The organism is Marinobacter flavimaris (genome assembly GCF_002933295.1).
Lineage (GTDB): Bacteria > Pseudomonadota > Gammaproteobacteria > Pseudomonadales > Oleiphilaceae > Marinobacter > Marinobacter flavimaris.
The window spans coordinates 340,202-570,887 of record NZ_PSSW01000001.1 but is presented as its reverse complement, the minus strand read 5'-3'; the positions used below and the strand labels follow the sequence as shown (position 1 = coordinate 570,887).

Here is a 230,686-nt window from a genome sequence, read left to right as displayed (position 1 = left end):
GCCTTTTTTCAGGGCACCGGTGATTGAGTTGGTCATTGCGTCCAGAGCACGGCCAGCGGCGGCTTTGGAGATATCTGCGGACTCTGCAATTGCATCGATAAGTTCGGACTTGTTCACACTAAACCCCTTCGATTTCAGGTTGAAGATGTTATAGGTTGGTTTGTTTTTTCTCGGACGTTCTCGACTATCGCATAAGCGGTCGGAGAATTCCATTCTTCACTTTTCTTATTCCTTTCGGCTTTATACCGGCATTCGGAATAGGGACTGACTGCGCGGGAGCCCTTGGTATTGGCTGCTTCACGGCCAAACAGTTATACCAATGGGCTCTCAGGCATGTCAACAACTCATCAAGGCTTTAATGTGTATTTATGCGCTCTGACGCGTCGCCTTCTTCGTCACGCGGCTTGCCAGAACCCGTTTCCGGAGATGAATCTTCAGCCCTGGGCTCGGGTGGATAGGCCAGTGCAATATCCAGCACTTCGTCGATCCACTTCACAGGACGAATCTCCAGCGACTCCTTGATGTTTTCAGGTATCTCCTTGAGATCCCTGACATTCTCATCCGGAATGATCACCGTCTTGATGCCACCCCGATGCGCTGCCAGAAGCTTTTCTTTCAACCCACCGATGGCAAGAACACGTCCACGCAGAGTGATTTCACCGGTCATTGCAACGTCGGCGCGAACCGGAATCTTGGTCAGAGAAGAAACCAGCGCTGTGCACATACCGATACCGGCACTGGGACCATCTTTCGGTGTCGCACCCTCCGGTACATGCACGTGCAGATCGTGCTTCTCGTGGAAATCATCGGCAATTCCAAGACCGGGTGCCCGGCTACGTACCACCGTCAATGCCGTCTGGATGGACTCCTGCATGACATCACCCAGGGAACCCGTCTTCACGACCCGGCCCTTGCCAGGCGTGAGGGCGCACTCAATATGCAGCAGTTCGCCACCCACCTGGGTCCAAGCCAGACCGGTCACCTGACCAATCTCGTTCTTTTCCTCGGCGAGGCCGTACTTGAATTTTTTGACCCCCGAGTAATCTTCGAGCATGTCCTGCGTGAGAGTGACAGAGACCTTCTCTCCGCTCTCCACATGGTCACGCACCACCTTGCGGCAGATCTTGGCAATCTCGCGCTCCAGGCCACGTACACCGGCTTCACGGGTGTAGTAGCGGATCAGGTCGCGAAGGGTGTCCTCTGGCAACTTGAGCTCATCCTTGCGCAGGCCGTTGGCCTTGATCTGCTTCGGCAACAGATAACGCAGCGCAATATTGACCTTCTCGTCCTCCGTGTAACCCGGGATACGGATGATTTCCATCCGGTCCAGCAGGGCAGGAGGAATGTCCATGGAGTTGGAGGTACACACGAACATCACATCGGAGAGATCGTAATCCACTTCCAGATAGTGATCGTTGAACGTGTGATTCTGTTCCGGGTCGAGAACCTCCAGCAACGCCGAGGCCGGATCACCACGATGATCCATGCCCATCTTGTCGATTTCATCGAACAGGAACAGCGGATTCTTCACGCCCACCTTGGACAGCTTCTGAAGAAGCTTACCGGGCAACGCACCAATGTAGGTTTTCCGGTGGCCGCGGATTTCAGCTTCATCACGCACGCCGCCGAGGGCCATCCGGGTGTACTTCCGGTTGGTCGCACGGGCAATGGACTGACCGAGCGAAGTCTTGCCCACCCCGGGAGGACCAACGAGGCACAGCACAGGACCCTTGACCTTCTTCACACGGCTCTGAACCGCAAGGTATTCGAGAATGCGCTTTTTGACTTCATCGAGGCCATAGTGGTCCCGATCGAGAATTTCACGGGCTTTTTCGATGTCGTGACGGACACGGCTGCGCTTCTTCCAGGGAATCGCCAGCATCCAGTCAATATAGCCACGGACGACGGTCGCTTCCGCAGACATCGGAGACATCATCTTGAGCTTGTTCAGCTCCGTTTCAGTCTTTTTGCGGGCCTCTTCCGGCAATCCGGCTTCTTCCAGCTTCTGCTCAAGCTCTTCGAAGTCGTTGTTGCCTTCGCCCAGGTTACCCATCTCTTTCTGGATAGCCTTCATCTGTTCGTTCAGGTAGTACTCGCGCTGGCTGCGCTCCATCTGCTTTTTCACGCGGCCACGGATGCGCTTCTCAACCTCGATCAGGTCGATTTCGCCATCCAGCTTACCAAGCAGCAAGTCCACCCGCTTGCGGATATCCAGCGCTTCCAGCAGTTCCTGCTTTTCCGGAATACGCATTTCCAGGTGAGCAGCCATGGTGTCGGCCAGGCGTTCAAGCTCCTCAATACCGGTGAGAGCATTGGAGACCTCGGAAGGGACCTTTTTGGAGAGTTTCACGTACTTCTCGAACTCGTCCATCAGGGTCTTTATCAGGACCTCCTGCTCGCGCTCGGGCAGCCCTTCTTCATCCATCAGGACAGCGCCACCGGACAGGTACTCACCCTCGGAGATATCGCTGATGGTGGCTCGGGCGTTGCCCTCTACCAACACCTTGACGGTGCCATCGGGCAGGCGAAGCATCTGCAGAACCGTTGCCAGCGTGCCCATCTCGAACACATCCTTCGGACCCGGCTCATCAGTAGAGGCGTCTTTCTGGGCTACCAGGAGGATTTCCTTGCTTCCTTCCATCGCGGCTTCGAGAGCCTGAATGGATTTTTCTCGGCCCACAAACAGTGGGACCACCATGTGCGGAAACACCACTACGTCACGCAGCGGAAGCAGCGGGTACTCTTGCACGGCATCTTCGGGTATACGGGTCATTGGGAATCCTCTGACGGTATTTCTTTCAGCATATCACCCTTCATTGGGGCGCCCGCAAAAATTGCAATCTTTTTACTAAACGAAACAGGGCAGGAATATCGCGATACAAAAACGCGAAAAGGGGCGTTGCCGCCCCTCTTCATTTCAACCGCTAACCTAGACTCAATCCTCGGGCACAGCCTTGGCGTGATCACTGCTGGCGTAAATCTTGAAGGGCTCGGAGTCCCCGCTGATCACGCTTTCATCGATCACCACTTTGGTCACGTCATGCTCAGAGGGAATCTGGTACATGGTGTCCAGAAGCGTCGCCTCCATAATGGAACGCAGACCACGGGCGCCTGTCTTCCTCTCCATGGCCTTACGGGCAACTGCCCGAAGCGCATCTTCACGAAAATCGAGCTCGACCCCTTCCATATCAAACAGTTTCTGGTACTGCTTGGTCAGGGAGTTCTTGGGCTCGGTCAGAATCTGCACCAGCGCTTCTTCATCAAGTTCGTTGAGGGTTGCCACTACCGGCAAACGACCCACAAACTCCGGAATCAGGCCGTACTTCACGAGGTCCTCGGTCTCCACATCCTTGATAACGTCGCCGGTATTCTTGGCATCGTCCTGACTGGCAACCGAAGCAGAGAAACCGATGCTGTTCTTCTCAGTACGCTCGCGAATTACCTTGTCCAATCCGGCAAAGGCGCCACCGCAGATAAACAGCATATTGCCGGTATCAACCTGCAGGAATTCCTGCTGCGGATGCTTGCGACCTCCCTGCGGCGGGACCGATGCAACGGTACCCTCGATCAGCTTCAACAGTGCCTGCTGAACACCCTCACCGGAAACATCCCGGGTAATGGAAGGGTTGTCAGACTTGCGGGAAATCTTGTCGATCTCGTCAATGTAGACTATGCCCCTCTGAGCCTTGTCGACATCGTAATCGCATTTCTGCAGCAGTTTCTGGATGATGTTCTCGACATCCTCACCAACGTAGCCGGCTTCAGTCAGCGTGGTGGCGTCGGCGATCGTGAAGGGCACGTTCAGCATCCGCGCCAGAGTCTCGGCCAGCAGAGTTTTACCACTACCGGTTGGGCCAATCAGCAGAATGTTACTCTTGCCTAGCTCGACATCACCCTTGCCTTCGCCATAACGCAAACGCTTGTAGTGGTTGTAGACCGCCACCGACAAGACGACCTTGGCCCGATCCTGACCAATCACGTATTCATCAAGGGTATTGCGGATCTCGGCCGGTGTAGGAAGGCGATCGCTCGGCTCTTCCTGTGCATTCTCCTGGATTTCCTCCCGGATAATGTCATTGCACAGGTCGACACACTCGTCGCAGATGAACACCGAGGGCCCTGCAATGAGCTTTCGGACTTCATGCTGGCTCTTTCCACAAAACGAGCAGTAGAGCAACTTGCCGTTATCGTCGCCCCTGCCGTTTCTTTCATCTGCCATTGAAATACCTCTGATCTCGTTTTGCCGGCGTCACTGCCTGATACGCCGGCCAAGTATGATGCGATTACTTCCAGTATTATTTATTCGGTACGCGCTTATCAAGTATTGAATCGATCAGCCCATACTCTTTCGCCTGAGCCGGATCCATGAAGTTGTCACGGTCCGTATCCTTGGCGATAGTCTCCAGATCCTGACCGGTGTGATGGGCCAGGATCGAATTCAGGGTATGACGAATCTTCAGGATTTCACGGGTGTGAATCTCGATATCCGTTGCCTGACCCTGATAGCCACCCAGCGGCTGGTGGATCATCACTCGGGAGTTCGGCAGACACGCCCGCTTCCCGGCAGCACCGCCCGCCAAAAGGAAGGCACCCATGCTGGCCGCCTGGCCAACACAAAGTGTAGCTACATCCGGCTTGATAAACTGCATGGTGTCGTAGATAGACATACCTGCAGTTACCGAGCCGCCGGGGCTGTTGATATAGAGGTGAATATCCTTGTCCGGGTTTTCAGACTCAAGGAACAGGAGCTGGGCCACAATCAGATTCGCCATGTGGTCCTCAACCGGACCCACCATGAAGATCACCCGCTCCTTGAGCAGACGGGAATAAATGTCGAACGACCGCTCGCCGCGAGCTGTCTGCTCGATAACAATCGGTACCAGTCCGGAATTGGTAACCATTGCGGGACCATCAATTGGTTTCTGCGTCATGATGCGCCTGAACTCCTTATGGACAATGGGTCGTGGACTCGCGCCACGGCAGTTTCAATAAAGTTGCACCCCATACTTTGCCAGCAGCGGCCCCAGATGAAAACAGCCGGGCATGCCGGCTGTTCTCGGGGGTCGGCCTTCGGGACCGGCTTTCTACTCCGATCCCGGGCAAAATCAGCGCTGGGGCTGACCGGCCTGAACGGCCTCTTCATATTTGACTTTCTTTTCCTTGACCTGGGCCTGCTCCAGCACGTGGTCAACAACTGCATCCTCCAGGACTGAAGACTCGATCTGAGACTTCTGCTCCGGGTTGCTGTTGAAGTGTGCAACCACTTCTTCTGGCTGTTCATACGTAGACGCGATCTCCTGGATCTTTTCGTCTACCTTGGCCGGGTCGGCTTTCAGGTCGTTTTTCTTGACCACTTCCTGGAACAGCAGGCCAGTTTTCACGCGGCGCTCAGCCTGCTCCTGGAAAATTTCCTTGGGCAGCTGCTGCGGATCAATCTGGCCGCCGAAACGCTGGACGGCGTCCTGACGGAGACGATCGATTTCCTGATCAACCAGGGCAGCCGGAATATCCAGCTCAGTGGTTTCCAGCAGACCGTCAACAACGTCGTTCTTGACCTTGTTGGAAACCGCCTGCTTGAGCTCGCGCTCCATGTTCTTTTTGACTTCTTCGCGGAAAGTCGCTTCGTCTTCGGCATCAATACCGAACTTCTTGAAGAATTCGGTGTCGAGTTCCGGCAACTGCGGCTCTTCAACCTTGTGAATCTTGATCTCGAACTTGGCCGGCTTACCCGCCAGATCTTCGTTGTGGTAATCCTCCGGGAAGGTAACCTCAATTTCCATGTCTTCGCCGGCCTTACCACCAACGATGGCCTTCTCAAAGCCCGGAATCATCTGGCCGGAGCCCAGAGTCAGACGATGGCCTTCAGCGGCTCCGCCTTCGAATTCTTCACCGTCGATAAAACCTTTGAAGTCAATGGTCAGCACGTCCTTATTCTTGGACTTGCGCTTGACTTCTTTCATGGTGGCCTGCTGACGACGCAGGTTGTCGATCATGTTGTCGACATCTTTGTCGGTGATCTCGGAAGTCAGCTTCTCGACTGAAATCTTGCTGAGATCGCCCAGCTCGATTTCCGGCAGCACTTCGAAGATGGCGACAAATTCAAGGTCTTTGCCCTCTTCCATGGTCTTTGGCTCGAACTTCGGCCAACCTGCCGGGTTGATATCCTGTTCCTGCAGTGCCTTGATGTAGTTGTCGCGCATAACCTCGCCAACGATTTCCTGGCGGACGCTGTCACCGAAACGACGCTTGACGACGCTCATGGGCACCTTACCCGGACGGAAACCGTTCAGGCGCACGGTACGCGCTGTTTCCTGCAGGCGTTTCTGGACCGCCTGGTCGATTTCCTGGGCGGGCACACCAATCGTCATTCGACGCTCGATGTTGGAGGTCGTTTCAACAGACACTTGCATGGAAGATCCTCAAATTACAGGTTCGGTATGTGAATGAAATTAAACCTAAAAGTCCGGTCCAAGGGAGATTCCCGGAAAAGGACCGAAAATTAAAAGCCGGTAGTTTATCATGCTTTGCACCGCCGAGAGAATCACCCTGCAATGCAGTTTGATGCCGCACAGTCACGGGACCGGCCGAATCTTGAAGGCAGAGATGGGGACGAAAGAGAAAAAAGAAAGGGGTGGTGCGCGAGGAGAGACTCGAACTCTCACGGGTTGCCCCACTGGAACCTAAATCCAGCGCGTCTACCAGTTCCGCCACTCGCGCACAACAGAATGAAGAATGCCCGATGGCAAGCCTGCCATTAATCTATTCAACAAACGCGGAATCTACTCTGAAAGAAAAGTGGGGTGGACGAAGGGGATCGAACCCTCGACCGCAGGAGTCACAATCCTGAGCTCTACCAACTGAGCTACGTCCACCACATCGGGACATGCCTTTACTTTTCAACTTTGCTGGTTACGGTCGCTCCGGCGCGGACCAAGCCAACGACTTGATGGCGCGCCCGGCAGGACTCGAACCTGCGACCACCCGCTTAGAAGGCGGGTGCTCTATCCAGCTGAGCTACGGGCGCTTAACCGTTCGCCCACCTGAACATCCAGAAAATGGTCGGGGTAGAGAGATTCGAACTCCCGACATCCTGCTCCCAAAGCAGGCGCGCTACCAGACTGCGCTATACCCCGTCTGAACTGAACAACAAGTGCCTCAGCAAAGTTGGCGCGCATATTACCGGCGCCGGACGGTGCCGTCAACACGTATTTCCAAATTCCCTGAAACAACAGTCTCTTCAGTGACAAAGCGCCCTGACCAAAGTTCCGGCGCGCGCCGCCCAGACAACCGTCCAATTGGAGTTCCGGCGGAAGCATGAGACAATGCCGACCCTTCAATTTACCGATGCCCAACCGACAAGACGAGACATGACCGCCAAACTGATCAACGGAAAAGAGATTGCCGCCGAAGTAAGACAGCAAGTCGCCGCAGGGGTGGAAGCAAGAACCCAACAGGGGCTTAGAGCGCCCGGACTGGCCGTAGTCCTGGTCGGCAACGATCCCGCATCCCACGTTTACGTGGGCAATAAACGGAAGGCGTGCGACCAGGCGGGAATCCTCTCACTCTCATACGATCTGCCGGAAGACACTTCCCAGGAAGCGCTGGAAGCACTGATTGATGAGCTGAACGAGAACCCCACCGTGGACGGGATCCTGGTGCAACTCCCCCTGCCCTCGCATCTCGATGCAGATCCGATTCTGGTAAAAATCCGGCCAGATAAAGACGTTGATGGCTTCCATCCATACAACATCGGTCGCCTGATGCAGCGTAAGCCCACCCTGCGTCCCTGCACACCGGCCGGCATCATTACCCTGCTCGACAGCATCGACACGCCCTACAAGGGCCAGCACGCCGTCATCGTTGGCGCCTCCAACATCGTCGGCCGCCCCATGAGCATGGAGCTGCTATTGAAGGGTGCCACGACAACCGTGTGTCACCGATTCACTCCGGATCTGGAGAAGTTTGTTCGTGAGGCTGACATCCTGGTTGCAGCCGTCGGCAAGCCAGGCCTGATCAAGGGCGATTGGGTAAAACCGGGTGCAACCGTGATTGATGTGGGCATCAACCGGATGGACGACGGGAAACTGCATGGCGACGTTGATTTCGCAGCCGCTTCGGAGCGCGCGGCCTATATAACGCCGGTTCCCGGCGGCGTAGGGCCGATGACCATCGCCACCCTGCTGCAAAACACCCTCTATGCGACTGATGTCTTGCACAGGGACTGAGCCCGGAGTCAGGGTTCAGGCCCTGCCTGATCCGACGTGCTACAAAAAACCCCGCCGAAGCGGGGTTTTTTATTTCGCAGCTCTTACTGCCCGTATTTGGCTTTCGCCTTCAGGCGGTAAGCGTGCAGTAGCGGCTCAGTGTAGCCATTAGGCTGCTCGCGGCCCTTGAGAACCAGATCCAGCGCTGCCTGGAAGGCCACACTGTCATCGAAGTTCCCGGCCATCGGGCGGTACGCCGAATCACCGGCGTTCTGCTTGTCGACCACCGCTGCCATACGCTTCATGGTCTCCATGATCTGATCTTCAGAGCAGATACCATGGTGCAGCCAGTTGGCCAGCAACTGAGAGGCGATACGCAGAGTCGCACGGTCTTCCATCAGGCCGACATCGTTGATGTCCGGCACCTTGGAGCAGCCAACGCCCTGGTCAATCCAGCGCACAACGTAACCGAGGATACCCTGGACGTTGTTGTCCAGCTCCTGCTGGATGTCCTCGGCGCTCAAAGAAGCAGGATCATCCATCACCGGTACTGTCAGGATATCGTCCAGCGCAGCGCGTGTGCGGCTTTCCAGCTGCTTCTGGACATCAGCCACACTTACCTGATGGTAGTGAGTGGCGTGCAGTGTAGCCGCCGTGGGAGATGGAACCCAGGCAGTGTTCGCACCAGCCTTCGGATGCCCGATTTTCGCTTCCAGCATGCCGGCCATCAGGTCAGGCATGGCCCACATGCCCTTACCAATCTGGGCAACGCCACGGAAACCGGTTTCCAGGCCGATGTCCACGTTCCACTGCTCGTAGGCATTGATCCAGGTCGCCTGCTTCATCGCACCCTTGCGGATAAACGGACCCAGTTCCATGGAGGTATGGATCTCGTCCCCGGTGCGATCCAGGAAACCGGTGTTAATAAACACAGCCCGCTCTTTCGCGGCATGGATACAGGCTTTCAGGTTAACTGTGGTGCGACGCTCCTCGTCCATGATGCCGACCTTCAGGCTGAAGCGCGGCAGGCTCAATGCATCCTCTACACGACCGAAAAATTCGTTGGTGAATGCCACCTCTTCCGGCCCGTGCATCTTAGGCTTCACGATATACATGGAGCCTTTGGTGCTGTTCTGGAACTTGCCATTGCCCTTCATGTCGTGAATGGCGATCAGTGAGGTGATCAGACCGTCCATCAGGCCTTCCGGCACTTCGTTACCGTCTTTCAGCAGGATGGCCGGGTTGGTCATCAGGTGGCCGACGTTACGGATAAACATCAGGCTGCGGCCTTTCAGGCTCAGCTCGCTGCCGTCTGCCGCGGTGTAGGTGCGATCCGCGTTCATCTTGCGGGTCAACTGCTCGCCACCTTTCTCGAAGGTTTCCTGCAGGTCGCCCTTCATCAGGCCCAGCCAGTTGCGATAGGCCAGCGCCTTGTCGTCGGCGTCTACAGCGGCCACGGAGTCTTCGCAGTCCATGATGGTTGTCAGTGCAGACTCCATCAGTACGTCTTTGACGTGGGCACCGTCGTCTTTGCCAATCGGGTGAGTGGCATCGATCTGGATCTCGAAGTGCATGCCGTTCTTGACCAGCAGCACGCCGGTGGGCGCATCAGCGGCACCGGTGTAGCCAACAAAGCCGGCTTCGTCTTTCAGGCCGGTGGACTCACCGTTCTGCAGCTTGACGACCAGTTTGCCACCTTCAACCACATACTTGGCAGCATCTTTGTGACTGCCAGAGGCCAGCGGTGCCGAGCTGTCGAGCAGGTTGCGGGCCCACTCGATAACTTTTGCACCGCGAACCGGATTGTAACCACGGCCTTTTTCAGCGCCGTCTTCCTCGGAAATCGCGTCGGTACCGTACAGCGCATCGTACAGGCTACCCCAACGCGCGTTCGCAGCGTTCAGAGCAAAACGGGCGTTCATGATCGGCACCACCAGCTGAGGGCCGGCCATGGTTGCCACTTCCGGGTCGACATTGGAGGTGGAGATCTTGAACTCGGAAGGCTCGTCAACCAGGTAACCGATGTCTTTCAGGAAAGACTTGTATTCGCCCATGTCGAGCTTCTGGCCCTTGTGATCCCGGTTCCAGCTGTCCATTTTTTCCTGGGTAGCATCACGCTTGGCCAGCAATTCACGGTTGCGTGGCGCCAGCTCGTTCACGATCTTGTCAAATTCTGCCCAGAATTTATCGGCATCGATTCCGGTGCCCGGGATCGCTTCGTTGTTCACGAAATCATACAGATTCTTTGCGACCTGAATGCCGCCGACTTGTACGCGTTCTGTCATCGTTGTCTGCCTCAGTGGGTTACGTTTCCCGACTCCCCCTTCATCTTGAGGGGGCATTCTAATTTGAGCGCCGCATTGTAAGGGAAAATCCTTACAAGATCATTCCTGCAGGCGCAAAACTGGTCTGACCAACCGGCAGCTCCCGGAAATTCAGGCTTTACGCCAGGTCGTCCCCTCTCGGGAATCGTCCAGAATAATACCTTTCTCGAGGAGCTCGTCGCGGATCCGGTCGGCCTCGGCAAAATTCTTTGCCTCGCGGGCATCAGCCCTGGCCTGGATCATTGCTTCAATGTCTTCGGCGCTAAGCTCACCACCCGTGTCTGCCTGGAAGAACGCCTCGGGATCCTGCTGCAGCAGCCCCAGAACACCACCAAGCCTTACCAGAATCGCCGCACTTTGCTTGGCATCGTCTTCACGACCATCGCGACGATGCTGATTGATCTCGTTGGCAACAGCGTGCAGGACCGCAATTGCACCCGCGGTGTTGAAGTCATCGTCCATCGCCTCGGCAAACCGATCGTCGTGCTCGGATTCCGGCACATCGGCGGCCTTGGCGGGCACGATGCCTCTGAGCGCATGGTACAAACGGGTCAGAGTTCGGCCGGCCTCAGCCAGATTTTCCTCAGAGTAATCCACCTGGCTACGATAGTGGCTGGAAACCAGGAAGTAACGGACCACTTCTGCCGGGTACTTCTCCATGATCTCGCGGATGGTGAAGAAGTTACCCAGGGACTTGGACATCTTTTCTTTGTTCACCCGGATGGCACCCGCGTGCATCCAGGTGTTCACAAAAGTGTGGCCAGTGGCACATTCTGACTGGGCAATCTCGTTCTCATGGTGCGGGAACAACAGATCCGGGCCACCGCCGTGAATATCGAATGTGTCGCCGAGACAGCAGGTGGACATCGCAGAGCACTCAATGTGCCAGCCGGGACGACCGTCGCCCCAGGGCGACGGCCAGCTGACCTCCCCTGCCTTTGCCGCTTTCCACAACGCGAAATCTGCAGGGCTTCGCTTGGCTTCCTGAACATCCACCCGCGCGCCCGCCAGAAGATCCTCCAGCTTTTTCTTGCTGAGCTTGCCGTAGTCATCAAAGGAATCGACCGCAAAGTAGACGTCACCATTGTCCGCTGCGTAGGCGTGGCCGCCGGCAATCAGTTTGTGGATCATCGCGATAATTTCGTCGATATACGCGGTGGCCCGGGGCTCTTCATCCGGTGACAGCACGCCGAGACGGGCTTCGTCTTCGTGCATGGCTTTGATCATCCGGTCCGTGAGTTCGTCATAGGGCTCACCGTTTTCATCCGCACGGCGCAGGATCTTGTCGTCAATATCGGTGATATTGCGAACATAGTTCACGTCGTAACCGCGATGACGCAGGTAACGGGTAATCACATCAAAGGCTACCAGCACCCGGGCATGCCCCAGGTGGCAGTAGTCATAGACTGTCATACCGCAGACGTACATCCGGACCTTGCCAGGCTCAATTGGCCGAAACTCTTCCTTCTGTTGGGTCAGAGTATTGTAGATGCGGATCACTTGCCCCCCTTGCCCCAGGAATCCCTGAGCGTAACAGTGCGGTTGAATACCGGCCGACCGGCAGCCTCGGTATGGGCCTGATCACAGAAGAAGTAGCCTTCCCGCTCGAACTGGTATGGAAGATCCATACGGGGCGCGACAAGACTCTTTTCGACGCGCGCGCCTTTGAGAACCACCAGCGATTCCGGATTCAGGTGATCCATCAGATCGCCTTCCTTGTCACTGTCCGGCGACTCGTGGTTAAACAGGCGGTCATACAGATTGATGTCTGCCTCTACACTGTCACTCGCCGAAACCCAGTGAATCACGCCGTTCGGTTTGTAGCCCTCGGGATTGACGCCCAGGGTGTTGGGATCGTACTCACACTTGAGCTCGACAATCTGGCCACTGTCGTCACGAATCACTTCCCGGCAGGTCATCACATAGCCGCCACGGAGGCGTACTGCCTGGTCCGGGGCCAGCCGCTTCCATTTACGCGGCGGCTCCATTTCGAAATCTTCCCGGTCGATATACAGAGTCTGGGTCCAGGGCACTTCCCGCTCGCCCATATCCGGATTTTGCGGGTGCACTGGCAAGGTGAGCGTTTCGCTTTGATCCGCCGGGTAATTGGTCAGCGTGACTTTCAACGGGCGCATCACACACATGGCTCTCGGGGCCCGGGTGTTGAGGTCTTCGCGAATGGCGTGCTCAAGCATGCCCACATCCACAGTGCCGCCGGCCTTGTTCACCCCGATCATGTCGCAGAAGGTGCGGATGGACTCCGGCGTGTAGCCACGCCGGCGCATACCGGAAATGGTTGGCATACGCGGATCGTTCCAGCCATCAACTACATTCTCATCCACCAGACGCTTGAGCTTCCGCTTGGAGGTGATGGTGTAGTTCAGATTCAGCCGCGCAAACTCGATCTGGCGCGGGTGGCAGGGGCCGGAGATGTTATCCAGAACCCAGTCATACAGCGGCCGGTGGTCCTCGAATTCCAGCGTGCACAGGGAGTGGGTAATCCCCTCCAAGGCATCCGAAATGGGATGGGTGAAGTCATACATCGGGTAGATGCACCACTTGTTCCCGGTCTGGTGATGTTCGGCGTAGCGGATGCGATAAAGAATCGGATCCCGCATGTTGATGTTCGGAGAAGACATATCGATCTTGGCCCGCAGCACCAGTTCGCCGTTCTGATACTTGCCGTCCCGCATGTCGCGGAACATCTGCAAGCTCTCCTCCACGGGGCGATCCCGGTAGGGGCTGTTTCTGCCCGGCTCTTTCAGGCTGCCCCGGTACTCGGCCATTTCATCGGCCGTCAGGGCGCACACGTAGGCCTTGTCCCGGGTAATCAGTTCCTCGGCAAATTCATAAAGCGCATCAAAGTAATCCGAGGCATAAAGCACGTCCCCGGCCCACTCGTAACCAAGCCATTCCACATCCTGCTTGATGGCGTCGATGTATTCCTGGTTTTCCTTTTCCGGGTTGGTGTCGTCAAACCGAAGGTTACAGTCGCCGGAAAAGGTCTCGGCGATGCCAAAGTTCAGGCAGATCGATTTGGCGTGACCAATATGCAGGTAGCCATTGGGCTCCGGCGGGAATCGGGTGACCACCTTGCCGGTGTGCTCTCCGCTGGCGATGGCGTCTTCGATCAGGCTCTGGATAAAGTTGTGGGCTTTCTTCGACTCGGCGCTCATACAATCTCTGTTAAAAGGGGAGTGAATCTTAAACCGCGTATTATACTCACAAATCCTTTCCGGACTCATGCATAGCGGGAAAGTCTTGAGTACAATGGGGCCGTTAACGTACCTAACCTTTCTGAACAGGAAAACCTGATGATTCTGCTGAAAACCAACTACGGTGACATCAAGCTGGAACTGGACTACGACAAGGCACCGGAAACCGCCAAAAACTTTGAACAGTACGTTCGCGACGGTTTTTACGATGGCCTGATTTTTCACCGTGTGATCAGCAATTTCATGATTCAGGGCGGCGGCTTCGAGCCGGGCATGACCCCACGTAAAACCCGCGATTCGATTCAGAACGAAGCCGATAACGGACTGAGCAACATGCAGGGAACCATTGCCATGGCACGCACCATGGACCCGCACTCTGCCACAGCCCAGTTCTTTATTAACGTTGAGAATAACGGCTTCCTGGACCACACCGCCAAAAACGCGGAAGGCTGGGGCTACTGCGTGTTCGGCAAAGTGGCCGACGGCATGGACACGGTAAACGCGATTCGAGCAGTGCGCACCACCATGCGTGCAGGCCACCAGGATGTGCCTGCCGATGACGTGGTAATCGAAAAAGCCGAGGTTCTGGAGGACGCGTGACCACGCTGTTTATTTCAGATCTTCACCTCGAGGAATCCCGCCCGGATATTACTGAGGCATTTCTGGGCTTTCTCGACGGGAAAGCCAGTGGTGTTGATCAGCTGTATATTCTCGGTGATTTCTTTGAGGCGTGGATAGGAGATGACGAACGCACGCCGCTCCAGGAGCAGATTGCGACTGCCCTTCGAAAACTGCGGGACAGCGGCACCAGGATTTTCCTGATGCACGGCAACCGGGACTTTCTGATCGGCCAGGACTTCTGCGACCGGGCCGGCGCAACGCTGCTGGACGATCCGACGGTGATTGATCTGTACGGTACCCCTACCCTGCTGATGCATGGCGACAGCCTGTGCACCGCCGATGTGGAATACCAGAAGTTCCGGGCCAACATGCGTAACCCGCAGTGGCAGCAGATGATACTCCAGCGCCCCCTGAAAGACCGCCAGCAAATGGCCCGCCAGCTACGGGAAATCAGCATGGCGAAAAATCAGGGCAAGGAGGAGTTCATCATGGACGTAACGCCCGAGGAAGTGGTCAAGGACTTGGAAACGCACGGTGTCCAGCGAATGATCCATGGCCACACCCATCGCCCCGCGGTTCATGAACTGACGGCCAACGGGTCGCCGGCAAAGCGTATTGTACTGGGAGACTGGGACAAGAACGTTTGGTGGCTTGAGGCAGAGCCAGGCAAGGAGCCCGAGCTATTCAAGGAGCCGTTGTAAAAAAGCCGGGCAAATGCCCGGCTTTTTTAGTCTTGGTTTCAGTGCGCGAGTATCTGCTGGAGGAACTTCTGAGTTCTGGCTTCCTGTGGGTTGGTAAAGAACTCGTGGGGAGGTGCCTGCTCCACAATCTCGCCACCGTCCATGAAAATCACACGGTCCGCCACCGTCTTGGCAAAACCCATCTCATGGGTTACGCAGAGCATGGTCATACCGCTTCCCGCCAATTCAATCATTACGTCCAGCACTTCCTTGATCATCTCCGGATCCAAGGCCGAGGTTGGCTCGTCGAACAGCATGATCTTGGGCTTCATGCACAGGGCCCTGGCAATCGCCACACGCTGTTGCTGGCCGCCCGAAAGCTGCCCCGGGAATTTGTTAGCCTGATCCGGGATCTTGACCCGCTCAAGGTACTCCATCGCAGATGCCTCCGCTTCCTTTCGGGGCGTTTTTCGCACCCAGATCGGCGACAGGCAGCAGTTTTCCAGGACGGTCAGGTGCGGGAAGAGGTTGAAGTGCTGAAACACCATGCCGACTTCCCGCCGAACCGTATCAATGTGGCGGACATCATCGGTCAGCTCGATACCATCAACAATGATTTTGCCCTGCTGATGCTCCTCCAGCCGGTTGATGCAACGGATGAAGGTGGATTTTCCCGAGCCGGATGGCCCACAGATGACAATTCTCTCGCCCTGATCAACGGTCAGGTTGAGATCTTTGAGAACATGGAAGTCCCCGTACCACTTGTGCATGCCCTCAACCCGGATAATCCCCGGTTTTTTTCCCGGCTGGTCCTTCGGCGGGGTCTGCATTTCTGAGGTTTGTGTTTGTTCTGTCATAGGATTACCCGTCAGGTCTTATGACCAGTGTCTAGTTTTCGTTCAAGGTTCTGGCTGTATCTGGAGATGCCGAAGCAGAAGACCCAGAAACAGAACGCCACAAATACATAGCCCTCAATGGCAACATTCTGCCAGGCCGGATCGGTAACCGTGGACTGGACTGTGCCGAGGATATCGAAGAGGCCGATAATCAACACCAGCGTGGTGTCCTTGAACAGGGAAATGAAGGTGTTCACGATACCCGGAATAACCATCTTCAGAGCCTGCGGCAGGATGACCAGCCCCATTTTGCGCCAGTATCCCAGCCCCAGAGCATCGGCAGCCTCATACTGGCCCCGGGGAATGGCCTGCAGGCCACCGCGAATCACTTCCGCCATGTAAGCGGACTGCCACAGGGTTATACCAATCAGCGCCCGCGCCAGTTTCTCGAAGTTCACACCTTCCGGGAGAAACAGCGGCAGCATCACCGAAGCCATGAACAGAACCGTGATCAACGGAACCGCCCGCCATACCTCGATAAAGACCACACAGATCCCGCGGATGATCGGCATCTCGGAGCGACGACCCAGCGCCAGCAATATGCCAATGGGCAAGGACGCAATAATCCCGATGTAAGCCAGGATCAGGGTCAGCATCAGGCCGCCCCATTTCGAGCTCTGCACTTCTTCCAGGCCGAAACTGCCTCCGGGAATCAGGAAGTAGCCAACAATGGGCAAACCAAAGATACCGAACAGCCCGAGCCACTTGCGGCCGGGGAACCGCTCGATGAACTGGGGTACAAAGGAAACCGCCAGCAGCAGGAACATCACGTCGACCCGCCACTGCAGTTCATCCGGGTAGAATCCGTAGATAAAGAAATTCAGACGCTGGCTGATAAACAGCCAGCAGGCACCCGCTCCCGTACAGGCGCTCGGATCACTGCCAACAAAGTTGGCGTCGAGGAAAAACCAGTTGAGCAAAGGCCCTACACTGGTCACCAGCAGATAGGCCACACCCAGCGTCAATACCGTGTTGAACCAGCCGGAGAACAGGTTCTCCCGCATCCACTTGACCGGACGGAGCGCCTTCTTGGGTGCTTTCATGGTTGACTCGGTCATCATCGCTCCTTAATGGCCACAGCCCGGTTGTAAATATTCATGAACAACGAGATCAGCAGACTGATGGTCAGATATACCGCCATGGTAATGGCGACAACCTCGACGGCCTGCCCCGTCTGATTCAGCGTGGTGCCCATGAAGACCGCCACGAGATCCGGGTAACCGATGGCCGTTGCCAGGGAGGAGTTTTTCACCAGATTCAGATACTGACTGGTGAGCGGCGGAATGATGACCCGCATGGCCTGCGGTATCACCACCAACCTGAGGGTAAGACCATTGGGCAGCCCCAAAGCCTTGGAGGCCTCGGTTTGTCCCTTGCTGACCGACAGAATACCGGAGCGCACGATTTCAGCGATGAAGCTGGCGGTGTACAGCGACAGTGCAATCCACAGAGCCGCCAACTCCGGAATGATGGTAATTCCCCCGCCAAAGTTGAAGCCCCTGAGCGCTGGCAAATCCCACTCAAGAGGCCGACCGGCCACGAGATAAGAGATTATCGGTACCAGCACCAGAATTGCCACGCCGACCTTGAAGGTCGGGAAGATCTGTCCGGTCGCCAACTGGCGTTTTTTCGCCCATATCCGAATCCCGACGACAGCAGCGATGGCAAGCAGAATACCGCCCCAGACAATTCCGAAACCCTCCTGGGTCACTGGATCTGGCAGGTAAAGGCCCCGGTTGTTCAGGAACAGCGCTCCACCGACATCAACACTCTGGCGTGGTGACGGAAGATTGCTGAGTACGGCAAAGTACCAGAAGAAAATCTGCAGAAGCAGCGGTATGTTGCGGATCACTTCGATGTAAACCAGCGCCATTTTGGCCACAAGCCAGTTACTCGAGAGTCGCGCAACACCAATGATGAAACCGAGAATGGTGGCGGCAACGACACCCATCGCGGAAACAAGCAATGTATTGGTTAGACCAACCCAGAAGGTTCGGCCATAAGACATGGTTGCATCATAAGGCACCAGATTCATGATGATGCCGAACCCGGCGGTTTCACCGAGAAAACCGAAACCGGTGCTGATGCCACGGCTTTCCATGTTGGAAAGCGTGTTATCGACGAGAATCCATCCGCCCCAGAACACGAGGGCAATGGCTATCGCCTGAAAAAAGAGTGAGCGGACCCGGGGGTCGTACCAGGGCTTGGGCCCTGCAGGTCGGGTATCGATTGTTTGTTTTTTCATGGATTGTCCTGAAGAGCTTCCCTGTGGTTTACAGCATCAGAGATAACGGCGAAGCCTCCCACAGGAGACTTCGCCGTATGCCTTCAGGTCTTAACGGACCGGCGGCGCATACATGATACCGCCTTCAGTCCAGAGCGCGTTGATTCCGCGATCCAGTCCCAGCGGGGTATCCGGTCCTACGTTGCGGTCATACATTTCACCGTAGTTGCCAACCAGTTTCACGGCCTGATAACCGAAGTCATCCGGCAGTCCAAGCTTGGCACCCATGTCGCCATCGGTACCCAGCAGGCGCTGAATATTCGGGTTGTCGGACTTCAGCATGTCGTCGGCATTGGCGCTGGTCACGCCCAGCTCTTCCGCGTTGATCTGCACGGAGAGCACCCACTTGACGATGTTGAACCACTGATCGTCACCCTGGCGAACAACCGGGCCGAGGGGCTCCTTGGAAATGGTGTTCGGCAGGATCTTGGCTGAACTCGGATCGGACAGCTTCGAGCGGAGTGCCGCCAGCTGCGAACGGTCGGAGGTCAGAACGTCGCAACGACCCGCCGCAAAGCCCTGAACGGTTTGCTCGGAGGTGTCGAACACGATCGGCTTGAATTCCATGCCCTTGGCGCGGAAGTAATCCGACAGGTTCAGCTCGGTGGTAGTACCGGCCTGGATACAGATGGTGGCACCGTCCAGCTGGGTGGCATCGTCCACACCGATACCCTTGTTGATCAAAAAGCCCTGACCATCGTAGTAATTCACGCCGGCAAAGTTCAGGCCCAGGGACGCATCGCGGGTCAGTGTCCAGGTGGTGTTACGGGAGAGCATGTCGATTTCACCCGACTGCAGGGCGGTGAAACGCTCCTTTGCAGTCAGTGGAGTAAACTCAACCGCGTTTGCGTCACCGAAGATGGCTGCAGCAACCGCGCGGCAGGTATCCACGTCGATACCGGTCCAGTTACCTTTTTCATCAGGCTGCGAGAAGCCAGGCAAACCGCTGGTCACGCCGCACTGGAGGTGACCTTTCTCCTTGACGTTCTCCAGAGTTGTAGCTGCCATGGCACCAGTGGCCGAGACCGTACCTACGGCCAGAGCAATCCCCAGGGCAATCGATTTCGTCTTTCTCATTGTCTTTTCTCCGAACATCAGTTGGTTTTATCGCGACGAGTGTAATCAGCAATTTGCAAGCCACTCGGCGTAAGCCGATGATTTATATTATTTTTATCAATCACCGGTGCGTTTCAGGCGAATCTGGAACGAAGTAATACCATTTCATGCACCAGTTCGGCGCTTTCGCTCCAACCCCATGCGCCAAAAAAAGGCAGACCAAGGGCCGCGCCTATTAAAAGTAGAACAAGGTTCGGGAAATGAACTAGTTTTTATGCAAAATTATTTCGAAATTTTGAAGACTGGGGGCTCTGCGTAGGTCTCGAGGCGCTTCCGCCACCCCGGCAGCCAGCGCTCCCGCTCGATGGGATTCTCCGCGTTTGCTGCCCGTCGCGTCAGAACGGTGTCAGCTGCTTCCCTGAATTTAACAAGGGCGCTCTGATCTGGTGATTCAGACATTTCCAAAAGCACCTGAAGCAGCCCCCAGCCCTGGCCCTCGTAGCGCTCCGTAGGCGAAAGCCCCTCGCCCTTGAAATTCACATAGTCGATGATGGCGTAAACGCCACCGGGCGTCTGGCTCAGAGACTCCAGCCGGGCAGCGATCTCTGGCTTTTGGTCATCCGCGGCTGCCTCAATAATATTTCCAAGCGATTTCCTGGCGCGACGGAATATGAATTCAGCCTGGATCCCCTGGGTACCCGCCAGAAACTCTCGCAGCTCTGCTACTCGTGGTGAATCGTCTACAGCCAGAAAGTCTGCTTTTTCGCGCCAGGGAGCGTCAAAAGGCTCGAGCGCTCGCAACCATTCGGGGATATTGACCTGACGCTGTTCCATGTATTCCATAAGGGCCGGAAAACTTTCCACGAATCGCCCTTCAACGCCCTCCGGATACCAGATGAAGTGACCAATACCCAATGACGGAAACGCCTCGCCGTCGTTCCAGTGGACCAGACACTGAAAACGCCCTGCGCACTCGTTCCGGAAAATCTGTTGGCCTACCCAGTCCAGCTGAGCAGAGGTCAGTGCCAGGGAGACATCGACATCCGGGCCAGTCAGTGAAGTAAGCTGTGGGCCATCTGATTCGGGCGCGTTATCCTCATTAGTGGAATCACAACCAGTGACCACCAAAACACTCATCAGAGAGAGCAATACAAGGTATTTACCAAACACCAGCGCCTCCGGGAAAGTCAGAATTGTGCGCGATCACGCTACCGCATGTTCTGCCAGCCTGGCTTTTATGTCATCCGGAATCGGCAGTGCCTTCTCGGTTTCGTAATCAAAGTGAATTAACACGGCGACACCCCGGGCAATCTGCTTGTCGCCCTGCCAGGCTTCCTGAATCACATGAAATGAGGAATTGCCGATCTTACCGATACCTGTTTTGATCTTGACCGGAATATGCCAGTAGCTCTGTGCCATCAGATCAATCTCAAGTCGTGCAATGATCAGTGGCCAGGTCTCGGCTTCAAGGGTCGGGTGAAAAATACGGAAAACCGGCGTCCTGGCCTGCTCGAACCAGACCGGCAGAGTGGTATTGCTGATATGCCCGAGGGCATCGGTATCGCTGAAACGTGGTTCCAGTTCCAGATGAAACATAGCGGCTTCCCTCTTTCTGAAAACCGCCTACTATACACCGGCCGGGCCTAAAGACCCCAGAGCCGAGACTAAGGCAGGATACGCAGAATCCGTCCATCCGCACTGTCAGTGAGCAGATACACCGCTCCATCAGGCCCGGTAGCCACGTCCCGGATCCGTTCGCCAATTGCTTCGAACAAACCCTCAACGTCGCTTGCTTCGCCGGCTTCCAGTGTGACGCGGTGAACGCTTTTATCAGCAAGAGCGCCGACCAAGAGGTTTCCCTGCCAGTCCGGAAACAGCTCACCCCGATAGCGGGTCATGCCTGAGGGGGCAATTGAAGGGGTCCAGTGCAACAACGGTTGCTCCATACCTTCCCGCTCAACAAAGGGCGTGATCATGGCGCCGGTGTAATCGATGCCGTGCGTGATCACGGGCCAGCCATAGTTGTGTCCCGGCTCGATAATATTTATCTCATCACCGCCGCGGGGGCCATGTTCATGAGCAATCAAGACGTTTTCGACGGAATCAAACACCAGCCCCTGAACGTTCCGGTGCCCGTAACTGTATATTTCCGGCAGAGCGCCTTCCCTGCCAACGAAGGGGTTGTCGGCGGGAACACTGCCATCCGGGTTCAGCCTCACGATCTTGCCCAGATGACTGGACAGGTTCTGCGCCTGCTCCCGATAGTCAAATCCGTCTCCCAGCGTCACGATCAGCGTACCGTCCGGAAGCCAGGCCATTCGGCCACCGTAGTGGGCGCTGCCTTCCTTGGCCGGCTTGGCACGGAATATCTCGACAACCTCCGTCAAGGCCTCCGCCTGCAACTGACCACGGGCCACGCACAGGTGATTCGCAGAGGCCGTCCCGCAAGAGTAGGCGAGAAAGACCAGTTGGTTATTCTCAAAGTCCGGCGACAACAGCACATCGAACAGACCTGCCTGAGCATCATTGAAAACCGGCGGAACTCCGGTAATCGGCGCCTGGCCGAGCTCCCACTCCTCTGAAATCATCCGCAACCGCCCTGCCCGCTCCGTCACAAGGGCGCCACCACCTGGAAGAAACGCCAGGGACCAGGGATGCTCCAGCCCGGAAGTCAACGTCTCGACGGTGTAGTCGCTCAAGGACTGGGCCTGTGTCGGACCTGGCAGCGCCCCGAGGCCAACCGCCAGGCAAAAGGCCAGCAGGGTGCCCGAGGCGTGGCTACTGACCCCGGTGGCAGGCCTGGCAGTAAGTCTGGCGAACAGGGCTCCGGCAAATGCCGCGGTTAACAGCATGGCAAGCAGACCTCCCCCGGTTCGGGTCGCCGCAATCAGGGTTGGCATGGGAGCCAGGGCATTAACCAACACTAGTGCAACCCACAGCCCGGATGCCCCGGCCAGGCCGAACAGTGGCACCCGAAGTCCGCGCCCCACGAAACGGGAAACCACGGCCGCAGCGCCCTGGGAAATAAGGAAACTGAGTCCAAAGAGGAGCAGGTAGAGCGGCGCAAAAGAGACCAGATCATGCCCGGTGGCAGAAATGCGGGCGTCAAGCCCAACCGCTACACCCATAGCCTGAAGGGCCCACAGATTTAGCTGGGTCTGAACCACGGTGCCAAGAATTACCCCGACCGCCAGTGCCACCAAAAAGCTGATGACGTTTCTCTTCGTTAACTGCCGTCCTGCCATTGCTCCGCCTCCAAAGCCCTTTGCCGTTTATACGACCCATTCTGTCAGATACAAACACAAAAAAGCCGGAGCATCACGCTCCGGCTTTTTTCGAGGCGGATTCAGCCCGCGAGCTCACTGCTCCACGAACGCCCGCTCAATCACGTAATGACCCATATCGCCGCCCCGGGCTTCCTTGAAGCCCATGTTGTTCAGGATGGCGCAGGTGTCCTTGAGCATGCTTGGGCTGCCGCAGATCATGAACCGGTCATTCTCCGGGTCAAAATCCGGCAGGTCGAGATCACGGGTGATTTTGCCGGTTTCCATGGCATCGGTCAGCCTCCCCTGGTTGCGGAAGTCTTCCCGCGTTACGGTCGGATAGTAAACCAACTTGCCCTGGACCATTTCGCCGAAGTATTCGTTCTCCGGCAGCTCCTCGATCTCCTTCTGATAAGCCAGCTCGGAGACGTAACGCACGCCATGGGTCAGAATAACCTTATCGAACGCCTCGTAGACTTCCGGGTCCTTGATGATGCTCATGAAAGGCGCCAAACCGGTGCCGGTGCTGATCAGCCACAGATTCTTTCCGGGCAGAAGGTTGTCCAGAATCAGCGTCCCTGTCGGCTTGCGGCTCACCAGAATCTCGTCACCTACCTGGATTTTCTGAAGGCGGGAGGTCAGTGGGCCGTCCTGGACCTTGATCGAGAAGAACTCAAGCTCTTCCTCGTAATTGGCACTGGCGATACTGTAAGCGCGCATCAAAGGCTTACCCTCGGTCTCCAGGCCGATCATGACAAAGTGCCCGTTCTTGAAACGGAAGCCCGGATCCCGGCTTGTGGTAAAGCTGAACAGGGTATCGTTCCAGTGATGGACGCTGGTAACTTTCTCTTTAATCAGGTTGCTCATGTAAACCTCTTGCCTGTTCGTTACGCTTTCTTACGGCGAATGATTCAATTTTGGATTGCGCTAAGTTTAACCCGACACTAACCTATCGGGAAAATGGGATATTCTCATAACCTTATTCGAGTGAGCCGATTAAGAGCGAAAAGTTATGAAGTACAGTTTTCGACAGCTGGAAGTTTTCCTGGCAGCCGCCCATTTCCAGAACATTACCCGTGCTGCCGAATCGCTGGCCATGTCGCAATCGGCAGCCAGCAGTGCGCTGAAAGAACTGGAAAACCAGTTCGACATCCAGCTGTTCGACCGCGTTGGCAAACGGCTCCAGTTAAACGAGCTGGGGCGGCTTTACCGCCCCAAGGTGGAGGCCGTCCTTGCCCAGGCCAATGAGCTGGAACAGGCCTTCAGCAAACACACGGAGGTGGGCGCCCTGAAAGTCGGGGCCACCCTGACTATCGGGAACTATTTGGCCGTGGGGGTCATGGCCCAATACATGAATACCCCTACCCATCCCAGAGTCTCCCTCGAAGTCGCCAATACCAGCACCATCGCAAGACGAGTGAGGGACTTCGAGCTGGATATTGGTTTGATCGAGGGGGAATTGCAGTCTTCAGAACTGGATGTATTGCCCTGGCGGGGAGATGAGTTGGTGGTGTTCTGTTCACCCACCCATCCACTGGCCCAAAAAACATCACTGACGGATGAAGACCTGCGCACCGCCACCTGGATCATGCGTGAGCAGGGGTCAGGAACCCGCCAGAGTTTTGAGCGGGGCATGCACGGCCTGTTGCCGGATCTGAATGTGCTGCTGGAGCTGGAACACACCGAGGCCATAAAACGGGCAGTGGAAGCCGACCTGGGCATTGGCTGCCTTTCGGAAGTGGTGCTGGCCGACGCGTTCAAGCGCGGAAGTCTGGTGCCACTGACGGTACCGGAACACCGTCAGTTTGATCGGCAGTTCTATTTCATCCTGCACAAGCAGAAATACCGTAGCGCCGGAATTGATGCCTGGATAGAGCTTTGTCGGCAGTTACGCTGAGATGGGCCCGCTGTGAAAGCGAAACTCCTGATCCGGATCTTCAATCAACGCCCGCTCCAGGGCCAGAAAATCCTCCGCACGGGCCGCGATCGGTTCACCAGCGGCCTGCTCGGCCAGAGTCAAGTAGTCCTGGTAATGCCGGGCTTCGGACTTCAGCAAACTGGTGTAGAAATCCGCCAGCTTCTCATCCAGGAACGGAGCGAGCGCGGCAAACCGTTCACAGGAGCGCGCCTCGATAATGGCGCCCACAATCAACACATCCACCAGGCGGCCAGGATCTTCTGACCGGACTTCCTGTCTTAATCCTGCCGCGTATCGGGCCGGGGTAAGATGGCAATAGTCCACGCCGCGCTTTTTAATAATCGCGAGCACCTGCTCGAAATGCCGGAGCTCCTCACGGGCCAGCCGGGACATCTTGTTCAGCAGGTCGGTGTTGTCAACGTACCGGTACATCAGGCTGAGCGCGGTGGAGGCGGCCTTCTTTTCGCAATGGGCGTGATCGATCAGCATCAGGTCCTGGTTCGCCAGGGCATTGTCGATCCATTGCTGAGGGGTCCGGCACGGCAGGAAGTTGTGAATCTCTTGCAGGGCGTCGTTCATGGTTGAATACAGTTGTTGATTTGCGGGCGGCGAGTATAGCGCACTTAACAGATTCCTCCGACCTCTGTCCAACTTAACTTTATAAGGGGTTTCCTATAGAATGCAGCGCCAGATAAAGGAGTCTCTGAATAAACCCTGAAACCCCATCGGTGATTTGAGGCATTATTCAGAGGCTCCTGCGGCCTTTCCGCCAAAACCTCCCGCCAAGGCATGAAGCCAACGGCGCGGGACATTCCAACTGATGAGGGTCCATATCGTGTTAGAAGCCTATCGTGAACACGTTGCCGAACGTGAAGCCCTGGGTATTCCTCCCAAGCCCCTGAACGCCGAGCAGACTGCTGCTCTGGTCGATCTGCTGAAAAACCCGCCGGCCGGCGAGGAAGACACCCTGGTGTATCTCCTGGAAAACCGCGTACCGCCGGGTGTCGACGAAGCCGCCTACGTAAAGGCCGCGTTCCTGACTGCTATCGTAAAAGGCGAAGCCTCCTCTCCGCTGCTGGACAAGCCGACAGCAGTCAAGCTGCTGGGCATGATGCAGGGTGGCTATAACATTGCGACCCTGGTTGATCTTCTGGACGACTCCGAGCTGGCCGAGCTGGCCGGTGAGCAGCTGAAGCGCACCCTGCTGATGTTCGACGCCTTCAACGACGTGAAGGAAAAGATGGACGCTGGCAATCCGGTTGCCAAGGCAGTTATCGAATCCTGGGCCAACGGCGAGTGGTTCACCAACAAGAAGAAGGTACCAGAGAGCACCAAGATGGTGGTGTTCAAGGTCACTGGCGAAACCAACACCGACGACCTGTCACCGGCTCCGGATGCCTGGTCCCGTCCGGACATCCCGCTGCACGCCCGCGCTGCCTACAAAATGGAACGCGACGGCCTGAAGCCGGAAGAGCCGGGCGTAACCGGCCCCATGAGCCAGATCGACGAGATCAAGTCCAAAGGCCTGCCTGTAGCCTTCGTGGGTGATGTTGTCGGTACCGGTTCCTCCCGTAAGTCGGCCACCAACTCCGTTCTGTGGTTCTTCGGTGACGACATTCCGGGCGTGCCGAACAAGCGTGCCGGCGGTGTCTGCATCGGTAACAAGGTTGCTCCGATCTTCTTCAATACCATGGAAGATGCCGGTGCCCTGGTGTTCGAAGCCCCCGTCGACGACATGAACATGGGCGATGTTATCGAGATCCGCCCTTATGAAGGCAAGATCCTGAACGAGGCCGGCGAGACTATCTCCGAGTTCAAGTTCAAGTCTGATGTGATCCTGGACGAAGTTCAGGCCGGCGGCCGTATCCCGCTGATCATCGGCCGTGGCCTGACTGCCAAGGCCCGCACAGCACTGGGCATGGGCGCGACCGACCTGTTCCGCTTGCCAAAAGATCCCGAAGCCGGCACCAAAGGCTTCACCCTGGCCCAGAAGATGGTTGGCAAGGCCTGTGGCCTGGAAGAAGGCAAAGGCGTTCGTCCGAACACCTACTGCGAGCCGCACATGACCACCGTAGGCTCCCAGGACACCACCGGTCCGATGACCCGGGACGAACTCAAAGACTTGGCGTGTCTTGGCTTCCAGGCTGACCTGGTTATGCAGTCTTTCTGCCACACCGCTGCCTACCCGAAGCCGGTTGACGTGGAAATGCAGCACACCATGCCGGACTTTATCCGTACCCGCGGCGGTGTTTCACTGCGCCCGGGCGACGGCATCATCCACTCCTGGCTGAACCGCATGCTGCTGCCGGACACCGTGGGCACCGGTGGTGACTCCCACACCCGTTTCCCGATGGGCATCTCCTTCCCGGCCGGTTCCGGTCTGGTAGCGTTTGCCGCGGCGACCGGCGTTATGCCTCTGGACATGCCGGAATCCGTTCTGGTTCGCTTCAAGGGCGAAATGCAGCCCGGCATCACCCTGCGCGATCTGGTACACGCCATCCCGCTGTACGGCATCAAGCAAGGCATGCTGACCGTTGAGAAGAAAGGCAAGATCAACGAATTCTCCGGCCGCATCCTGGAAATTGAAGGCCTTGAGCACCTGACCGTTGAGCAGGCGTTCGAGTTGTCTGACGCTTCCGCCGAGCGTTCCGCCGCGGGTTGTACCATCAACCTGTCTGAAGACTCCGTGGCCGAGTACCTGCGTTCCAACATCACCATGTTGCGCTGGATGATTGCCGAGGGTTACGGCGATCCGCGTACCCTGGAGCGTCGTGCCCAGCAGATGGAAGAGTGGCTGGCTGATCCGAAGCTCATGCGTGCCGACAAAGATGCCGAGTATGCACACGTCATCGAAATCGATCTGGCTGACATCAAAGAGCCGATCGTATGCTGCCCGAATGATCCGGACGATGCCAAGTTCCTGTCCGAAGTGGCTGGCGACAAGGTTGACGAAGTATTCATTGGCTCCTGCATGACCAACATCGGTCACTTCCGCGCCGCCGGCAAACTGCTTGAGCAGCACAAAGGCCCGCTGAGCACGCGTCTGTGGATGTCGCCGCCGACCAAGATGGATCAGGCGCAGCTGATGGAAGAAGGTTACTTCAACACCTACGGCACCGCCGGTGTTCGCACCGAGATGCCGGGCTGCTCCCTGTGCATGGGTAACCAGGCACGCGTAGCGCCGAAGTCGACGGTCCTGTCCACTTCCACCCGTAACTTCCCCAACCGCCTCGGCGATGGTGCCAACGTGTACCTGACGTCTGCGGAACTGGCGGCTGTGGGTGCGGTTCTGGGCAAACTCCCCTCCCCTGCGGAGTACATGGAGTACGCGAAGGACCTGAACAGCATGTCGAAAGAGATCTACAAGTATCTCAACTTCGACCAGATGGAGAACTACACCAAGAAGGCTGCTGAGGCGAATGTTGCCTGAGCACTGACCTTCAGGGTTTAGCTCCACGGAAACGCCAGCCCCCGGGCTGGCGTTTTTTTTATGCCTGATTACCCACCCGGGATGCCCCTCCAATCAGTAGATAATCAGCCTCACCAGAATCGCAGCCACCATGACAAGGGTTATCCCCTTGATCCAGCGTGCGCCGCGTTTGCTCATATTGACCCGGGTAGCAATGAAAGCGCCGGTAACGTTGCCCAGTGCCAGGGTGAGGCCCACGCCCCAGCGCACCTGGTCGTTGAGGGCAAACACCACCAGTGCAGCAAAGGTAAACGGCAACACGATCGAGACCTTGAGCACGTTCACCTGGCGCAAGTCGATCTTGAGCATGTGGTATAGCACCACAAGGAAAAGCACACCGACACCAACCTGGATGAATCCGCCGTACATGCCAACAACAAACATCGCCAGGTAGACAGCCGGGCCAAGGCGCTCGGGCGTCAATGGACGGGTATTGAGAACCGGCTGTGGCAACAACATGAAGACGGAAGCGCCGATCATGGCCGACACCAGCACCCATTCGAACACGGTGTCGGATACCCAGGTAGCGACCCAGGCACCCACCAGAGAGCCCAGAACCGCCGGAATCGCCAGGTGCAGACTGACAACAAGGTTGCCATGCCCCATGCGGTAGAAGCTGCCTACGGCAGTGATACTCTGCAGGGTTATCGCCACCCGGTTCGTGCCGTTGGCGACCTGGGGCGGCAGACCCAGAAACATCAACAAGGGCAGGGTCAGCATGGAACCGCCGGCAGAGAGAACGTTAATAAACCCGGCAATGCCCCCGATCGACAGTAAAGCCACGATTTCCAGAACAGTCACTCAGTGCGCCCCATCGAAGATTGGAGGATTCGAAAGGAGGAAGCCCCCGATCCGGAATCATTATGACCAAAAAAAGGACTCCCGGAGGAGTCCTTTTCACTTCTGACAACGCGTTTTGCGCGTTCTCTGTTTACCGTTCGATATGTTGGTATTCTCCGGCATCGGCGGTTACCGAGCTCACTACCAGGATGGCAATGAAGGCAGCAATGAAGCCGGGAATAATCTCGTAGACACCTGGTCCACCCATGAACGAGCCGTTCCAGCCCATTGAAATCCAGATCATGACCGTGGCCGCACCGACAACCATGCCAGCGATGGCACCTGCGCCGTTAGTTCGACGCCACATCAGCGACAGGATAATCAGCGGACCGAATGCAGCACCAAAGCCTGCCCACGCGTTAGCAACCAGGGCCAGAACCTGAGAGTTCGGATCGGAGGCGATGACGGCTGCCACCAGACCAACAAGGACAACGCACACGCGACCGATATTTACGCACTCCTTGTCAGTTGCTTCCTTACGCAGGAACAGACGATAGAAATCCTCTGTCAGCGAAGAGGAAGATACCAGCAGCTGACTGGAGATGGTACTCATCACCGCCGCCAGAAGAGCCGCATACAGGAAGCCTGTGATCAGCGGATGGAACAGCATGTCTGACAGGATGATAAAGATGGTTTCCGGATCCTGTACGTCCATGCCATTTCGGATGGCGTACGCGCGACCGAACACACCCAGTGAAATCGCGCCGATCAGGGAAATCAGCATCCAGCTCATACCGATGTTCCGGGCAACCGGTACATCTTTCAGGGTGCGGATAGCCATGAAACGCACAATGATGTGGGGCTGACCAAAGTAACCCAGACCCCAGGTAACCGCAGAGAGCCAGCCGATGAAGGTCAGCCCTTCCGTCCAGGACAGCAAGGTGGGATCGACCTCATTCAGTGTTTGCGACGCCTGGGCAAAACCCCCGCCGCCTTCACCAAAGAGCACAACCGCCGGCATGATGACCAGCGCCAGCATCATGATACAGCCCTGAACAAAGTCGGTCAGACTCACCGCCAGGAAACCGCCCACCACGGTGTATGCCAGAACCACACCGAGGGTGATCACAATACCTACGGCGTAATCGCTCAAACCACCAAAGTTGAAAATGCCGGAAAACGCGCTTTCGAACAGCTTGCCACCGGCGACAAGGCCGGATGCCGTATAAACCGCGAAGAAGATCACGATGACGATGGCCGACACCGTACGCAGGGACAGGGCCTGTGTCGGAAAACGGTTCGCCAGGAAAGACGGGATAGTAATCGCATTGCCATAGTGAACCGTCTGTTCACGAAGACGCGGGGCGACCAGTGTCCAGTTGAAGAATGCCCCCACGAGCAAACCAATACCGATCCAGGCCGATCCCAAACCCGACGCAAACAGCGCCCCGGGCAGACCCAGGAGCAACCAGCCACTCATGTCAGAAGCACCAGCGGAAAGCGCTGCCACCTTTGGACTCAGGGCGCGACCGCCCAACATATAGTCCTCAGAGGAAGACGTCGCTCTGCGCATTGCGAAAACGCCAATGGCAATCATGAGCGCGAAATATAAAAAGAGACTTATCCAAACACCAATAGCCATAGGGGCTCCTCCGGTTTAATGAGTCGGACCAGGTCCGCTCGCAAAGCACATGGCTGACCTGACGCCAACTCGCTGCACTATTCTTCTTTTCTTTCCAAGTTCCATCTCGAATGAAGCAGGAATTTTCCTTGTAACAACTTCTTGAACCTGAGCACACAAAGAAGATTTGCGACTCGCGCCCCGCACGCATGCATGAGACCGGGGCTCAGTCGCTATAACTTAGTATTAGTACGGATTCCGGGCTTACGAAATCCTACGATTCTTTTGCACAATCCTACGGGACTGGGAAACCGGCATGCCAAATCAGGCCACTCGGTCACCAACCTGCAGTCGTGAGGGCGTAGTCCCTTTGTATTTACGCAGTGCATTTGTCAGTGCACTTTGAGATGAGAAACCGGTTCGGTAACTGATTTCAGACACCGTAAGGGTCGTTTTGGAAAGGAGGGTAGCGGCCTGATCAAGGCGTGTCTGTAACAGGAACTGGTGGGGCGTTATGCCTGCCAACTCTTTGAACACCTCATGGAAACGGCTAACACTCAGGCAAGCCTCTCCTGCCATATCTTCGACGGTGATCTTTTTGTGGAGATTTTTGAGAATGTAACGACGGACTGCCTCAGGGCTGATGGCATTCCGGTTTGAGGAGAACGAACGGCCTTCGGTAATACGATCGGCCATGCAGTACAGAATGCTCGAAGCAAGGTGTTGCTGGAGCGTAATATGATCCGGTGCCCGGTCGAACTCGCCGGCGGCAAACTGAACCAGCCCGTGCAAACGACTGTCCATTTGGAGGGTCCGCGGCTTTTCAAAAACCCGCATCATGCGCTCGTAATCGGCGTGTGCTGGCGAGTTGACGGCCGGAGTAAGCGGATCAAGATTGATCACAAGAACATGATTCTTGTCGTTACCGCGATAATCGTGGCGGGCTTCCGTGGGCACCAGATAAGCTCTCCAAGTGTCCAGTTGAGCCCCGGCGCCATCGACGCTCAACTCGGCTTCGCCACGCACCCCGATGACAATCTGGTGGTGTTCATGCCGGTGCTGGTGCGCGGCCATGGGAAGCTTCAGAAGTTTCGCGTTAACCATTAAAACTGCCAGCGTTTAACTGAGAATGTTCCTCAATTAAAGCAGAACATTACAGAAAGTGCACGAATGGAACTGAAACTCGAGAGAAAACTCACAGGTTTCAGTCAGCCTGTGAACGGCTTAACCAGTGATTCAACAATCCCGAAACCTGCCCGGAAACCTCGGCCAGCGGGCGTGCAGCGTCAATCACGTGATACCTGGAGGGCTGGGCCATGGCGCGAGCGAGATAGGTCTCCCTGATTCGCTGAAAGAATTCCAGATCTTCCTGTTCAAAACGATCGAGGTCGCCCCTCTTTCGGGCTCTGGCCATCCCGGTGTCCACGGGGGCATCAAGGACAATAACATGGTCTGGGCGGATATCACCCTGAACCAGTGTTTCAAGAAGCGCAATTCGCTCCTCCGGAACACCACGCCCCCCGCCCTGGTAGGCAAAGGTCGCATCGGTGAAACGGTCGCATAAGACCCACTGGCCCTGCTCAAGCGCAGGCAGGATTCGGGTATGCAGATGCTGGGCCCTGGCGGCAAACATCAGCAGCAACTCGGTGATTTCGTTGACCGGTTCATCCCTGGGCGCCAGCAAAAGCTCGCGAACAGCCTCAGCCATGGGCGTGCCACCCGGCTCACGGGTGACGATATAATCGACGCCCAGTCCAGCGAGCGTGTCGGCTGCATTCGTCAGCTGGGTCGATTTGCCAACCCCTTCCGTGCCTTCGAAGGTTATGAACTGCCCTCGTACTCTCATCCGGCATCCTCATCAGAATCACTGTTTTTTGGCGCCGGTGAAGAGCGGTAGTCTTCACGCCTGTTTAACTGAAACTCACGTACGGCTTTCTGATGCTCTGCGAGCGTGCGCGAGAATTTGTGGGTGCCATCTCCCCGGGCAACAAAGTACAGGGCATCACCGTCATCCGGGTGCAGGGCCGCATGAATAGCTTCGCGGCCAGGCAGGGCGATGGGAGTCGGAGGTAAGCCATTGATTCGGTATGTGTTGTAGGGCGTGTGCGTGCGCAGGTCCTTACGCCCGATCCGGCCCTGATAGCTGTCACCCATACCGTAGATAACCGTGGGGTCGGTCTGCAGTCGCATTCCCTTCTGTAAACGGCGGACGAACACCCCTGCCACCTGCTCCCGCTCATGGGGCGCACCGGTTTCGCGTTCTACGATTGATGCCATGATCAGGGCTTCGTAGGGATTGTCATAGGGCAGCCCCTCTTCCCGAGCCGCCCATTCCTCGGCCAGTACTGTCTCCATCCGGTTGAAGGCCCGCTTCAACAAATCCAGATCAGTCTCGCTACTGGTAAAGGCGTAGGTATCGGGGAAGAATCTTCCTTCGGGATGCTCACCCTCGGCTCCAACAGCCGCCATGACCTGCTCGCTGGTCCACTCGCCGGTGATTTTCTGAAGTCGCTCGGCCTGCGCCAGAGCGGCTCGCATATCCTTGAAGGTCCAGCCTTCTATAAACTGAACGTACCAGTGCTTGGTGTCTCCCGACACCATGACACCGATCATGTCCCTGGGGCTCATGCCATCAAGAAACTCGTACTGACCGGCCTTGATCCGCGTCTGCTCGGGCTCCAGCCGACCGTATAACCTCAGCCAGAGCCGGTCTGAAACCAACCCCTCAGCTTCGAGTCGACCAACGACTTCAATGAATGAACTGCCCTGGGGAACGTCAAACAGTAGAGGTTCTTCAAGCACCACCGGCTTTTTCAAGCCTTGTAGCCCCTGCCATACCCACAGCCCGGATCCCGCAGACGCAAGGACGGCGACACAAACGCACGCAAGCAATAACTTCTTGAGCAAACGATTTATTCCAGTGTTTCGAGAGGATTGAAGATTGTCGCAAGTCCGCTATCCACAGGCAAATGATGGCCGGCAATAGTGAGAACCGGAACAATGCCCAGAACGCTGTTCAGGAGAAACATTCCCTGACAATCAGGACCCAGTACATCGGGCACAGTGACGGAACGCTCTGTTACCGGTTCACCTCTCTGCCTCAGACGCTCCAGCAGCCACTGCCTGAGAACACCTGCAACCGCCAGACTCGATGCCGGAGGCGTCACCCATCCATCAGCCTGCCGCAGCAGGATGTTGGTACGAGTGCCTTCGACCAGGTTTCCCTCACGATCGGCCATGATGACCTCGAACAGCGATGGCGTGAGCTCGGCGGCCGCCAGGACCTGCTCCATCCGGTTCAGCGACTTGACCCCGGCCAATAACGGATTAACCGCCAGAGTTACCTTGGAGAAATCAACGGCGACACCATCCGGGTCCGGTGTCGGCGGCAAAGCCGATGCCGAAACCAGCAAATTGGGCTCCATCCCCGGATCAGGGCGATACCCCCGACCGCCACTGCCGCGGGTCAGGGTCAGCTTCAGAACCCAGCCGTCGCCCTTGAAGCGGTCCGCAAAACGTTGCCCCGCCTCGACGCAAACGCTGGCAAGCTCTTTGCGTGACACCTCGATACCCAATCGGTCGGCATCGCGCGCCATTCGTTCCAGGTGGCGGGATAACAGAACCCCCTTCTGACCGGACATCCGAATGGTTTCGAACAGCCCGTCTCCATAGGCCAGACCCCGGTCATTGGCGGGCAAGCCACCGTCGTCGGCCCAGAAAAGACGAAACACGGCGAGGGTCAGCCTTCGTAGCGACGGAAAATCAGGGTGCCGTTGGTACCACCGAACCCGAAGGAGTTGGATAGGGCTACCCGCACGTCCGCCTTACGGCTCGTGTGTGCCACAAGGTCCAGATCGCAACCCTCATCCGGATTGTCCAGATTGATGGTGGGCGGCAGGACACCATCCCGAATCGCCAGAACCGAGAAGATCGCTTCCACAGCACCGGCAGCTCCAAGCAGGTGACCTGTCATGGACTTGGTGCTGCTCATGGCCAGCTTTTCGGCATGCGCGCCGAACACCCGACGAACTGCGGCCACTTCGGCCACGTCACCAACCTGGGTGGAGGTGCCGTGGGCGTTGATGTAGTCGATTTCTTCCAGATCAAGGCCAGCATCACGAACTGCGTTCGCCATGGATCGGGCGGCGCCCTCGCCATCTTCGGGCGGCGCTGTAATGTGGTGGGCGTCGTCGCTCATACCAAAACCGACAACTTCACCGTATATGGTGGCGCCCCGCTCCTTTGCGTGTTCAAGCTCTTCAAGCACAACGACACCGGCGCCATCGCTGAGCACAAAGCCGTCCCGGTCTTTATCCCAGGGGCGGCTGGCCTTTTCCGGTTCATCGTTACGGGTAGACAGAGCCCGCGCAGCCGAAAACGCAGCCATACCGGTACGCGTCGTCGCCATTTCCGAGCCACCTGCCAGCATGACATCGGCGTCGCCATAGGCAATCGTGCGGGCCGCGTAACCAATGTTGTGGGTGCCGGTAGTGCAGGCTGTAACGATCGCAATGTTGGGGCCACGGTATCCGAAACGGATCGCGGCATTGCCGGAGATCATGTTGATGACAGAAGCAGGCACGAAAAACGGGGAAACCTTTCGGGGCCCCGACTTGTCCATGGTCAGGACGCTTTTCTCTATGTACTCAAGGCCACCAATCCCGGAGCCAATTGCAATACCCACTCGCTCCCGATCAAGCTTCTCAAACGACTCCAGGCCACTGCTGTCAACTGCCTGTTGCGCAGCAATCAGGCCATAATGGATAAAGGCATCAAGCTTTCTGGCATCCTTCGGGGACAGGTAGGATTCCATGTCCAGATCCCGGATGGCCCCACCAATTCTGGTGTTGTAGGCAGACGCGTCAAAGCGGTCGATCATTCCAATCCCGCTGCGCCCGGCCTGAATCGCTTCCCAGGACGACTCCACGCTATTGCCGACTGGAGACAGCATGCCCATACCTGTGATGACAACTCGCCGTTTAGTCATAACCTGTTGCACCTGATCTTGTCCGAATGAATCTGAACGCCGATTGAACCTGATTTTCGGCCAATAAAAAAGCCGTCCCTCGCTATTTCACAAGGACGGCTTTTTGCCTGGCTTTCTTAAATGCAGAGTATCAGGTGTGCGCGACGATGTAGTCGATCGCGTCCTGAACACTTGTCAGCTTCTCGGCTTCCTCGTCAGGAATCTCGGTTTCAAACTCCTCTTCAAGTGCCATAACCAGCTCAACGGTGTCCAGTGAGTCAGCGCCAAGATCCTCTACAAAAGAAGATGAGTTCTGAACTTCGGACTCTTTAACGCCCAACTGTTCACAAACGATCTTCTTCACGCGCTCTTCAACTGTACTCATAATGTCCTCACTTTGTGTGTCAACCAAGCAACTCTAGTGCTGCCAGTTTAGTTTAAACCCTACCTGCAAACAAGCAGGGATTCTGATAAACATGTTGTGCGACAAGGGGTTGCGCACAGGCCCCGAAAGGGGCTCATCCCATGTACATTCCGCCGTTCACGTTGATGGTTTCACCCGTCACGTATCCGGCTGCATCTGATGCCAGGAAGGCAACCACGGCTGCCACTTCTTCCGGCTCACCCAGACGACCCGCGGGTATGATTTCCAGCATAGCCCCGCGCTGCTTGTCGTCCAGTTTTTTTGTCATATCCGTGTCAATAAATCCGGGAGCCACGCAATTTGCAGTGATACCGCGGTTGGACATTTCCTTGGCCAGGCTTCGGGTAAACCCTTCAACCCCGGCCTTGGCGGCGCAGTAATTGCCCTGCCCCGCATTGCCCATACCGGCAACCACGGAGCTGATATTGATAATCCGGCCCCATTTGGCCTTGGCCATGCCACGAAGCACGGCCTTGCTGGTCCGATAGACGCTGGACAGATTGGTTTCCAGAACCGAGGCCCAGTCATCATCTTTCAACCGCATCAGGAGGTTATCACGGGTAATGCCAGCATTGTTGACCAGAATCAGGGGCGCGCCTGATTTTTCCGTCAGCTCCTTCAAACCGGCTTCAATGCTGGCGGGGTCCGCAACGTTCATGACCATGCCGTAACCCTTGTAACCGGCCGACTGGAGATCGTTGGTGATGGATTCTGCACCCGCTTCACTGGTTGCTGTTCCGACAACTTCGGCACCCTGCGCGGCCAGCGCACGGGCAATGGCCTGACCAATACCGCGGGTAGCACCGGTGACCAGTGCGGTTTTACCTTCCAGAGACATGAATAACTCCCTTTCGTTTCAGGGCTGACCGAAAGCGTCCAGCGCCTTCGCCAGCGAATCCGGGTCTTCGATACTGTGAACGGCCAAAGCCCGGTCGATACGTTTGGCCAGCCCTGCCAACACTTTTCCAGTGCCGCACTCGACTGCAACTTCGACATCATTGGAAACGAGGGCACGCACAGAGTCCGTCCAGAGCACCGGAGAATAAAGCTGCTTGAGAAGGTTGGCCTTCAGTGTAGCGGATTCGGTCTCGGCGGCAGCGTTAACATTTTGTATAACCGGGATGACAGCATCATTAAAGCGAACATCCTCCAACGCTTTCGCCAATTCTTCCGCGGCGCCTTTCATAAGTGCGCAATGGGATGGCACGCTTACAGGCAATGGCATGGCCTTCTTCGCGCCTTTTTCCTTGCAGGCTTCAATAGCCCGTTCAACTGCGGCTGCCGAGCCAGCAATAACCACCTGACCAGGGGAATTGAAGTTTACCGCAGATACCACATCGCCCTGTGCCGCATCCTGACAGGCTGCCACAACGGCATCATCCTCAAGACCAAGGATGGCTGCCATCTTCCCTTCTCCAGCCGGCACAGCGTCCTGCATGAGCTCACCACGCAGGCGAACCAGCTTGACCGCTTCAACAAAATCGAGGCTCTCTGCCGCCACCAGGGCGCTGTACTCTCCCAGACTGTGACCGGCGAGAAAATCGGGAGAAGAACCGCCGGCAACAAACCACTGCCGCCAGAGGGCAATACTGGCCGTCAGGAGCGCAGGCTGCGTCACCATGGTTTTATTCAATTCCTCCGCCGGCCCCTTCTGGCAGAGATCCCAGAGGTCATAGCCGAGAACATTGGAGGCTTCGGAAAAGGTTCTGTCGATGATGGGCCAGGCTTCAGCGGCAGCCGAAAGCATGCCCACCGATTGCGACCCTTGTCCTGGAAAAATAAAGGCTGATTTCATAAGCGGGATCTTATCGTCATTGGGTGGTTACGTGAGATTAGCCAATAGTACAAGTTAGGCCAATTATCCGCGAATGCGTGGCCAAACCGGGACAGACTTTAGTCTCAGGCACTCAAAGCATGAGATCGTCGAGACGCTCGTTGATACGGCGGGGTACTTCCAGCTCAACTTCCCGAACGGCCTGTCGAATGGCCGACAACATGGCCCGCTCATTGGCGTTGCCATGACTTTTGATCACCACGCCCTGGAGACCGAGCAAACTGGCACCGTTGTGTCGGGAAGGATCCATCAATTGCAGAAGCCGACCGATAATCGGACGGGCCAGCAGGCCGACCAGTCGGCCGTAGAGATTTCGTGTGAAGGCCTGTTCCATCAGCTCTATGAGGAGACCGGCAACACCCTCGCCGGTTTTCAGGGCTATATTGCCGACAAAGCCATCACAGACGACCACATCGGCGACGTCCCGGAACAGATCGCTACCTTCCACATAACCGATGTAGTTGATGGTATCGCACTGGGCCAGCATATGAGACGCCAGCCGGACCTGTTCATTGCCCTTTATCTCTTCCTCACCGACGTTCAGAAGAGCGACCCTTGGTTCCGCCTGGCTGCAGATCGCAGAGGCCATCAGGGACCCCATCAGGGCATACTGATAGAGATTCTCGGCGGTTGAGTCGACATTGGCGCCGAGATCAAGGACGTGACAGCGCCCCCTGAGCGAGGGAATCAGTTTGGCAATAGCCGGGCGCTCGATACCCGGATACATGCGGATAATGGTGCGCCCGAACGCCATCAATGCACCGGTGTTACCGGCACTGACGCAGCCCTGGGCCTCGCCATCGCGGACAAGACTCAGGGCGATGGCCATGGAAGAGTTTTTCTTGTGGCGGAGAGCGTGGGAGGGGCGCTCGTTCATCCGAACAACGTCTGCCGCCTCGACAATGCGAATTCGGGCGTGCCCCTCACGCAACAAAGCCTCGAGCTCGCTCCGGATTCCCACCAGAACGATGCTCAAGGCTTCGTTTTCACGCACCGCTCGCAGCGATGCGGCAACCACGACGGCAGCGCCGCGGTCGCCACTCATTGCATCAATCGTGATGGTGACCGGCTTCACCGTTCTGCCATCCGATTCGGGACGGTGCATAGCGGCAACGAGATTACTCGTCGCGTGCTTCGATTACCTGCTTGCCGCGGTAGAAGCCGTCCGGAGACACGTGGTGACGACGATGAACTTCACCAGTAGTCGCATCGGTGCTCAGAGCAGCGGCGCTCAGGGCGTCGTGTGAACGGCGCATGCCACGCTTGGAACGGGTCTTACGGTTTTGCTGTACAGCCATGATTATGCTCCTGACCTGTTAACGTAAACTTGAATTGCTGAATAAGTAACGTCTGTTCGTTAAATGTGCGCCGGTCTCCCGAGGGACGACCCACGCCCGGTTAATGCTTTGTCTTCTTGAGATCCGCCAGGACACTGAACGGATTCTCACCCGACTTTCTCACCGGCTCTGCCCCGGAGCTGTCAGGCTCGCAGGCTTCCAGATCTTCCCGGGCAGGACACTGGTCCCGTTCGTGCAGCGGAAACGGCGGCAAAACCAGCAACAGCTCGTCTTCCACCATCGACCAGAGGTCCGCCGTAAAATCATCGGTCAAAAACGGCTCGAGTTCTTTCGGCAGCTGTTGCGCCTGCTCGTCACTGGTAACAAGACCCAGCTTGAACTCGGAGACCAGAGTCACGCTCATGGCGCCCATGCACCGCTGACACTCCAGATCAACCGGGGCCGCCAGCTCGCCCGAAACAACGCGACGACGCTCACCATCCATAAAAAAAGACAGTTTGACCCGGCACGCAGCGCCTTCCGAAAACCCGAGAACGGATTCCCGAAAACGGCCAAGCCCGCTGATGGGAATCACTCCCTCCAGTGTGCTGTTATGTTCCGCTAACCGGTAAGGATCAACAGATTTGGGCAACTCGGCGTTGGACGCGTTTGACATAGGCGCGCAATTTTAGGGGCGCAGCCGGCCGCTGTCAAAGACTTCGTTGCTTTTTCACGGGGGTTCCAGTGCAGATAGGTGTAATTTACGATAATCGCACAACAGATGCACCGGCCAGGTACTTAAAGGACTCTATCAATGCCTCCAAAACCGCTTTTACTGGCGTCTTCATCACCGTACCGGAGAGAGCTCCTGGAGCGGCTTGGCTTGCCGTTCACCTGCGCAAGCCCGGATATCGACGAATCACCCTATCAAGGCGAGACCGGGGAGGCCCTGGCGACACGTCTGGCCGAGAGCAAGGCCCGCGAATTGGCGGACCGGTTCCCCGGCCACTGGATCATCGGCTCGGACCAGGTCGCCTGCCTGCCCGACGGCTCGGTACTGAGCAAGCCCGGCAACCACGAAATGGCGACAGAGCAGTTACGCCAGAGCAGTGGTCACAGGGTACTGTTTCTTACAGGCCTGTCGCTGCTCGACTCCGATTCCGGCAAGATCGACAGCCTTTGCGAGCCGTTTAACGTCAAGTTCCGGGAATTGGCTGATGAGGAGATAGAAGCCTACCTACTGCGGGAGAAACCTTATGACTGCGCCGGCAGCTTCAAGATGGAAGGCCTCGGTATTACTCTGTTCGAGGCCCTTGAGGGCCGGGACCCGAACAGCCTGGTGGGCCTCCCTCTTATTGCCCTGAACGATCTGCTGAGGCAATGGGGCCGGAATCCCCTGCTGGAAAACCGGCCTGCCTCATAAGGCATTACCGAAGCTCGAGCCGGGACTCGACCAGTTGACTGGCAAAACCCTCGCCAAAGGCGACGCCAAGCTGATCAACAATATCCTGGAACGGCGATTTGCGACGGCTGTAGTCCACCAGTTCCTCCTGACCTATGATCTGCCGGGCAACGTGTGATGCGCTGCCGAGCCCATCAGCCAGGCCAAGCTCAACGGCCTGCTCGCCACTCCAGACCAGCCCGCTGAACAGACGCTCATCATCCGCCAGGCGATCACCACGCCCTTGCCTGACCGCTTCGATAAACTGCTGATGGGTGTTTTCCAGGACACTCTGCCAGAAAGTGACTTCCTCTTCCTGCTCCGGCGAAAACGGATCAAGGAACGCCTTGTTCTCACCGGCCGTGTAGAGACGGCGATCCACGCCGATCTTCTCCATAACCTCGGTAAAGCCGAAACCGCCTGCTACCACCCCAATCGAGCCGACAAGGCTGGCCCGGTTGGCATAGATCTCATCTGCGGCCGCAGCAATGTAATAGGCTCCGGAAGCGCCGATGTCCGAGATCACGGCGTAGACCTTTTTCTCGGGATATTCGTCCCGCAGGCGCTTGATCTCATCGTAGACATACCCGGACTGCACCGGGCTGCCCCCCGGGCTGTTGATGCGCAGAATCACAGCTACCGAGTTTGGCTCTTCGAAGGCTGTTCGCAGAGAACCTACAATATTGTCTGCACTGGCCAGTTCGTCGGCAGCGATCGGACCGTTTATTTCTACCAGGGCCGTGTGCTTGCCGGTTACACCCTCCAGTGAATCGCCCAGGGGAAACTTGATCAAAAACAGCAAGGCAATCAGGTAACCAAACGTCAGGAACTTGAAAAAGATACCCCAGCGCCGGCTCTTGCGCTGCTCAGACTGCAGTGACATGACGAGTTTTTCGATGAGCTTCCAGTCACGTCCGGACTCGGGCGGAAGCTTCGGCGACTTTCGCCCGAAAAACGGCTTACTTTCTTTTTCAGGCTCCACCGGCTTGTCACCCCAATCGGCAGACTTGTCAGATTCCCAGTCACTCATGTGCGCATCCTGTCAGCAACGTCAATGAATTCGGTCTGTTTACAACCCCAGCACCCGCCGGAGGTCTGGCACGGATTCAACAATGGCATGGGGCGAATAATCACCCAACACATCCCGCTTGTGCACACCCCATTCAACGCCGATGGAGGGCATGCCGATACGCCGGGCCATATCAAGATCGTATCGGGTATCGCCAATCATCACCGCCTCTTCGGGCTCAATGCGATAGAAACGAAGAATCTCCTCGAGCATGGCGGGGTCGGGCTTGGAGCGCGTCTCATCGGCACAACGGGTGATCTCGAAGTGGTCGCCAAGACCGCTGGAAGCCAGCGCAAAGTCCAGCCCGCGCCGACTCTTGCCGGTTGCCACAGAACAACTGCGACCGGATCCTCGCAGATCCGCGACCACATCGGCCATGCCGTCAAACACGTTTTGCGGCGTTGTCACCTTACTGAAGAAATAGCGCCCGTATCCGTCGCGAATCCTGTTCATTTCTTCCCGACTGATGCCGGGATAAAGCTTCTCCAACGCCTCGACCATGCCAAGCCCGATAATATCCCGGTACGCCTCACGCTCCAGGGCCGGAAAACCCAGCTCGGTTGCCGCCTGATGCAGGCTGTCAGCAATATGCTCAACCGAGTCCACCAGGGTCCCGTCCCAGTCAAAAATTACTACTCTGACGTTCATTGATCGTTTCCTTTAAGACGCCCGGAAAGTTTCCTGAGCACGTCATTGAATGCATCGTCGTAAGGCGCCTCAAGGCGCATAGCCTCACCCGAGACCGGCAAGGTAAACTCCAGGGCCCGCGCATGCAGCATCAGCCTTTGCCCGCCAATGGACCGGAACGCCTTGAGGCTGACATCATCCATATACTTGTCGTCACCCGCAATCGGATGACCGGCCCAGGCGCTGTGCACGCGGATCTGGTGTGTACGACCGGTAATTGGCGACGCCTCGACAAGGCTGTAGCCCGCGTAATGCTCGAGGCAGCGGAATGTCGTCAGCGAGGCCTTGCCGGCAGCGTCAACTTTCACCCGACGCTCGCCATTGGGCATCTCGTAGCGCAGCAGAGGCACATCCACCCGGTCAACGCTGGCCGGCCAGTCGCCGGCGACCAGCGCATGGTAATGCTTGCGGATTCGTTTCTGCCGCAGCTCATCCTGAAGATACCGAAGCGCCGACCGCTTCTTGGCCACCATGATCAGTCCGGACGTATCCCGATCCAGACGGTGAACGAGCTCCAGAAACTTTGCCGCCGGGCGTGCGGAACGAAGCACCTCGATCAACCCGAAACTCAGGCCGCTGCCGCCGTGTACGGCGATACCGGACGGTTTGTTGACCACCAGCATCTGCTCGTTCTCGAAAACAACCGCGGATTCCATCACGCCCTGCACCCGGGAGCCGGGCGCCACCTGATCCGGCTTTTCCTTTCGGGTGATCGGTGGGATACGCACCTGATCACCGGTTCTCACCCGGGAATCCGGCTTGACCCGTCCTTTATTGACCCGAACCTCGCCCTTGCGGATGACACGATAAATAATGCTCTTGGGCACACCGCGAAGCTGGGCAAGAAGGAAGTTATCCACCCTTTGACCATCGTTGTCTTCGTCCACGGTAACCCACTGGACGCCCTGACGGACTTCTCCACGAACAGCCTGACTCTCACTGCCGGCCCTGCTGGTTTTTTTTGCCTTCTCGGGCCGCGTTTGGGCTGGCTTTCTGCTCGCAGACTTTCGAGACATGGAGTTCCTTGACTACTGGAGTGACTGCAGGATTGAACGGCTGCATGAATACTGTTATATTCCGGCGTGCTTTGCCGTTTGTCTACGGCCTGACCAACTCAAGTCAGAAGCCGGAGCGGCAGAAGTATACCGACACTATTCGAGAGTTTGAACGCCGTGCACCCAATCACTACCGGGAACGGCGAGAGAAATGCTCCCGGAGGACCAGGACAGATCTTCGAAAGGCTGCATCCTGTACCCGGGAGAGAGAAAAACCGCGCGGAAAACCGCGGGCGACATCGCGAAGAATCACTGCCACCCAGGGCCGGGCCGTCCAGCATACGAATACGACGTGAGACCCAGGCACCTGAGTGAACCTGAAAACGGATAACATGCGTCAACAGACACGAACCTTACACGACCTCTCCCTGCCCACAGGCAGCCGGATCGTCGGCGTTGGTCTCAGACCGAAAGGATCAAACCCCAGAAGGGTCTGATTCGTCTGGCCGCCGGTCCGCCCTTGATGTAACAGGGCCCGCGGCACGCAAATCCTGCTTCGCTGATGCGATCCCCTCCGGTTTTCTGTCAAATTAAACGACAGGAACTCTTTCTTTCCATGAAAAGAATGCTTATCAATGCAACTCATCCCGAAGAGTTGCGCGTCGCCCTGGTTGACGGCCAGCGTCTATTCGACCTTGATATCGAATCCAGCTCCCGCGAGCAGAAGAAAGCCAATATCTACAAGGGCCGCATTACCCGGGTCGAGCCCAGTCTCGAGGCCGCATTTGTGGATTTCGGCGCCGAGCGACACGGCTTTCTGCCGTTGAAGGAAATTTCCAAGGAATACTTCAAGAAGTCGCCCGGCCAGATCGAAGGCAAAATCAACATCAAGGACGTTGTTTCCGAAGGCCAGGAAGTCATCGTGCAGGTCGATAAGGAAGAGCGTGGCAATAAGGGCGCAGCCCTGACCACGTTTATCTCCCTGGCAGGTCGCTATCTGGTACTCATGCCCAACAACCCCCGTGCTGGCGGCATCTCCCGTCGCATTGAGGGCGATGAGCGGGCGCAGCTCAAAGAAGCGATGAACGATGTTCAGGTGCCGAAATCCATGGGCATCATCGTTCGTACCGCCGGCATCGGCCGTACCACTGAAGAACTCCAGTGGGATCTGGACTACCTGGTGCAATTCTGGGAGGCCATCACTCAGGCCGCCGGCGAGCGCAAGGCCCCCTTCCTGATTCACCAGGAAAGCAACGTTATCATCCGTGCGGTCCGTGACTACCTTCGCCAGGACATCGGCGAGGTTCTGATTGACGCTAATGGCGTCTATGAGGACGTCCTGAATTTCGTTCGTGCGGTCATGCCCACCTTCGAAAACAAGATCAAGCTGTACAAGGATGAAATCCCGCTGTTCAGCCGGTACCAGATCGAAGGCCAGATCGAGACCGCCTTCCAGCGGGAAGTGAAACTGCCCTCCGGCGGCTCCATCGTGATTGACCCGACCGAGGCCCTGGTTTCCATCGACATCAACTCTTCCCGCGCCACGAAAGGCCAGGATATCGAGGAAACCGCGCTCCAGACCAACCTGGAAGCGGCAGAGGAAATCGCCCGCCAGCTGCGCCTGCGTGACATGGGCGGCCTGATTGTCATCGACTTTATCGACATGACGCCTGCGAAGCATCAGCGGGAAGTTGAACAGAAGATGCGTGAGGCCCTGGAAATCGACCGGGCCCGGGTTCAGGTGGGCAAAATCTCCCGCTTCGGCCTGCTGGAAATGTCCCGTCAGCGCCTGCGCCCTTCCCTGGGAGAGACACGCAGCGAAGTGTGCCCCCGATGTGAAGGTCAGGGCACTATTCGTGGCATCGAGTCCCTCGCCCTGAGCATCATGCGCCTGATCTACGAGGAATCGTCAAAGGATAAGACCGGCGAAGTACGAGCCGTTGTGCCGGTTTCCGTCGCCACTTTCCTGCTCAACGAGAAGCGCAAGCAGCTGGCCGACATTGAAGCCCGCCAGGAAGTGAGCGTTGTCGTGGTGCCGGTTCCGCATATGGAGACACCGCATTTCGAAATCATCCGGATGCGCCAGGATGAAACAACGCCCGAGCACATTTCCAGCCATCAGGTGGCCCAGGAGTACAGCGAGCGTGAAGAAGAAATCTTCGAGGCGCCCACCCCTGAGAAGCCGGTACGCGAACAGGCTGCGGTAAAAGCAATCCGGCCGAGCGCACCCGCACCCGCGCCTGCCCCGGCCGCACCGAAGGCTGATGAAACCACTGAGCAGGAAGAAGGCCTCTTCCGCCGGCTGGGACGCAAGATCGCTGGCTTCTTTAGTGGCGAGGAAGAACAGAAAGTCGAGAATCGCGAGCAGAGCCAGAGCCAGCGCGAAGATCGTCGCAACCAGGGCCGTCAGGACCGTCGCAAATCCCGGGTAGCCCGCGGTGATGACCAGCGTGCAGGTGGCAACCGCAGTGGCAACGAACGGCGCCAGGGCGGCCAGCAGGGCCGTGGTGACGACAACCGTGGCCGCGGCCGCAACCGCAACGACGACCAGAACCGTGGCAACCAGAATCGCCAGGCATCCGAAAACAAAGGCCAGGATAATCGCGGAGGCGACAACAAGAGCGCCGACAACAAAGGCTCTGAAAATCGTCGTGACAACCGTCGCGACAACCAGGGCCGCGGCCGCAACAGGCCCCAGCGCGACCCGAAGGATAATCGCGAGCAGAAGGACCAGAAGGATCAGGGCCAGCAGGATAATGCAGCCAAGTCCGGTCCAGCGGACAAGACCGGTTCAGAAGAGAAACGCAGAAAGCCACGTCGCCAGCGCAACCGCGACGGCTCTCCGTCTGAAGCACCGGCGTCCGCTCCGGCTGATCGAAAAGCCGCTCGTAGCGAGAAGCATCAGAAGGACACGCAGCCCGAAAACGGTCGTGACGATGCCAAGCCCGAGGTGAAAACCGAGCAGGTAAAGGAAACCGTCAACAAAGCGTCTGACAAGCCTGAAACAAGGGCCGAGACTGCGCCGGCGGCCAGCGAAACACCGAAACCGGAAGCTGCTCAGAAAGAGCCAGTGAAAGAGCAGAAGCCCGAGAAGGCATCCGCAGACAAAGCGCCGTCGGAGAGCAAGCCGGAAGCGAAACCGGCAGCGGAAACAAAACCCGTTGCAGAGAGCCCGGTTGAAAAGCAGGAAGCTGTTCAAGCGAAACCTGAAAAAGCCGAGCCCGCCAAGGCTGAACAAAGCTCCGAACCCCTTGAGAAGCCTGAGGAAAAGAGCGAAAACGTTACCGAGCAGGCGCAAGGCGCAGCCACAGACAAAGAGCCTGCCAAGAGCACCGCGGCCACTGATGAGCCAAAGCCGGTGACTGACCAGGCTACCGAGAAAAAAGAGGCAGCTCCGAGGTCAAAGCCGGAGTCCAGGGCCACGGCCGACGGTGAACAAGCGCCGCGGGCGAAGAAGCAGCCGGCGAAGCCCAAGGAAGCGCCAGCCGCCAAGGCAGAACCGGAGGAGGCACCACAACCCGAGAAGGCTGAAAAGCCAGCGGAGGAGAAGGTAGCACCAGAGCGTAAGGCTCCCGAGGCTCAACCGGAGCCAAAGCAGCCGGAACCAGCCCAGGCCAGCCCCGAAAAGGCCGAGCCCAAGAAAGCCGAGCCCGAAAAAGTTGAGGCCAAAACCGCAGAGCCAGTGAAGGAAGAGACGCCTTCCGCTCCGGAGGCAACAGCCAAGGACACGCCTGCCGATGCCCCGGCAGTCGACGTTCCTGTAACACCGGGCCGCGCTTACAATGATCCAAGAGAAGTCCGCAAGCGCCAGAAGGCCGCGGAAGAGGCCAAAAAGGCCGGGAGTAACTAACTGATGCTATCGAACTCCGACATAGAAGCGCTGGAAGACATCCTTTTTGCCGAGCCCTGGGGCGATGAAGCCCTGGATTTCTTCGGTTTCCATGGGGTGGTCTGCGCCAGCGTCGTCGGCCCGGCTGAACTGAGCGCGGAAGAAATCTTCCGCCTCGCCACGGGCACCGATCAGGTGCCCGACACCGGGATTCCCGAGGTGTTCAGGCGCTGCTCGACCCAGCTGGCCAATGACATGGCCCATTCCCTGGACATGGGGCAGTCTCTGGAACTGCCGGAGCCGGAGGATGGCGACCCCATGAACGCACTGGAAAATTGGTGCGCTGGGTTCGTGGACACCTTTCTGGAACACGAAGAAGAATGGCTCGAAGCAGCTAGCGAAGAAGAAGCAGCGGACCTGATGGTGCCTATGCTGACACTCTCAGGACTGTTCGATGACGAGGACTTCCAGAAGGTTCGCAACAGTGAAAAGCTATCCCGGCAGATGGCCGACGCCATCCCGGACTCACTGACGGATCTGTACCTGCTGTTCCACGCGCCGGATTAAGCCGGCGCCGCACCCGGAACAGGTTGTCTGAACGAATGCCAGACCGGCTCAAGCCCGTCTGGCATTTTCATGATGCGGCCAAGCTCACACCAGGGAGCGCCGGGAAAGTGAAAATCACTTCCCTGGGATGCCAGCAATTTTTCTTTCCGACAAAGCTCTGCAAGAAACCCCAGATCACCACTGGATTGACCTGAAGTAGACACTTCAATTGCCTGCCCCCCTGCCCTTCGGAAATCCGCGGTCAGCTCCCTGAGTTTGGTTGCCGTAAGCTGGTATTTTCGGGGATGGGCAAGAACCGCAACGCCACCTGCCTCGGTGATCCAGCGCACGACTTCTGGAAGCTCCGGCCAGAAAGCTTTTACATCACCGGGCTTACCGTTACCCAGATATCGCTTGAATGCCTGGGCAGCATTGCGAACAACGCCAGCCTCTGTCAGAACCTGTGCAAAATGGGGCCGTCCAGGCACGTCGCCACCGGCAGCCTCGGAGGCCTTATCGAGAAGGCCATCAACACCAAGCTTACCCAGGCGGTCCGCGATCATGCGGGCACGAGCCCAGCGATTCTCGTTCTGCTGCTCCAGCGCCTGCCTGAAACCGGCCTGCCCGGGATCAAAATCCAGACCGACGATGTGGATGGTCCGGCTTTTCCAGAGACAGGAAAGCTCAACCCCGGGAATCAGGATGATACCCTGCGCCTGCGCAGCCACCTCGGCTTCGGCAAGGCCAGCGATCGTGTCGTGGTCAGTAAGGGCCAGGTGGGTAACCCCCCGACCGGCAGCGCGCTCGACCAGTGCCGCCGGTGATAGCGCGCCATCGGAAGCCGTGCTGTGGCAATGCAGATCAATGCACAAATGCGGGTCTTGCGGTATAGTCACAAAATATCCTGAATCTTCAGATAACTGGCGGCTTGCCAGGGTTTAACAGTGTACCAGCCAACCCTTGCACGACACGACCGCTGATTGTCTGATCAACTATCCTGTCTTTGAAAACCAGTTCGGAGAGCTGAATGTACTACGCCATTATCAGTGAAGATGTCGAGAACAGTCTGCCGTTGCGCCAGTCCGCGCGTCCGGCTCACATCGACCGACTTCAGGCCCTGAAAGCCGAGGGCCGATTGCTTGTCGCTGGCCCTCATCCGGCGCTGGATACTCCAGAGCCCGGCGATGCCGGCTTTACCGGTAGTCTGGTAATCGCGGAATTTGACTCTCTGGAAGCGGCCCAGGCCTGGGCGGATGCCGACCCTTATGTGGAGGCAGGCGTTTATGACAAGGTTGTGGTAAAGCCCTTCAAAGCCGTCCTCCCGTAAGCGGGCGTTGGGGGCCCATGAGTTTATTGTAATGATGGCACGCTTGCACGGCGGGGCATCTGTGACAAAATTGCGCTTTTAATCAGACTCAGATTTCAACCGCAGAATTTCAGGGAACGTAACCAGTGACGCTTTTTCGTCTAGCAATCAGTGTGTTGTTCGCAGTGTCCTCCATTGCTGTTGCCCAGGCAAAGACTGTCTGGGTTGACGACCAGTTGTACCTGCCAGTGAGGTCAGGCGCAGGTTCCCAGTTCCGCATCATTGAAAACGCGGTTCCCAGTGGCACGCCGCTGGAAGTCATCGAGGCCTCCGATTCCGGATACACCCTCGTTCGCACTCCCAAGGGCACGGAGGGCTGGGTTTCCAGTCAATACCTGAGCGAGACACCCATTGCTGCAGATCGCCTGCGTACGGCCAACCGTCAGTTGGAAGAAACGCGCGCTGAACTCGCCCAGGTAAAAGAGCAGCTGTCTAACGTCGTCACTGAGCGCAACGCGCTGGAAAGCTCCGAAGCCTCGCTTTCTGACCGTTCACAGGAGCTCCAGGAAGAGCTTCAGCGGATCAAGAGTATCGCCGCCGATTCCATCAATCTGGAACGTCGAAATCGCGAGCTGCGGGAAGAGAACCAGAAGATTCGCAACGACCTTGAAGTGCTCACGGCTGAAAACGAACGTCTGGAAGCCAGCAAGGAATACGATTTCATGTTGCTGGGCGCGGGCCTCGTTCTCGGTGGCGTTTTGCTGGCACTGATCATTCCAATGCTCAAACCAACAAGAAAAACCGACAACTGGGCCTGATGCCATGAAGGATTATTCGGAGAAACGCGATTTCCACCGTATGCAGGTGAACTCGGAGATTGAGATCAGCGACAGCCAGGGCAACCGCTTCAAAGGGATCTGCCGTGATCTGAGCGCGACCGGCATGCAACTCTACGTTGAGCAGGCCGTGAACGTTGGCGAGGAACTTCACACGGTTCTTCACTCCAGCAGTGATCAGTTTCCGCCGCTGGAGACTGTCTGCGAAGTCATTCGCTGCGAACCGGAAGGAGACGGGTTCCTCCTTGGAACGAATATCAGCGAAGTCACTCGCTGAACGAAAAACGGCGGCCATTGGCCGCCGTTTTTGTCTCTGCCTCGAAAAGCCTCAAACCAGAGGCTTCTCAGAAACAATGATACCGTTGTTGTCGGCGTAGACGTAGTGTCCGGGATGGAAGGTAACGCCGTGGAAGGTGACCGGCACATTCAGGTCGCCCAGGCCACGCTTTTCACTCTTTCTCGGATGGGTGCCAAGGGCCTGCACACCCAGGGCGGTGTTGCCAATCTCATCCACGTCGCGCACGCAACCATAGATGATCAGGCCCGCCCAGCCGTTGCTCGCAGCCTTCTCCGCGAGCATGTCGCCCAATAGCGCATGGCGCTTTGAAGCGCCACCATCCACGACCATCACGCGACCGTTCCCGGGCTGGCCAACCTGCTCTTTCACCACAGAGTTATCTTCAAAACACTTCACGGTCACAATCTCACCGCCAAATGCCTTGTTGCCACCGTAGTTATTGAAGCCGGGCTCTACAACCAGCACTTCCGGAAATTCGTCACACAGGTCCGGGGTAATTATCGTCGTCACGTTGTCGCTCTCCTTATCCTGGAAATAAACTCAGTCGATTTTTTCGTCGGCCAGGAAGAACCAGGTGTCCAGTACCGAATCGGGGTTCAGTGACACCGTATCAATGCCCTGATCCATCAGCCACTTGGCGAGATCCGGATGATCCGATGGCCCCTGCCCACAGATACCGATGTATTTGCCGGCCTTCTTGCACGCCTGAATGGCGTTGGAAAGCAGCGCCTTGACCGCATCGTTCCGCTCATCGAAGAGGTGCGCGATGATGCCCGAATCCCGGTCCAGACCCAGGGTCAGCTGAGTCAGATCGTTGGAGCCGATGGAGAAGCCGTCAAAGTGCTCCAGGAACTGATCCGCCAGCAGGGCATTGGCCGGCAACTCACACATCATGATGACCCGAAGACCGTTGTCACCACGCTTGAGCCCGTTCTCCGCCAGCAGGTTCACTACCTGTTCCGCTTCACCCACGGTACGCACGAACGGGACCATCACTTCCACATTGGTCAGCCCCATCTCGTTACGCACCTTTTTCAGGGCACGGCATTCCAGCTCGAAGCAGTCCCGGAAGGTATCGGAGATATAGCGCGATGCACCCCGGAAACCGAGCATCGGGTTTTCTTCATCCGGCTCGTACAGAGTGCCGCCGATCAGGTTGGCGTATTCGTTGGATTTGAAGTCCGACAACCGCACGATCACTTTCTTGGGCGCGAACGCCGCTGCCAGGGTAGAGATGCCCTCAACCAGCTTGTCGACATAGAAATCCACCGGCGAGCTGTAACCGGAGATGCGTTTCTCAACGGTCTGCTTGATATCCCGGGGCAGTCCATCAAAGTTCAGCAGTGCCTTGGGATGAACACCGATCATCCGGTTAATAATGAACTCAAGCCGTGCCAAACCAACACCTTCATTCGGCAACGCCTGGAAATCAAAAGCCCGGTCTGGGTTGCCGACGTTCATCATGATCTTGAACGGGATGTTCGGCATGGAGTCCACGGTATTTTCCCGCAGCTCGAAATCCAGGGAGCCCTCGTAGATCATGCCGGTATCGCCCTCGGCGCAGGAGACGGTCACTTCCTGTGCGTCGGTCAGCAACTCCGTGGCATCGCCGCATCCGACCACGGCCGGAATGCCCAGCTCGCGGGCAATAATGGCCGCGTGGCAGGTACGACCACCGCGGTCGGTAACAATGGCGGAAGCCCTTTTCATCACCGGCTCCCAATCCGGGTCGGTCATGTCGGTAACCAACACATCGCCGGCCTGCACCCGGTCCATTTCCTTGATGCTGGTAATGATCTTCACCGGGCCACTGCCGATCTTGTGGCCGATGCTCCGGCCTTCCACCAGCACCTTGCCGGTTTCTTTCAGCAGGTAGCGCTCCATCACATTGGCAGACGCACGGCTTTTCACCGTCTCAGGGCGCGCCTGAACGATGTAGATCTTGCCGTCGTCGCCGTCCTTCGCCCACTCGATGTCCATCGGTCGCTGGTAGTGCTTCTCGATAATCATCGCCTGACGTGCCAGGTCTTCCACCTCGGCGTCAGTGATGCAGAAGCGGTTGCGGTCTTCCTGCTCCACCTTCACTGTTTCAACGAATTCACCTTCACCGGGCTTGGTGTGGTAGACCATCTTGATGGCCTTGCTGCCCAGATTGCGACGCAGGACGGCCGGCCGACTGGCTTCGAGAGTAGGCTTGTGTACGTAGAATTCATCAGGGTTTACAGCACCCTGAACGACGGTCTCACCCAGACCGTAAGAGGCAGTTACAAATACCACGTCACGGAAGCCGGATTCTGTGTCGAGGGTGAACATAACGCCACTGGCCGCCGTCTCACTGCGCACCATTTTCTGGATACCAGCTGAGAGCGCGACCATCTTGTGGTCAAAGCCGTGGTGGACGCGGTAGGAAATAGCGCGGTCATTGAACAGCGACGCAAACACTTCCTTGACCGAGGTGCGCACCTGTTGCAGCCCCACCACGTTCAGGAAGGTTTCCTGCTGGCCTGCAAAGGAGGCATCCGGGAGATCTTCCGCCGTTGCAGAGGAACGTACCGCAACCGCCATGTGTTCGTTGCCATCCTGCAGGGTGGCGAACGATTCCTTCAAGGCGTTCTCCAGGACATCCGGAAATGGCGTTTCAATGATCCATTGACGGATCTGGGCACCAACCCGGGCCAGTTCGTTGACGTCGTTGATGTCCAGAGCATCGAGAGCGTTGTCGATACGCTCTTTCAGTCCGTCAGTAGCGAGGAATTCGCGATAGGCGTGCGCTGTTGTGGCAAAGCCACCTGGAACGGTAACACCTGCGTTGGCGAGATTACTGATCATTTCGCCGAGTGAGGCGTTCTTGCCGCCTACCCGATCGACATCGGACATTCCCAGGTGATCAAACCAGATAATGTAATCTTCCAAAGCATGTCTCCCTTGAGTCTGTGAAGCTAAGAGCAAAATCGGGCCAGCGGTATCAAGCGGTAAAAGCAGACAATATCCACTGCGGAGTCTCGAACTTGGCGTGTATGATACTGTAACCTGCGGAAATTACCTAGGCCACCGAGCCAGGAATCAAGAACCAAGGAACCGGACAATACAGCATGAAACGCACTGCTTTTTTCATTTCTGATGGCACCGGCCTGACAGCCGAGGCTCTCGGGCACAGCCTTCTGGCCCAGTTCGAAAAGATCGAGTTTGAACGGGTTACTGTTCCCTACATTGCGGACGAAGAAAAAGCCCGGGAAATGGTCAAACGGATCAACAAGGCGGCCGAGACAGACGGCGCACGGCCGCTGGTGTTCGACACCATTGTAAACAGCGATATCCGGGAAATCATCGCCACCGCCGAGGGTTTCATGGTGGACATCTTCGGTACGTTTCTCAGCCCCCTGGAACAGGAACTCCAGTCTTCCTCTTCCTATACCGTCGGTAAATCCCATGCCATCAACAATGAAGGCAGCTATGAACGCCGGATCAATGCCGTCAATTTCGCGCTGGATAATGACGATGGCGCACGCACCCGGCATTACGACGAAGCAGACCTGATCCTCGTTGGCGCCTCCCGAAGCGGGAAAACCCCCACCTGTCTCTATCTGGCGCTGCAGTATGGCGTGAAAGCGGCAAACTATCCGATTACCGAAGAAGACCTGGCAGACCAGCAGATCCCGAAAGCCCTGAAACCCTATAAAGAGAAAATTTTCGGGCTGACTATCGAGCCGGAGCGGCTGGCAACCATCCGCAACGAACGCAAGCCAAACTCTCGCTACTCATCCATCAAGCAGTGCATGCACGAGATCGAGGAAATCGAGTTGATGTATCGGCGTGAGCGGATTCCGTACCTGAATACCACCGCCTATTCGGTTGAGGAGATCTCCACCCGAATCATGGTGACAACCGGTCTGAAGCGCCAACGCTAGGGGTACAGACGGCTGGAGGGCGTCATCGGGGCAGAATAAGAAAGGGGCCAGACCAAAAAGAGGCCAGATGAACACTTCATCTGGCCTCTTTTGTTTTGGCTTTACAGTTCCTGAATGTTCAGGCCAAGCTTCTCGGCCCTGGCCCGGTTTTCCGGACTGGTTACCACGGCCGTACTGGCTTTCTCCGGCACCAGCCAGGTTCTGGCCACACGCTTCAGGTCGTCCAGGGTGACGGACAGCACCCGCTCCCGGAACCTGGCACGCTGCTCCGGACTTCGCCCAAACAGCTTGTTGTGAAAAGCATGGCGAGCAGCGCCCGCAGGCGATCTGGGCCTGTCGAGTTGACCAATTACACCAAGAATCGACTCTTCAAGCTCCTGATAGTCGTGGTCATTGTCCTGAAGCCACGCAAGGGCCGCGTCGAAATCGTCCAGCGTTTCCTCCAGGCGCGGATCACGGTAGGAGAAGAACCGGAACGTGCCATTCACGCTGTCCTGCCCGGCGCCGCCACCGTAAGCGCCACCCTTCTCCCGAATGGCTCGGTGCAGATAACCGTTACGCAAGAAACCACCCAGCACGGTCAGTGCCGCCGCATCGGGATGATCCACAGCGACAGTGCTGTAGGCCTTGGAGCAGAAGTTAACCTGGGTAGAAGTCAGCCACGCCTCACGGGTAGTGTAATTGACCGGTTCCATTTTCCAGCCTGCAATGCCCGCTCCAGAGGCATCACGCCAGCAGGATTTCAGATCATCAACCATCGCCGGGAGCTGATCCTCTTCACCAATCACCAGGAACTCCCGACCCTGCTTGCCGATTTTCTCGTGCAATGCAGAAAGCTTGTCACAGAGCGCCGTCAATTCCTCTGGATCCTTCAGGGCCTGATCGAGCTGCTTGGTGCCGCGAATACCGGCAAGACCACCCAGCCGGAAAGAAAGCCAGGCACCCGGACTCATACCCTGTGAAGCCGCGCCCATGGCCAGTGCATGGCCACTGCCGGTTACGGCCTGCTCGCGACGGGCCCGGATCTGCGCAATGATCTCCCGGATTCGCTCTTTCTCATCGAAGCGGGCACTGGTGTAGACATCCCGTAGAAGACGGGTCAACTCACTGCGATTACGGGCCAGAGCCTTGCCGTTGAAGATGATGTAACCGGACAGCGCCTGAACGTCATCAATCCGGCCTTTGGCGCTGAACGCTGCGCCGATACCACCAGACTCCGCAGAGATACGATCCTGCATTTGCAGGTAGTCCAGATCACCACAACCCACTTCGGAAATCAGCGTGGTGTAGTAAGGCACCAGAAGCAGCTCCTCTTCGGTCAGCGCCGGCACCGGGACAACAATCTGCTCGTAAACCAGACCGTTGGTACCACGGGCATAAACGGTTGCCGAAATGTCGCCGTCATAACGCCCTTCCGGCTCTGGCATCTGCAGAGGCACGTCTGACAGATCCACCTTTGGCAGAATGGAGTCATCGTCCTTCTGCATCTGGCGTTCTTCCAGCGCCCTGGCCCGGTCGACAATCATCCGGACCTCGTCATCGGTAAGCTCGGCCTTGCGACGGGCCAGCGCTTCACGGATGGCTTCCTGCCGGCGGGACTCGAGCTTTTCATCCGGCCGCAGGGTCAGGGTGACCCGGTGCGGGTTCTCAAGAAGCTTGCGGCGGATCAGATCCGGCACGTATTGCGGGTCCCGGATTTTCTCCCGGAGCGTTGCCAGGACCGGCTCCAGATCCAGCAATTCAACCGGATCACCGCCGTGCACCATGGGTGCAATGGCACTCATGATCAGCTGCAGGCCGTACGGGAACTGGTCACCAGCAATTTCCCGCTGGTGCAGTTCGAGCTGATGCAGGATGGCTTCCAGACGTTCCTGGCTGACGCCCTCCTCCACGACCTTGAGCAGCGTGGACTCGAGCAGGGCTTCCAGATCCTTGTGCTTGTCCGGCTCGCTGCCTTCGATGCCGCAAACAAAGGTCATTTCACGGTTGGAGTCTTCCAGACCACACATGGGCGAAGGTGCATGACCAAGATCCGTGGTTTCCAGGGCTCGCATCAGTGGTGAGGCACTGTTTTCCAGCAGTACCGCAGAGAGCAGTTGACCCTCCAGGTTCTCCTGCAAATCAAAACTGTGGCCCAGCAACCAGCCCACAACGATGTGAGTCTTGTTGTCGGTCCCCTCGCCTTCGTTGACCGCATAGCCCTGCTCTACCCTGACCGGGGCGAACATGCGCTTCTCGTCGCGAACCGGAAGATCGATGTCCAGCCGGTCGAACCGTTTCAGCGCCAGCTCTTCAAACTTCTCATGATGCTCATGAGCCGGGATATCGCCGTAGGTGGCAAATATCGCGTTGCTGGGGTGATAGTGGTGGCGGTAGAACTGCAGCAGGTCGTCGTAGCTCAGATCCACGATGTGGTCGGGCTCGCCACCGCTGTTGTAGTGATAGGTCGTGGTCGGGAAAAGGTGGCTGCTGAGGTTCTGCCACAGCTGGGACGTGGGCGAACTCATGGCGCCTTTCATCTCGTTGTAGACAACACCCCGATAAACCAGGTCGGTGGACGGATCTTCCGGCTTATCGAACTCAAGGCGATGACCTTCCTGCGCAAAATCCAGCGGATCGAGCTTGGAGAAAAATACACAATCCAGGTAAACCGACAGAAGGTTGTCGAAATCCTTTCGGTTTATGCTGGCGAAGGGATAGGCCGTCCAGTCGCTGCTGGTGAAAGCGTTCATGAACGTGTTCAGTGACCGCCGAATCATCATGAAGAACGGATCACGAACCGGGAAACGCTCGCTGCCACACAATGCCGTGTGTTCCAGAATATGCGCCACCCCGGTGGAATCCATCGGGAAGGTACGCAGGGCAACGAAAAACACGTTTTCGTCGTTGTCGGCTGCCAGATGCAGATGGCGGGCGCCAGTCTTCTTGTGACGATACTCCTCGACCTCGAGATTGAGTGTATCGATCCGGTGACTGCGAAGTTTCTCAAAGGCCGGATGAGTTGCGTTGTCGATCACTGCAGCCATTCAAACTATCCTGTCTTTAAACAATTGGAGAATTGTAGGGTAACACGTAGTATCGCTTATCATGCATCACTCCAGAAGCTATAGGGTACCGCGCCGTACATGACAACACCTGCACCTCAATCAAAGGCCGTTGAGGCCCCGGAAGTAGCCGCCTACTGGGCAGAACGTCGGCGGTACCTCGAGCGGATCCGGAAAGTACCGGAAGTCAGACAGCGCTTCTGGCGGGAAGTTGCCCTTTATCTGCTCCGCCGATTGCTCTGGTCATTCGGATTCTTCCCGATCTTCATCGCCTTCTGGGTGCCACTGGTGATGGCCAGCTTCAACCCGGTTGCGATGGCATCGGATCTGATTCCGGTGTTACAGAATTTCGTCGACTCGAACCCGGAGGTACAGGCAACGACCATTAGCACCCTGGCCATCGCGTGGGCTTCTATCGGGTTTTTCTTTCTCGTCTTCGATTTCGTGCTAACCCCTTTCAAATCGCCTTATCAATACGAAGCCGACGTGTACATGAGATCATGGGAGCAGCTCAACCATGATCAGCTTCCGGATAAAGTGTGATTTGGCCTGCATTCTCGGTAACTCCCCGTCACTTTCTGTTACATAGCGTTGCACTCACTGGGTAAGATGAACCGGTAGACAGAATTCCAAGAATGCAGGATCAAGAGGTTCCGTCATGGTCGATTTCAGACCGCTTCTGTTCGTCAATGCCCTGGCGCTCATGCTGCTGGTAACCGCCGGGTTTGCCTCGGTTCGGGATGACCTTCAGATAACAGAAGCCTTCGAACCACCCTCGACGGATCAAGCTGTTGCCTCTATTACTACCGAGCCCGAGCCGGCCCCAGAGCCTGTTCCGGAGGCATCCGCCAGAACCAAACAGGCTGCCCGGGAGTCGCGCCCACCCGTGGTGGAAGCCACTCCGTTTACCGTGCCATCCATGCCGGAGAACCCGGAGGTTCTGGCGGTAGCTGAACCGCCATCGGTATTGGCAACGAGAACAGACACCGCCCCGGCAAATCCGCAACAACCGGAAAAACAGCAGGAACCCCAGCCACCGACGCAGGCGCTGCTGGTACTACGCTCAAACGTTGTCGGCGATCAGGTCACCATCAACGGCAAGGAATATGGCGCGACCCGCCTGGATCTTGAGCTGGACCCGGGCCGCTACGAGGTCACCATCACCAAGCCAGGTTTCAAACCCTGGAACCGCTCCATTGCCCTGAAAGCCGGCAATGAGGTGACTCTGGTGGGCGAACTGGAGGCTCTGACCACGGTGAATTTCCGTGACGGGATCTGGATCGGTGGCGTGAAGACCGGTGATGGCACCTACCAGGACAACGATGGACTGCGCTACGAGGGGCATTTCGTGGATGGTGAATTCCACGGCCAGGGCACCGCGTGGTATCCCGACGGTGGCCGTTACGAGGGAGGCTGGTCTGCAGGCAACCGCGAGGGCGACGGTGAATGGCGCAGTGCCGACGGCTCGCGCTATTCCGGCGAATTCCGGGACAACCAGTTTAACGGCAAAGGCACGCTTACACTGGCAAACGGCGACATACTGACCGGCCACTGGAAGGACGGACAGCTTAATGGCCACGGTTCCCTGACCACCGCGGATGGCATGCTCTACGTCGGCGGCTTCCGGAACGACGAATTTCATGGCACCGGCACACTCACCTACCCCGACGGTCGCCATTACGAAGGCGAATTTTCCAACGGCGCCTTCCATGGCACCGGGGCAGAGGTCTTCGCCAGCGGCAAGAAATACGAGGGCGAATACATTGAAGGAAAGTTCCACGGTAAGGGCTTGCTGAAGAATCCCAACGGCAGCTCGATCGAAGCGACATTCCGTCATGGCGAGCCCTACGGACAGGTACGCCTGACCACAGCGGCAGGGGAAATTTTCACTGCCCGAACCACTGAACCCGGTGTCTGTTATCGGGACAAGAGCTACCGGGCCACAGAGTGCCCGAAACTGGAAGGCTGGTAATCATAACGGCCCGATAACAAACGCGTTTGCAGTAAACGATTGAGGTAGTGACATGGCGATCAAGAACGCTCTGCTGGTAGATGACTCCAAGGTGGCCCGATTTGCCCTGAGCAAACTGCTGGAAAGTCGCGATATGGAAGTCAATATGGCTGGCTCGGCCGAGGAGGCCCTCGATTTCCTGAACAGCCAGGGGCGTCCGGATGTCATCTTCATGGACCATCTAATGCCGGGGATGAATGGCGTAGAGGCGACCAAAGCCATCAAGGGCAACCCGGAGACCGCCGGCATCCCCATCATCATGTGCACATCCAAAAAATCGTCATCATTCATGGAGGAGGCCAGGAACTTCGGTGTTTACAACATCCTCACTAAACCGCCGCAAACGGAGGGCCTCAAAGAGGTTTTGGACCAGCTGGCCAGTGACGTCACAGGCGGAAACTTGCCGGAGCCACCGCTGCAATCTGAGCCGGCTGCCGCGGAAGAGGACGAACTGCTGAACGTACCTGCAGATGCGTCGGTGGAACTGTCGCCCAAGACGGGCGATTCAGCCAGCCGGAGCAACCCGCAAGCCAATGTGGTGCCCTTGACCAGCGAGTTGATTGAGCAGATCGCCCGTTCCGCAGTCAAAACTCACATCAACAACCGCCTCCACGAACTGCTCAGTTCCCTCTTTGACGAGCAGTTCGATCACCTGAAGCGGGCTCTGGATGAATCCCGAAGCAAACAGGACGCGGTGATTGAGGAACGCCTGAACGCCGTCACCGAAATGGTCGACGAACGGACCAAAAATCTGCGGGACGAAGTTGCCGCGGAGGTCAACCTGAACCTTGGCAGCGAACTTGCCGTGCTCAAGAAGGAGCTGAAAAAGAATTCCGGCTTCACGAGCGAGCATATGGCCGAGCTGAAAGATCACATCACGAGTGTGCAGACGATTGATACCGAGTTCTGGCAAACCCTTCAGTCCGAGGCTATTCAGCAAGCCCACGAGATCTCGAGGGAAACCGCTGAAGACATAGCCCAGCGCACAATCGACCTTTTTGTTGCGCAGCAGCGCTCGGCATCGTCCCGGGTCTACACCATTGGTCTTGCCATAAGTCTCGGCATCTTCAGCGTCGGGATTGCCTGGCTGTCTGGCCTGTTCGGTTGAGCAGGGTCCTGATCCTGTGCCAGTCTGCCGGGGTGTCCACATCATCGTGGATCCCCGGAATATCTACCCGGGTTGCACGCACCTCTGCGAGCAGTCGCCCGGCGCCCCTATCCCCCTCCAGATCCAACACCAGCGGCCAGAGCCATCTGGGTAAATAGGCGGGCACACCCGGCCGGCCACCGTAATCTGCAGCGATGGGCTGTTCCGGTACACAGCGGGCCGCCTTGCCAAAGGCCTCGAGGGCGTTCAGATCCAGTAACGGCTGGTCCGCCACCAGAACAAATACGCCCTTTACCGCTGGCCCCAGGCTGCGAAGTCCCGCTGACAGAGATGCCGAGATGCCCTCCTGCCAATCCGGCGCCCGCAACCAGGAAGAAGGTTGCCTCCGACAACGAAAGCGTATGAGCGGGTACCAGGCCCCACACACCACTCGAACTTCCGGGCTGAGGATTCGGCCTTGGGCAATGGCGGCGTCCAACAATGTGCGGTTACGGCAGTCCGTGTCTGTCCCGTCACCAGAAGCCAGCGGCAGGAGGGCTTTCGGCCGACCGAGGCGGCTCGAGGCACCGGCCGCCAGTATCAGTACCGGAAATTGCTGATCAATGTGCGAGTCGAGGTTTAAAATGATGAGTCCGATAGCAAAAAGAAATGAAGCAGTGGCCAACCGCCAGACTGCTGTATTCGGTGATTTTTGCTAGAATTCGGCCATCAATCAACCACACCCGCCTGGAAATTTGATGAACCATCTGTTTGTAGACAACCTGACCGTTATCGATTTTGCCTACCTGGACCCGACCCGTGGGCTGGTGGGTGAAAGCTGGATTGCGGATGTGGTGCTTGGCGGGGAGCTGGACGAACAGGGCATGGTGTTCGACTTCAGTAACGTAAAACGCACCATCAAGCGGGTGATCGATGAGAGTGTTGACCATCGTCTGGTGATTCCCCGCGGCTACCAGGGGCTGTCCTGGAGTGAGGAGCAGCCAGACACTTTTACCTGGGCTCTCACGGACGGCAGCCAGATCATTCACCGCTCACCGGACGAGGCCATTGTCTGGTTGTCCGCCGACCGGGTTGTGCCCTCGGCCGTGGCCTCTTTGCTGGAACAGGAAATAAAGGCCGTGCTTCCGGCCAACGTGATTTCCGTGGAGATCAATCTCCGGGAAGAGGAAATCGATGGTGCTTACTACCACTATGTCCACGGCCTTAAGAAACACCTGGGCAACTGCCAGCGCATCGCCCACGGCCATCGATCACCGATTCGTATCGACCGGAACGGCCACCGCGATTACGATCTGGAGCGCCGCTGGGCCAAGCTCTGGCGGGATATCTACGTGGGGTCCGAGGAGGATGTGGTGCGTCGCCATGTTGGCGAAGACGGCGTTCGCTATGTGACCTTCGAATACGAGGCCAACCAGGGCGAGTTTGCACTGACCCTGCCAGAGGATCGCGTGTACATGCTGGATACCGACACCACGGTGGAGCTGATTGCCGCCCACATGGCCGACAAGCTCAAGGTGGAGTTCGCGACAGACACCATCCGGGTGAAGGCTTATGAGGGTGTTGGGAAGGGTGCCATTGCCGAGCGCTGAATAAATCCGGGGTCAGATGGAAATTTCATTTGACCCCATTGTTGTCTGACCCGACATTCAGACACAAAAAAACCGCCAGAAGGCGGTTTTTTTGATGGCTTCCCGGTGGACTAAACCGTCAAGCCGTATTGGCGTCCCCTAGGGGGTTCGAACCCCTGTTGCCGCCGTGAAAGGGCGGAGTCCTAGGCCACTAGACGAAGGGGACTAGAAATTGGTGGAGCCAGGCGGGATCGAACCGCCGACCTCAACACTGCCAGTGTTGCGCTCTCCCAGCTGAGCTATGGCCCCTCAACGGCTGCGTATATTAAGGATCCGCCCTATGGGCGTCAACCTCTGAAACACACTTTTTTTCAGTTTTCTGAACATCCCTGTTCAAGCCGTTTATTAATTCACCAAAGCGGTTAATGAATACCCAGAGCCGCGTATTCCTTTTCCACCTTCTTGGTTTCCTTCTTGGAGAATCCACCCATCACTTCCAGGGCATGCCGAAGCCTTGAACGGGTCATGTCCGGGCCCAGCAGCGCCATGGAATCCATGACAGACCAGGAATTCGGGGTGCCAGCAACCGCCACAAAAATGGAGAACATGAAGTCACCCATCTTCAGGTCCATGGCTTTGGCCAACGCCTTGATATCCGCGAAGATGGTCTCCTTGCTCCAGTGTCGCTGCGCTTCAAGCTTCCAGAGCGTGAACTGAAGAACCCGCTTGATCTGGGCTTCCTCCAGCTTGTTGTGGGCAAAGTCTTCCGGCCTCAGGTTGAGCATGCCGGAGAACATGAACTGGGCCATGGGCGCCACATCCGAAAACACCTCTGCCCTGCCCTTGATGTGGGGCACCAGAGCACGCAGGGCATCCTCATTGAACCACCACTGGCGCATGCGCTCCATGAACTGCTCTTCAGTCAGCTCTTCGCGCAGCCACTGGCCGTTCAGCCATCGGAGCTTCTCCACGTCAAACACCGGACCACCAAGGGAAACTCGCTGGATGTCGAAGTTCTCGATCATCTCATCCAGGGTGAACTTTTCCCGCTCGTCCGGCATGGACCAGCCCATGCGCCCCAGATAGTTGGTGACGGCCTCCGGCAGAAAGCCCATGCGCTCATAGAAATTGATGCTGGTCGGGTTCTTGCGCTTGGACAGTTTGCTCTTGTCCGGGTTGCGCAGCAGCGGAAGGTGACACAGCACCGGCATATCCCAGCCAAAATACTGATACAGCAGCTTGTGCTTGGGCGCCGAGTTGATCCACTCCTCACCACGCAGAACGTGGGTGATTTCCATAAGGTGATCATCAACCACATTCGCCAGGTGATAAGTGGGCATGCCATCGGACTTGAGCAGAATCTGGCAGTCCACCTGAGCCCAGTCGATCTCAATGGTGCCCCGAAGCATGTCGTCGATCTCGCAGACGCCCTCATCGGGCACTTTCATACGAATCACGTATGGTTCACCTGCATCGAGGCGGCGCTTCACTTCGTCCTCGGGCAGCTCCAGATCGCCCTTGATACCCGGGTTCAGGCCCTGGGCCTTGCGTTCTTCCCGAATGGCTTCCAGCTCATCCGGTGTGCGGAAGCAATAAAATGCGTGGCCGGCCGTCACCAGATCCTCGGCATACTGCCGGTACGAGTGCTTGCGCTCGGACTGGCGATAGGGGCCGTGAGGACCACCCACGTCGGGGCCTTCGTCCCAGTTCAGACCGAGCCAGCGCAGCGCCTTGAGAATGTCCTGCTCGGATTCTGCGGTACTGCGGGCCTGGTCGGTGTCTTCGATACGCAGGATAAACTGGCCGCCGTGCTGACGGGCAAAGCACAGGTTGAACAGGGCCACGTAGGCGGTACCAACGTGAGGGTCTCCCGTGGGTGACGGAGCAATTCGGGTACGTACAGTCATGAAACCTTCCTGAAAAATCGGTGGCCGTTTGATAAAGCGGGCATTATACCGGCCAACGGCAGGTTTCGCATGATCAGGAAGTTAACGAGCACACCAGAAATACTAAGTAAGAAGTTTCTTTTGCCGGCCCCGGCCGAGTTTGTTATATTATAACATTACACATCAGCATCGCAGGATCTCTTTTATCATGCGCGTTACCGGAAAAGCACTTTCTATTGCACTCGGAGCCGGCACCCTTTTGTTTCACAGTGCCCTGCAGGCCGAGACCCGCATTGTTACTTCCATCAAACCGGTTGAGCTGATCGTCAGTGCGATCGCCACGGAAGACATGCAGACAACGAGTCTCGTCCCGCCCGGCTCCAGCCCCCACAATTACACCATGAAGCCATCCCAGCGCCGGGCCCTGGAAAACGCCGACGTGATTTTCTGGGTCGGGCCCGACATGGAAACCTTCCTTAATCGCCTTCTGGCAGGGCAGGAATTCAGCGGTCGAACGGTCGCGCTCATGGATGCCGAGCACGAACCCGGGGAAGTTAACCACGATGAACACGCGCACGACGACCACGCGGACGATCACCATGGCCATGCCCACGAAGAGGAGGCCAAGGAGGAAGAACACCACAACGAGGGGCACGGACACGGCCATGATCACGGAGACGGCGAAGACCCGCACATCTGGCTGGATCCCGAACTGGCCATCGAAATGGCCGGGACGATCCGGGATGCTCTCTCAGGACTGAAAGGTGTTGACGCTGGCGCGTTAAACGAGAATTTCGAGCAGTTCAAAGCCAGCGTTCGAGAAACCGATGCCAATATCCGGGACCGCCTTGCACCGGCGCACGAAATCAGCCTGTTTGCCTATCACGACGCCTTTACCCGATTTGCCGAACACTATGAACTGAAACTCGAGGGCGTTCTGACGCTGAACCCGGAGCTGTCGCCAGGGGCCCGGCATATCGCGGAAGTGCAGGAAAAACTGCGCAACGCAAACCATCCCTGCCTCCTGACCGAACCGCAGTTCAACCGGCAGTGGTGGCGCTCGATCACCGAGAGCCTGGACGTGACCTTCAGCACCTGGGACCCTCTGGCCACTGACATCGCGGCAACGCCAGAAGGTTACAACAACTTCCAGCACAGCATTGTCGACGCGGTGCTCAAGTGCCTACCAGAGAATACTGAGCATTAACGGTATGGTGACGATGGCCAGCAAGGTCTGACCACTGATGATGCCCGCCACCAGGGGGGCATCGCCACCAAGCTGTCGAGCCAGAATGTAGGCAGAGGTGGCCGTGGGAAGCGCCGACAACAGCACGGCCACCTGAACCATCATTCCCTCAAGACCCAGCAACAAGGCCAGCCCCGCAGTCATCAGCGGAAATCCGACCAACTTCAGCGCCGATGAAACAATAAACGGCAGTGAAGCGCCTCTGAGGGCCTTGAGCTGAAGCCCGGCGCCAACCGTCATCAAACCCATCGGCAACGCCAGATTGCTTAGCGGCTCGAGAATGCCGCCGATCAGCGGATGAAATCCGATTTCGAAGAAACTCCAGACCACGCCAATCACCGAGCCCACTATAAGAGGATTGGTCACAATCGCCTTGAATACTGGCACCAGCCTCACCGGCCCTTCCGTGGCCACCAGTGAAAACATCAGTATGCACAGCAGATTCAGCAACGGCACCATGATGGCAACCGCAATCGCCGTGAGGGAAAGGCCCTGATCGCCGAGCAGCATGCCGCCAGCCGCCAGGCCCACGTAGGAATTGAACCGGATAGCCCCCTGGTAAACCGAAGAAAAAACCGGGCCGGACCAGCGCCAGAACCATTGGGCAATCGCCAGGATCAGCGTCATCGCGATCAGCATGGCGCCAATGAGCAATGCAATGTCGCCATAAGCGGAAGCCGGCAGCCTGGCCTGCCCCAGCTTGAAGACCAACATGGCCGGAAACAGCACGTAGTAGGTAAACCGCTCCGCCTGGGGCCAGAAATCGCCGCCCGGAAAGTCAATGCGGCGGAACACATGCCCAAGCATGATCAGGATAAATACCGGCAGCAGAGCCTGCACCATCAGGGGCATACGTTCAAACTCCAGGGCAAGGTTGTTTACTTGGGTTTTATGGGAGTACAGTTAAACAAGCATGAGATCATAGCAGAAGGAGTGCTTCTCCTTCAGGGAGGTTTTTTGCTATCGACGCATCGAAGCCCAGACTTTGCAGGCTTATCTATTTCAGCAGCGTTTCTTCGCATCTGCAGGAATCCGATTTAGACGACATCCTCGCGGAATCCATCAAAAGAAACGAGCGGGACGGCATCACCGGCCTGCTGGCTTATGATCAGTTCAATTTCATGCAGGTTTTGGAAGGTGAGGAAGAGGCTGTCAACAGACTTTACCTTGGCATCACTGCCGATCCTCGCCACCAGGATGTTCGCCTGATTCAGTACGAGCAAATCGATCATCGCCAGTTTGACGATTGGGCAATGGCTCTGGCGAAGCTTCCCGAGGTTCCGGGCAATTACATCAACAAACTCTATGGTGGATTCAAGCCCCAGCTGTTCTCCACTCGAGACGCTCTAATCTACTTCAATTTTCTCCGCAACTATTTGAAACGAGCAGCCTGAAGCCTGTTATGGATTTCGCCAAAGCCTTACGGAAATCGGAAACCAATGCCTGTTAAACTACGACTCTTGGTTTCAACGTAGTTCTTTTCGTCACCCGTTTTTCGTCGACAACAGGTATCGCAATGTCTGGAATACCATCTGAGGACACCCTGCTGCACAACTCCGGCCCCTCCCGCCGCTTCTGCGTGGCCCCGATGATGGACTGGACCACCAGTCACTACCGTTATCTGGCGCGCCAGCTTAGCCGGCATACCCTGCTCTACACCGAGATGGTCACCACCGGCGCACTGATTCATGGCGACACCGCGCGCTTTCTGCGCCACGATGAGGCCGAGTACCCACTGGCCCTTCAGCTGGGTGGCAGCGATGCCGGCGAACTTGCCCACTGTGCCAGGCTGGCACAGCAATACGGCTTCGATGAGGTTAACCTGAACGTCGGTTGCCCCAGCGATCGTGTTCAGAACAACATGATCGGTGCCTGCCTGATGGGCCATCCGGACAAGGTGGCAGAGGGCGTGCGCGCCATGATTGAAGCAACCGAGCTGCCAGTCACCGTGAAGCATCGAATCGGTATTGATGGGCGGGAGTCCTGGGACGATCTCTGCGAATTCGTGGAAAAAGTGTCGGAAGCTGGCTGCCGGACCTTTATCGTACACGCCCGGATCGCGATTCTTGAAGGCCTGAGCCCCAAGGAAAACCGGGAAGTCCCTCCGCTTAAATACGACTGGGTCTACCGGCTGAAAGCGAAATACCCGCACCTGGAAATCATCATCAACGGCGGCATCAAGACCTTCGATGAGTGCCACGAGCATCTCCGGCATACCGACGGCGTGATGCTGGGTCGGGAGGCGTACCACAATCCCTGGCTGCTGGCAGGCGTCGATCCGGAGTTCTTCGGGGAGGCAGCGCCGGTAGAAACCCGGCATCAGGCACTTCGGGCCATGCTTCCGTTCATAGGGAGCGAACTTGAGCGCGGCGTATTCCTGACTCACATGTCCAGGCACCTTCTCGGCCTGTTCCACGGCCAACCTGGCGGTCGGCAGTTCCGTCGCTATATCAGCGAGAACGCCCATAAATCCGGTGCTGGCCTGGAAGTGATCGAAACCGCTCTGGAAAAGGTTCGTGAACCGGCGGCGCCGGAGATTGCCGAAGCTTAATCGCAGGCAATTGCCACCATACCTTTTGTTGTCTTGTTCCTGTCAGAGCGGCCCGTTATTGTAGGCATATAGCCAGCGCCCGGGATTCGGGCGCACCAATAACAGATCAACCGGGACGACAGGACGAATGACCAGCAAGCTCGACCAACTGAAGACCATGACCACGGTGGTAGCGGATACCGGCGATATCGAAGCCATTGCGAAGTGGCGGCCGGAAGATGCCACCACTAATCCATCCCTGCTACTCAAAGCTGCCGCTTCTGACGCTTACCGGCCGATGCTGGACAAGGCTGTGGCAGAAGCCCGGCGGCATGGCGGCTCAGACGCCGAGCAGCTGACCATGGCCACTGATATGCTGGCCGTACTCGCCGGCCGAGAAATCCTGAACCTGATTCCCGGTGTGGTTTCGACGGAGGTGGATGCCCGTTTGTCCTTTGATACCGCCGGTACGCTTGAGCGCGCCCGCCGCCTGGTTGAGCTGTACGACAAGCAGGGCGTCGACACCAGTCGCGTACTGATCAAGATTGCTTCTACCTGGGAAGGCATCCGGGCGGCCGAGCAACTGGAGAAAGAAGGCATTCACTGCAACCTGACGTTGCTGTTTTCTTTCATTCAGGCCGCCGCCTGTGCCCAGGCCGGTGCATTCCTGATCTCGCCCTTTGTTGGTCGAATTCTGGACTGGCACCTGGCCAGCACTGGCCGGGACAGCTACCCGGCTGCAGAGGATCCGGGGGTGCTTTCGGTATCCCGTATCTACAATTACTACAAGGCCAACGGCTTTAAAACGGTGGTGATGGGCGCCAGTTTCCGGAACACCGGCGAAATTGAAATGCTGGCTGGCTGTGACCGCCTGACCATAAGCCCTACCCTGCTGCAGGAGTTGCAGGACGACCTGGGCGATCTGCCGCGTCGACTGGTCGCCGACACCGCCAGCTCACCGGATCAGTTTGGCACCATCGACGAGAAACTGTTCCGCTGGGAATCCAACGAGGACGCTATGGCTACCGAGAAGCTGGCCGATGGTATCCGCCGGTTCACAGCCGACCAGATTGAACTGGAGAACCGGGTCCGGCAGCTGGCCAGGGCGGCCTGACGCGGCGCCTCAAACCAAACACAGAAGTGGGACTGTCCGATCATGATCGAGCGCCTGAAAAAATTGTTTGCGGCACCGGAAGCTGAACGCGAGAAGCCCGATAACCATCAGCTCGCAGTGGCTGCCACGGCATTGATGGTTCAGCTTTCCCGTGTCGACCAGGATGAAGACGAGCGCGAACTGCAGGCGATTGTTGATGGCGCAGTAAAAGCACATCAGGTAACCCGGGCCGAAGCCGAGGAAATTCTGGAAGACGCCCTTAGCCACGCAGACGATGCCACGTCGCTCTATGAATTTACCGGCCAGATCAACGAGTACCTGGACCAGGAAGGAAAACAGGCCCTGCTGGAAAGTATCTGGCGCGTGGCCTTTGCGGATGGCCGCATCGACAAGTACGAAGAACACCTTATTCGCCGCATGGCAGACCTGCTGCATCTTAATCATCGGGAGTTCATGCAGGCGCGGCACCGGGCGCAAGACGCAGGTTCTTAAAAGGAGACAGCATGCTAGCGATTCTTCATCCGAATACCGCTCTGGACAGCGAAGAATACCGACAGACCATGCACTACCTCGAGAATCTCCCGAACGTGTCGGTTCGGGTTCATGAGGTTCAGGGCGCCACCCAGAGGCTGACCGAAATCTATCTTCTCGGGGACACCAAGCCCCTGAACAAGGAAGAGATCGAAGCCCTACCTGCGGTCGAACGGGCCATACGCATTTCGGACGACTACCGTATTCTTGGGCGCCACCGGGACGATCGACGGCAAAGCGGCTTCACCTACAACGGTGTCGAGTTCAGTCAATCCAACCTGAACATCTTTGCCGGGCTGTGCGCGGTTGATGTGCCCGAACACGTCGACATGATGATGAAGGCCCTGGAAGGCCATGGGGAAGTCTGCACACGAATGGGCGCCTACAAGCCGCGCACCAACCCTTATTCATTCCAGGGCCACGGCAAGGGCTGCCTCCCCTGGGTGTTTGAAAAGGCGGGGAAACACGGCATCAAGGTTATCGCCATGGAGATCACTCATGAGAGCCACATTGAGGAAATCGACAACTGCCTCGAAAAGCTTGGCCGTCCCACCGGTGTAATGCTGCAGGTGGGCACCCGCAATACCCAGAACTTCGAGCTGCTCAAGGCCATTGGCCGCCAGAGTACCTATCCGGTACTGCTCAAACGCGGGTTCGGGATTACCCTGAATGAATCCCTCAACGCTGCCGAGTATCTGGCCAGCGAAGGCAACGCTAATGTCATCTTCTGCCTGAGGGGCATGAAAACCGAAGCCGGCCAGCCCCATCGGAACATGGTGGATTTCGCCCATGTGCCGGCGGTCAAGCGCCTTACCCGTATGCCAGTCTGTGTGGATCCTTCCCATTCGGTGGGCAGCCGCGAGCAGTCTCCGGACGGCATCCTTGATGTCATGCACGCGACCGCCCAGGGCGTCGTCGCCGGTGCCAACATGGTGCTCGTGGATTTCCACCCCAAGCCGGAAAGAGCCCTGGTGGACGGCCCCCAGGCCCTGCTGATGAACGAGCTGCCGGCGTACCTCGAAGACATACGCCTTTGCCACGACACCTGGAAGAAGCGCCAGGCCATTTACCAACGCCTGAAGGATGATGCAGCGGAATGATTGTCTACGGACACAGAGGCGCCAAGGGAGAAGCTCCCGAAAACACCCTTCCGGGATTTACGCATGCTTACCGGCACGGTATCCGGCATTTTGAACTGGATCTCGTATTGTCAAAGGACGGCAAGCCGGTATTGGTGCACGATCTTTCGGTTGACCGCACGACCAGCCAGAAAGGCAGTATCAGTCAGTACACGGCCGCCGAACTGGCTGCCATGGATGCGCGAAGAAACACCAGCTCCTGGCCCACACCCACGGGAATTCCCGCGCTGGAAGACCTTCTGGACCGGTTCGACGACCTCGAACACCTGCAACTGGAAGTCAAAAAAGACACGCGTCAGCGCCTGAACATTCTCAGCAATCGCCTGACAGAGGTTATACAGCGACGCAATCTGTATCAGACGGTGGCCATAACCTCTTCCGACACCTGGTTTCTGAAACAGATCCGGCGGCGGAACAAGAACATCCGCATCGGCCTGGTCGCAGAGCGCAAATTCCCGCGCCCCTTGAGCATTGCGGGCCAACTCGGCTGTGAGTATCTCTGCATCAACTGGAAGCTTTGCTCGAAAGCGCTGGTTGAAAAAGCCCATCGAAAGGGCATGCACGTGTCCACCTGGACGGTGAACCGGATTCACGACATGTTGCAACTGGAAGAAATGGGCGTGGACAGCATCATCACTGACTATCCCACCAGCACCCGCATATTCTTCGACAACAGGGCCAGGTCAGCCCTGTCATTGCCACAGAGTCACGCCGGGGTGTCGGCCAGTAAAGAGGCCCTGTCAGCGGGCTGAATTCGGGATATGGAAGGTTAAGCCGGGGTCAGTCGTAGGCTTTCTTCTGACCCCTGGTGTGGCCTGCCCCGTTAAAAGATCCGGTTCAGACCGTTCAACGCCGCGACACGGTAGGCTTCCGCCATGGTCGGATAGTTGAACGTGGTATTGATGAAGTAGTTCAGGGAGTTGGCCTCTCCTTCCTGATTCATGATCGCCTGGCCGATGTGGACGATTTCCGCCGCCTGGTCACCGAAACAGTGGATACCCAGAATCTGACGGGTTTCCCGGTGAAACAGAATTTTCAGCATTCCTACCGCTTCTCCGGTAATCTGGGCACGGGCAAGATCCTTGAAGAACGCCTGTCCAACCTCGTAGGGCACCTTGGCTTCCGTCAGTTCGCGCTCGGTTTTACCAACGGAACTGATTTCCGGAATGGTGTAGATCCCGGTCGGCACATCCGACACAAAGCGGAAGTATGCGTCATCCACAATATCCGAGGATGCAGAGCGGCCCTGGTCATAAGCGGCGCTTGCCAGACTTGGCCAGCCGATCACGTCGCCCGCCGCGTAGATGTTGTCCACTTCGGTGCGATAGTGCTCGTCAACGGCCAGTTGCCCACGGCCATTGGGTTCCAGACCGATATTTTCGAGGCCCAGCTTCTCGGTGTTCCCGCTGCGACCATTGCACCACAGGAATGCATCCGCACGGATTTTCTTGCCCGATTGAAGCGACAACACCACACCGTGGTCGTCGCCCACAACCGACTCGTACTGCTCGTTGTGGCGAACCAGAACGCCATTATTCCGCAGGTGGTAACTCAGGGCGTCGGAGATCTCGTCATCCAGGAAGGACAACAGCCGGCTACCCGGGTTGATCAGGTCGACTTTTACACCCAGGCCCGCAAAGATCGAGGCGTACTCTGACCCTATGACGCCAGCGCCATAAATAATCAGTGTGCGAGGCGTGTGAGACAGGTTCAGAATGGTGTCGGAGTTATAGATACGGTGATGACGGAAGTCCACATCGGGTGGCAGGTAGGGCCTGGAACCGGTGGCGATGATCGCCTGCTTGAAGTGCAGCGTCTCGGAGGACTTGCTACCCCGGACTTCTATGCGGTTCTGGTCGACAAAAAAGGCCCGGCCGTTTATCAAATCCACGCGATTGCGAGAGTAGAACTGCGTCCGGAGCTTGACCTGCTTGCCGATGACCTTCTGGGCATTCTGAAGCACTCGCGGGAAAGAGAACCAGCGAGGCTCCCCGATATCCCGGAACATCTGGTTGGTGTTGAACGTAATGATCTGTTTGACGGAGTGGCGCAGCGCCTTGGAAGGAATGGTGCCCCAGTGGGTGCAGTTCCCGCCAACGGTAGGCTTGTCTTCGATGATCGCGACACGTTTGCCGTGTTTCGTCGCATTCATCGCCGCGCCTTCGCCGGACGGACCGGCGCCGATAACGACGACGTCGTAATGATGTTCTGCCATGCGCGCAGTGACTCCTTATCTACGTCGTGAAAAGATGGTTGTAATTGTCAAAAACAGATCAGTGCTTGCTGGCCTTGCTGGCGTCGTAAGCCAGAGCCTCGGGCTCTTTACCCTCGTTGGCCAACCGTTCGTTTTCTTCTTCGCACTTCTGGGTATTACCACCGCAGATATCACAGGACTGGCTGATACCAAGCGCGCCAATACCGCCGCAGGTTCCGCTGATGGGCTTGCGCCCGAGGATCACGCCAATAGACATGGCTGCAACCAGCAAAACCACGATGAAAAGAACCAAAAGAAAGGTACCCATGTTGCCCTCCCCTCATTGAGTCACGTAGGACGAAAAGGCCGGCGTCTGGTGCGTCTCGAAGCCTTCATCCGTCCTGACAATAAAATAGGCCGGGATATTTTCCCTTACCGCGAGCTCATTTGCCCGCTCGTAGCCCATCACATTAAAACCGGTTGCCAGAGCATCTGCCGTCATACAATCGTCCGCGATAACGGTTACTGATGCCAGCTTGTGAGCAATTGGCTCACCCGTTTCAGGATCTATTGTATGGGAATACCGACGCCCTTCCGATTCGTAATAATTACGATAATCACCTGATGTTGCCATAGCACGTGATTCCAGCGCCACCACGCGGTTTACCGCGCGCCCTTCCGCCATCGGCTGTTCTATGGCCAGTCGCCAGGTGCTGCCATCAGGTTTACGGCCATTGACGCTAACCTCTCCGCCAATCTCCACCAGGTACGCCTCCACGCCTTCGCTCTCAAGAAAACGGGCAACCGCATCTACACCGTATCCCTTGGCGATAGCCGACAGATCCACATATTGCGGTGGTGTCGCACGCACGGCGGGCGGATCGACCCGCAGCTCGAGCTTCTCGAAGCCAGTGGCGGCAAGAGCCCTGGAGAGAGATTCTTCTGACGGAATCTGCTCCGGGCGCGCCTCGGGGCCGAACCCCCAAAGATTTACCACCGGGCCGATGGTCACATCAAAGGCACCAGCGGTCATCGTTGAGATCTCTTCAGCCTTCTGAAGAACACGGAGCAAGTCCGCTGACACCGGAACCCACTCGGATTGATCGGATCGTTGATTGAAACGGGACAGCTCCGAATCCTCGCGCCAGGTCGACATTGACGCATCAACCCCTTCGAGCACCTCATCGATACCGCTGGCCAGAGTTTCAAGCCTCTCCTGATCCTCGGTCAATACGACATTGATGTGGTAGCTGGTGCCGAAGACAGGTCCGGAGATTTCCCAGATTTTTTCCTCTGGCTCAAACGAACAACCCGCCAGAACGGCAAAGGCCAGCGCTGTAAAAGCGCTGGCCAGGGCCACCCTGGCGGGTCGTACCATGCTGAATGTCATCAGAACTGCTTAGCCTCCAAAGTCATCCAGCATGATGTTTTCATCCTCAACACCCAGATCTTTCAGCATCTTGATGCAGGAGGCGTTCATGATGGGGGGCCCACACATGTAGTATTCACAGTCTTCCGGAGCCGGGTGGTCCTTCAGATAGTTTTCATACAACACGTTATGAATAAACCCGGTCGGGCCCTGCCAATTGTCCTCGGGCAACGCATCGGAAAGTGCGACATGCCACTCGAAGTTGTCGTTTTCTTCCTGAAGCCCGTCGAAATCTTCCACATAGAACATCTCGCGAACACTTCGTGCGCCATACCAGAAGCTGATCTTGCGCTTGGAGTTCAGACGCTTGAGCTGATCGAAGATGTGGGAACGCATAGGCGCCATACCGGCACCGCCACCAATGAATACCATTTCGGCATCGGTCTTCTTGGCGAAGAACTCACCGAACGGCCCCATAACGGTGACCTTGTCGCCCGGCTTCAGGTTGAACACGTAGCTCGACATGATGCCCGGATTGTGGTCAGTGCCCGGAGGCGGCGTGGCGATACGGATGTTGAACTTGAGAACACCCTTCTCTTCCGGATAGTTTGCCATGGAATAGGCCCGGATGGTCTCTTCCTTGTTGACCGCCTTGTAGCGCCAGATGTTGTGCTTGTCCCAGTCTTCGTGGAACTCTTCCTCGATATCGAAATCCTTGAAGTCGATCTCGTAGGGAGGACACTCGAGCTGAACGTAACCGCCGGCCCGGAAGTCAACTTCCTCGCCTTCCGGCAGCTTGAGCACCAGCTCTTTGATGAAGGTGGCGACGTTGTGGTTGGAGACAACCTCGCATTCCCACTTCTTGACGCCAAAGAACTCTTCCGGCACTTCCACCTTCATGTCCTGTTTTACAGGAACCTGGCAGGACAGGCGCCAGCCCTCTTTCTCTTCACGATTGGTGAAGTGGGTCTTTTCCGTCGGCAGCATGGCACCGCCGCCCTCCAGAACCTTGCACTTGCACTGGGCGCAGGTACCGCCGCCACCACAAGCAGAGGACAGAAAAATACCACTGTTAGCCAGAGTACCGAGCAGCTTGCCGCCGGCTTCGGTCTTCAGCGTGTGTTCGGGATCGTCGTTGATCTCAATGGTCACATCACCGGTGCTTACCAGCCTGGACCGGGCCGCAAGAATCACTGCGACCAGGGCCAGAACGATAACGGTGAACATGACCACGCCGAGAATAATTTCTGTATTCATGGTCTCGCCTTTTCGTTAAACCGAATCACCGGGTGAGTTACAGTGAGATGCCGGAGAAGGACATGAAGCCCAGGGACATCAGACCAACAGTAATGAAGGTGATACCCAGGCCGCGCAGGCCTTCCGGAACGTCACTGTACTTCAGCTTCTCGCGGATACCCGCCAGGGCAATGATCGCCAGGGCCCAGCCAAGGCCGGCGCCGAAGCCATACACCACACTCTCGCCGAAGGTGTAGTCACGCTCCACCATGAACAGCGAGGCACCCAGAATGGCGCAGTTCACTGTAATCAGTGGCAGGAACACACCCAGAGCGGCATAGAGCGCCGGGATATACTTGTCCAGTACCATTTCCATGATCTGAACAATCGCCGCGATTACCCCGATATACGTCAGCAATCCGAGAAAGCTCAGGTCTACGTTCGGCAGGCCAGCCCAATCCAGGGCGCCTTCGCGCAGAACGCTGTTGTACAGAAGGTTGTTCACCGGAACGGTGACCGTCAGCACGACCACCACGGCAATGCCAAGACCGGTTGCGGCCTCGATCTTCTTGGAGATGGCCAGGAAGGTACACATCCCCAGGAAGAACGCCAGCGCCATGTTTTCAACAAAAACAGCCTTCAGAATCAAGCTGATATAATGCTCCATCAGAAGGCCTCCTTGGCGACATGGCGAGACATTTTATAGTCCGGCTCTTCAACCTGCTCCGGCTTCCAGGTCCGCAGACCCCAGATCGCCAGGCCGATAATAAAGAACGCACTCGGCGGCAGCAGCAACAAGCCGTTAGGAATGTACCAGCCACCTTCGTTCACCACCGGCATCAGGGAGACACCGAACAGTGAGCCGGCGCCCAGCAATTCACGGAAGAAGGCAACGAAGATCAGGAGTACCGAGTAGCCCAGACCGTTACCAACGCCGTCCAGGAAGCTCAGCCAGGGGCCGTTCTTCATGGCAAAGCCTTCCGCGCGGCCCATAACGATGCAGTTGGTGATAATCAGACCAACGAACACTGAGAGCTGCTTGGAAATCTCGTAGGCATAGGCCTTGAGCACCTGGTCAACCACGATTACCAGGGAGGCGATAATGGTCATCTGCACGATGATCCGGATACTGCCCGGAATCTGGGTGCGTACCAGGGACACGGCCAGGTTGGAAAATGCGGTAACGGCAATAACCGCCGCGCACATAACAAGTGTAACGTTCATGCTGGTGGTAACCGCCAGCGCTGAACAGATGCCCAGGATCTGCAGGGCAATCGGGTTATTGCTGAAGATCGGTTCGAAGAGAACCTGTTTGGCTGATGCATCTGCCATGATCAGACCTCCCCTTCACGAAGTTTTTGCAGGAACGGCGCGTATCCGCGGTCGCCCATCCAGTAGTTAACCAGTTGCTCAACGCCGCGACTGGTCAACGTTGCCCCGGACAGAGCATCCACTTTATGCTGCCTTTTTTTTGCATCAACGTTTACGCCACCTTTAACCAGTTTGATCTGCGGTTCAGTGCGATCACCATCATAAACTTTCTTCCCCACCCACTGCGACTTCCAGCGTGGATTGTCTACCTCCCCACCGAGGCCCGGAGTTTCGGCGTGGGAGTAAAAGCCAAGCCCTTCAATGGTGTTCAAATCACCTTCCAGCGAAATGAAGCCATACAATGTAGACCAGAGGCCATAACCATGAATTGGCAGTACCACACGCACTAGCTCTCCGTTCTCGCTCAGCGTATACACCCTGGCAACATTCGGCCGGCGCTTGATGCCAGCCTTGTCTTCCGAGGAAGGAATATCCGTAGACAACTGAGGGTCCGAGGCAGCCTTGTACATATCATATTTCATGGGCTCAGCAACACCAACGGCGGAAGGCTTTACAAATTTACCAGTATCCAAATCCACCAGGCGAACATCGAAACTCTCGAATTTCTGCAAAATCTGCTCTGCAGTATCGCCTTGATCCAGCATACCTGCGGCAGAGAGAATGTTCGTTGTCATATCAAGATGCTGATTCTTGACCTGGGCAGGTCTGAGCATGACCGCCGCGGTGGATACCACGACAGAGAACACGATACTCAGCACCAGCGCAACGATCAGCGTGCGGGAGACGGTTTCTTTAGCTTTAGCCACGAGCAAGCCTCCGTTTGATGTTGGCCTGAACCACGTAATGGTCCATCAATGGCGCGAACAGGTTTGCGAACAGGATGGCAAGCATGATGCCTTCCGGGAACGCCGGATTGATCACGCGGATCAGCACAGTCATCACGCCTACCAGAATACCGAAACACCAGCGACCCGTGTCAGTCATCGCGGCGGACACCGGATCCGTCGCCATGAACATCATGCCAAAGGCAAACCCGCCCATGACCAGATGCCAATGCGCCGGAACCGCGAACATCGGATTGGTCTCGGAACCTATGATGTTTAGCAGCAGCGACATGCCGATCATACCGATCAACACACCTCCGACGATGCGATAGGAGGCAATCTTCATCCCCAACAGGATCAGGCCACCAATCAGAATGGCCAGTGTCGAGGTCTCACCCATCGAGCCCTGAATGGTGCCCATGAAGGCGCTCATCCAGCCAATTTGAGCTTCCAGAGCTTCCAGACCACCACTGGCGGCCCAGCTCAGCGCCGTGGCGCCACTGAAGCCGTCAACCGCAGTCCAGACGGTGTCGCCGGAAATCTGCGCCGGATAGGCGAAGTACAGGAAGGCACGACCGGTCAGGGCCGGGTTCAGGAAGTTCTTGCCGGTACCGCCGAACACTTCCTTGCCGATCACGACGCCGAAGGTGATGCCCAGGGCCACCTGCCAGAGAGGAATGGTGGGCGGGCAGATCAGTGCAAACAGGACCGATGTGACAAAGAAACCCTCGTTCACTTCGTGACGGCGCACGGTGGCAAACAGCACTTCCCAGAAACCACCGACCACGAAGGTCACGAAGTAAATGGGCACGAAGTACGCCATGCCGTAAACGAAGTTGTCCCATACGCCCGCACCGGAACCGGTGATGGCAAGTGCCTGGATAAAGGCAGTCCGCAGGCCGCCGTCAGCAATCATGGCATCCGGGTTGGACGCCAGGAAACTGTTGGCCTGGTAGCCGATGTTCCACATTCCGAAGAACATTGCCGGGAAGGTGCACAACCAAACCGTGATCATGATGCGCTTGAGGTCAATCCCGTCACGCACATGGGCGGTGGTGGAGGTGACACTCGCCGGCGAGTAGAAAATAGTATCCACCGCCTCGTAAAGCGCATACCAGCGCTCGTACTTGCCACCCTTTTCAAAGTGATGCTCGATTCCATCGAGAAACTGTCTGATAGCCATCGTATTAGCCCTCGATCTCGATTCGGGTCAGGTTCTCGCGGAGAATCGGACCATATTCATATTTGCCGGGGCACACAAAGGTGCACAGCGCCAGATCTTCTTCATCCAACTCCAGTGCGCCAAGCTTCTGTGCCATCTCTGTGTCGCCGACAATCAGGGAACGCAGCAACTGCGTGGGCAGAATGTCCAGCGGCATGATCTTTTCGTAAACACCCACCGGCACCATCGCCCGCTCGCTGCCATTGGTGGTGGTGGTCATATCGAACCGTTTGCCACCGACCAGCTTGGACAGGTAAATATTCATGACGGAGAACTTGTTCGCACCCGGCGACAGCCAGCCCATGAACTCGCGCTTGTTACCTTCCTCAAGCACGGACACCTGATTGGCAAACCGGCCAAGATAGGCGCAGGGACCATCGCCACGGCGACCGCCGAACACGGAGCCGGAAATCGCCCGGATCTCGCAATCTGTGGCAACTTCACCGTCGAGAAGCTCCTCAAGACTGGCACCCAGACGAGTACGCACGAGACGGGGTTTCAGGGCCTTGGGGCCACCGATCGCCACGACACGCTCAACAGGGACTTCACCGGATTCAAACAGCTTGGCAATGTCGATAACGTCCTGATAATTGATACTCCAGACCGTCTTGCTGCCAGAAACCGGATCCAGGTGATGGATATGGGTTCCCACGTTGCCGGCCGGATGCTTGCCATCGAACTGGTGCACCTCAACGGCGTCGGACCTGGGAACAGCGACGTTGGATCCTGGCTTGCCAGTGACAAACACCTTGCCGGTGGTCAGTTTGGTAAGGATCTCAAGGCCTTTCTCGAACGCCTGGCTGTTTTCGCCAATGATGACCGTCGGGTCCGCTGCCAGCGGGTTGGTATCCATGACCGACACGAAAATTGAGTGGGGAGCGGAATCAATCTCCGGAACCTTGCTGTACGGACGCGTCTTGAACGCAGTCCAGAGCCCGGATTCCACCAGATTATCGACTACCTGCTGGCGTTCCAGGCCGGCAAGATCCGCTTCGCTGTAGCGCGCAAAGGTCTCAGCCTCATCGCCATCGACTTCGATAACGATCGACTGGAATACCCGACGCTCACCACGGTTGATCTCTTTCACAACGCCCGCGGCGGGTGAAGTATAACGAACGCCCTCGGTCTTCTTGTCCGTGAACAGCAGCGTACCGCGCTTGACACGGTCCCCCTCTTTCACAGCCATCGTCGGCTTCATGCCGATATAGTCAAAACCGATCAACGCAACGTGGCGAACGGGTTTGCCGTCTGTAATGGTCTGTTCGGGAGCGCCGCTGATGGGAAGATCCAGGCCTTTTTTGATCTTGATCATTAGCCTCATCCAATCATCAGAAACTTTTCAATGGATTCGTAACGCCCGACACCTGCGGCCCAGAAAAACCATGAGAAACGGAGTGCCAGACGTACCCAAAATCGCGCCAATTATAGAGATTAAGGAATCCTATTTCCACCAGAAACCGGAACCGGTTGTGCGTCGACAGCCAAACCAGTCGTTTAGCTGACCGTAAAAACAAAAAACCCCGACAGCAATCGCTATCGGGGTTCTGAACACCATTACTTCACCAGATCGGCGCGATTCGCTCAGTCTCTCGCACGTTTGGGGAAGATCGGGTAATTTACGCCGGCCATCTGGTTGACCACACGAATCACCTGCGCGCTGTAGCCGAACTCGTTGTCGTACCAAACATACAGGATCAGACGCTTGCCACTGGTGATGGTTGCCTGGGCATCAACGATGCCGGCATGGCGGGAACCGACAAAGTCGGTGGAAACCACTTCCGGAGAGTTCACGAAGTCGATCTGCTTCTGCAGCTCCGAGTGCAGCGCCATATCCCGCAGGTATTCGTTAACACCTTCCACATCAACGTCTTTCTTGAGGTTGAGATTCAGGATCGCCATGGACACGTTCGGCGTTGGCACCCGGATCGCATTACCGGTCAGCTTGCCCTTCAGAACCGGCAGCGCCTTGGAGACAGCCTTGGCGGCCCCCGTCTCGGTAATTACCATGTTCAGGGCGGCGCTGCGCCCGCGGCGGCTGCCCTTGTGGTAGTTATCGATCAGGTTCTGGTCGTTGGTGTAGGAGTGCACCGTCTCCACGTGACCATCTTCGATGCCGTATTCGTCTTCAATCGCCTTCAATACCGGTGTGATGGCATTGGTGGTACAGGAGGCGGCTGACAGGATCCTGTCTTCGTCAGTAATCCAGTCGTTGTTGATACCATAAACGATGTTCTTGATATCGCCCTTACCCGGCGCCGTCAGGATAACGCGGGTGACGCCTTTTGATTTCAGGTGCAGGCCAAGACCGGCTTCATCACGCCACTTACCGGTGTTGTCGATCACGATGGCGTTGTTGATGCCGTAATCCGTGTAATCCACCTTGTCCGGCCCATCAGAGTAGATAACCTTGATATAGTTGCCGTTGGCAATCAGGGCGGATTCCTTCTCATCAACGGTAATGGTGCCATCGAACGGACCGTGCACGGAATCACGGCGAAGCAGACTGGCGCGCTTCTCGAGATCATTTTCCGCACCGCCCTGGCGAACCACAATCGCACGCAGACGCAGGTTGTTGCCACCCCCGGCCTTCTCGATCAGGATACGAGCCAGCAGACGACCAATCCGGCCAAAACCGTACAGAACGACGTCTTTGGTGTCATTGTTGGCATCTTCCTCGGACTGGGCAGCGTACTGCCCCACAACCGGGCCGATTTCACGCTTCAGGAATTCGGTCAGGTCGCCGCCTTCCTCTTTGAACTTGACCGCCAGCTTGCCGATATCCACGTGGGCACGACCGAGTTCAAGTTTGTCCATGGCCTGGAGGATCGGCAGGGTGTCGTGAACAGAAAGCTCGCTGTCTTCAACCTGGCGCACAAATCGGTGGGCACGGATGATATCGATAACCGACTGGTTGATGATGGCGCGGCCGTATACAGAAGTAACCACATTGTTTTTGCGGTAGAGGCGGCCGATCAGCGGAATCATGGCTTCCGCGGTGGATTCTCTTTCTGTCCAGTTGGACAGGTGCTGATTGATCTGTTCGTGACTCACGCTTGGACCTCTGCAATTGGCACTTGGAAATTGGGGCGCACATTATCCAATTTAATCCGGTCGACCGCAAATACGGCGGGCCATGACCTTCGTATAGGTCGCGCCGGCTAATAACGCAAACGCCGACCATGGCGCCGGCGCCATGACAGTGAGGGGCGCGAGCGTTAGAATACGCGCCTCACCGCTCCCGGACATCCACAGCAGGAGAACCTGACCGCCCATGAGCCAAGGTGCCAGCACACGCCCGTCACCCCTCCCCCTGATTGCCCCCGAATTTCCGTCTCGGCCGGCCGATCACCGAACATGGGGTCAACTGCACGGCAGCAGTGAGGCGCTGGCCATCTGCGAAAGTGCGCGCGCGCACAAGGGTCTGACCCTGGTCATTACCCGCAGCACCGCCGATGCCATCCGGCTTGAGCAGGCCATGCGCTTCTTCCTGGGGCTACCCCCGGAAGAAGACGGCCCGGCGGTCAGCGACGACGGGCTGGAACTGCTGTCGCTGCCCGACTGGGAAACCCTGCCCTACGATCTGTTTTCGCCCCACCAGGACATTATTTCCCGGCGAATCCGGACCCTGCACCGCCTGCCCGCAACCAGCCATGGGGTTCTCGTGGTTCCTGCACGCACGCTGATGCACAGGCTGCCGCCAGTAAATTACCTCCAGGGCAACACCCTGCTTCTGGAAGTGGGACAGTCCCTGGATATCAAGAGCTGGCGAATGCAGCTTGAGGCGGCAGGCTACCGGCATGCCGAGAACGTCTACGAGCACGGCGAATACGCGGTCCGGGGCGCCATACTGGACATTTTCCCCATGGGCGCCAGCCAGCCCTATCGGATTGACCTATTCGATGATGAGATCGAAACGCTCCGGACTTTCGACCCCGAGACTCAGCGCTCAATCGACCGGATCGAACGCATCGAACTGCTGCCCGCCTTTGAATTCCCCTGGCACAAAGAGGCGCGCTCCGGATTCCGCAGCCGCTGGTTCGAGCAGTTCCCGGATGCCGACAAAGACACCCCCATCTACCAGGACGTGACTCACGGCATTACCCCGCCGGGCATTGAGTACTACCTGCCGCTGTTCTTCGACGAGACGGCAACCCTGTTTGACTATCTGCCAGGCGCCACTCACGTTTTTACTGCGGACGGACTGAACGATGCGGTCAGCCACTTTGACAGTGAAACCCGCAACCGGTACGAAGATCGTCGTCACGATCGCCTGCGGCCGATTCTGCCGCCCAAGCTTCTCTTCCTGCAGCAGGAAGAGCTGTTCGGACAACTGAAGGCCTTCCCGAGGGTAACCGTCTCCGCGGAGACAAAGGATGCCGCGGGATCAGTTAACTGCCCCACGACAACCTTGCCGGATATCGCCATGGACGGTCGGGCCGCAGACCCTGCCGGTCGCCTCAAGCGGTTTCTGGGAGAGTTCGACGGCCACGTGCTGATATGCGCCGAATCGTCCGGTCGGCGCGAGGCGCTGATGGAGAATCTTGGCGAACAGGGTGTTGAATTGAAAACCCTGTCCGGCTGGCAGGCTTTTCTCGACGATAAGGAAAGCTCGGTCGCCATCACCATTGCCCCGATGGAGCAAGGCCTGGTTCTGCCCGAGCATTCCGTTGCCCTGATCACCGAGACCGCCCTGTTCGGCGAGCGGGTACTACAGCGGCGGCGCCGCGAGAAGCCTACGGAAACGGACGATGCCGGCTTCCGGGATCTGTCCGAATTGCGGATTGGTGCGCCGGTGGTTCATATCGACCACGGTGTTGGCCGTTACCTGGGCCTGGAGACCATCACCGTAGAGGGCGAAGCGAGCGAATTCCTGATGCTTGAGTACGCCGGGGGCTCAAAGCTGTATGTTCCGGTCTCCAGCCTGCACCTGATTTCCCGCTATGCCGGCAATGACACCGAACACGCGCCGCTGCACAAACTCGGGACGGACCGCTGGAGCACAGCGAAACAGAAAGCCCTTGAGAAGATCCGGGACACTGCCGCCGAGCTGCTGGATGTGTACGCCCGCCGGGAGGCGCGCAAAGGCTTCAGCTTCGAGGATCCCAAGGAAGCCTATCGTGCCTTTGCTGCCGGCTTTCCGTTCGAGGAGACACCAGACCAGCAGGTTGCTATCCAGTCGGTGTTCGAGGACATGACCAGCGAGCAGCCCATGGATCGCCTGGTGTGTGGCGATGTCGGTTTCGGGAAAACCGAGGTTGCCATGCGCGCGGCGTTCCTGGCTACTTGGTCGGGCAAGCAGGTGGCGGTTCTGGTCCCCACTACCCTGCTCGCCCAGCAGCATTATGAATCCTTCCGGGACCGTTTCTCGGATACCCCTGTGCAGGTCGAGCTGCTCAGCCGGTTCCGCACGGCTGGCCAGACCAGCAAGGCGTTGGAGGCGGTGGAGAACGGCCGGGCCGACATCGTCATCGGCACCCACAAACTGCTACAGGGCGACATCAAATTCAAGAATCTTGGCCTGGTTATCATCGACGAAGAGCATCGCTTTGGCGTTCAGCAGAAGGAAAGACTGAAAGCACTGCGGGCCGAAGTGGACATGCTCAACCTGACCGCCACCCCGATTCCGCGGACGCTGAACATGGCCATGGGGCATCTGCGGGATCTCTCGATTATCGCCACTCCTCCGGCCCGGCGGCTCTCGGTGAAAACTTTTGTGCGCCAGAAAGACAACGCCATGGTCAAGGAAGCCATACTGCGGGAGATTCTCCGGGGCGGTCAGGTCTACTTCCTCCACAACGACGTGGCCACCATCGAGAAGACGGCAGAGGATCTACGTTCGCTGATTCCGGAAGCGCGGGTGGGCGTCGCCCACGGGCAGATGAGAGAGCGTGATCTGGAAAAGATCATGTCCGACTTCTACCACAAACGCTTCAACGTGCTGGTGTGCACAACCATCATTGAGACCGGCATCGACGTTCCCAGCGCCAACACCATTATTATCGAGCGGGCAGACAAGTTCGGCCTGGCGCAACTGCATCAGCTTCGGGGCCGGGTCGGCCGTTCGCACCACCAGGCCTATGCCTACCTGCTCACGCCACCGCCGAAATCCATCACGGCGGACGCCAAAAAGCGTCTGGATGCGATTTCGGAGGCGCAGGACCTGGGTGCCGGCTTCATGCTGGCCACTCACGACCTGGAAATCCGCGGTGCCGGGGAGTTATTGGGGGAAGAACAGAGCGGGCAGATCGAAAGCATCGGCTTCACCCTTTACATGCAGCTGCTGGACGAGGCCGTCAAGGCCATTCGCGAGGGCCGAACCCCGAATGCCGACCTGCCACTTAGCCACGGCACCGAAATGAACCTGAGAATCCCGGCTCTGATCCCCGAGGATTATCTGCCGGATGTCCATAACCGCCTGATGCTCTACAAACGGATTGCCAGCGTGGACAGCCCGGAAGCATTAAAAGAACTTCAGGTTGAAATGATCGATCGGTTCGGATTATTACCGGATCCGGCCAAAAACCTGATCCGCCAGACCGAGCTTCGATTGCGTGCAGAAGCCCTGGGCATCGTGAAAGTCGATGCCGGCAAGGAGTGGGCGCGGATCGAGTTTGGCAGCTCGACACCGGTGGATCCGCTGGTTCTGGTTAAAAAAGTGCAATCCGCACCTGACCAGTACCGGCTCGAAGGCGCCAACAGCTTCCGTTTTCGGCTGAAGGATGCCACAACCGGTGGTAAACTCGACGGCATTTCCCGGATGCTTGGCGAGCTGGAGCCAGCAAAAAATGACGCGTCCGGCTCATGAACGGCCGACCAACAAGTGGAGTACGACCCTTGCAAATTGATGGAATTCGCTGGTGCCGATACCCGACCCGGGCCATCCTGGCAGCTCTGCTTATGAGCTTTTCTCTAACAGGCGCCGCACAGCAGCTTGACAGGGCAACCTTGCCTCTTGAGCCCGGCACGCCGGTTCCGGATGACTACTACCGGGCGGAGTTTGTCATTCTTGAGCGGATCGTAGAGCCGGAAGCTGTGAACGAACGGATGTCTGATCGCTCGGTAGAGCCGCCCCTTGAGACCGAAGAGGTTCTCTGGTCATCGCTGGAGAATGGCACCACGGAAACCACACTGGAATTGGCGCCCCGAAAGGATCTCCATCTTGCCAGTGCCGCCGCCAGACTCGAACGCAGTGGCCGTTACCGTGTGCTTGTGGCTGCCGGTTGGTACGAGGCGTTTCCACCAGATTACGAGGGGACACCCTTGCGGGTTGAAGCAGGTGACTGGCTGAATGAGGCTCGCACCCGGGAGGTTGAGGGACACATCACCATCGACCGGCAACGCTATTTGCACGTCAATGTGCATCTGAACCACTGGCAACTGGCAGAAGAGACATCGGAGCCGCCTGTAGAGGCTGCGACCGAGCTCTCTGAAGAAACACCCCCCGCTCCGGACGCATCCGGAGCAAGTGACTCCGCCCCAATGTCAGCAGCAACCGGAGAAACAGCCGGTCAGCAACTACCTGTTCTGGCTGAACCCGCGCCCCTGGAATTGTTGACCTGGATTCGGGAAACCCGCCGGATGCGCAGTGAGGAAATCCACTTCCTCGATTCCCCCACGATCGGCGTGCTGGTGTTTTTCAAGAAGATTGAGGCAACGGAGTAAGCACCCCAAGGCCAGCCATCGAGACTTCGAGGATCCGCTTGACCCCGGACATTCCCTGCTCGATGGCCGCCTCAATTTCTTCCATGGTGATGATATGGTCGGATTTTCCAGCCGCCCAGTTCACCACCAAACCCAGACAGACGTAACGCATTCCAAGTTCCGCCGCCAGCGCGGCTTCCGGCATACCGGTCATTCCTACCAGGTCGCAGCCGTCCCGCTCCATCCGGATGATTTCAGCCGCGGTTTCCAGCCTCGGGCCCTGGGTTGCGCCATACACTCCGAAACCGGAAAACGGGACGTTTTCTGCTCCGGCGGCATCAATCAGGATCTGCCGCGCGCTCTCGTCGTAGGGCCAGGTGAAATCAATGTGGGTCACCGAGTCCAGACTGCCCCCGAAAAAGGTGCTGGCACGCCCCCATGTGTAGTCAACAATCTGGTCGGGAATAACCACATGGGCAGGTCCCATATCTGCATGAATACCGCCCACGGCGTTGACACCAACGACCGTTCGCACACCGGCATCGTAAAGGGCCTTGAGGTTCGCCCGGTAATTCACCTGATGGGGTGGAATACGGTGTGGGTTACCATGGCGCGACAGGAACATCACCGGCTGATCACCCAAGCGCCCCTCTACCAAGGGCGCTGAAGGCATGCCCCAGGGCGTTCCGGCTTTATTCTCGCCGGTGATTTCCAGGCCAGACAATGTGGTCAGGCCTGTACCCCCGATAATCCCGACAGGGTGCATTTTCTCCGGTGACGTCATTCTGACTCTCCTGAATCTTCTACATCTCCGGTGGTCTGGCGATTCTGCGATTTCTGCGCACTTTTCCCGGAGGAGGCTTCCCCACGCTTATCTGCCGAGTCGTCCGATTGCGATCCGGACAGCCGAACCCCTTCGGGCAAGTGCAGAGTCCGGGTCGGGAAGGCGACCTCAGCTCCGTAGCCTTCAATAATATCGCTGATCTTCAGCAGCACATCCTGTTTCACTTCGTGGAATGGAATCCACTGGGTTGTCTTGGTAAAGCAATACACCATGATGTCCAGTGACGAGGCATTGAAGGCCAGGAAATTCACAATCAGGGTCTCATCGCTCTCGATATCCTCATGCTGCTGAAGCATGGCTCTGATATCGTCAACGATCGTTGCCATCTGTGCGACATCCGCATAGCGGATGCCAATGGTCTCGTAGATCCGACGATTGCTCATGCGCGAGGGGTTTTCTACCGCAATGGTGGTAAACGCCGCATTCGGCACGTAAAGAGGACGCTTATCGAAGGTACGGATGGTCGTCAGACGCCAGCCGATATGCTCAACCGTACCCTCGATGTTCCGATCGGGCGATCGCACCCAGTCCCCGACCTTGAAGGGTCGATCCAGGTGGATGATAAAACCGCCGAAAAAGTTCGCCAGCAGGTCCTTGGCGGCAAAACCAACCGCAATACCGCCCACGCCGCCGAAGGCCAGTACCCCCGAAATGCTGTAGCCCATGGACTGCATGGCAATGAGCACGGCCGTAATGAGGACAACGGCCCGGGACAGTTTGCTCACCGCGTTGACGGTGGTGTAGTCCATGGGCTGTTTCATTTTCAGAGGAGATACGAGAATCCCCTCCGCTTCTTTGATCAATCGCAGAATCGCCCAGACCAGTACGAAGATGAAACCAATCTGCAGCACCGACTCATTGGCCTTGAAGATCTCCGCTTCCGAGTATTTGTGAGCCACTTCGGCAGCCCAATAGACCCCCTGCAGCCAGACAAAGGCGACCACCGGCTTGCGAGCCGCATGCAGCAAGGCATCGTCGAACAGGTTTTTGGTCTGGCTGAATTTGCGCTCAAGAGCCGCAATTATATGGCTGGCAATGTAGGCGACCGTGGCCGTTCCAAAAACCAGCGCAAAGACAACAATTCCGACACGCCAGGCTTCAGACAGCAGCCCGAAATTCTCGATCCAGCCATTCACCATGGCCATAACATCCCCGATCATCGGATTCCTCTGGTCTAGACAGTTTTATCGAATAGAAACGGCCGTTCCCGGCCTGACGCGATCAAACAGATCAATAATGTCTGCGTTGCGCATCCGCACGCAGCCATGGGACAACGGCACGCCCATGGGCTCGCTGTCCGGTGTGCCGTGAATGTATATGAAGCGGCGGAAAGTATCGACACCCGGGCCCCTGTTTTTGCCCCACTCGCGACCGCATAGCCAGAGAATCCGGCTCAGTATCCAGTCGCGTTCGGGATGAAGCCGGGCGAGATCCACGCTGTAGGTTTCGCCGGTGGGGCGCCGGGCACGGAATACTGCCCCAACAGGAAGACCGGCGCCAATACTGGCCCGGACATAGTGCTCACCACGCGGAGTGCAGCCACTGCCATCGCTCTCTCCCGGCCCGTTCAGGCCGGTGGAAACCGGATAGGTGGCAACAATCTCTCCGCCTTCGCTTTTCAGCTGCAGGCGCTGAAGGGTCAGGTCAATATCGATTCGAACAGATGCGGGGTGCGTCAAAACCGGCCAGGCTCCCTTGGAGGTTAAGAGGGAAGCCTAACCGAGAGAGAGGAATTCAGGCAACCGAGACCTTGCTGCCAGCTGGCGGGATCAGCATGGCGTCTTCGGCCTGCATGCCGGCTGCCAGGAAAGGCACCAGGCGGGCAGCAATTTCCTGGACGGTGGTTTCCACGCCCAACTTGTTCTGAAGAATATCGCGAAGCGCATCGCTGCTGGACATGGTAAACGCCGTTGCCCCCAGCATGAACTGGATACGCCAGTAGCGATCCACCGAGGAAAGCTGAGGCGTTGCTTCCTTGAGCAGGCGCATGAACCGGCTGAAGGGCTCGCTGTACTCTTGCTCAAGGAACTTGCGCAGATGGCCCTGTGACTGGGTATAGGCAAGCCCAAGCAGGCGCATGAAGATCGAGATACCCTTTTCGTTACGCTGGGGCATACGCACCGCACTCTCGGTAAGCGCCCAGAGCGTCTGATTCAAGGTTGGAGGCTTACCGCTGCACCGCTCTTCCAGCTCATCGAACGCGTTTTCCAGTGTGGCGGAAAACGGTGTCAGAAAGCGCGCAAACACCGCATGAATCAGTGCGTTCTTTGAACCAAAGTGGTAATTGACAGCGGCCAGATTTACTTTAGCCTTACTGGTAATCATTCGGAGCGAGGTTTCCGAAAAACCCCGGTCGGCGAACAGCTCTTCGGCTGCATCGAGAATCCGGTCAACGGTATCAGACTGCGCCATTTTGTTATCAATGCCTCTAGCAAACGTCTGTTTGAAACATACGTTTGAAGCGCATCTGTGTCAAGTTCTCGGCTCAGGCTCTGCGGCGACTTCTTCCCACCCCTGATCAATCGCTTCCTGATTACCCTCGAAAAAGGCTTTCTGAACGCGGCTGTACGCCTTCTCTGCCTCCAGCAGGTAAATCAGGTAAAGGCGCACGTGCTCCCGGCGAGTCAACTGGCGTGCCAGGACCCGGTTCTCCGACAGTCGCAACAGGTGGCCAAAACGCGTGTTCTTCAGCGCAGGGTTAAAATCCGACATCCTGGCACATTGCCAGATAAGGCCATCAGAGCCCTCCAGGTGGGCAACGTGCTGCCTTGCCTCGCGGAGCATCCGCTGCCGGGTCATAAGCAGATCAAGATAGGAAGGTTTTGTTGTGTAGATTCGGCGCACCGCCGGAATCCCGAGCAGCAGGATGATCACAAACGCACCGAAGCCGCCGCCTGCAATCCAGGCTGGCACAAACCCGGTCAGCCCACTCAGAAAGATGGCTGCCGCAATCAAGGCACTGAATAACCAGAGGTCCCGACCCCGACGCGCCTCGGCCATCGTAAAGTTGTCCGGCCAACCGTTCATCGCCAGCAGCTCAAAGTCCATCAGCAGCACCCGGTCGCATTGACGAAGCATCAGACGGAGTTTGCGTTGCCGGGATTCCGCCAGAATCCTCTCGGGCTTGCTGCTACCAGCGTCCCGATGCTGATCATTGCCCGAGGCTTCTTCCGACCCGGTTGCGGTATCCGGCGCCTGATCAACGGGCAGCGTTTCCGCGCCTTTTGCGGCGTCCGCACCTGCAGCCGGCGCAGAAGGCTGGCTTCCCGCCTCCACGGGTGCGGGCACAGGATCAGCCGCCCGACCAGGGCGCAGCACGGGAGCCTGCGCCGGACTGTTTGCCCGGGTGGCGGCCTTACTCTGATTTTCAGCCATGGCAGATTGTCCGCATTCAGGGGTTATGAAGGGTATCGACCATGATGCAGGATACTTGAATGTTTACCCCGGTATACCGACATCAGTCGGGCCTTGGCATCAGTCAGCCCGCTCGCTATCCTTGGCGCACCTGCCGGAAAGGCGCCCCATACCACATTGAATGAGGTCAGGCTTATGTTCACAGGCATTGTCCAGGGCATTGCAACCATCGAAGACGTCACTGCAGAGCCCGGGCTCAGCACTTTTGCCATTCGCCTCCCCGCAGAAAAGGCAGATGGCGTTTCCATCGGCGCCTCGGTGGCAATCAACGGAACCTGCCTGACCGTCACACGCCAGGAAGACAGCGTGCTTTATTTCGATGCCATGCAGGAAACCCTGAGACTTACCACGCTGGGGGAGCTGACTACCGGGGACCAGGTGAATTTCGAGCGCGCCGCCCGGATTGGGGATGAAATTGGTGGCCACCTGCTTTCTGGCCATATACATACGGCGGCCAACATTGTCGAAATACGGCGCACGGAAAACAACGTCACGCTATGGTTTGAGGTGCCCGAGGAATGGGCCCGCTACATCTTCCCCAAAGGCTACATCGCCATCAATGGCGCCAGCCTGACTATTGGCGAGGTACGGGGCAACCGGTTCAACATCCATCTGATCCCGGAGACGCTGCGGGCCACAACCTTTGGCTCCTGTGAACAGGGCCAGCGGGTGAATATTGAAGTAGACAGCCAGACCCAGACCATCGTGGATACCCTGGCCCGGCTCGGGTATGACCGCCCGGCGCCAACATTGTAATCTGACAGGTTATTCAGCGGTTGCCAGCCCGAAACACCACGAACTTGGGGCTGGCGTCCAGCTGCTGCACTGACGAAAAGTACCGGCGCAGGCTTCGGTGATAGCCAAGGTGTCGATTTCCTACCAGGAGCAGGCGACCGCCCGGCCTCAGGTGTTGCGACGCCTGCTCGAATAACCGAAGTGCGATGTGATCACCGACCACACCACCCTCGTGGAACGGCGGGTTCAGTAGTATCAGATCAAAGGCTCCCAGATCGGACTCAACACCGTCGCGATGGGAAAAAGCGGCTTTGGCATCCGGAAAGGCTTTTTCAACATTACGACGGGCACTGAGCACAGCCTGGCTTGAAACATCGCTGAAAACCAACTGCAGACCCCGTCGCTCCGACAGCGCCGCCAAGCCCAGTACGCCGTTACCGCAGGCCAGATCAAGCGCCGAATCGCCAGCCCTGGCCGTCGACACCTCGTTGACCACATGTGGCAACATCAGGCGGGTGCCGATATCCAGCTTTTCCCGGGCAAACACCGCCGGCAATGCCTCTATGCCCACATCACCTTTTCGGTCGCCCAATCGGTAACCTTTCCAGGTCGCTGACCAATCCGCGAGAGTCGCAGCGCCCCTGTTACATCGAATCACCCGCGCTTTCTTTCGCGCCGGCAGCACCTGCTCTGTCCGTACAGCTTCGGCGAACACATCAACGCTTCTTGCCGGTAGGTGCTTGATCATGCCGCCTGCCAGCAACACGCCGGAATCCGCCATCACGCGATTGAGCCAGCGCAGCAACCAGGCCAGATAGTCGGCCTGGCGGGGTATTCTCAATACCACCAGGTCAAACGGGCCCTCGGGCGCATTAATCCAGCTGAAAACAGATTCAGGTGGCGTGACTTCCGGATTCAAAGAAGCATTATGTGCCAGGGCAGCGGGCAACACAGCACTGTCGGCCACCACGGTCGGAGAGAGCGCTGCCAGCCCCAGTGAAAGAGCCCCGAACTGATCATCCACCACCAGAACACGGGGCTCACCCAGGGCTGCCGCCGCGCAAATGGCTTCCTCAAGCAGAAGCTCGTCCGCCGCATCCCATGCCCTCAGCGTCGGATCACCAGTGCCTGGCCGGGCAAGAATCAGTGAGCCTCCGGAGAAATCAAGTTGGGCGGTTGTCATTTCGGGCATGCTGGAGGCCTTTTGTCACAAAAGCGCCATTCTAGGCTGTTTATTCTAGAAATTAACCCTAACGTGGAAGGTGTTCACGCTGAACATCCCTTTTCCGGTTGGCTCCGTTGTTCTGGACGCGAACCTCTTGCCCCTCACCCCAGGGGCTTTTTTCGTTCAGGAACGTCGAAAAGCGCGATAAACGGTAAAACGCTGATTCTCCCGCAATCGTTCAACCGGGCCGATACAGCGCTTCATCAATGGCTCGTAGGGCAGAAAACTGTTCGCCACCAGGCGCACCTCACCACCCGGCGCCAGATGGCGCACTACCTCCCGAAGAAAACGCTCAGTCATCGACAGGTCTGTTCTGACACCAGAGTGAAAGGGTGGATTACTGAGAATAACGGGCCATGAACCCTCGATGCCCGGAAGGCCGTCCGAAGCCATGATCCGCCCGGAAACGCCATTGCGCTCATAGGTGGCCCTTGCACAGATAACGGCCTGGGACTGAACATCAATCCCGTCGATCGTCAGCCGGGGAAGGTCCTGCCGCTCTTGCCAGCGATGGAGCCAGGCACCGAGGACACCCGCACCACAGGCAAAATCCAGAACCGGGCCAGACCGCAGAGGCGCCCTGTCCAGCGTTTCCATCAGCAAGCGGGTACCGTCGTCCAGCTCACCAAGACTGAAAATACCGGGCAGTCCGGCAACATCCAGATGAACCGACTGGCAGTCAATCCCGGTCCAGGTCATCCACTCCCGAAGCGAGAATTCTGGAAGAGGTTCGATATTCTCAGCACACCAGACCTGGCAATGCCGGGCGCTATCGGTCTTGGTAGCCTGCGGCGCCACGGCCTTGAGTTGTTTCACGGCCCCGGCAATGCCTTCTTTCTTCTCACCTACCAGCACCAGTCGAGCGCGGGGTGCTGCCAGCCAGCGTGCCAGGGCAAGACGCAGGTCAAGCTCCGCCCGGGCCTTGGGAAGAAAAACCACGAGTGTGTCAAAGGTATCGGCAGCCAGAGCAGGATCGTCGTAGCCAAAACAGATCTGCCAGCCGTCGCGCCCGCTGAGTGAGGCACACACACCGGCATGCTCACTCATTGCCATACCGCCAGCGGGCAAATCCGTCAGCAGCTCACCAGCGGATACGCCCAAAAGGGCCAGCCTCCCCTGCACAAGGTGGCGGTTTCGCAACAGGACTTCATGGGAATTGGGCAATGACATTGATGGGCTTATCCCGAGTGGGTAGTTCAAAGACGGGATATGCTAACCGGAATGAGCCCTCGCGTCTCCCTTGAAAGACGGAGACCGGAGGGCCTTCAGAGAGGAAATACCATCAAATCTTCAATCACTTGTAACGGGCAACCGTTCCAACCCTCAGGGCGTCCTCCGGTGACATACCCCAGTCCTCAGCCTGACCGGCATCAGACGATTTCCGCCCCCGACCCCGTGACTCCGCGCTGGCCGTGGCATCTTTCCTCTGGTTCAGAACTGTCAGGGCTTTTTGCATCAATTCTTTCATGGTCACACTCCTCGCTTACTGCAGTATCTACTCTAGCAAAGCAGGAGGTGACCAACTGTGATGACGCCGAGGGTCAGGAAGTGACGCCCTTCACGAATTTTTGACGCAATTTTACATTCTTCACTGCATGATTTTCTGGCGTCCAGAGCGTACCGGCCTCTGAACCAGCTCATCGATGCTGTTCTGCCGTACCCGCTCACGATCTTCCTCGCAGGCTACCGACAACCCCATATCCCGCAGAACCCCATCCGAGACATCGTAGACAAAGCCATGAACCGTGAGCGGCTGACCCCGCCGCCAGGCTTCCTGAACAATGCTGTTCTGGCAAACATGCCCCACCTGCTCAACCACGTTGAGTTCGCACAGACGGTCGACCCGATCCTGAACGCCCGGCAGGGCATCGAGTACTTGCTGATGCCGGTCACGGACATCCTGAACGTGTCGAAGCCAGTTGCTGATCAGTCCAAATCCTTCATTGAGCAATGCCGCCCTGACGCCGCCACAGCCATAGTGGCCAACCACCAGGACATGTTTGACCTTCAATACTTCGATGGCGAACTGCAGTACCGACAGACAGTTAAAATCCGTGTGGACAACCACGTTGGCCACGTTCCGGTGAACAAAAAGCTCCCCCGGCAGAAGATCGACGATCTGGTTGGCGGGCACGCGGCTGTCTGCGCAACCAATCCACAGGTATTCCGGTGCCTGCTGATTCGACAGGCGGGTAAAAAACTGCGGATCCTGGGCCTTGATACCGTCTGCCCAGGCCCGGTTTTTTTCCAGAAGATGGTCAAGCTGACCCATTATCCCACTCCGTTTGATGATTCCCGTCCGGCGATTGAACGGGAATACGCATCCCAAAGCAATACTCAGTTGGTCTGCACTTCCACCTCCGCATGAGGCTGATGCATGGTGCTCTGGGCCAGATCCAGCAACTCACGCAGGGCCACAGAGAACATGGCGTACTCCGGCTCCCGCACACCCTTGAGCTCGGAAAGCATGGATTTCCAGCGGTCGATCATCTGCTGATGGCGGGACAGCCACGCCTCCACGCAGGCCGGCACGTCTTCCGGCTTGTCTGCCAGCTTCAAGACACCGGTGGTTAGCGCCCGCTGCTGCCAGTCGAGATCTTCCCGGAAACTTTCCCGGGCCAGGGCCTGCCAGTGTGAGCCGGGCTGCAGCGATGCAATGGCGCTCGCGAACCAGTTCAGATCCAGGCGGTCACCCAGCTCATAGTAGAGATTGGCCACCGTCTTCAGTGGCATGCCAGAGGCTTCGTGGGCCTCGATGATACCCAGAGACGAGTACAGGTGGCCGGTACCCGAAACCACGGACGCCAGCTCTGATGGCAGCCCGGCATCCACCAGAGCCTGATGCCGTTTCTCCCAGGTGGTTTTCGCCTGATCACCAAGATACTCGGGCAGCCCCGCTGTAATCGCCCAGACGCTGTCGGCAAAGCGCTCCATGTGGTGCTGAATGCTCAGCTCCGCCCGACGGTTGCGTAACAGCCAGCGCACCGAACGGCGCATCAGGCGCATCAGGTCCTGCATCAGCTCCATCTGTAGCTGGGCTGAGACATGGAAATCCAGGGCTTCAATCCTGTCCCACCAGTTATCAATGCGGAACACGTCACGGGCGATAATCCAGGCCAGAGCAATAGAGGCGGCATCGGCCCCCGTAGACTGGTTCAAACGCTCCACAAAGGTAATCCCCATGTGGTTGACCATGTCATTGGCAATCTGTGTCGCGATGATTTCACGCCGCAGCTGATGCTCTCCCAGCTCCTTCGAGAATTTCTGGGTCAGATCCCTGGGAAACACCTTGTACATTTCACCGGCCAGCAGGGGATCGTCAGGCAGGGTGCTGTCGATCAAGGTCTGCTTCAGGTCGCCCTTCACATAGGAAATGAGAACCGACAGTTCCGGCCGGGTCAGCCCTTTCTTGTCCAGCTTGCGCTCGGACAGGGTCTCGTCATCGGGCAGGAACTCCAGGGCACGGTTGAGCTTGCCCTCGCTCTCAAAGGTATTCATCAGCCGGCGATACTCTTCCAGCCGGGTCGCTGCATCCTCGCTGGCAATACTGATGGCCTGGGTCTGCCGGTAGTTGTTCTTGAGCACCAACTCCGCGACGTCATCGGTCATCTCCTCAAGCATGATGTTGCGCTGCTTGTTAGTGAGATCACCCATGGCAACGGCCCGGTTGAGCAGGATCTTCATGTTGACCTCGTGGTCAGAACAATCCACACCGCCGGAGTTGTCGATAAAGTCCGTGTTCAGGCGTCCGCCCTTGAGCGCAAATTCAATGCGACCGAGCTGGGTAAGCCCAAGGTTGCCGCCCTCACCGACCACCTTGCAGCGAAGATCCGAACCGTTGATCCGCAGACCGTCGTTGGCCTTGTCGCCCACATCACTGTGGGATTCACTGGCGGCCTTCACATAGGTGCCAATGCCACCGACCCAGAGCAGGTCGACCTGGGCCTTGAGGATGTGCGAGATCAGCATGTTTGGTGGCACCCGATCCGATTTGATACCCAGCAGTTTCTTCATTTCCGGGCTGACCGGGATAGATTTTGAATTCCGGCTGAAAACCCCGCCTCCCTTGGAAATCAGCTTGCTGTCGTAATCGGTCCAGGCGGATCGCGGAAGTCCGAACAGACGCATCCGTTCCTTGTAGCTCTTCTCCGGATCCGGTGAAGGGTCGACAAAGATATGCACGTGGTTGAAAGCAGCGACCAGCTTGGTCTTCTCTGAGCACAACATGCCATTGCCGAAGACATCACCACCCATGTCGCCAATGCCGATGGCGGTGAACTCGTCCAGCCCGGGGTTGATGCCCATTTCCCGGAAATGCCGCTCTACAGAGACCCAGGCACCCCGGGCCGTGATGCCCATTTTCTTGTGGTCGTAACCATTGCTTCCGCCGGAGGCGAAGGCATCGCCCATCCAGAAACCGTATTCCGCGGCCAGACCATTGGCGATGTCCGAGAAGGTTGCCGTACCCTTGTCAGCCGCCACAACCAGGTAATGATCGTCGTCGTCATGACGGATCACCCGTTCCGGCGGCGCAATGCCGGCATCCACCAGATTGTCGGTGATATCCAGCAACCCCCGGATAAATGTCTTATAGGCTTCGATGCCCTCGGCCTGGAAAGCTTCCCTGTCCGACGGATCCGGCAGGCGCTTGGCCACAAAGCCACCTTTGGCGCCGACCGGCACGATAACCGCATTCTTGACCTGCTGGGCCTTGACCAGCCCCAGAATCTCGGTGCGGTAATCCTCAAACCGATCTGACCAGCGCAAGCCGCCGCGGGCGACCTTGCCACCCCGCAGGTGTACGCCTTCGACGCGCGGCGAGTACACGAAAATCTCGAACATTGGCATGGGCAATGGCATGTCCGGAATCCGGGATGGATCAAACTTCACGCTGATGTAGGGCTTGGGACCACCGGACTCGCAATGCTGGTAGTAGTTGGTACGCAGGGTCGCCTGGATCAATTCCAGGTAGAGCCGAAGCACCCGGTCCTCACTGAGGTTCTCCACATTTTCGAGGCCGGCATTGAATTCGATTTCCAGTTTCTGCTGGGCCGCCTGGCTCTTCCCGGGGCTCTGGTAACGCTCCGGATTGAAACGTATTTCGAAAAATTCCAGCAACAGGCGGGTCAGTTCAACGTGGTTCACCAGCGTGTTGGAGATAAAGGTCTGACTGTTGGAAAAGCGTATCTGGCGCATATACCGGGCGTAGGTCCGCAACAGCGCGATTTCCCGCCAGCTCATGTAGGAAGAGAGCAGCATCCGGTTGAAGGCGTCGTTTTCCGCTTCTCCGTACCACACCCGGCGGAACAGCTCCTCAAAGATCGGACGGATACGATGAATATCGACAACAGTCCCCTGGTGAGCCTGGAGCGTGAAGTCGTGAATCCACACCGTTTTGTTGTGCCGGTCGATGACCTCGAAGGGATGTTCGCCGATAACCCGGAAGCCGAGGTTGTCGAAGATCGGCATCACATCGGAAAGCGGCAACGGTTCGTCCGGGTAGAAAAGCTTGAAATGCAGCGTGCTCTCGTCTTCTTCCAGAGCCCGGTAGAAGCTCATGGCAAGGTCATGATTGTTCGCCGATGAAGCGATATGCTCCAGGTCGATCGCCGCTCGCCTGGGCGAGAACATATCGGTGTAGCTGGCCGGAAAACCGCCCGCCCACAAGCGATAGAGCTCATTGCCCTGCTCTTCGCCCCAGGCCTCACTCAGGGCTTCAGACAACCCATCACGCCAGGACTGGGCAAGCTCGATAACCTTTTCCCGGATCTCCGCCGTGGGCAGTTGGCGGTTCTCGACCTGGGGTACCCGGATGGTGAACTGGACCCGCGCAAGGACCGACTCGGAAAAGTGGGTGACAAACTCGACGTCTTCCGCTCCCAACCGGTCAACCAGCACCTGCTCGACTTTCAGCCGTAGTTCGGTGTTGTAGATGTCCCTCGGAAAGAACGCCAGACAGGTAACGAACTGCCCATAAACGTCTTCCCGCAGGAACAATTCGATCCGGCGACGCTCCTGGATGTACAGGATACTTTTGGCCACCTTGAGCAGTTCATCCTGCTCGATCTGGAACAGTTCGTCCCGGGGATACACTGTCAGGATCTGTTCGAGTTCTTTACCGGCGTAGTCGTCACGCAGAAAACCGGACCGTTTCATCACGCTCTGGAATTTACGGCGCAGCAGGGGAATCTCGTCCGGCCGCTCGTTATAGACGCGGGCGGTGTAAAGGCCCAGGAACCGCCGCTCACCGACTACCTCGCCTTTGCTGTTGAATTTCTTGACTGCGATGTAGTCCGGGTAGGCGGGCCGATGCACCCGCGAGCGCTGGGCCGATTTGGCGAAGATGAAAATATCATCGCTTCGGGTCATCTCGTGGCGCGTGCGCTGCGGCAGTTCGTTCAGGCGAACCCGGTCCGGGCGCTCGTTATTGACCCGGAGGATACCCAGTTCGGAATTCTCTACCCGACGCACCACCATGCCACTCTTGTCCTTGGCAAAGTCGTACTCATCGTAGCCAAGGAACGTAAAATGGTCCCGGGCGAGCCATTCCAGAAACGCCCTGGCCTCTTCTTTCTGCTCCTCGTTAATGCCCGCCGTGGTGTTGTCCAGCTCACCGAGAATCTCGTTCACTTTCTCGGTAACTACCGGGAAGTCGCTGACAGCGATCCGCACCTCATGAAGCACGTTCTGCAGGGTATCTTCCAGATCACGGAGATCCTCGGGATTACTGTGCCGATCAATCTCGAGGACAATGAACGCCTCGTAGTCCGAACCGGAGGCTTTCTTTTTAGACGTGTGCAGCTTCTCGAGTTTGCCATTCTGGTCGCGGTTCACCTGCAGGATCGAGTGCTGGATAGAATGGGTACCGATCTCCCGGTGGTTGATCGCAATGCGCAGGGAATCGATCAGAAACGGAATGTTCGGATGCAGGATAAAAACAACGGTGTGGGTCGATTGCCAACCGTCACTCTCCAGGTCGGGGTTGAAAACAGCAACCGGAGTTTCCTCGGCAGACCGCTTCTGCAGAAACTGCCAGGCGGCCAGAACGGCGCCGTAGGTATCCGCAAATCGTCGACTGACCAACTCTTCAAGGGGAATATGAGCATAATGCTGCTTGGCAAATTCGCTGATTTTCTTGGCTTCGGTTTTGGAAATCTTCTTAGCGAAAGCGTCAGCCAACTGTTCAAAGAATTGATCCTTGCTGGCCACTGTCAGCGCATTCATGGTCGACCTCAGTTAGTGTGAAATAAACGTAATCGGCGTATCGTCACATAAGCATAGTCAAACCCTTGATTTTTGCCGGCCAGACGCCAAAACTTCGGCAACTACCTACGCACGATACGGGTTTCTCCGGAAAATCCTCAGATACAGAGAGCAGTCATTTCCAATGTCGCTACAGCATACGTTCGGTGAGTTACGGGAACAGTTAGCCAAACGGATAATCGGGCAGGAAAAACTGGTGGATCGTCTGCTGATCGCGCTTCTTGCCGACGGCCACCTGCTTGTAGAAGGCGCCCCGGGGCTGGCAAAAACCACGGCGATCAAGGCGCTTGCCGACCATCTGGAAGGCGACTTTCACAGAATCCAGTTTACGCCAGACCTGCTGCCCTCAGACGTTATGGGCAGTGAAATCTACCGCCCGGAAACCGGGCAGTTCGAATTCCAGCGCGGCCCCATCTTCCACAACCTGGTGCTTGCGGATGAAATCAACCGTGCGCCTGCCAAGGTGCAGTCTGCCCTTCTCGAGGCCATGGGTGAACGCCAGATCAGCGTCGGGATGCGCACGTTTCCGCTGGACCGGCTGTTCCTGGTGATGGCCACCCAGAATCCCATTGAGCAGGAAGGTACCTACCCGCTGCCCGAAGCCCAGCTGGACCGCTTTCTGATGCACGTGGTTATCCACTACCCGTCGGCGGAAGCGGAGAAGGCCATCCTGCAACTGGCCCGTAACGATTATCGTCACGGCCTTCCGAAAACGGACCTTCGCCTGACGCCAGACCAGGTGTTTGATGCCCGCGCGGAAGTCGCGAACATCTACATGGCGGAACCCGTAGAGCAATATTTGTTGGCCCTGGTGCTGGCAACCCGCGACCCGGCGGCACTGGACCCGGAACTGGCCCGGTGGACAGCCTTCGGCGCCAGCCCCCGTGGCACCATCGCCCTGGACCGCTGCGCCCGGGCGTTGGCCTGGCTAGACGGCCGGGATTACGTAACACCCGACGATGTCCGAGCCATGGCCTTCGATGTGCTACGACACCGCATCCTCCTCACGTTCGAAGCAGAGGCCGAAGGCATGACCGCTGACACGGTTATCGAACGGCTGATCGAACGTGTTCCGGTGAGCGCCTGAAGCCATCGACGGAAGCAAGACACGGGAGCCGTCAGGCATGGGCAACACCGACGCAATAACGCACATCGGCCTACCGGATCTGATCCGCCTGCAGGCAGACGCACGGGCACTGAAACTGCCCTCTGCCCGCCCGGTTCGGACGCGTCAGGCCGGCTTGCAGCGCTCGCCGCAACGCGGCCGGGGCATGGCGTTTGCCGAGGTACGGTTGTACCAGCCCGGGGACGACATCCGTAGCATCGACTGGCGGGTAACGGCGCGGCGTCAGGAGCCCCATACCAAGCTTTATGAGGAGGAACGGGAACGGCCCGTTCTTCTTCTTTGCGATCTCGGCCCAAGCCTGTTTTTTGCCAGTACCGGCGCCTTCAAGCAGGTTCGTTGCGCACAGATCGCCTCCATTCTGGCCTGGCTGGCACTCTGGTCGGGCGATCAGGTAGGTGGCATTGTCTTTAACGACGAGGCCCTGAGAGTGCTTCGCCCGGCGCGGCGGAAGAAATCAGTGCTGCGACTGCTGGATACTCTCGATGAACTGCAAAGAAGGGATAATCGAGGGCCGGAACAAAACGAGCCGTCCGGCCAGAGCCGCCTGGACATGGCACTGACCGAGGCTCGCAGGGTGGCCCATACCGGTAGCCGGATTTTCGTGATCAGCGATTTCCTGGATATCTCAGAGGAGACGGGCACCCTGCTCGGCGCGCTCGCCCGCCATAACGGCGTTAGCGCCCTGAGGATCGTGGATCCATTGGAAAAAGAGTTGCCGAAAAGCGGACGCTTTGCGGTGGCCGGCCCGGACGGACCGGTGTGGTTCGATGCCGGAAACCTCCGGTTCCAGAAGGCCTGGCACGAGAAAGTCACCAACCATGAACACCGGCTGGCAGAGTGTTTCCGTACCTCCGGCGTTACCATGGCAGAAGTGTCCACGGCGAATGACCCCGCAGCGACCCTCAAATTGCTGCTGGGACCCGGAGGCCGCATAGGATGAACCCGCAGGATCCACTCAGCCAGCTTCGGGACATTCACCTGCCTGAAACAGGGGGCCTCTGGCCTCCGGCGCCAGGTTGGTGGGTATTGGCCATTTTGCTCATTGCTGTGCTTGCTGCCCTGGTCTGGCTGTTTATCCGGCGGAGACAAAGAAACCGGTGGTTCCGCTCCGCTCGGGCCGAACTCGCCAGACTGGAACGATCAGCAGCCACGACCCCCGCGTGGTTCACACAACTGAACACCCTGCTGAAGCAGGCCGCCCGCGAGCGCTACCCGGAACAGCACCCGGAAGCGCTGACCGGCGATGCCTGGGTGGAATTCCTGTTAAAGACCGCCCCGAAGGACCGGGTTGCGTCCAGACCGGTCGCCGAAGCGCTGGTTCACAGTGCCTGGCGACCTGAGGTTTCAACCAAGCCGGCCGACGCCCTGGCGTTCGCCCGTTTGTGGCTGGGAGGTCAGAAATGCTGAATCTCGCCTGGCCCTGGGCTCTGGTTCTGGTGCTCTTGCCCCTGATTCTCAAATGGCGCAAGCCCGGAGCGCAATCGGTCGACGCGCCCGTGTTGCCGGTTGGCCACTGGCTGTCGGACCTGCCCGGTGTCAGTCGTCGTGGCAATGCCGTACCGCTCTGGCAGCAACTGTTGCTGTTCCTGATGTGGACGCTTCTGGTGGTTGCTCTGGCACGGCCGCAGCATGTGGGCGAGCAGGTCCAGATGCCCGTTTCCGGCCGGGATCTCATGCTGGTCGTCGACATCTCCCCCAGCATGGATGAACAGGATATGGTCCTTCAGGGCCGGAGTATTAATCGATTGCAGGCGGTCAAGCGCGTGCTTGATGACTTTATCTCCCGCCGCCAGGGTGACCGGTTAGGTCTGATCCTGTTCGGCACCGAGCCCTACGTACAGGCGCCGCTCACCTTCGATCTGGAGACGGTCAGAACCCTGATGCGTGAGGCGGGCCTTGGCATGGCCGGGCGCGCCACGGCCATTGGCGACGCCGTGGGCCTGGCAACGAAACGCCTGAGAAACCGGCCCCAGGATCAGCGCGTTGTGGTCCTGCTGACTGATGGCGCCAATACTGCGGGCGAAATCACCCCAGACAAAGCTACCGAAATCGCCGCGGCCGCCAGCATTCGCCTGTACACCATTGGTATTGGCGCCGAGTCCATGGTCCAGCGTGGGCTGCTGGGTTCGCGCCGGGTCAACCCATCCAGGGATCTGGACGAAAACCTGCTAACCCGCATGGCCCAGCAGACCGGCGGGGAGTATTTCCGGGCGCGCAGCCTGCCCGAGCTGGAGCTTATCTACGAGAGCATTGATCGACTGGAACCGATCGAGCTTGAAGGCAAGTTCTATCGGCCGGTAACCGAGCTCTATGTCTGGCCTGCCGGGCTCGCGGTCATTCTGTGGCTGGCGCTGTTCCTCGTCCGCCACGGGCGGGAACTTGTTGCTGAAACCCGCCGGAGCAAGGAGGAGGAAACGCATGTGGGCTGACTTCCATTTCCTGCGCCCGCTCTGGCTGCTGTTAATCCTGCTGATACCGATACTGTATCTTGCATTCCGGCAACTCCGCATGGGCGACAGCGGATGGTCCCGGCTTATTCCGGCCCGTCTGCTCTCGCCCCTGATTCGTCACAACGGTAGCTCGGGCCAGTCGAACAAGTCACCTCTGGTTCCGGCCTCTTTGGCCCTGATCATTCTGTCCCTGGCCCTGGCCGGACCGGCCTGGCGGGAGGCACCGACACCGCTGAAACAACCCGGCGACAGCCTCGTGATCGCACTGGACCTTTCACTGTCCATGCTGGCAACGGACGTGGAACCTGATCGACTGACCCGGGCCAAACGGAAGATCCGGGATATTCTCGAGCTTCGGGAAGGCAGCCTGACCGGCCTGCTCGTCTTTTCCGGCGATGCCCACGTGGTGACACCGCTGACCGATGATGGCCGTACGATTGAGGGCATGCTCAACGTGCTGGACCCGGTGATCATGCCGGCGACAGGCAACCGGGCCGATCTCGCCGTTGCCCGCGCAAAGGCATTGCTGGAACAAGGCGCACCGGGCGAAGGTCGCATCCTGTTAATCACCGACAGCATCAATGACGACTACGAAGGTACCATCCGGGACACGCTTTCCGGCACCGGATACGCGCTCAATACCCTGGTCGTCGGCACCGAGAACGGAGGCCCCATTCCCCTCGCCCGGCGCGGTTTCATACGGGAGAACGGCGACATTGTCATCAGTCGTGCTGAACCCGAAGCGCTGGCGGCACTCGCCCGCAGCAGCGGCGGCCAGAGCCATGAGCTGACCCTGGACGACAACGATATTGAAGCGCTCGACCTGAGCCCGCGGGACAGTGACGACTGGCAGGATTCCGAGGACGGCCTGACGGTCAATCGCTGGCAGGATGACGGTTACTGGTTGCTCTGGCTCGCGCTGCCGCTGGTTTTGATGGGTTGGCGCCGGGGGGCTCTCAGTGCGCTTGCTTTGATCCTGCTGCCGGTCTGGCCGCAGCCGGCAGCCGCCATAAGCTGGGAAGAGCTCTGGCAGAGGGAAGATCAGCGAGCTCCCGCCTTGATTCAGGACAACCCGGAATCAGCCGCCCGCCAGCTTGAAGACCCGGAATGGCGGGGCTCCGCCCTCTATCGTTCCGGCAAGTTCGACAGCGCCGCCGAAGCGTTTGCGCGCAAACAGGGTCCCCGTGCCAGTTACAACCGGGGCAATGCCCTGGCCCGTGCCGGAAAACTGGAAGAGGCCCTGGCTGCCTATGATGCGGCGCTGAACGCAGCGCCTGACATGGAAGACGCCCTTCACAACCGGAAAATTGTCGAGGAACTTCTGAATCAGGAACAGCAGAACCAGGACGGCAACCAGGATAACAACCAACAGGATTCCCGGAACTCCCAGGGCGACAGCAGTAATCAGCAACAAAACCGTCAGGGCCAGAACGGAAACAATGAAAGCGAGAATCCCGGCAGTCAGGGGAACAGTCAGCAGCAGAACCCGGAAAACAACGAGTCTTCTTCCGACACGAAGAATCAGCAAGGCGGCCAGACGGCTGAGCAGAATCAACAGCAGGCGGGCGAGCGCGGAGATCCCGAGCAGGCTTCCGGGGAGCAGGAAACCCCGTCCGGCCAGTCCCCGGCACCCGCCCCTATCTCTGAAACGCCGTTGACCCAGAGCCAGGAGCAGTGGCTCAGGCGCGTCCCTGACAATCCGGGCGGATTATTACAGCGCAAATTTCTGCAGCAGTATCAACAACGCCAGACTCCATCCGATGAGGGCGATACACCATGGTAAAACGGCTGATGATTCCCGCCGTCTGTCTGTTTCTTCTGACGGCACTCTGGCTGCCGGCCCAGGCACAACCCCATACACAGGCCCGGCAACTGACAGTCGAGCCGGACCGGACCCGCCTCTATGAGGGTGAGGTTCTGACCCTGACCGTAAAAGGCAGCATGGAGATAGACATCAATCTCGGCAACCTGTTCGACTTCGACATGTCGAGCCTGCCCAAGCCTGATATAGAGAAAGTGGAACCAGATTTTGAGATCCTGGCCCAGAACCAGCAGTACAGTATCCGCACCGTAAACAGTCAGATGGTGGGTGAAATCACCTGGACCTACCAGTTGGCACCGAAAACCACCGGCGAACTGACCATTCCTGCACTCACCTTCAAGGATGCTGTTTCGGAGCCGGTTACCGTGGAAGTCGTCGACGGCTCGCCGCCAGACCAGGCCGCGCCTGGAAGGGACAGCTTTATCGAGCTGTCCGCCGATAAGGATGAAGTCTATGTGCAGGAGCAACTGATCCTGACAGTACGGCTTTTCTTCAGGGGCAACCTCATTCGCGGCGAGCTGTCTGAGCCGACCCATCCCCATGTGATTATCGAATCCCTGGGCAGGCAGCAGGAATTTTCACGCTATCGCGACGGTGTGCGATACCGCGTGGTGGAGCGGCGCTACGCGATCTTCCCCCAACGACCGGGAACCTTGAAGCTGCCCCCCGTACGCTTCGAGGGACAGGCCAGAGATGCCTCTGGCAGCCTCCGTTTCCTGAGGGACAGTGAGGAGCTTTTTGAGGTGCCGGTCAAGGATGTCCCGGCCCAGTTCAGTGGCGATACCTGGCTGCCGGCAACAGGCTTGTCGCTTGAGGAGTCCGGGCTTCCTCCGTCACTGGAAGTCGCGACCGGCGAAAACATTACCCGAGAGATCAGGCTGACGGCGGCGGGCTTGCCCGGGGAGGCACTGCCACCCTTACCCGATACGGTCCCGGACGGACTGAGAAGTTACCCGGAAGAGCCAGAGAGGCAGACCGAAACAACGCCGGCAGGCCTGACCTCTTCGCTGAAGCAATCCGTGGCTCTGGTACCGGTTGAGGCGGGACAGATGACGTTGCCAGCCATTCGCATTTACTGGTGGGATACCGAAGCGGATCGGGAACGCGTTGCCGTCATCCCGGAAAAAACCCTGACGGTGACGGACCCGAATACCGTCGCCGCCGAACCGCCGCAACCCGCGAATGGAGAACCGGCCCCTGAACCGGACACGATTAGCCCGGAATCATCGACTGACCGGACAGCACCGGAGGCCGGGCCGTGGCAGTGGCTCACCCTGGCGTTCGGCATACTCTGGGCCGGAACCTTGATGGCATGGTGGTGGTCGCGCAAAGGCGCCAAGAACGCCCCCGCCTTTACTCAGCACAATGACGATGAAGATGTCGCCTTTGAGCACCTGATCACGGCCGTGAGAAGCGGTTCAGCCCAGACACCGGAGCTGCTGGTAGCATGGGCCAATCGGCACAGACCCGGCGAACACTTCCGTTCCGCGTCTGACGTTGTGCACCACTTCCAGGACGAGACCATGGCAACAGAGCTCGGCAAGCTCCAGGCCCGGTTCTTTGCGCCAGACCATGGCAACGAAGACTGGGATGGACGGCCACTGGCCCGGACTCTTGAGGCCATTCGGAAGCGAAAACAGACGCGGGCAAACGCCGATCTGCCTCCGCTTTATCCCGAGGGTCTCTCCTGAGGATCAGTCAATCAGTTGCTGATCGATCACAACCGCTACCGGCGCTTCCTGGCTCTCGTTAACGGCTACAGGAACGTCGGTGCTGCCCTGCCAGTCTCCTGCCTGGGCGGCCACATTGCCGGAACGACTGAGACGGGCGGTTACAACCACCTCGTCAACACTGGAAATGGTAGCCTGCGGTGACATGGCGTACCGGTCGTCCAGCCGGATCTCCACCGGCAACTGATCTGCCGTCAGCCGGGCTACTGCCAGAGGCGGGCCCTGCTGGACATTGGGCTGGCGAGCAAACAGGAACAGAGTGGTATCTGCAGGCACCTGATTCTGGAAATCCTCGGAAAGCGTTACCCGAACGGTAACCCCAGCACCAGAGGTTTCGGCTGCAGCCACCTGTGCCGGTGGTTCCTCGCCGAGACGCGTGTAGGCTTCACGAATACCTTCCCGAATGGAGCCAATCTGGGGGTGGTCGGGTGCTACGGTTTCGATTCGCTCCCAGTACTCGATGGCTTCCCGATAGTTCTGCTGGCTGAAGGCGTTGATCCCCAGCAAACCGAGGGCATTCACTTCATCCGGGTTCAGCTCACGGGCCTGCTCAATGGCCGCCGTAACCTCTTTCGTCATGGCGCCCTGGCTCCCGAAGAACAACGCCTGGGCAGACAGACCATAAGCAACGGCTCGCGCCCGACTATCGTCATTAACACTGCCGGCCAGTTGCCGGAACGCCCAGGCTGCATCGTCGAAGCGTTCCAGACGCATGTAGGTGCGTCCCAGCATTGCCCAGCCGTCCGGATTATCCGGGCTGGCTTCCAGCCGTTCCCGGAGCTGCCCTGAGAGCTCGGTCATCTGGGCCTGCCTCGATCCTTCGGTGGTTCCCATTTCCTGCATGGTAATGAACTGTTCAACCCGGTCCATCGCGCCCCAGCGCTCATACAGATAAACCGTGGCAGCCGGGATCAGTAGAATCGAGACCAGGGCCACTGCCATGGCACTCCTGCGGCCACTGATCACGGGCCTCACCTGGTCCTGCTCCGGAACGTCATCGAGCATGCTTCCCGCAAGCTCCTCCTTGAGTTGCCGGTAATTTTCGTCGTCCAGAATACCGGCCTCGTATTCATTGTCGAGCTCCTTCATCCTGGAGCGATAGGCCATCAGATTCTGGTTTTTCAGGTCCGTCTGCTTCCTCGTGCCGAGCCGATGGAAAAAGACGGGGTACAAGACAAACAACAGGGCAAGAACAATCAGTACCGTTGCGGCAATCCAGAAAGTGTCAGTCATGGAGTTTCAGTCACAGGTTCAGAATTAAGAATGAGGTTGCGGCCAGGACATGCCGGAAAGTGCCGGCTTCAGGAGGATCTTTCCTGCTCTGCCAGCATTTTGTCGACACGGGCTTTCTCTTCAGTGCTCAACGCCGGGCCTGACGGCCCCGCTCGCCGGGAACGAATCACCACACCGGCGACCACCAGAAACCCGCCGAACACCGCAATCGCAGGTGTCGCCCAGAGCAGGAATGTCCGGCTGTCCAGCTCGGGTTTGTAGCGAACAAACTCACCGAACCTGCCAACGAGAGACTCAACGATTTCCTCGTTGCTGGCGCCGTCTTTCATCATCCGGTAGACCGCATCGCGCATATCCTTGGAGATAGGCGCGTTGGAATCGGCGATGTTCTGGTTCTGGCATTTCGGGCAGCGTAATTCCGCGATCAGGTTTTGGTAACGCTGCTCCTGAGCCCGATCCGAAAAATCGTATACGTCGGCCACCTCGGCTGCAGCGGCACCGGAAAGCAGAAGCACCAACATCAAATAAACGATCCGGACCATCAGCCATTCCCCTGAGCGTCATTGAACACAGGCAGCAGCGTTTGTTCCCAGACCGCCTTATTGACCACACCCACATGGCGATAGCGAACCACGCCTTCGGCATCAATCACGAAGGTTTCCGGCGCGCCGTATACCCCCAGATCAAACCCGAGTGTGCCCCGGGGGTCATAGATGATTTTCCGGTAAGGGTCGCCCAAACGGTCAAGCCACAACAGCGCATCCTCGCGGTTGTCCTTGTAGTTGAGACCAATGATGTTGACGCCTTTCTCTTCGGCCAGCCACATCAGGTCGTCGTGCTCGTCCTTGCAGGCGGGGCACCAAGTGCCCCAGACATTCAGCAGAGTGACCTGGCCACGAAACAGGCTCTGATCGAGCACGACATCAGCGTTGTGCAAATCTTTCAGACTGAACTCTGGCACCGGTTTGCCAACCAGAGCCGATTCCAGTTTGGTCGGATCCTTGCCGATACCCGCGAACAGCACGACACCAACAACAAGGGCAATCAGCAGTGGCAGAAAGAGCAGGAACCGCTTCATGAGGTAACTCCAGCGGACGTCGCAGAACCTGGCTCAGGCGCGACAGTATCGGTCTGCACCTTCGTGTCAGCTCCCTCCCGGATGCGGTAGCGGCGATCAGCGATAGCCAGGAAGCCGCCGGCTGCCATAAACAGCGAGCCCAGCCAGAGCCAGCGAACAAGCGGCTTGTATTGCAGCCGGATGGCCCAAGCCTCGTCGGTGATGCGCTCACCAATGGCCACGAAGATGTCCCGGAACAGACCGGCGTCGATATCGGCCTCGGTCATGACGCTCATCCCCACGGAGTATTGGCGCTTCTCGGGATGAAGCACGGAAACACGCTCGCCATCCAACATGACATCGAAGGTGCCATATTGAGCCGTAAAGTTAGCGCCCTGGCGCGCGCCGATATCCCTGAATACAAAATGATAATCGCCGACGGTCGCGACATCGCCCGGCACCATGCGAACATCACGCTCAATGCCGTAGTTGGAAACCACCGTAGCCCCCGCCATGGTAATGGCCAGGCCCAGATGCCCGAGCACCATGCCGTAATAGCTGCGGGACTGCCGCTTGAGGCCGTGCAGACGGCCTTTTCGGGACGATGATTTTTCCCAGAGATCCCAGAAAGTAGCAACGGTTACCCACATGGCAGAAAACACGCCGAGGAAAGCCCAGGGCTTGAATCCACCATAGCCGATCAGGACCGCCGTGGTGGCAACGATGCTGATTGCCAAGGGCCACAGCAGTTTGCGCGCCAGCCAGCCACCATCGGTTTTCTTCCAGCGGGAGAAGATACCAGCGCCCAGCAACAGGCCCGTTGCGACGGCCAGTGGGCTGAACGTCAGATTGAAGAACGGTTCACCGATCGACAGTTTGCCCAGTTCCAGATAATCAAGAACCAGCGGATACAGTGTGCCGACCACCACCAGAATCGTGGCGGAAACCAACAGTACGTTGTTAAGAAGCAGGAAAACCTCTCGGGAAAACGAGCCGTAGCGCGACCGGACGTGAACCACCGGCGCCCGGAACGCATAGAGCGCCAGGCTTGCGATCACCGTTACTGCCAGCAGGCCCAGCAGGAAGGTGCCCCGCTCCGGGTCCGCCGCAAAAGAATGCACAGAGGTGAGCACGCCGGAACGGACCAGGAAAGCGCCCAGCAGACTTAGTGAAAAGGTGACAATGGCAAGCAGTACGGTCCAGCTCTTGAACACGCCGCGCTTCTCGGTAACGGCCAGCGAGTGCATGAGTGCAGTCCCCGACAACCAGGGCAGCAACGATGCATTTTCGACCGGATCCCAGAACCACCAGCCGCCCCAGCCCAGCTCGTAGTAGGCCCACCAGCTCCCGAGGGCGATACCCAGAGAGAGAAAGGCCCAGGCAACCGTGGTCCAGGGGCGCGACCAACGGGCCCAGGCGGCATCGAGGCGGCCATTGATCAGCGCAGCAATGGCAAAAGCGAAAGCAACGGCAAAGCCGACATAGCCCATGTAGAGCATCGGCGGATGCACGATCAGCCCGAAATCCTGGAGCAAGGGGTTCAGATCTGCGCCATCGGCGGGCACATTGGGCAACAAACGGTCGAACGGATTGGAGGTAATCACGATAAACAGTAGGAAGCCGACGCAGACCATGCCCAGCACCGAGAGCACCTGGGAGATCATCACCGCCGGCAGGCGACGGCTGAAAATAGCGACCGCCAACGTCCAGCCCGCCAGCATCAGTATCCAGAGTAGCAGCGAGCCCTCGTGACCGCCCCAAACAGCGCTGAACTTGTAATACCAGGGCAACAGGCTGTTACTGTTATTGGCCACATAGGCCACCGAAAAGTCGTCAGTCACGAAGGCATGGGTCAAGACGGCAAAAGCAAGCCCCACGAAGACAAACACGCCGGACGCCAGCGGCCTGGCGAACGCCTGAAGATTGTTTCTGCCGGTCAAAGAACCGGCCAAAGGGACTACGGATAGAAGCACTGCCAACAACAGTGCGAGAATCAGTGCAAGCTGTCCGAGTTCGGGATACATTAAAGGCCTCCAGAAACCAGGCTGTTAGATAAATCGGTTAGTAGGACACGGTTTCCGCACTGCCACTGGCTGCATGCCGACCCTTCGAGGCCTTCTCCAGCGCATCCGCGACTTCCGGCGGCATATAGTTTTCATCGTGCTTGGCCAGCACTTGATCGGCCACAAAGCGGCCACTTTCATTCAGCCTGCCCATGGCAACCACACCCTGCCCCTCGGCAAACAGATCCGGAAGGATACCGGTGTACTGAACCGGCACAGACGCGTTGAAGTCGGTCACCTTGAACTCAACCATCAGGCTGTCCGGATCACGCAGAACCGAGCCCTCCTCGACCATACCACCGGCCCGGATTCTGACATCCACCGGCGCTTCGCCGGCGGAAATCTGGGTGGGGTCGTAGAACAGATTGATGTTCTGTCGCAGCGCATAGGTGGTCAGACCCACAGCGATGGCCAGCCCCACCAGCAGGAACAGGACAATAGTCAGTCGCTTTTTTCGGATTGGATGCATCAGCTATCTGCCTTTCAGTCTTGGGAAACCTTGACGCGGGTGAAGGATGCTGCCGAAGCCGGGGCAGCCTGCTGGTCCTTCCGCCCGGCCTGGAACTCGTACCCTCGACGGCAGGCCTCAATGGCCGCTTTGCGACGGCGCAGGGACCAGACCATCAGGCCAATCATCAGCAGGAAAAACGCAGCGTAACAGGACCACACATAGGGCCCGTGGCCTTCCATCACCATAAATGCCGAAAAGGAATCAAACGCCATACTTCAGACCCTCCCGGCCAACACGTAATCTTTAACCCAGCGCGTTCTCTGTTCGCGTAACAGAATCTCTGTCTGCATACGCAGACAGGCGAGCCAGCCAAACAGCAGATAAAGCCCCAACACGGACAGGAGCAACGGCACCCACATTTCCGCCGGCATGGACGGCTTCTCCGTCAGTTTGAACGTCGACGGCTGATGTAGCGTATTCCACCATTCAACGGAGTACTGGATAATCGGTATATTTACCACCCCGACCAGCACAAGCACGGCTACCGCCCGTGCCGCAGATTTTTCATCATTGATCGCCCTGTCCAGGGCAATTACGCCACCATACAGGAACAGCAGGATCAGCATTGATGTCAGGCGGGCATCCCATACCCACCAGGTTCCCCAGGTAGGCTTACCCCAGACAGCGCCGGTAAACAGGGAAAGAAAGGTAAGTACCAGGCCCACCGGCGCAACCGACTTTACAAACACGTCGGCCAGTTTCATGCGCCAGACGAGAGTGACAACACCTGCCACAGCCATCATTACGTACACCGATTGGGCGAGAAAGGCCGTGGGCACGTGAATAAAAATAATGCGGTAGCTATTACCCTGGAGGTAATCCTTGGGCGCAAAGGCCAGCCCCCATACAATGCCTGCCATCAACAGCAGGATACCGCCCGCCAGGAGCCAGGGCATCAGCCGGGCCGCAATCCCGAAGAACCATTTGGGAGAACCCAGCTTGTGAAAAAATTGCCACATCAGATGGTTACCGTCCTACCGTTACCTTGTTTTACCCGTTGAACAGGCTGATACGCAGCGCCGCTGCCGATGCAAAGGGTGCCAGGGTCAGTGCCAGCACCAGAAACGCGCCCATCAGGGCCAGATAGGCTCCCGCGGGAGCGCCCTCTGCGGCCGAAGCCACCGTACCTGTTCCGAAAATCAGGACGGGAATGTACAGCGGAATGATCAACAGGGACAAGAGCACCCCTGCCGACCGTAATCCAAGCGTCAGCGCCGCGCCGATTGACCCGATCAGACTCAGCACCGGTGTACCGATCAGCAGCGTTAGACACAAAACTCCGATGGAGTTCCCGTCAAGATGGACCATTACGCCCAAAACCGGCGTTAGTACCACCAGCGGCAAGCCTGTTAACACCCAGTGCGCCGCTGTTTTCGCCAGTACCAGCAGAAACAGGGGCTGGGGCTGAAGCACAAGTTGCTCGAGCGTGCCGTCGTCAAAATCATGGCGAAACAGGTGGTCCAGCGACAACAACACCGATAGCAACGCCGCTACCCACAGGATACCGGCCCCGGCCTCCCGCAGAAATGACACTTCCGGGCTAACCCCCAGGGGAAAAAGGGTTACGACCATGACAAAAAACAACAGCGGATTGAGCAGATCCTGGCGCTGCCGGAAGGCCACCTTCATATCCCGGGCAAACACGGTCTGCATTGCCGCCAGCGCACCGACGGTGTCTTGCCGCAAAGTCAGTGCCGGCCTGCAATCAGCATTCATCGGTCGACCCTCCGCCCAACACAATGCGTTGCATACCGGGCAATCTGAGATCGTGATGGGTCGTCACTACCACCGCACCTCCCTCGGCAGCCCGTTGTTGAAGCAGCTGTTCAATGGCGCTGACACCGCTGGCATCAATGGCGGTAAAAACCTCATCCAGCAGCCAGAGCGGCTCGTCGGCAATCAACAGGCGCGCCAGGGCAACCCGTCTTTGCTGTCCCGCCGAAAGATTGCGACAGGGCACATCCTGGAACCCGGTCAATCCGGTGCCATCAAGCGCCTGACGCAGAACGGGATCTGGCAGCGGCCGCCGCCCGGCCGTCAGTGCCCGGAGATTCTCCATCGGTGTCAGCAACGGCTTTATGCCAGGCCGGTGGCCAAGATACAGGGTATTGCGGAGGAATTCTTCCCGCTGGGCAGACCTGGACTTGCCGCACCAGAGCAGATTGCCGGACCAGGCGTCGTTCAGGCCGGCCAGCATTCGCAGCAGCGTGGTCTTGCCGGAGCCGTTCGGCCCCTCGACACGGGCGACCGTACCGGGCAGTATGGAGAACGACAGGTCACGGAACAGGATCCGTTCATCCCGCTCGCACTGCAGATCGACAGCCTGTAATAACGGCTCAGACATCAGGACCCCGTAACCAGGACGATGCGCGTGAAGACGGCATCGGGTGCATTCGTGACAGCGGCGACCATGAACATTGTTCGCGCATGACCTGCCGGCGCGGCGTATTATAACAAAAGCGCCGGCTGATTACTCTTGTCCAACATCAAATCAGTGACGATGAAACTACCCAACGGACAACAGCCCCCGACACCTCCAGCCCAGCCTGCAACACAGACGTCCCGGCCTTCAGTCTCAACCGAAGCGGCCCGGGAGCCCGTGGCCGCATCAGCGCGGCAACTGCTCGATCAGCTGCAGCTGACGAACCGGGAAACCACCCTGGCCCGGGTGGCCGAGATCATCAACCGTCAGGGCGGTAACAGCGCGGACCTGTTACTGGACATTCGCGGCAAGTCTCTTCTGGTTCAGGCGGCCGTCGGCAAGACTGAACTGGCAACCGGTGACTGGGTAAAAGTGATGCGGGCCGGCAATGAGCTGCAGCTGATGGGCAAACTGGCACCCGCACCCGAAGCCGGTATCGCCCGAGCGCTGGCCCAGCGACTGCCCTGGCAGCAAACCCTGGATGGTGGACTGGCAAGGCTGCTGGGCACTCTCACACAAGGCCTCCGGCAAGACCCGCTACCGGGCCAACTGCCCTCATCGCGAGGCCCCCAACCTCTGCCGGAGGCCGCCAGACAGGCTATTGAACAAATGATGGCGAGGCTGCCTTCGGGGAACAGTCTGACTCCCGGTTCTGGCAGCCAGGACACGACATCGCAACAGGTCCGGCAATGGCTTTCAGAAAGTGGCCTGTTCGCCGAGTCGCGACTGGCCCAGGCACCCTCTGCCCAGTTGCCCGATCTCAAGCTGGCGCTCGGTAGAGTGATCACCGCCTTGCTTGCCCAACAGGGCAGTACACCAGAACACTTCAACCGGCTGACACCTATCTCGACGCCAGAGCTCATGCAGGCGCCGCTGCAATTTCCCCAACCGCTGGCCACACCCCAGGCCCCCGGCAGTGGCGAAGCGCCCAGCGTCGGGCAGATGCTCCGCCTGCTGGCCGGAATGCTCAACCGGATCACCGTCAACCAGTTGCACAGCCAGGTACTTACTGCCCGTGGTGGCGGCGATGCAGCAGGGCCCGCACCTGCCTCTACCCTCGTACTCGATCTGCCATGGCTGACGCCACAGAATGAACCGAGGCTGGCGCAGGTCCGGATCGAACAATATCCCGAAGACCGGGAATCGGAAACCCGATCCGCGAAAACCACCACAGCCGAGTGGCGGCTTTCACTGACCATGGACCTGGATGAGGCTGGCTCCCTGCATTTCGATGTTGCCCTTCGCCAACAGGCAGTGAGCGCCCGGGTCTGGGCAGAAAAACAGACAACCCTGCGTCAGGTGAACCAGGAGCTTCCCGCGTTGCGACAGAGCCTAACCGATCTGGGCCTGGAAGTGACAGACCTGGATTGCCGCCGCGGCACGCCGCAAAGCAGCGTCACCCGACTCGAACACAGACTGGTGGATACACGGGCATGACATCAGAAACACAACAGCAAAGCAGGGCCGCCGTTGCGCTCAAGTACGACGGTGAGAAAGCGCCCACCATCAGCGCCACTGGCACCCACGAGCTGGCGGAGGAGATCATCCGAATCGCCCGGGAGCACAACGTTCCCCTTTACGAAAATGCGGAGCTGGCCAGCATTCTGGCCCGCCTGTCACTGAACGAAGAGATTCCCGAATCGCTCTACCGGGTAATTGCGGAGATCCTGGCGTTTGCCTTCCACATTCGCGGGCTCACCCCAGAAGATCGCAAACCCGGCGCACCGGATGATTCAGTGAATCAGTGAGCGCAGCGCCCAGGCCTGCTGCCAGTTGTCGCCACGCCTTGGCGCCACCGTGGTTTCAAAGTAATGACGCAGCCGGCGCCGATCCTCCGGCTGGTCCTTCAGGGCCGAGCCGATGATGTGGTGCATCAGCTGCTCAACCGTGATGCTTCCGCCACCGTAATACCAGGCGTTGAGGCTGGCCGCGTGAGCGACCGACACGGCTTCCGCGGTGGAAAGAGCCGAACCGGCGAGGCGATCGGTGCTGCGTCCGTCCAGGGTCTGGCCATTGCGCAGCTCGTGGAACATGGTCACCAGAATCTCGACCACCGATTCTTCCAGCGCCACCTCGATGCCAGCCCGACTGTTGGCCCTGCGGACCTCCCGGAGCACAACATCCATCTCGTCGGCCAGATGACGGATAGGCCGGATTTCCTCGAAGTCCATTCGCCGCTTCAGGGCAGCGCTCATCCGGTGCACACCCTCGTCGATACTGTTGGACGTGGCGATAACGTTAAAACCTTCCCGCGCGAGCACCACACCGTCCTCGCCCGCCAGCTCGGGAATCACCACCACCCTGTCGGACAGCACAGAGAGCAGCGCATCCTGCAGCGCCTGTGGGCAGCGGGCGATCTCTTCAAACCGGACCATTTGCCCTTCCATCATGCCCCGCAGCAAGGGGCTGGGTACCAACGCCTTCAGGCAGGGGCCCTCGGTATGCAGTACCGCTTCGTTCCAGCTATACAGCAGTTGCCCGACGCTGCTCACCGCCCCACCCTGCAAGGTTAACGTGGAGCTTCCCGAAATGGCGGCGGCCAGCAACTCCGACAACCAGGATTTGGCGGTACCCGGCTCGCCGACCAGAAGGCAGCCGCGGCTGGTGCACAGGGAAATGATGATCCGGACCACCATGGCCCGGTCGGCAACGAACTTCCGCTCAATGCCGAGTTTCTCATCCCCCATGACGAACTTTTCCACCGCCCGCGGCGACATCTGCCAGCCTGGTGGCACCGGGCCATGATCCATCCCTCTCAGCTTGTCCAGCTCAGCGGCATAGACCACTTCTGCCGGTTCCCGCTGGGCTGCCTTTGTAACCGATTGCTTGTTGCTCATTCCTGACTCCTGCGGCCGCCCCGAACTTCCGGTGCCATGCGCTCCCTCGGGAGAATCCGCGGCAGTTCGGAAAGCGGAATAATGCCTTCAATCACATGGTCCAGGGCGCTGTCCCGCATGGTCACCAGTCCGGCATCGAGAGCGCGCCAGCGAAGCTCACCGATGGGCGGTTGGCTGGAAATGGCATTCCGGATGTCCGAATCAACTTCCATATACTCGACGATCGCCACTCGCCCCTGGGTGCCGCGGCCGTTGCATTTGTCACAACCGGCGCCCTGAAAACACCGGAAATCCGCGGGCGGGCCGTCGGGAAACACCTCGGACAGAATCACCGGGTCCGGCTCTGCAGGCTGGCAACAATGCTTGCAGATGCGCTTGGCCAGCCGCTGGGCGATGACAGCCAGCAGCTCACCGGCAATGGAATTCGGGTGGATACCCAGATCATACAAGCGCTGCAGTGAATCCACCGCGTCGTTGCAGTGCAGCGTGGACAGAACCACGTGGCCGGTCTGGGAGGCCCGTATCGCCTCCAGAGCGGTTTCCTGGTCACGGATCTCGCCCACCAGAATGACATCCGGATCTTCCCGGACAAACGCCCTCATGGCATCGGCGAAACCAAAGCCAATTTCTGATCTGACCCGGGTTTGTTGAATGTTGTCGATGGAGTACTCGATGGGGTCTTCCACCGTGATAACTTTCCGGCGGCCGTCATCGGCAAGGGTCTGCAGCCCCGCATACAGCGTGGTGGACTTGCCTGACCCGGTCGGACCGACCACCAGCACCAGTCCCGCCGGGTTATCCAGCAAGCGCTGATAACGGGCACCGATCATGGATGACATGCCAAGTTCGGCAATGGTCATGGCGCGGCCGGTCTGCGGCAGCAGACGTATAACGGCATGTTCGCCATGGAGCGAAGGCTGGGTCTGTATCCGCAGATCGTAGGCCATATCGCCGAGCTGCAGCCGGGACCGCCCACCCTGGGGCAGCCGGTGCTCGGCGATGTTCAGCTCTGCCCGCAGCTTGATGACGTTAATCACCCCTTTCATCTCCCGGGCCGACAGCTGGTACTGGGGCAGATCATGGAGATCGCCATCCACCCGAAGGCGAATGCGAATCCGGTCACCGTACTGTTCTATATGGATGTCGCTGGCTTTTTCACTTACAGCGTCCATCAGAATGGCTTCGTAGACAGACACCAGATAGGGGCTGACGTGCTTGTTTTTCGGATCCTTGCCCAGAAGCTGATCCTTGCTGCCAGTCGGGTCCGCCGCCTGGTTCGGGGTTGGTTCCTGATCCGCTGCAAAGCGGCGCCCTTTGGCAGTCAGATCAAGAGCTGACCAGAGCCGACGAAAGTCCGTCGGTGTAACCAGCAGGCAGTCAACCACCTGGTTAGGACTCAACCGCTCGAGCTGATCAGTGCGCGCATCGGGATCGTCGGTCACAACCGTGATCCGACCATCTTCCTCGGCGATGGGTATCAGTCGTGAGAGATCCAGAAACGTTCGGGAAAATCGCCGGAAAAGCGCCGGATGGAGATCCGGCAGAAGCTCGTCCGCATCGGTGAAGGTCATGCCCCGCTGACGGGCAAGAGAACGGTAGAGATCAATCTCTTCAAGATTCAGTTTCCGGCGGAGCACGTCCAGCAGCCGGCAATTCTGCTTCGCTGCCTCCGCCTTTGCCTCGGCCAGGACCGCTTCGTCCACGACACCCTGATCAATGAGGATCTGCTCGACGTTACGGTTGAAGTCGACCCAGCCCAGGGTGCGCACACGCTTGAGCTTGGCACCCTGTTTTTCGAACATGGCCAGGCTCGGGACGGGTCCCGCTCGCCCTTCAAGACACACCAGGCGCCCCCCCTCACGAACCAGGTGCGCCAGGGCAGTCTGGTCCCTGACAAACGAGGTACACAAAACGAGATCACAGAGTGGATCAGGCTAGGGCGCCTCTTCCGCACGGGCAACAACGACATCCACATTGTGCATACCCAGACGGACAAACCGCTCTCTGGCAGCCTCGGCGACAACGGCATTCCGCTCCACGTACAGGACCCGATGGGCGAGCCCGGACAGCACAGCGGCAAAATAGCCTGAGCCACCGCCCACGTGCATCACCATCTGATCCGGTTCTATTTCCGGGAGCAGGGAGAGAATGTGGCTGACAGTTTCTTCGCGGGGAATGGAGTGGCCGGTTATCGAGGCAACCAGGTCGGAACCGGAAACAAAATCATGGCGGGATACAGATCGAAGGGCCTCAAGGGCCCTCGGATAGACTCTCTTCATTCAACAACGTCCGTAACGGCTTGGTATCAGGCCGCCTGACGTTTTCTGAGTGCTGACACCAGCTCGGCCTCGGGACGGGAAATTCCGCACGTGTTCATAAGATCGTCGATATCGGCGCCGAGATCAACCAGTCGAGAGGCTTCATCGTAAGAGATTCGCAGCGGATCGTTCTGGCGCATTTCGTCGAGCGTGGTCCTCAGCTCGTGCAACTGACGCTCACAGCTAACCAACCGCTGCCCTACCCCCATGCTGCCACTGGTGGTGGCATGCAGTTCCCGGCCAAGGGTATCACAGCGCTCTTTCAGCGTTGCTCGGAGGCTACGTACCTGGCGCCCGAGAACCAGGCCCTGAACGAAAACCAGAGACAGGGCCGCAACAGTCAGCGCCCAGGGAAGGTATGAAGGAATTTCTGCAAACATGACGGATGTCTCCCGTTAATTGCCACGGAAGGCATCCATCGTGAGGCCTGTAGCGGGTTGCCCCGGATCACAGTGCCGCGATTTCAGCCCACTCGTGGTCTGACAGCATCTTGTCGAACTCAACCAGAATGATCAGTTCGCCATCCTTGTTGCACACGCCCTGGATAAATTTGGCACTTTCCTCGTTACCCACGTTCGGTGCAGTTTCAATTTCGCTGGCTTTCAGGTACACCACCTCGGCGACAGAATCCACCAGAATGCCCATAACCTGGTTGGCAGATTCCATAACCACAATCCGGGTGGCATCGGTTACTTCGGCATCGGCCAGGCCAAAGCGCCGGCGGGTGTCGATAACGGTAACCACGTTACCCCGAAGGTTGATGATGCCGAGCACATAATCCGGGGCCCCCGGAACCGGAGCAATCTCCGTGTATCTCAGCACTTCCTGAATCTGCATGACGTTCAGACCGTAGGTCTCATCATCCAGCCGGAAGGTAACGTACTGCAGTACCTGATCGTCCTGGGCCTGATTGGTTTGTCCGCTCGGGGATGCCATAGCGATGTTTCTCCTCTTGGGCTGCCCGGCGGGCAACCTGATCGTCAAAAAAATATCATCAGTGCCCAATACTATAGTTAAGGGCACAAACCGTGCCAGCACGGCTCGGTTTCATTCAGTAACCATTGTTTGCGTCAGCTCAGATCCAGATGGTGCTCTCTTTCCGCCCTCACCAGCAAGTCTGCCATGGTGCGCACATCAATCAGCGCACACATGTGGTCAATCACAGTGCCGGCCAGCCACGGACGCTTGCTTCGGGCTGTGCGCCAACGCACTTCGTCCGGCCGGAGGGTAAAGGACTGGGCGACGTCATCACAGGCGAGCCCCCAGTCGCTGTTATCCAGCCGGATCACGAACCGGTAGTTGTCCCGGGCATCGGGCGGCACCCGCCCTGCCATGATCCATTCGGCGGTATCCACCACCCTCAGGTTCTGATCCCGGTCCGGGCGGATTCCCATGTACCAGCGTGGACTTCCCGGGATGGGCCGGATCTCTTCTTCAATGCGGTGAATGGCACCGAGCAGAATCAGAGGCACCGCCAGCTGCAGACCGGCCACCGTGAAAATGAGGCACTCAAAGGGCTGTTCTGACCACTCCGGGCGGGACGGCGGCGCGGCCGGCTCCGGCGCAGGCTGAGCTTCAATCCTTGCCTTCGGCACCGGCGCTTCCGGCACCTGTCGCACCACTGGCCTCTCAGGTTCCGCCGGCGTTTCCCGGACCCGTTTGGGTGGTTCAGGTCTTGCCGGCGGTTTTTCGACGGTTGGCACAGATGCCGGTTTCGTGCGGGTTGCCACCCGCGGTTCCGGAGGTGCAGGTTTCACCGGTTCCGGCGCTTCGATTTCCTCCCGAAGCGCCGTATCAGTGGCCGTGTGCAGCAGTTCGTCAAGATAACTGGCAATGGCAGTTTCCGGATCCGCCAGCCGTGTCAATTTATCGTCAGCCATGCTGACGCTCCTTCACCCTGCCCACCCGGGCCATGAGATCATCCAGCAGATGGCTGTAGGCGCGGACACCATGGGTTTCGGCATCCAGCGCGGACGGTGTTATGCCGCCCTGGCTGGCATCCCGAAACTTGGTGTCCACCGGAATCGCAAACTGCCAGAGGGACTCGCGGTAGGTCTTCCGCAACAGGTTCAGGCTTTTCACCGACGCCTGTGTCCGCCGGTCATACAAGGTGGGCACAATGGTGTAAGAAAGTTCGTTTTTCTGGGAACGCATGATCATCTTCAGGGTGTGGAGCATGCGCTCCAGGCCCTTGATGGCCAGAAATTCGGTTTGCACGGGAATGATCAGATGCTGGGCTGCCGCAAGGGCGTTAACCATCAGAACCCCCAGAGAGGGAGTATTGTCGAGCAGGACATAATCAAAGTCGTCCCAAAGCTGAGTCAGGGCCCGGGAAATGATCAGCCCCATGCCTTCCACGCCGATCATTCGTCGCTCAAGGGTAGCCAGGGCTGCACTCGCCGGCAAAAGGGACAGGCCCTTGCAGCTGGTCTCCGTAATCAGTTGGGCGGGTAGCCCTTCCGGAACCTTGCCCTGGTGCTGGAACAGGTCGAAAACACTGTGCGCGATTGTATCCGGATCGTAACCGAACCAGCTGGTGAGCGAGCCATGCGGGTCCAGATCCACAACGAGAACACGCTTGCCGCGTTCGGCAAGCAAGCCGCCCAGGGCGACCACACTCGTGGTTTTACCGACACCACCTTTTTGATTGGCTACTGCCCAGATTCGCACGCTTTGATTCTCCAGAGAATACATCGGTGTGGCCGGCAATTAACCGTTGCCACAGTCCCGTTTATCGGCCATTCCCCGGGCAACTTGAACCAGTCCTCGGAAAATCCGGCAAGCTGTTGCCGGCGCCTTATTGTTAACGGGGAGTAATACAGGAACCATGCCAATGGCTCTATACGCATCTGCCGACGATCGGGTCAGCGCATGGCACCGCGAATACTGGCGTCACGGGAGATCAGCAATACCACCCGGCGGTTTCTGCGGCGCCCTTCCTCAGTGTCATTCCGGGCAACCGGCTGATACTGGCCATAGCCGACAGCCGCCAGACGTTCCGGCTCGATGCCCTCCATCACCAGCATCCGGACCATGGCAGCCGCCCGGGCGGCTGACAATTCCCAGTTTGACGGAAAACGGGAGGTACTGATCGGCTGATTATCGGTGAAGCCTTCCACTTTGACAGCGTTGTCCCGGTTGTTCAGAACCGTGGCGATTTTCTCGACCACCTCGAACGCATCGTAATGGGGCTCGGCATCGCCGCTGCCAAACAACAGACTGTTGGGCAGATTCAGCTCCAGCCACTGGTCGCTGGTCTCAAGCGACACCACGCCCTGGTTGATCAGCTCATCAAACTCCATGGAAAGCTGGTCAGCCATGGCTCGCAGCGCTTCGGTCCGCGCCTGCGCGTCCATCTCCGGATTTCGGGGCGCTTCGGTCACCGCCGGCGGGATTACGTTCTCGGCAGGCGCATTCAGCGATCTCTGGGGCTGGTCGCCAATCTCGATTGGCTGGAAGGAGCGCTGGGGTGCATTGAACACGCCGGTCAGGGTTTCAGAAAGGACTTTGTATTTGCCTTCGTTAACGGACGATACCGAGTACATCACGACGAAAAAGGCGAACAGCAGGGTGATGAAATCCGCGTAGGAAATCAGCCACCGCTCCTTGTTGTGCAGATCATCCTGGGGTTGCCTACGGCGCCGCATAAGTTGGCCTGCGCATGCTTACTGCAGGAAGCCCCGCAGCCGCAATTCGATGGATTTCGGGTTTTCACCCTCGGCGATGGCAATCAGGCCATCGATCATCATGTCCTCATAGCGGGTGCGCTCCCGCACGATACCGCGCATCTTGTTAGCGACCGGGAAGAACAGGAGGTTGGCCAGCGCCACACCGTAGATGGTGGCTACAAAGGCGGTTGCGATCCCGCTACCCAGGGATTGGGGATCCTCAAGGTTGGTCATCACCTGGATCAGGCCCATGACAGCCCCGATAATGCCGATGGTTGGCGAGTAACCACCCATGGCCTCGAACACCTTGGCCGACTCCAGATCCCTCTGCTCACGGGATTCCAGATCAACTTCCATGATGCCCCTGATGGTCTCGGTTTCGGCACCGTCGACCAGCAACTGCAACCCCTTGCGGGCAAAGGGCTCCGGCTCGCGCTCGGCAAGCCCTTCAAGGCCTAGCAAGCCCTGCTTGCGAGCTTTTACACTCCAGTCAATGACTTTTCCGATACCGTCTTCAAGGTTGATAAACGGCGGGAAAAAGACCCAGCGCACCTGAGTGAAAGCCCGCTTCAGCATGGGCCACGAGGTCTGCAGGATAGTCGCGGCCAGAGTGCCACCGATGACGATGATGGCCGCCGGCCCATTAAACAGTGAGCCAACCGCTCCGCCTTCCAGCAGGTTACCGCCAAGAATTGCGGCAAAGGCCAGTATGACCCCGAGCAGGCTCAGGATATCCATCAGCACACACCTTCCGCGAGGCGTGGCCCGATCTCGTCCAGGGACAATACATCATCCGTCAGCCCTGCCTTGGCGACGGCCATCGGCATGCCGTAGATCACAGACGATTTTTCATCCTGGGACCATATATCGGAACCGCTCTGCTTCATCATCCGACAGCCTTCTTTGCCGTCCGAGCCCATCCCGGTAAGAATGACGCCCAGCGTCTTGCCCGGAAAGCTGCGGGCAAGAGAACCGAAGGTAACGTCCACGCAGGGTTTGTAATTGAGCCGCTCGTCTCCGGGCAGAATACGGATCCTGGGCTGTCCGCCCCGATTCTCGACCATCATCTGTTTGCCGCCGGGCGCCAGCAAAGCCAGGCCGGGCCGCAACACATCACCATCCTCAGCCTGCCGGACTTCAATCCGGCAGAGCTTGTTAAGGCGTTCGGCGAAGGCAGGCGTAAAACTCGCCGGCATATGCTGCACCAGAACAATCGGTGCCGGGAAGGTCGCGGGCAACACCGTCAGTACCCGCTGCAGGGCAACCGGGCCGCCGGTTGAAGTACCAATGCCAACAACGGCGTAATGCTTGGCCGGCCCACGGCGGCCATGGCGCCTGGGGGCCTCGGTTTCGCCCGGAGAACCTGCCGACGCTGCCGGAGCCCGGGTGTCAGGACGCTGACGCGGTGCTGGTTCCGGACGCGGGCGCCCTGCAGGCTCCGGCGCCCGGGAGGCCGGAGCTGAAGGTTCCGCGCGGGAAGGCGCAGGAGAACGGTTGCCGGGACGACTGCGGGCTACATCCAGAATCCGCTCAATCAAGATTTTCTGAAGCTGACTGTTGTCCCGGGCAATTTCTTCGAAATTCTTGGGCAGAAAATCAACGGCGCCGGCCTCGAGCGCATCCAGTGTGACCCGGGCGCCCTCATAGGTGAGCGATGAGAACATGAGCACCGGTATCGGATGTTTGCGCATGATTTCGCGCACGGCAGAGATGCCATCCATCACGGGCATCTCATAATCCATGGTAATCACGTCGGGACGCAGTTTCTCGGCCAGCTCAACGCCTTCCCGACCATTGGTCGCAGCACCTACCACTTTGATCTGGCCGGAGCTGGTCAGGATTTCCGTCAGCCGCTTGCGAAAAAACCCTGAATCGTCAACGACCAGGACAGAAACTGTCATCCACTTCTCCTACCCAATCCATCGTTCTTCGGCCTTCTCTGGCAAAAAGCGCCGGAAGGCCCGGCTCAACCGTAATGTTGCAACAGGCTTGGCACATCAATAATGAGTGCAATCCGGCCATCGCCGGTAATAGTGGCACCGGCCATGCCTGGCGTACCCTGGAGCGCTCGCCCAAGGGGCTTGATAACCACTTCTTCCTGACCAACCAGCTGGTCGACCACGAACCCGACCTGCTTGGTACCCATGGCCACAATGACAACATGGGCGTTATCGGGCACCTCCTGGCCAGCACCGCCACGAACCAGCCAGCGCTTGATATGGAATAGCGGGAAGACTTTATCCCGAACCACAATGCACTCGCGCCCATCGACGATGTTGGTCTTGGTCAGGTCCAGATGGAAAATCTCGACCACGTTGACCAGCGGCAACGCAAAGGATTGATCGCCCAGCATGATCATCAGGGTGGGCATGATGGCGAGCGTCAGCGGAACCTTGATGACAATGCGAGAGCCCTTGCCCAGCTCGGATTCGATGCTCAACTGGCCATTGAGCTGGCCAATCTTGGTTTTCACCACATCCATGCCGACGCCACGTCCGGACACATCCGAAATCTGCTCCTTGGTGGAGAATCCGGCGGCAAAAATAAGGTTGTAACACTCCGAATTGGTCAGCCGGTCCGCGGCGTCCTGGTCGTAGATACCCTTTTCGACTGCTTTGCGGCGCAGGACTTCCGGATCCATGCCCGCGCCGTCATCCTCGATAAACAGCAGAATATGGTCTCCCTCCTGCTCGGCAGAGAGGGTAACCGTGCCCTGGCGTGGCTTCCCGGCCTTCTCGCGGACTTCCGGAGCCTCGATCCCGTGGTCCACCGAATTCCGCACCAGGTGAACCAGCGGATCAGACAGCGCTTCAACCAGGTTCTTGTCGAGATCGGTTTCCTCGCCATGCATCACCAGGTTCACCTCTTTCTTGAGGTTTCTGGCGAGATCGCGCACAACGCGGGGGAACCTGCCGAACACCTTTTTGATCGGCTGCATGCGGGTCTGCATGACGGCGGACTGGAGATCAGTCGTAACCACATCCAGGTTGGATACCGCCTTGTGCATGTGTTCGTCTTCACTTTCAGCACCCAGACGCTGCAAGCGGTTACGCACCAGCACCAGCTCACCCACCATATTCATGATGTCATCGAGCCGCTTGGTGTCGACACGAACCGTCGTTTCCGCGGCCGGGGCATTCTCGCGAGCAGGCATCGCCGGTGCGGCAGCGCCTTTGGCCTCCGGCTTCTCGGCCGGCTTCGACTTTTCGGGTTTTGACGCGTTTGCTTTCGCTGAAGCTGGTTCTTTTGAAGATGCAGGCTGTTTCGGCGCTGAGGGCTGTTTTGGAGCTGCAGGCTCTTTCGAGGCTGAAGGCTCTCCGCCCGCGGTCGGGCTTCCGCCCTTGCCGTGAAGATCGTCCAGCAGTTTCTCGAATTCGTCGTCGGTGATCAGGTCATCGCCGCCAGCAGATCCGGCCTTGGCAGCCGGCTTTTCTTCTTTACCAGAAGCCTCTTCCTCGCCAGCTGGCGCACCGGCAAACTGACCTTTTCCGTGCAGTTGGTCCAGTAGCGCTTCGAATTCGTCGTCGGTTATTTCGTCGTCTCCAGAACTTTCCTGGTCACCGCCGGCCGATCCGGCGCTCGAAGCCGAGGAAACCTCCGCTGATTTCTCGTCCTGCAGTGCGTCCAGAAGCTGTTCGAACTCGTCGTCGGTGATGTCGCCACCGTCTTCTGCCGGTTCGCTCTCTTCCTGCTCAGGTTGAGCGGCAGCGGGCGGTGCCCCCTCGCCTTCAGGCTGGGCCAGGGCATCCAGACGGGCAATCAGTTCGTCCGGAGCCGGCGTCAGCTCCTCATGATTGCGGACCTGCTCAAACATGGCATTGACGTAGTCGAGTGCTTCTAGAACCACGTCCATCAGTTCGGAATCCACCTTGCGCTTGTGATTACGCAAGATGTCGAAAACGTTTTCCGCGGAATGGCAGCAGTTCACCAGCGCTTCAAGCTGAAGGAAGCCGGCTCCGCCTTTCACGGTATGGAAACCACGGAAGATGGCGTTGAGCAGATCACTGTCGTCAGGATGTCGCTCAAGATCTACCAACTGCTCTGACAGCTTTTCGAGGATCTCGCCGGCTTCTACCAGGAAGTCCTGCAAAATCTCTTCATCAGCATCAAACGCCATGCGTTACCCTCATTATTCAGAAACCGAGACTGGACAACAGGTCGTCTACGTCGTCCTGCCCCGAAACTACATCTTCACGCTCATCGGCCTTGATCTGGGGCCCGACGCCCTTCTCTGCAGACTCTTCTTTTTCTTCAATCTGGTGCACCGTGCCCGTGAGCTGGTCCACATGACTGGCCATCACCACCAGGCTGAGCATCTGCTCCTCAACCTCTTTCACCAGGGCGGTGACCTTCTGGATGACCTGACCTGTCAGATCCTGATAGTCCTGAGCCAGCAGGATTTCCGACAGGTTGCTGTACATGGTGTCGGCATCGGTTGCCATGCTGACAAAAAAGCGATCAATCCGGCCGTACAGCTCGCGAAACTCAGCCGGCTGCATTTCCCGGCGACGCAGGCGCTGCCACTCATCACGCAACGCGGCGGCCTCGTCTCTGAGGGCATTCGCCACCGGCATGGTTTCCTCAACCAGGTCCATGGTCCGGTTGGCTGCTTCACCGGTCATCTGCACAACGTATTCGAGACGATCAGAGGCATCTGTCATCTTTGACAGTGCTTCCTGCTGCTCGGCGTTACGGGGATCAATCTGGAAGTTCCGGATTGCTTCGTGCAGGCTCCGCGTCAGCCGCCCTACCTCACGGTACAGACTCTGATCCCTGACCTCGCTGAGTTCATTGATCAGGGTCATGGCTTTGGCATAATCACCCGCATCAACACTCTCGGCCAGTTCCGCTGCCTGCCGCTGGAGCTTTTCCGTCACCTCCGGTTCAAGGCCCCGATGGTTCTTTTTGCTATCGCTCATGAGAGCCATCCGACCTCTGGTTACTGGATTCTTTCAAAGATTTTCTCAATCTTTTCCTTGAGCACGGCAGCGGTGAACGGCTTGACCACATACCCGTTTACGCCTGCCTGGGCAGCGGCAACGATCTGGTCGCGCTTGGCCTCAGCAGTTACCATCAATACCGGCAGGGTTTTCAGATTCTCGTCCGCCCGAACGGCCTTGAGCAGGTCGAAGCCTGACATGCCAGGCATGTTCCAGTCGGTCACCAGAAAATCGTATTTGCCGCTTTTGAGCATTGGCAGTGCCGTGTTGCCGTCGTCAGCTTCATCGGTGTTGGTGAAGCCAAGATCACGCAGCAGGTTCTTGATGATCCGTCGCATTGTGGAGAAGTCGTCCACAATGAGGATTTTCATGTTTTTGTCCAATGGGACCTCCAGTTAGTAACACCCGGAATTCGTTTGACCTTTGCGTTCAAAGTCTAGCAGGCCGCTGTTTTAACCGCTTATTGTCGGACCTTTGCTTCGGTTGTAAAGCATCGGTTACCAAAAACTACAGACTACCTCGTTGGCGACACAGACTGAACGCGGTCAGTTGTCCGATTCCTGACGCCAATCCGAGAGCCGTCCCCGAAGGCGCAGGGCTGCCTGGCTGTGAATCTGGCTTACCCTGCTCTCACTGACGCCGAGCACCGCGCCAATCTCCTTGAGGTTCAGTTCTTCCTGGTAGTAAAGGCTCAACACCAGCTTTTCCCGCTCCGGCAGGTCTTCAATCGCCTCAGCGAGGCTCCGCCGGAAGGCATCGGAGGACAACCCCTCAAGGGGATTATCCTGCGTCTCTGTCTGTTCTATCGGCAGCTCTCCGGATTCATTGAGCTCGTCGAGGCTAAAAAGTCGACCGCTGTTGGAATCGGAAAGGTAGGAGTGGTATTCGGGTAGCCCCATACCCAGCTCTTCGGCCACTTCCTGGTCGTGGGCTTCGCGGCCAAGTCTATCTTCAACGGCCTTGATGGCCTGGGAAATGCGACGGGCGTTGCGATGAACAGAACGTGGCACCCAGTCACCCTTGCGGATTTCGTCCACCATGGCGCCGCGAATACGGATACCGGCGTAAGTCTCGAAGGTAGCACCTTTGGTAGAGCTGTAACGCTGGGCGGCCTCGAGCAGACCGATCATGCCGGCCTGCATCAGGTCTTCAAGCTGGACGGACGCCGGCAGGCGAGCCATCAGGTGAAGGGCAATTTTCTTGACCAGCGGCGCGTGCTGCTCAATGAGCTGAGCCGGCTTCTGCGCACTTGACTGGTTATAGATTCCGAGGTTTTTCGCCAATGTCATGTATCCGGTTTTTTGTTTGACTGGATCCGATTCAGACTTCGACGAGCCGCTCCACAAAAAATTCCAGATGCCCGCGGGGAGAGGACGGCAACGGCCAGCTATCTACCTTGTCCGCCAGCGCCTTGATGGCCAGTGAAGCTTTCGCCCTGGGATAGGCGTCCAGCACCGCACGCTGCCGCTGAACCGCTTTCTTCACGGCCTCATCGTAGGGGACTATTCCTACGTATTGTAGTGCCACATCGAGGAAGCGCTCGGTGACCCGGGTCAGTTTTTCAAACAGATGCCGGCCTTCCTGCTCATTCCGGACCTGATTGGCAAGAATACGGAAGCGGTTGGTTCCATAATCACGGTTCATCAGCTTGATCAGGGCATAAGCATCGGTGATCGAGGTCGGCTCGTCGCAGACAACCAGCAGCAGCTCCTGCGACGCTCTCAGAAAACTGACCACTGACTCGGAAATACCGGCGGCGGTATCAACGATCAGGACATCGATCTGATCACCCAGTTCGCTGAACGCATTAATCAGCCCGGCATGTTCCATGGGGCTGAGCTGGGTCATTCGTTGGGTACCGGAAGAGGCGGGGACAATCTTGATGCCACCGGGACCATTCACCAGAACGTCCTTCAGATCACAGTCGCCCGCCAGAACATCCTGGAGGTTGCGATTGGCAGTGATGCCCAGCAAGACGTCGATATTGGCGAGCCCCAGATCGGCGTCGAGCAGCACCACTCTCCGGCCTTTCTGCGCCAGGGCAATTCCGAGGTTCACCGACACGTTACTCTTGCCGACACCACCCTTTCCGCCGGAAACTGCAATCACCTGTACCGGATGTGCTCTGCTCATACTGTTTTTGGTCTCTCGCCACGTTTCGCCGGCTTTGTCTCCGACGCCTGCTGTCAATCTGTCCGGTCTCAGGCGTGCTCTTTCAGGCCCTCTGCGACCGCTTGCTGTTGCTGGAGTGTTTTCAGCCGATCCACGGCCAACCGCACCAGCGGAACGGCTTCTGCGTGGTGCAGGTCTTCAGGAATCTTCTGGCCGTCTGTGTAATAGGCTACCGGCAGACCGGTTTCCATCACAAACCCGAGAGACTCGCCCAGCGTCAGGGCCTCGTCGATTTTGGTCATCACACAGCCCGCAAGATTTGCCATCTTATAGCAATGCCACACGGATTTCATGATGCGAGGCTGACTGGTTGCCGAGACCACCAGATGGGTTTTGATATTGTGATGGCTGCGAGCCAGTTCGGCCAGCTGTTCCTGATAGCCTTTGTCCGCACTGGTCAGTCCGGCGGTATCAATCAGCACCAGATGACGGTCTGACAGCTCGTCCAGAATATCGTCCAGACTGTGGCTCTCATCAACGACCCGAACCGGCACATTCAGGATCCGACCGAACACGAATAACTGCTCGTGCGCCGCCACCCGATAGCGATCCGTGGTAACCAGGGCCACGGAATCGGAACCATGCTTGAGCACGTAGCGAGCGGCGAGTTTTCCGATGGTGGTGGTTTTCCCGGACCCTGTCGGACCCACCAACGCGTAGGCGCCGCCCTCATCCAGCCACTCCATGCGGGAGGTCCGGACCCCGGTACACAGCATTTTCAGGGACTGCTTCCAACCGTCTTCCAGGCGCCCCGCCTTGTGACGACGGGAAATTGACCCCGCCAGATCACTGCCGAGGCCGAACTCCTGCAAGCGCTCGGCAAGCCTCTGCTGCACGGCGGTGGTCGCAGAAACCTCCGGCTCCTGTTGCGGCCGATGGCCCTGCATCATGTCTTTGAGCGAGCTGATCTCGGCCCGCATCTGCGCCAGCTCATCGGAATAGGCTTCCCTCGGCGCCTGTGGCAGAGGTTCAATATCACCAAAACCACCGCTCACCTCTTCCTGAATGGCAGCGAACGAACCGGCGTAGCTCGCGCCCTGCGATGCCCGCTTTTCCCGTACTTCACGGATGCGGTCCCGGGACCGGCTCAGCTCGTCCTCAAGACGCCTGTGCTGGTCGGCCTGCATCTCGGCCAAGCGGGACCCGTTGGTGGCTTCTTCTGCCTGGTTGCCCAGTCGCTGGCGCGCCATATTCTCGTCATAGTCCAGCGCCGTCACAATTTCGACACCGCCGTCGACCCGACGATTGGAAAGGATCACGGCGTCCGGCCCCATCTGTTCACTGACCTGCTTGAGCGCCTCGGCCATGGTCTGAGCAAAAAACCGTTTTACTTTCATGATGCCTCTTCCTCCACCGGCAACGCCGTGCCGGCGCTGTCCGCTCTGTCATCCGCGCCGTTACTGGCCAACGGACGCCACGATCGTAATCTGTTTGTTATCCGGAATTTCCTGGTACGAGAGCACATGGAGCCGCTCTACCCCGTAGCTGGCGAACTTCGCCAGCACCGGCCTCAGGGGCCCGGACACCAGCAGAATGGCTGGCTTGCCGAGCATCTCCTGACGCTGGACGCTCTCCTGAAGCGAGCGCTGGAGTTTTTCAACCATATTCGGCTCCAGGACCAGGCCAATATCTTCCTGTCCGCCGGATTGTTGACTCTGCTGAACAGACTTTAGCAATAACTGTTCCAGATCCGGATCCAGGGTGATCACCGGTATCTCTGATTCGTTGCCGCAGATACTCTGGACAATCATCCGGCGCAGGGACTGCCGCGCAACGGTGGTCAACAGCTTCGGATCCTGACTCTTCGGATGCACGTTCACGATGGCCTCGGCAATGGACCGCATGTCTCGGATCGGCACTTCTTCCTTCAGGAGGTTCTGCAGCACTTTCAGCAGCAGACTGATGGATACGGTGGTGGGTACCAGTTCCTCGGCCAGCTTCGGAGAAATCTTTTCAAGCTGATCCAGCCATTTCTGGACTTCCTCATGGCCCAGCAGCTCGTGGGCGTGTTTCTGCAGTACCTGGTTAAGGTGGGTCGCGACCACCGTACTGGCATCGACCACGGTATAGCCGAGCGTCTGGGCCTGGTCTTTCTTGTCTGGCTCAATCCAGCTGGCGTCCAGACCGAACGCCGGATCCTTGCCTTCAATGCCTTCTATCTTTCCGAATACCTGACCGGGGTCGATGGCCAGTTCGCGGTCCGGATGGATTTCCGCTTCGGCAATGGTCACGCCCATCAGGGTGATGCGGTAGACATTGGGCATCAGATCGAGGTTGTCTCGAATGTGGACCGAGGGCATCAGGAAGCCGAGATCCTGGGACAGCTTTTTACGAACGCCCTTGATACGACTGAGCAACTGACCACCCTGTGACTTGTCCACCAGCGGGATCAACCGGTAACCCACTTCCAGACCGACAATATCGACAGTGGACACATCGTCCCAACCCAGCTCCTTGGTCTCTCCGGGGGCCGGTAGCTGACGCCCCTGATCGCCGCCAGCATCACCGCCTGGAGGCAGATCACGACCCGCCGGCCGTGGAGCCGCCCCGCCCGCGCCCCTAACCGGGAATGCGCCATCTTCTTCGACGGTCTGTCTCTGGTGCTTCCAGATATACCAGGCAGCGCCGGCGGCCAGTGCACCCAGACCCAGGAAGGCCACGTGGGGCATTCCGGGAATCAGACCGAGAATGATCAGGATAGCGGCGGCAATGGACAGCGCCTTGGGCGCGCTGAACATTTGCTGGAGGATCTGGCCGCCCATGTCCTGGCTGGAGGTAACCCGCGTTACCATGATTGCCGCAGACGTGGACAGCAGCAGCGAGGGAATCTGTGCCACCAGACCGTCACCAATGGTCAGCAGCGCATATCGCTCCATGGCCAGCCCGAAATCCAGACCGTGCTGCAGCATACCAATGGCAATACCGCCAATGATGTTGATGGCAAGAATCAGCAGGCCGGCAATGGCGTCGCCCTTCACAAACTTGGACGCACCGTCCATGGAGCCGTAGAAATCCGCTTCCTGGGCGATTTCGGCACGACGATGCTTGGCCTCATCCTGATTGATCAGGCCGGCGTTCAGATCCGCATCAATCGCCATCTGCTTGCCGGGCATGGCATCCAGCGTGAAACGGGCGCTCACCTCGGAGACCCGGCCGGCACCCTTGGTCACGACCAGGAAGTTGATGATCATCAGGATCGCAAACACCACCAGACCCACGGCGTAATTGCCGCCGATCAGAACGGCGCCGAAGGATTCGATCACTTTACCGGCGGCATCGCCGCCTTCGTGGCCGTTCAGCAGAACAATCCGGGTGGACGCCACGTTCAGGGCGAGACGCAAAAGTGTGGCTACCAGCAGGACTGTCGGGAAGGACGCAAACTCCATCGGCCGCAGGGCGTAGACACACACCAGCAGAATGACAATGGACAGGGTGATGTTGAAAGTAAAGAACACGTCCAGGAGGAACGCCGGCATGGGCAGAATCATCATGCCCAGCAAGCCCATCAGCATGATGGGTATGCCCAGGTTGCCCCGCGTCAGGGTTTTGACGTTATTGAGGACTAAAGCTCTGTCCATGCCGGATACTTCTCCGATTGGCCGTGCCTGCAGGCGTTTTGAAGGTCGAAAATCTGACACCGGAGCGTCGTTTGGAAGGGTTATCGCAAGATCCGTACCACTCCTTAGGGGATTTCCGTTAAGCAGCCATTTGCGGCCTGACTCGCCTTGCCAGATGCGGTATCCTTGCGCCATTTGATCGCGACGCCAAAATTCCAACCAGACACACAGGTGACCCCATGCCAATCCACGAGGTAAAACACCCTCTGATCCGCCACAAGCTCGGCATCATGCGCCGTGCGGATATCAGCACCAAGAATTTCCGGGAGCTGGCACAGGAAGTCGGTGCACTCCTGACCTACGAGGCCACCAAAGACTTCAATCTGCAGGAAAAGACCATCGAAGGCTGGGCAGGGCCGGTTAACGTGGAACAGATTCACGGCAAGAAAGTCACCATCGTGCCGATCCTGCGGGCCGGCCTTGGCATGCTTGACGGTGTCCTCAGTCTGATTCCGGTGGCCCGGGTCAGTGTTGTCGGCCAGATCCGCAATGAGGAAACTCTCGAGGCCAGCACCTACCTCGAAAAGCTGGTGGGCGAACTGGACCAGCGCATGGCCATGATTGTCGATCCGATGCTCGCCACCGGCGGCTCAATGATCTCCACCATTGACCTGCTCAAGAAGGCTGGCAGCACCGAGATCCGGGCCCTGGTTCTGGTTGCCGCGCCCGAAGGCGTTGAAAAGGTTCTGGAAAAACATCCGGACGTATCTATCTACACCGCCTCCGTTGATGAGCGCCTCAACGACAAAGGCTACATCCTTCCGGGTCTCGGCGATGCCGGCGACAAAATCTTCGGCACCAAGCAAAAGGACGTTTAAGAATGCAGGACCATACCAACGACCCGGTCTGGAAACAGGCCATTGCTGGCTCCCAGATGCTGCTGGTGGCGTTCGGCGCGCTGGTTCTGATGCCACTGATTACCGGGCTGGATCCCAACGTGGCCCTGTTTACCGCCGGCCTGGGCACCCTGATCTTTCACGTGGTGACCGGCGGTCAGATCCCGATTTTCCTCGCGTCGTCCTTCGCCTTTATTGCCCCCGTAATTGCCTCCAAAGGCAAGTTCGGCATGGAAGAGACACTCGGCGGCCTGATGGCAGCGGGTATTCTCTATATTTTCCTCAGTGGACTGGTACGGATGCGGGGCACCGGCTTTGTCCGCCGCCTGCTGCCGCCAGTGGTTATCGGCCCGGTGATCATGACTATCGGTCTCGGCCTGGCGCCGGTTGCCGTTCACATGGCCTCCGGCCGCACCGGTGATGGCGCGAACCAGCTGATTCCCTACGACACGGCGATCTGGATCGCCATGATCTCGCTGGCCGTAACCATCATCATGTCGGTCTGGTCGAAAGGCATTTTCCGGCTGATTCCGATCATGTTCGGCGTTATCACCGGCTACATCCTCTCCGCGTTTGCCGGTATCGTGGATACCACGCCAATCCGGGACGCCGCCTGGTTCGCCGTTCCCAACTTTGTTGCGCCGGAATTCAGCTGGGGCGCCGTGCTGTTCATGATCCCCGTCGCCATTGCCCCGGCCATTGAACACATCGGTGACGTGCTGGCCATCGGCAACGTGACCCGAAAGAACTACCTGGAAAAGCCGGGCCTGCACCGCACCCTGCTGGGTGACGGCCTGGCCACCAGCGCCGCCTCCATGCTTGGAGGACCGCCCAACACCACCTACTCGGAAGTCACCGGCGCCGTTATGCTCACCAAGAATTTCAACCCCAAGGTCATGTGGTGGGCTGCCTGCATCGCCATTGTTCTGGCTTTCGTTGGCAAATTCGGCGCAGCACTGCAAACCATCCCGGTGCCCGTCATGGGCGGCATCCTCTGCCTGCTGTTCGGTTCCATTGCCGTCGTTGGCCTGAACACACTGATCCGCCACCAGGTAGATCTGTCGCAGTCTCGCAACCTGGTTATCGTAGGCGTTACCCTGGTGTTCGGTATTGGCGGCATGGTGCTCGGGCACCTCGAAGGCATCGCGCTCTGTGCGGTGGCTGCCATCATCCTGAACCTGATACTGCCCGGCAGCCGCGAGGCATGGGGTAAAGCCGTCTATGAGCAGAAAGCCGACTGACAGCTCCGGCATGCCCCCCCCCCGCGGCATTCGGTTACGGCAGAAACACCCTCTGCTCCACATGGTCGAAGCCGATCTGCCCGACATGGCCGCCCGCAAGGCCCTCCGCCTGATGGCCACCGGCCGACTGGCCGCCGCCATGGCCAAACGCCCGGGCTCGGTTTACCTCTCCGAAAGCTACTACCAACCCCGCCAGCCGTTGCTGAACACTACCCTCAAAGCGCTCGGTAGCGTCCTCGGGGCCGTTACCCGCAGCGAGGTATCTTTCCACTTCCAGACCGACGAAGAGGCACGGGAACATCTCCTGTCCTGTGGGTTTGCCTCCGCCACAGTGCACGATCCGCGATCCTGGTATGGGATTCTGCCAATCCCCGAAAGCCGCGGAGAGCCGATGGTTCGGGTTATTGAGGCTGGTTGCTGATCTTACGTTCAAGTCCTGCCCTAGCCTGCTGTTTCGGTGGAAGAGGTTTGTGGGTCTGCTTCCCAAAAAACGCTACGAGCACATCCATGTGCGCTTGGCTGTGGCCATCCATGGCCACAGACATTTTTGGGAAGCAGACCCACAAACCTCGCACAACTGACGGGAATCCGCCAAAACCACTAAGGTTGGATTAGGCGAAGCTGTAATCCGACCTACGATTCTGACATTCAATGCGATATCGAATCGCTCAGAAGCGGGTTGTCGGGTTGGCCTCCCAAAAATGTCGGCGGCCATGGATGGCCGACGCCAAGCGCACATGGATGTGCTCGTAGCGGTTTTTGGGAGGCCAACCCGACAAGCCGCCAGCACCAGTCCTCGCAGGCTACCAAAAGAAACCCAGCTCCAAACTAGACGTCCCGCCGCAAATCCGAGGGGATCGGGAACTCCGGCATACCAGGCTTCGGCCCACGCCCCTCGCGGAACTGGCGGAGCTGGAACACATAGGCGAGCACCTGGGCAATGGCCATGTACAGGCCATCGGGAATCTCCTCGCCGATGTCGGTGTTGTGGTACACCGCCCGAGTCAGCGGCGGCGTTCTCAGAATCTCGACTTTGTTCTCACGGGCAATTTCCATGATTTTGAAGGCCACCTCATCGGCGCCCTTGGCCACCACTATCGGCGCGGCCATCGCCTTCTGATCGTATTTCAGGGCCACGGCGTAATGGGTCGGGTTAGTGATCACCACATCTGCCGTAGGCACGTCCTGCATCATGCGGCGCTGGGCCATTTCACGCTGGAGTTGGCGGATCTTGCCTTTGACCTCGGGTTTGCCCTCGGTGTCCTTGTATTCGTCTTTCACCTCCTGCTTGGTCATGCGCAGTTTTTTCTGGTGATCGTAGATCTGGAAGGGTACGTCGATCGCCGCGATGATGATGGTGGCGCAGGAAAGCAGGAAGAAGCTCCAGGCGATGGTCCAGAGTACATGCTCCATGGCCGGCACCACCGGCTCCTCGGCAATAGCCAACAGGTCTTCCGTGCGCAGATCGAGGATCAGAATGGCCAAGGCCATTACCAGACCGACCTTGGCAATGGCCTTGACCAGTTCGATGAGGGAGCGCATTGAAAACATGCGCCCGAGGCCCTTGATGGGGTCCATGCGATTGAGTTTCGGGGCCACGGCTTTGCCGCTGATCAGCAGGCCGCCGATGCCGATGGAGCCGAAGATAGCGGCGATCAGCAGTAATACCAGAATGGGAGAGAGAGCCCAGGCCGCTTCCTTGGAGGATTCGATGAGCTGGACGCTCATGTGGCGCATGTCGAAGATGGCGGAGCGTTCGATAACGAAGCTATCGCGCATGATCGCCTCCAGCGAGGCTCCCAGGCTGGCGCCGAACATCAGCATGCCGCCGGCGCCTGCCAGGAGGACGGCCATGGTGGCCAGCTCTTTTGAGCGCGCAGTCTGGCCCTCCTCCTTGGCTTTTTCGAGCCTTCGGGGGGTGGCCTCTTCCGTTTTTTCCTGACTGTTGTCGTCTTCTTCGGCCATAACTCTCTACGGCTGCCCCTGCAATCCCCGCATGAAATCAAACGTTTCCCGGGCGTACTGATCGAAGTGCGGCAGAAAATTGGCGTGCAGCACCCATATCGCAAACAATCCAAAAATCAGGCCAATCGGGAAACCCAACGCGAAGATGTTCATCTGGGGAGCGGCGCGCGTCATGACACCAAAGGAGATGTTGACGATCAGCACGGCAGTAACCGCCGGCAACGCCAGGAGCATGGCGGAGGCGAACATCCAGCTGATCCGGTGGGCCAATTCCCAGATTCCGGTCTGGCCGAGGCCTTCCATCCCGATGGGCAGGGTCCGGAAGCTCTCGATAAAGACTTCAAAGGCAACCAGGTGGCCGTTCATGGCCAGGAACAACAGGGTAATGGTGATGGTATAAATCTGGGAAAGTACGGGCACGTTCACACCGTTGGCCGGATCGACCATCGAGGCAAAGCCCAGCCCCATCTGCATGGCGATCATCTGGCCGGCAATCACGAACAACTGCCAGAGTGCGGTCAGCGCAAAGCCCATGCCGACGCCGATGAGTATCTGCTGCAGGGTAATGACCACGGCATCGGCGCTCAGGGCTTCCACCTGAGGAACGGGCGGTATCATGGGCGCGATGAGTATGGTCATCAGCAAGGCCAGCCCGAGACGGATCCGGGCCGGCACCAGCTGGGCACCGAAAATGGGGATCACCATCAGGAAGCTGGCCAGGCGGAACAGCGGCCAGAGGTGCTGGCCGACCCATTGGCCGATCACATCCGCGCTGATCTCCGCCGGTATCATCCGTCAGCCAATCAGGTAGGGTATGTTGCCGAACAACCGGTTGGCATGATCCAGCAGCTGCGTGAGCATCCAGGGGCCCCAGACGATGATGACAATCAACGTAACCAGCAGGCGCGGCAGGAAGCTCAGGGTCTGTTCGTTAATCTGGGTGGCAGCCTGGAAGGTACTGACCACAAGACCAATCACCAGCCCCGGGCCGATGATGATCGAGGCAAGAAGCACGATCATCCACAGGGCTTCGCGCAGGATGTCGATAACGGTTTCCGGAGTCATGATGCCTCCTATATTCCGTAACTGGCGGCGAGTGTGCCCATGATCAGGGCCCAGCCATCCACCAGAACAAAGAGCATGATCTTGAACGGCAGGGAGATGATGATCGGCGACAGCATCATCATACCCATGGCCATGAGAACACTGGCCACCACCATGTCGATAATCAGAAACGGTATAAACAGGATAAACCCGATCTGGAATGCGGTCTTGAGTTCACTGGTCACGAATGCCGGCATCAGGATCCAGAAAGACACGTCCTGCGGCGTCTCGTACTGCGTGTCAGAGATCCTCATGAACAGGGCCAGATCGCTCTCACGGGTCTGTTCCAGCATGAATTTCCGGAACGGTTGGCTTGCCAGCTCGACCGCCTCCAGGGAGGTTACTTCCTCCTGCATGTAGGGTTGCAGCGCCACCCGGTTGGCCTCCTCCAGCACCGGTTTCATGATGAAGATGCTTAGAAACAGGGCCAGACCAAGAAGAATCTGGTTCGACGGTGTGGATTGCAGGCCAATCGCCTGGCGCAGGATCGCAAACACAACGATGATGCGGGTAAAAGACGTCATCATCATGAGCATGGCCGGCAGGAACGTCAGCGCTGTCATCAGCGCCAGGATCTGCAGGGTTACCGAGTATTCCTGAGCGCCCTCGCCTTCTCCGGGCGTCACAGTGAAAGCCGGTATACCGGGGATGCCGGAAGGCTCCTGAGCCAGCGCCAGTGGCGCCCAGACAAAGCCCGCCAAGACAATCAGGGATGGAAGCAGTCGCTTGATGGTTGCCGCAAGCATGGGGCTAGTCGTTCCTTGTCGGGGAAGTCCAGGATTTGCCGATCATGCCCTGCAGACGCCGGGCAAAATCACTGGAGCCGGCGCTGCCAGCCTCGACAACCGGCTCGTCAAACACATGCAGGGTCCGGATCGCCGATGGGGTAATACCCAACAGGATCTGCTGGCCGCCCACCTCAATTAGGGCGATACGCTCGCGAGCACCAATGGCCATCACCGACACCACCTTGATGGCGTTGTTGTTCATGCCGGTCATGCCATTCATACGGCGGATAATCCAGGCGCAGCCATAGATCACGGCAATCACTGCCACCAGCCCCAACCCGAGGCTGACAATGGTGCCAACGGTATCCGGGGCACGCACGGGTGAATCAGGGGCAACCGTCTTGGCAGTTTCCTGGGCAAAGGCCGGGTTGATCAGCAGCAGCGCCAGTACCGCAATGGATTTGGACCACATTTTACTTCTGCAACCGCTTGATACGTTCGCCCGGGCTGATCACATCGGTGAGACGGATGCCGAACTTTTCATTCACCATGACCACCTCGCCATGGGCGATCAGGGTACCGTTTACCAGCACGTCCAGCGGCTCGCCCGCAAGCCTGTCCAGTTCGATAACCGAGCCCTGGTTCAGTTGCAGCAGGTTCCGTATCGGGATCTGGGTGTTGCCCACTTCCATGGAAATGGTGACCGGTATGTCGAGAATGACGTCGATATCCGGAGCAGGACCACCACCCGTGGAGGGTTCGCTTCCGGTCTCGAATTCCTCCATGGGCGCAGCCTGAACATCGTCTTCGGCCTCACCGGTCTCGCCGGCCTCTGCCATCGCAGCGGCCCACTCGTCCTCGCGTTCGCCCTCATCACCGGACTCTTCCATGGCGGCTTCCCACTCGGCAGCCAGCTTTTCGTCTTCGCTGAGTTCCTGCTCGTCTTTCTTGTCGTCGTCAGCCATTGCGTCCCACCTTCAATTGTTTCTTTACCTTGGGCACGGATGCCCGTTCATGAATTCTCAGTGCCAGTTTTCCGTCCCGGGTCCCCAGCGTTGCCTTGTAGATCGGGATACCATTGGCCGTAACTGTCAGGTGCTCGGGAATCTCCACCGGGATAATGTCGCCGGCTTTCATCTTCGCGATGTCCCGCAACGATATCCGACGGCGACAGACCGTTGTGTTGATCGGTACGTTCACCTCTTTGATGTCTTCCTGAAGCGCGTTGACCCAGCGCTCGTCGACATCGTCGATGTCGCTCTGTACCCCGGCGTCGAGCACATCGCGGATGGGTTCGATCATGGAATACGGCAAGGCAAAGTGCAGTTCACCGCCGCCACCGTCGAGCTCAATGTGGAAGGTGCTGACCACAACCACTTCACTGGGACTGACGATGTTGGCCATGGCCGGGTTCACTTCCGAGCTCAGGTACTCGAAATCCACCTTGAGTACCGCATGCCAGGCTTCCTTCATATCGTGGAATACCTGATCCAGCACCATCTGGACGATCCGGGTCTCGGTGGGGGTAAATTCGCGGCCCTCGATCTTGGCATGACGGCCCTCACCGCCAAAGAAATTGTCCACCAGCTTGAACACCAGCTTGGCATCCAGGACGAACAGGGAGGTGCCACGAAGCGGGCGAACCTTACACAGGTTGAGACTGGTGGGCACGTAGAGGGTGTGAATATACTCGCCGAACTTCATGATCTGGACGCCGCCGGTGGAGACATCGGCGTTGCGACGCATCAGGTTGAACAGGCTGATACGGGTGTAACGGGCAAAGCGCTCGTTGATCATCTCCAGGGTCGGCATCCGGCCCCGGACAATACGGTCCTGACTGGCGAGGTCATAGGACTTTATACCGGTGTCATCGGTCTCTTCGTAGGTATCAATGTCACCGTCGTCCACCCCGTGGAGGAGCGCATCGATTTCGTCCTGTGACAACAAGTCCTGCATACTTAGTCCTGCCCCTGAAGTACCGTGGCCCGTGCGCTATTGCACGACAAAATTTCTGAATAACACCCGCTTGATGGCGGGCTCGCCTTCCTGCTCCAGCACCTGATTCACCGTGGTCAGCATCCGCTCGGCCAGGCCACTCCGGCCCTCGGGCGTTTGCAGCTCGTTGAAGTTACTGCTACCGAGCACTGTCACCAGCTGGCTTCGAATCAGAGGCATGTGCAGCTTGGCAGCTTCAAGCGCCTGTGGATCGGTGGACTCCAGCGCCAGATAAGCCTGGGCGTAGCGTTGGCGGCCCTCAGCCTGAACCGTGGTAACAATGGCTTTTTCGATCAGGTAGTAGCTGCTGGGAATAAAGGTTTCCTCTGCAACCTCGGTTGCGTCACCCTCTTCCTCACCCATGCCCGGAAGACCGCCGCCCAGGAACCACAGGGTACCCACCACAGACAGCACAATGGCCAGGATCACCACCACAACCAGCATGATGATCAGCTTCAGTTTTCCCTTCTTGGCAGGAGCCGCTTCAGATTCGTTATTTTCAGCCATAATGTTCGCTTTGCCAGAAATCCGTCACGGGGAGCAATTTTCCGCGACTTTTCAGGATTGGATGCAAAGGGCGGGCCAGAACACCCAACCTTCCCGTTCAGAACAGCAGTTTAGCGTTGCCGGGAAGGATGGGCAAAGGAGATTGGAAGAGAATATCGAAGGGTATCAGGCGAAGATGTCTACTTCGCCTTTCCAGCTGAGATCAAGGCTGCCGGAGCTGATGCCTTCATCGTCCTGATCGCCAGCGACCAACGATGCCGAACCGCCACCGGAGCCATCATCGTTTCCGGTGCCCTGCTCGCCGGTCTGCTGGCGAGGCGAATCGGAAACATCGAAGCCTGCCAACGACAGTCCCTGCTCACCCAGCATATCCCTGAGCCGGTGGGAATGCAGTTCAAGCTGGTCACGGACCACGGGATTGGCCGAATGGACCGTAATACTCGCCTGCTCGTTCTGCACCCGGACCTTGACCTCCATGGGACCCATGTCCGGTGGTGTCAGGTGGATTTCGGCAACCGACATGTTACGGGCAGTCAGCCAGCTGAGCTTGCCCACCAGTTTGTCGCCCCACTCTGCATGGCCTACCGGCACATCAATGGACGTAGCATAACCTCGCAATGGCGCAGCGTTCTCGGCCGTCAGTTTTGCTGCCCCATTGGCATTATTCGCCGCTTGCTGGGACACCAGATCCATGGCGGACTGGAAGCGGCCAGAATTGATCAACGAGCCGGAATCCGCATTGCGGCCGGAGTCAGTGAGCACTGAGGCCTTCATGACATCTGTCAGTGTCGCATCGCCGGAAACACCGCCGGATCCGGACTGAGCTTTCTGACCCGAGGCCCCTGTGAGAAGGCCACTGAACAATCCGGCAACGGAATTCGTCTGGCCCGAACCCCCGGTGGCAGCGTTGACGCCGACTCCCGGCATTGTGGCTGACATGGCGGACTCACCGGCACCTCCGGCTTTTGGATTCAGCCAGGACTGCAACTCGACAAAGGTAAGGGGAAGCGCCGTCGGCTCTGATTTGCCATCACCTGCTACAGCGGCCCAGTCCGCGTCCTGTGATTCAGCATCCGTGGCAGCGTTGGCTTTTTCGCCACCCTTTGGATCAGCGTTCGCGTTTGCTTCCGTTTTCGTCTCTGAAGGTGTGTCCCGGGCCGCCCGGGATTCATCGGCAGATCTGGCCTCAGCGGCCCGATCCGCCTTCTGGCGATCGAGCCGCTTTTGCTCAGCCTGGGAGACAGAGTCGAAATCGCTTTTCCTGTCAGCCGGATCTCGGCTGGCTCCGGATTTTGACGGGCCGGGATCTTGTTGCGTCCCGGGCGCGGGGGTTTGGGGAAGAACCATCTGGGCCATGGCAACCTCTTGCCGCTTTTATCGCATTGTCGCCCTCACCTTGCCGGACTTGGCCGGTGCATGGGCGGTTAATCCACTCAATGCGAAGGACAAAGCAATTGTGATGCCAGCGCACACCTGCTTCGCCTGACAAACGGCCTGAATAGACCTGATTCACCCCACCATCAAGCCATCCAGGCCTGCGATTACCTGTTCGAATTCCCGGGCGATGTCATCCAGTAATCCCGAGGCATCGTCCAGCCGGGATTCCTTTCCTGCGATTTCCGCCCTCAGGCAGAGATCGCCAAGTCGTGGGGCGCCAATATTGATACAACTGCCCTTGAAGCTATGGGCCGTCTTGGCAAAGGCGTCACTATCGTCAGCCCTCAGGGCTTCTTGCAATCCCCGAATCCTGTCGCGGGAATCTGCAACATAGGTCTGTATCAGCACTTCGAATTCGTCCTCCATGACATCTCGAAGCTCAGCCAGTGCCTCCTCGTCCAGGTGTGGTTTATCAGTCATCTCGATTCTCCGCTGTACGGGCGAACTGCCAATCGTAGACAATTTCAACATGATTGCCCTGTTCATGAAACCTGATGGTCTCCGCCAGACGTTTCAACAGCAGCAGGCCCCGCCCTGCATAGCGCCCGCTCATGGTTGGGGAATTACCGGTGGCCACGCTGGGATGATTGTGAAAATCAAACCCCTGGCCGCTGTCCTCACAGATAACACGAAGCCGACCTCCATCCGGTTTCAGGGAATGGTGCAGTGTGAACCGGATGTAGTGACCCTCCACGTTGGCCAGGCGCCGATTGCGCTCCGCGTAGTAGCGGCCAAAGCCCTCCGGTGAGTGTTTCCATTCTGACGGGAGTTCCAGAACACCGTGCTCCAGCGCGTTGTTGTAGAGTTCCGCCAGCAGGGTATAGATTTCGCCGCTCTTCCGTCGAAGACCCGGCACCTCCATGCAGATATGAAGCAACAGAGGCAGAGGACTGAACTCGCCGAGAGTCCTTTCCCGGATTTCATAGCTGCAGCGCCATTCCGCCGGCCCGGCAAGAGCAGACGGTGCGGCACGATCTGGCAGGGTAGCCAGCCCAGCCTCGTCCATCATTTCCAGACAGCAGAGCGTCAGGTCATCGCCATCCTCAAAGTTTCCGGTGAACCGGTGAACCGCGGACATCATGGCATCAAACGGATGGTCGCCACCGTCCAGCTGGTCAAGCGTGCCGGTAACGCCCTGCTCACCGAATACGTTGCCGGCGCTGTCGGCAGATTCCAGAAAGCCATCGGTCATCATCAGCACCCTGTCACCAGGGGCGGCACCAACCCTCTCGAAATCGGCATTGAACTGATCCGGCGCAAGGATACCCAGGGGAAGATGCCGCGATGGCAATGCCTGGAGTTCTCCGGAGGTCCGGATCAGCCAGCCATCGGGCAGACCGCCGTTCCAGACTTGCAGCTGATTAAGTTTGAAATCCGCCTCGATCATGGCGCCACAGCAGAACATGCCCGTGGGCAGAATCCGTTTGAGTTTCTGGTTGATCTCGCGTAATACGTCCTGGCCGTTAAAACCCTTATTGGCCATGCCGTAGAAGATCTCGGCTACAGGCATGGCGCCGATGGCAGCCGGCAGACCATGGCCGGTGAAATCCCCCATGAAGATCAGCATCCCGCCCGCCGGCCGCGGCGAGGCAAACAACACATCACCATTGAAAATGGACTGGGGCGAGGCGTGATAACGAATATTGGAGGCATCCAGGCAGCCGGAATGAGCCACGTTATCGAAGACCCGCTTGGCGATTTCCTGCTCGTCGGTAAGTTGTCGGTTGCGCTCACGAATGAGATCCCGCTGATCCGAGAGGGTCCGGTGCATCAATCGCATTCGGTTGAAGGCCTTGATCTTGGCTTCAATGATGATCCGGTTATAGGGCTTTCCCAGGAAGTCATCGCCACCGGCCTCCAGGCATCGGGCCAGGGCACCGGCTTCAGAGAGGGAGGTCAGGAAAATCAGGGGGACCAGCCGTTCACCTGCCAGGAGCTTGATCTGACGGGCCGCTTCCATGCCATCCATGACCGGCATCAGGGCATCCAGCAGCACCAGATCCGGCGCCTCCCGCTGGAAAACAGAGACCGCGTCCAGCCCGTTTGCCACATCAAGGACTTCGTGCCCCAGTCGCTTCAGCAGTGTTTTGAGGATCAGGCGATCGCTGTCTGAATCGTCAGCGATCAGTATTCTCAGGGGACGGCTATGTTCTGCAACGGAATCATCCATGAGTACTCCGGCAGTCCGCGAGCATCAGCGGATATTGAAAAGTTGCTCGAAATTGGAGATTGAAAGGATACGACGGACATCGTTATTGCAGTTTTCGATGACGATTCCTGCGCTGTCACCTCCGGCATAATCACGGAGTAACAACAGCATTCCCAGCGCCGAGCTATCCAGGTAGGTGGTGTCAGACAGATCCACAATGTAATTCCGGATGTTCGGATCACCGTGCTCGTAGGCATCACGGAACGCCTGATGGGTGCTGAAGTCGAAACGCCCCTCTATCCTGATAACAAGAGTCTGACCGTCATCATCGCGGCGCGTCTGGATCGGCATTCCAAAACCTCCCGGGCTATCAAGAGCAGCATTTGACCGGCGTGTTCTACCAGCCCTACATCCGGTAAGGATAGCTGAGTGGTCTGATTTTGCATCTGTATTTGCTTGATGCGGAGCAAGATTCAGCGTCGACGTTGGTTAAAAGCCCGCCCCGCGGCCTCATCCGAAAGCTTCTGTTCCCGGAGATCCTGCTCTCTCTGCTCCTGCTGGCGGCAGGTTTCTATGTATTTTTCCATGCCACGCCGGCGCTCCCAGGCGTGCTGCCATTCCTTTTTGCGCGCCTCGAAGACCTTTTCCGCCTGCTCCAGCTGCGTCTGTTGCTGCCGGATTACCTGATCCAGTTGCGCAATAAAGGCCTGCCACGCCTGGAGCCTGGACACCTGCACAATCCCCTGTTGGCTGTTGCGAATCTGATCCCGGTACTCCTGCTGGTAGCGATTCAGGTTCTGGACCTGTTCGCGCTGCTGCTCCGCCAGCTTCCTGGCCTCTCCCATTCGCTCCAGGGCTTCCTGCTCCTTGCGCTCCTCCAGGGAAAGAACCACTTCCAGACGCCGGGAACGCAGCATCAGGCATCACCTCCGCCGCCAGCTGCCGGATTCGGCACGGCCGACTTACGCCGATCGGGGGATCGACGCTCTGGCACCACCGCCAGCAACTGGTCAACACTTTCCTTCAGTGGTGCACTCTCATTCAGGCCCTGCTGCAGGAACTGGCGCATATTACCGATGTGAGTGATGGCAAAATCGGTCTCGGGATCGGAACCCTTCACGTAAGCGCCGACAGAGATCAGATCCCGGGCCTGCTGGTACCGAGAGTACACCTGCTTGAATCGCTGGGCCCTGGAAAAATGTTCGGTCTCGGTTACCTGCGGCATTACCCGGCTGATCGACGCTTCCACATCAATGGCGGGGTAGTGTCCCTCTTCGGCAAGCCGGCGGGAGAGTACGATGTGGCCATCCAGAATCGCCCGGGCAGCGTCTGCAATCGGATCCTGCTGGTCATCGCCTTCGGTAAGTACGGTGTAGAAGGCCGTGATAGAACCACCTCCGGGGCGACCATTGCCGGTTCGCTCCACCAACTGGGGCAGTTTGGCAAATACCGAGGGCGGGTAGCCTTTGGTCGCCGGCGGCTCACCCACGGCCAGCGCAATTTCCCGCTGGGCCTGGGCGTAACGGGTAAGAGAATCCATCAACAGGAGCACGCGTTTGCCCTGATCCCGGTAATACTCGGCAATCCGGGTGGTCAGCATGGCGGCGCGCAACCGCATCAGTGGCGAATCGTCCGCGGGCGCGGCCACCACCACCGAGCGGGAAAGGCCCTCTTCGCCCAAGATGTCTTCGATAAACTCCTTTACCTCGCGGCCCCGCTCACCAATCAGGCCCACCACGGTGATGTCGGCATCGGTAAAGCGGGTCATCATGCCCAGCAACATACTCTTGCCCACGCCACTGCCGGCAAACAGACCCAGGCGCTGCCCCTGGCCGACGGTCATCAACGCATTGATCGCCCGAATACCCACATCCATCGACTGCCGCACCGGGGCGCGGTTCAGCGGGTTGATAATATCCCCGGTGAGCGCCACGCGGGCTTCGGCCTGCAAGGGGCCTTTTCCGTCCAGGGGCTCGCCACTGCCATCGACCACCCGGCCAAGCAGCTGGGGGCCGACCGGCACCCGGCTTGCGGCAGACAGAGGCACAACCCTGGCACCGGGCTTGAGCCCCTCGATTGCTGTCAGGGGCATCAGATACACCCGGTCGTCCTCAAAGCCCACCACTTCCGCCTCAACATTACCGGTGTTCTGGCCAAAGATGACACAGCGGTCACCGACCACCATGGGGCAGCCGACACATTCGAGGGTAAGGCCCACCATGCGGGTCAGTCGGCCGGAAAGTTCAGGCTCGGGCTCGTTTCCCAGAAACCCCTGAAAGCGGTTGAGGCGATCAGCGAGGCTCGAGGTCATCACCGTCACCTGTATTTTGCGCCGGCTTCGGATCGTCTGAGGAATCCCCGGTCTCCGGGGAATCCAGCACGTCCCGATGGAAACCGGTCAAGTCTCCCATCATGGAGTCCAGTTCCTCGGTTTCTCCGCCCTCACTGTCGCTCATCTGCTGGTCCAGCATGCTCTGCACGGCCCGCTGGAAACGTTTCTCAACCGTGAAATCCACCAGGCTGTGACGGGTTTCCACCTTACAGCCACCGGGCAGGATACTGGCGTCTTCAATGACGGAAGCGGACGCTTCGAGGCGGGCGGTCACCTCGCGAACCATTTCACAGTCTTCCGGGTTTATATGGATGCGGATGTTTTCCGCGGTGGAGGGTAGCGCCTCCATGGCGCGGCGAACCACGTGACGGATCTGGGAGGAGTCGATGGTCAGTTCACGATAGACTACCGCCCGGGCCAGAACCGTGGTCAGGTTGACCAGAGAGGTTTCAAGTTCGTCCTCGTGGCGCTTGATCGGCAGCAGCAACTCACCGAGTAGATGTTCGAGACGGTCAAGCTTGGTGTCGATTTCCTTGCGGGTATCGTCGTAGCCCTGACTTTTGCCTTGCTCCCTGCCCTCTGCCAGGCCGGTTTCCAGCCCATCCTGGTGGCCTTCCTCTTTGCCGGCTTTCAGGCCATCCTGGTAACCCTGTTCCCGGCCCTCGTTATAGCCGTCTTCCCGCGCCGTCTCGCGAATCTCGTCAATGTCGGCGGCGGTCAGGGGTTTGACCTCGCGCTCCTCTTCCCGCGCTACTTCATTGCCACGGGCATCCAGCAGGGGCAGCTCCCACCGTTCATAGGCGGTCAGCTGTTCCTTGGGAATGCGATTGACGTCACGGGTGGAATCTTTCATCACATCATTTCTTCGCCGGCACCGCCGAGGGAGATTTCACCGGCCTCGGCCATACGGCGTGCAATGGTGATAATGTCTTTCTGGGCGGATTCAACTTCGCTGACCTTGACCGGCCCCTTGGCCTCAAGATCATCCTGCAGCAATTCCGCAGCGCGTTTGGACATGTTCTTGAAGATCTTGTTCTGAACCTCTTCGTCGGCGCCCTTGAGGGCCACCACCAGCACTTCCGAGGACACTTCCCGCAACAGCGCCTGGATTCCGCGGTCGTCCACTTCCTTGAGGTTATCGAACACGAACATCAGGTCTTCGATGGTGCTGGCCAGGTCCGGATCCATATCCTTTATGGAATCCATCAGATTGCCTTCGATGCTCCGATCCATGAAGTTCATGATGTCCGCTGCCCGCTTGACCCCGCCAATGCGGCTGGTCTGGGAGGCGGCGCCACCCGAGAACTGCTTCTCCAGGATATCGTTGAGTTCCTGCAAGGCCTGGGGCTGGATACTCTCCAGTGACGCAACACGCATCATCACATCAAGGCGGACCTTCTCATCCAGGGTGCCAAGAATTTCAGCGGCCTGATCCGGATCCAGGTAGGAAATAACAATGGCCTGGATTTGCGGGTGTTCATAGCGAATGATGTCGCCAACGGCCCGGGGCTCCATCCACTTGAGGGTATCGAGGCCGGTGGTATTGCCGCCAATCAGGATGCGATCGATCAGGCTGGATGCCTTGTCGTCGCCGAGCGCCTGGGTGAGCATCGTCCGGATGTACTCGTCATTGCCTACGCCAAGCCCGGTCTGCCCGCCGACGGCATCAACAAACTGGTTCATCACGTAGGTCACTTCGTCCTTGCTGACATCCTTCATCTGGGCCATGGCCACGCCCACACGCTGGACCTCTTTGGGGCCCATGTGCTTGAGGATTTCTGCGGCATCCGCTTCGCCCAGTGACATGAGCAGAATCGCAGCCTGTTCCACACGCGGAATTTTCCGCTGCGGCTTTGACGGCTCACCGCCACCCTGTTGATTGGCTTGCTCAGTCATCGACGTTCACCCACTGGCGCATTACCTGTGCGACCCGCGCCGGGTCTTCGGCAATCAGCCCTTTCAATGCGTTCAGCTGCCTATCATAACCGTCTGTGGCACCCGGCAAAAGCAGATCATCCTGGGCGGACATGGCCTTGCGGAGCTCATCTCCGCCCTCGATGTCATCAAGGCCCCCGTAACCACCGCCACTGCCGGAGCCGGAATCCAGGCCGCGTTCCCGCTGGCCACCGCCGGACAGGCTTTTAAGCGTTGGGCGCAGCAGCCCCAGCACGAGCACCAGAATCACCAGGCCTGCGAGCACTTGCTTCATCAGATCCCAGAACCAGGGCTGTTCCCAGAACGCCGGAGCCTCGAATTCAACGGATTCTTCCTGCGCAAATGCGGTATTCATCACCGTAACACTGTCACCCCGGGCAGCTGAATAGCCCACGGCGTCCCGAACCAGCATGCTGAGCCGCTGCAGCTCCTGCTCCGGCCAGGGCTCGTAGCTGACTTCGCCCGTTTGTGGATCCACTACTTTCATGTCGTCCACCGCCAGAGCCACGGTCACCCGCTTGACTCTGCCCAGCTCCTGACGTCGGTAGCTGACAGTACGATCCATTTCATAATTCCGCGTGGATTCACTTCGCACGTTGACCGGTGCTGGCGCCGCCTGCTCACCATCACCGCCGGCAGCCTGCTCTGGCACCGTAGCATTAGCCGGCGGCTGGTTTGCCAGCGCACCGGGAATGCCGCCCTGTGCGCCGGCAGTGCGCCGTTCGGTCAGCTCACGCTCACTGCGCACCGCCTGCTGTTCGGGGTTGAACAATTCCTCTGCCTGCTCCACCGAGGAGAAATCGAGATCCGCCGACACTTCGGCACGATAGCGGCCATCACCCACGATGGGTCCGATGAGAGAGGCAACCCGACGTGTCAGACGCTCCTCGACTTTGGCGGTGTATTCGTATTGGTCCGCCATCTGATCCGCACTGCTCTGACTTTGCTTGCCCGTCAACAGATTGCCGTTTTGATCGACAACGGTTACGTGTTCCTTGCTCATCATGGGAACACTGCCGGCAACCAGATTCACAATAGCGTTGATCTGTTCCTGTTCTGGCCGGCGACCAGCGAAAACTTCAAGAAACACCGAGGCAGAGGGATCACGGGCATCGCGAACAAAGACAGAGCGCTCCGGGATAGCCAGGTGCACACGGGCATTCCGAACGCCACGCATGCTGGCAACGGTGCGGGCAAGCTCACCCTCAAGCCCGCGCCGGTATGAGATGGTTTCCATAAACTGGGATGTGCCGAGACCACGTTCCTGGTCCAGCAGCTCGTAGCCCATGGTTTGACGATCGGTGACACCTTCGGCCGCCAGCTTCAAACGGGCGTTGTAGACCTGATCCGAGGGAACCAGCAATGCGCCGGTGCGCGGATCCATCTTGTAGTCGATACCGTTGCTTTCGAGGATGGTGGTCACATCTTGGGGATTGTAGGATGAAAGATCACCCACCACCGGCTGATAGTTCGGCTCCTGAGCCCAGAGCACGACCGCCAGCCCCAACGCCACGCTGGCGGCAAGCCCCACCATAAGCCCGATCTGGCGCAGCAGGTTGAGCCGGTTGAACCCCATGAACAGGTCGCTACGGCTCTCTGGCGTGTCTCCCTCCCGGGCTGCGGGCATGTTGGAGGCATTGGTTTCTGCAGGTACGCTGGCCATGACTCTGCTCCGTTATCAGATCGGCATGTTCATAATGTCTTCGTAGGCCCGAACCACCCGGTTACGTACCTGGGTCAGCGCTTCGAAGGAGACAGAGGATTTCTGGGCGGCAATCATCACGCGGGTGATGTCTACGTTCGGATCGCCCATGTCGTAGGCGGTTCGCAGATCCCCAGCCGTTTTCTGGAGGTCGTTCACGTTGTTCACCGCGTTGCTAAGCATGTCATTGAAGCTGGGCGTCTCCTGGGTTTCCTGAACCTGGCGAGGGCCGTCTATGCGACCACGAACCGATTGATCCTGCTCGACCCGCTGGTTCTGCATCATCTGTGAACGCAGGGACCGGATATCGGACAAAACACTGTTGATGTCGGCACGCTGAACCATAACTCTCTCCTGGCTCCGCCCTCCCAGGGACGGAATTGCTCTTGGGATGATCTTAGCTCCGGTAAAGCAATTGGCAGGCCAAGTAGATTTTAGATATAAATATCAGAAGGTTACGAACCCAAGGACGGAGTCGTGAAAGTTCCATGACGGACTTTTGACGAGGGGCAGGATGACCCCACCGGCATGGGGAATCGAAGATAAAAAAACGGCACCCCGAGGGGTGCCAATGAAGGAGTTCGTCTTGCAGGGGGTCAGACCAAGGCCATCTCGGCGTCCAGATCGATTCCGGCGTCGCGCATCTGGGCCAGCTTGTACCTGAGCGTCCGGGGGCTGATCCCCAATTGCTCTGCGGCCCTGTTGCGACGCCCACGCTCTTTCCGGAGTGTCTGAATAATGATACGGAATTCCTGCTGCCTCAGATCATCGCCCAGGGAAACCGCCCCTTCCGGTTCGCCGTCCTGTTCATCGCAGGACTGCTCGAGGGACGAAACACTCCGGTCCGAGAAGCCAGGCTCGCCCGCCGTGCTCGAAGTAGTGTCAGCATGGGAAACCGGCTCCATGCTCCGAAGGTCCGGTCGCCCGGTAATGCCCAACTCCAGGCACAGATCCCCCGAATGAATCACATTGCCCTGATGTAGCACCAGAGCTCGCTGGATGGCATTATCCAGCTCGCGGACATTCCCCGGCCATTGGTGATGCATGAGCGCGCTCCTGGCATCCTGGGCGAAGGTAATCCCGGTCAGCTTCATTTTGCGGCAATGCTTTTTAAGCAGCGAAGTAGCCAGTGGCATGATATCCAGCGGCCGCTCCCGGAGCGGCTGCCAGTGCATCGGGAACACTGTCAGACGGTAATAAAGGTCTTCCCGGAACTTGCCTTCGCGAACGTAATCCGCCAGATCCCGGTTGGTGGTCGCTACAACACGGACATCCAGGCTGATGGTTTTGCGACCACCAACCCGCTCCACTTCCCGCTCCTGCAATACCCGCAAGAGCTTGGATTGAAGCCCCAGATCCATCTCCGAAATCTCGTCCAGCAGAATGGTGCCGCCGTTGGCCTGCTCGAATTTGCCGGGCGAGGAGGCGACGGCACCGGTAAAGGCACCTTTCTCGTGACCGAACAGGATAGCCTCCAGCATGTTTTCCGGTATTGCAGCACAGTTGATCGCCACGAATGGCTGCCCTGACCGCGGGGACTGCTCGTGAATAAACCGGGCAAGGACTTCCTTGCCAGTTCCGCTTTCCCCCGAGATCATGACGGTGGAATCGCTGCCGGCCACTTTGGTCGCCAGCTGGAACATCCGCTTGCTGATCGGGTCTTCTGCCACCGGCTCATCACTGGCTTTCTCACGCCCGCCGCCAACAACCTTGCTGACGGCATCCACCAGGAAACGCGGTTCGAATGGCTTCACCAGATAATCGATAGCGCCGGCCTGCATGGCGGATACCGCATCGCTGATCTGGCCATAGGCCGTGATCAGCATCATTGGCAGGCCCGGGTACAGCCGCTGCACCTCTGCCAGAAGCTGGTGCCCTGACAGACCCGGCATGTTGACATCACTGACCACCATATCCACCGGAGCCTCGGCCAGTCGCTCAAGGGCCTCGCTGGCATTGCATGCTTCCCGCACCCGGAATTTTGCCAGTTCGAGGGTGGTTACCAGCGCTTCACGCAGGTCATGGTCGTCCTCAACAATCAGAATCTGGGCCTTGGCCATGGTTGCCTCCGATCAGTGTCTGTTACGTAATTGCGGCAAACGCAGGGTGGCTACAGCACCGCCCTGCTCCGGCGATTCAATGGAAAACCGTCCCTGATGCGCCTTGATAACGGCCTGAACCACTGCAAGGCCGAGACCCGTGCCATGGGACTTGGTTGTATAAAAAGCTTCGGTCAGCCGGGCAGCGTCCGAGAGCTCAAAACCTGGGCCGTTGTCCACAACCCGGATGACCAGTTCCCCGGTTTCCTCGGTTACCCGAACCGCCACATGGCGAGCGCCGGCCTCCAGGCTGTTATTCACCAGATTGGTACAGGCGCCAACTAGGGCATCCCGATTACACATCAGCCGGCAGTCGCTGGAGATTTTGTTCTCAAGCTTCACTGTCGCGCCCGGAGCCGGCTTCAGCCCCTCGACTGCCGATGCCAGTGCCGAGACCAGTTTGTCGGCAGATAACTCCTCGGCCAGCCGGGTTTCGCCCCGGGCGAAAATGAGCATATCCCGCACCTGCTGTTCCAGGTGGGTCAGGCGCGACATCAGGCGGGAAGCACAGCGCTGGCGCATTTCTTCGTCCAGGTCCTCCTGGCTCAGATGACCACCGTAAAGAATGGCCGCGGACAGCGGAGTACGGATCTGGTGAGCGAGAGACGCAACCATCTTGCCCATGGCAGACAGACGCTGGGCGTGAGCCAGCTGCGCCTGAAGGTGCCGGGTTTCGGTGAGGTCTGTCAGCAGAATCAACTGGCCGGGCTGGTTTTCCATGGTCCGGATCTCGATGCTGACCCTGCGACCATCCTTCAGAGACACTTCGTGACCATCGTCCCGCCGGGGCGCAAAACAGCGATGGATGACATCAACCCAGCGGGCACCGTCGAGGGGCTCCCCCAGAAGCGCAATGGCTGCCGGGTTGGTCTGCGTTACCACGCCCTGGCTATCCAGAACGACAACGCCGGCAGGCAGTGCGTTCAGCAAGGTGGACAGACGATCTGCCAGCTGCTCTTTTTCTTCAAGCTCCTGCTGACGCTGGAGCGATTCCTGGTTCAGCTCGCCGGAAAGCTGGTTGACCCGGGATTCGAGGGTCCGGTAGGAGTCAGTGATCTGCCGCGACATCCGGTTGAACAATTCCAGGGCGGTATCCACCGCCTCATCGTCCTGTTCCGGAAACAGGGCGGTAACCTTGTCATTGACGTCCGCCGCAGCGTTGGTCTTTGTGCCGCCCGCGCCGGACTGAAGAACAAATTGTGCCTGACTCATAACCTGACTCCCCGATCGGCCCGTCGGTTCGGACCTCATAGTTCGGATACTTCGTTTGCAGGTTTGTAAGCCAGCAACGTGCCAACTTGATTTTTTCTATATATTTCAAAGGCAAGGAGATTCTTGAAAGAGTAGAATGACAATTTTACGTCGGTCAGAAACGGAAACGGCGCCTCAGGTTACGAACCTTTGACGCCGTTCAGGGAGCTCTAAATTCCGGGCGATCCTGCTCAGGACTCCTCAGATTCCTCTTCCCGCAGCCCGTACTTTCGAACCTTCTCTACCAGAGTAGTGCGTCGGATCCGCAGCTTCTCGGCAGCCCTGGCCACAACGCCGCCGGCCTCGTCGAGCGCCTGCTGGATCAGCTGTTTCTCGAGGTTGGAGAGGTAATCCTTCAGGTCGATACCGTTCACCGGCAGCAATGCCGGGGCATCCAGGCCCACCAGGCCAGGAATACCGGAAGGCATACCCGTGTCCTCCACCGGGCGATTCTCATCATAGTCGTCAACGTAGCGGAACTTCTTGGGCAGCTCCTGCACGCCGATTACACCATAGGGATGCATGATCGACAGGCGTTCAACAAGATTCGCCAGTTCGCGCACATTGCCCGGCCAGTCGTGCCTGCACAGACTCATGATGGCCGCGGAATTCATCCGCAGCGATCCACGCTTCTCTTTTTCCATCCGCGAAATGAGTTCATTAATCAGAAGGGGAATGTCTTCCACCCGGTCACGCAGGGCCGGCATCTCGATGGGGAACACATTCAGGCGATAATAAAGGTCTTCCCTGAAATCCCCGGATTCAATCATGTCTTCCAGGTGCTTATGGGTGGCCGCGATTACCCGCACATCTGCAGACTGGGTGCGATTGCTTCCCACCCGCTCGAACGTTCGCTCCTGCAGAACCCGGAGAATCTTGACCTGCATGTTGAGCGGCATGTCTCCGATCTCATCGAGAAACAGAGTGCCCCCCTCGGCCATCTCGAAGCGCCCTACCCGGGCCGTGATGGCTCCGGTAAAGGCCCCTTTTTCATGGCCGAACAGCTCGCTTTCCAGCAGCTCCGCCGGAATGGCGCCACAGTTGACCGGAACAAATGGTTTATCACGACGGGAAGAATGGTAATGCAGGTTGCGGGCGACCACCTCCTTGCCGGTACCGGACTCACCGGTAATGAGAACGCTGACGTCCTTATCCGCCACCTGCTCCATCAGCTGGCGTACCTGCTGGACTTTTCGGCTGGTTCCCACAAGGCTCCGGAAGAGCTGCAAACCGCGCTGCTGGCCACGCTCCCGGGAGCGGGTGAACTGATCCCGATAGATCTGGGCCCGGTAGAGCGAATCGACGAACTTGGTGTAATTGAGCGGCCATTCCATGCGAGCAATGATGCGACCGCTGGTCTCGTCGGACAGCCCCTTGAGCTCAGGGTGACCAACAACCAGAAACGGTACGCCCTGAACGGCATCACACACAGCGGTGATCGCCTCGGTGGCTCCTGCATCCTCGCCATTCACCACCGCGACCGCGATATCTGAAAGGCTTTCCTCATCACCACTGCTCAAAAGTGCCCTGGCTTCATCGCCGGCAAGGACCTGCTCCTCGCCAATGAACTCAAGAATGGTGACTATGTCCCGCAATCTTGAATCATCCTCGCTCAGCACCAGCACTTTGTTATTTTTAGACATTCAACCGAATCTCTTGGGGGATTTGTGCGGTATTTAAGACTGTAAGAACCCCAGAGTCAATTTTATGACGCTATTTTGGTCGGTTTGAAGAAACGTTCTGGTAGGCCTTCGCCGCACTCCGGTTCCTGTTTACACCCTTCAGGCCATCCTCCGCCTCCTTGCGGGCCATTCGGGCCGATTCATCGGCGGCGTCAATAAACTGCTGTAGTTCCTGCAAGCGGAGCCTCACCGGCTCCGCATCAACCTCTCCCGCTTCCAGGGCAGCCATCAGCGGCTCGACTGCCGGCTTCACCTGCTCGTTCAGCCCCGCCATCGCGTCCCAGTCCTTTTCGGCCAAGGCGCGACCGAGATCCGCCATCAGTCGATCCAGGTGGTCCAGGTGGGCTTGCGGGTCTGCCATGTCAGTCTCCTTGGAAATCAGCGGCGAGCGGCACGACGGGCGGCGGAGGCAGTAAATTCGTTGCCACGGAACCCCGGGGCGAAATCGTACGCCGGGAATCCATTATCCAGCCCATCAACGTAATAACGCTCCGCCTTCAGGTCGTAAGTCATTTCCATGGTAGTCCAGAATACCGGCTCACTGTAATAGCTGATGTTGTGAGCTTCCGACACACGCCACAGATTCCCCTCTGCATCGTATTCCTCGGACGCGAGGATCTGCCAGCTGTCTTCATCCACGTAAAACACGCGGCGATCATAAATGTGGCTGATACCGGTACGGCGTTTCGCTTCGACTACCCAAACCCGATGAAGTTCGTAGCGGGTAAGCTGCTGATTGATATGGCCCGGACGAATCACGTCGTCGGCTTCGATTTCTGGCCCGTGAAGCTTGTAGGCATTGTAGGGCACGAACAACTCGCGCTTGCCTTTCAGCTCCCAGTCGTATTGGTTAGGCGCACCGTTGTACATGTCTTTCTGGTCGACGGACCGCAGCGAGGATGAATTCGGCAGGTCGGTTTCGTAGGCCAGGTTGGGCGACCGGCGAAGACGACGGGAACCGGAATCGTACCGCCACGCAAGACGCGGCGACCGCACCTGGTCAAGCGTTTCATGCACCAGCGTGATGGTGCCGGCCAGTGACGACGGTGAGACAGTGTCCGTCTTCAGGTAAAAAATCTTGTTATCGATTTCCGCCAGCTCCGCACCCCTCTGGCTGTATGCGAAGAAGTAGTCGTAATCATTGACCACCGGGTTGTAGGAGCCATCCCTCTGGGGCGTTGCAGAGGCACTACGCAGGGAAATTTCTTCGCCCCGATAGCGCAGGATATGGTTCCAGATAACCTCCAGACCATTTTTTGGAATCGGGAAGGGACTGGTCATGATGGTGTCACGAACGCCGTTACCATTGTCCAGCAACTGCGCTGTCAGCGCGTTCTCACGAAATTTGTCGTAGACGTGCTCGGGAAACGCGGCAGTCCGTCGGGTCTGGTAAACCGGCATGAAGAAGTCGGGCCCATACTTCTCCAGCATGGCAATGTGACCGTCTGAAAGCTTGTCCCTGTATAGCTCCAGGTTGTTGGAGGTAATAACGAAAAGAGCTTCATCTTCGGGAAACGGGTTAATTTCCACTTGCCCCTCACGCCAGCCGTCCGGCGGCGTGGCCAAACCTCCGGTCCATTCGGGTATGCTGCCTGAGCGGTTGCCCGCCTTTTCGGCTCCGACCGGGGTCAGTTCACCACCCAGCCGCTCGGCCTCGGCGGCCGTGACCTTGGACAGGGCCTGTCCGGAAAACCCGAGAAAAACCAGTGCGACACCTGCAACCAGTTGGCTTCGCATCCCTTACACCTCCAGAAATTCATGCTGTTGGGTAGCCGCCACGAGCAGAACTCGCACAGCCGGGCGCCTTTTTGCCAAATTCAAACGGTCGTTTCAAGTGAATGTTTGTGTTTTATTGTGAAACCTCACCGCACAGAGAATGGAAGAAATTTGATAGCGAAAATGATATAGTGACGAATTAATTTTCGGGGTTATACCCGCGCTGGGGGATTGAAGGTATTCCATGGCCTCGCAATGGCACTCACTGGTTTCTCAAAAGCTCTTTCTCGCCCGCACGCTGCTTCAGCCACTCGACCGGCCCACAGACGAGGCTCAGGAACAACGTCCCAACGAGGCGGAACAGGCGCTGCGCCGGGAGGCCGCTATTCAGGGGGCGATCGAGCTGCTTCTGCGGTCTCGAAAACTGTTGCTGGTCATGGTTGCGAGGCTATACCAGAGAAAATCAGAGGAGCCTTCAACCCTTGATGAGCTGGTCGCTCTTATCGGGCCAGAACCGAGTGAAGTTGGCCGCCTGAAGGAGCTGGAACAGCGATCCGGGAGTTGGTGGAACCATCTGGAGCAACTCGAGCGCGCCCAAAGCAGACCCCCGGCGACCAAAAAAACCGTGAGCGAGGAAAACATCATTGCGGTATCGGCCGATTCCGGCCCGGATCGATCGTCGGCTGCTTTGATGAAAACGCTGACCGCCGTCAAACATTTTGCCGACGATCTGGAAGAGCAGCACAGCGAGTGGTAAGCCACTCCCAGCTCCGGTTATTCAAATCGTATTAACTTGAAGGTTTATTGAATGTCACCATCGTTTTTTGAAATCGTGCAATTGACCAATGGCGATTACGCCCTGCGCCGCATTGATGATGACAGTGCGCCACTGGTAAAAATCTCTTTTTCGGAAGAAGCCCGGGAAATGATGGAAGATCGGGATATGTCGGTTGCCAAAGCAATGATTGCAGCTGGCATTGAGGCTGTAGGCAATGTTGCCCACGATATCGACTGGGAAGATGACGAACTGGACGCCTCAGACGCCCAGCCCTCCTACACTCTGCATTGATCGGTTAACGCTGCCTGAGAACGACGCCGTGGCTATTGCCCTCGGCCGAGGCTCTTTGCAGGGATTCGAAGGCAGTTCGCCCCAGTTTACGGGTCCACATGACCACCGCGTGACAGGTGCCGGCACTGAGGGCTCGCTCTGCCAGGTCCTGGGCAGGATAGTCCGGTGTTGAACGCAGCACCAGCAATTCGCCGGCGACAATCCCGTGCATTTTTTGCCACTTGCTGACCAGCGCCTGGGGCGGGTCGATCCAGGCCAGCCAGCGCTTCTCCTGATTCAGCTGGGTTAGCATTGGCAACAGCAGCTGGAAATTTTCTACCTGGCCTTCCGGCAGAATGATCTCAGTCACATTGCCACAGACTTTGGGTTCGGTGGTTTCCGGAGCGCGTCGGGCGCGAATGACGGAACGTCGCTCGCGGGCGGCGGTTGCCGACACTGAACAGGACAGAGCATTGGGGTTGTAGGCCAGATTCTGATTAAAGCTCATTTGTTCCATAATTCACCCGTTATTCAAACTATCTGAGGCTATCCGAACCGCTCAGTGCAGGTCAGAGCGGCGGATAACACCAACACCCAGACCCTCGATGAACAGCTCCTGTTCGGTCAGGTCCACTTCGATCGGTGCGAATTCTTCGTTTTCGGCAATCAGGTAGACTTTCGAGCCTTCCTTGCGGAAACGCTTTACCGTGACCTCATCGCCAACCCGGGCAACAACCACCTGGCCGTTGTGAACATCCTGGGTACTGTGAACTGCCAGCAGGTCGCCATCGAGAATACCGATGTCTTTCATGCTCATGCCCCGGACCCGCAGAAGATAATCTGCAGACGGCGAAAAGAATTCTGGCTGCAGTGTGCAGTGATCCTCGATGTGCTCCTGAGCAAGGATCGGACTACCGGCAGCGACCTGACCAATGACCGGGAGGCCCAGGTCCTCTTCCGCCTCAGGCAGACGGATGCCGCGGCTCGCTCCCGGCACCATCTCGATGGCACCTTTCCTTGCCAATGCCCGGAGATGTTCTTCCGCGGCGTTGGCCGAACGGAAGCCCAGTTCTGCCGCGATTTCAGCACGGGTTGGCGGATAGCCGGTCTCGTCGACGTATCGGCGAATAATATCCAGTACCTGGGACTGCCTTGCTGTCAGCTTCATCAAGCTACTCCGCTATATCGGGATCGGGCCGCTGCAAACATCGGCCTCTCGTAAGAGTGGCTCCGGTGGCCCTGTTTTTTTATACAGTAAACTGACTATATACAGTGTTTTATCCAGTGTAAAGTCGGCTCCCTGATTTTCTTGCATCCGCTTAATAATGAGGATCAACAGCGGTGTGATATGGTTAGGGCACTATTCCTCACGAACCAGGGAGCACCATGACTCAAGTCAGTGCCTGCAGGATGCCTGACATCCTAGAGACGAACGAAGGGAAGGAACGCCGGGTTGGCGTCGAGATCGAACTGTCTGGTCTGGGCTACGATGAGCTGGTTACATTGGCGGCGAAGATGCTGGAGGGCACTCCTGAGCTCAAGTCACGCTATGTGACAAACTTGCAGACAGCTCTTGGCGACTTCACGGTTGAGCTTGATTCCGATCCGATCAAGGATCTTGATCTGGCGGATGAGCGCCTCCCCGAGTCCATTCGTGAACTCGGTGGACAGGCGATGGATGTGATCGACGCCGCGGCCGAACGCGTGGTACCCCTCGAGATCATAAGCCCACCTCTGAAGTTTTCCAGCGTCGAGGTGATTGAAACGCTCGTCGACAAACTCCGAAACGCCGGGGCACTGGGCAGCCGGGACGCCATCTATTTTGCGTTTGGCCTGCAGCTTAATCCTGAGTTGCCCGACCTCAGCCCGGAGACCCTGGTTCGTTATTTCCAAGCGTTCGCGGCCCTGTATGAATGGCTCAAGTACCGGCATCAACTGGACGTCAGCCGCAAATTCACCACCTACATCGAACCCTGGCACGGCCGCTACACAGAGCTCCTGATGGAGGATAACTATCATCCAAACCTCGGGGAGCTCATGGAGGATTACCTGGAGTTCAATCCTACCCGCAATCGCGCGCTTGACCTGCTTCCACTGTTTGCCCACCTGGACAAGGAACGGCTGGAACGCCATGTTCAGGATCCCCGGATAAAAAGCAGGCCAACCCTGCATTACCGGTTGCCGGATTGCGACATCGACAATCCCGGCTGGCATTTCTCAACCGTTTGGAACGACTGGGTCGTTCTGGAGCAACTGGCCAACAATCCCGACGACCTGGCCGATATACGGCAACTGTTCCGGGAGCGGCGTAAACTGAATCTTCACAACCTGACCCACAGCTGGCGGGAAACCACTGACGACTGGCTGGCCAAAAACGGGTATGTCTGAAGAGTCCAAAGAACAGGAACTTGAGGTTCCGGGCCTGACGATCGGCATCAGTGGTCCCGCTCGAAAAAGCCTTGCCCATCGGCTGATCAGTCTGGGCCTGCGCCTCCACGGTGCCCGGACCCACTATATTCGTCCGGGTTCACGGGTTGCCGTACCCATGCTTGATGGCCTGGTGCTGTCAGGCGGCACCCACGTCCATCCTGAACGTTATGGGCAGGAGCCACAGGTTACCGCCAATTATGACCGCAAGCGGGATAAAACCGATCAGTCACTGCTTGAGCAGGCTGAAGCCATTGGCATTCCCGTGCTCGGGATTTGCCGCGGCGCCCAGTTCATCAACGTTTTCCACGGTGGGTCCCTGTGCCAGAACGTGACACCGCTGAGGGTCAATACCCGGCATCGCCCGCTGCTCTTGCCCTTGCAAACCGTGCGACTGGTAACGCACAGCCGGCTTGAGCAAGCCATGCGCTCCCCGGTGATCGGCGCCAACCGGATTCACAGCCAGGCCATCAAGCGCCTGGGCCGAAACCTGCGCGTAACCGCCGTGGACAATGATCTGTTCGTACAGGCTATTGAAAGCACCGGACGCCAATGGCTAACGGGCATCCAATGGCACCCGGAATACTTGCTCTACCATGGCGGACACCGGCGCATCTTTGGCCAGTTCGTGGATGCTGCCCGCCGATACAAACTGGCGCGCCTGGAACCGGATTCCGACGACGCCTGATCCATCAACGGTTTCCAAAGGAGGCACTACCATGAACGGACGGAACCGAAAGATCCGTTTTAACCTGAAGTCCGGTTTTATTCTCCCTCTCGCGCTCACAGTACCTGCCCTGACAATGGCAGGTGAGGTTACGCTCACCGGCGAGGGCAGTGTCCGATACGAGCCCGACAGCGCCCGACTCCAGTTCACAGCCAGTGCCGAGCACGAGCTTCCCCAGAAGGCCACCGAACGGGTAGCGGCTCTGATGGCGCAGTGGCGCGAGGGTATTACCGAGTACCAGGATCAGCTCAATGATTACTCAGACGCGTCGGTAAACCTTTACACCCGAACTCTGCCCGCACCTGAAAGGGAGGAGCAGCCCCGCAAACAGGCCGTCGCCTCCCAGACCGTCAGCTTCAGCATCAGTGATCTTACCCTGCTCAATCCCCTGCTCCAGCAGGCCCAGGCTGTGGGCCTGGATTACCACCTGGGCCCTCACCAGTTCTTCCACTCGGATGAGACCGGTATGGAACAGGAAGCACTGGCCAGAGCCATCGCAGACGCCCAGGCCCGCTGCCGATTCGTGGCCAGTCAGCTCGACCAGACCTGTGGTGATGTGGTCACCATCAACATCAATGGCGGGCACCGCCCGGTACCAATGATGATGGCGGAGGCAAAATCCATGTCGGATACGGTCTCGAGCGTGGGTGAGCGGGAAATCCGGGCCTCAGTGAGCGCCACCTTCGAGCTGGACTGAACTCAGAAATCCCGGGTGTAGAAAATATCCAGGGAGGCCGCCAGCCCGCTGGCAGCCTCCAGATAGAAGTAGCGGCCCAGATCGTAGCGCAGAGCAACCGTGGTGATCGGCTCGAAGATGCCGACACCGTAGCGGACACTCAGCTCATCCGTCAGATACCCGCTCGCCACCACCGACGTCTGATCGCCGGAACCCTCCGCTTCCAGGGTGAGCTGGCGAATACCTAACTCTTCGCCAATTTGCCCAGTCACCTTGTTGGCCTGGGTCAGTCCCAGGGACAGCGCCGCCCGGCTCATCTGGCCCTCATCACCCCGGCTCTGGGGCGCCCGGCCAAGAATGACATAGGAAAGCGCCTCCGTCTGAGGCATGTCGGGGTTGGAGAATACTTCCGTCTGGGGCGACTGCACCGGGCCGGTCAGGCGAATACCGGCCACAACGGTATCCACGGTGCGGACGGCCTCGATGTCCAGATAGGGTTGGGTAAGGTTGCCCACGAACAACAGTCTTGCCCGCCTGAGCTTGAGCTCCTGACCATAGGCTTCATACTGGCCATTGACCAGTTGGAGCGTGCCACGGGTATCCATGTCATTGCCAATGCGAAGAGATCCCTCCAGATCACCGGTCACGCCGAAGGCGGCAAAAGTCACCTGATCTTCTCCAACAACCACGGTCACATCCATATTCAGCGATCGGACAACGGGCTCTTCCCGCTCCACACCAACAATGACCTCATCCTCCGATACCGATACGGCCTGCTCCGGCAAACCCTGTATCTCTATGTCGCCTCTCGGCACTCCGACCTGTCCGGATACTTCCAGGGCTCCCTCACTGAAAACAATGGTCAGGTCCGGCTCCACCTCAAGCTGCGCATAAGGCTCCAGGTTGAATGGCACACGGCTGCCGGAAATGGTGATTTCGCCCCGGGGAGACTGTTGCCAGTCGATTACGCCATCCAAAATAGTCTGGCTTCGCGCATTGCTCCGGATCCTGCCACTGATCTCGGCCGAGTAGCCGGCGAACCGAACGCTGGCGATCATCTCCTCGATCGGTACCGGCAAGCGGGGATCGGAAACTCGTCCATTCACCAGGTGCAGTTCGCCGGTCACCGCCGGGTTCATCAGCGGGCCGGAGAGCAGGCCCTGGCCGTTCACCCGACCGGCAACTTCGTCCAGTCCGGAAAGCAATCCTGCAAGGGCAATATCCAGACCCTCGAGACTGAAGGAACCCTCAACGCTACGGTCGTCCGAGTTCGGATCCAGGTTCATATCCAGCGTGAAATCGCCAAGCTCGGGTCCGGAAAGACGGACCGCAAGGTCGGCTTGTCTCGGCTTCAGGCCGACCTCGGTTGTCAGGGTATTGTAGGCGAGTGACTCCCACTCGCCGTCCACCAGCAACTGGAATTGTCCTTCACCGGCGTCCAGGAAAACGCGTCCGTCCGGGCCGTCGTCGGTTGTGGTGAAATCAACCTCTCCGTTGATCCAACCGTCCCAGCGTAACGTCTCTGGCAGCAAGGGAGCGAGGGCAACGGTTGGGAAGCGGTCGATACGATAGGCAATGCGGGGAACCGGGAGCAGTGTCTGGTCCTCGGCACAAACCGTACTCTCCTCCCAGCGCCAGCAATGATTGCCAAATGTGAGCTCACCATCGGCTTTGTATGCCAGGGTCGCCGGGGCCTGAAGCCGCCATTGCTGGGACTGTTCCGGAAGGTCAATCAGGCCGCGGGACAGCTCTCCCTGCCAGGTTCTCCAGTCAGCGCCGGCCTCTCCTGCGAAAACCAGCTCAAGGTCAGCCTCGGCATGACGTGCACCGATGCTCACGGTGTGCTTTCCCTGGGTGCCATTGGCTTCCAGAGTGAGCGTTTCAAGCTCTTGCCCGAACCCGTTGAGGTTCTCCGCCTGCAAACGGCTGACAAGGCGCATGCCGTCCTGCAGATCGGCCTCAAGACTGAGGGTTTCAATGGCGAGCTTATCCTGCCAGCCCAGGTTTTTGCCACTTGCACTCAGCTCGCCCCTCGGGCGCTCTGGTGTTCCCTCCGCCGTCAGAGTGGCTTGCAGATTCCCCGTCAGGCCAGGCAGGACAATTTCCGGCGCGGGCAGGTTCAGAGCCAGATCACCACGCAGAACGTCGCCCCAGGTACCGCTACCCTCAATACGGTTGTCACCCACCAACAACTGCAGGTCGGATAGCTCCCAACTGCCTGATGAGGTATCTAGCCGTCCCTGCAGAGACGCGGGATTGGAACGCCAGTCGCCCTCAAGATCCCATCCGGCATTCATGGCAGGTACCGGTCCATCCCCGAGTTGTCCCTCGGTCGTCACATCACCGCTGAGACTGGCTTCCAGTACAGGTACCCAATAACCGGGATTGAAGTCCTTCAGGCGCAAGGCCGCCTGCCAGGAAAGCGGCCCGGAAAAGTTCACCGAGCCGTTGCCGGTAAGAGACCCGGCGCCTGTGCTGACGGTCAGGTTGGTCAGTGTGGTCTGCCCGGCATCGCCATCCACCGTGGTGGTCAGTTTCGCGTTGCCCTGGGGACCCTCGACACCGGCTTGAAGCTCTGCATGGTAGTTCCCCTCACGCCAGGACACGGTGCCATCCAGGGAACGAAGGGTTACCACTGGCGGCTCAAAGCCCGGGATCAGCGTATACCAGGGAAATCCGCGCAAACGGATGTCGGCACTGGCTTCGAGGCCCTCGCTCCAGGAGACATTGCCATTGGCCACCACAGTGTCTTGCCCTGCACCATTCTCCTTGTCTGCGGCCAACTCGATCCGGATGTTCTCCGCCGCACGAGTCGTCGCCAGGCCCTCCAGCGTCAGCCGTACCGGGCCTGTCGTGCCCGGAAGCGTAGCTTGCCCCCGGGTGCGAAAACCCTGCTGAAGGCTACCCCTGGCGTCCACAGACCAATCATTGAACACAAGGGTCTCCGGCAGCGCCTGCGCTGCGCGGAACTGATCCGAGGTTAGCCTCAACTGTGCCGGCAGGGCCGGATCGAGCGGCTCGACTTCCCCCGAGAGTTCAGCATCCAGGTAGCCACGGCTGGATGCAGCGACCATCAGGTCCCGAACGCTGCCGGAGAGCCGGGCGTCGAGAAGCCACTCGTCTCCATAAGGCGGCGGGATGTCCGCTTTGACTTCCAGATTGACAGGCCAGTCCCGGCGGGTTTCTATCCGGCCAGCGGCGGACACCGTGTACTCACCCAGCTGATACCAGGCGCGCTTTATGTTCCAGGCGGCGCCCGACCCTCCAGCGTCCAGCTCAAACCGGTCCCAGACTCTGTTGCCGTTGAAGGTAAAAGGCCCGAGCCGGACGCCACTGATATTCAGCGCCAGCGGCAGGTCCACGCCCGGCAGTGTAATGGGGCTCCCGCCTTCGGCTTTGTCCGCCGGGGGCAACTGCGAGACTTCGAGCGTCTCTGCTTCCAGATTCTCAATACAGAGCTGTTTTCGGAACAGACAGGAAGGGGACCAGTCCACGAGTGGCGACTCAACGACCACTTCGACCCCGTAACCACGCCATTGCAAGTGGTCGGCCTGCCACCGACCAAACAGAGATCCCCGGTCATTTTCCACCTGAAGCCCTGGCACCTGTTCTATAACCCAGGCGGTTCCCGTCTCAGAGCGCAGGGCCAGCAAAACAGCGGCCACCACAAGGACAGGCACGAGAATCAATACCGCCAGCCCTACCAACAGCCAAAACCGGAGGCGGCGCGGGCGTGCCGATGGCTTGTGCGGCCTGTCGTCCGAAGTTTCCGGTGTCCTCGTCACAGCTCAGGCCCCATGGAAAAGTGAATGCGCCAATCCCCGCCAAATTCACGATCCAACCCTTTGGCGATGTCCAGCCTCAACGGCCCGACCGGGCTGATCCAGCGTATGCCGACACCAGCGCCGGTGGCCAGCGGGTCGCTCGGATTGTTGATCGCGTTGCCGTGGTCGACGAACATGGCGGCACGCCATTTGTCCGCAAACTGATACTGATACTCGGCACTGCCAACCATCAGGAAGCGTCCGCCCACCGGCACGCCGTTATCATTCTCTGGCGACAGGGTTTCATAGCCATACCCTCGCACACTCTGGTCACCGCCAGCGAAGAAACGCAGGGATGGAGGCACATCTTCAAACCGGTTGGTTGCCACAGCCCCCGCCTGCAGACGACCCAGAAACCGGTGCTTGTCCGCCAGCGTAAACAGCCCCTTGACCAGTGCGTTTACATGAAGGATATCCACATCGGACAGCGCCGCCCGATGCGAACCGGTAACATCGAACTGCAGGCGATAGCCCCGGGATGGGTCCAGTGGCGAGTCCGTGTGTATTTTCGAGTATCCCGCACCGGGCAGCAGGAGTGTGCTTGTGCCTTTCTCGTCATTGCCGATGTTAAAGCGCTCACCTTCCCAACGCAGCGACAATATCTGTAGCCAGCCGTTATCCAACTGATGCTGCCACTGCTGCCCCAGGCTCAGAAGTTCCGATTCCACATTCTCGATGTCCTCGCGCTGGTAACCGGCGCTCAGGCGGATCAGGTCGGTCATGGGCGGATCCAGGGGCAGCTCGTACCAGGTACTCAGGTTCTGCCTGGGTACCGAGAGTTCTGTCTCGGCGCCCCGCTTGTGCCCCATGGGATTGATCCAGTGTTCCCGCCAGTTTCCACGGAACCTGGGTCCGACATCGGTCGAAAACCCCACGCCCGCCGCCACAGAGCGGGCCTCGCGCCGGGTGAGATCAACGCGGACCGGAATCACGCCGTCCTCGGCACTACCCGGTGAGGCATCGATATCAACACTGCTGAAATAGCCGCTGTTCAGGAGATCCCGGTTGAGCCTTGCTACTTCATCAGCATGGAAGGGTATACCTGGCTCGAAAGAAACGAACTGCTCCAGTAGACCGATCTCGAACCAGTGTCCCTCGGCAAAGGTTACCTCTCCGAGCCGGTACCTTTCGCCGCTATCATAGATAAGCGTAACCGCAGCGCTTCGGGTTGCCGGATCCACTTCCAGGGTACGGGTAACAAATGTGCCGTCGAAATAGCCACGCCGTCGGGCACGGGTCTGGATGGTGTCTCGCAGGCTGGCATATTGACCGTGGTTGAGAATGTCGCCTTCCGCCGGGTGCTCTGGCAGATCGGCGTTAAACCGTTCATCTGACGCAGCTGCCCCCCTGATCTCCACGGTCCGGGACGTAACTCGCACCGGCTCCCCCGGTGTAATGGACAGAACGAGCGTTGCCGTTGTGTCGGAACCACCCTCTTCAATCCGCCAATCAATCAACGGGCTGTAATACCCGAGCGCCCGCAATGCCTCCTCGGCCTGACCAACGGCCGTGGGGGCATAACGCCTGAGATTACTGGCACTGCGGCCTTCAACCTCCCCGATAAACGCCTGGGCATTTGATTTCAGATCCGGGTAGTCTCCCTCCATGTTCACGACGACCTGTTGCGCGCAAACCCACGACGGCAGCCAGCAGAGCAACAAGATCAAAAGCCGGACCCGGCCCGAATTCACGACTTGATAGATTGATAGCATCCGGCTATTTCAGTGTTGGTGGTAACAAGAAGGATTTCCGTTCAAGCGTGGGAGTTTAATGGCAGACGGTCAAGTTAATCCATGGTTGGCCTTTCGGACTGCCTTGAGCGGCTCAAGGGCGAGTCGTTTGTGGCGTTGAAATAAGCTAACCTGTCAGATACTTAGCAACAGACCGGACCCTGGCGAATGCTGAAGATAAATCGAGAAAACCTGAAATCCAGCCACCAGCTTGTCTGGTTCATCATTGATTTCCTGATGCTGGGCCTGCTGATCATCAACCTGGCGTTCATCATCTGGGACTCGATCTATAACTTTGTAGCCGTTCAGAATCTGCTGAAAGAGCATGCTCCGGCCATACAGTCGGCCTACCACCCCATCCATGAACGCTTCATCTTTTACGATCTGATCTTCGTCAGCATATTCCTGACCGAGTTCTTCGTCCGCTGGGGTTACGCCATCAAGGCAAAAATCTACGACCGCTGGTACTTCTACCCGTTTATTCACTGGTATGACCTGGTGGGCTGTATTCCGGTGGGAAGCCTGCGTTTCCTCCGTATCCTCCGTGTGATCTCCATCATCTATCGACTACACCAGTACAAGATCATTGACGTTACGAACACCAAGATCTACCGCTTCGTAAATTTCTATTACGAAGCCTTTATGGAAGAGCTCTCTGATCGCATTGTGCTGAAGGTGCTGAGCGGCGTGCAGCAGGAGGTCAAACTGGGCTCTCCGCTGTTTGACAAGATCCAGAAGGACATTCTCTATCCCCGACGGGACATGCTCTCCGACTGGATTTCCAAACGGGTTGCCGAGGCGGCCCAGGAAGGCTACGTACCCAATCGCGGAGCCCTCAGGAGCTACCTGGAAGACACAGTGGATAATGCCCTCAAACAGAACCTGGAACTGTCACGACTGAAATATCTTCCGGTGGTGGGCCCCACCATTCAGGAAACCCTGGAAGAAGCGGTCGGCGACATCGTTGCCCATGTCATCCACCAGATCCTCGAAGACCTGGCTTCAGCCTCCAATCACGCCTTCATTGAAGACATCGTGAATGTTTTCCTGCCGACACCCGGTGAAGTGAAAGCCGACGAAGCCCAGAACGAGGCCTTGATTAACCTGATTATCGAAATCATCGACGCAGTCAAGGACCAGGTGAACGTAAAACACTGGCGATCAGAGCTGCCGTGACTCGCTGGCGACAGGCCTTAAGACCAACAAAAAAAGAGAACATCCATGGATGTACAAGACACCCCGACTCATTATCAGCCGGCCCATGAGCTCCTGAAACAACTGGAGGCCGGCACCCTGACCAGCGAGGCACTGATTACCGCCTTACTGGAAAGAATCCGGGACCAGAACCCTGCCATCAACGCGATTGTGGCGCTGGATGAACACAGCGCACTGGCCAGCGCCCGCGAAGCGGATAAGCAACGCGCGCTCGCTGGTTTCCTTCCGCGGCCACATCCCCGGCCCGCCCGGCACCCAGTCCCGACCGGATCTGGTCGAGGGCGGCCCCATGGCCCGCAATGCCCGGGTCGGTTTATGGCTGGAGGATCCGCTGTGCCCGGTGGAGCATGAGCTCACCGGGGGTTATCGCACCCTGGGCAACTCCCTGGCCGACAGGGGCGCCCTGGTGAACCTGGATATCGATCCGGGCCGAAGTAAGCCAAGATCATCCGGAAATACAGGAGTACGTCCGGATGGCCGGAAAAGACTTCCATAGTTCCGGTAACTCCTGCAAGCGTCCCAGTTTCCGATAAGGTTTGACGAACAGCAGTTGCCTAATAAATGATAGTCCACCTACTTTTTAACCCACTGAAACTTGCTGGGAACAGCGTAAGGATGGAAAGGCATGAGCAGGGAATCCTTGCCGGAAGGCGGGCACCTGGGGTCCCGGGAAAAGCCAACGGGAAAGACGAGCGCAATTCACCGTAATCTTTTCCTGCAGGCGCTGAAATCTCTTCAGTTCGGTTCGTTATCGCTTACATGGCCGGATGGAAAGACGACCCGCCATGAAGGAAAACAAGACGGTGTGCATGCGGAAATGGCATTGCTGCAGTGGGATGTCATCGATCACCTGATCACCCACGGTGACGTGGGATTGGGCGAAGACTACATGGCAGGCAAATGGTCCACACCCGACTTGCTTGCCCTGATGCGCCTCGCCGCAGGCAATATCGTTGTTTTTGATCGGGTTTTGCACACCAGCGTATGGCTCAGGTTATGGCACTGGTGCAGGCACCGGTTGTCTTCCAATACACTGAAACGCAGCCGTAAGAACGTCCAGGAGCACTATGATTTAGGCAACGACTTTTATCAGCTCTGGCTGGACCGGAGCATGACATACTCCTGCGCCCTGTTTGACGGCAATACGTCCCTCTCGCTTTACGAGGCCCAGAAAGCGAAATATGAACGCATCCTTCAGCGACTGGCACCGGAACCGGGAAGCCGCATTCTGGAAATAGGCTGTGGCTGGGGTGGTTTCATGGAAATCGCAGCCACACACGGATGCCATGTGACCGGTGCGACCCTGTCCGGCGAACAGGCGGATTATGCCCGCCAGCGACTCGAGTCCGCCGGACTGGCGGAAAATGCCGAGGTTCGTTTACAGGACTACCGGGAGCTGTCCGGCCCCTTTGATTACCTGGTATCAATCGGGATGTTTGAGCACGTTGGCGAATCGTACTGGCCCGCCTACATGAGGGATGTGCACGACTACCTGAGACCTGGCGGCAAGGCAATGATACAGACCATTACCATTGCCGAGGAGCGATTTGAGCGATATCGCTCCGGCAACGACTTTTTGAGGGAACATATTTTCCCCGGTGGTATGCTGCCTTCCAGAAAGCGTTTTGAAGCTGTTGCCGCCGATAGCGGCCTGGTGGTGAACGATGTGTTCGAATTCGGGCAGGATTACGCCATTACGCTGGAAAAGTGGCTGGCGAACGTCGACGAACAGATACCGGCGATACGGGCGCTCGGGTACAGCGAGATGTTCGTGCGAAAGTGGCGGTTTTACCTGGCCAGCTGTGCCGGTATGTTTCGCGCCGGAGGTATCAATGTGATGCAGGTGGAGTTAAGCCGGGAGTAGCGACCCGGCTTTTCCGCAGCGACGAGCGTTATTGGCTGCAGGCATGGGAGCCTGTAGCCATGGGAATTATTCTTGACTTCGGGTGGGGTCCGCGGTTGCCCCCCAGCGCCATTGGGTAATCTCCGGCATATCCACGCCGTGCTCGATGATGTGATGCCGATGCTCGATCAGCCGGTCACGCAGCCATTGCTTGAGATAGGCGGCCCGTGACCCCAGTTGCGGAACCCGATCAATGACATCCGCCACCAGGTGGAAACGGTCCATGTCATTGCGCACCACCATGTCGAACGGCGTGGTGGTGCCTTCCTCCTTGTAGCCACGCACGTGGAGGTTCTTGTGATTGGTGCGCCGGTAGGTCAGGCGATGGATCAGCCAGGGATACCCGTGATAGGCGAAGATGATCGGTTTATCGGTCGTGAACAGGGTGTCGAAGTCCTTGTGTGACAGCCCGTTCGGGTGTTCCGCCTGGTCCTGCAGGGTCATGAGATCCACCACGTTGATCACACGCACCCTGAGCTCGGGCAGGTGGCGGCGCAGAATATCCACCGCCGCCAGGATCTCCAGAGTCGGCACGTCGCCGGCGGGCTCGGCCCGGCACTGGCTTGTTCGGTTTGTATAGGTTTTTCAAGATCAGGTCCTCCACAAAGTCAGGGATAGGAGTGCTTCAGGTCAGGCTCAGGTTTCTGTTGCGGCCGGATGACCTGCAGGCAAGCCCAAACTTCCCAGACCAGGAAAACCGCCAGCGCGACACGCTCCGCCAGGCCCGGCGCGATATCCAGTTGAATGGCGATCACGAACGCCGTCACCGCCGTCGCCGCGATCACCGACAGCACCAGCGAGGCGGCGCGCTGGCGGCGCCAGTCGAGCTGACGGCGAAAGGCCGCTGAAAACACGAACAGCGCGGCGAGTTCCAGTGCAAACGCCAGGCTGGCTGCCCCCCGGTGTATCTGCCCGGGCAGGTTCGGCGCCTGGCCGGGTGCCTCGATGGGAAACAACGCCGCCAGCAGGATACCGACCGCGGCCAGGCCGAACAGCAGTACCGACCAGGTCCGCAGCGGCCCCGGGCGCAGCGCGCCGCGCAGGGCCAGGGTCAGCGCCAGGTTACCCCAGCCATGCACGAAGGCGCCAACCATGAACAGCCAGCCAAACGGCTGGTTAGCCAGGTCGCTGACATAATCGCTGGTCCAGTCGACCCCGCTGCCGGTCAGGTGCAGGGCGATAATTGCCGCCCCGAACACCGCAACCCCCGCCAGCCCCAGCAGCGCAAGCCTGCGCACCGGCCATGAAAACCTGTGTTCCCTGGTCATACGTGCTTTCATCTCTCCTGAGTGTCTCCTGCGCGCCAGGACACCAACCCGACTCGCGATCTTCCTGGATGCGCGATACCCGCCCGCTCACCGTTGCCAAAGGATGTGAGCAGCTTCCAGGGGGATCGCCACACCATTGTGATGCGGCATGAGTCGCGCGGTATAGTCTGTCGCCGGGCGGGCCGCAGGGGCTGCTGCGCGATAGCTGTAGCCGCTTTCGCCGTCCGTCGGTTGCCGCAGGCGCTGCATCTCCACCCGTTCAGGTGCGCTACCGTCCCTGCCGTCGGCGTAGAGCTCAACCCGCACGGCCTCCGGATCAAGGTCTCCGAGGTAGACCTGAACCTCGAAGAGGTGTTGTTCACCGTCAGGCTCGACCTCAACGTCGCCGAAGCGTATCGCGGCCCATTTGTGATCCAGCGCGTGCCGCCATTCAACCAGTTCCGCGCCGACTCCCCCTTTGCCAGCGGCCCGCTCACGGTATGCAGCGGCAGCCGGGAGGTAGTGTTGCTCGGTGTATTCGCGCACCGTACGGTTGGTAGAAAAGCGCGGTGTCAACCGCGCCATGCTCTCGCGCATCCGGTTCACCCAGGCGGAGGGAATGCCTTGTTCATCACGCGTATAGAACTCGGGGATCACTTCGCGTTCGAGCAGGTCGTACAGCGCATCGGCTTCAGCCGCATCCCGGAACGGATCATCGCCATGTTCCTGGCCGTCCCCCAGTGCCCAGCCCACATCCGGAGTGTAGGCTTCCGCCCACCAGCCGTCCAATTCCGACAGATTGATACCACCATTGACAAGCACCTTCATGCCACTGGTGCCACTCGCCTCCCAGGGCCGGCGCGGCGTGTTGAGCCAGACATCCACGCCCTGCACCAGGTGCTCACCCAAGTGCATGTCATAGTCGCTCAGGAAGATCACACGGGCGCGCACCTCGGGCCGCTGGATGAATTGCATCCATTGCCGGATCAGGGCCTGGCCCGCCCGGTCCTGCGGATGAGCCTTGCCGGCCATAATGAGCTGCACCGGGCGCTGCGGGTCAGTCAGCAGGCGCAGCAGGCGCTCCGGGTCATGCAGCAGCAGGTTCGGCCTCTTATAGGTGGCGAAGCGGCGGGCAAAACCCAGCGTCAATACCCCGGGATCAAACAGCTGGTTCGCAGTATCAGCGGCCTCGGGCGCCTCGCCGGAGGCGGCCAGTTGCCGGGACAATCGATCACGGACGTAGTCAACCAACGCCTTACTGGCCGCCGTGCGGAATTGCCAGAGACGGGCGTCAGAGAGGGCGCGAATGTGCTGCTCATGGGTTTCCGTGGTCCCCAGCCAGCGTTCCTTGCCACAGGCCTCGGTCCAAAGATCATCCGCCGCCGCCGAGTCCCAGGTCGGCATGTGAACGCCGTTGGTCACGTGCGTAACCGGCACCTCATCCACGGGCCAGCGCGGGAACAGCGGCGCAAACAGGTGCCGGCTCACCTTGCCGTGCAGGCGACTTACGCCATTCACCGCCCCGCTGCCGCGGATCGCCAGGTACGCCATATTGAAATCCTCGGCCGGATCGTCCGGATTCCGGCGGCCCAGCGCCAGCAAATCGTCGAGCGTAATGCCGAGCTGGTTGCTTGCGTAGCCACCCAGGCAGTGCTCGATGAGGCCTGGTGGGAAACGGTCGAAGCCAGCGGCCACCGCCGTGTGGGTGGTGAAGAGATTGCCCGCGCGCGTGGCGGCCAGCGCAACGCCGAACGGCTGACCGGTCCGCTGCATGAAGTGGCGGGCGCGCTCCAGCACGGCCAGAGCCGCATGCCCTTCGTTCAGGTGGCAGACTTCCGGTTCGATACCGAGCGCGGCGAGCAACCGCCAGCCGCCAATCCCGAGGATCACCTCCTGCATCAGGCGTTGATCCGGCGCGCCCCCGTAAAGCTCACTGGTTATTCCCCGGTACGGCGGGTAGTTCGCCGCATCGTTGCTGTCCAGGAGGTAAAGCTTCACACGGCCCACCTGGACCTGCCAGGCGCGCAGCCAGATCGGGTGGCCGGGCAGGCCGAGCTGTATCCGCAGCCACTCCCCGTTGGAATGACGCAACGGCATGATTGGCAACTGGCCGGGATCGTTATACGGGTAAAGCGCCTGCTGTGCACCGTCCCGGTCGATCAGCTGGCGAAAATAGCCTTGCTGGTAGAGAAGCCCCACGCCAATCACCGGAACACCCAGATCGCTGGCGGCCTTGAGCTGATCGCCCGCCACGTTGCCCAGCCCGCCGGAATAAATGGGCAGGGCCTCGCTCAGCATGAACTCCATGCTGAAATAAGCGGCACAGGTTAAAGGCGGCCGCGGGTAGGTTTGCTGAAACCACGCCGGCGCCCGAGCGGCATCTCGCCTGGCCTGCACCAGGTCCCCGACGTCTTTACGGAACGCCGGATCGGCCAGAAGTCCCTGGAGCTTCTCCCGCGAGACCGTCTGCAGAACGACCCAGGGGTTACGTGTGGCTTGCCACAACTCGGGATCCAGCTGCCGCCACACCTGGTCGGTCGCATGATTCCATGACGAACGCATATCCAGGGCCAGCTCGGCCAGGGCATCAAATCCCTCGACATCCGTATGCAGCGGGCCGTATAGCAGCTGGCTGACAGGGGTTTCATTGTTCATGGGGTCTCCTTCCTTATTAAGACCGGGGCCTGCGCCCGTTGATAGCCCTTGCGCCGCCGCTCACCTGCGCCGCGGCTCACCAGAGTGGTGCCCCTGCCAGGGTCAGTTGTGCTCCGGGGGATTAAACCGCGGTTGCGTGGTCTTCATCAGGACCACCACGCCGACAACCGCCGACAGCAGCGAGCCTGCAATCACACTGAGACGGGCATTGCGAAATACCTCCGGATCGGGAAAGGCGAGGCCGGCGATGAACAGGCTCATAGTGAAACCGATGCCGGCGACAAGGGCCACGCCGGCGAGCTGGCCCCAACTCACCGACTCTGGAAGTCTTGCCACCCCGAGTCGCACCGCAAGCCAGGTGAAGCCAAAAATACCCAGCGGTTTCCCGGCGAACAGCCCTAGCAAGATCCCCAGCGACGTCGGAGAGGCAAGCGTGGCTGCACTCGCCAGCGTTAGCACAATGCCCGAGTTGAAGAACGCGAAGATCGGTACCACGCCGAGCGCCACCCACGGCTGAAGCGCCTGTTCCGCATCTTTCAGCGGCGAGAAAGAGCGAGCGCCCTGTCTGGCCCGCATGGGAATCGCAAGACCTATGGCCACCCCGGCGAGCGTCGCGTGAACGCCGGACTTAAGCACTGCGACCCAGAGAAACACACCCACGACGACGTAAGCCCCGGTACGCGTGACCTTGAAGATATTGAGCGTTACCAGGGCCACAATCCCCAGGGCCGCCAGCACCAGTGATGTTGTGGCAAGCTGCTCCGTATAGAACAACGCGATGATGACGATTGCCCCCAGGTCGTCGAAAATCGCGACCGCCGTCAGAAACACCTTGAGCGAGACCGGCACACGCGGGCCAAGCAGTACCAGCACGGTCAGCGCCAGCACCGCGTCGGTTGCGGCGGGAATCGCCCAGCCGCGCATGGCCTCCGGATCGCCGGCGTTGAACGCTGTGTAGATCAGCGCAGGGACAGCCATGCCACCCAGGGCGGCGAAACCGGGTGTGGCAATCGCCTTGGGTGTCGCCAGTTGCCCTTCCAGCACCTCACGTTTCAGCTCCAGGGCAATGAGCAGGAAAAAGAATACCATCAGCCCATCATTGATCCAGAGGATGATTGGCTTGTCGATGGCAAACTCACCCACGCGCAAGGACACCGGTAAATGGTGGACTATGTCATACCAGGCTTGCGCGGGAGAATTGTCGATCAGCAGCGCAAGCAGCATCGCCGCGAGCGTCATCAGGCCCGCGATGAGCTGCAGGCGCGACGAAGCACCGGAACTCACCGGCACCCCCCCGACGTGCTCGCAATCCGGGCAGGCACGAACTCAGTCCCCACTTTGCTTGGCATCGAAGTAACGGTGAAGTCGATTGTAGATCGGGCAGAACACCAGCCCGGCATAGGCGCCATATAGGAAACTCTCAATCAGGCCGACCACAAATCCCCACCAGGTCAGCCACTTGAATCCCGGCAATACCTGCTCAAGAAACGCATGCATATGCAGGCTTTGGGGCGTTACCAGTCCATAGATAACGCAGACAATGAAGGTGACCGCTGCGAACAACCCCAGCGCCCAGGTAACCAGTTTCGTGTTAAGCATGTTCCACTCCCATCAATGGCGATGACCCGAGGGTCGGTCCTGATTGCTGTCCGGTTTGTCCGGCTTGTCCGTCTTGTCGGACGCGCCATGTCCGCCGTGCCCGCCTCCGCCGTGACCACCATGCCCACCGTGACCGAACATGTGCATGGCCACGAACAGGATGCCGATAACCACCCAGAACCAGTTTTCCGCTAACCATTCCATATAACCCTCCTCCGTCTGCGGTTGCGCCCGACTGCCATTGTGTGATCTCCGGAGCGGGCATGCATCTCCAGCGAGATAAGCAAACCACAGTCACCTGAGTTCAACCTGAATTATTGGAGCGAACCGGATCGGGATTTGACCTCAATCAAGTCAGGAATGGGAAACTTTCTGCGGACAAATAAAAAAGGCAGACCAGTAGCTTACTGATCTGCCTTTCTCTTAGATGGTAGCGGGGGCTGGATTCGAACCAACGACCTCCGGGTTATGAGCCCGACGAGCTACCAGACTGCTCTACCCCGCATCAAACTTTTCATCAATTCTTTCTACTGAGTCCGCCTCTTGGTCGGGCTCATAAGCCGAAGGTCGATGACTCCCTCCGGCTTTCTCGGGATTGGGAGCCCGACGAGCTACCAGACTGCTCTACCCCGCATCAAACTGGTTGTTGCTCAGGGAACCCCTGATCAACGTGGCGCGCATGATAAGGGCTGAGCCTGGCACTGTCAAAGGAAAGTTCCGGTTTTCCGGAAACTTACCGCTCCAGAATCGCTGTTACCCCCTGCCCGCCTGCGGTGCAGATGGAGATCAGGCCGCGGCCACTGCCCTTTTCCTCCAGCAACTTGGCCAGGGTCGCAATGATGCGCCCGCCGGTGGCGGCGAACGGATGGCCGGTGGCCAGGCTGCTGCCTTTTACATTGAGTTTGTCCCGGTCGATGCTGCCCACCGGCTTGTCCAGCCCCAGACGGTCCTTGCAGAAGGCGGGATCCTGCCAGGCTTTCAGAGTACACAGCACCTGCGAGGCGAAGGCTTCGTGGATCTCGTAGAAATCGAAATCCTGAAGTGTCAGCCCCGCTTTTTCCAGCATCCGGGGTACGGCGTAAGCTGGCGCCATCAGCAGCCCCTCTTTCTTGTCCACAAAATCCACCGCTGCCACCTCGGAGAACGTCAGCCACGCCTTCACCTCATGGTTATTCTCTTTCGCCCACTCCTCACTGGCCAGCAGCACGCAGGAGGCGCCATCAGTCAGCGCCGTGCTGTTGGCCGCCGTCATGGTGCCGTTGTCCCGGTCAAACACCGGCTTGAGCGTCGCCAGCTTCTCAAGGGTTGTATCCGGCCGCAGAATATTGTCCTTGTCCAGCCCCGCCAGCGGCGTCAGCAAATCTTTAAAGAACCCCTCTTCATAGGCCTTGGCAAGCTTCTGATGACTCTCCCAGGCCAGCCTGTCCTGATCTTCCCGGGGAATGTCCCACTCCCTGGCCATCACCTGGGCATGCTCCCCCATGGACATGCCGGTGCGAGGCTCCCGGTTCTCCGGAACCAAGGGCACGAGGTGCGCGGGCAGGAACCGCGCCAGAATCTTCAACCGCTCGCCGGTGGTTTTGGCCCGGTTCAGATCCAGCAGAATCTCCCGAAGCCCCTCGCTTACACCAATCGGCGCATCGGACGTGGTATCGGTACCACCGGCAATACCACATTCGATCTGCCCCAGGGCAATCCTGTTGGCCACCAGAATGGCTGCCTCCAGCCCCGTCCCGCAGGCCAGCTGAATATCATAAGCCGGTGTCTCCGGCGCCAGACCACAACTCATCGCCGACTCCCGGGTAAGGTTAAAATCCCGGGAATGCTTGATCACCGCCCCTGCCGCCACTTCCCCGAGGCGCTTGCCCTGAAGACTGTACCGATCCACCAGCCCCCGCAGCGCGGATGTCAGCAACTCCTGGTTACTGATCTTGCTGTAGGCGGTATTGGACCGCGCAAACGGAACCCGGTTACCACCCAGCACTGCTACGCGGCGAATACCCGAAGGGGCTGTGCTGGTCTTTTTTGAAGTAGCGGTTTTCTTGCGTGGAGTTTTCGATGCTTCTGCCATGATCAATCCAATCCTTTTGCGGAAAATTTCATTGCCGGATGGAGCATTGGGGGCTGGCCTCCCAAAACCGTGCGGAGCCATGGATGGCGGAGCCGAGCGTACAAGGACGTATTCACAGCGTGTTTTGGGAGGCCAGCCCCCAATGCTCCCTGCACCCAGGCTGGCAACAAGTGTAGCGACAACGCACAATGCCTCATTGGCACCCCTGACAACACCCTACAGGCATTGAGTCAATCCAAAAACTGTCCGATTCTTTACCCTGTAGACAATCCGCATCCAGAGAACCGATTGCAACCACAAGGAAGCCCCCATGTCCGACCTCTATCTTAGACTGGTAAACACCCCCGTTGGTAGAACCGCCGCACAATCCCTTGGTCTCCCCGCGCCCGCGCCACTGAAGCGCCTGAAGCGCACCGACCAGCCATTTATCGAAGGCAAGGTGCTCATCGGCGCCGCCAACGGCGGAAAAGCCATTGCCACTTTAGGCAGTATTCTCGGCGCCAGCGCGGCCACCCTTCATCACGCCAGCGAAAGCAATCGCCTGGCGGACTCATCGAAAGCCGGCAACAAAGCCCGGCCGCTGGACCTGGCCTCCGACATCAACCAGCAGTTTTCGGCGCTGGTGTTTGACGCCACCGGCCTGAAAGGTCCGGCCGACCTGCGGGCACTATACGACTTCTTCCACCCCACCATCAAAAAACTGGGCAGCAACGCCCGCGTTCTGGTAATCGGCCAGAATCCCGCCAGTTGTCGCAAGGCGCCGCAGGCCGCCGCGCAACGGGCACTCGAAGGCTTCGTACGCAGCGTTGGCAAGGAAATCGGCAAGAAAGGCTCCACGGCGAACCTACTGTGGATGGCCCCAGGGGCAGAGAAGCAACTGGATTCCAGCGTGCGGTTCTTCCTGTCTGCCCGCTCTGCCTATGTGTCCGGCCAGGTCGTGAAGGTCGGCAAAGGCAACGCTGCCCCTGCCACCAATCCCGTCGCACCACTGACTGGAAAGGTGGCACTGGTCACCGGAGCGTCCAGGGGTATCGGTGCTGCCATTTCTGAAACCCTCGCCCGGGACGGCGCCACCGTGATCGGCCTCGACATTCCGCCGGCCATGGAAGAACTGGAAAAGGTCACATCCGCTATCAACGGGAAGGCTCTGGCCTGCGACATTACCGACGACAAAGCACCAAAGTTGATCGCCGACTTCATCGAAGAGCATTTCGGCGGCGTCGACCTGGTCATTCACAATGCCGGCATCACCCGCGACAAGACCCTTGGCAACATGCCGGAGCACTTCTGGGATATGACCATCGCAGTCAATCTGACCGCGGAGGAGTTGATCGACGAGGAACTGGCAAAGCGGGAGCTCATGAAAGAAAACGGACGCATTGTCTGTATTTCCTCCATCAGCGGCATCGCCGGCAACTTCGGACAGACCAACTACTCAACCGCCAAGTGCGGAGTGATCGGCTACGTGGAAGCCATGGCCCGGCAACTGAAAAACGGCATCACCATCAACGCCGTCGCCCCCGGGTTTATCGAAACCCGGATGACCGCCGCCATGCCGGTCACCATCCGAGAGGCCGGTCGTCGGATGAACAGCTTGTCCCAGGGCGGGCAACCGGTGGATGTGGCCGAGGCCATCGCCTGGTACTGCAGCCCTGCCTCCAATGGAGTGAATGGCAATGTTGTGCGCGTTTGTGGGCAGTCTTTGATTGGAAAGTAAAAAAGGGCCGATCCTCGCGGATCGGCCCTTTTTTGGAATTTTGGTGGGTGGTACTGGGATCGAACCAGTGACCCTCGCCTTGTAAGGGCGATGCTCTCCCAGCTGAGCTAACCACCCGGGAATACTTCATAAATAAAAGTGGCGGAGCGGACGGGACTCGAACCCGCGACCCCCGGCGTGACAGGCCGGTATTCTAACCAACTGAACTACCGCTCCGCATCAATTCCGGCCCTTGGGCCCGAACCTGAAACCGGATGGGGTGATCCGGTGATGCAACTGAAAGTGGTGGGTGGTACTGGGATCGAACCAGTGACCCTCGCCTTGTAAGGGCGATGCTCTCCCAGCTGAGCTAACCACCCACTTTCAAGCCTTCCTATCTAATCTAAAAAGGCATTCACTTGCTTGCCAGCCGTGCTGTCTCAACCAAGTGAGAGGCGCATTTTAAGCATTTGGCTGACGGTGTCAAATATTTTCCGGCAATTTTATAAAAAAACCTGCAAGCCATTCAAAAGCGTACAGTTTTTAAGCAAATTCAGTTTTTACCCGAGGTCTTGCTAGCGGTTTTGACTGCCCGTATGGCCGGGCGATTCTGGCCCGCCTGCTGAGCCTTCTCCTGCAGGGACAATTCACTGACACGACTGCGCCTGTCTTCCGGAACCGCCCGATTGGCCAGGGAGCAGTTCAGGTCATCAAGCCGTTTCTGCAGATCGCCCCAGCTATCGAGTAGTTGGGGGACCACATCATCGGCCAGTTTTTCAAATCTGAGTCGAAGAGAATCCTTGAGAGCCATTGTTTTAATTTCCCGAGTCCTTCACCTGCCGTCAGTGTAGTCAGCACTCAGAAAATCCACCAGCCACCACCGGATTCTGCTTCTTCCCGACGCTCACGTTCCTGCTCCAACTTGGCGTACTCACGCTCCAACCTGTCGATTTTCCGATCCGTTTCCAGGGGAACCGTGGGACCACCGCCGAACGGCCAGAACCAGGACGTGGATTCGTACTTGCCCTCCTGCTTCAGGCGCTCGATCTCGAGCTCACGCTCCTCCTCCAGCAGCACCAGTTGCCGCTCGTAATCCAGGTCTTCATTCACTTCCACAATGGAGGTAGCCGCGTGGTTTGGCGCCAACAGATCACTGTTCAGAAAACGGGTGGAAACAATCTCCTCTGCCTGCATGGCATATTCCCGCGTCACCAGCTGGAGGTCGCCCTGATTCAGCGAATGATCCGGATCCAGGTCCGGATGCCGTTGGCCCGGTTCCGAAAGCTCGTTATAACGCAGGTAATAGATCTGTCCTGGCTCAACGTCCAGCGTGGCATCGGCGATCAGGCTAAGACTGAAGGAGTTCATGCCCTCCAGACCAAGCAAAGGTCGGCGCATGGCAATGTGGCGCTCTCCGGGGCTTACCTCAAGCCAGGTGAAGCTGTCGTTGCGAATGTTGAAATAGTGGGTGTCATCTATGTAGACACTGGGCGCTTCAATTTCATCAGCCGCCCATTGGGAGTGTGTCCTGTAGAAGTACAGCACCGCGTTGCGCCGATCCCAGCTATCGTTGTCGATATGAACGAAGTCATGCCCGGAAACCGGATGCAGGAACGACCCGACGCTTTTGCCGATGGACTGATAAACCGTACAGCCCGGCAACGCCAGCAACAGCCACATCGCTGCCAGAAGCCGGGGAACAAGAAAAACGGAAGGCACTCGGGTTTTCATTGTTGTTAACTCTTCATCCTGATTGCGAGTTGCCTGATCTTAACAACTGCACAAAAACAGAAATGAGAGCTACCGCAAGGGATGGCTACAAACCGTTACAAAACCCGAAATGCCGATTGCTGGACCACGCTACGGGCAGTTACTGCCCGCTGATCTGGCTCCGTAACTGATTCACCTCTTCAGACAGCCGAACCAGACGGGAGGTCAGTTGTGACCGCGAGGCATCGATAGACTCAACCGTGCGCTTGAGACTGGCCACCTCATTACGGAGCGCCTGAACCCGGCCATCATCGGCCAGCTCATCGGTCTCCCGCTCCAGGGCCGAGATCCGACCCTCCATGCCGCTGATTCCCAGCTTCTGCTCCTGCTCAAAACGCCGGATACGGCTCTCGATCACCTGATCCACATCCGCCAGCTGCTGGCTCAATTTCGTCAACTGATCCGTCGCCTGCCGGTTGGCATCCTGCAGCGCTGCAATCGACGTCTCCGTTTGTTGTTTCAGGGCTGCAATATCGGCGGAAAGCGAGGACCGGACCTTTTCAACCGACGTCTCAAGCGAACCAATGGCCTGCTTGCCCTCAGCAAGGCCGGATTCCAACGCGGCAATCCGTTCCTGCTGCTCATCCAGGCGCTTCTTGTTGCGTTCATTGGCAATGGCCCAGAGTTTCCGGATCTCACTGTCTGCCGTATCCAGACGCTTCGTATGCGCCGCGATCTGCTCCTCCAGAGTAGCGCCCCTCTCCTGAAGGTTTTCCCCCGTTTCCGAAAGCTCGCCCTCAAACCGAGCAAGCGCCAGCTTGCTCTGCCGCGCCCAGTAATCCGCTTCTTCAAGCTGCCCTTCCAACGCCTGAACCCGCTGCTCCTGGGAGTACCAGCCAGCACCCGCGGCAACGGCCAGCACAATCAACAACACCCACAGCATTGCCGAGCTACCGCGACCATTGCCGCCGCCACTTCCTTTACCGCCCTTGCCACCTTTGGGAGGCTTCGTTGGTGTCGACGATTCGCCTTTCCCTCCGGACGCTGGCCTGGACTTTCTTTCCGCCGCCTTCTTCGGCTCGGCACTACCAATCGGTCGTTCAGCCCTCAACTCATCATCATCTGGACGGATGGGTTCCATTACAGCTCCTGACTATGGACGGTTAAAACAATAGGGATCGATAATACCTGTACTTAGGCGCAGGTAAAAATGACGCCTTGCCAATACATGCTCTTGCACAGAGTCGGGGGGCTGGATGGAGGCTCTTTCCGGAAATGTCTGAAGCCAGGGATGGCTTCAGTCAAGCCCACATGGATGTGCTCGTAGCGTTTTCCGGAAAGAGCCTCCATCCTGCCCTACTCCGAAGCCATAAGTTTGCATGGTAAGTAGGCAAAACATACAATGGCCGGCTTTCCAATTATCACAGGACTGTTGCATATGCAGCCGCTTGTAGGACTCATCATGGGCTCCAAATCCGACTGGCCCACCATGGAACACGCCGCCACCATGCTCGAAAAACTCGGCGTGCCCTATGAAACCAAAGTCGTCTCGGCCCATCGCACACCGGATCTGCTTTTTGACTACGCCAAAACAGCCGCAGACCGCGGTTTGAAAGTCATTATTGCGGGCGCCGGCGGCGCAGCGCACCTGCCGGGCATGGTTGCCTCGCAAACCGCCCTGCCGGTCCTTGGTGTTCCTGTTCAGTCCAAAACCCTGAATGGCCTGGATTCATTGCTCTCCATCGTCCAGATGCCAGGCGGCATCGCTGTCGGCACCCTCGCTATTGGCAAAGCCGGCGCAACCAACGCTGGCCTGCTGGCAGCGCAGATTATTGGCACCTCAGACGACAGCGTACGCAAAGCGGTTGAGCAGTTCCGGGCCACACAGACCGAAACGATTCTGGACAATCCTGATCCTCGGGACCAGTAACAGGCAGGAGAACTCGAATGAGAATTGGTGTACTGGGCGCCGGCCAACTGGGAAGAATGCTGGCACTGGCCGGATACCCACTGGCCAAGACCTTTGTTTTCTATGACATGTCCGGCAGCCCCAGTGCTGGCCTTGGTGAAGTCATCATCGATCGCGAGGGCCAGTACCTGGACGATTTCCTCTCCCGGGTCGACCGTGTTACCTATGAGTTCGAACACCTGCCAGTAGACGTGGCCGAGAAAATTGCTACTCACAAACCGGTTCACCCCTGCCCCCGGGCGTTGCAGGTGTGTCAGAACCGGGAAGCGGAGAAGACTCTGTTCGGCGAGCTGGGCATCCCCACGCCAGAATGGAAAATTGCCGAGAGCGCCGCCTCGTTGAAAGCCGCGGCCGAGGAACTTGGCTGCCCGGTGGTAGCGAAGTCCAACACCGAAGGATACGACGGCAAAGGCCAGGCCGTACTCAAATCGCCAGAGGAAGCCGAGGCCGCCTGGGCCTCCATCGGCCACCCCCGCCTTATCGTGGAGAAGTTCGTCGACTTCCACCGGGAAGTGTCGATTATCGCCGTTCGCGCTGAAGACGGTGAACTGGCCTTCTACCCGATGGCGGAGAACACCCACCACGAGGGAATTCTGCGCTACTCCATCGCGCCTGCTCCGAAGCTCGAGAAGCACGTTCAGGAAGATGCGGAGCGGTACATCAAGGCACTACTGAACGAATTGGACTATGTCGGCGTATTAACGCTTGAGTTGTTCGAGACAACCGATGGCCTGGTCGCCAACGAGATGGCGCCGAGGGTTCACAACTCGGGGCACTGGACCATCGAAGGCGCGATGACCAGCCAGTTCGAGAATCATATTCGCGCGGTTAGCGGACACCCTCTTGGCAATGTTGCTCCACGTGGGTTGAGCTGCATGATCAATATCATCGGAGAGCACGGCGACATCGAGCGAATCCTCGAACTGCCCTACGCCCATGTTCATCTCTATAATAAGGGTGAACGACCGGGTCGGAAGCTGGGCCACGTAAACATACTGGCCGACAGCTACGAAGAGCTTGTCTGGCGGGTGAAGAACTGCGCCCAGTTCCTGCCGGGCAGCCCAGAGTTTAAAAGTTCTTTAACACCAAAGGGTTGATCTGACTCAAATCGACCCTATATTGGGGTAACGAACATCAACATAAACAGAGAGACAGGGAGAACGACCTCATGGCATTTGAACTTCCCGCACTGCCCTACGAAAAGAACGCACTGGAACCGCACATCTCTCAGGAAACACTCGAGTACCATTACGGCAAGCATCACAACACCTACGTCACCAAGCTCAATGGCCTGATCGAAGGTACGGACAACGCCAACAAATCTCTTGAAGACATCATCAAGAGTGCCAGCGGCCCGCTGTTCAACAACGCCGCACAGGTCTGGAACCACACCTTCTACTGGCACTGCCTGAGCCCGAACGGCGGTGGTGAACCCACCGGTGCTGCCAAGGAAGCGATCGAGAAGGCGTTCGGTTCTTTCGAAGATTTCAAGAAAGAATTCAATGACAAAGCAGCCAACAACTTCGGTTCTGGCTGGACCTGGCTGGTGAAAAAAGCGGACGGCTCCGTTGCCATCGCGAATACCAGCAATGCTGAAACGCCGTTGACCGGTGCCGACAAGCCGGTACTGACCGTCGACGTCTGGGAGCACGCGTACTACATTGACTATCGCAACTCCCGCCCGAACTACCTGGAAGCTTTCTGGAACCTGGTGAACTGGGATTTCGTAAACGAAAACCTGGCCTGATCCCGGCCTCGCTTCCAGACACAGTCTAAAACGACTGTGATCAAGCGCCCGCCCCTGGCGGGCGTTTTTGTGTCTGCCATACCCAAGCAATTACAATTTGATACAAGCACACTCTGAAATCTTTGGAAAAATCGCCGATACTCCATGAAGATATCGCGAACCTGAACCATACTTGAAAACAACCATCAGGGTGAGCCCCCACGCACATCACCCAAAGTGCGACACCTTTGCCCTGAACCTTGCAGATCAGCGGCTCTGCAAAAACCGGAACAAGACAGGCTTGAATGCAAAACTCCTTCGAGGTTGAACATCGCCTGGGCTATCGAATCTTACGGTGGATTCTTGCGGTGGCCCTTGCCAGTGGCGTCGTTGTCAGTGCCATACAGGTCATCCTGGACGCCCAACGTGTGTCCAGAGGGCTGGATAGCGATGCCAAGCAAACCATCGCGATGGTGAAAGACGCAGCCACCCAGGCGGTGTTCAGCATCGACGCCGAACTCGCGCAACAAGTCGTGGACGGCCTCTTCGCCAAGGAAGCGGTCCACATGGCCCGCATCGTCCACCCTGACGGCGACCCACTGGGAGATCGCAGCCGTCCACTCCAGGAAACCGCTTTCCGCCCGGTCACCGATCCGATTTTTGACGCCGATCGGCTCTATCGGGAGCCGCTTTTCCGCGAAGGTAATCCGGAAGACGTCTACGGCTTTCTTGACGTTCACTACGACACCGCAGCAGCGGCCCGTACCTGGTTGGACAGGGCGGCTGTCACTTTCGCTTCCGGCATGGCCACAGCTCTCATTCTCGGCATGGTGTTGTTCTATGTATTCCACCTGCTCCTGACGCGCCCCCTCCTCCGAATTGTCAATTCCGTGAGGCAGGTGGATCCTGCGCACCCGGATGACCGCCTGGTCACCACGCCATCCGGCCACCAGAGCGACGAACTTGGCCTCTGGGTAAACGCAACCAACAACCTCCTGGTGGCCATTGGCGACAGCCAGAAACGCCATCGCGAGGCGGAGGACCGGGTGAGCCGTCTCTCACGTTACGACCAGCTCACTGGCCTGCCCAGCCGGGATACCTTCATGGAGTTGCTGGTGCGGGATATTGAGGATGCCGCCAGGCGCAACGCCCAACTGTCGCTGATTGTCTGCGGCATCGACGATTTCAAGTCGGTGAACGAGCAGTGCGGTTTCCGGTCCGGGGACCTTATTCTACAAACCGTTGCCGACCGCCTGACCAACAAACTGGACAATGCCCGCTTCACCATTGCACGCCTCGGCAGCGACCAGTTCGTTGTTGTCCAGAAGGGACTTCGGGACGGGTTCCAGGCTGCAGATACAGCTGAGCGAATCCTGGCCTGTGTCAATGAGCCCATGCTGGTCGAAGACCAGAACATCTCAATCAGCGCCACCCTGGGGGTTGCTCTTTACCCCTCCGACACCAGCAAGGCAGACCGACTGCTTCAGAGTGCCGAACAGACCATGACCCTGGCCAAGCAGAACGGTCACAACCACTTCCAGTTCTATGTCGCCAGCATTGACCAGGAAATCCGGGACCGGAAGCAACTGGAAAAGGATTTGTCCCAGGCTCTTGGTAATCACCAATTTCATCTGGTTTACCAGCCCCAGATCAATCTGGAGAGCAAACGGGTAATCGGGGCAGAGGCATTGTTACGTTGGGAGCACCCGACTCGTGGCTCGGTTCCCCCCGACTTCTTTATCCCGGTGGCCGAAGCAAACGGCTCTATCGTGGAAATTGGCCAGTGGGTTCTGGACCAGGCCTGTTGGCAGGCAGCTCGCTGGGCCTCGGACGGCTCGCCGCTTCGTATTGCTGTTAATCTCTCGGCCGTTCAGCTGCGCCAGGAAAGCATTGTCGATGATATTCTCGATACCCTGCGACGGCACAAGATACCGGCCGGTCGGCTGGAGCTGGAGGTAACAGAAACCAGCTTCATGACGAACCTGTCAGACGCCGTAGCCAAACTCCACAGACTCAACAAAGCGGGGATAAGCATCGCGGTGGACGACTTCGGAACCGGCTATTCGTCCCTGACCTACCTCAAACAGATGCCGGTACAGCACCTGAAGATCGACAAACAGTTTATCCGCGATCTGCTGGTCAATGAGGAAGATACCCGAATCGCCAATACCATCATCGACCTTGGCAAGAGTCTGAACCTGTCAGTGGTTGCTGAAGGGGTGGAAACGGCAGAGCAGGAATATTACCTGAGCCAGCGTGGCTGCAAGCTCGCCCAGGGCTATTTCTTCAGCAAGCCGTTGCCGCCGCGTGAATTTGAGACCTTCGTTAAAGGTTTTCACGAGCAGATCGTGGAAAATAACCTCTGAACCACTACCTCTAGGAGTTGCCATGGGAACCACTGTTATCGGCCTGATCGTTATCGCCGTCGTTGTTTTCTATCTGGTCTTTATCTACAACCGCCTGGTTTCCCTGCGCAACCAGTTCAAAAACGGGTTTGCCCAGATTGATGTTCAACTGCAGCGTCGGCACGACCTTATTCCGAATCTTGTGGAAGCGGCAAAAGCCTATCTGACTCACGAAAAAAGCACTCTCACCCAGGTGATGGAAGCCCGCAACAATGCGGTCAGCGCCCAAAAAGATGCCGCCAAGGATCCTGGCGATGGAACCAAGATCCAACGCCTGGGCAGCGCCGAAAACCTGCTCACCAAGGCGCTCGCAAATTTCTACGCCGTGGCCGAGAACTATCCGGAGCTGAAGGCCAACGAAACCATTCAGCAACTGATGGAAGAACTCTCCAGCACCGAGAACCGGGTCGCCTTTGCCCGCCAGGCCTATAACGACGGCGTCATGAGCTACAACATCTTCCGGGAGCAGTTCCCGAATAATGTTATCGCCGGCATGTTTGCGTTCAAGGAAACGTCGCAACTGGAACTGGAATCACCGGAAGCCCGTCAGGCACCGAAAGTGGCCTTCTGAGGCCCTGAATCATGGCTCATCCCGGTTTCTTTCAGCGCCAGGCACACGCCCGGCGCAACACCACTCTGCTGGTTTTTCTTTTCCTGACGGCGGTCGCGTTTATCACGCTTGCCGTCTGCCTTGTTGGTTATTTCGTAACCCGTAGCGAATCCTCCTTTCTTGCGTTCCACCACTGGCTGCTCTCCAATCATGGCCTGCTGACCGCCGTTACGGTTGTTTCCCTGATTGTTCTGGGCTCCCTGCTCCGCTGGGTTGATCTGGCCGGAGGTGGCGACCGAGTCGCCAAAATGGTTGGCGCCAGACCCATTGACCCCGATACCCGCGACAGTGACGAGCGCAAACTGCGCAACATCGTTGAGGAAATGGCTATTGCCAGTGGTGTCTCGGTGCCGGAACTCTATGTGATGGATCAGGAAACCGGCATCAACGCTTTTGTGGCCGGCTATACGCCGGGCGAGGCTGTTATGGTCGTCACCCACGGCGCCATCACCCAGTTATCCCGGGACGAACTGCAAGGCGTGGTCGCCCATGAATTCAGCCATATTTTTAACGGGGACATGCGGCTCAACGTTCGGCTCATTGCCCTGCTTGCCGGCATCCTGATGATCGGACAGATTGGCGGCTTTCTGCTGCGCGCATCCTTCTACCGCGGCCATCGTGTGGGTCGATCACGGGACGGCCGGGCCCAAGCGGCCATGGGCATCATTGGTCTGGCCCTTTTTGTAATTGGCTATGTGGGCGTTTTCTTTGGCCGGCTGATACAGGCAGCGGTTTCCAGGCAACGCGAAATGCTGGCAGACGCATCCTCCGTGCAATTTACCCGCAATCCCGAAGGCATTGCCGGAGCGCTGTTCAAGATCGGAATGAAGGGCGGATACCTGGACACAACCAGCCACGCCAGCGACATGAATCACATGTGCTTTGGCGAAAGTGCGCGGATGAAGTTCACCTCTTTGCTGGCATCCCACCCGCCCATAGATGAGCGAATCAATGCCATTCAGCCTGGCATGCTGGCCAGATTGCGAAGCCGGCTCAGGGATACCGAACCAGGCGCCGATCTCTACCGGGGAGGCTCTGGAGCACCAGAAGCGGGCGCGTCCGGGTTTAGTGGCGCGGCAACCGACATACTCGGGCCGGTTACCGGCAGGAGTGGCAGAACCTCACCGCTTGCGTCCAGCCCGGAAAAAACCATAAAACCGGCCCGGAAATTTTCAGATCAGGTCGGCACTATCAACCGGCAAAGCGAAGATTTCGCCCTGCGTTTTCTGGAACGCCTGCCAGCCACCTTCCGAAACCTGCTGTACACCCGGGCCGGGGCCACGCAGCTCTGCTATGCCATGCTGATCAGTGAGCTACCGCGTCCACAGCAAACGGAACGGCTGAACCTGCTTCCGGCACACTCGGTATTGGGCAGCCAGCCGGATCTACTCGAGAAACTGCTGCCGGCACTGAAAACCATCGGCGATGGCGTCCGTTTCCCTGCCCTGGAACTGGCCATGCCTGCCCTTCGCAAGCTGGACCCGGAAGAGCGGGAGTTGCTCATTACCAATGTCCAGAAACTGGTGGCGGCGGATAACCGGGTTACACTGTTTGAACTCGCTATGACAAGCTTCCTGTCACGCCACCTGGGCGACGAAGCAGCCAGAGTGGTACCGGTGCGCTATAAGAGCTACAAGCCGGTCATGCCGGCCCTCCAGAGGCTCCTGAGCTTGATGGCAAGGGCTGGGTCTGAGTCCCAATCTGACGCCGAGAAGCTCTATCGGGAGGCGATGGCCGGCTTCATGAATGCGAAGGATGGAGTGGAGCCGGTTCTGGAAAAAGTCACCATGCGCCAGCTACGGGAAGCGTTGACCGCGTTGAACGGTCTTTCACCGCTGCTGAAACCGGCAATCATCGATGCCTGTGGACACTGCATTACCCGCGACGGGAAAGTGGAAACCCGGGAGTACGAACTGATGCGGCTGGTGGCGGACCAGATGGATTGCCCGATGCCGCCACTGGCTGTCTGAGCGCTTACTGTACCCGGGTGCTGCCGTCTTCAAACAGCGCGTCCACTGTCGGACGCTGCTCTTCGGTGGGGATACCCAGCTTCTCCCGGATGTTCAGATTGACGTCCCAAAGCTGATTGAACTTGTCGGAAGTAGCCGCAACGGCTTCTTCCTTGCCCAGCATGATTTTGGGACGCAGGAACACCAGCAGGTTGCGCTTCACCCGGCGCTCCGATTCGGAGGAGAACAGGCGACCAACGAACGGGATGTCACCCAGCAGGGGCACCTTGCTCTTGTTGACCTGGTAATCATCCCGGGTCAAACCGCCCAGCACGATGGTCTCACCATCATCCGCCAGTACGGTGGTCTTGATTTCCCGCTTGTTGGTGACGATATCCGAGGCGTTCTCGATGCTGTCTGCCACGCTTTCTGTGGTCTGCTCCACCACCAGACGCACCAGGCCGTCGGCACTGATGGTCGGGGTAACCTTGAGGGTCAGACCGATATCGCGACGCTCGATGGTGGTGAATGGATTGGTGGTGCCATCGCCGGTGACGGTGGACTGGCCAGTACGGAAAGGCACGTTCTGGCCCACGATGATCTCGGACTCCTGGTTATCCAGGGTAATGATGCTTGGCGTGGACAACAGGTTTGCAGCGGCAGACGTGGACAGTGCCTGAAGGAGAACCCCCCAGCTCACACCATTTTCGTTCCGTTGGCCGGCGCCGATGGTGATACCACCGGTAGCCGGCGTGATGGCGGATCCGGTCAGAATCGCGCTGAGCACCTCACCCAGACTGCGACCCACGTTACCGAAATTGGTGCCGGCAACCGGCGTGGATTCGCCGGACTCGTCACCGACCGCAACCTGGACACCCAGATCCTGGCCCAGTTCGTCGCTGATCTCGACAATTGCCGCCTCAATCATCACCTGGGCACGGCGCACATCCAGCGCCGCAACAATCTGTTCGGCTTCCTGCATCAGGGATGGCTCACCCCTTACCACCAGCGCGTTCAGCCCCTCATCCGCAAAAACGGCAAAGCTGCTTTGCGGTTTGGCGGCGCCGCCGCCTCCCGAACCGGCACCTTCTTTCACCAGCTCGCCCATCACACCCTTGAGGATCTCAGTCAGGTTTTTGGCGTCGGCGTGTTTCAGCCTCAGGACCTTGGTGGTGCCGCCGGTGGCAGAAGGCTGGTCCAGCTGTCGAATCAGGCCGCGCATCTTTTCGCGGAAGGTCTCATCGCCCCGCAGGATAAGGCGGTTGCTGCGCTCATCTGCTGTGACGCTGTACTTTCTGGCGGCATTGTCGCCGCCGGCCCGGCCGAGTTCATCCGGGGCCAGTTCCTGCAGCAGGGTCACCATATCACCCACCCAGGCTTCCTGAAGCTGGATGACTTCCACTTCGTATTTGGACGGGCTATCCAGCTCCCGGACAATCTGCTCAATGCGCTGGATATTGGAAGAATGATCACTGATGATCAGGGCGTTGGCGGCGGCCACCCCGGCCAGATGGCCGTATTTCGCCACCAGGGGGCGCAGAATCGGCACCAGCTCCAGGGCGTTGGCGTTGTCGATCTGGATAACCCGCGTGATCAGCTGCTCGGAGGGGGTTTCGGGAAAGCGCTCCAGAATCTCTGCCGACTGTTTGGCATCAACCTGCTGCACCACCTTAATCACTTCTGCGCCCGGGATGGCGGTAAAACCGTGAACATTCAAGACCGCCAGGAACAGATCGTAAATTTCGTCCTTGTTCATGGGCGCGCTGGAGAGCACCGTTACCTTGCCCTTCACCCTGGGATCCACCACAAAACTGTACCCGGTAATGTCCGCGACCTGGGTCACGAACGCGCGGATATCGGCGTCTTTCAGGTTCAGCCGCCATGTCTCGGCTTCCTGCCCATGCGCCATGGACATAAAGGGAAGGAGAAAAAGCAGGACAATGGCCCGCAAAACATTGATCTTGTGGTTATACATCTGGCGATTTCGTCCTGTTTCGATGAACCCGGTCAGCGCCACTGCTCGGGTATGGCATAACTGATGGTGAGGATGGATCCGTCACGCTCGATTTCTATCTCCAGCTGGGCCTGGCCGCGCCAGTTCTCAAGCAGGGCCTTATCCTGGCTGATATCGCCCAGCCGCTGACCGTTGATAGCCGTTATCACGTCCCCGGCCTGCAGGTTGACGGCGTTGAGCATGGCGTTAGAGCCGTCATACACGTAACCGGACATGCCGCTATTGTCCACCGGGCTCAACCCGAAAGGCGCCAGTGCGGCAATGCCCTGGCTGTCAATCTGTTCACGGGCGCTGGCCAGGAACTCATCCGGTGATGATTCTGCAGGCTCCTCGGTCACTTCTGCAACCAGTTCAGACGACTGTTCCTCGAAAGTCAGGGATTCGTATCGCCCACCCCGACGAATCAGAACACGCCCGGGTTCCACTTCGGCCAGCTCGGCATTGCCGGGTAGCATCTCCCCTACCCGGTAATATGCGGTTTCTCCATTGCTCCCAGCAACTATAGCACCGGAGTCCTCCGGGCGCTGTGCGACAAGTACCCCTTCCAGCCGGAGCCGAAGCCGGGTTTCCGGAGCCGAGCGGCGAACCGCATCGGCCACCTCGACCGGTCGCTCAGACCGCCCGAAGAAATCGTAAACGGCCATAGACGTTGTCAAACGGCTACCGCCTGACAGACTGCCTGCACCGGCTGCGACCGGCGCGTCTGGAACCGGCCGGTCGTCCCAGGCGTATAACCAGGTCATCCGGGCGAGAGTATTGGCCAGATACACCACCAGAACCAACAGCAACAGGTTGGCGAGGATCCGGGAAATCCGGCTCTGGGCCGGAATACTCAACAGCGCCATATTATCTTGCCCCCGGTACGAGAGGCTGGCGTACCCGGAATACGACATCACCGGGGCTGGCAGAATCGGGCCAGGGCTGGCCGGCGAGATCCACCATACGCTTGTAGACACGCAGTTCCATCATTCCGCTCCAGAACACGGTGGCATCTGCTGCTGGCCCCTGGCCGCCCTGCTCGGAGACTGTCAGCGCCACACCACCCTGGGAGGTATCCATCGTCGCCTTCATGGGCGGAAACTCGGCCTGCCCACGCTGGCTACCCATTGGCCAGGTCACCAGGCCGCCATCCCAGCGCCCCAGGCCTTCCGCCCGCGTAATCCGGTTATTGGCCCAGGCCATATTCAGACGGTCAATCATGACTTCGCCTTCAATCATGGCGCCGCCGCTCTGGCGGATCAGCTCCTCAAACTCGGCCACCGTGATCCGTCCGCTGGCATCAAGCTGGGCACTGGCCGGCCAGCCCACCGTAACATCGCCGTTGAGCGAGGATTGCGACGATTCCAGGGAAATTCGGGCTGGCCATTCCAGGCTGGTGACCGACGGCATATAAAGGCGCCAGTCAACACGCACCGGGAAACCGGCCACCACAACCCCGGCTTCACCATCCCAGAGTTTGCCGGCAACCTGCTGAACCTTTACCTGGGGAGGCAGAGATACATGGGCAGAGGCTTGCTGCCAGACCCATCCCGCAGGAACCAGAAAGACCAGTGACAGCAGATAAACCAGAGCGCCCAGCAGCAGGAGCAGAAATACCTTGCCGGGGCGGAGAAAGGATTTGGGTTCAGCGTCACTCATTCGGCGTTGCACAGATAATGGACCGGAAGCCGAGTCTAGCAAAGCCATGAGGCAAGTTCATGACAAAAAAACAAAAACCCCGCGTTGGCGTGAACCAACGCGGGGTTTTTAAGGGGCCGAGATCAGGCCGGCATTACATCATGCCGCCCATGCCTCCCATGCCGCCCATTCCACCCATGTCCGGCATACCGCCGCCGGCAGACTCGTCCTGCGGCTCATCCGCAACCATCGCCTCGGTGGTGATGATCAGGGAAGCCACAGAAGCGGCCGCCTGCAGAGCGGAACGGGTGACCTTGGCAGGATCCAGGATACCCATTTCCAGCATATCGCCGTAGGCTTCGGTCGCGGCATTGTAGCCGAAGGAACCTTCGCCTTCGCGAACCTTGGCAACCACAACAGAAGACTCACCGCCTGCGTTGTAAACGATCTGGCGCAGAGGAGCTTCCATGGCACGGCGCAGAATGTTAACACCGGCTTTCTGCTCTTCGTTGATGGCGTCTACCTTGTCCAGGGCCGCAATGGCACGGATCAGGGTTACACCACCGCCCGGTACGATGCCCTCTTCAACCGCGGCGCGAGTAGAGTGCAGCGCGTCTTCGACGCGGGCCTTCTTCTCTTTCATTTCCACTTCGGAACCGGCACCAACCTTGATAACGGCAACACCGCCAGCCAGCTTGGCAACACGCTCCTGCAGCTTTTCCTTGTCGTAGTCGGAAGAGCTGTCTTCGATCTGCTTGCGGATCTGCTCAACACGAGCTTCGATGTCCGCCTGCGCACCAGCACCGCCGATGATGGTGGTGTTTTCCTTGGTGACGTTCACACGCTTGGCTGTGCCAAGGTCATCCAGGGTGGTGTTCTCAAGAGTCAGGCCGACTTCTTCAGAGATAACGGTACCACCGGAAAGGATCGCGATGTCCTGCAGCATTTCCTTGCGACGGTCACCGAAGCCAGGCGCCTTGACGGCGTTTACCTTGACGATGCCACGCATGTTGTTCACTACCAGAGTGGCAAGCGCTTCACCCTCAATGTCTTCAGCGATGATCTGCAGCGGCTTACCAGCCTTGGCTACAGCTTCCAGCACCGGCAGCAGCTCGCGGATGTTGGAGATCTTCTTGTCGACCAGCAGGATGTACGGGTCTTCCAGCTCGGCAGACATGTTGTCCTGGTTGTTGATGAAGTACGGAGACAGGAAGCCACGGTCGAACTGCATACCTTCAACCACGTCCAGCTCGTCTTCCAGGCCTCGGCCTTCCTCAACGGTAATCACGCCTTCCTTGCCAACTTTTTCCATTGCATCGGCGATGATCTTACCGATGGTATCGTCACCGTTGGCAGAGATAGTGCCTACCTGAGCGATCATCTTGCTGTCGTCACAGGGCTTGGCCATATCACGGATTGCCTTCACGGCTTCCGTTGTGGCCTTGTCGATGCCGCGCTTCAGATCCATCGGGTTCATGCCGGCAGTAACTGCCTTAACGCCCTCGTTAACGATGGACTGAGCCAGAACGGTTGCGGTAGTGGTACCGTCACCGGCGGTGTCGTTGGCCTGGGAAGCCACTTCTTTCACCATCTGGGCGCCCATGTTCTCGAACTTGTCAGACAGTTCGATTTCCTTGGCTACGGAAACACCATCTTTGGTGATGGTCGGCGCGCCGAAGGACTTTTCCAGAACCACGTTACGGCCTTTCGGGCCGAGGGTCACTTTAACCGCGTCTGCCAGTACATTGACGCCCGCGACCATGCGCTTACGTGCGCTATCACCGAATCTAACGTCTTTTGCTGCCATGTCTTCTATTCCTGTTCGTTAAACCGAAGTTGTTGAATCAATCGGATTAATGAGAGTTCGTGCGATTCGCTTCAGCGATCACTCAAGCACGCCGTAGATGTCGCTCTCGCTCATGATGAGGAGCTCTTCACCATCGATCTTGACGGTGTTCCCGGCGTACTGGCCGAAGACCACGGTGTCACCCACCTTGACCGCCAGTGAGCGGGTTTCGCCGTTTTCCAGGATGCGACCGTTACCAATGGCAATTACCTCGCCCTGGGAAGGCTTCTCTTTGGCGTTACCCGGCAGCACGATGCCACCCGCAGTTTTCTCTTCTTCTTCCTTACGGCGCACGACAACACGATCGTGTAGCGGACGAATTTTCATTGCTCGGTTTCTCCAATAGTCAGATTAATGTGGCAATGACATTGTTGATGTAGGTCGGACAGGCAACGCCTGGTCCGACAAATTGCCCGGCTGGATAACCAACTGTTTTCAGTGGAAATCAGCCCGCAGCGAACTTGTGGTTTCTATTTGGGGTAGCTGGTAGGTGTTTTCAACACCCCGGAGAGAAAATTTTTTCACTTTTTTTCGATCCGGTCCCGATCGGATCCCGTCTCATCCTGGTACTCGCCTTCGATGATGTCGCCATTGCTGTCGCGATCAAAAGGCCGCTGCCGGCCGAACGGGTTCTCCTGGCCACCAAACGGATCCTGCCCGAACGGATTGGACCCACCACCGGCGCGAAAATAGAAGCTGCTGCCACGGCTTTGCCCAGCAACGACCATGCGCTTGAGCACTTGTGCTGCGAGCCAGTGGCGGGTACCGGGGATCAGGCACAGAAACCCGACTGTGTCGGTAATAAAGCCAGGCGTTAGTAATAGCGCACCGCCAATCGCAAGGATCAGCCCCTCGGCAACCTCCTTGGCCGGCAATTCGCCACTGTTCAGTCGCTGATTGGCCTTCAAAAGCGTTGCCAACCCCTGCTGGCGAAGGAGCCAGGCGCCGATCACGGCGGTCAACAACACCAACCCGACGGTATTGAGCACACCAATCATGCCACCTACCTGGATCAACACCGCCATCTCGGCAATCGGCATGATTATGAATAGAAAAAGAAACACGGACATCGGGACCTCAGGGTCTGAGCAGGAATTTCAGAAGGTCTGGTATACTCGCAGTCCTTCCGTATCTAACAAGAAGCCACATTCATGGCTCTACGCACCAGCCATAACGGTGAAAAGACGCACAGCAACTGTAAAACCACTTGATAACAGTAGTTAGGGCAAAACATGAAACTTCAAGATTCCGTGATTGCAATCACTGGCGGCGGCCAGGGCCTTGGCCGCGCCATGGGCGAATACCTTGCAGCCAAAGGTGCAAAAATTGCGCTGATCGACCTGATGCCGGAGAAGCTGGACGAAGCCGTCACCGCCTGCGTGGCCGCGGGCGCTGAGGCCAGAAGCTACGTCTGCAACGTTGCAAAAGAGGAAGAGGTAGAAAAAACCTTCGAGGCCATCGTAAAAGACTTCGGCCACCTCAACGGCCTGGTTAACAATGCCGGCATCCTCCGGGACGGGCTTATGGTCAAAGTGAAGGATGGCGAAGTTGAGCGCCGCATGGAGCTGTCCCAGTGGCAGGCGGTTATCGACGTAAACCTTACCGGCGTATTTCTCTGCGGCCGCGAAGCAGCGACCCAGATGATCAAGAACGGCGACCAGGGTGCGATCATCAACATCGCCTCCATCTCTCGCGCCGGCAACATGGGCCAGAGCAACTACTCCGCTGCCAAGGCCGGTGTCTCTGCCCTGGTTCCGGTCTGGGCCAAGGAACTCGCCCGCTACGGCATCCGCTGCGCCGGTATCGCCCCGGGCTTCATCGAGACCGAAATGACCGCCTCCATGAAACCGGAAGCCCTGGAAAAAATGACGGCCGGCATTCCGCTCAAGCGCATGGGCAAGCCCGAAGAGATTGCTTCGGCTGCGGCGTTCATTTTTGAGAACGACTATGTGTCAGGGCGGATGATTGAAGTGGATGGGGCTCTGCGGCTCTAACGGGGCGAGCTACCATTGAGTGGGGCGCCCACAGCGCCCCACTACCATCGAAACCGAGACATCGAAACCCGCCCGTCGGTAACTTCGACACCTTCAGCCTCAAGCCGGCTAACCTGCTCCTCAAATTTCTCGGACCCCACGGGAAAGGCAACCTGTCCGTTACTGCGAATCACCCGATACCATGGCACGGCATGCCCTTCCGGCAACTTGCCCAAGGCTTTTCCGATGTACCTCGCCTGCCGGCCCAACCCTGCCATCTCTGCAACCTGGCCGTAACTGACCACCTTTCCCTCTGGGACAGCCAGTACGACTTGCCAGATTTTCTGGTCTTTGGTCGGTTCGGACATCAAGGGCTCTCTGCTTCGGCATCGGGCTTCGATTCATTGCGCGGCGCCAACGCATCCAGTCGATGGCCATTTCGGATCATGAAGATGGCCAACAGAATCGCAGGCACGCCCATTATGCCGGCCACCAGGAAGAATTCGGCGTAACCAAAGCTCGCCACGACAATGCCGGAGAACCCACCGAGAAACTTGCCAGGCAGAGTCATCAGGGAACTGAACAGTGCGTACTGCGTAGCCGTGAACGAGGCACTGGTCATGCTGGAGAGCCAGGCAATCAGGGCAACATTGGCAATGCCGCCACTGAGGTTATCGGCGCTCACCACGGCGGCCAGGGTAATGATGTTGGGCGGGTACTGGGCCAGAACGACAAACAGAAGATTGGTGGCGGCGGTCATGATTGCGCCAAGCAGAAGAATCCGGCGAACCCCGTAGCGAACCACCATGACACCGCCGACCAGCGAGCCGGCAATGGTCATGAAGAAGCCAAAGATCTTGGTGACATCCGCCACCTGGGTTTTGCTGAAGCCCATGAAGTCCAGGTAGAAGGGATTGGCCATAACGCCCATGGCGATGTCAGAGATCCGGTAAACGGCCACCATGAGCAGGATAACCAGAGCCAGCTCTTTGTAACGGCGAAAAAAATCGAGGAATGGGCCGGCCACGGCGGCGTAGAACCAGCCAACCAGTCTCGCCAGGCGGGGATTAAGATGCGTGAGCTTGGCAGCCTCCTGTTCGATCTTGTGGGCAATGTCCTGGGCGGCGGCAAAGTGGTTCACGCTGGGCTCGCGAACAATGAGCACCGTGAGCGCGCCAACTCCTACCAGGGCCGCCATGACTTCATAGGACACCTGCCAGGACCAGAATTCCGCCAGGTAAAGAGCACCGGCGCCGGCCACCAGAAGCGCCAGACGGTAGCCAAAGATATACGTAGCAGCCAGGGCGGCCTGGAGCCGCTCCTCGGCAATCTCGATGCGGTAGGCATCAATGGCCACGTCCTGGGTGGCAGAGGAGAACGCCACCAGCAGGCCACAAAGAGCCATCATTTCCGGCGCTGCCGTGGCATCCACCTGAGCCATCAGGTACAGCCCAGTGGCAATACCTGCCTGAGCAAAGATAATCCAGCTTCGCCGCTTACCCAGCAGCCGGTCGAGCAGCGGCAGTTTCAGGCGGTCCACCACCGGCGCCCAGAACACCTTGATGGAGTAGGTAATGCCAAGCCAGCTGAAGAACCCGATGGTGGCAGTTTCCACCCCGACATCCGCGAGACGGGCATTCAGCGTGGAAAACACCAGCAGGAACGGCAGCCCCGCCGAAAAGCCCAGGAATAGCAGGGCAATGACCTGCCAACGGGTATAGGTATGAAGCGTGTCCCGGATCAGGGTCAGGCGGGTGCCGGTTAAGATGGTGAAGCCTCCGGATCAGTCGCGGAAATTATTGAACTGCAGCGGGATATCCAGCTCAGCTTCGCGCAGCATGGCAATGGCTTCCTGAAGATCATCCCGCTTCTTGCCGGTCACTCGCACTTTGTCGCCCTGGATACTGGCCTGGACCTTCATCTTCTGGTCCTTGATCATCTTCACGATCTTCTTGGCCATATCGGTTTCAATGCCCTGCTTCAACAACAGGTGCTGCTTGACCAGCTTGCCGGACTTGCTGTCGCCGTCCTCAGCCAGCGCGCGGGCATCGATATTACGCTTGGCAAAGGCCATACGCAGCATGTCCAACAACTGCTCCAGCTGGAACTCCTGCTCGGCACTGATGGTAATGCCCTTATCGTCCAGCTCAATGTCGGCTTCAACGTTCTTGAAGTCCCAGCGGTTGCCCAGTTCGCGCTTGGCCTGGTCGACCGCATTGGTGACTTCGTGCATATCGATTTCTGAAACAATGTCAAAAGAAGGCATGGTCGTTATTCTCCAACAGGGTAAGAAGGTATACTTCTTCAATTTGCTGGGGATGATACCAACCCCCGGCATCTCTCGCACCTGACAACGGACTGCTAAAAGTAGATAACAATGCCAAATCTGGACCTTCCCATCCTGGTAGTAGACGACGCGAAATTCAGCAGTATGGTGGTTGGCCGCACGCTGCGAAATGCCGGATATCGCGACGTACGCATCGTGAATAACGCACCGGAAGCCCTGCAGCTAATCGAACAGCGGCCGGTAAGCGTTCTGATTGCCGACTGGCTGATGCCCGAGATGGATGGCCTTGAGCTGACGGACCAGGTGCGACAACAGGACGAGCAGAACAATCACTACACCTACGTGATCCTGCTCACGGCACGGGAAAGCGTCGAGGCTCTTTCAGAAGCCTTCGACCGGGGTGTGGACGACTTCATCTACAAGTCCGACATGACCAAGCAACTGATCCCCCGCATCTTTGCCGCAGACCGAATGGCCGACCGCCAGAACACCCTGCTCCGGGCCAACTCCCTGCTGATCGAGAACAATCGTGAGCTGGAATCCACAAACATCATTGATCTGGAAACCGGTCTCTGCAACACCAAATACGGTCGCGAGCGGCTGACCAAGATGCTGCGCCACGCTGAATCCCGAGGCGGCTGTTCTGCCTATGTACTGTGCGGCATTCGCAACTGGCAGGAACTCAAGCGCAAACACCCGCCCACGGTGATGAGCGAACTGGCCATCGGCATTGCCCGCCGACTGAGCACCCTGATTCGCCCCATTGATGCCCTGTGCCGCGTTGGCGACAACCAGTTCGCCATCATTGCCTACTTCCCGAACAGCGATCACTGCACCACCACCGCCTTCCGGCGCGTGTTCGACGGCATCAACCACAAGGCCCTGAAAACCACGGCCGGCTATATTTCCGTGGAAGCCGGCATGGTGTTGTGCAAAGCCGACGCCCAGAACGGCACACCCTCGATCCAGGATATGGAACGGGCAGCGGTGCAGGGGCTGGTGGATGCCTACGATACGCGTCGGTTTACCGAGACTGCACCGGAGATCGGAGCGACCGCCTGAAGCGGCGACACACTCGGTAACACTGATACACACTTCACAAACAGACAGGAAAGGCCGGACGACTTATCCTGCAATTGTGGATTTAAGCAGTATCCCCCATGGTGGAGGAGCCGAGTAGTACCTCCGCCGCCATATGGGGAATCGAATCCACCGGATTAACGAATTTTTCAGGCACTTTCGTTCTTTCCTTGTTTTTTGGGCCAGCTTTTTAGCTGGCCTTTTTATTTTACTCCTTGGCGAATACGCCCTATTCATTTAATTATCCTCATAATTTCCTAAAGATTTTCTGCCTCCTGCCGTTATCTCATAGATAACCTACAGCCACATTGAAAATATACGACTGCGCGCTGTGGAATTGACGAGCATTGATACAGGGAACCTTCGCCTTGGCCCTCGGAATCAACACAAACATCGCCTCTTTGAGCGCGCGAAATCAACTGAGCGAATCGCAGAGTCTTGCGACAGTTGCATTGGACCGGCTGTCTTCCGGCCTCAGAATCAACTCTGCGAAAGATGATGCTGCAGGCCTAGCCATATCGACACGATTCGAATCGCAGATCAATGGCCTATCAGTGGCGCGCCGCAATGCTAACGATGGAATTTCTCTTGCTCAAACGGCGGAGGGTGCACTTCAAGAAACGATCGACATCTTACAGCGGATTCGTGACCTTTCAGTCCAATCGGCAAACGCTACGAACTCCAGTTCTGATCGAGCAGCGATGCAGACTGAAGTAAGCGCTTTGAAGGAGGAAGTAGACCGTATTGCTGACACAACGACGTTTAACAGCAAAAAGATCCTGGACGGATCTTTCCTTCAGCAGGCATTTCAGATTGGCGCCAACGTCAAGGAAACCATTGAAGTGTCGTTGCAAAGCGCAAGTTTGGAGGACCTGCCTGGTTTTGTCTCGGAAGCCAGTAGCGCCAGTCAGACGCCGAGCGCTACGACGTCTACTTCGGGTGCGGCCAATTATTCTGTTCGAGGTAGCTATGTTGGTGTCGACGGGACTGCAAGCAATGGCAGCAATCTAATTATAAACGGGACCAAAATTGCTGACTCCTCCCCCTTTGCAGAAAGTGGAGACCCGAATCGCGATGCGGCCAGCGCTTTTGCACTCGCAAAAGCAATCAACGATTCGGCGGTGGACGACGTGCAAGCGTTGGCGGAAACTGAGATCAGATTCGATAATGTCTTTTCCAACAATGCGCTTTTTATCTCATCTGCCAACGGCAATGCGAGCTATAACCTCAACATCAATAGCGTCACTGTATTTACTCAGAACGTTGGCGGCACAGGAGGCTTCAGTCTTGATGCAACTGGCCTGGCATCCGCAATCAATGATAATTCCAACGACACCGGGGTAACCGCGACCGTTGAAGGCGGCGAATTAGTGTTGAAAACCCGAGTCGCTGGCGAAAATATCGTAATTAACGAAAGCTTGAACAACACTACAGGGAGCGTTAGTGCGTCCTCAGTGTTTGGGAGCATGTCGATAGCTAATGCCGGCAACGCCGAGGGCACCGCCACCTATCGGGGCTCTTTGACCCTCGAATCCACCAAAAATATCGAAATCGACGAGGGCTCTTCTGTTGTTGGATTCGAAAATACCAGCTTGACAGATCGAAGCCGCAACAATGTGAAGGACATGGATATCAGGACGGTAGCCGGCGCTAATGACGCAATCAAGACCATTGATTCAGCGCTTGATGCTATTTCCGGTATTCGTTCGAATTTGGGTGCGGTGCAAGGCCGTTTCGAGTCTGTGATCGCAAATCTCGGGACTTCTTCAGAGAACGCCGAAGCGGCGCGCAGCCGTATACTTGATGCAGATTTTGCATCAGAAACGGCGAGGCTTTCGAAAGCTCAGGTGCTTCAACAAGCAGGAATTTCTGTCTTGGCCCAGGCTAATGCACGCCCACAGCAGGTATTGAGCCTCCTGCAATAACAAAACTAAAACCCAGAGCGAGACCAGCGGATGGCGGCCATGGAGCGCTAAATGTCAGTGCGCCTGCTCTACGTCTTTTATTATATACTCCCGCCAATAATAACATCTCTAAGGGAGTAGCGAGTCGCTATGGAGACCCTCGGAACCGCCTCTATCGCCGCACTACGACAGTACGCTCGAGCAGCCGAGTCCGCCGACGTGGATATTAATCCGCTTTTAAACAAAGCCGATCTGAATCCGGACATCCTCGACACCGACGACGGCCGCATTAACGGAGAACAGTTCCAGCACTTTATCCATTTATTGTGCGAACAAACCGGCAACCCGATACTGGGCCTGGAAATCGGGGACTTTGTTCAGCCTGGCTCCTACAGCGTGCTCGGCTATATCACTATGAGCTGCGCCACCCTGGGCGAAGCCGTCGCACGCATTGCACCGTTCGAAAAACTCGTCGGAGATATGGGAACCACCAGCCTCGCCATGAAAGGCGAAGACATCAAACTGACCTGGAACTGCAACTACACCGACCCCATCGTCCGACCACAACTGGTGGACAATGTGTTTGCCTCCTGGGTGAACTACGCCCGCTGGCTAGCAGACAATCAGGAGGCGTCACCAAGCTCGGTAAAACTCCGCCGTGAATCGCCTGGTTCAAAGTTTGAAAAAGCCTATCAAGATCGCTGGCTCTGCCCCGTCACCTTCTCGGCCGAGGAAGACAGCATCACCCTCAAGAAAAACCTGTTGGAAACCCGACTGAGGCACCCCGACCCCCTGCTCCGAAAAACTCTGGAAGCTCACGCCCTGAGCCAACTGGCCTCCCTGGATACCGACAGCGACCTGACTTCGAAGGTCCGCCATAGCATTCAGCAGCAGCTGATGCACGGCATTACCCGGCAAGACATGGTGGCGGAAGACCTGGGGATGACCAGCCGAACCCTGCAGAGAAAGCTCGGCCAGGAAGGCGTGTCTTATCAAAAACTTTTAGATGAAGTGCGGCAAAAGATGGCCGAGGACTATCTTCGCAACAGCGAGTTGGCCATTCCGGATATTGCACTGAGGCTGGGGTACAGTGAAACCACGTCGTTTCACCGGAAGTTCAAGGCGGTAACGGGGAAAACGCCCGGAGAGTTCCGGGCGTCCGTAGAGCAGACTTAAAGCTTGCGGCCTTTGCCGGCGGCAATCCGCAGACGCAGCGCATTCAGCTTGATAAAGCCTTCCGCATCCTTCTGGTCGTACGCACCCTGATCTTCCTCAAAGGTAGCGATCTTCTCGTCAAACAGAGAATCCTCAGACTTACGGCCAACCACATCCACATTGCCCTTATAGAGCTTCAGACGAACAGTACCGTTTACATAGTTCTGAGTCTGATCGATCAGCGCCTGCAGCGCCTCACGCTCCGGGGACCACCAGTAACCGTTGTAGATCACCTCGGCGTAGCGCGGCATGATGCTGTCTTTCAGGTGCGCCACTTCGCGATCCAGCGTGATGGACTCGATGGCACGGTGGGCACGCAGCATGATGGTTCCGCCCGGCGTTTCGTAGCAACCGCGGGACTTCATGCCCACGTAGCGGTTCTCGACGATATCGAGACGGCCAATGCCGTTGGCACCCGCCAGCTTGTTCAGGGTTTCCAGAACCACGTGGGGCTTCATGTCCTGACCATCGATGGCAACAATGTCGCCCTTCTTGTAAGTCAGCTCAACATAGGTCGGCTCATCCGGGGCGGCTTCGGGAGACACACTCCAGCGCCACATATCTTCCTCGGCTTCCGCCCAGGGATCTTCCAGGTTGATGCCTTCGTAGGAGATGTGCAGCAGGTTGGCATCCATGGAGTACGGGCTCTTGCCCTTCTTCATTTCCACCGGGATGTTGCGCTCTTCGCAGTACTTCAGCAGCTTCTCGCGGGAATTCAGATCCCACTCACGCCAGGGCGCAATCACCTTCACACCCGGCTTAAGCGCGTAAGCACCCAGCTCGAACCGCACCTGATCGTTGCCCTTGCCGGTCGCGCCATGGGAAATGGCATCGGCGCCGGTTTCATTGGCGATATCAATCAAACGCTTGGCAATCAGAGGACGGGCAATGGAGGTACCCAGCAGGTACTCACCCTCATAGATGGTATTCGCGCGGAACATCGGGAACACGTAATCGCGCACAAACTCCTCGCGCAGGTCCTCAATGTAGATTTCCTTAACGCCCAACGCCTCGGCTTTCGCCCGCGCCGGCTCAACTTCCTCGCCCTGGCCGATGTCGGCGGTGAAGGTCACCACCTCACAGTTATAGGTATCCTGCAACCACCGAACGATAACGGAAGTATCCAGGCCACCAGAATAGGCCAGCACCACCTTTTTGATATCAGACATGCCCTTGCTCCAGACTGAATAGAATGGATGTGTTGAAAATAAGGGAGCTATTGTACGGGACAGCGGGGGGAATGGCTATTGGGCCGGGGTATTACCCAGCCCAATAGGAGGTGATAGCGTGGCAATCAGGTATTCGCTTTAGACAGCCTGCTGCTGACCGCCTACTGCTTCCTCGCGAATGCCGTCCCAGCCTTCTTTGATGGCTCGGAGCAGGTCGACCACCTCATCGAGCTTGGCTACGTCATTTTTTGCGTTAGCCTGGAACAACGTGCGCTCCATGTAGTCGTAAAGGCTCTCGAGACGCAAAGCAAGTTCGCCGCCTTTTTCAAAGTCGAGAAAGCTTCGAAGGCCACCAATAATTTCGATCGCCTTGGTAATAAGTTTTCCCTTACCTTCGTAGTCTTTTGCCTGCATGCGCGCCTTCGCCATATTCAGGCGCTCAATGGCACCATTGTATAGCAGCTGGATCAGCTTATGTGGATCAGCATCAGTAATGCTGGTTTGGGTATTTACGCGCTGGTAAGCTTGCAATCCGTTCATAGTGTTAACCTCTTGTAACTTCGACCGCCAATAGCCGATCAATTATTCTGACGGTTGTTCTGGGGCGCCAATGCAGCAAGTTGCTGACTGACGAAATCCTGTGTGCTATTCAGTTGCGAAATAAGCGAATCGGCCGCCGTAAATTGACTTACCAGGCGCTCACGAAATGAAGCTATACGCTCCTCGAGTCTTGCCTGGCTCTCCTGGATTTGCTCCAAATCCCGAGTCAAACTTTCTGTTCTCGACTCGATCGCACCTTCAGCGCCAACGAATCGTGTGACCAGATCCACCGTACGCTCAGCCACACCCTCAACAAAGGTTATTGAGCCGCGACTGCCAGTCTCGTCTCCAAGCACCCTTACCTGTAGACCCGACGCTCCACCGTTGCCACTACCGAGGAAAAGCACCTGGCCATCGCCTTCTGCCGTCCGACCTCCAATGCTTCCGGCAACATCTAGCCCCTCCGTTGCAGTGGTCGAATCAAGCCCAAAAGCCGCAGCATCGTCTGCTGAGGTTAGAGTTACAGCAGAATCGCTACCATATTTCGCAGATGTAAAACTCAGCCGCCCACTACCGTCAAGCTCCGCTTTTACCGACGCACCGGCAGCATTTAGCGCATTGTTACTGTTGAGCTGGGATTGAATCTCATCCACCAGATCCTGCGCCGTAGCATATGTCTGTTGGGATAGCGTTATACTAACCGAGGTCTCGCCGTTCACCTGAAATGTCAGAGCGTCGTTCGTACCGTCAATTGTAATACCGGCAGACAAAGCCGTCCCTGCTACGAGATTACCCTGTGTCGCAGCCTGAGTAATATTGACACCATATGTCCCAGGCTCCGTATTCAAACCACTGCGAACAAACTCGACTTGGCTATCGGTGGTCCTCCCCTGTTCAGCGAACAGCGCAGTAACATCATCCGGATTGCTTTTGAGCTGCTCTTCAAACTTTGCTCGGTCAAACTGCAGACCACCGGTTTCAAAGTCAGTCGTAACCCCCACATCCGCCAGGCTACGGACGCTGCTACCCTCAAGCCCTGGGACGATTCTGGTAAGGATCTGGCGCAGCTGGTTTTGAATACCACGAACCGTGCTATCGCCGGTCAATAAACTGCCCACGCCGGCTTCAGCGTTAAAACCTGCCAGATTATCGATGGTAGCCTGAAGCGCGTTAAACTTGTCTACGAACCCCTGAACCCTGTCCGCCACAGCACCAAAGTCCTGCTCAACCTTGACAGTCGAGGTCCCGACTTCCGAAATCTCGAAGGTCAATCCGTCAATAACATTCTCAAAACTGTTATTGGAGCGCGTCACCTCAACGCCATTGATTTGCATAACCGCATCAGTGGCCGCAATGGTCTCCTTCAATCCGGATTCGGCGTCCATAGCAGAATTAAATGCAAACCGGGAGAGCCCCTGATTATCTGTGTCCGTGCCCCCAGTGTCACCCGATACTGAAATGCTGACAGCATTGGCAGTGCCTGTCTCATCTGCGGATAGAACCAGTTGAAAGCCATTCCCGGTATCAATTACCCCTGCAGACACACCGGCGTCGGCGTCATTTATAGCGTTGGCCAAGCCTTGCAAGGTGTCATTGCTGTTGTCGATGGTAAGGTTGGTCGTCTTGTCCCCTACTTTGAGTGTCAGGGTGCCCTGGCCAACGCTGGTAGCGTCGCGATCCGCGAATACATCTCTTGAAGCCAACGCCTGTGCCCCAGCCAAGCTGGTCACCTCTACGCTATAGGTACCGCGGCTAGCCTTAGTACTATCGACCGAAACACCAATGTTGTCGTTCGAAGAGCTCGCAGAGAACGCCTTGAGGTTGTCCGGAGCGCTGAGTTGACGCATAGGCAAGCGCAACTCGGTGACGGCGCTTCGGAGTGTGCCGTAGGCCGAGATAAGGGCCTGAGTTTGCTCAGTCTTCTGGGTCAAACGATTTTCGGTCGGAGCACGCTCCGCCTGAACCAACTGGTCCACCAGATCAGAGGTCAGAACGCCCGAACCCACACCGAGAGATGAAATACTTGCCATACCAATGCCTCCTCAAGGGGGCCAACCTACTCACTGTTCAAGTTATCGGCAAAATGCGGCAAAACTTTGCCTTTTTCTTTTCCCGATTTGTAACAACTTGTAAAAAACAAGCTTAGCTCATAACGCAGAACACCGCCGGACCCTCTCGGGTGCGGCGGTGCTGAAATACCGATGCTTAAATCATTTCACAAGCGGCAAGCGCTTACACTTTGATGTTAAACAACGTCAGCGGCTCATCCTGCTGCAAGTTTTCTGCCAACCTCATTGCCACTTCATCCGGAATCTGGCGAATCACTTCCTGGGTTTGCTGGTCTACTACACGAACAACCGTCTGCCCCAGTTCGTTATTCACCTCAAACTGCAGATCCCGCTGGACATTCTGAACATAACTGTTCAACTGCGACACCGCATCATCAAGCTCTTCCCGCTGGGCCTCATTCTGCTTCTGAAGCCGTTCCGCTCTGGAACCATCCTGCGTTTGAGGAACTGTGGATGTGGGCGCAGTGCGTCCCGCTGTCGAAGAGGCAAGGTCGGAGGCATTCCTGCCTTCGGCCTGAGATGACGAAATTGCCCGAGCCGGTGCTTGGTCACTGGTACGAACCAGCTTCAGATCCGGGCTGTTCAGGTTAACGTCATTCATAGCTTACCTCGCTATCCTAAAACGGCGCTAAGCCGGACCCCGAAGGTTCCGGCTATTACCGCTATGCCCCAATTACTGCAGGAGGGACAGAACCTGCTGCGGACGGGCGTTCGCCTGCGCCAGTACCGATATACCGGCCTGCTGCAGAACCTGAGACTTGGACAGTTTTGCAGTTTCAGCTGCGAAGTCTGCGTCCAGGATTCGGCTATTTGCAGCGCTCAGGTTTTCAGAAGTGGTTGCCAGGTTCGCAATAGTGGAATCAAACCGGTTCTGAACCGCACCCAACTCACTACGAAGTCCATTCACAGTTTGCAGGGCAGAGTCGATACGCTTGATCGCATCATTGGCACCATCCACATCGGCAACGCTGATTGTATCAATCGAACCTGACGCAGCCTGAACTTGGCCATCAGTGAAACCTGCAGCAGTCTCAGTATTGCCACCCAGTGTGATATCTTCCAGAGCCTCAATAGTAACCTGGCCTCTTTGGGTTGCAGCACTTCCCACAGTACCTGTGGTCGCGAAACCTGTGGTACCAATAGCTGGAGAACCGCCAGTCGAGGTGCTCAGCGTCTGACTTGTGATGGTAAAGTTTTCACCATCAGCTTGAGTGAACACAAGGCCGGCTGTTCCAGTGGTAGCCGTCAAGCCATCGATACCGGCCTCGTTCACGGCCGCAGCAAATTCAGCTGCAGTTATGGTATCAGTGTTGTCGTCGGTAGTGATCGAGACGGTAGTTGAAACAGTTCCCACGCTGATGTCAGCAGACAAAGTTCTGGTAGTACCAGCGCCGCCGGTAGAAGCAGTAATTGTCGAGAAGCCAATTTCATTCACGTTTGTTGCCGAAACCGAGGTCAAACCTGCAACGTTTGCATCATTGATAGCTTCCGCTATTGATGCTGCCGAATCGCTATCGGAGGCGCCAATCGCAACAGACGGGCCTGTGCCAACCTGAATCTCGAGATCGCCAGCTGACAGTGCGGCAGTTACATCTGTGCCTGTCAGAGAAGCGAGAGACCCAATCTGATCCCGACGGGTACCTTGAGACAGATCCACACCAATTGTTTGACCAGCGTCTGCGCCAACCTGGAAGTTCTGCTCACCAAAAGTACCATCAAGAACTTTAAGGCCGTTAAACGCGGTCTGGGTCGAAATCCGCTCAACTTCTGCCAGACGCTGCTGAACTTCCTGATCCAGGGCTGCCCGGTCTGAAGCACTATTAGTCGCGTTAGCAGACTGAACCGCAAGGTCACGAATTCGCTGAAGGTTATTGGTGATTTCGTCCAGGGCACCTTCAGCCGTTTGCGCCAGAGAGATGCCGTCGTTTGCGTTGCGCTGAGCAACGTCCAGACCACGAATCTGAGACTGGAAGCGAGTGGAGATGGCCAAGCCAGCCGCATCATCCTTCGCAGAATTAATCCGGAGACCAGAAGAGAGACGCTCGAGAGCCTGATTGCTCAGATCCTGAGACTTCTGGAGTTGGTTTTGCGCGCTGAGTGACGCCACATTGGTGTTAATACCGAGAGCCATAGTGCTTCTCCTTTCGACAACCGTCGTTACTTTGTGGAAAAGGTTTGGCGCCCAATAGGTTTGTGGTTTGGAAGCGCCTCCCTGTTACACCGCTTAACGGCCCCTCTCTCCCGTCCTTTAACGAAAAAAATCCTTTTTTTGTAAAAGAATGTAAAAGCGGCAAAATCCTGCCAATCAACTCCGATAAAAAATTTCTCCCCGAACCTACCGCCCCATATCTTCGCCTATTTTAACCTTACTTTTCATAAGCCTGAGAGTTTTTTCGGAAACCTGGCACGAAACCAGCTTGTGCTCAGAAAAAGCGGAAAACGAATCTATTCCGGCTTGCTCACTACCTCTAGTTCATTGGAGAAGTGGGCGATCGGTATCTCTGGAAAGGGAGAAAAGCTATGCCCCAAGTCATCAATACAAATATTGCCTCACTTAACGCACAGCGGAATCTGAACGAATCCCAGCGCGATGCCAATGTGGCGTTTGAGAGACTTTCTTCAGGTCTCCGGATTAATTCTGCGAAGGATGATGCGGCTGGCCTGGCCATCTCCACTCGCTTTCAATCTCAGATTTCAGGCTTAAACGTTGCCCAGAGAAACGCCAGTGACGGAATATCTTTAGCGCAAACTACAGAGGGAGCTCTGAGCGAAGTCATAAACAACCTTCAGAGGATTCGTGACCTTGCGGTTCAGTCGGCTAACGCCACAAACAGCGCGTCTGACAGGCTCGCCCTTGATCAGGAAGTACAACAGCGGATTGAGGAAATTGCCAGGATCGCTGACCAAACGACGTTCAACGGATTGAAGGTGCTGGATGGATCGTTCGGAGAGCAGCAGTTCCAGGTTGGCGCCAATGCCGGCGATACCATCGACGTTAACCTAACCAAAGGCTCTCGAGCCGACCAGATCGGCTCATTGGCCGTTTCTGGTCCTCGACAGGTAAGCAACGCTCCGCTGGCAGAGGGTGATCTAACCATTGCCGTCGGCGACAGCGAAGCATTCGCTATCCCTGGCACTGGCACTGACTCGTCGGCAAGAGCCAAAGCTGAAGCTATTGATTCAGCCAACATCCCAGGCCTTCCAACGGTTACAGCCACAAATGTTCAGGATGTCGGTTTTTCTGATATTGCAGCGGCTACGGGGGCCGGAACTCGTATTTATTCCATTGACATAAGTGTGGGAACAGCTTCTTACACGGTTTCGGCGTCAACCTCCGGCACCGCGGGTGATACGATAACGGCAGACGAATTTGCCACTGCAATCAATGAAGCCGGAATTGAAGGTCTGACAGCAAGCACCGGCACAGCAGGTCTTGTCTTGACCGAAGAAACGGGTGAAAACTTCACCATCACGGCCCAGTCCTTGACAACCTCTACCGGAGGCTCACCTGCCCTTGGTACCACCGGGGTTGTTGCTGCAGCTGTTGGTACAGTCGGGTCAGCAGCAACCTTCCAAGGTCAAATCTCCATTGAAGCCCTCGAAGCCATAACAATTGGTGGAACAGCGCCAGAGAACGCCGGGTTTTTGGCTGGCGGCGAGACGATTGCCGTAACAGGCAGCCTCGAGGAAGTGAATATCAAGACGGTTGCCGGTGCGAATGATGCCATTAAGCGGGTAGATTCAGCCCTCACCACAATCAACGGCATCCGAAGCGAGCTGGGCGCGGTTCAAAACCGATTCGAGTCAACTATCTCCAATTTGAGCACGACCTCAGAGAACCTGGCAGCCGCCAACAGCCGGATCAGAGATGCTGACTTTGCGGCAGAAACAGCCGAGCTGGCGCGCACACAGGTGCTTCAACAGGCTGGACTCTCAGTGCTTTCTCAAGCAAATGCCCGCCCCCAGCAGGTGTTGCAGCTTCTCCAGGGTTAATACCTGAGTGGCTTACCAGACTGAACACAAGACTTGCCCGACCCTGCGAGGGGTCGGGCAAGTCTTGTCTATATGCTAACATCTCAGATATCAGTCATTTGCCGATTATGGTAGGGCCAGGGCCGCACTCAAGAATTCGGAGAAAAACGTGAACGCAAAAAAACAGAATCGGAATCCTGCACTCGCTTTTGCCCACCGGAGAACCAGAAATCTTGAGTTTTTCAGCAGAACCTACCCAGCCATTTACAATTTCTACAAGAACTATCAAATGACCAGAGCCGAGGTGGTCATTAGCACTGCAGAAGACGAGGTTGACCTTCGGGTGGATGGTAAATCTCTCTACAATGGTCAAGCGCGGGCCCGCGCCAAGCAGGGTGTTGAGTTATTCGAGAACACCTTTAGCCCGGGCAAGAAAATGCCATCGTTGCCCCCTCCATGGCCCGGCGATTATTACCATCCAAGATTTGCTCACATGGCCGTAGACAATCTAACCAAATTGTCTCCGGTCACTCGAGAAAGCTTTACCGGCTACCCAATTCCGAACTTCTATCCTCTAGTTGTTTTTCAGGGAGTTGGTTTGGGCTATCAAATCGAACAGCTTGTCGAATCAGGCCGTGTTGAGAATGCGATCGTTCTGGAGCCCGATGTAGAAGTTTTTGCAGCGAGCCTTCTGACTACAGATTGGGAAAAAATCTATAACGCTTTTCAGAAATCAGGACAGTCGCTTCGATTTCTTATTGGGGCCAAACATACTGAAGAAGGGATCTGGGGAGCGCTGCTTGAGAATCTGCTGCATTTCTCCCCCATTTTCCCGATCATGAACTTCTTCCTTAACGAAAGAGGCGACCCCGTAATGGAACAGGTCGCCCGTCGCCTAAATCGTGAGGCAGTTGCTTCATTAACGGTCTGGGGTCACTACGATGATGAAGTGCGCCAGATCAACAATGCCTTGCATGCGTTTTACAACGGCATTCGAACAATACCTGGGAGGGGAAGCCTGGAGTCGGACGTCCCCGTACTGATTATCGGGAGCGGACCATCTCTCGATAACCGGATTGAAGACATCAAGTCTGTGAGAAACAGGGTGGTCATAGTCAGCGCAGGCACAGGACTACGAGTACTCCTGGAGAACGATATCTATCCGGATTTTCACGTTGAATTGGAATCAGATTATCTCAACTACCGAGTTCTCTCCTCGTACGATCGAGCAAAACTAAAGAAAGTCCGCATTATCGCAGCCTCTCAAGTCTGTCCGCTTATCTGGGATCTTTTTGGCGATCAACGGTTATACTTCAAGAAAGAGAGCCCAATTAGCGGCATGTTCGGCTCGCCAGACGCAACGATTTCCCACGGTACCCCTACTTGTACAAATGCAGCTCTTGCTCTCTGCTCACAAATGGGACTTCGTAACATATTCCTCTTCGGCACTGACTTCGGTTTCGCGGACAATAAAAAGCACCATGCGAAACAATCTATTTACATGAAGAGCGAGGACGAATCCCTGCATGCCGAGCTTTCTGAAGGGGCCACAAAAGCCTTCTCAAACACGAAGACCTTCGCCGTGAAAGGGGTTCGAGGCAATAGTGTTCAAACGACTCCGACGTATTTCACAGCTAAACGGAGCGTCGAATACCTCATAAGCCTCACCAACGCAGGGGCGAGGACTTTTAATTTCTCCAACTGTGCAGACGGGGCTGATATTGAGGGTGCTAAGTGGTTAGATAGCCAAGCGTTTCTTGAAATTGCAGAAGAGTTCGGGTCAGAAAAGAATCGTGATCGCATCCTCGCTACGCTCTTCTCCGAAAATGCAAAGCCAGTGGCGACAGACCGAATAGAGTCTCAACTAAAAGCAACAGAAGACAGTCTGAAGCGACTTCATTCCACAATATCTGGCCTAATAAAGTCGAAAAAGCTTGAAGGTAAAAAAGATATTACTCGCGTGACATCCGAAATAAGCAGGTACATGGAGCAAGAGCTTGTCAAACAAGACCCCAGCTTCTACTACATGATTCGTGGGGCAGTCAGACATTTCCTGTATGTAGGCTTTGCTCATACATTAGCCATGGAGAATTCACGCGAGGTTACCGAATTCCTCAAAGAATGGAAAACAAGCTTTCTTGACTGCTTCGAGCAACTTCCAAAACACTTCCACAACGTAACTCATAAAGAGTACAAAATGGATAACGATCCCTGGATTTACCAGTCGATCAATGATCCAGAATAAGACCGACGGGGCAATCTCTGGGCCTTTTCGAGGTTACTCCTCTCTCTTCAGCCTTATTTAATAGCCTGCCCAAAACCAACCATGGGACACTTGGCACGCGATTCGCTAAAGACTCCTCACATACTGCAAAACCACTAAAACTGCAGATCTTTGCCGCTTAGACGATGCGGCAAGGAACACGAGGTGTCCCATGCAAGCCAAGCATCAAGTTCAGGTATCCCAATCCCAACAGGCCCAGGTTGCCCGCCTGCTGCTGCAGGCCAACCTTGCCTACGGAGAGTCCAACAGCAACGACCTCAGCCATATCCAGCGGCTGAAGGCCCGGCAGGAATGTCGGGGCTATCTGAACGAGGCGCTGGCCCTGGAGCCGCTGCATGCCGGTGGGCTGGGGCTGCTTGGCCGTGTGGAGATGGACGACGGGCAGCTTGAGAAGGCACACACCCTGTTCAACGCCAGCCTGGACCATCAGCCGGGCCAGGTTCAGCAGTATTGCAACCTGGGTTACTGGGCACTCAAAACCGAGCGACCGGCGCTTGCGGAACAGTACTTCCTGCAGGCCCTGGACTGCGACCGGCAATCTGCCGCCGCTTTCTGTGGGGTTGCCCATTCCAAGCGGCTGCAGGGGCAGTTTGATGTGGCTTATTTGCATTATCGCAAGCTTCTGGAAACCGGCGCTGAATGGGATTCCGTATACAGCGGAATGCTCACTTGCGCCCAATATCTGGAAGTGAGCAAAGCCGATTCCACACTGGCCCAGGATGCTATCGCCCTGCTTCAGCGGAATGGTTTGCCGCACCAGGAATTGGGTCGGTTTGTCGGCGCGATTATTCATCAACAGTACGATCTGGATACCCCGGATGCACAGATTTTACTGGATGCGGCCAGCGAAGATGAACTGCTAATCCTTGCTCTCCAGAAAACCCTGATGCCCAATCCGGCCGTGGAAGAACTGGTGACAATGCTTCGTCGGGCGATCATTGCCGAAGTAGCGCAAACCGTTGAACTTCGGGACGAGCTGCAGCGCCTGACACTGGCTATCGCTCAATATGCCGACAGAACCGGCTATGCCCTCGCTGCTGAAGACGACGAAGAACGACTGGTCTCAGCCATCAACGACAGCATCCAGGCCCAGTTTGCCCTTGGCGAGGAACAGGACGAACTCATCGGCTCTCTGATGATCACCGCAATGTATGGCGCTCTCTTCCATCAGCCCTTCGCGGTACAACTTGGCCAATGGAATCTCGTAGATTGGCCCCTGGCATTACAGCCAGTCCTGGCCGCCAGCTATTACGATCGGGCCGAAGAGGAAGCCATCAAGCAGAATTTCGATGAGAAGGCCGAAGAGCTTTGCCTGGAGAAGACCGATGTTCCCCAGGCATGGCCGTCTTGGTCCCGGTTGGCCTATCGCACCGAAAGCAGCCTGAAGACACTGATGGCCACTGAACTGGGGCTGGACACGGAAAATCTCCCGGCCACCCTTCGGATCATGGTGTGCGGTGCGCAGTCCGGCCAGCGGGCGATGGAACTGGCCAGCTATCTGGACGACGTGGAAGTGATCGCGGTGGATGAATCCCTGGCCAACATCGCCAAAGCTACGCGCATGGCGAACGAGATGGGTATGGACAACATCGTGTTCTGGACCTGGTCCATCGCCCAGCGTTTCGTGGCCGATGGCCACCAGGTGCACTGGATTGAAGTCGGTCGCCTGCCCTCACCGGCCATGAACACCCTTTCGCTTGCCGCCCTGGTTAACCAGGCCACTGGTTCTGGTGCAGTGGTGCACATGCACACTGCCATTGCGGAACAAACCGCTGGTGACAAACAAATTCGTAAACTGGTCAGTGAGCATAAGCTACAGCCCACACGACAGACATTGCGCCAACTCCGCCGGATGGTTCTTGCCAATCGCAGCGATGCCGCCTGGCAGGAACTGACCGCCGACGCCGATTTCTACAGCCTCGGGGGCTGCAGGGACAGATGGTTTCGGCCCCAGGACACAGCCCAGTTGAAAGAGCTGATGGCCATGGCGAGTAACGAAGTGGACTGGAAGTTTGTGAAAGCGCGGGATGTGGATGGCCACAGCCTCGCTACCGCACCTGTTCAGAAGCAGATCCAGGCAGAAGCCCTGGGCAGTGAAGTGCAGAGCCTGATGGGTCAGAATCTGAGCGTCTATTTCCTGAAGCGGCGGTGAACAGAAACCCGAGGTCAGATGCAGAGTATCATCTGACCTCGCTTCCGCACTCGGATCCTCAGATGTAGGGGATTAAAGACTCCCCATACAAATGAAGATCCTCAAGGATATGCCGCTTTTGGGGCGTGAGTTCCGGGTCTGCCGCCAGACGCTGTAGTTCCTGGGCAAAAGCCTCCAGAGACCGCCAACCCTTCTTCGGATGCATTAATCTCTGGCTGCGAAACTCCTCCCACCTTTCCATTTCTTCGCCCATCAGGCTACCCGGGTAATTCCGCGCCCGATAACGAAAGAGCAGCTCCTGCAGGCGATCGTCTTCGAAGGTCACCTCCAGCTCGCCAAGCGTCTCAACCGGCTGTTCCAGCACCCAGTTCAGCTTCTCGCGGTCAGTTTTGCTGATAAAGCCACCTGCATAGAGCTGTTCATCCGGGTCTGTCAGGTCGCTTTCGTGGGGCTGGTCGAAGGCCTCGGAAATTCTGGCGGGCAAATCCGGCGCCTTGCGCAGCATGGCCAGGTTGGCTCGCAGCGTGTCCCCGTCCAGGGCCAATTCTTCGAGGCGCTCCGGAGAAAGGGTGGATAGCATATTCGCCGGCGCCAGCACCGGGCATTTATTCAGTTGCACGCCTTTCAGCGGAAATCGGCTTACGCCCTCCCCCAGTTCCGCCTGGGAAGTAAATACCCGCTCACGAATCTGTTCAGCATTGGCGTTAATCAGCTCGCTGGGGTCTTCACGCAGGTCGTAGACAATCACCAGGTTCTTGTTGGTGGGGTGCTCGGCTACAGGTGCGACCAGGGCGCAGCAACCCCGGCTGGCCGGGTACTTGGCGGATATGTGGAACACCGGCTTCATGCTGGCGGTATCCAGCATGGCGCGGGCAGAGTGTTTGTCCTTGTTCTGCAGAACAAAATCGAAGAGCTTCGGCTGTTTCTCCTTGATCAGCTTGGCCACTGCAATGGTCGCTTCAACATCCGACATGGCATCGTGGGCTGCTTCGTGGGCGATACCGTTGGCAACGGTAAGCTCCTCCAGTTTGAAACTGGGGCTGCCATCTTCCTTGCGGGGCCAGTTGATACCTTCGGGGCGCAGCGCGTAGGTCAGGCGTACCATATCGATGATATCCCAGCGGGAATTGCCGTTCTGCCATTCTCGTGCGTAGGGATCGCGCAGGTTGCGGTAGAGGGTGTGCCGAGTCACTTCGTCGTCAAAGCGCAGGCTGTTGTAGCCAACCACACAGGTGCCGGGCTGACTGAAGGCTTCATTAATCTGGGCGATGAACTCTGCCTCGGGAAAGCCATCTTCCAGGGCCTTTTGCGGGGTGATCCCGGTAATCAGACAGGCTTCGGGCGATGGCAGGTAATCGTCCGCTGGCTTGCAGTAAATCACCAGCGGATCCTCGATGATGTTGAGATCCGCATCCGTCCGCACGCCGGCAAACTGGGAAGGCCTGTCGTGAACCGGGTCTACACCGAAGGTTTCGTAATCATGCCAGTAAAACGAGCGGATCAAGGGACTGAGCTCCTGCCGAGTTGGTTAAACACTGGCAGGAGTTTAGCATTTAAAACAATTGGGTACCCATATCGTCCCGATGGGTCTGCAACCGGTCCACGCCCTGACTGATCAATTGGCTCATGTCCACTTTCATGCTTGTAGGCAGATTGATAAAAACACCTTTGCCAGCATTAATGACATTGGCACCGTCCGGGCTCTGCCATTCCACGCCCTCGCGCTGGAAGCCAATGAAGAAGTCGTTCGTGAAATCGGTCACGCCATCAGCGCCCTCTTCGCCGACGTACAGCGACTGCAGGTGGGTCAAGGGTGCGCAATTGGTGCCCGAGGCACAGTCCGCCGTTCCATCATCAATACCGATATGACTGGCCCGGTAATTGGTGGCCTGGGTGTTCTCATCAAAAAGCGTCGCGTCGAATTCCTGCCCGGATCCATCAACCAACTTCAGGCCGATATCGCCACTGAAGCTGCTGGTCAGCGAAGAAACCGACCCTCTCGCCTGTCCAAACCCCATACGAAAGCCGGAAAGCTTACCCTCGGCAGGGTCTTCCGCCAGCTCGATGTAGGGTTTAAACGCCTCGAAATGAACGGTGTCTCCGGCACTGTATGTGCGACCGTTAAACTGCTCACCGTCATTACGGGCAATATGCCCGAGCGCCACATGCTGGGCAGCGAAGTCCATGCCGCCATCAATTTCGCCGGCTTGCACGTCATCCACATTCATCCGGGTTTCCACATCCATGGTCAGCGTCATGCGCGTGAACTCATGAGGATTTCCCGGTATATCCTGAATGTTTTCGATCTGCATAAAAGCCTGCCCGGTCACCTCACCCATTGTTTCATCAGAAATGGGCTTCAGCTCCGCCTGGACAACGGGCGCAATACCCAGGCAGAACAGGGTGACGGCAGCGTATCCATACGCCTGCTGTCTCATAATCTTGCGTCTCTGAATTAGTATTTTAGAGCCAGTTTCCGACGCCCGACTCTTCTGTAGCCCGGTTTATTTTTGGTTTTCCGGTGCTCACAGGCGGCAGTGTTTAACATTATTTTTTATTTGCCGCAGACACACTATAACCAAGGCAGATCGGCCAATAGAGTGAGCAGAGTCACAATCACCGTTTACAATTCAGTAATACTCGACCAACTTTGAATACAGTCACAAAACCTTTGGCTTAAAATACTTACAACGCCTTACCCATTGTTACGAATGCTGTAGCAAACGTGTACACAACAAATACTACTGGTATACTTTCGCACTTTATGACCAACCCTCTACGGCCCCATCAATGACCACCCGGATACTGATCTGCGACGATTCTGCCCTTGCCAGAAAGCAAATGGCCCGGGCGCTACCGGAGGGATTGCGCGGAGATGTCAGTTTCGCAAAGGACGGTGTGGAAGCGCTGGAGAAATTGCGCGGGGGAGAGGCAGAGCTGCTGTTCCTGGATCTGAACATGCCAGAGATGGATGGCTATCAGGTGCTGGAACAGGTTCGCAAAGAAGATTTACCGGTCATGACCATCGTCGTTTCCGGCGATATCCAGCCCGAAGCCCGGGACCGGGTCAAAAAGCTCGGCGCCCTCGACTTCATCAAAAAGCCGACAGAAACCTGCACCGTACTTGACCTGTTGGTGGAATACGGCCTGTACCGGCCTGGTGAACTCGAAGATTCGGCGCTACAGGACAGCAGCCTGAAGAGCACAGGCAGTGCCGCTCCGGAAATCTCCGTTTCCCTGAACGACTACCTGCAGGAAATTTCCAACGTCGCCATGGGCCGGTCCTCCGATCTGCTGGCCCGGTTGTTACGTGTCTTCGTCAAACAGCCGATTCCCAAGGTCGCCTTCCTGGCCAACTCCGAACTGCACATGGCCATTTCCTCGGTCAGCGACAGCGACACCTATTCCGCGGTGTGCCAGGGGTTCACCGGGGCCGGCGTCGCCGGAGAGGCTCTTCTGCTGTTCGCAGACGCCAGCTTCCGGGAAATGGCGGAAATGCTTCACTACGACACCCTTGAGGGTGAAGCGGTGAACGTAGAAGTGCTGATGGATATGTCCAGCATACTCTTCGGCGCCTTCCTCAAAGGCATTGGCGACCAGCTCGACCTGAAACTCGGCCTTGGCCACCCCACGGTGCTGGGGCAGCACCGCCAAATTACCGAATTGCTGGATCACCACAGCGCCCATGAAGAACAGCTGCTGTGTATCGAAATCTGCTATGCCCTGGAAGACCGGGACATCGAATGCGACATGCTGATCCTTCTTACCGAGGATTCAGTGCCTTTTCTCGAAGATCGCCTGCAATATCTGGTGGACTGACTCATGGCCATAGAAGAATCTGAAGCCAACTCCTTTCACTGGCTGATGGACATGCTGGAATCCGTGGAAGTGGGTCTGGTAGTCCTGGACCTGGATTTCAAAGTCGAAGTCTGGAATGGCTTCATGGAAAACCACAGCGGCATCACGGCGAGCAAGATCCAGGGCCAGGTATTGTTCGATGTATTCCCGGATATCCCCCAAGCCTGGCTGACCCGAAAAGTAGACGCCGTGGCCTTGCTTAACACCAAAGCGTTTACCTCCTGGGAGCAACGCCCTTACCTGTTCCAGTTCCGCAATACCCGGCCCATCACCGGCACCGAAGAGTACATGTTCCAGAATCTCACCATCAGCCCACTCTCCGGCACCACGGGCGAAGTCAACAAAGTATGCCTGATGGTCTACGACGTGACCGACATTGCCAGCAGCAAAATGGCCCTGGAACGAGCCAACGAACAGCTGGCCAAACTGAGCATGACAGACCGCCTGACCGGCTTGCTCAACCGGGGCACCTGGGAAAACCTGGTGGACGCCGAATTCGAACGCTTCCGCCGCTACGGCCACACCACCAGCCTAGTGATGTTTGATATTGACCACTTCAAGCCGGTTAATGACACCCATGGCCATCTGGCCGGGGACGAAGTGATCAAACACACCGCGAGTCTCACCCGCAATGCCATCCGCCAATCCGACAGCGCTGGGCGCTACGGCGGTGAGGAATTCGGCATCATACTGCCGGAAACCGACGCAGAGGGCGCACGCATCATCTGCGAACGGATACGAGAGAACATTGAGCAGAGCGTTGTGGAAACAAGCGTGGCACCGATCCGGTATACCATCAGCATTGGCATTGCCCAGTTAACGGAAGAGCCTGAGAACTATATGCAGTGGATGCAGAAAGCAGATGAGGCGTTGTACGCGGCGAAGGAGGGTGGCAGGAATCGGGTTGTGGTGGGTTAACAGCCCCTCTCCCGGAAAGGAGAAGGGCCAGCTGACATCAGTCCTGCTGCCAGCTCTGTACAGCTTCCTTACCATGCTTCTGACGCCATTCGTTCAGCGTCTTGTGATTGCCACCACGGGTTTTGACCACTTCACCGGTGTGCGGGTTCTTGTAAGTCTTTATCGGGCGCTTCGGGCGGCTGCCAGCCGTTGAATCGGTCTTGCCGCCGGCCACTGACGGATCGATAGCAGAGAGAATCTGAAGTACATCCTTCGGTGACTTGTCATACTCCTTCATCAAGGCGCGAACCTTGTTTTCAAACTCCAGTTCACCTTTCAGAGCCTGGTCTTTTTCAAGCTGTTCCAGCTCTGCAGCAAGCTTTTCCATAAGCTGTTTTTTCTGGTAATAGTCGTTAATCTTTGCCATGGAATTAAAACCTTATTCAAATAGGGGTTTTAAAAACTTAATTGGAGTTGACTAAAAGTCCCGAGAATAATAAATCAATCAATCGGGTACCGCAAAATTTATTTATTTAAGAGTTATTAATTCCGAGAACTCTCTAATTGGTTCAACTGCCAAGTGGTATCAAAACCTCGGAGGATAAAAGTCTATCCAGCTCTTTTTTAAATGCCTGTTTAGCGTCTTCGTCCCCGTGAACAATACGAATTTCTTGCGGGGCTTGGGAAATACCCTGAATAAATCGAAGTAAATCCGATTGCCCCGCATGGGCGGAATATCCACTTACCTGATGAATCCGAGCCCGAATGTCATATCGATTGCCATCAAACTGAACCCAGCCCTCTTTGCGACCATAATTCAAGATATCACGCCCAGGAGTGTCCGCGGCCTGATATCCCACAAACAATACATTATTTCGCCTATCACCCAACATTGCTTTGAGATAATTGACGATGCGGCCGCCGGCACACATCCCGGAACCGGCCAAAACCACACAAGGCCGATGAGACCGCGCTAAATAATCCACAGCATTCAGATGTTCATCATGGGAATTGATAACAGTCAGCTGTTCAAAAGACAAAGGATGCCGCCCTTGCCTAACCAACTCAGTGGCCTCGGCATCCCAATAGGGTTTTAAATCCCGATATATTCGCGTGAAATCTGCCGCCAACGGGGAATCCACGACTATTTCCAGATTATTCCAAAGCTCTCCGCCAAACTCATGAATCAGACTTTCAATTTCATAAAGCAATTCCTGCGTCCGCCCAATACTGAAAGCAGGCACCAAAACCGTTCCACCATCTTCAAGAGCGTGCTCCAGTACCGCCTTCAACCTGTAACGCCGCCTTTCCCGGTCCTCATGGTCCTTATCCCCATAAGTACTCTCAATCACTAGCCGGTCCGCCCGTTCCGGCGATTGCGGGGCCGGCAACAATGGAGCATGAGGCGCCCCGAGATCGCCACTGAACACGATCCGTTCTTCAGTCTCCCCTTCACGGGCATCGCATTCCACATAGGCAGAGCCCAGAATATGCCCAGCTCTTTGAAGCCGCACCGACAGCGAGCAATCACCCTCAGCAAACACCGAGTGCCACTGGCCATAAGGTACCGGCACCAGGCGGGAACGAATCAGCCCCAGAACCCGCTCAATCAATTGCCGGTCACGGGTGAAGCCGATTTTCAGGGCATCTTCCAGGATCTCCGGCAACATAATGGCCGAGGGTTCGGAACAAATGATAGGACCGTCGAACCCGGCCGCCAGCAAATAGGGAATGCGCCCCACATGGTCTATATGCACATGGGTGACCACTAAAGCCCGGATGTGATCGATAGGGAAATCAATGGAGAGATCGGAAGCGGAAGCGCCGCGGCCTTCGTCCTGGCCCTGGAAAAGGCCGCAGTCTATGAGGATGCCGCTCTCGTGAGACCCTTGAGTGAGGGTCAATTCGTGGCAGGAACCGGTTACGCCGGAGGTGGCGCCGTGGTGATGCAGATTAATCATTAACAGTCCTTGTTATCGACGTCCAACTTTCATGTCAGACAGTTTCTTAACTCAAATCGGCATTTTACGAACATTACCGAGAGATTTTACGGTTTGGCCCACCCCGGGAGCAGTTGCAATCAGATCGACCAGTTCGGCCTCCACCGGCTTATAGTCAGTAGGGCACTCTTTCAGAATACTCACTACTTCCTCACAGTCGAACCTCTTGCTTGCATCCGCCAGCCTGTTCAAAGCAGCTTTCAAATCGCTCCATGGCATCGAACTCTCTCTGGCCATCATAATCCTTGGATGATCGGTTCCATGCGGATTATTGCCGATCAGCAGTTCCTCAAATAGTTTTTCACCGGGGCGAAGACCGGTGAACACAATCTGTATGTCTCCGTCAGGCTGATCATCGGTTCTCTCTATAAGCCCCATAAGGTGGATCATTTTTTTGGCGAGATCAGCAATCCTGACGGGCTCTCCCATATCCAGAACGAAAACCTCTCCCCCCTTTCCCATACTACCAGCCTGTAACACCAGCTGAGTCGCCTCAGGGATGGTCATGAAATAACGAATAATATCCGGATGGGTAACCGTGACCGGCCCGCCATCTCGAATCTGGTCTCGAAAGAGTGGAACAACAGAACCAGAAGAACCAAGCACATTTCCAAACCGGACCATCGAAAAAACTGTTGCGTCCTGTCGCTCGGACAATCCCTGCAATACCAGCTCAGCTAAACGTTTGGATGCTCCCATTACGTTGGTAGGGCGAACGGCTTTATCAGTTGAAATCAGAACAAATCTTTCAACACCAGCCGCAATAGCTGCTTCGGCGACATTCCACGTCCCAAGGACATTATTCTGCACCCCTTCAATAACGTTATGCTCAACGAGTGGTACATGTTTATAGGCCGCCGCATGGTAGACCGTTTCCACTGCAAAGGCTTTCATGACAACCTCGCATCGGCACCTATGTATTACACTTCCCAGTATCGGGAAGATCGACACACCCAGATCGTCAATCTCATTTACCGCCGACAGCTCACGTTCGATGGAATAGAGCGAGTACTCGTTCTGTTCCAAAAGCACCAGCGTTTTTGGCTTATGGTGAATAATTTGACGACACAGTTCCGAACCTATTGATCCACCAGCGCCGGTCACCATTACAGATTTTCCATTTAGACTGGCCGCGAGGACTTCTGCTTCAGTTCGAACCGGGTCTCGCCCCAGCAAATCTTCGAGTTCAAGATCGCGGATATCATTTATTCGTGCCCGTCCCGCAACCAGCTCTGACATTGAGGGAACCGTCTGCACCGGTACCGAGAGCGCTTCAAGTTCGCTTATCAAAGCCTTTCGATCAATCGATGAGTCTGCATCCAGGGCGAGGAGGAGTCTCCGGATACCATACTTCTTTATGGTCTTGACAGTGTATTGCAGGCTTACTACCGGCAATCCGTTAACCGTCGTTTTATGATTCTTACTATTCAAAGTGATGAATGCAGTCGGTCGGTATTCAGTTCCCTGTGCCAAAGCAGATGCAAGCTGCATGGCCGTTTCGCCGGCCCCCACTATTGCCACTGACTCCTTTTCTTTCTCCCAGGGACGGTTTACGAGCATTCGCACGCCCAGGCGACTACCGCTGACAAACACAAAAGCCAATGCACCGTAAATAACGGGTACGGAACGAGGAACAAATGCCTGGAACAAGTATCCAAGAACAATGAAAGTCAGACAGGACGCGAACACCCCATATACAATCGTGATGAAGGCTTTGTCTGATAAATAACGAATAACGGCCCGATAAAGGCCCAATTTTATAAAAAAGGCGACCGTAAAAAGGATGGTAAGGGCTGCCACTACGGCTTGCTTCTGGTCAGGAAGCCAGTATTGCTGCTCTAACCTGAGAGCGTAAGCGGCCCAAATCGAAAACGTCAGGGCAACCAAATCTGAGGTAACCGATAGAATCCTCTTGTATACCCTTGGCAATGCCAAAAAAGCGTCAAGCATGAAATCTACTCCCTGATACGGTCACCCGAACCTTTTCCGGTCACAGTCTGCAAAATGTACTGAAAGTAAGTGCGAACCGACATGTGTTCAATCATCTTTCTGTCCGTTTCAGCAAGCAGTTCCGGTGTCGACATATCAATGTCAGTGACCTGCCCTAGCCCGGTAATTCCTGGCCTTACCGAAAAGACGCCCCGCTTCTCACGTGCCTTGATCAGTTCTTCCTGGTTAAACAAGCATGGGCGCGGCCCAACAAGGCTCATCTCGCCCTTCAAGACATTCCACAACTGCGGCAATTCGTCCAACTTAGTCTTCCGCAAAAACCGTCCAAAACGGGTTATCTCCGAGGCATTTGCCAGGTGCGTCGCTACAGAGGCAGCTGATCTTTTCATCGTCCGAAACTTTATGAGCCTAAACGGCTTTCGGTTCCGGCCTACGCGCTCCTGTACAAAAAGTGGCGAACCTGTATCGCACAGCCCCACCACAAAAAGAACGACCATAACAGGCAGCCCGAAAACCAGCCCAGCGATGGAAAAAATAATATCCAATATGCGAATCATTCGCCCGCCTTCGCCTTTTTTCCGATTAACTGCAGCCGCCCTAAAGTATCAGCCTCCCGTTTCCAACCAAGGAGGTTGACAGCTTTGGATGCATCCACCTCCAGATCACCAAACAGCTGCCGGTACACAGGCGACCGACCGAAAATCGAAAGAATTCCTCGAAACACGCCGACTGGCACACGGATAAGGCCAGCTCCCTTGCCCATTCCAGTACGAAGGCTCCGGATTATGTCACCGGTGGAAACCGGGTTCTCATCGGCGGCCACAAATACCTGGTTCTCAGCTTCCGGTCGCTCGATACACAAAATAATCAAGTGAACCAGACTATCCAAAGACACCATACTTCGCCGATTATTCACATTCCGGAACGGCAGTGGCAAACCTCTTCGGCACAGAGCCACAAGCCGGCCAAAATTGCCCGGCGCATTCTCTCCATAGACAAGGGTAGGCCGAATAATACAAAAAGCTGTTGAGGATCCGCACAGGCTTTCTCTCAAAGCAATTTCCCCTCGAAGCTTTGATCGCGCGTAGTCGGCGTGAGGGCGTTCACCACTTTGTTCTGTGATTGGCGAACCCGAAGTGCTATCACCATGAACACCTATCGAACTCAGGTAAATGAACCGTTGAATGCCTCCGGAAGCGGCACACTCAGCAAGATGCCTTGTCGGCTCAACGTTGCTCCTCTCGAACGTCTCAGGCGTCTGGTCGCCAGCACCACCCCTGCCATGAGCTTTGCCAGCAAGATGAATAACAGCATCAAAATCACCGGCAAGAATATCCACATCGAACTGGCGGTCGAGATCCTGAACCAGGCAATCAATGCCGGCACAGGGTAAACGCTTCTCAGAGCGAACCAGAGCTGTTACCAGAAAGCCCCTCTCCACCAGGACCTTGCACAGTTCCTTGCCGATAAACCCCGACGCCCCGGTAACCAGTATTTTTTTCCCACCAGCCATGGACTAATCAATATCCGAGGTTTTAAGCAGTTCGTCAAAGTAGGAAATGGTCTTCACCAACCCTTCCTTCAACTCCACGCTCGGCTGCCAACCAAGTTCAGTTTTGGCCAGTGAGATATCCGGTTGCCTTTGCTTTGGGTCATCCTCAGGTAAAGGCCTGAAAATCAGGCTTGAGCTGGAGCCGGTCAGTTCAATAACAGTCTCAGCCAACTCCCGAATGGTAAACTCATTCGGATTCCCGAGATTCACAGGGCCGGTAAGCTCCTCAGGTGAGTTCATAAGCCGGACAAACCCTTCAATGAGATCATCGGAATAGCAAAAACTCCTGGTCTGTTGCCCCTCACCGTATATGGTTATGTCTTCGCCTCTGAGAGCCTGGACAACAAAGTTACTCACCACTCGACCATCGTTCGGGTGCATGCGTGGGCCGTAGGTATTGAAGATCCTGGCAACCTTGATCGACAGGTTGTGCTGTCGGAAATAATCAAAAAACAGCGTTTCGGCACATCGCTTTCCCTCGTCGTAACAGGAACGTATCCCAATAGGATTTACCTTGCCCCAATAACTCTCCGGTTGGGGATGAACCTCGGGATCGCCATACACCTCACTGGTCGACGCCTGGAAGATACGCGCCCCCAGACGCTTCGCCAGCCCCAGCATATTGATTGCACCATGAACACTGGTTTTGGTTGTCTGTACCGGATCGTGTTGATAATGAACAGGAGATGCAGGGCACGCCAGGTTGTAGATCTGATCCACCTCTACGTAGAGCGGAAACGTGACATCGTGCCGCATCACCTCGAAATAGGGGTTGTGCATCAGGTGCGCAATATTGCGTTTTCGGCCGGTAAAGAAGTTATCAACACACAGAACGTCATGTCCCTCGGACAACAAACGCTCACAGAGGTGGGAACCCAGAAAGCCGGCTCCTCCGGTTACCAGAATTCGCATATCACATACCTTTCTTCAAAAATCTGAAATAGAAACCACCCAACACATGGGTAAGTGTGTAAACGTAGGCCGTAACCAGAGACCTCCCGGGAAACTCCCTGTGCACCCTAAACACCTTCTTCATCATCATGAGCTTGGAACCGGAGATCTGTCCCTCGCTTTTCCGGTAGTAAAGCAGCGGCGCTTTCAGCTTCTCACAATGGTCAACCAACTGAAGAATGCGAAGCCAACAATGGTAATCCTCAACCGCCTTATAAGCGGGATCTTCCCAAAAAGGCGTCTTCAGCAGGAGTGCCTTTGAAACAAGCACGCTGGAAGTGGGAATCTGAGCCCTGACCGACTGCCTCCAATAGGTGATCCTGTCCTTTGTCACGCTGCCTATCGGCTCAAACCGAAGAGTGCTCTCGTCCGCAAAATCCACCATGCCGCTGCAAACAAATGCATTTGTTACATCTTCCACGGAAGAGAGCTGAATCTTAAGCTTTTCCGGATGCCAGATATCATCGGAATCAAGGAACGCCACCAGGTCCGCCCTGGCTGAACGAATGCCAACATTGCGCGGACCTGCAGGGCCGCCAAAATTCTTCTCAAGGGCGATCAGGCGAATGCGGGGATCCGATTCGACGAAGGCGCTGACTTTGTCCCGGGTATCGTCCGTTGAACAGTCATCAACAACAATCAGCTCCCACTCCGGTTCGGTCTGCCTGAGTACTGAGGCGATTGTAGCTTCGATATACTCGCTGGCATTAAAGGCGGGCATAACGATGGACACCCTGGGTTGGCCATGATTCATCCGGCCCGATCTCCTCTGGCAAATTTCGCCCTGAAACCATCAATCCATTTCAGGCCGGCTCGTCTGTTAATTTCAAAAGGAACACCGACTTCCAGCGGTGCCTGATAATCGGCCAACCTTGACCAATCTGCGCGTTCCAGTGCTGCCAACACACCGTCTTCGGTGCTTGCAGTTTCCGAAAATTCAGGATCGTCCGGACGGATTCGCCCTTCACTCAGCATTCGAATCAATACCTCGGCCCTCGCGCCCTTAAAATACCGGTATTTCGTAGTCTCGACGGCTTTAACGTAGGGAACGAACTGGGGGAACCGGTGGGAGCGGACATACAGAAAGCGCAGGGTTTTGCGCCGAACCAATTCCGGATCCAGGTTCAACTCCCCCCTACCATCACGCAATTCCTCTCGGGACCGAAACACATGCACGAAACCAGCCTCCTGATAGGTCGACGGTCCCAAGCATACCACCTGCTTACCGCAGGCTCCCGCTTCCACCGCGGAACTGCCACCATTGAGTACAACAATATCTGCCTGCTGAATCAGGTCGTAGGTGTTTGCTTTCTCCTCACTGCGAATACAGTGAATTCCCCGCCGGCCTGCCCATTCTGTGTAGAGGTTCAGCGAACGGCTGCCTTGTACACGACCAATTGTCTCCGCCCAGTTTGGATGACAGCGCAGCACCACCTGAGAAGGATCAATCCTGAAAGCTTCGAAAAAATCATCCAGAGCTTCCGTGTTGTCCGCCCATTCCGTGCGCCACTCATCGTGGCCAGCGAACTCGTTCTTGCTGCTGGGCAACACTAGTACGCGCTTACCCGGCGCCTTCACCGGCCAGGGCGCAGGCTCCGGATTCTTGTTGTAAAGCCGCCACTCAAGAGAGTTACGCTGCAGGAACCGATCACCGATCAGCTTGCCAGCGTATGCCGCCTGCGAAGCAGTCAGAGGCTTATTGTCAAACTCTCTGACCAGCTCACTGAGTGCTCTCAGGGATAGGCAATTGCCTTTGGGAATTAACTGAATACCATCCCCGAACCAGGTTCTCTCATGGGTGATGTAGGGTATATCAAGCTGTTCGCAAGCGTAGGTAACAGCCCGGGGCAAATCCATCCTGCCATTGAAGCAAATGACACCTTCAAGACCCTCTTGGAGAATCCAGTTGCGCGCGCTGTGGTACACCTGACTGATGGGATCCGCGAGGCGATCTCGAACCTCTCGAACGTCCGGCTCTTCCCATTCAAGTTCGGATTCGGTCCGCGTGAGCGTCGCAGAACTGGACAAAGCCAGCATCTCCAACTCAGCCTGGCCAAGATCCGAGCGTTCCTTGCCTATCGATGTCACTCCCTTTGATCGATAGCTTCTCACCCCACCCACAATACACTGAGCACATTCCCTAATTCGGGACCGTCCACGCAATTCTCGGATGTAACAGGTTTCTACGGCCGAATCGCAAGTCAGAAATACAACCTCATGTCCCTCGTTCTCCAACACCTGCGCGAGAAACTCGAGGTGTTCAACATGGGGTCTGAACGAGAACAGATTTGTAAGCCCTAT

General features: G+C 57.5%; 208 protein-coding genes and 10 tRNA genes (1 of these 218 only partly in view). 61 read left to right on the top strand and 157 right to left on the bottom strand.

The window, feature by feature from the left end:
• From hbs to MDHKLMBL_RS02610, 9 genes are all read right to left on the bottom strand, one after another.
• Window positions 1–117, bottom strand: partial view of a non-specific DNA-binding protein Hbs gene (gene hbs / locus MDHKLMBL_RS02650; protein WP_008174603.1) — the start only. The gene continues 156 nt to the left of window position 1, outside the view; only the first 117 of its 273 coding nucleotides appear in the window; the start codon lies at window positions 115–117; its stop codon lies off the left edge, out of view.
• A gap of 238 nt (window positions 118–355) precedes the next feature.
• On the bottom strand, window positions 356–2,773 hold the full coding sequence (gene lon, locus MDHKLMBL_RS02645) for an endopeptidase La (RefSeq protein WP_008174599.1): 2,418 nt from the start codon (window positions 2,771–2,773) through the stop codon (window positions 356–358).
• Between the two features lie 162 nt (window positions 2,774–2,935).
• Window positions 2,936–4,219, bottom strand: a complete 1,284-nt coding sequence (clpX, locus tag MDHKLMBL_RS02640; protein WP_008174598.1) for an ATP-dependent Clp protease ATP-binding subunit ClpX — start codon at window positions 4,217–4,219, stop codon at window positions 2,936–2,938.
• A gap of 76 nt (window positions 4,220–4,295) precedes the next feature.
• Window positions 4,296–4,931: an ATP-dependent Clp endopeptidase proteolytic subunit ClpP gene (gene clpP / locus MDHKLMBL_RS02635; RefSeq protein WP_039882061.1), complete on the bottom strand. Its 636-nt coding sequence runs from the start codon at window positions 4,929–4,931 to the stop codon at window positions 4,296–4,298.
• A 174-nt stretch (window positions 4,932–5,105) separates the two neighbouring features.
• Complete coding sequence (gene tig / locus MDHKLMBL_RS02630; protein ID WP_008174593.1) at window positions 5,106–6,410, bottom strand: trigger factor; 1,305 nt, start codon at window positions 6,408–6,410, stop codon at window positions 5,106–5,108.
• A gap of 222 nt (window positions 6,411–6,632) precedes the next feature.
• Window positions 6,633–6,717 (bottom strand) — tRNA-Leu (locus MDHKLMBL_RS02625).
• A 79-nt stretch (window positions 6,718–6,796) separates the two neighbouring features.
• Window positions 6,797–6,872 (bottom strand) — tRNA-His (locus tag MDHKLMBL_RS02620).
• A gap of 75 nt (window positions 6,873–6,947) precedes the next feature.
• Window positions 6,948–7,024 (bottom strand) — tRNA-Arg (locus MDHKLMBL_RS02615).
• Window positions 7,025–7,056: 32 nt separating this feature from the next.
• Window positions 7,057–7,133, bottom strand: a tRNA-Pro gene (locus MDHKLMBL_RS02610).
• A gap of 234 nt (window positions 7,134–7,367) precedes the next feature.
• Here MDHKLMBL_RS02610 and folD point away from each other — a divergent pair.
• Window positions 7,368–8,225 carry a bifunctional methylenetetrahydrofolate dehydrogenase/methenyltetrahydrofolate cyclohydrolase FolD gene (gene folD, locus MDHKLMBL_RS02605; protein WP_104270045.1) on the top strand — a complete coding sequence of 286 codons (858 nt, stop codon included), beginning with the start codon at window positions 7,368–7,370 and terminating at the stop codon, window positions 8,223–8,225.
• Between the two features lie 83 nt (window positions 8,226–8,308).
• On the opposite strand, the gene MDHKLMBL_RS02600 is transcribed toward folD, so the two are convergent.
• From MDHKLMBL_RS02600 to MDHKLMBL_RS02590, 3 genes are all read right to left on the bottom strand, one after another.
• Window positions 8,309–10,489: a malate synthase G gene (locus MDHKLMBL_RS02600; protein ID WP_104270044.1), complete on the bottom strand. Its 2,181-nt coding sequence runs from the start codon at window positions 10,487–10,489 to the stop codon at window positions 8,309–8,311.
• Window positions 10,490–10,639: 150 nt separating this feature from the next.
• Complete coding sequence (gene cysS / locus MDHKLMBL_RS02595) at window positions 10,640–12,028, bottom strand: cysteine--tRNA ligase (RefSeq protein WP_104270043.1); 1,389 nt, start codon at window positions 12,026–12,028, stop codon at window positions 10,640–10,642.
• Window positions 12,025–13,704 (bottom strand): glutamine--tRNA ligase/YqeY domain fusion protein, encoded by a 1,680-nt coding sequence (locus MDHKLMBL_RS02590; RefSeq protein WP_104270042.1) that lies wholly within the window; start codon window positions 13,702–13,704, stop codon window positions 12,025–12,027. Before MDHKLMBL_RS02590 ends, cysS begins: the two co-directional genes overlap by 4 nt.
• Before the next feature lie 138 nt (window positions 13,705–13,842).
• Here MDHKLMBL_RS02590 and MDHKLMBL_RS02585 point away from each other — a divergent pair, with 138 nt between their 5' ends.
• Window positions 13,843–14,343: a peptidylprolyl isomerase gene (locus tag MDHKLMBL_RS02585; RefSeq protein WP_008175011.1), complete on the top strand. Its 501-nt coding sequence runs from the start codon at window positions 13,843–13,845 to the stop codon at window positions 14,341–14,343.
• Window positions 14,340–15,065 carry a UDP-2,3-diacylglucosamine diphosphatase gene (locus MDHKLMBL_RS02580; RefSeq protein ID WP_008175010.1) on the top strand — a complete coding sequence of 242 codons (726 nt, stop codon included), beginning with the start codon at window positions 14,340–14,342 and terminating at the stop codon, window positions 15,063–15,065. The genes MDHKLMBL_RS02585 and MDHKLMBL_RS02580 overlap by 4 nt, the downstream gene beginning before the upstream one ends.
• A 38-nt stretch (window positions 15,066–15,103) precedes the next feature.
• Here MDHKLMBL_RS02580 and MDHKLMBL_RS02575 read toward each other — a convergent pair whose 3' ends face one another.
• From MDHKLMBL_RS02575 to MDHKLMBL_RS02540, 8 genes are all read right to left on the bottom strand, one after another.
• On the bottom strand, window positions 15,104–15,874 hold the full coding sequence (locus MDHKLMBL_RS02575; protein WP_014577526.1) for an amino acid ABC transporter ATP-binding protein: 771 nt from the start codon (window positions 15,872–15,874) through the stop codon (window positions 15,104–15,106).
• A 38-nt stretch (window positions 15,875–15,912) separates the two neighbouring features.
• Entirely contained in the window at window positions 15,913–16,998 is a 1,086-nt protein-coding gene (locus MDHKLMBL_RS02570; RefSeq protein WP_053112375.1) for an amino acid ABC transporter permease, read from the bottom strand.
• Entirely contained in the window at window positions 16,998–18,185 is a 1,188-nt protein-coding gene (locus MDHKLMBL_RS02565) for an amino acid ABC transporter permease (protein ID WP_008175007.1), read from the bottom strand. Before MDHKLMBL_RS02565 ends, MDHKLMBL_RS02570 begins: the two co-directional genes overlap by 1 nt.
• A gap of 90 nt (window positions 18,186–18,275) precedes the next feature.
• Window positions 18,276–19,301 carry an amino acid ABC transporter substrate-binding protein gene (locus MDHKLMBL_RS02560; RefSeq protein ID WP_199185474.1) on the bottom strand — a complete coding sequence of 342 codons (1,026 nt, stop codon included), beginning with the start codon at window positions 19,299–19,301 and terminating at the stop codon, window positions 18,276–18,278.
• A 261-nt stretch (window positions 19,302–19,562) separates the two neighbouring features.
• The gene (locus tag MDHKLMBL_RS02555) at window positions 19,563–20,450 is read right to left on the bottom strand and encodes a hypothetical protein (RefSeq protein ID WP_104270041.1); all 888 of its coding nucleotides are present in this window, start codon (window positions 20,448–20,450) and stop codon (window positions 19,563–19,565) included.
• A 33-nt stretch (window positions 20,451–20,483) separates the two neighbouring features.
• Window positions 20,484–20,876, bottom strand: coding sequence for an acyl-CoA thioesterase (locus MDHKLMBL_RS02550; RefSeq protein WP_104270040.1), 393 nt, complete (start codon window positions 20,874–20,876; stop codon window positions 20,484–20,486).
• Between the two features lie 68 nt (window positions 20,877–20,944).
• Window positions 20,945–22,525: a PQQ-dependent sugar dehydrogenase gene (locus MDHKLMBL_RS02545; protein ID WP_104270039.1), complete on the bottom strand. Its 1,581-nt coding sequence runs from the start codon at window positions 22,523–22,525 to the stop codon at window positions 20,945–20,947.
• Between the two features lie 114 nt (window positions 22,526–22,639).
• Complete coding sequence (locus MDHKLMBL_RS02540) at window positions 22,640–23,410, bottom strand: ferredoxin--NADP reductase (RefSeq protein WP_008174999.1); 771 nt, start codon at window positions 23,408–23,410, stop codon at window positions 22,640–22,642.
• A gap of 145 nt (window positions 23,411–23,555) precedes the next feature.
• On the opposite strand from MDHKLMBL_RS02540, the gene MDHKLMBL_RS02535 reads away from it, so the two are divergent.
• Window positions 23,556–24,440, top strand: coding sequence for a LysR family transcriptional regulator (locus tag MDHKLMBL_RS02535; RefSeq protein WP_008174997.1), 885 nt, complete (start codon window positions 23,556–23,558; stop codon window positions 24,438–24,440).
• On the opposite strand, the gene MDHKLMBL_RS02530 is transcribed toward MDHKLMBL_RS02535, so the two are convergent.
• Window positions 24,432–25,040, bottom strand: coding sequence for a MiaE family protein (locus tag MDHKLMBL_RS02530; RefSeq protein ID WP_104270038.1), 609 nt, complete (start codon window positions 25,038–25,040; stop codon window positions 24,432–24,434). The genes MDHKLMBL_RS02535 and MDHKLMBL_RS02530 overlap by 9 nt on opposite strands.
• 256 nt (window positions 25,041–25,296) lie before the next feature.
• Here MDHKLMBL_RS02530 and MDHKLMBL_RS02525 point away from each other — a divergent pair, with 256 nt between their 5' ends.
• Window positions 25,297–27,891 carry a bifunctional aconitate hydratase 2/2-methylisocitrate dehydratase gene (locus tag MDHKLMBL_RS02525; protein WP_104270136.1) on the top strand — a complete coding sequence of 865 codons (2,595 nt, stop codon included), beginning with the start codon at window positions 25,297–25,299 and terminating at the stop codon, window positions 27,889–27,891.
• Between the two features lie 93 nt (window positions 27,892–27,984).
• Here MDHKLMBL_RS02525 and MDHKLMBL_RS02520 read toward each other — a convergent pair whose 3' ends face one another.
• The 13 genes from MDHKLMBL_RS02520 to MDHKLMBL_RS02460 form a co-directional block, all read right to left on the bottom strand.
• Window positions 27,985–28,731 carry a sulfite exporter TauE/SafE family protein gene (locus MDHKLMBL_RS02520; RefSeq protein ID WP_053112382.1) on the bottom strand — a complete coding sequence of 249 codons (747 nt, stop codon included), beginning with the start codon at window positions 28,729–28,731 and terminating at the stop codon, window positions 27,985–27,987.
• Window positions 28,732–28,861: 130 nt separating this feature from the next.
• Window positions 28,862–30,352, bottom strand: coding sequence for a sodium/proline symporter PutP (gene putP / locus MDHKLMBL_RS02515; RefSeq protein WP_104270037.1), 1,491 nt, complete (start codon window positions 30,350–30,352; stop codon window positions 28,862–28,864).
• 303 nt (window positions 30,353–30,655) lie between these two features.
• The gene (locus MDHKLMBL_RS02510) at window positions 30,656–31,435 is read right to left on the bottom strand and encodes an AraC family transcriptional regulator (RefSeq protein ID WP_053112386.1); all 780 of its coding nucleotides are present in this window, start codon (window positions 31,433–31,435) and stop codon (window positions 30,656–30,658) included.
• A gap of 100 nt (window positions 31,436–31,535) precedes the next feature.
• Window positions 31,536–32,177 (bottom strand): dTMP kinase, encoded by a 642-nt coding sequence (tmk, locus tag MDHKLMBL_RS02505; RefSeq protein WP_053112388.1) that lies wholly within the window; start codon window positions 32,175–32,177, stop codon window positions 31,536–31,538.
• On the bottom strand, window positions 32,174–33,238 hold the full coding sequence (mltG, locus tag MDHKLMBL_RS02500; RefSeq protein ID WP_053112390.1) for an endolytic transglycosylase MltG: 1,065 nt from the start codon (window positions 33,236–33,238) through the stop codon (window positions 32,174–32,176). Before mltG ends, tmk begins: the two co-directional genes overlap by 4 nt.
• A gap of 5 nt (window positions 33,239–33,243) precedes the next feature.
• Window positions 33,244–34,062 carry an aminodeoxychorismate lyase gene (gene pabC, locus MDHKLMBL_RS02495; protein ID WP_104270036.1) on the bottom strand — a complete coding sequence of 273 codons (819 nt, stop codon included), beginning with the start codon at window positions 34,060–34,062 and terminating at the stop codon, window positions 33,244–33,246.
• Window positions 34,063–34,070: 8 nt separating this feature from the next.
• On the bottom strand, window positions 34,071–35,318 hold the full coding sequence (gene fabF, locus MDHKLMBL_RS02490; protein WP_008174978.1) for a beta-ketoacyl-ACP synthase II: 1,248 nt from the start codon (window positions 35,316–35,318) through the stop codon (window positions 34,071–34,073).
• A 130-nt stretch (window positions 35,319–35,448) separates the two neighbouring features.
• Window positions 35,449–35,682 carry an acyl carrier protein gene (acpP, locus tag MDHKLMBL_RS02485; RefSeq protein WP_008174976.1) on the bottom strand — a complete coding sequence of 78 codons (234 nt, stop codon included), beginning with the start codon at window positions 35,680–35,682 and terminating at the stop codon, window positions 35,449–35,451.
• Between the two features lie 133 nt (window positions 35,683–35,815).
• Window positions 35,816–36,559, bottom strand: coding sequence for a 3-oxoacyl-ACP reductase FabG (fabG, locus tag MDHKLMBL_RS02480; protein WP_008174974.1), 744 nt, complete (start codon window positions 36,557–36,559; stop codon window positions 35,816–35,818).
• An 18-nt stretch (window positions 36,560–36,577) separates the two neighbouring features.
• Complete coding sequence (gene fabD / locus MDHKLMBL_RS02475) at window positions 36,578–37,516, bottom strand: ACP S-malonyltransferase (RefSeq protein ID WP_104270035.1); 939 nt, start codon at window positions 37,514–37,516, stop codon at window positions 36,578–36,580.
• 112 nt (window positions 37,517–37,628) lie between these two features.
• Window positions 37,629–38,630, bottom strand: a complete 1,002-nt coding sequence (gene plsX, locus MDHKLMBL_RS02470) for a phosphate acyltransferase PlsX (protein ID WP_014577545.1) — start codon at window positions 38,628–38,630, stop codon at window positions 37,629–37,631.
• Window positions 38,631–38,673: 43 nt separating this feature from the next.
• Window positions 38,674–38,853: a 50S ribosomal protein L32 gene (rpmF, locus tag MDHKLMBL_RS02465; RefSeq protein ID WP_008174968.1), complete on the bottom strand. Its 180-nt coding sequence runs from the start codon at window positions 38,851–38,853 to the stop codon at window positions 38,674–38,676.
• A 100-nt stretch (window positions 38,854–38,953) separates the two neighbouring features.
• Complete coding sequence (locus MDHKLMBL_RS02460) at window positions 38,954–39,508, bottom strand: YceD family protein (RefSeq protein ID WP_104270034.1); 555 nt, start codon at window positions 39,506–39,508, stop codon at window positions 38,954–38,956.
• A gap of 138 nt (window positions 39,509–39,646) precedes the next feature.
• On the opposite strand from MDHKLMBL_RS02460, the gene MDHKLMBL_RS02455 reads away from it, so the two are divergent.
• Window positions 39,647–40,255 (top strand): Maf family protein, encoded by a 609-nt coding sequence (locus MDHKLMBL_RS02455; protein WP_053112397.1) that lies wholly within the window; start codon window positions 39,647–39,649, stop codon window positions 40,253–40,255.
• Between the two features lie 4 nt (window positions 40,256–40,259).
• Here the strand turns inward: MDHKLMBL_RS02455 and MDHKLMBL_RS02450 are convergent, their stop codons facing one another.
• Genes MDHKLMBL_RS02450 through rluC form a run of 3 tightly spaced genes read right to left on the bottom strand, consistent with a single transcriptional unit; the run spans window position 40,260 to window position 43,045 of the window.
• Entirely contained in the window at window positions 40,260–41,303 is a 1,044-nt protein-coding gene (locus MDHKLMBL_RS02450) for a S49 family peptidase (protein ID WP_104270033.1), read from the bottom strand.
• A 39-nt stretch (window positions 41,304–41,342) separates the two neighbouring features.
• The gene (locus MDHKLMBL_RS02445) at window positions 41,343–41,990 is read right to left on the bottom strand and encodes an HAD family hydrolase (RefSeq protein WP_008174958.1); all 648 of its coding nucleotides are present in this window, start codon (window positions 41,988–41,990) and stop codon (window positions 41,343–41,345) included.
• On the bottom strand, window positions 41,987–43,045 hold the full coding sequence (rluC, locus tag MDHKLMBL_RS02440; protein WP_104270032.1) for a 23S rRNA pseudouridine(955/2504/2580) synthase RluC: 1,059 nt from the start codon (window positions 43,043–43,045) through the stop codon (window positions 41,987–41,989). The genes MDHKLMBL_RS02445 and rluC overlap by 4 nt, the downstream gene beginning before the upstream one ends.
• Before the next feature lie 595 nt (window positions 43,046–43,640).
• Between rluC and rne the strand changes: the two genes are divergently transcribed.
• Both rne and MDHKLMBL_RS02430 read left to right on the top strand, forming a co-directional pair.
• Window positions 43,641–46,874, top strand: coding sequence for a ribonuclease E (gene rne, locus MDHKLMBL_RS02435; protein WP_053112402.1), 3,234 nt, complete (start codon window positions 43,641–43,643; stop codon window positions 46,872–46,874).
• Between the two features lie 3 nt (window positions 46,875–46,877).
• Entirely contained in the window at window positions 46,878–47,420 is a 543-nt protein-coding gene (locus MDHKLMBL_RS02430) for a YecA/YgfB family protein (protein ID WP_008174953.1), read from the top strand.
• On the opposite strand, the gene MDHKLMBL_RS02425 is transcribed toward MDHKLMBL_RS02430, so the two are convergent.
• Window positions 47,417–48,295: a PHP domain-containing protein gene (locus MDHKLMBL_RS02425; RefSeq protein ID WP_104270031.1), complete on the bottom strand. Its 879-nt coding sequence runs from the start codon at window positions 48,293–48,295 to the stop codon at window positions 47,417–47,419. The genes MDHKLMBL_RS02430 and MDHKLMBL_RS02425 overlap by 4 nt on opposite strands.
• Window positions 48,296–48,426: 131 nt before the next feature.
• Here MDHKLMBL_RS02425 and MDHKLMBL_RS02420 point away from each other — a divergent pair, with 131 nt between their 5' ends.
• The 3 genes from MDHKLMBL_RS02420 (at window position 48,427) to MDHKLMBL_RS02410 (ending at window position 49,818) form a co-directional block, all read left to right on the top strand.
• Window positions 48,427–48,726 carry a YciI family protein gene (locus MDHKLMBL_RS02420; RefSeq protein WP_008174948.1) on the top strand — a complete coding sequence of 100 codons (300 nt, stop codon included), beginning with the start codon at window positions 48,427–48,429 and terminating at the stop codon, window positions 48,724–48,726.
• A 125-nt stretch (window positions 48,727–48,851) separates the two neighbouring features.
• A complete protein-coding gene (locus MDHKLMBL_RS02415; RefSeq protein ID WP_039882073.1) occupies window positions 48,852–49,523 on the top strand; it encodes a TIGR04211 family SH3 domain-containing protein in 672 nt (223 codons plus the stop codon).
• A gap of 4 nt (window positions 49,524–49,527) precedes the next feature.
• The gene (locus MDHKLMBL_RS02410; protein WP_008174945.1) at window positions 49,528–49,818 is read left to right on the top strand and encodes a PilZ domain-containing protein; all 291 of its coding nucleotides are present in this window, start codon (window positions 49,528–49,530) and stop codon (window positions 49,816–49,818) included.
• 51 nt (window positions 49,819–49,869) lie between these two features.
• Here the strand turns inward: MDHKLMBL_RS02410 and rraA are convergent, their stop codons facing one another.
• Both rraA and ppsA read right to left on the bottom strand, forming a co-directional pair.
• Entirely contained in the window at window positions 49,870–50,349 is a 480-nt protein-coding gene (gene rraA / locus MDHKLMBL_RS02405) for a ribonuclease E activity regulator RraA (protein ID WP_008174943.1), read from the bottom strand.
• A gap of 30 nt (window positions 50,350–50,379) precedes the next feature.
• Window positions 50,380–52,716, bottom strand: coding sequence for a phosphoenolpyruvate synthase (gene ppsA / locus MDHKLMBL_RS02400; RefSeq protein WP_410796000.1), 2,337 nt, complete (start codon window positions 52,714–52,716; stop codon window positions 50,380–50,382).
• 215 nt (window positions 52,717–52,931) lie between these two features.
• On the opposite strand from ppsA, the gene ppsR reads away from it, so the two are divergent.
• Window positions 52,932–53,747 carry a posphoenolpyruvate synthetase regulatory kinase/phosphorylase PpsR gene (gene ppsR, locus MDHKLMBL_RS02395; RefSeq protein WP_008174940.1) on the top strand — a complete coding sequence of 272 codons (816 nt, stop codon included), beginning with the start codon at window positions 52,932–52,934 and terminating at the stop codon, window positions 53,745–53,747.
• A 101-nt stretch (window positions 53,748–53,848) separates the two neighbouring features.
• Here ppsR and MDHKLMBL_RS02390 read toward each other — a convergent pair whose 3' ends face one another.
• Window positions 53,849–56,773, bottom strand: coding sequence for an insulinase family protein (locus MDHKLMBL_RS02390; protein WP_008175025.1), 2,925 nt, complete (start codon window positions 56,771–56,773; stop codon window positions 53,849–53,851).
• 99 nt (window positions 56,774–56,872) lie between these two features.
• Between MDHKLMBL_RS02390 and MDHKLMBL_RS02385 the strand changes: the two genes are divergently transcribed.
• The 3 genes from MDHKLMBL_RS02385 (at window position 56,873) to MDHKLMBL_RS02375 (ending at window position 59,910) form a co-directional block, all read left to right on the top strand.
• A complete protein-coding gene (locus MDHKLMBL_RS02385; protein ID WP_008175027.1) occupies window positions 56,873–57,334 on the top strand; it encodes a hypothetical protein in 462 nt (153 codons plus the stop codon).
• A gap of 115 nt (window positions 57,335–57,449) precedes the next feature.
• On the top strand, window positions 57,450–58,763 hold the full coding sequence (locus tag MDHKLMBL_RS02380) for an MORN repeat-containing protein (RefSeq protein WP_008175029.1): 1,314 nt from the start codon (window positions 57,450–57,452) through the stop codon (window positions 58,761–58,763).
• A 52-nt stretch (window positions 58,764–58,815) separates the two neighbouring features.
• The gene (locus tag MDHKLMBL_RS02375; RefSeq protein ID WP_008175032.1) at window positions 58,816–59,910 is read left to right on the top strand and encodes a response regulator; all 1,095 of its coding nucleotides are present in this window, start codon (window positions 58,816–58,818) and stop codon (window positions 59,908–59,910) included.
• Here the strand turns inward: MDHKLMBL_RS02375 and MDHKLMBL_RS02370 are convergent.
• Window positions 59,870–60,574, bottom strand: coding sequence for a nucleotidyltransferase family protein (locus MDHKLMBL_RS02370; RefSeq protein WP_008175034.1), 705 nt, complete (start codon window positions 60,572–60,574; stop codon window positions 59,870–59,872). The two genes, MDHKLMBL_RS02375 and MDHKLMBL_RS02370, sit on opposite strands and share 41 nt — an antisense overlap.
• A 73-nt stretch (window positions 60,575–60,647) precedes the next feature.
• Between MDHKLMBL_RS02370 and MDHKLMBL_RS02365 the strand changes: the two genes are divergently transcribed.
• Window positions 60,648–61,499: a 6-carboxytetrahydropterin synthase gene (locus MDHKLMBL_RS02365; RefSeq protein ID WP_104270030.1), complete on the top strand. Its 852-nt coding sequence runs from the start codon at window positions 60,648–60,650 to the stop codon at window positions 61,497–61,499.
• Window positions 61,500–61,628: 129 nt separating this feature from the next.
• On the opposite strand, the gene MDHKLMBL_RS02360 is transcribed toward MDHKLMBL_RS02365, so the two are convergent.
• The 3 genes from MDHKLMBL_RS02360 to gltX all read right to left on the bottom strand — a co-directional run bounded on the left by MDHKLMBL_RS02360 (window position 61,629) and on the right by gltX (window position 63,385).
• A tRNA-Glu gene (locus tag MDHKLMBL_RS02360) sits at window positions 61,629–61,704 on the bottom strand.
• A gap of 7 nt (window positions 61,705–61,711) precedes the next feature.
• Window positions 61,712–61,787: transfer RNA gene (locus tag MDHKLMBL_RS02355), tRNA-Ala, on the bottom strand.
• 113 nt (window positions 61,788–61,900) lie between these two features.
• Window positions 61,901–63,385 (bottom strand): glutamate--tRNA ligase, encoded by a 1,485-nt coding sequence (gltX, locus tag MDHKLMBL_RS02350; RefSeq protein WP_008175038.1) that lies wholly within the window; start codon window positions 63,383–63,385, stop codon window positions 61,901–61,903.
• Between the two features lie 187 nt (window positions 63,386–63,572).
• Between gltX and MDHKLMBL_RS02345 the strand changes: the two genes are divergently transcribed.
• The gene (locus tag MDHKLMBL_RS02345; RefSeq protein WP_104270029.1) at window positions 63,573–64,571 is read left to right on the top strand and encodes a zinc ABC transporter substrate-binding protein; all 999 of its coding nucleotides are present in this window, start codon (window positions 63,573–63,575) and stop codon (window positions 64,569–64,571) included.
• Here MDHKLMBL_RS02345 and MDHKLMBL_RS02340 read toward each other — a convergent pair.
• Window positions 64,548–65,462: an AEC family transporter gene (locus MDHKLMBL_RS02340; protein ID WP_104270028.1), complete on the bottom strand. Its 915-nt coding sequence runs from the start codon at window positions 65,460–65,462 to the stop codon at window positions 64,548–64,550. The two genes, MDHKLMBL_RS02345 and MDHKLMBL_RS02340, sit on opposite strands and share 24 nt — an antisense overlap.
• 110 nt (window positions 65,463–65,572) lie before the next feature.
• Here MDHKLMBL_RS02340 and MDHKLMBL_RS02335 point away from each other — a divergent pair, with 110 nt between their 5' ends.
• The 6 genes from MDHKLMBL_RS02335 to MDHKLMBL_RS02310 all read left to right on the top strand — a co-directional run bounded on the left by MDHKLMBL_RS02335 (window position 65,573) and on the right by MDHKLMBL_RS02310 (window position 70,676).
• Window positions 65,573–66,004, top strand: coding sequence for a BLUF domain-containing protein (locus tag MDHKLMBL_RS02335; RefSeq protein WP_008175045.1), 432 nt, complete (start codon window positions 65,573–65,575; stop codon window positions 66,002–66,004).
• Between the two features lie 122 nt (window positions 66,005–66,126).
• Window positions 66,127–67,161 carry a tRNA dihydrouridine(20/20a) synthase DusA gene (dusA, locus tag MDHKLMBL_RS02330; protein ID WP_008175046.1) on the top strand — a complete coding sequence of 345 codons (1,035 nt, stop codon included), beginning with the start codon at window positions 66,127–66,129 and terminating at the stop codon, window positions 67,159–67,161.
• Window positions 67,162–67,288: 127 nt separating this feature from the next.
• On the top strand, window positions 67,289–68,254 hold the full coding sequence (gene tal, locus MDHKLMBL_RS02325) for a transaldolase (RefSeq protein ID WP_008175047.1): 966 nt from the start codon (window positions 67,289–67,291) through the stop codon (window positions 68,252–68,254).
• A 42-nt stretch (window positions 68,255–68,296) separates the two neighbouring features.
• A complete protein-coding gene (locus MDHKLMBL_RS02320) occupies window positions 68,297–68,746 on the top strand; it encodes a tellurite resistance TerB family protein (RefSeq protein WP_014577563.1) in 450 nt (149 codons plus the stop codon).
• Between the two features lie 11 nt (window positions 68,747–68,757).
• The gene (locus MDHKLMBL_RS02315; RefSeq protein ID WP_053112419.1) at window positions 68,758–69,885 is read left to right on the top strand and encodes a 3-deoxy-7-phosphoheptulonate synthase; all 1,128 of its coding nucleotides are present in this window, start codon (window positions 68,758–68,760) and stop codon (window positions 69,883–69,885) included.
• Window positions 69,882–70,676: a glycerophosphodiester phosphodiesterase gene (locus MDHKLMBL_RS02310; RefSeq protein ID WP_008175052.1), complete on the top strand. Its 795-nt coding sequence runs from the start codon at window positions 69,882–69,884 to the stop codon at window positions 70,674–70,676. The genes MDHKLMBL_RS02315 and MDHKLMBL_RS02310 overlap by 4 nt, the downstream gene beginning before the upstream one ends.
• Window positions 70,677–70,747: 71 nt before the next feature.
• Here MDHKLMBL_RS02310 and sthA read toward each other — a convergent pair whose 3' ends face one another.
• From sthA to MDHKLMBL_RS02260, 10 genes are all read right to left on the bottom strand, one after another.
• On the bottom strand, window positions 70,748–72,139 hold the full coding sequence (gene sthA / locus MDHKLMBL_RS02305) for a Si-specific NAD(P)(+) transhydrogenase (protein ID WP_008175054.1): 1,392 nt from the start codon (window positions 72,137–72,139) through the stop codon (window positions 70,748–70,750).
• Between the two features lie 58 nt (window positions 72,140–72,197).
• The gene (nqrM, locus tag MDHKLMBL_RS02300) at window positions 72,198–72,446 is read right to left on the bottom strand and encodes a (Na+)-NQR maturation NqrM (RefSeq protein ID WP_008175057.1); all 249 of its coding nucleotides are present in this window, start codon (window positions 72,444–72,446) and stop codon (window positions 72,198–72,200) included.
• A gap of 12 nt (window positions 72,447–72,458) precedes the next feature.
• Window positions 72,459–73,508, bottom strand: coding sequence for an FAD:protein FMN transferase (locus tag MDHKLMBL_RS02295; RefSeq protein ID WP_053112421.1), 1,050 nt, complete (start codon window positions 73,506–73,508; stop codon window positions 72,459–72,461).
• A gap of 9 nt (window positions 73,509–73,517) precedes the next feature.
• On the bottom strand, window positions 73,518–74,744 hold the full coding sequence (gene nqrF, locus MDHKLMBL_RS02290) for an NADH:ubiquinone reductase (Na(+)-transporting) subunit F (RefSeq protein ID WP_008175061.1): 1,227 nt from the start codon (window positions 74,742–74,744) through the stop codon (window positions 73,518–73,520).
• Between the two features lie 37 nt (window positions 74,745–74,781).
• Entirely contained in the window at window positions 74,782–75,390 is a 609-nt protein-coding gene (gene nqrE, locus MDHKLMBL_RS02285; protein WP_008175064.1) for an NADH:ubiquinone reductase (Na(+)-transporting) subunit E, read from the bottom strand.
• A complete protein-coding gene (locus tag MDHKLMBL_RS02280) occupies window positions 75,390–76,055 on the bottom strand; it encodes an NADH:ubiquinone reductase (Na(+)-transporting) subunit D (RefSeq protein WP_008175066.1) in 666 nt (221 codons plus the stop codon). The genes nqrE and MDHKLMBL_RS02280 overlap by 1 nt, the downstream gene beginning before the upstream one ends.
• Window positions 76,056–76,057: 2 nt before the next feature.
• Window positions 76,058–76,861 (bottom strand): Na(+)-translocating NADH-quinone reductase subunit C, encoded by an 804-nt coding sequence (locus MDHKLMBL_RS02275; RefSeq protein WP_053112423.1) that lies wholly within the window; start codon window positions 76,859–76,861, stop codon window positions 76,058–76,060.
• The gene (locus MDHKLMBL_RS02270; RefSeq protein WP_008175069.1) at window positions 76,854–78,062 is read right to left on the bottom strand and encodes an NADH:ubiquinone reductase (Na(+)-transporting) subunit B; all 1,209 of its coding nucleotides are present in this window, start codon (window positions 78,060–78,062) and stop codon (window positions 76,854–76,856) included. The genes MDHKLMBL_RS02275 and MDHKLMBL_RS02270 overlap by 8 nt, the downstream gene beginning before the upstream one ends.
• A gap of 4 nt (window positions 78,063–78,066) precedes the next feature.
• Window positions 78,067–79,413: a Na(+)-translocating NADH-quinone reductase subunit A gene (locus MDHKLMBL_RS02265; protein WP_008175071.1), complete on the bottom strand. Its 1,347-nt coding sequence runs from the start codon at window positions 79,411–79,413 to the stop codon at window positions 78,067–78,069.
• Between the two features lie 269 nt (window positions 79,414–79,682).
• The gene (locus MDHKLMBL_RS02260) at window positions 79,683–81,137 is read right to left on the bottom strand and encodes a glyceraldehyde-3-phosphate dehydrogenase (RefSeq protein WP_425269223.1); all 1,455 of its coding nucleotides are present in this window, start codon (window positions 81,135–81,137) and stop codon (window positions 79,683–79,685) included.
• A 235-nt stretch (window positions 81,138–81,372) separates the two neighbouring features.
• Between MDHKLMBL_RS02260 and mfd the strand changes: the two genes are divergently transcribed.
• Together mfd and MDHKLMBL_RS02250 are read left to right on the top strand one after the other, a co-directional pair.
• Window positions 81,373–84,906 (top strand): transcription-repair coupling factor, encoded by a 3,534-nt coding sequence (gene mfd / locus MDHKLMBL_RS02255; RefSeq protein WP_008175076.1) that lies wholly within the window; start codon window positions 81,373–81,375, stop codon window positions 84,904–84,906.
• 29 nt (window positions 84,907–84,935) lie between these two features.
• Window positions 84,936–85,763: a CsiV family protein gene (locus MDHKLMBL_RS02250; protein ID WP_104270026.1), complete on the top strand. Its 828-nt coding sequence runs from the start codon at window positions 84,936–84,938 to the stop codon at window positions 85,761–85,763.
• Here the strand turns inward: MDHKLMBL_RS02250 and MDHKLMBL_RS02245 are convergent.
• Genes MDHKLMBL_RS02245 through MDHKLMBL_RS02225 form a run of 5 tightly spaced genes read right to left on the bottom strand, consistent with a single transcriptional unit; the run spans window position 85,738 to window position 89,961 of the window.
• Window positions 85,738–86,526, bottom strand: a complete 789-nt coding sequence (locus MDHKLMBL_RS02245) for an S-methyl-5'-thioinosine phosphorylase (protein ID WP_053112427.1) — start codon at window positions 86,524–86,526, stop codon at window positions 85,738–85,740. The two genes, MDHKLMBL_RS02250 and MDHKLMBL_RS02245, sit on opposite strands and share 26 nt — an antisense overlap.
• Entirely contained in the window at window positions 86,523–87,746 is a 1,224-nt protein-coding gene (locus MDHKLMBL_RS02240; protein WP_104270025.1) for a mechanosensitive ion channel family protein, read from the bottom strand. Before MDHKLMBL_RS02240 ends, MDHKLMBL_RS02245 begins: the two co-directional genes overlap by 4 nt.
• A gap of 24 nt (window positions 87,747–87,770) precedes the next feature.
• A complete protein-coding gene (locus MDHKLMBL_RS02235; protein ID WP_053112429.1) occupies window positions 87,771–88,265 on the bottom strand; it encodes a L,D-transpeptidase in 495 nt (164 codons plus the stop codon).
• A gap of 55 nt (window positions 88,266–88,320) precedes the next feature.
• Window positions 88,321–88,998 carry a TetR/AcrR family transcriptional regulator gene (locus tag MDHKLMBL_RS02230; RefSeq protein ID WP_008173132.1) on the bottom strand — a complete coding sequence of 226 codons (678 nt, stop codon included), beginning with the start codon at window positions 88,996–88,998 and terminating at the stop codon, window positions 88,321–88,323.
• A 60-nt stretch (window positions 88,999–89,058) separates the two neighbouring features.
• Entirely contained in the window at window positions 89,059–89,961 is a 903-nt protein-coding gene (locus MDHKLMBL_RS02225) for a hypothetical protein (RefSeq protein ID WP_104270024.1), read from the bottom strand.
• A 174-nt stretch (window positions 89,962–90,135) separates the two neighbouring features.
• Here MDHKLMBL_RS02225 and MDHKLMBL_RS02220 point away from each other — a divergent pair, with 174 nt between their 5' ends.
• On the top strand, window positions 90,136–90,756 hold the full coding sequence (locus MDHKLMBL_RS02220) for a riboflavin synthase subunit alpha (RefSeq protein WP_104270023.1): 621 nt from the start codon (window positions 90,136–90,138) through the stop codon (window positions 90,754–90,756).
• Window positions 90,757–90,769: 13 nt separating this feature from the next.
• Here the strand turns inward: MDHKLMBL_RS02220 and MDHKLMBL_RS02215 are convergent, their stop codons facing one another.
• The 5 genes from MDHKLMBL_RS02215 to MDHKLMBL_RS02200 all read right to left on the bottom strand — a co-directional run bounded on the left by MDHKLMBL_RS02215 (window position 90,770) and on the right by MDHKLMBL_RS02200 (window position 99,184).
• Window positions 90,770–91,918: a class I SAM-dependent methyltransferase gene (locus tag MDHKLMBL_RS02215; RefSeq protein WP_104270135.1), complete on the bottom strand. Its 1,149-nt coding sequence runs from the start codon at window positions 91,916–91,918 to the stop codon at window positions 90,770–90,772.
• A 165-nt stretch (window positions 91,919–92,083) separates the two neighbouring features.
• Window positions 92,084–93,130 (bottom strand): methyltransferase, encoded by a 1,047-nt coding sequence (locus MDHKLMBL_RS02210; RefSeq protein WP_008173127.1) that lies wholly within the window; start codon window positions 93,128–93,130, stop codon window positions 92,084–92,086.
• Between the two features lie 124 nt (window positions 93,131–93,254).
• Window positions 93,255–93,428: a hypothetical protein gene (locus MDHKLMBL_RS20950; protein WP_008173126.1), complete on the bottom strand. Its 174-nt coding sequence runs from the start codon at window positions 93,426–93,428 to the stop codon at window positions 93,255–93,257.
• Between the two features lie 120 nt (window positions 93,429–93,548).
• The gene (can, locus tag MDHKLMBL_RS02205; protein ID WP_008173125.1) at window positions 93,549–94,232 is read right to left on the bottom strand and encodes a carbonate dehydratase; all 684 of its coding nucleotides are present in this window, start codon (window positions 94,230–94,232) and stop codon (window positions 93,549–93,551) included.
• Window positions 94,233–94,297: 65 nt separating this feature from the next.
• Complete coding sequence (locus MDHKLMBL_RS02200; protein ID WP_104270022.1) at window positions 94,298–99,184, bottom strand: NAD-glutamate dehydrogenase; 4,887 nt, start codon at window positions 99,182–99,184, stop codon at window positions 94,298–94,300.
• Window positions 99,185–99,347: 163 nt separating this feature from the next.
• Here MDHKLMBL_RS02200 and MDHKLMBL_RS02195 point away from each other — a divergent pair, with 163 nt between their 5' ends.
• The 6 genes from MDHKLMBL_RS02195 to MDHKLMBL_RS02170 are packed head-to-tail and all read left to right on the top strand — an operon-like array spanning window position 99,348 to window position 106,312.
• Complete coding sequence (locus MDHKLMBL_RS02195; RefSeq protein ID WP_008173123.1) at window positions 99,348–100,310, top strand: AAA family ATPase; 963 nt, start codon at window positions 99,348–99,350, stop codon at window positions 100,308–100,310.
• A 37-nt stretch (window positions 100,311–100,347) separates the two neighbouring features.
• Window positions 100,348–101,289 carry a DUF58 domain-containing protein gene (locus MDHKLMBL_RS02190; protein ID WP_008173122.1) on the top strand — a complete coding sequence of 314 codons (942 nt, stop codon included), beginning with the start codon at window positions 100,348–100,350 and terminating at the stop codon, window positions 101,287–101,289.
• Complete coding sequence (locus MDHKLMBL_RS02185; RefSeq protein ID WP_008173120.1) at window positions 101,286–101,756, top strand: DUF4381 domain-containing protein; 471 nt, start codon at window positions 101,286–101,288, stop codon at window positions 101,754–101,756. The genes MDHKLMBL_RS02190 and MDHKLMBL_RS02185 overlap by 4 nt, the downstream gene beginning before the upstream one ends.
• A complete protein-coding gene (locus tag MDHKLMBL_RS02180; RefSeq protein WP_082220533.1) occupies window positions 101,750–102,778 on the top strand; it encodes a vWA domain-containing protein in 1,029 nt (342 codons plus the stop codon). The genes MDHKLMBL_RS02185 and MDHKLMBL_RS02180 overlap by 7 nt, the downstream gene beginning before the upstream one ends.
• Entirely contained in the window at window positions 102,768–104,582 is a 1,815-nt protein-coding gene (locus MDHKLMBL_RS02175) for a VWA domain-containing protein (RefSeq protein WP_104270021.1), read from the top strand. The genes MDHKLMBL_RS02180 and MDHKLMBL_RS02175 overlap by 11 nt, the downstream gene beginning before the upstream one ends.
• Window positions 104,576–106,312, top strand: coding sequence for a BatD family protein (locus MDHKLMBL_RS02170; RefSeq protein ID WP_053112440.1), 1,737 nt, complete (start codon window positions 104,576–104,578; stop codon window positions 106,310–106,312). Before MDHKLMBL_RS02175 ends, MDHKLMBL_RS02170 begins: the two co-directional genes overlap by 7 nt.
• A 3-nt stretch (window positions 106,313–106,315) precedes the next feature.
• Here the strand turns inward: MDHKLMBL_RS02170 and ccmI are convergent, their stop codons facing one another.
• From ccmI to ccmA, 9 genes are all read right to left on the bottom strand, one after another.
• A complete protein-coding gene (gene ccmI / locus MDHKLMBL_RS02165; RefSeq protein ID WP_104270020.1) occupies window positions 106,316–107,584 on the bottom strand; it encodes a c-type cytochrome biogenesis protein CcmI in 1,269 nt (422 codons plus the stop codon).
• Window positions 107,585–107,652: 68 nt separating this feature from the next.
• Entirely contained in the window at window positions 107,653–108,126 is a 474-nt protein-coding gene (locus MDHKLMBL_RS02160) for a cytochrome c-type biogenesis protein (protein ID WP_104270019.1), read from the bottom strand.
• The gene (locus MDHKLMBL_RS02155; RefSeq protein ID WP_008173107.1) at window positions 108,126–108,662 is read right to left on the bottom strand and encodes a DsbE family thiol:disulfide interchange protein; all 537 of its coding nucleotides are present in this window, start codon (window positions 108,660–108,662) and stop codon (window positions 108,126–108,128) included. The genes MDHKLMBL_RS02160 and MDHKLMBL_RS02155 overlap by 1 nt, the downstream gene beginning before the upstream one ends.
• Window positions 108,659–110,665 (bottom strand): heme lyase CcmF/NrfE family subunit, encoded by a 2,007-nt coding sequence (locus MDHKLMBL_RS02150; RefSeq protein ID WP_104270018.1) that lies wholly within the window; start codon window positions 110,663–110,665, stop codon window positions 108,659–108,661. The genes MDHKLMBL_RS02155 and MDHKLMBL_RS02150 overlap by 4 nt, the downstream gene beginning before the upstream one ends.
• 37 nt (window positions 110,666–110,702) lie before the next feature.
• Window positions 110,703–111,173, bottom strand: a complete 471-nt coding sequence (gene ccmE, locus MDHKLMBL_RS02145; protein WP_104270017.1) for a cytochrome c maturation protein CcmE — start codon at window positions 111,171–111,173, stop codon at window positions 110,703–110,705.
• Between the two features lie 14 nt (window positions 111,174–111,187).
• Window positions 111,188–111,427, bottom strand: a complete 240-nt coding sequence (gene ccmD / locus MDHKLMBL_RS02140) for a heme exporter protein CcmD (protein ID WP_014577599.1) — start codon at window positions 111,425–111,427, stop codon at window positions 111,188–111,190.
• A 3-nt stretch (window positions 111,428–111,430) separates the two neighbouring features.
• Entirely contained in the window at window positions 111,431–112,174 is a 744-nt protein-coding gene (ccmC, locus tag MDHKLMBL_RS02135; protein WP_062782295.1) for a heme ABC transporter permease CcmC, read from the bottom strand.
• 31 nt (window positions 112,175–112,205) lie between these two features.
• Window positions 112,206–112,931, bottom strand: a complete 726-nt coding sequence (gene ccmB, locus MDHKLMBL_RS02130) for a heme exporter protein CcmB (RefSeq protein ID WP_008173102.1) — start codon at window positions 112,929–112,931, stop codon at window positions 112,206–112,208.
• A complete protein-coding gene (gene ccmA / locus MDHKLMBL_RS02125) occupies window positions 112,921–113,559 on the bottom strand; it encodes a cytochrome c biogenesis heme-transporting ATPase CcmA (protein WP_053112454.1) in 639 nt (212 codons plus the stop codon). Before ccmA ends, ccmB begins: the two co-directional genes overlap by 11 nt.
• 255 nt (window positions 113,560–113,814) lie before the next feature.
• Here ccmA and fliK point away from each other — a divergent pair, with 255 nt between their 5' ends.
• Both fliK and MDHKLMBL_RS02115 read left to right on the top strand, forming a co-directional pair.
• Window positions 113,815–115,074 carry a flagellar hook-length control protein FliK gene (gene fliK, locus MDHKLMBL_RS02120; protein ID WP_175497411.1) on the top strand — a complete coding sequence of 420 codons (1,260 nt, stop codon included), beginning with the start codon at window positions 113,815–113,817 and terminating at the stop codon, window positions 115,072–115,074.
• Entirely contained in the window at window positions 115,071–115,385 is a 315-nt protein-coding gene (locus MDHKLMBL_RS02115) for an EscU/YscU/HrcU family type III secretion system export apparatus switch protein (RefSeq protein ID WP_053112456.1), read from the top strand. Before fliK ends, MDHKLMBL_RS02115 begins: the two co-directional genes overlap by 4 nt.
• Here the strand turns inward: MDHKLMBL_RS02115 and MDHKLMBL_RS02110 are convergent.
• From MDHKLMBL_RS02110 to flhA, 17 genes are all read right to left on the bottom strand, one after another.
• Window positions 115,371–116,474: an ATP-binding protein gene (locus MDHKLMBL_RS02110; RefSeq protein ID WP_053112458.1), complete on the bottom strand. Its 1,104-nt coding sequence runs from the start codon at window positions 116,472–116,474 to the stop codon at window positions 115,371–115,373. The two genes, MDHKLMBL_RS02115 and MDHKLMBL_RS02110, sit on opposite strands and share 15 nt — an antisense overlap.
• Window positions 116,471–118,384 (bottom strand): GspE/PulE family protein, encoded by a 1,914-nt coding sequence (locus MDHKLMBL_RS02105; protein WP_241956159.1) that lies wholly within the window; start codon window positions 118,382–118,384, stop codon window positions 116,471–116,473. Before MDHKLMBL_RS02105 ends, MDHKLMBL_RS02110 begins: the two co-directional genes overlap by 4 nt.
• 24 nt (window positions 118,385–118,408) lie before the next feature.
• Complete coding sequence (locus MDHKLMBL_RS21110; RefSeq protein WP_241956158.1) at window positions 118,409–118,753, bottom strand: protein-L-isoaspartate O-methyltransferase family protein; 345 nt, start codon at window positions 118,751–118,753, stop codon at window positions 118,409–118,411.
• A 26-nt stretch (window positions 118,754–118,779) separates the two neighbouring features.
• Window positions 118,780–119,172 (bottom strand): DUF2802 domain-containing protein, encoded by a 393-nt coding sequence (locus MDHKLMBL_RS02100; RefSeq protein ID WP_053112462.1) that lies wholly within the window; start codon window positions 119,170–119,172, stop codon window positions 118,780–118,782.
• Window positions 119,173–119,239: 67 nt separating this feature from the next.
• A complete protein-coding gene (locus MDHKLMBL_RS02095; protein WP_008173094.1) occupies window positions 119,240–119,728 on the bottom strand; it encodes a chemotaxis protein CheW in 489 nt (162 codons plus the stop codon).
• A gap of 134 nt (window positions 119,729–119,862) precedes the next feature.
• Window positions 119,863–120,672, bottom strand: a complete 810-nt coding sequence (locus MDHKLMBL_RS02090) for a chemotaxis protein CheW (protein WP_008173093.1) — start codon at window positions 120,670–120,672, stop codon at window positions 119,863–119,865.
• Window positions 120,665–121,462 (bottom strand): ParA family protein, encoded by a 798-nt coding sequence (locus MDHKLMBL_RS02085; protein WP_039881985.1) that lies wholly within the window; start codon window positions 121,460–121,462, stop codon window positions 120,665–120,667. The genes MDHKLMBL_RS02090 and MDHKLMBL_RS02085 overlap by 8 nt, the downstream gene beginning before the upstream one ends.
• A gap of 194 nt (window positions 121,463–121,656) precedes the next feature.
• Window positions 121,657–122,439 (bottom strand): flagellar motor protein MotD, encoded by a 783-nt coding sequence (motD, locus tag MDHKLMBL_RS02080; RefSeq protein WP_008173091.1) that lies wholly within the window; start codon window positions 122,437–122,439, stop codon window positions 121,657–121,659.
• An 18-nt stretch (window positions 122,440–122,457) separates the two neighbouring features.
• Complete coding sequence (locus MDHKLMBL_RS02075; protein ID WP_008173090.1) at window positions 122,458–123,198, bottom strand: flagellar motor protein; 741 nt, start codon at window positions 123,196–123,198, stop codon at window positions 122,458–122,460.
• Complete coding sequence (locus MDHKLMBL_RS02070; RefSeq protein WP_008173089.1) at window positions 123,198–124,361, bottom strand: protein-glutamate methylesterase/protein-glutamine glutaminase; 1,164 nt, start codon at window positions 124,359–124,361, stop codon at window positions 123,198–123,200. Before MDHKLMBL_RS02070 ends, MDHKLMBL_RS02075 begins: the two co-directional genes overlap by 1 nt.
• A gap of 65 nt (window positions 124,362–124,426) precedes the next feature.
• Entirely contained in the window at window positions 124,427–126,577 is a 2,151-nt protein-coding gene (locus tag MDHKLMBL_RS02065) for a chemotaxis protein CheA (protein WP_092033234.1), read from the bottom strand.
• A 16-nt stretch (window positions 126,578–126,593) separates the two neighbouring features.
• On the bottom strand, window positions 126,594–127,379 hold the full coding sequence (locus MDHKLMBL_RS02060) for a protein phosphatase CheZ (RefSeq protein ID WP_053115437.1): 786 nt from the start codon (window positions 127,377–127,379) through the stop codon (window positions 126,594–126,596).
• Window positions 127,380–127,399: 20 nt separating this feature from the next.
• Complete coding sequence (gene cheY / locus MDHKLMBL_RS02055; protein WP_008173086.1) at window positions 127,400–127,783, bottom strand: chemotaxis response regulator CheY; 384 nt, start codon at window positions 127,781–127,783, stop codon at window positions 127,400–127,402.
• A gap of 162 nt (window positions 127,784–127,945) precedes the next feature.
• Window positions 127,946–128,689, bottom strand: a complete 744-nt coding sequence (locus tag MDHKLMBL_RS02050; RefSeq protein ID WP_014577616.1) for an RNA polymerase sigma factor FliA — start codon at window positions 128,687–128,689, stop codon at window positions 127,946–127,948.
• Window positions 128,690–128,720: 31 nt separating this feature from the next.
• A complete protein-coding gene (locus MDHKLMBL_RS02045) occupies window positions 128,721–129,533 on the bottom strand; it encodes a MinD/ParA family protein (RefSeq protein ID WP_041646273.1) in 813 nt (270 codons plus the stop codon).
• A 68-nt stretch (window positions 129,534–129,601) separates the two neighbouring features.
• Window positions 129,602–130,909 (bottom strand): flagellar biosynthesis GTPase FlhF, encoded by a 1,308-nt coding sequence (gene flhF, locus MDHKLMBL_RS02040; RefSeq protein WP_053112466.1) that lies wholly within the window; start codon window positions 130,907–130,909, stop codon window positions 129,602–129,604.
• Window positions 130,910–130,969: 60 nt separating this feature from the next.
• On the bottom strand, window positions 130,970–133,150 hold the full coding sequence (gene flhA / locus MDHKLMBL_RS02035; protein WP_041645324.1) for a flagellar biosynthesis protein FlhA: 2,181 nt from the start codon (window positions 133,148–133,150) through the stop codon (window positions 130,970–130,972).
• Window positions 133,151–133,368: 218 nt separating this feature from the next.
• Between flhA and upp the strand changes: the two genes are divergently transcribed.
• From upp to MDHKLMBL_RS02020, 3 genes are read left to right on the top strand one after another with little or no spacing between them, the layout of a single operon-like run.
• Window positions 133,369–134,007: a uracil phosphoribosyltransferase gene (gene upp / locus MDHKLMBL_RS02030; protein ID WP_008173081.1), complete on the top strand. Its 639-nt coding sequence runs from the start codon at window positions 133,369–133,371 to the stop codon at window positions 134,005–134,007.
• Between the two features lie 2 nt (window positions 134,008–134,009).
• Window positions 134,010–135,266 (top strand): uracil-xanthine permease family protein, encoded by a 1,257-nt coding sequence (locus MDHKLMBL_RS02025; RefSeq protein ID WP_104270016.1) that lies wholly within the window; start codon window positions 134,010–134,012, stop codon window positions 135,264–135,266.
• Entirely contained in the window at window positions 135,247–135,687 is a 441-nt protein-coding gene (locus MDHKLMBL_RS02020) for a hypothetical protein (RefSeq protein ID WP_241956157.1), read from the top strand. The genes MDHKLMBL_RS02025 and MDHKLMBL_RS02020 overlap by 20 nt, the downstream gene beginning before the upstream one ends.
• 407 nt (window positions 135,688–136,094) lie before the next feature.
• On the opposite strand, the gene flhB is transcribed toward MDHKLMBL_RS02020, so the two are convergent.
• The 23 genes from flhB to MDHKLMBL_RS01905 form a co-directional block, all read right to left on the bottom strand.
• Window positions 136,095–137,231: a flagellar biosynthesis protein FlhB gene (gene flhB / locus MDHKLMBL_RS02015; RefSeq protein WP_104270015.1), complete on the bottom strand. Its 1,137-nt coding sequence runs from the start codon at window positions 137,229–137,231 to the stop codon at window positions 136,095–136,097.
• Window positions 137,232–137,237: 6 nt separating this feature from the next.
• A complete protein-coding gene (gene fliR / locus MDHKLMBL_RS02010) occupies window positions 137,238–138,023 on the bottom strand; it encodes a flagellar biosynthetic protein FliR (protein WP_104270014.1) in 786 nt (261 codons plus the stop codon).
• A 3-nt stretch (window positions 138,024–138,026) separates the two neighbouring features.
• Window positions 138,027–138,296: a flagellar biosynthesis protein FliQ gene (gene fliQ, locus MDHKLMBL_RS02005; protein WP_008173075.1), complete on the bottom strand. Its 270-nt coding sequence runs from the start codon at window positions 138,294–138,296 to the stop codon at window positions 138,027–138,029.
• Between the two features lie 8 nt (window positions 138,297–138,304).
• On the bottom strand, window positions 138,305–139,081 hold the full coding sequence (gene fliP, locus MDHKLMBL_RS02000; protein WP_014577624.1) for a flagellar type III secretion system pore protein FliP: 777 nt from the start codon (window positions 139,079–139,081) through the stop codon (window positions 138,305–138,307).
• Between the two features lie 4 nt (window positions 139,082–139,085).
• On the bottom strand, window positions 139,086–139,535 hold the full coding sequence (gene fliO, locus MDHKLMBL_RS01995; protein WP_014577625.1) for a flagellar biosynthetic protein FliO: 450 nt from the start codon (window positions 139,533–139,535) through the stop codon (window positions 139,086–139,088).
• A 1-nt stretch (window position 139,536) separates the two neighbouring features.
• On the bottom strand, window positions 139,537–140,028 hold the full coding sequence (gene fliN, locus MDHKLMBL_RS01990) for a flagellar motor switch protein FliN (protein ID WP_104270013.1): 492 nt from the start codon (window positions 140,026–140,028) through the stop codon (window positions 139,537–139,539).
• Entirely contained in the window at window positions 140,021–141,019 is a 999-nt protein-coding gene (gene fliM / locus MDHKLMBL_RS01985) for a flagellar motor switch protein FliM (protein ID WP_062782258.1), read from the bottom strand. The genes fliN and fliM overlap by 8 nt, the downstream gene beginning before the upstream one ends.
• Window positions 141,020–141,055: 36 nt before the next feature.
• A complete protein-coding gene (locus tag MDHKLMBL_RS01980) occupies window positions 141,056–141,565 on the bottom strand; it encodes a flagellar basal body-associated FliL family protein (RefSeq protein ID WP_062782255.1) in 510 nt (169 codons plus the stop codon).
• Window positions 141,566–141,730: 165 nt separating this feature from the next.
• Entirely contained in the window at window positions 141,731–142,921 is a 1,191-nt protein-coding gene (locus MDHKLMBL_RS01975) for a flagellar hook-length control protein FliK (protein WP_104270012.1), read from the bottom strand.
• A 153-nt stretch (window positions 142,922–143,074) separates the two neighbouring features.
• Entirely contained in the window at window positions 143,075–143,422 is a 348-nt protein-coding gene (locus MDHKLMBL_RS01970; RefSeq protein WP_008173068.1) for an Hpt domain-containing protein, read from the bottom strand.
• Entirely contained in the window at window positions 143,415–145,172 is a 1,758-nt protein-coding gene (locus MDHKLMBL_RS01965; RefSeq protein ID WP_104270011.1) for a PP2C family protein-serine/threonine phosphatase, read from the bottom strand. Before MDHKLMBL_RS01965 ends, MDHKLMBL_RS01970 begins: the two co-directional genes overlap by 8 nt.
• A 24-nt stretch (window positions 145,173–145,196) precedes the next feature.
• Complete coding sequence (locus MDHKLMBL_RS01960; RefSeq protein ID WP_014577632.1) at window positions 145,197–145,502, bottom strand: STAS domain-containing protein; 306 nt, start codon at window positions 145,500–145,502, stop codon at window positions 145,197–145,199.
• Between the two features lie 122 nt (window positions 145,503–145,624).
• Window positions 145,625–146,068: a flagellar export protein FliJ gene (gene fliJ, locus MDHKLMBL_RS01955; protein WP_008173065.1), complete on the bottom strand. Its 444-nt coding sequence runs from the start codon at window positions 146,066–146,068 to the stop codon at window positions 145,625–145,627.
• Entirely contained in the window at window positions 146,068–147,462 is a 1,395-nt protein-coding gene (gene fliI, locus MDHKLMBL_RS01950; RefSeq protein ID WP_014577634.1) for a flagellar protein export ATPase FliI, read from the bottom strand. The genes fliJ and fliI overlap by 1 nt, the downstream gene beginning before the upstream one ends.
• Window positions 147,443–148,336: a flagellar assembly protein FliH gene (locus tag MDHKLMBL_RS01945; protein ID WP_104270010.1), complete on the bottom strand. Its 894-nt coding sequence runs from the start codon at window positions 148,334–148,336 to the stop codon at window positions 147,443–147,445. The genes fliI and MDHKLMBL_RS01945 overlap by 20 nt, the downstream gene beginning before the upstream one ends.
• Window positions 148,336–149,379, bottom strand: a complete 1,044-nt coding sequence (gene fliG, locus MDHKLMBL_RS01940; protein ID WP_008173060.1) for a flagellar motor switch protein FliG — start codon at window positions 149,377–149,379, stop codon at window positions 148,336–148,338. The genes MDHKLMBL_RS01945 and fliG overlap by 1 nt, the downstream gene beginning before the upstream one ends.
• Window positions 149,372–151,081, bottom strand: a complete 1,710-nt coding sequence (fliF, locus tag MDHKLMBL_RS01935; protein WP_104270009.1) for a flagellar basal-body MS-ring/collar protein FliF — start codon at window positions 151,079–151,081, stop codon at window positions 149,372–149,374. The genes fliG and fliF overlap by 8 nt, the downstream gene beginning before the upstream one ends.
• A 15-nt stretch (window positions 151,082–151,096) precedes the next feature.
• Window positions 151,097–151,465, bottom strand: coding sequence for a flagellar hook-basal body complex protein FliE (gene fliE / locus MDHKLMBL_RS01930; protein ID WP_008173058.1), 369 nt, complete (start codon window positions 151,463–151,465; stop codon window positions 151,097–151,099).
• Between the two features lie 251 nt (window positions 151,466–151,716).
• Entirely contained in the window at window positions 151,717–153,180 is a 1,464-nt protein-coding gene (locus tag MDHKLMBL_RS01925) for a sigma-54-dependent transcriptional regulator (RefSeq protein ID WP_104270008.1), read from the bottom strand.
• Window positions 153,181–153,192: 12 nt separating this feature from the next.
• Window positions 153,193–154,431, bottom strand: a complete 1,239-nt coding sequence (locus MDHKLMBL_RS01920) for a sensor histidine kinase (RefSeq protein WP_092033265.1) — start codon at window positions 154,429–154,431, stop codon at window positions 153,193–153,195.
• A gap of 230 nt (window positions 154,432–154,661) precedes the next feature.
• On the bottom strand, window positions 154,662–156,113 hold the full coding sequence (locus tag MDHKLMBL_RS01915; RefSeq protein WP_104270007.1) for a sigma-54 dependent transcriptional regulator: 1,452 nt from the start codon (window positions 156,111–156,113) through the stop codon (window positions 154,662–154,664).
• 70 nt (window positions 156,114–156,183) lie between these two features.
• Window positions 156,184–156,513 (bottom strand): SOS cell division inhibitor, encoded by a 330-nt coding sequence (locus MDHKLMBL_RS01910; RefSeq protein ID WP_092033270.1) that lies wholly within the window; start codon window positions 156,511–156,513, stop codon window positions 156,184–156,186.
• A 17-nt stretch (window positions 156,514–156,530) separates the two neighbouring features.
• The gene (locus MDHKLMBL_RS01905) at window positions 156,531–157,889 is read right to left on the bottom strand and encodes a DUF1329 domain-containing protein (RefSeq protein ID WP_008177457.1); all 1,359 of its coding nucleotides are present in this window, start codon (window positions 157,887–157,889) and stop codon (window positions 156,531–156,533) included.
• Window positions 157,890–158,112: 223 nt separating this feature from the next.
• Between MDHKLMBL_RS01905 and MDHKLMBL_RS01900 the strand changes: the two genes are divergently transcribed.
• Together MDHKLMBL_RS01900 and MDHKLMBL_RS01895 are read left to right on the top strand one after the other, a co-directional pair.
• Window positions 158,113–158,625: a DUF6586 family protein gene (locus tag MDHKLMBL_RS01900; RefSeq protein WP_008177455.1), complete on the top strand. Its 513-nt coding sequence runs from the start codon at window positions 158,113–158,115 to the stop codon at window positions 158,623–158,625.
• A gap of 51 nt (window positions 158,626–158,676) precedes the next feature.
• Entirely contained in the window at window positions 158,677–158,937 is a 261-nt protein-coding gene (locus tag MDHKLMBL_RS01895) for a hypothetical protein (RefSeq protein WP_008177453.1), read from the top strand.
• 4 nt (window positions 158,938–158,941) lie between these two features.
• Here MDHKLMBL_RS01895 and MDHKLMBL_RS01890 read toward each other — a convergent pair whose 3' ends face one another.
• Window positions 158,942–159,433, bottom strand: a complete 492-nt coding sequence (locus MDHKLMBL_RS01890; protein ID WP_008177450.1) for a cell division inhibitor SulA — start codon at window positions 159,431–159,433, stop codon at window positions 158,942–158,944.
• Between the two features lie 42 nt (window positions 159,434–159,475).
• Complete coding sequence (gene lexA / locus MDHKLMBL_RS01885; protein ID WP_008177448.1) at window positions 159,476–160,087, bottom strand: transcriptional repressor LexA; 612 nt, start codon at window positions 160,085–160,087, stop codon at window positions 159,476–159,478.
• A gap of 215 nt (window positions 160,088–160,302) precedes the next feature.
• Between lexA and MDHKLMBL_RS01880 the strand changes: the two genes are divergently transcribed.
• From MDHKLMBL_RS01880 to MDHKLMBL_RS01870, 3 genes are read left to right on the top strand one after another with little or no spacing between them, the layout of a single operon-like run.
• Window positions 160,303–161,304 (top strand): amidoligase family protein, encoded by a 1,002-nt coding sequence (locus MDHKLMBL_RS01880; RefSeq protein ID WP_104270006.1) that lies wholly within the window; start codon window positions 160,303–160,305, stop codon window positions 161,302–161,304.
• A complete protein-coding gene (locus tag MDHKLMBL_RS01875) occupies window positions 161,297–162,031 on the top strand; it encodes a gamma-glutamyl-gamma-aminobutyrate hydrolase family protein (RefSeq protein ID WP_008177443.1) in 735 nt (244 codons plus the stop codon). The genes MDHKLMBL_RS01880 and MDHKLMBL_RS01875 overlap by 8 nt, the downstream gene beginning before the upstream one ends.
• Before the next feature lie 31 nt (window positions 162,032–162,062).
• Window positions 162,063–162,767, top strand: coding sequence for an SIMPL domain-containing protein (locus MDHKLMBL_RS01870; RefSeq protein ID WP_008177442.1), 705 nt, complete (start codon window positions 162,063–162,065; stop codon window positions 162,765–162,767).
• A gap of 2 nt (window positions 162,768–162,769) precedes the next feature.
• On the opposite strand, the gene MDHKLMBL_RS01865 is transcribed toward MDHKLMBL_RS01870, so the two are convergent.
• Both MDHKLMBL_RS01865 and MDHKLMBL_RS01860 read right to left on the bottom strand, forming a co-directional pair.
• Window positions 162,770–166,531: a translocation/assembly module TamB domain-containing protein gene (locus tag MDHKLMBL_RS01865; protein WP_241956156.1), complete on the bottom strand. Its 3,762-nt coding sequence runs from the start codon at window positions 166,529–166,531 to the stop codon at window positions 162,770–162,772.
• Window positions 166,528–168,177 (bottom strand): autotransporter assembly complex protein TamA, encoded by a 1,650-nt coding sequence (locus MDHKLMBL_RS01860; protein ID WP_008177438.1) that lies wholly within the window; start codon window positions 168,175–168,177, stop codon window positions 166,528–166,530. The genes MDHKLMBL_RS01865 and MDHKLMBL_RS01860 overlap by 4 nt, the downstream gene beginning before the upstream one ends.
• Before the next feature lie 291 nt (window positions 168,178–168,468).
• On the opposite strand from MDHKLMBL_RS01860, the gene MDHKLMBL_RS01855 reads away from it, so the two are divergent.
• From MDHKLMBL_RS01855 to MDHKLMBL_RS01845, 3 genes are all read left to right on the top strand, one after another.
• Window positions 168,469–169,476: a hypothetical protein gene (locus tag MDHKLMBL_RS01855; RefSeq protein ID WP_008177437.1), complete on the top strand. Its 1,008-nt coding sequence runs from the start codon at window positions 168,469–168,471 to the stop codon at window positions 169,474–169,476.
• A 199-nt stretch (window positions 169,477–169,675) separates the two neighbouring features.
• Window positions 169,676–170,011, top strand: a complete 336-nt coding sequence (locus MDHKLMBL_RS21105; RefSeq protein ID WP_039882193.1) for a hypothetical protein — start codon at window positions 169,676–169,678, stop codon at window positions 170,009–170,011.
• Window positions 170,012–170,140: 129 nt separating this feature from the next.
• Window positions 170,141–171,379, top strand: a complete 1,239-nt coding sequence (locus MDHKLMBL_RS01845; protein WP_008177432.1) for an SAM-dependent methyltransferase — start codon at window positions 170,141–170,143, stop codon at window positions 171,377–171,379.
• 66 nt (window positions 171,380–171,445) lie between these two features.
• Here MDHKLMBL_RS01845 and MDHKLMBL_RS01840 read toward each other — a convergent pair whose 3' ends face one another.
• The 8 genes from MDHKLMBL_RS01840 to MDHKLMBL_RS01805 all read right to left on the bottom strand — a co-directional run bounded on the left by MDHKLMBL_RS01840 (window position 171,446) and on the right by MDHKLMBL_RS01805 (window position 178,990).
• Complete coding sequence (locus MDHKLMBL_RS01840) at window positions 171,446–171,952, bottom strand: phosphoketolase family protein (protein ID WP_008177429.1); 507 nt, start codon at window positions 171,950–171,952, stop codon at window positions 171,446–171,448.
• 74 nt (window positions 171,953–172,026) lie between these two features.
• Window positions 172,027–172,698, bottom strand: a complete 672-nt coding sequence (locus MDHKLMBL_RS01835) for a DUF998 domain-containing protein (RefSeq protein ID WP_053112512.1) — start codon at window positions 172,696–172,698, stop codon at window positions 172,027–172,029.
• A 75-nt stretch (window positions 172,699–172,773) separates the two neighbouring features.
• The gene (glgP, locus tag MDHKLMBL_RS01830) at window positions 172,774–175,320 is read right to left on the bottom strand and encodes an alpha-glucan family phosphorylase (RefSeq protein WP_092030846.1); all 2,547 of its coding nucleotides are present in this window, start codon (window positions 175,318–175,320) and stop codon (window positions 172,774–172,776) included.
• A 102-nt stretch (window positions 175,321–175,422) separates the two neighbouring features.
• Window positions 175,423–176,604: a Na+/H+ antiporter NhaA gene (gene nhaA, locus MDHKLMBL_RS01825; protein WP_227507797.1), complete on the bottom strand. Its 1,182-nt coding sequence runs from the start codon at window positions 176,602–176,604 to the stop codon at window positions 175,423–175,425.
• A 42-nt stretch (window positions 176,605–176,646) separates the two neighbouring features.
• The gene (locus tag MDHKLMBL_RS01820) at window positions 176,647–176,919 is read right to left on the bottom strand and encodes a DUF5676 family membrane protein (protein ID WP_053112513.1); all 273 of its coding nucleotides are present in this window, start codon (window positions 176,917–176,919) and stop codon (window positions 176,647–176,649) included.
• 12 nt (window positions 176,920–176,931) lie between these two features.
• Window positions 176,932–177,123, bottom strand: coding sequence for a hypothetical protein (locus MDHKLMBL_RS01815; RefSeq protein ID WP_053112515.1), 192 nt, complete (start codon window positions 177,121–177,123; stop codon window positions 176,932–176,934).
• Between the two features lie 224 nt (window positions 177,124–177,347).
• A tRNA-Met gene (locus tag MDHKLMBL_RS01810) sits at window positions 177,348–177,424 on the bottom strand.
• Between the two features lie 228 nt (window positions 177,425–177,652).
• The gene (locus tag MDHKLMBL_RS01805) at window positions 177,653–178,990 is read right to left on the bottom strand and encodes an acetyl-CoA C-acetyltransferase (RefSeq protein ID WP_104270004.1); all 1,338 of its coding nucleotides are present in this window, start codon (window positions 178,988–178,990) and stop codon (window positions 177,653–177,655) included.
• Between the two features lie 310 nt (window positions 178,991–179,300).
• Between MDHKLMBL_RS01805 and MDHKLMBL_RS01800 the strand changes: the two genes are divergently transcribed.
• Complete coding sequence (locus MDHKLMBL_RS01800; protein WP_053112517.1) at window positions 179,301–180,707, top strand: 3-oxoacyl-ACP reductase; 1,407 nt, start codon at window positions 179,301–179,303, stop codon at window positions 180,705–180,707.
• A 41-nt stretch (window positions 180,708–180,748) separates the two neighbouring features.
• Here MDHKLMBL_RS01800 and MDHKLMBL_RS01795 read toward each other — a convergent pair.
• The 6 genes from MDHKLMBL_RS01795 to MDHKLMBL_RS01770 form a co-directional block, all read right to left on the bottom strand.
• Window positions 180,749–180,824 (bottom strand) — tRNA-Val (locus tag MDHKLMBL_RS01795).
• A 22-nt stretch (window positions 180,825–180,846) separates the two neighbouring features.
• A tRNA-Asp gene (locus MDHKLMBL_RS01790) sits at window positions 180,847–180,923 on the bottom strand.
• Between the two features lie 67 nt (window positions 180,924–180,990).
• A tRNA-Val gene (locus MDHKLMBL_RS01785) sits at window positions 180,991–181,066 on the bottom strand.
• Between the two features lie 173 nt (window positions 181,067–181,239).
• A complete protein-coding gene (locus MDHKLMBL_RS01780) occupies window positions 181,240–181,497 on the bottom strand; it encodes a hypothetical protein (RefSeq protein ID WP_008171388.1) in 258 nt (85 codons plus the stop codon).
• A gap of 47 nt (window positions 181,498–181,544) precedes the next feature.
• Window positions 181,545–182,417: a DUF2846 domain-containing protein gene (locus MDHKLMBL_RS01775; RefSeq protein ID WP_008171386.1), complete on the bottom strand. Its 873-nt coding sequence runs from the start codon at window positions 182,415–182,417 to the stop codon at window positions 181,545–181,547.
• 139 nt (window positions 182,418–182,556) lie between these two features.
• Entirely contained in the window at window positions 182,557–183,537 is a 981-nt protein-coding gene (locus MDHKLMBL_RS01770) for a hypothetical protein (RefSeq protein WP_104270003.1), read from the bottom strand.
• A 297-nt stretch (window positions 183,538–183,834) separates the two neighbouring features.
• Here MDHKLMBL_RS01770 and purE point away from each other — a divergent pair, with 297 nt between their 5' ends.
• The 6 genes from purE (at window position 183,835) to MDHKLMBL_RS01740 (ending at window position 191,076) form a co-directional block, all read left to right on the top strand.
• On the top strand, window positions 183,835–184,326 hold the full coding sequence (gene purE, locus MDHKLMBL_RS01765) for a 5-(carboxyamino)imidazole ribonucleotide mutase (protein WP_008171382.1): 492 nt from the start codon (window positions 183,835–183,837) through the stop codon (window positions 184,324–184,326).
• 17 nt (window positions 184,327–184,343) lie between these two features.
• Window positions 184,344–185,462, top strand: a complete 1,119-nt coding sequence (locus tag MDHKLMBL_RS01760; protein ID WP_104270002.1) for a 5-(carboxyamino)imidazole ribonucleotide synthase — start codon at window positions 184,344–184,346, stop codon at window positions 185,460–185,462.
• A 71-nt stretch (window positions 185,463–185,533) separates the two neighbouring features.
• Complete coding sequence (sodB, locus tag MDHKLMBL_RS01755) at window positions 185,534–186,112, top strand: superoxide dismutase [Fe] (RefSeq protein ID WP_014577657.1); 579 nt, start codon at window positions 185,534–185,536, stop codon at window positions 186,110–186,112.
• A 284-nt stretch (window positions 186,113–186,396) separates the two neighbouring features.
• The gene (locus MDHKLMBL_RS01750; RefSeq protein ID WP_104270001.1) at window positions 186,397–188,457 is read left to right on the top strand and encodes a putative bifunctional diguanylate cyclase/phosphodiesterase; all 2,061 of its coding nucleotides are present in this window, start codon (window positions 186,397–186,399) and stop codon (window positions 188,455–188,457) included.
• 22 nt (window positions 188,458–188,479) lie between these two features.
• Entirely contained in the window at window positions 188,480–189,067 is a 588-nt protein-coding gene (locus MDHKLMBL_RS01745; RefSeq protein WP_014577658.1) for a LemA family protein, read from the top strand.
• An 11-nt stretch (window positions 189,068–189,078) separates the two neighbouring features.
• A complete protein-coding gene (locus MDHKLMBL_RS01740; protein WP_104270000.1) occupies window positions 189,079–191,076 on the top strand; it encodes a M48 family metallopeptidase in 1,998 nt (665 codons plus the stop codon).
• Window positions 191,077–191,080: 4 nt separating this feature from the next.
• Here MDHKLMBL_RS01740 and gspD read toward each other — a convergent pair whose 3' ends face one another.
• From gspD to MDHKLMBL_RS01710, 6 genes are all read right to left on the bottom strand, one after another.
• Complete coding sequence (gene gspD / locus MDHKLMBL_RS01735) at window positions 191,081–193,030, bottom strand: type II secretion system secretin GspD (protein ID WP_104270134.1); 1,950 nt, start codon at window positions 193,028–193,030, stop codon at window positions 191,081–191,083.
• Window positions 193,031–193,062: 32 nt separating this feature from the next.
• Window positions 193,063–193,914, bottom strand: coding sequence for a type II secretion system protein N (locus tag MDHKLMBL_RS01730; protein ID WP_092030860.1), 852 nt, complete (start codon window positions 193,912–193,914; stop codon window positions 193,063–193,065).
• 1 nt (window position 193,915) lies between these two features.
• The gene (gspN, locus tag MDHKLMBL_RS01725; RefSeq protein WP_104269999.1) at window positions 193,916–194,707 is read right to left on the bottom strand and encodes a type II secretion system protein N; all 792 of its coding nucleotides are present in this window, start codon (window positions 194,705–194,707) and stop codon (window positions 193,916–193,918) included.
• A gap of 133 nt (window positions 194,708–194,840) precedes the next feature.
• Entirely contained in the window at window positions 194,841–196,493 is a 1,653-nt protein-coding gene (gene groL, locus MDHKLMBL_RS01720; protein WP_008171364.1) for a chaperonin GroEL, read from the bottom strand.
• Window positions 196,494–196,571: 78 nt separating this feature from the next.
• Window positions 196,572–196,859 carry a co-chaperone GroES gene (gene groES / locus MDHKLMBL_RS01715; protein ID WP_104269998.1) on the bottom strand — a complete coding sequence of 96 codons (288 nt, stop codon included), beginning with the start codon at window positions 196,857–196,859 and terminating at the stop codon, window positions 196,572–196,574.
• A 194-nt stretch (window positions 196,860–197,053) separates the two neighbouring features.
• Window positions 197,054–197,602, bottom strand: a complete 549-nt coding sequence (locus MDHKLMBL_RS01710) for an FxsA family protein (protein ID WP_104269997.1) — start codon at window positions 197,600–197,602, stop codon at window positions 197,054–197,056.
• 162 nt (window positions 197,603–197,764) lie between these two features.
• Here MDHKLMBL_RS01710 and MDHKLMBL_RS01705 point away from each other — a divergent pair, with 162 nt between their 5' ends.
• Window positions 197,765–198,526 carry an SDR family oxidoreductase gene (locus MDHKLMBL_RS01705; RefSeq protein ID WP_014577665.1) on the top strand — a complete coding sequence of 254 codons (762 nt, stop codon included), beginning with the start codon at window positions 197,765–197,767 and terminating at the stop codon, window positions 198,524–198,526.
• Between the two features lie 41 nt (window positions 198,527–198,567).
• Here MDHKLMBL_RS01705 and MDHKLMBL_RS01700 read toward each other — a convergent pair whose 3' ends face one another.
• From MDHKLMBL_RS01700 to MDHKLMBL_RS01690, 3 genes are read right to left on the bottom strand one after another with little or no spacing between them, the layout of a single operon-like run.
• Complete coding sequence (locus MDHKLMBL_RS01700; RefSeq protein WP_104269996.1) at window positions 198,568–198,873, bottom strand: MGMT family protein; 306 nt, start codon at window positions 198,871–198,873, stop codon at window positions 198,568–198,570.
• A complete protein-coding gene (locus tag MDHKLMBL_RS01695) occupies window positions 198,873–200,246 on the bottom strand; it encodes an AmpG family muropeptide MFS transporter (protein ID WP_425269222.1) in 1,374 nt (457 codons plus the stop codon). Before MDHKLMBL_RS01695 ends, MDHKLMBL_RS01700 begins: the two co-directional genes overlap by 1 nt.
• Before the next feature lie 42 nt (window positions 200,247–200,288).
• Window positions 200,289–200,771: a YajQ family cyclic di-GMP-binding protein gene (locus tag MDHKLMBL_RS01690; protein WP_008171349.1), complete on the bottom strand. Its 483-nt coding sequence runs from the start codon at window positions 200,769–200,771 to the stop codon at window positions 200,289–200,291.
• 111 nt (window positions 200,772–200,882) lie between these two features.
• Here MDHKLMBL_RS01690 and MDHKLMBL_RS01685 point away from each other — a divergent pair, with 111 nt between their 5' ends.
• The 3 genes from MDHKLMBL_RS01685 (at window position 200,883) to MDHKLMBL_RS01675 (ending at window position 204,952) form a co-directional block, all read left to right on the top strand.
• Entirely contained in the window at window positions 200,883–201,854 is a 972-nt protein-coding gene (locus MDHKLMBL_RS01685) for a response regulator (RefSeq protein WP_041645339.1), read from the top strand.
• Between the two features lie 386 nt (window positions 201,855–202,240).
• Window positions 202,241–203,797 carry a flagellin N-terminal helical domain-containing protein gene (locus tag MDHKLMBL_RS01680; RefSeq protein ID WP_104270133.1) on the top strand — a complete coding sequence of 519 codons (1,557 nt, stop codon included), beginning with the start codon at window positions 202,241–202,243 and terminating at the stop codon, window positions 203,795–203,797.
• A 129-nt stretch (window positions 203,798–203,926) separates the two neighbouring features.
• Window positions 203,927–204,952, top strand: coding sequence for an AraC family transcriptional regulator (locus tag MDHKLMBL_RS01675; RefSeq protein WP_104269994.1), 1,026 nt, complete (start codon window positions 203,927–203,929; stop codon window positions 204,950–204,952).
• On the opposite strand, the gene MDHKLMBL_RS01670 is transcribed toward MDHKLMBL_RS01675, so the two are convergent.
• The 5 genes from MDHKLMBL_RS01670 to MDHKLMBL_RS01650 form a co-directional block, all read right to left on the bottom strand.
• Window positions 204,949–206,160: an argininosuccinate synthase gene (locus MDHKLMBL_RS01670; RefSeq protein WP_062782091.1), complete on the bottom strand. Its 1,212-nt coding sequence runs from the start codon at window positions 206,158–206,160 to the stop codon at window positions 204,949–204,951. The two genes, MDHKLMBL_RS01675 and MDHKLMBL_RS01670, sit on opposite strands and share 4 nt — an antisense overlap.
• Window positions 206,161–206,298: 138 nt before the next feature.
• Window positions 206,299–206,700 carry a flagellar export chaperone FliS gene (gene fliS, locus MDHKLMBL_RS01665; RefSeq protein WP_104269993.1) on the bottom strand — a complete coding sequence of 134 codons (402 nt, stop codon included), beginning with the start codon at window positions 206,698–206,700 and terminating at the stop codon, window positions 206,299–206,301.
• 38 nt (window positions 206,701–206,738) lie between these two features.
• A complete protein-coding gene (fliD, locus tag MDHKLMBL_RS01660; protein ID WP_104269992.1) occupies window positions 206,739–208,730 on the bottom strand; it encodes a flagellar filament capping protein FliD in 1,992 nt (663 codons plus the stop codon).
• 202 nt (window positions 208,731–208,932) lie between these two features.
• Complete coding sequence (locus MDHKLMBL_RS01655) at window positions 208,933–209,370, bottom strand: flagellar protein FlaG (RefSeq protein WP_104269991.1); 438 nt, start codon at window positions 209,368–209,370, stop codon at window positions 208,933–208,935.
• 72 nt (window positions 209,371–209,442) lie between these two features.
• On the bottom strand, window positions 209,443–210,900 hold the full coding sequence (locus tag MDHKLMBL_RS01650; RefSeq protein ID WP_104269990.1) for a flagellin N-terminal helical domain-containing protein: 1,458 nt from the start codon (window positions 210,898–210,900) through the stop codon (window positions 209,443–209,445).
• 389 nt (window positions 210,901–211,289) lie between these two features.
• On the opposite strand from MDHKLMBL_RS01650, the gene MDHKLMBL_RS01645 reads away from it, so the two are divergent.
• From MDHKLMBL_RS01645 to MDHKLMBL_RS01635, 3 genes are all read left to right on the top strand, one after another.
• Window positions 211,290–212,762: a flagellin N-terminal helical domain-containing protein gene (locus MDHKLMBL_RS01645; protein ID WP_104269989.1), complete on the top strand. Its 1,473-nt coding sequence runs from the start codon at window positions 211,290–211,292 to the stop codon at window positions 212,760–212,762.
• Between the two features lie 148 nt (window positions 212,763–212,910).
• Window positions 212,911–214,986, top strand: coding sequence for a motility associated factor glycosyltransferase family protein (locus MDHKLMBL_RS01640; protein ID WP_146083400.1), 2,076 nt, complete (start codon window positions 212,911–212,913; stop codon window positions 214,984–214,986).
• Between the two features lie 190 nt (window positions 214,987–215,176).
• Window positions 215,177–217,177, top strand: coding sequence for a hypothetical protein (locus MDHKLMBL_RS01635; protein WP_104269987.1), 2,001 nt, complete (start codon window positions 215,177–215,179; stop codon window positions 217,175–217,177).
• Window positions 217,178–217,235: 58 nt separating this feature from the next.
• Here MDHKLMBL_RS01635 and sbcB read toward each other — a convergent pair whose 3' ends face one another.
• Window positions 217,236–218,681 (bottom strand): exodeoxyribonuclease I, encoded by a 1,446-nt coding sequence (sbcB, locus tag MDHKLMBL_RS01630; RefSeq protein ID WP_104269986.1) that lies wholly within the window; start codon window positions 218,679–218,681, stop codon window positions 217,236–217,238.
• 49 nt (window positions 218,682–218,730) lie between these two features.
• Window positions 218,731–219,615, bottom strand: coding sequence for a hypothetical protein (locus MDHKLMBL_RS01625; protein ID WP_104269985.1), 885 nt, complete (start codon window positions 219,613–219,615; stop codon window positions 218,731–218,733).
• A gap of 352 nt (window positions 219,616–219,967) precedes the next feature.
• Between MDHKLMBL_RS01625 and MDHKLMBL_RS01620 the strand changes: the two genes are divergently transcribed.
• Both MDHKLMBL_RS01620 and MDHKLMBL_RS01615 read left to right on the top strand, forming a co-directional pair.
• Window positions 219,968–220,996, top strand: a complete 1,029-nt coding sequence (locus tag MDHKLMBL_RS01620; RefSeq protein ID WP_104269984.1) for a response regulator — start codon at window positions 219,968–219,970, stop codon at window positions 220,994–220,996.
• A 3-nt stretch (window positions 220,997–220,999) separates the two neighbouring features.
• Window positions 221,000–221,953, top strand: a complete 954-nt coding sequence (locus MDHKLMBL_RS01615; RefSeq protein WP_104269983.1) for a GGDEF domain-containing protein — start codon at window positions 221,000–221,002, stop codon at window positions 221,951–221,953.
• A 37-nt stretch (window positions 221,954–221,990) separates the two neighbouring features.
• On the opposite strand, the gene MDHKLMBL_RS01610 is transcribed toward MDHKLMBL_RS01615, so the two are convergent.
• The 8 genes from MDHKLMBL_RS01610 to MDHKLMBL_RS01575 all read right to left on the bottom strand — a co-directional run bounded on the left by MDHKLMBL_RS01610 (window position 221,991) and on the right by MDHKLMBL_RS01575 (window position 230,422).
• Window positions 221,991–222,359 carry a histone-like nucleoid-structuring protein, MvaT/MvaU family gene (locus MDHKLMBL_RS01610; RefSeq protein WP_104269982.1) on the bottom strand — a complete coding sequence of 123 codons (369 nt, stop codon included), beginning with the start codon at window positions 222,357–222,359 and terminating at the stop codon, window positions 221,991–221,993.
• Between the two features lie 142 nt (window positions 222,360–222,501).
• Window positions 222,502–223,893 (bottom strand): MBL fold metallo-hydrolase RNA specificity domain-containing protein, encoded by a 1,392-nt coding sequence (locus MDHKLMBL_RS01605; protein WP_104269981.1) that lies wholly within the window; start codon window positions 223,891–223,893, stop codon window positions 222,502–222,504.
• 51 nt (window positions 223,894–223,944) lie between these two features.
• Window positions 223,945–225,882 (bottom strand): polysaccharide biosynthesis protein, encoded by a 1,938-nt coding sequence (locus MDHKLMBL_RS01600; RefSeq protein WP_104269980.1) that lies wholly within the window; start codon window positions 225,880–225,882, stop codon window positions 223,945–223,947.
• Window positions 225,883–225,887: 5 nt separating this feature from the next.
• Complete coding sequence (locus MDHKLMBL_RS01595; RefSeq protein WP_104269979.1) at window positions 225,888–226,439, bottom strand: sugar transferase; 552 nt, start codon at window positions 226,437–226,439, stop codon at window positions 225,888–225,890.
• The gene (locus MDHKLMBL_RS01590; protein ID WP_104269978.1) at window positions 226,436–227,395 is read right to left on the bottom strand and encodes an NAD-dependent epimerase/dehydratase family protein; all 960 of its coding nucleotides are present in this window, start codon (window positions 227,393–227,395) and stop codon (window positions 226,436–226,438) included. The genes MDHKLMBL_RS01595 and MDHKLMBL_RS01590 overlap by 4 nt, the downstream gene beginning before the upstream one ends.
• 3 nt (window positions 227,396–227,398) lie before the next feature.
• Window positions 227,399–228,346, bottom strand: coding sequence for a UDP-glucuronic acid decarboxylase family protein (locus tag MDHKLMBL_RS01585; RefSeq protein WP_104269977.1), 948 nt, complete (start codon window positions 228,344–228,346; stop codon window positions 227,399–227,401).
• Between the two features lies 1 nt (window position 228,347).
• Complete coding sequence (locus tag MDHKLMBL_RS01580; protein ID WP_104269976.1) at window positions 228,348–229,139, bottom strand: glycosyltransferase family 2 protein; 792 nt, start codon at window positions 229,137–229,139, stop codon at window positions 228,348–228,350.
• Window positions 229,136–230,422 (bottom strand): capsule biosynthesis protein, encoded by a 1,287-nt coding sequence (locus tag MDHKLMBL_RS01575; RefSeq protein WP_241956168.1) that lies wholly within the window; start codon window positions 230,420–230,422, stop codon window positions 229,136–229,138. Before MDHKLMBL_RS01575 ends, MDHKLMBL_RS01580 begins: the two co-directional genes overlap by 4 nt.
• Window positions 230,423–230,686 lie beyond the last annotated feature (264 nt).

Bases quoted from the DNA above. Each gene is read 5' to 3' on its own strand.
- lon (WP_008174599.1), bottom strand. From the start codon at position 2,773: ATGACCCGTATACCCGAAGATGCCGTGCAAGAGTACCCGCTGCTTCCG.
- clpX (WP_008174598.1), bottom strand. From the start codon at position 4,219: ATGGCAGATGAAAGAAACGGCAGGGGCGACGATAACGGCAAGTTGCTC.
- clpP (WP_039882061.1), bottom strand. From the start codon at position 4,931: ATGACGCAGAAACCAATTGATGGTCCCGCAATGGTTACCAATTCCGGA.
- tig (WP_008174593.1), bottom strand. From the start codon at position 6,410: ATGCAAGTGTCTGTTGAAACGACCTCCAACATCGAGCGTCGAATGACG.
- folD (WP_104270045.1), top strand. From the start codon at position 7,368: ATGACCGCCAAACTGATCAACGGAAAAGAGATTGCCGCCGAAGTAAGA.
- MDHKLMBL_RS02600 (WP_104270044.1), bottom strand. From the start codon at position 10,489: ATGACAGAACGCGTACAAGTCGGCGGCATTCAGGTCGCAAAGAATCTG.
- MDHKLMBL_RS02590 (WP_104270042.1), bottom strand. From the start codon at position 13,704: ATGAGCGCCGAGTCGAAGAAAGCCCACAACTTTATCCAGAGCCTGATC.
- MDHKLMBL_RS02585 (WP_008175011.1), top strand. From the start codon at position 13,843: ATGATTCTGCTGAAAACCAACTACGGTGACATCAAGCTGGAACTGGAC.
- MDHKLMBL_RS02575 (WP_014577526.1), bottom strand. From the start codon at position 15,874: ATGCAGACCCCGCCGAAGGACCAGCCGGGAAAAAAACCGGGGATTATC.
- MDHKLMBL_RS02570 (WP_053112375.1), bottom strand. From the start codon at position 16,998: ATGACCGAGTCAACCATGAAAGCACCCAAGAAGGCGCTCCGTCCGGTC.
- MDHKLMBL_RS02565 (WP_008175007.1), bottom strand. From the start codon at position 18,185: ATGAAAAAACAAACAATCGATACCCGACCTGCAGGGCCCAAGCCCTGG.
- MDHKLMBL_RS02560 (WP_199185474.1), bottom strand. From the start codon at position 19,301: ATGAGAAAGACGAAATCGATTGCCCTGGGGATTGCTCTGGCCGTAGGT.
- MDHKLMBL_RS02550 (WP_104270040.1), bottom strand. From the start codon at position 20,876: ATGTTTCATCTGGAACTGGAACCACGTTTCAGCGATACCGATGCCCTC.
- MDHKLMBL_RS02545 (WP_104270039.1), bottom strand. From the start codon at position 22,525: ATGGCAGGACGGCAGTTAACGAAGAGAAACGTCATCAGCTTTTTGGTG.
- MDHKLMBL_RS02540 (WP_008174999.1), bottom strand. From the start codon at position 23,410: ATGAGCAACCTGATTAAAGAGAAAGTTACCAGCGTCCATCACTGGAAC.
- MDHKLMBL_RS02535 (WP_008174997.1), top strand. From the start codon at position 23,556: ATGAAGTACAGTTTTCGACAGCTGGAAGTTTTCCTGGCAGCCGCCCAT.
- MDHKLMBL_RS02530 (WP_104270038.1), bottom strand. From the start codon at position 25,040: ATGAACGACGCCCTGCAAGAGATTCACAACTTCCTGCCGTGCCGGACC.
- putP (WP_104270037.1), bottom strand. From the start codon at position 30,352: ATGGCTATTGGTGTTTGGATAAGTCTCTTTTTATATTTCGCGCTCATG.
- MDHKLMBL_RS02510 (WP_053112386.1), bottom strand. From the start codon at position 31,435: ATGGTTAACGCGAAACTTCTGAAGCTTCCCATGGCCGCGCACCAGCAC.
- tmk (WP_053112388.1), bottom strand. From the start codon at position 32,177: ATGAGAGTACGAGGGCAGTTCATAACCTTCGAAGGCACGGAAGGGGTT.
- fabF (WP_008174978.1), bottom strand. From the start codon at position 35,318: ATGACTAAACGGCGAGTTGTCATCACAGGTATGGGCATGCTGTCTCCA.
- acpP (WP_008174976.1), bottom strand. From the start codon at position 35,682: ATGAGTACAGTTGAAGAGCGCGTGAAGAAGATCGTTTGTGAACAGTTG.
- fabG (WP_008174974.1), bottom strand. From the start codon at position 36,559: ATGTCTCTGGAAGGTAAAACCGCACTGGTCACCGGTGCTACCCGCGGT.
- fabD (WP_104270035.1), bottom strand. From the start codon at position 37,516: ATGAAATCAGCCTTTATTTTTCCAGGACAAGGGTCGCAATCGGTGGGC.
- rpmF (WP_008174968.1), bottom strand. From the start codon at position 38,853: ATGGCTGTACAGCAAAACCGTAAGACCCGTTCCAAGCGTGGCATGCGC.
- MDHKLMBL_RS02460 (WP_104270034.1), bottom strand. From the start codon at position 39,508: ATGTCAAACGCGTCCAACGCCGAGTTGCCCAAATCTGTTGATCCTTAC.
- MDHKLMBL_RS02455 (WP_053112397.1), top strand. From the start codon at position 39,647: ATGCCTCCAAAACCGCTTTTACTGGCGTCTTCATCACCGTACCGGAGA.
- MDHKLMBL_RS02450 (WP_104270033.1), bottom strand. From the start codon at position 41,303: ATGAGTGACTGGGAATCTGACAAGTCTGCCGATTGGGGTGACAAGCCG.
- MDHKLMBL_RS02445 (WP_008174958.1), bottom strand. From the start codon at position 41,990: ATGAACGTCAGAGTAGTAATTTTTGACTGGGACGGGACCCTGGTGGAC.
- rluC (WP_104270032.1), bottom strand. From the start codon at position 43,045: ATGTCTCGAAAGTCTGCGAGCAGAAAGCCAGCCCAAACGCGGCCCGAG.
- rne (WP_053112402.1), top strand. From the start codon at position 43,641: ATGAAAAGAATGCTTATCAATGCAACTCATCCCGAAGAGTTGCGCGTC.
- MDHKLMBL_RS02430 (WP_008174953.1), top strand. From the start codon at position 46,878: ATGCTATCGAACTCCGACATAGAAGCGCTGGAAGACATCCTTTTTGCC.
- MDHKLMBL_RS02420 (WP_008174948.1), top strand. From the start codon at position 48,427: ATGTACTACGCCATTATCAGTGAAGATGTCGAGAACAGTCTGCCGTTG.
- MDHKLMBL_RS02410 (WP_008174945.1), top strand. From the start codon at position 49,528: ATGAAGGATTATTCGGAGAAACGCGATTTCCACCGTATGCAGGTGAAC.
- ppsA (WP_410796000.1), bottom strand. From the start codon at position 52,716: ATGTCCGATGTCGATCGGGTAGGCGGCAAGAACGCCTCACTCGGCGAA.
- ppsR (WP_008174940.1), top strand. From the start codon at position 52,932: ATGAAACGCACTGCTTTTTTCATTTCTGATGGCACCGGCCTGACAGCC.
- MDHKLMBL_RS02390 (WP_008175025.1), bottom strand. From the start codon at position 56,773: ATGGCTGCAGTGATCGACAACGCAACTCATCCGGCCTTTGAGAAACTT.
- MDHKLMBL_RS02385 (WP_008175027.1), top strand. From the start codon at position 56,873: ATGACAACACCTGCACCTCAATCAAAGGCCGTTGAGGCCCCGGAAGTA.
- MDHKLMBL_RS02380 (WP_008175029.1), top strand. From the start codon at position 57,450: ATGGTCGATTTCAGACCGCTTCTGTTCGTCAATGCCCTGGCGCTCATG.
- MDHKLMBL_RS02375 (WP_008175032.1), top strand. From the start codon at position 58,816: ATGGCGATCAAGAACGCTCTGCTGGTAGATGACTCCAAGGTGGCCCGA.
- MDHKLMBL_RS02365 (WP_104270030.1), top strand. From the start codon at position 60,648: ATGAACCATCTGTTTGTAGACAACCTGACCGTTATCGATTTTGCCTAC.
- gltX (WP_008175038.1), bottom strand. From the start codon at position 63,385: ATGACTGTACGTACCCGAATTGCTCCGTCACCCACGGGAGACCCTCAC.
- MDHKLMBL_RS02345 (WP_104270029.1), top strand. From the start codon at position 63,573: ATGCGCGTTACCGGAAAAGCACTTTCTATTGCACTCGGAGCCGGCACC.
- MDHKLMBL_RS02340 (WP_104270028.1), bottom strand. From the start codon at position 65,462: ATGCCCCTGATGGTGCAGGCTCTGCTGCCGGTATTTATCCTGATCATG.
- dusA (WP_008175046.1), top strand. From the start codon at position 66,127: ATGTCTGGAATACCATCTGAGGACACCCTGCTGCACAACTCCGGCCCC.
- tal (WP_008175047.1), top strand. From the start codon at position 67,289: ATGACCAGCAAGCTCGACCAACTGAAGACCATGACCACGGTGGTAGCG.
- MDHKLMBL_RS02320 (WP_014577563.1), top strand. From the start codon at position 68,297: ATGATCGAGCGCCTGAAAAAATTGTTTGCGGCACCGGAAGCTGAACGC.
- MDHKLMBL_RS02315 (WP_053112419.1), top strand. From the start codon at position 68,758: ATGCTAGCGATTCTTCATCCGAATACCGCTCTGGACAGCGAAGAATAC.
- MDHKLMBL_RS02310 (WP_008175052.1), top strand. From the start codon at position 69,882: ATGATTGTCTACGGACACAGAGGCGCCAAGGGAGAAGCTCCCGAAAAC.
- sthA (WP_008175054.1), bottom strand. From the start codon at position 72,139: ATGGCAGAACATCATTACGACGTCGTCGTTATCGGCGCCGGTCCGTCC.
- nqrM (WP_008175057.1), bottom strand. From the start codon at position 72,446: ATGGGTACCTTTCTTTTGGTTCTTTTCATCGTGGTTTTGCTGGTTGCA.
- MDHKLMBL_RS02295 (WP_053112421.1), bottom strand. From the start codon at position 73,508: ATGACATTCAGCATGGTACGACCCGCCAGGGTGGCCCTGGCCAGCGCT.
- nqrF (WP_008175061.1), bottom strand. From the start codon at position 74,744: ATGAATACAGAAATTATTCTCGGCGTGGTCATGTTCACCGTTATCGTT.
- nqrE (WP_008175064.1), bottom strand. From the start codon at position 75,390: ATGGAGCATTATATCAGCTTGATTCTGAAGGCTGTTTTTGTTGAAAAC.
- MDHKLMBL_RS02280 (WP_008175066.1), bottom strand. From the start codon at position 76,055: ATGGCAGATGCATCAGCCAAACAGGTTCTCTTCGAACCGATCTTCAGC.
- MDHKLMBL_RS02270 (WP_008175069.1), bottom strand. From the start codon at position 78,062: ATGGCTATCAGACAGTTTCTCGATGGAATCGAGCATCACTTTGAAAAG.
- MDHKLMBL_RS02265 (WP_008175071.1), bottom strand. From the start codon at position 79,413: ATGATCAAGATCAAAAAAGGCCTGGATCTTCCCATCAGCGGCGCTCCC.
- mfd (WP_008175076.1), top strand. From the start codon at position 81,373: ATGAGCCAAGGTGCCAGCACACGCCCGTCACCCCTCCCCCTGATTGCC.
- MDHKLMBL_RS02245 (WP_053112427.1), bottom strand. From the start codon at position 86,526: ATGACGTCACCGGAGAAAATGCACCCTGTCGGGATTATCGGGGGTACA.
- MDHKLMBL_RS02240 (WP_104270025.1), bottom strand. From the start codon at position 87,746: ATGATCGGGGATGTTATGGCCATGGTGAATGGCTGGATCGAGAATTTC.
- MDHKLMBL_RS02230 (WP_008173132.1), bottom strand. From the start codon at position 88,998: ATGGCGCAGTCTGATACCGTTGACCGGATTCTCGATGCAGCCGAAGAG.
- MDHKLMBL_RS02225 (WP_104270024.1), bottom strand. From the start codon at position 89,961: ATGGCTGAAAATCAGAGTAAGGCCGCCACCCGGGCAAACAGTCCGGCG.
- MDHKLMBL_RS02220 (WP_104270023.1), top strand. From the start codon at position 90,136: ATGTTCACAGGCATTGTCCAGGGCATTGCAACCATCGAAGACGTCACT.
- MDHKLMBL_RS02215 (WP_104270135.1), bottom strand. From the start codon at position 91,918: ATGACAACCGCCCAACTTGATTTCTCCGGAGGCTCACTGATTCTTGCC.
- MDHKLMBL_RS02210 (WP_008173127.1), bottom strand. From the start codon at position 93,130: ATGTCATTGCCCAATTCCCATGAAGTCCTGTTGCGAAACCGCCACCTT.
- MDHKLMBL_RS20950 (WP_008173126.1), bottom strand. From the start codon at position 93,428: ATGAAAGAATTGATGCAAAAAGCCCTGACAGTTCTGAACCAGAGGAAA.
- can (WP_008173125.1), bottom strand. From the start codon at position 94,232: ATGGGTCAGCTTGACCATCTTCTGGAAAAAAACCGGGCCTGGGCAGAC.
- MDHKLMBL_RS02200 (WP_104270022.1), bottom strand. From the start codon at position 99,184: ATGAATGCGCTGACAGTGGCCAGCAAGGATCAATTCTTTGAACAGTTG.
- MDHKLMBL_RS02195 (WP_008173123.1), top strand. From the start codon at position 99,348: ATGTCGCTACAGCATACGTTCGGTGAGTTACGGGAACAGTTAGCCAAA.
- MDHKLMBL_RS02190 (WP_008173122.1), top strand. From the start codon at position 100,348: ATGGGCAACACCGACGCAATAACGCACATCGGCCTACCGGATCTGATC.
- MDHKLMBL_RS02185 (WP_008173120.1), top strand. From the start codon at position 101,286: ATGAACCCGCAGGATCCACTCAGCCAGCTTCGGGACATTCACCTGCCT.
- MDHKLMBL_RS02180 (WP_082220533.1), top strand. From the start codon at position 101,750: ATGCTGAATCTCGCCTGGCCCTGGGCTCTGGTTCTGGTGCTCTTGCCC.
- MDHKLMBL_RS02175 (WP_104270021.1), top strand. From the start codon at position 102,768: ATGTGGGCTGACTTCCATTTCCTGCGCCCGCTCTGGCTGCTGTTAATC.
- MDHKLMBL_RS02170 (WP_053112440.1), top strand. From the start codon at position 104,576: ATGGTAAAACGGCTGATGATTCCCGCCGTCTGTCTGTTTCTTCTGACG.
- ccmI (WP_104270020.1), bottom strand. From the start codon at position 107,584: ATGACTGACACTTTCTGGATTGCCGCAACGGTACTGATTGTTCTTGCC.
- MDHKLMBL_RS02160 (WP_104270019.1), bottom strand. From the start codon at position 108,126: ATGGTCCGGATCGTTTATTTGATGTTGGTGCTTCTGCTTTCCGGTGCC.
- MDHKLMBL_RS02155 (WP_008173107.1), bottom strand. From the start codon at position 108,662: ATGAAGCGGTTCCTGCTCTTTCTGCCACTGCTGATTGCCCTTGTTGTT.
- MDHKLMBL_RS02150 (WP_104270018.1), bottom strand. From the start codon at position 110,665: ATGTATCCCGAACTCGGACAGCTTGCACTGATTCTCGCACTGTTGTTG.
- ccmE (WP_104270017.1), bottom strand. From the start codon at position 111,173: ATGCATCCAATCCGAAAAAAGCGACTGACTATTGTCCTGTTCCTGCTG.
- ccmD (WP_014577599.1), bottom strand. From the start codon at position 111,427: ATGGCGTTTGATTCCTTTTCGGCATTTATGGTGATGGAAGGCCACGGG.
- ccmC (WP_062782295.1), bottom strand. From the start codon at position 112,174: ATGTGGCAATTTTTTCACAAGCTGGGTTCTCCCAAATGGTTCTTCGGG.
- ccmB (WP_008173102.1), bottom strand. From the start codon at position 112,931: ATGAATGCTGATTGCAGGCCGGCACTGACTTTGCGGCAAGACACCGTC.
- ccmA (WP_053112454.1), bottom strand. From the start codon at position 113,559: ATGTCTGAGCCGTTATTACAGGCTGTCGATCTGCAGTGCGAGCGGGAT.
- MDHKLMBL_RS02115 (WP_053112456.1), top strand. From the start codon at position 115,071: ATGACATCAGAAACACAACAGCAAAGCAGGGCCGCCGTTGCGCTCAAG.
- MDHKLMBL_RS02110 (WP_053112458.1), bottom strand. From the start codon at position 116,474: ATGAGCAACAAGCAATCGGTTACAAAGGCAGCCCAGCGGGAACCGGCA.
- MDHKLMBL_RS21110 (WP_241956158.1), bottom strand. From the start codon at position 118,753: ATGAAGAGAGTCTATCCGAGGGCCCTTGAGGCCCTTCGATCTGTATCC.
- MDHKLMBL_RS02100 (WP_053112462.1), bottom strand. From the start codon at position 119,172: ATGTTTGCAGAAATTCCTTCATACCTTCCCTGGGCGCTGACTGTTGCG.
- MDHKLMBL_RS02095 (WP_008173094.1), bottom strand. From the start codon at position 119,728: ATGGCATCCCCGAGCGGACAAACCAATCAGGCCCAGGACGATCAGGTA.
- MDHKLMBL_RS02090 (WP_008173093.1), bottom strand. From the start codon at position 120,672: ATGGCTGACGATAAATTGACACGGCTGGCGGATCCGGAAACTGCCATT.
- motD (WP_008173091.1), bottom strand. From the start codon at position 122,439: ATGCGGCGCCGTAGGCAACCCCAGGATGATCTGCACAACAAGGAGCGG.
- MDHKLMBL_RS02075 (WP_008173090.1), bottom strand. From the start codon at position 123,198: ATGGATATCCTGAGCCTGCTCGGGGTCATACTGGCCTTTGCCGCAATT.
- MDHKLMBL_RS02070 (WP_008173089.1), bottom strand. From the start codon at position 124,361: ATGACAGTTTCTGTCCTGGTCGTTGACGATTCAGGGTTTTTTCGCAAG.
- MDHKLMBL_RS02065 (WP_092033234.1), bottom strand. From the start codon at position 126,577: ATGGCGTTTGATGCTGATGAAGAGATTTTGCAGGACTTCCTGGTAGAA.
- MDHKLMBL_RS02060 (WP_053115437.1), bottom strand. From the start codon at position 127,379: ATGAGCGATAGCAAAAAGAACCATCGGGGCCTTGAACCGGAGGTGACG.
- MDHKLMBL_RS02050 (WP_014577616.1), bottom strand. From the start codon at position 128,689: ATGACATTGGCGAAAAACCTCGGAATCTATAACCAGTCAAGTGCGCAG.
- MDHKLMBL_RS02045 (WP_041646273.1), bottom strand. From the start codon at position 129,533: ATGAGCAGAGCACATCCGGTACAGGTGATTGCAGTTTCCGGCGGAAAG.
- flhF (WP_053112466.1), bottom strand. From the start codon at position 130,909: ATGAAAGTAAAACGGTTTTTTGCTCAGACCATGGCCGAGGCGCTCAAG.
- flhA (WP_041645324.1), bottom strand. From the start codon at position 133,150: ATGGACAGAGCTTTAGTCCTCAATAACGTCAAAACCCTGACGCGGGGC.
- upp (WP_008173081.1), top strand. From the start codon at position 133,369: ATGCCAATCCACGAGGTAAAACACCCTCTGATCCGCCACAAGCTCGGC.
- MDHKLMBL_RS02025 (WP_104270016.1), top strand. From the start codon at position 134,010: ATGCAGGACCATACCAACGACCCGGTCTGGAAACAGGCCATTGCTGGC.
- MDHKLMBL_RS02020 (WP_241956157.1), top strand. From the start codon at position 135,247: ATGAGCAGAAAGCCGACTGACAGCTCCGGCATGCCCCCCCCCCGCGGC.
- flhB (WP_104270015.1), bottom strand. From the start codon at position 137,231: ATGGCCGAAGAAGACGACAACAGTCAGGAAAAAACGGAAGAGGCCACC.
- fliR (WP_104270014.1), bottom strand. From the start codon at position 138,023: ATGATACCGGCGGAGATCAGCGCGGATGTGATCGGCCAATGGGTCGGC.
- fliQ (WP_008173075.1), bottom strand. From the start codon at position 138,296: ATGACTCCGGAAACCGTTATCGACATCCTGCGCGAAGCCCTGTGGATG.
- fliP (WP_014577624.1), bottom strand. From the start codon at position 139,081: ATGCTTGCGGCAACCATCAAGCGACTGCTTCCATCCCTGATTGTCTTG.
- fliO (WP_014577625.1), bottom strand. From the start codon at position 139,535: ATGTGGTCCAAATCCATTGCGGTACTGGCGCTGCTGCTGATCAACCCG.
- fliN (WP_104270013.1), bottom strand. From the start codon at position 140,028: ATGGCTGACGACGACAAGAAAGACGAGCAGGAACTCAGCGAAGACGAA.
- fliM (WP_062782258.1), bottom strand. From the start codon at position 141,019: ATGCAGGACTTGTTGTCACAGGACGAAATCGATGCGCTCCTCCACGGG.
- MDHKLMBL_RS01980 (WP_062782255.1), bottom strand. From the start codon at position 141,565: ATGGCTGAAAATAACGAATCTGAAGCGGCTCCTGCCAAGAAGGGAAAA.
- MDHKLMBL_RS01975 (WP_104270012.1), bottom strand. From the start codon at position 142,921: ATGGCCCAGATGGTTCTTCCCCAAACCCCCGCGCCCGGGACGCAACAA.
- MDHKLMBL_RS01970 (WP_008173068.1), bottom strand. From the start codon at position 143,422: ATGACTGATAAACCACACCTGGACGAGGAGGCACTGGCTGAGCTTCGA.
- MDHKLMBL_RS01965 (WP_104270011.1), bottom strand. From the start codon at position 145,172: ATGGATGATTCCGTTGCAGAACATAGCCGTCCCCTGAGAATACTGATC.
- MDHKLMBL_RS01960 (WP_014577632.1), bottom strand. From the start codon at position 145,502: ATGCCGATCCAGACGCGCCGCGATGATGACGGTCAGACTCTTGTTATC.
- fliJ (WP_008173065.1), bottom strand. From the start codon at position 146,068: ATGCTGCGTTCCCGGCGTCTGGAAGTGGTTCTTTCCCTGGAGGAGCGC.
- fliI (WP_014577634.1), bottom strand. From the start codon at position 147,462: ATGACCTCGAGCCTCGCTGATCGCCTCAACCGCTTTCAGGGGTTTCTG.
- MDHKLMBL_RS01945 (WP_104270010.1), bottom strand. From the start codon at position 148,336: ATGAAAGATTCCACCCGTGACGTCAATCGCATTCCCAAGGAACAGCTG.
- fliG (WP_008173060.1), bottom strand. From the start codon at position 149,379: ATGACTGAGCAAGCCAATCAACAGGGTGGCGGTGAGCCGTCAAAGCCG.
- fliF (WP_104270009.1), bottom strand. From the start codon at position 151,081: ATGGCCAGCGTACCTGCAGAAACCAATGCCTCCAACATGCCCGCAGCC.
- fliE (WP_008173058.1), bottom strand. From the start codon at position 151,465: ATGGTTCAGCGTGCCGACATCAACAGTGTTTTGTCCGATATCCGGTCC.
- MDHKLMBL_RS01925 (WP_104270008.1), bottom strand. From the start codon at position 153,180: ATGGCCAAGGCCCAGATTCTGATTGTTGAGGACGACCATGACCTGCGT.
- MDHKLMBL_RS01920 (WP_092033265.1), bottom strand. From the start codon at position 154,431: ATGAGTCAGGCACAATTTGTTCTTCAGTCCGGCGCGGGCGGCACAAAG.
- MDHKLMBL_RS01915 (WP_104270007.1), bottom strand. From the start codon at position 156,113: ATGTCTAAAAATAACAAAGTGCTGGTGCTGAGCGAGGATGATTCAAGA.
- MDHKLMBL_RS01910 (WP_092033270.1), bottom strand. From the start codon at position 156,513: ATGGCAGACCCGCAAGCCCACCTGGACCACCTGGATCGACTGATGGCG.
- MDHKLMBL_RS01905 (WP_008177457.1), bottom strand. From the start codon at position 157,889: ATGCGAAGCCAACTGGTTGCAGGTGTCGCACTGGTTTTTCTCGGGTTT.
- MDHKLMBL_RS01900 (WP_008177455.1), top strand. From the start codon at position 158,113: ATGGCCTCGCAATGGCACTCACTGGTTTCTCAAAAGCTCTTTCTCGCC.
- MDHKLMBL_RS01895 (WP_008177453.1), top strand. From the start codon at position 158,677: ATGTCACCATCGTTTTTTGAAATCGTGCAATTGACCAATGGCGATTAC.
- MDHKLMBL_RS01890 (WP_008177450.1), bottom strand. From the start codon at position 159,433: ATGGAACAAATGAGCTTTAATCAGAATCTGGCCTACAACCCCAATGCT.
- MDHKLMBL_RS01880 (WP_104270006.1), top strand. From the start codon at position 160,303: ATGACTCAAGTCAGTGCCTGCAGGATGCCTGACATCCTAGAGACGAAC.
- MDHKLMBL_RS01875 (WP_008177443.1), top strand. From the start codon at position 161,297: ATGTCTGAAGAGTCCAAAGAACAGGAACTTGAGGTTCCGGGCCTGACG.
- MDHKLMBL_RS01870 (WP_008177442.1), top strand. From the start codon at position 162,063: ATGAACGGACGGAACCGAAAGATCCGTTTTAACCTGAAGTCCGGTTTT.
- MDHKLMBL_RS01860 (WP_008177438.1), bottom strand. From the start codon at position 168,177: ATGGAGGGAGACTACCCGGATCTGAAATCAAATGCCCAGGCGTTTATC.
- MDHKLMBL_RS01855 (WP_008177437.1), top strand. From the start codon at position 168,469: ATGCTGAAGATAAATCGAGAAAACCTGAAATCCAGCCACCAGCTTGTC.
- MDHKLMBL_RS21105 (WP_039882193.1), top strand. From the start codon at position 169,676: ATGAACACAGCGCACTGGCCAGCGCCCGCGAAGCGGATAAGCAACGCG.
- MDHKLMBL_RS01845 (WP_008177432.1), top strand. From the start codon at position 170,141: ATGAGCAGGGAATCCTTGCCGGAAGGCGGGCACCTGGGGTCCCGGGAA.
- MDHKLMBL_RS01835 (WP_053112512.1), bottom strand. From the start codon at position 172,698: ATGAAAGCACGTATGACCAGGGAACACAGGTTTTCATGGCCGGTGCGC.
- glgP (WP_092030846.1), bottom strand. From the start codon at position 175,320: ATGAACAATGAAACCCCTGTCAGCCAGCTGCTATACGGCCCGCTGCAT.
- MDHKLMBL_RS01820 (WP_053112513.1), bottom strand. From the start codon at position 176,919: ATGCTTAACACGAAACTGGTTACCTGGGCGCTGGGGTTGTTCGCAGCG.
- MDHKLMBL_RS01815 (WP_053112515.1), bottom strand. From the start codon at position 177,123: ATGGAATGGTTAGCGGAAAACTGGTTCTGGGTGGTTATCGGCATCCTG.
- MDHKLMBL_RS01805 (WP_104270004.1), bottom strand. From the start codon at position 178,990: ATGGCAGAAGCATCGAAAACTCCACGCAAGAAAACCGCTACTTCAAAA.
- MDHKLMBL_RS01800 (WP_053112517.1), top strand. From the start codon at position 179,301: ATGTCCGACCTCTATCTTAGACTGGTAAACACCCCCGTTGGTAGAACC.
- MDHKLMBL_RS01780 (WP_008171388.1), bottom strand. From the start codon at position 181,497: ATGGCTCTCAAGGATTCTCTTCGACTCAGATTTGAAAAACTGGCCGAT.
- MDHKLMBL_RS01775 (WP_008171386.1), bottom strand. From the start codon at position 182,417: ATGAAAACCCGAGTGCCTTCCGTTTTTCTTGTTCCCCGGCTTCTGGCA.
- MDHKLMBL_RS01770 (WP_104270003.1), bottom strand. From the start codon at position 183,537: ATGGAACCCATCCGTCCAGATGATGATGAGTTGAGGGCTGAACGACCG.
- purE (WP_008171382.1), top strand. From the start codon at position 183,835: ATGCAGCCGCTTGTAGGACTCATCATGGGCTCCAAATCCGACTGGCCC.
- MDHKLMBL_RS01760 (WP_104270002.1), top strand. From the start codon at position 184,344: ATGAGAATTGGTGTACTGGGCGCCGGCCAACTGGGAAGAATGCTGGCA.
- sodB (WP_014577657.1), top strand. From the start codon at position 185,534: ATGGCATTTGAACTTCCCGCACTGCCCTACGAAAAGAACGCACTGGAA.
- MDHKLMBL_RS01750 (WP_104270001.1), top strand. From the start codon at position 186,397: ATGCAAAACTCCTTCGAGGTTGAACATCGCCTGGGCTATCGAATCTTA.
- MDHKLMBL_RS01745 (WP_014577658.1), top strand. From the start codon at position 188,480: ATGGGAACCACTGTTATCGGCCTGATCGTTATCGCCGTCGTTGTTTTC.
- MDHKLMBL_RS01740 (WP_104270000.1), top strand. From the start codon at position 189,079: ATGGCTCATCCCGGTTTCTTTCAGCGCCAGGCACACGCCCGGCGCAAC.
- gspD (WP_104270134.1), bottom strand. From the start codon at position 193,030: ATGTATAACCACAAGATCAATGTTTTGCGGGCCATTGTCCTGCTTTTT.
- MDHKLMBL_RS01730 (WP_092030860.1), bottom strand. From the start codon at position 193,914: ATGGCGCTGTTGAGTATTCCGGCCCAGAGCCGGATTTCCCGGATCCTC.
- gspN (WP_104269999.1), bottom strand. From the start codon at position 194,707: ATGAGTGACGCTGAACCCAAATCCTTTCTCCGCCCCGGCAAGGTATTT.
- groL (WP_008171364.1), bottom strand. From the start codon at position 196,493: ATGGCAGCAAAAGACGTTAGATTCGGTGATAGCGCACGTAAGCGCATG.
- groES (WP_104269998.1), bottom strand. From the start codon at position 196,859: ATGAAAATTCGTCCGCTACACGATCGTGTTGTCGTGCGCCGTAAGGAA.
- MDHKLMBL_RS01710 (WP_104269997.1), bottom strand. From the start codon at position 197,602: ATGTCCGTGTTTCTTTTTCTATTCATAATCATGCCGATTGCCGAGATG.
- MDHKLMBL_RS01705 (WP_014577665.1), top strand. From the start codon at position 197,765: ATGAAACTTCAAGATTCCGTGATTGCAATCACTGGCGGCGGCCAGGGC.
- MDHKLMBL_RS01700 (WP_104269996.1), bottom strand. From the start codon at position 198,873: ATGTCCGAACCGACCAAAGACCAGAAAATCTGGCAAGTCGTACTGGCT.
- MDHKLMBL_RS01690 (WP_008171349.1), bottom strand. From the start codon at position 200,771: ATGCCTTCTTTTGACATTGTTTCAGAAATCGATATGCACGAAGTCACC.
- MDHKLMBL_RS01685 (WP_041645339.1), top strand. From the start codon at position 200,883: ATGCCAAATCTGGACCTTCCCATCCTGGTAGTAGACGACGCGAAATTC.
- MDHKLMBL_RS01675 (WP_104269994.1), top strand. From the start codon at position 203,927: ATGGAGACCCTCGGAACCGCCTCTATCGCCGCACTACGACAGTACGCT.
- MDHKLMBL_RS01670 (WP_062782091.1), bottom strand. From the start codon at position 206,160: ATGTCTGATATCAAAAAGGTGGTGCTGGCCTATTCTGGTGGCCTGGAT.
- fliS (WP_104269993.1), bottom strand. From the start codon at position 206,700: ATGAACGGATTGCAAGCTTACCAGCGCGTAAATACCCAAACCAGCATT.
- fliD (WP_104269992.1), bottom strand. From the start codon at position 208,730: ATGGCAAGTATTTCATCTCTCGGTGTGGGTTCGGGCGTTCTGACCTCT.
- MDHKLMBL_RS01655 (WP_104269991.1), bottom strand. From the start codon at position 209,370: ATGAATGACGTTAACCTGAACAGCCCGGATCTGAAGCTGGTTCGTACC.
- MDHKLMBL_RS01650 (WP_104269990.1), bottom strand. From the start codon at position 210,900: ATGGCTCTCGGTATTAACACCAATGTGGCGTCACTCAGCGCGCAAAAC.
- MDHKLMBL_RS01645 (WP_104269989.1), top strand. From the start codon at position 211,290: ATGCCCCAAGTCATCAATACAAATATTGCCTCACTTAACGCACAGCGG.
- MDHKLMBL_RS01635 (WP_104269987.1), top strand. From the start codon at position 215,177: ATGCAAGCCAAGCATCAAGTTCAGGTATCCCAATCCCAACAGGCCCAG.
- MDHKLMBL_RS01625 (WP_104269985.1), bottom strand. From the start codon at position 219,615: ATGAGACAGCAGGCGTATGGATACGCTGCCGTCACCCTGTTCTGCCTG.
- MDHKLMBL_RS01620 (WP_104269984.1), top strand. From the start codon at position 219,968: ATGACCACCCGGATACTGATCTGCGACGATTCTGCCCTTGCCAGAAAG.
- MDHKLMBL_RS01615 (WP_104269983.1), top strand. From the start codon at position 221,000: ATGGCCATAGAAGAATCTGAAGCCAACTCCTTTCACTGGCTGATGGAC.
- MDHKLMBL_RS01610 (WP_104269982.1), bottom strand. From the start codon at position 222,359: ATGGCAAAGATTAACGACTATTACCAGAAAAAACAGCTTATGGAAAAG.
- MDHKLMBL_RS01605 (WP_104269981.1), bottom strand. From the start codon at position 223,893: ATGATTAATCTGCATCACCACGGCGCCACCTCCGGCGTAACCGGTTCC.
- MDHKLMBL_RS01600 (WP_104269980.1), bottom strand. From the start codon at position 225,882: ATGCTTGACGCTTTTTTGGCATTGCCAAGGGTATACAAGAGGATTCTA.
- MDHKLMBL_RS01595 (WP_104269979.1), bottom strand. From the start codon at position 226,439: ATGATTCGCATATTGGATATTATTTTTTCCATCGCTGGGCTGGTTTTC.
- MDHKLMBL_RS01590 (WP_104269978.1), bottom strand. From the start codon at position 227,395: ATGGCTGGTGGGAAAAAAATACTGGTTACCGGGGCGTCGGGGTTTATC.
- MDHKLMBL_RS01585 (WP_104269977.1), bottom strand. From the start codon at position 228,346: ATGCGAATTCTGGTAACCGGAGGAGCCGGCTTTCTGGGTTCCCACCTC.
- MDHKLMBL_RS01580 (WP_104269976.1), bottom strand. From the start codon at position 229,139: ATGAATCATGGCCAACCCAGGGTGTCCATCGTTATGCCCGCCTTTAAT.
- MDHKLMBL_RS01575 (WP_241956168.1), bottom strand. From the start codon at position 230,422: ATGCTGGCTTTGTCCAGTTCTGCGACGCTCACGCGGACCGAATCCGAA.